A 229,837-nucleotide genomic window follows, 5' to 3' on the forward strand; every position below is an offset into this window, starting at 1 on the left:
CGCCGCCGATCGACTGGTTGATCAGGTAGATGGCGCCGAGCAGCAGCACGGTCGGGCGGCCGAACGCGAGCCGCAGGCTCCCGCGGAGCCGGGTCGGCGACGCCGACGTCTGGCCCACGGCGCGTTCGGTCAGCACCGCGGCTTCGTCTGCGGTGAGCCACTTCGCGTCGGCGGGGCGGCTGGGCAGCGCGAACCAGACGACCGCGCCGATGAGGATGGTGACCAGGCCCTCCACCAGGAACATCCACTGCCAGCCGCGCAGCCCGGCGACGCCGTGCAGCTCCATCAGCGCGCCGCCGACGGGCGAGCCGATGATGACGGCGATGCACGGCGCGGTGTAGATGAACCCGACGACCGTCACCCGGTGCTTCTGCGAGAACCACTGCGTGACCAGGTACATCATCGCCGGGAACAGGCCCGCCTCCGCGGCGCCGAGCAGCAGGCGCAGGAGGTAGAAGGACAGGTCGTCCGCCACGAACATCATCGCGGCCGACACCGCGCCCCAGCTGACGGCGATGCGCGTGATCCACGCGCGGGCGCCGACGCGGTAGAGGACCAGGTTGCTCGGCACTTCGAGCAGCGCGTAGCTCACGAAGAACAGGCCGGCGCCGAGCCCGTACGCGGCCGCGCTGATCCCGACGTCGGCCGCGAGCGCCGTCTTGGCGAGCGCGACGTTCGTCCGATCCACGTAGGACATGAAGTAGGCGATGCCGAGCACCGGGAGAAGCCGGGTGACGGCCTTCTTGGTGGCGAGTTCGTGCAGGAGGTCTCGTGCGTTCGTCATCGGACGCCCTTCAGGTGCGGTACCGCGTCTGACCTGCAATACTACGGAGTATCACGGTAGAGTTGGCGCGTGTCGCCGTCAAGAGCCGCCCGGCGGCCGTGAGACGATGACGCGGTCGCAGGCGAGGAGGACGAACAGTGAGCGCGAGCCCGGACCTCGAGCCCGGCGCGCGGCGGAGGATCCTCGACGCCGCGGCCGAGGCGTTCATGGCGCACGGGTTCGCCAACGCCACGATCGACGACATCGCACGTGAGGTGGGCGCGACCAAGGGCTTGGTGTACTACCACTTCCGGTCGAAGTTCGACATCTTCCTGGCGGTGTACGAGGAGGCCATGGGCCGGGTCCGCGACCGCGTCGAACACCTCGCCCAGGGCGCCGGCACGGGCCGCGATCGGCTCGTTGCGATGGCGGTGGCGCACGCGGTGAACCTGATGGAGGACCTGGCTTACCACCACGTCGTGCACCAGGCCGTGCGCGGGCAGGTCGCGACCGCGCTCAAGCCGCGGCAGCGGGACACGCTCCAGGAGCTGAACGGGCTGCGCGGTGATTACGAGCGGTTGTTCCGCGGGGTGGTGGCCGATGGGATCGCGGACGGTTCGCTGCGGGAGGTCGATGCCGCGCTCGCCACTCGGACGTTGCTCAGCAATTTGAACGCGATCGATACGTGGTACCACCGGATTCCCGGGCAGGATCCGGCTGAGCTCCGGGAGCTGGCCGGGCGGATCGTGGACCTGCTGATCGGCGGCCTCGCGGGTTCCTGAGCAGGCGCGGTTCCCGCACGCCCGGCCCAGGCCCGCCTTTCCGGCGCGGCCGCGGCGAAGCCGGACGGCGGCCAGGGGACCGGCGCCTTTGGACTTCCCTGAGTGCGGGGCGCGGGATGTCGTGAACGACTCGTTCATCTCGCCCGGCGTCAGGGCCCCGGCAAAGTCGGATCAGCAGGGCCGATCAGGCTGCCCGCACGTCATGAACGGGTCGTTCACCTCACCAGACGACCTGAACGAGTCGTTCACGACATCACGGCCGGGGTCCCGGCAAAGTCACGCGGCCGGGCCGCTCGGCCGTCGGTGACCCGCTCGCCCCACGTCTTGAATGACTCATTCAGGTCTTCGGAGGTCCTGAATGAGTCATTCAAGACGCTGGTGCAACGCTGCGGGCTGCACCGACGCGACTTTGCCGGAGCCCTGTCGCCCGGCGTCATGAACGGGTCGTTCATGATCCTTCTTGGCACCGCGCGCCGGGGCGGCGGGGCCGGTGCGACTTCCGGTGTCGGGATGTCATGAAGGGGTCGTTCATGGCGTCTGGCGAGATGAACGACCCCTTCATGGCGTGCGTGCGGCCGGATCGGCTGTCCCGGCCGACTTTGCCGGGTGCCGGAGACGAACCTTCGCCGCTCGAGCGCCATTGACTGAGCCGGTCCGCCTGGCTACCGTGTGTCTGCGCACCGGTCTGGGAGCGCTCTCAGGAGTACGCGGCGGTACTCGTGACGACGGGCCGGTCGATCGAGCACGCCCGGAGCACCCGAACCCCCGAAAGTGTCCGACCATGAAAATTTCCGCACTTCGCGCCGCGCTCGCGGCGACTGTCTCGGTGGCCGCGGTGGGCGCCACGCTGCTCACCGCGAGTCCCGCCGGCGCGGCGACCACGCTCGGCGCGTCCGCTGCGCAGAGCGGGCGCTACTTCGGCGCCGCCGTTGCCGCTTCGCGACTCTCCGACGGCACCTACGTGTCCATTTTGGACCGTGAATTCAACATGGTGACGCCGGAAAACGAGATGAAGATGGACGCCACGGAGCCGTCCCAAGGTCAGTTCAACTACACCAACGCCGACCGGATCGTCAACCACGCGCTCGGCGCGGGCATGCGCATGCGGGGGCACACCCTCGCCTGGTACCAGCAGCAACCCGGCTGGATGCAGGGCATGGAAGGCAGTGCGCTGCGGCAGGCGCTGATCAACCACATCACGCAGGTCGCCGGCCACTACAGCGGCAAGATCTACGCCTGGGACGTGGTGAACGAGGCCTTCGCCGACGGCGGGTCCGGCGGCCGCCGCGACTCCAACCTGCAGCGGACCGGCAACGACTGGATCGAGGTCGCCTTCCGGACCGCCCGTGCCGCCGATCCCGTCGCCAAACTCTGTTACAACGACTACAACATCGAGGACTGGTCGGCCGCCAAGACACAGGGCGTCTACCGGATGGTGCAGGACTTCAAGTCCCGCGGCGTCCCGATCGACTGCGTCGGCTTCCAGTCCCACTTCGGCAGCGGCGGCCCGCCGAGCAGCTTCCAGACGACGCTGACCAACTTCGCCGCGCTCGGCGTGGACGTGCAGCTGACCGAGCTGGACATCGCGCAGGCGTCGTCGAGCGCGTACGCCGCCACCACGCGCGCGTGCGTGAACGTGCCGCGGTGCGCCGGGATCACCACGTGGGGCATCCGCGACACCGATTCCTGGCGCTCGGGCGAAAACCCGCTGCTGTTCGACGGGAACGGGAACAAGAAGGCCGCGTACAACGGCGTCCTGGACGCGCTCAACGCGGCACCGGGCACGCCGACCACCACCCCGACGACCCCGACGACGCCCACCACCCCGACGACGCCGACCACCCCGACGACCACGCCGCCGCCGGGGACGTGTTCGGCGTCGGTGTCGATGAACGCGTGGAACGGCGGTTTCGTGGCGACGGTCCGGGTGACCGCCGGGTCCGCGGACCTCAACGCCTGGACGGTGACGCTCACCCTGCCGTCCGGGGCCGCGGTGACCAATTCCTGGAACGTCCAGCGCAGCGGTGACCGGTGGTCGAACGTGAGCTACAACGGCCACGTCGCGGCCGGTCAGTACACGGAGTTCGGCTTCCAGGCCACCGGGTCCGGAACGCCGGCGGTGGCCGGCTGCGGCTGAGCCGGCCGGGTCGGGTCTGCCGCCCGGGAGGGGTCGGCAGACCCGATCCACTAGTTCACCGAGGCCGAGAAGGAGTTGACGGCGAGGCCGACCCCGCCGCTCCACGGCTCGAACCCGGCCTGGATGCTGGTCAGGTACCAGGAGCGGTCGACGCGGGTGCGGTTGTCGACGTCGTTGACGAAGTCCAGCACGTTGAACGACCAGCCCGAAATCGTGGACTGGGCCACGTAGGAAACCACGTCGTTGCCGCCGTTGTTGCCCTGCCAGACGTCCCAGCCCCGCCCGCCGATGCTGGTGGTGCCGACCTTCCCGCCGACCGGCTGCACGTTCCCGGTGTGGTTGAACCAGATCATCAGCTCCATCTGGTTGACCCCGTTGGTCTTCGCGGTCGGGTCCATCCAGATGTCGTAGGAGGCGTCGAAGACCGACCCGCCGACGTAGGTGTACGAGATCGACGACGGCGCGCTGCCGATCCGGCTGAGCTGACGGGGCAGGTTCGTGCCGGGGGAGCAGTTGCCGTAGTGGCACCCGGCGTAGACGGCCGGGTAGGACAGCGGGGCGCCGCCGCTGGTCGACCCTTGCTGGGTCTGGATGCGGAACCCGCTGCTCGTGACGTTGATGCACTGTGTCGCGCTGCTGCCCCAGCGGTTGTTCATGACGACGTACCGGCCGCCGATCGTCGTCGAGCCGTACTGGTCGCAGATCAGCGTGTCCGCGTGCGCGGCCGGGGCGCCGGCGAGCGGTGCGATCAGCCCGGCGGCGGTCAGCAGGACCGCGGAAAGGGCGTGCTTGAGTTTCATCGTGCCGTCTCCACTTCGTCGTGGGTAGCGCCCTGGGAGCGCTCTCAGCATGAATCGAATCCGATGAAACCACAGCGGAACCGCGAGGCAAAGGGGGTGACCGTGATCAATTTTCGAAATGCGGCTGTCGCGGTCGGTCGCCGGGTGATTGCCAAGGGTGTGCCGCGGTGGTTACAGTCCCTCGACTGGGAGCGCTCCCAAACTCGACGACGAGGAGAGGGCGAATGCGGGCGAGGAAGATCACGGCCGTCCTGGCCGCCGCGGTGCTGGGGCTGACGGCGGGCGCCGTGCCCGCGTCCGCCGTGGACTACGAGCGGCTGCTCAACGGCACCTTCGACAGCGGCAGCGCCGATCCCTGGTGGGCCGGTTCGGGCACGACCGCCCGGGTCACCGACGGGGAGTTCTGCACCGCCGTCCCCGGGGGCACGGCCAACGGCTACGACGCGCTGTCCGGCCAGAACGGCGTGCCCTTCGAAGCCGGGCAGCCCTACACCCTGACGTTCGACGCGCACGCGACGACCAGCCAGCAGATCTCCGCCGTCGCCGGGGAAGCCGTTTCGCCGTACCGGCAGATCTCGCGCACCGATCTGACGGTCACGCCCGCGAAGCAGCACTTCACCGTCACCTTCACGTCCACTTTGGACTTCCCGGCGGCCGGGAACGGCCAGCTGGCGTTCTGGTTCGGCGGCCAGGCCGCGGCCAACACCGTCTGCCTGGACAACATTTCGCTCGTCGGCGGCGTGGTCCCGCCCGGCGGCCTCCCGCCGACCAGCGGCATCCGGGTGAACCAGGAGAGCTACGTGCCCGGCCTGCCCAAGCGGGCCACCGTGATCAGCGACGCGACCACGCCGCTGACGTGGACGCTGAAGAACTCGGCCGGCACCGCCGTCGCCACCGGCCAGACCCGCCCGCGCGGCGCGGACGCCGCCTCCGGCGAAAAGGTGCACGAGATCGACTTCTCCGCCTACGACACCCAGGGCACCGGCTACACCCTGACCGTGGGCTCGGAAACCAGCTTCCCGTTCGCCATCGCCGCGGACGGGCTCAAGCAGCTGCGCTACGACTCGCTGGCGTTCTTCTACCACCAGCGCAGCGGGATCGCGATCGACGCCCAGTACGCCGGTGCCGCCTACGCGCGGCCCGCGGGCCACGTCAACGTGGCGCCGAACCAGGGTGACGACCGCGTTCCCTGCCGCGCGGACCTGAACTGCGGCTACACCCTCGACGTCCGCGGCGGCTGGTACGACGCGGGCGACCACGGCAAGTACGTCGTCAACGGCGGGATCGCCGCGTGGCAGCTGCTCGACGAGTACGAGCGGGCGCTGCGCGTGGGCGACGCGAGCGCGCTGGGCGACGGCAAGCTCGCCATCCCCGAGCGTGCCAACGGCGTGCCCGACATCCTGGACGAAGCCCGCTGGGAAGTCGACTTCCTGCTGAAGATGCAGGTGCCCGACGGCGCGCCGGACGCGGGCATGGTGCACCACAAGATCCACGACGCGGAGTGGACCGCCCTGCCGACGCGGCCGGACCAGGACAGCCAGCCGCGCCGGCTCTCCGCGCCGAGCACGGCCGCCACGCTCAACATGGCCGCCGTCGCCGCGCAGGCGTCCCGCTTGTGGCGGACGATCGACCCGGCGTACTCGACGAAGCTGCTCGCCGCGGCCGAAAAGGCTTACGCGGCGGCGAAAGCGAACCCGAACAAGCTCGCCGACCCGAACGACGGCACCGGCGGCGGGACCTACAGCGACGGCACGGTGACCGACGAGTTCTACTGGGCGGCCGCGGAGCTGTTCGCCACCACGGGGAAGAGCGGCTACCGCAGCGACGTCACCGGGTCCGCGCTCTACCGCGGCGTCAGCTTCTCCACCCACGGCTTCGACTGGGCTTCGACGGGTGCGCTCGGCGACATCACCCTGGCCCTGGTGCCCACCGACCTGCCCGCGGTGGACGTCTCGGCGATCAAGACGGCGATCACCACGACCGCCGACAGCCACCTGGCGCAGCTCGGGACCATGGGCTACCCGGCGCCGTACCGGACCGCCGACGGCACGTACGAGTGGGGATCCAACGGCCTGGTCGCGAACAACGGCGTCGTGCTCGCCCTGGCGTACGACTTCACCAAGCAGGACAAGTACCGCGACGGCGCGTTCGCGGCCATGGACTACCTGCTGGGCCGCAACCCCGCGAACTACTCGTACGTCTCCGGCCACGGTGACCAGCCGGTGCAGAACGTGCACCACCGGTTCTGGGCGCACGAGCTGGACGCGTCGCTGCCGACCGCCCCGCCCGGCGCGCTGTCCGGCGGGCCGAACAGCGGCCTGCAGGACCCGACCGCCGCCCGCCTGCTCGCCGGCTGCGCGCCCCAGCGCTGCTTCGTCGACGACATCCAGGCGTACTCGGTCAACGAGGTCGCGATCAACTGGAACTCCGCGTTGGCGTGGCTGACGAACTGGACGGCGGAGAAGTCGCCGTCCGGCGCGGACACCACCGCCCCGACCGCGCCGGGCACGCCCGCCGTGTCCGCGGTCTCGGCCACCGGCGCGACGCTGACCTGGCCGGCGGCGGCCGACCCGGAAAGCGGCGTCAAGGGCTACGACGTCGTCCGTGTGAGCGGCTCGGCCCGCACGGTGCTCGCCACCGTCACCGGGACGACCGCGACGCTGACCGGGCTGTCGGCGTCCACCGCCTACAACGTGGTCGTCGTGGCGCGCAACGGAACCGGCCTGACTTCGCCGGATTCGCCGGCGGCGACGTTCACGACGCTCGCGGCGGGCGGCTGCGCGGTCGGCTACTCGGCGAACACCTGGAACGGCGGCTTCACGGCGACGGTGAACCTGACCAACACCGGCACCACGGCGTGGCCGTCGTGGAAGCTGAAGTTCTCCTTCCCCGGCAGCCAGAAGGTGACGCAGGGCTGGTCGGCGACCTGGGCGCAGTCGGGCGCGGAAGTGACCGCCACGTCCTTGTCGTGGAACGGCTCGGTGGCGCCGGGCCGCTCGGTGGCGATCGGGTTCAACGGGAGCTACACCGGGAGCAACGCGAACCCGGCGGCGTTCACGGTGAACGGGACGGCCTGCGGCTGAGCGACGGACGTCACGTGCCCCGGCCGGAACACCGGCCGGGGCCGTGCGTTGTAAGGGGTGTCTCAGTCTCCCGCTTCCGCTCGCAGGTCGACCCCCCTCAGACCTCCGCTGAGCGGGAGCGGGTCTGCTCCGCTTTCGCGTGCGGGTCGTCCGCGGGCAGCCACCCGTTCCCGGTGTCCAGCCCCAGCGAACCGACGTCCCGCGTCAACGCCGCGATCACGCCGCGGACCGCCGCGCCGCTCTCGTCCCGGCGGGACACCAGCGACCACGTCCAGAACGGCGCCGGGTCGACCACCGGCCGCCGCGCGAGGTCCGGCGGGACCGGGGCCGTCTGGCCCTTGGGGGAGTTCAGCACCGGGCGGCCCAGCTTGCGGACGTGGTCGAAGAACGCCGGACCGGTGATGCCGCCGTCGTGGGTGCGGACCACCTTCGCCCCCGTGGCGGCCGCGAACTCCTCGGCGAAGACGTTCCAGGACGCCCAGCTCGCCGTGTCCGCGTCCACCAGCACGACCGTGTCCGCCGCGCGGACCGGCGCGGTGCCGGTGCCGATCGCGTGCAGGCGGTCCGCGCCGATCAGGTGCCCCTCGAGGTCGTGCTCGGCCAGGTCGGCCGCGCGCGCCCAGCTGATCGCCAGGTCGATGCTGCCGTCGGCGACCCGGCGCAGCTGGGCGTGCGAAGGCAGCACCCACGTGTCGACGTGCAACTGCGCCACCCCCGCCACCCGGTCGAGCAGGTCGGCGGGGCGCCAGTTGACGTACCCCAGCCGCACCGGCTCGGTCGCGGCGAAACCCGCCGCCGAGCGGCGCAGGTCGTCCGCCTGCTCCAGCAGCGCGCGGATCCGGGGCAGCAGCGCTTCGCCGCACGCGGTGAGCGACACCGACCGCCGGTCGCGGTCGAAGAGGCGGACCCCGAGGTCGCGCTCCAGCGCCTTGATCTGCTGGGACAGCGAAGGACCCGCGATGTGCAGCCGCTCCGCGGCCCGGCCGAAGTTCAGTTCCGTGGCGACGGCCACGAAGTACCGAAGCTGGCGTAGCTCCATTCCGGCAGCTTAGTGCGATGGGAGCGCGGGCCTCCCAGCTGAGAGCGAACCGGTCGTGGCGGGTCTCCGTGAGACGGGCACATCATCGGCTCAGGACGAAAACCCAAGGAGGTCCACAGTCATGAGCACCCGGAAAGTCGCGGTCGTCACCGGCGCTTCGCAGGGCATCGGCGCGGCGCTGGTCGAGTCGTACCGCAAGCTCGGTTACGCCGTCGTCGCCAACTCGCGGTCCATCACCCCGTCGGGGGACGCCGAAATCCTCGCCGTCCCCGGCGACATCGCCGACCCCGCCGTCGGCGCCCGCGTCATCGAGCGGGCGCTGGCCACGTTCGGCCGGGTCGACACCCTGGTCAACAACGCCGGCCTGTTCGTCGCGAAGCCGTTCACCGACTACACCGGCGCCGACTTCGACGCGGTCACCGGCGTCAACCTGCGCGGCTTCTTCGACGTCACGCAGCACGCCATCGCCGCCATGCTCGAGAACGGCGGCGGGCACATCGTCAACGTCACCACCAGCCTGACCGACCACGCCGACAGCTCGGTGCCCTCGGCGCTGGCGTCGCTGACGAAGGGCGGCCTCAACGCCGTCACGAAGGCGCTGGCGATCGAGTACGCGAAGCGCGGCATCCGCGTGAACGCCGTGTCGCCGGGCGTCATCCGCACGCCGATGCACCCCGCCGAAACCCACGAGTTCCTGGCGGCGCTGCACCCGGTCGGGCGGATGGGCGACATCGCCGACGTCGTCGACGCGGTCGCCTACCTCGAGGGCGCGCCGTTCGTCACCGGCGAGATCCTGCACGTCGACGGCGGCCAGAGCGCGGGCCACTGATGACCACCACCGAAACGGACGTCCTCACCGGCGTCCTGGACGCGTGGAAGTCCGCGGTCGACGCGCACGAGCCGGACCGGGTCGCGGCGGTCTTCACCGAAGACGCCGTTTTCCAGGGTCTGCACCCGTACAGCGTCGGGCGCGCGGGCGTCGCCGAGTACTACGCCTCGCAACCGCTCGGGCTGACCGCGGACTACCGGGTCCTGGAGACCCGGCGGCTCGCCGAGGACGTGGTGCTCGGCTATGCGAGCGTCGACTTCGGCTTCACCGACCGGCCGGTGCTGCCGGTCAGCCTCGGCGTCGTGCTCCGCCGGGTCGGCGGCGCCTGGCTCATCGCGTACTACCAGGTGTCCCGGCGCTGACGTTTGCGCGCCCGGGCGCCGGGTACACCGAGCGCGGCGGTGTCCCGTCCGGGTTCGAGCTCAGCTCGTGATCTCCGCGGATCCGGGCGGCCGGACGGGCGCCGCTGCCATGACCGGGTGCCAGCGCGTGGCGTCGAAGATCAGCGTGATCGCCTCGATCTTCCCGTCCCGCAGCCGGAAGTGCTCGGCCGTGCGCTGGACGCCCACCGGGGTCGCGGTGTGCACGTCGTAGACGAGCGTGGCCTCCGAGTCGCCGTAGAGCTCGCTGATCAGCTCCACCCCGGTCACCACCGCCACGAACGCCGCGAGCCCGTCGAGGTGGCCGCGCACGTCGTGGGAGCTCATCAGCGGGCTCTCGAACGAAAAGGTGTCGGCGAGCCGGGCGGCCGCGGCGGTCACGTCGCCGTCGAAGCGTGCCCGGTGGTAGGCCTGCACGGCCTCGCGGGTCGGGTCGGTCATCGGTCCTCCAGGTAGCGGGCGAGGTGCTGCTGGTTCTCGGCGAGACGCAGGCACAGGTGCCGCAGCACCGTCGTCTCCTCGGGGGTGAAGCCGCGGAACACGGCGGCCATCGCCGCCTGGGACGGGCGCCGGAAGTCTTCGAGCCACGTCCGGCCGTCCGGGGTGATCCGGACCAGCACCGACCGGCGGTCGCGGGGGTCGGGGCCCCGCGCGGCGAGCCCCGCGCGCTCCAGGGTGTCGACGAGGCCGGTGACGTTGCGCGAGCTGACCCCGGCGGCCGCGGCCAGGTCCTTGACGTTGGTGCCGGCTTCGCGGCCGGCGAGCCGGATGAGGATGTCGAGCGCGCCGGGGCTGAGGCCGCGGCTGTCGGTGCCCCGGGAGCGCAGCTGGTCCAGGGCGCGCGCGGCCGTGCGGACGGCGGCGGCCGCTTCCAGCGCGGCGGTGTCGCCGTCGACGGCGAACCCGGCCAACGCCGCGCGGACCCCGGGGGAGTACAGGTGGTCGTCGCCGTCCCGGTCGAACGCCGGGTCAGGTACGTCATTCATAGTGAAGCACTACATTAGTACGTACTTCCGTATCTGGGAAGAGCAGCTCGTTAACCAGGCTTTCAACCGGAGTTAGCCTCTGTCGTGGCACAGGTTCTCGATCAGCGACCCATACTGACCCGGCTCTCCACCACGACACCCCCGGAGTCCCCATGACGGACGTCAATCGTCGGCGTTTCCTGCAGCTGGCCGGCGGCACGGCTGCCCTTTCCGCACTTTCCACCAGCATCGCCCGCGCGGCGGAAATCCCGGCGTACCGGCACAGCGGGACGGTGCGGGACATCGAGCACATCGTGGTCCTGATGCAGGAGAACCGGTCGTTCGACCACTACTTCGGCACGCTGCGCGGCGTGCGCGGCTACGGCGACCCGCGGCCGGCGACCCTGGCGAACGGCAAGTCGGTCTGGGCGCAGTCGGACGGCAAGCGCGACATCCTGCCCTTCCGCCCCGAAGCCGACAACCTCGGCCTGCAGTTCATCCAGGACCTCCCGCACGGCTGGAACGACACGCACGCGGCGTGGAACGGCGGCAAGTACGACAAGTGGGTGCCCGCCAAGGGGTCGACCACCATGGCGTACCTGACGCGCGAGGACATCCCGTTCCACTACGCGCTGGCCGACACGTTCACGATCTGCGACGCCTACCACTGCTCGTTCATGGGCTCGACCGACCCGAACCGCTACTACATGTGGACGGGCTACACGGGCAACGACGGGCAGGGCGGCGGCCCGGTGCTCGGCAACGACGAAAAGGGCTACTCCTGGACGACGTACCCCGAACGGCTCGAGAAGGCCGGGGTCTCGTGGAAGATCTACCAGGACATCGGCGACGGCCTCGACGCCGCCGGCAGCTGGGGCTGGATCGAAGACGCCTACCGCGGCAACTACGGCGACAACTCGTTGCTCTACTTCAACTCCTACCGCAACGCCAAGCCCGGCGACGCGCTGTACGAGAAGGCCCGCACCGGCACGAACGCCAAGGCGGGCGAGGGCTACTTCGACCGGCTGCGCGCCGACGTCAAGGCCGGGACGCTGCCGCAGGTTTCGTGGATCACCGCGCCGGAAGCGTTCTGCGAGCACCCGAACTGGCCGGTGAACTACGGCGCCTGGTACATCGCGCAGGTGCTCGACGCGCTCACGGCGAACCCGGAGGTGTGGAGCAAGACCGCGCTGTTCATCACCTACGACGAGAACGACGGCTTCTTCGACCACGTCGTCCCGCCGTACGCGACCGCCGGCCAGTCCACTGTGGACACCACGGGCGAGATCTTCGCCGGCTCGTCGGCGAACCCCGCCGGCCCCTACGGGCTGGGCCAGCGCGTGCCGATGCTCGTGGTGTCGCCGTGGAGCAAGGGCGGCTACGTGTGCTCGGAGACGTTCGACCACACGTCGATCATCCGGTTCATCGAACGGCGCTTCGGCGTGCACGAGCCCAACATCTCGGCCTGGCGGCGCTCGGTCTGCGGCGACCTGACGTCGGCGTTCGACTTCTCCCGCACCGACACCCGGGTGCCCGCCCTGCCGGACACCGCCGGCTACGAGCCGCCGGACCGCGAGCGGCACCCGGACTACGTCCCCGCCGTCCCGGCGAAGAACGTGCTGCCCAAGCAGGAACGCGGCTCACGCCCGGCCCGGGCGCTCCCGTACGACCTGGCGGCCGACGCCCGCCTGACCACCGGCGGCCTGGCGGTGACGTTCGCCAGCCACGGCCGCGCGGGCGCGGCGTTCTACGTCGTCTCGCCGTCGGGGGAGCCGCGGACGTACACCGCGGGCGCGGGCCAATCGCTCACCGCGACGCTGCCCGCGTCGGGCACGTACGACTACACCGCCTACGGCCCCGCCGGTTTCGTCCGCCGCTTCCGCGGCTCCGCGCCGGGCCCGGAGGTCGCGGTCCGCTGCGGCGACGGTGACCTGACCCTGGTCCTGACCAACCCGGGCACCGCACCGGTGCGGCTGACGGTGCAGGACGCTTACGGCCGCCACTCGGTGACGCGCACGGTGCGGCCGGGCGCGAAGGTCGTCGAGACGATCGGAATCCGGCGGAGCGGCAACTGGTACGACGTTTCGGTGACCTCGGACCGCGACCCGCAGTTCCTGCGCCGCCTGGCGGGCCACGTCGAGACGGGCCGGCCGAGCACGAGCGACCCGGCGATCCTGACGGACTGAGCCGTCATGAGGGGCACCCTCCATGAACCGCTCCCCGGAAGTTGGACTGGGAATCCAGTTCCGACTTTCCGGGGAGCGGTTTGGTGTATCCAGGAAGTTCGTTGTCTGAGCAGCAGCGGGAGTCCGCTGTTGCGTTGTTCGAGGCCGGGTATGGCGCGAAGGTGGTCGCGACCCGGTTGGGCGTGTCGCCGATGGCGGTGCGACGCTTGCGTGATCGTTGGAGGTTGCGGAGCGCGGGAGCGCTGATGAGGGAGCCGGGTAAGCGGTCGTTCACCTTCGAGTTCAAGCGTGAGGTCGTGCGCCGGTTCGTCGATGGTGAGGCGTCGGCGATGGAGCTGGCGCGTGAGCATGATCTGTCGTCGCCGAAGCTGGTGGAAAACTGGGTCAGGGTGTACCGGCGTGAGGGCGAGGACGCGTTGCGGCCCAAGCCGAAAGGCCGGCCGGGCAAGCCGGTTGACCCAGCCGGGCTCAGCGAGCTGGATCGCCTGCGGCAGGAGAACCTGGAGTTGTCGGCGAAGGTGGCGTTGCTGGAAAAATTGCGGGCCTTGAAGGAGCAGGGGCGAGGGTGAAAACCCAGGTCATCGCCACCCTCAAGGCCGAGTATCCGCTGGCGGTGCTGCTGGCGGCCGCCGGGCTGGCACGCTCGACGTTCTTCTACCACCAGGCCCGGCTGACCCGGCCCGACCCGCAGGTCGAGCTGAAGGCGGCGGTCACCGAGCAGTTCGAGGCCGCCCGCGGCCGCTACGGGCATCGGCGTGTGCACGCGATGCTGCGCCGCGGGGGCTGGCGGGTAGCCAAGAAGACGGTGTTGAAGCTGATGAACATGCTGGGCCTGTTCTGCCAGGTCCGGCGGCCGCGCCGCTATCGGTCCTGGCTCGGGCAGATCGGCACGGTCGCGGCCAACGTGCTGGATCGCCAGTTCACCGCGGCGGCTCCGGACACGAAATGGGTCACCGACGTGACCGAGTTCCGTATCGGCGACCGCAAGGTCTACCTGTCCCCGGTGATCGACTTGTTCGACCGATCCGTGATCGCCTACAGCCATGGCCCGTCCCCGAGTTTGGAACTGACGAACTCGTCGCTGCGCGCGGCGATCGCGACCCTCGACGGCGCCGCCAGGCCGTTGGTGCACTCCGACCAGGGGTTCCAGTACCAGCACGTCTCCTGGCGGAGGTTGATCGAGGACGCGGGCCTGGCCCAGTCGATGTCCCGGCGAGCGAACTGCCTGGACAACTCCATGGCCGAGAACTTCTTCGGTCATTTGAAGGAAGAACTGTTCCACCACAACAGCTTCGACACCGTCGAGGAGTTCACCGCCGAGCTGGACGAGTACATCGACTGGTACAACACGATCCGCATCTCGACCACGCTTGAAGGCCTGAGCCCGGCCGAATACCGAGCCCAGGCCCTCAAGCCCTAGCTTTACCTAGCCAGTCCAACTTCCAGGGGTCAGTTCACCAGGAGGGTGCCCCTCATGGCTTGCCGTCAGCGGGTGGCGAGCACCCGGCGCACCTCGTCCGCGCCCAGCGCCACGGGCGAGCGCAGCGAGCCGACCTCGCCGATCTCGATCTCGACCACGTCGCCCGGCCGCAGCCCTTGGTCGAGTCCCGGTACGACGGACGTGCCCGTCGAGAGCACCGCGCCGTCGGGGAAGTCGTTGTCGCGCCACAGGTATTCGACGAGTTCGGCCGGCCCGCGGTTGAGCTGGGTGGTGTTGGCTTCACCGGCGAACACCTCGTGGCCGTCGCGCAGGATACGCATGCGGAGGTCGAGGGACAGCGCGTCCGGTACCTCCCACGCCGGCCGCACCCGGGCCGAGACCGCGCACGAACCGGTGTAGATCTTGGCCTGCGGGAGGTACAGCGGGTTCTCGCCTTCGATGCTGCGGGAGCTGACGTCGTCGACCACCACGTACCCGGCGATCTCGCCGCTGGCGGTCAGCAGCAGGCCCAGTTCCGGTTCCGGCACATTGTTGGCGGAATCGGCGCGGACGGCGATCGGTTCGTCGTCGGTGACCACGCGCCACGCGGGCGACTTGAAGAACAGTTCCGGCCGCTCCGCTCGGTACACCCGTGCGTAGACGTCCTCATCGGCGCTCTCCTCGCGGCGGGCCTCCTCGGACCGCAGGTAGGTCACCCCGGCGGCCCACACCTCCATCCGGCCGTCCAGCGGCGGCAACAACTGCGCCCCGGCCGCGGGCACGGGCTCCCCGGCGGTCTCGGCCAGCTCGCGGATCTCCGCCACGGAATGGCGCAGCAGCTCGCTCATCGACGCCACCGCGAGCGGTCGCAGCCGCTCATCGGCGAGCAGGCCGACTCGGGGGGTGCCGGTTCCGTCGGCGAAGCGCACCAGATGGCTCACGCGAACCTCCTCGTTCACCGCCGAACCTACGGAGTGCGGAGCGCGACGGTCAACGGGTGCCGATCGGCGCACCCGGGAACGGCGGCGGTGGGGTGGTTTCTGTCCCGTGGACAACCTGGGGAAAGGGAAACTCCGCTGCTATTATGCCTTGAAACGTTTCAGTGCACCGCAGGAACATCCCGGCAAGGCTGACGACGACGTCGACTCGCGAATGGAGTGTTCATGTCCGCACGAGTGGTGCTCGCTGTGCTGACCGCGGTGCTTTCGCTGGTGGCCACGGCATCGCCCGCTCGCGCCGCGGAGCGGGACCCGGCCGTCCAGGTCGTCGATCTGCGGGCCGGCAACGTGGTCAACCCCCTCGCCGCGAGCAGTACGCCGACGTTGAGCTGGAAACTGCGCTCCGGACGGCCCGGTGAGCGGCAGACGGCGTACCGGATCCTCGTCGCCACCAGCCCGCGCCTGCTCGCGCAGAACCGCGCCGACGTCTGGGACAGCGGCAAGGTCGCGAGCTCGCAGTCGGTCGCCGTGCCGTACCTCGGGCCCGCGACCGGTGCGGGGAGGCGGAACTACTGGACCGTCGAAGTGTGGGACGCGCGCGGAGCGGGCCCGGTCAAGGCCGAGCCCGCGTGGTGGGAGACGGGGCCGGTGCAGCCGGCCGACTGGGCGGGCGCGAAGTGGATCACGCCGGACGCCGGAAACGCTTACGCCTGGCAGGACTTCGCCCTGGACGTCGACTTCACGATCGAGGCCGCGGCCGCGAGCGTGGTCTTCCGGGCCGCCGGCGCCGACGATTTCCTGCTGTGGCAGGTGAACGCCGCCGAGACGCCGGGCAAGGTGCTGCTGCGGCCGCACGTGAAGAGCCACGGGTCGTTCGCGCTGCTCGGGGAGACCGACGTGAGCGCGGTGCTCACCCCGCAGACCGTGCACGCGCCGCACCACCTGCGGGTCGAAGCGCGGGGGAGCACCGTCGTCACCGCGATCGACGGTACCCAGGTGGACTCCCGGACGGTCGACGCGGTGCGCACCGGCACCATCGGGTTCCGGACCTCGGTCAGCCAGGGCACGCCCGAAGCCGCCGCCTACGACAACCTGGCCGTGCACGGCCTCGACGGCACACTGCTGTTCTCCGACGACTTCTCGGCGGCGCCGGACGCCCGTTTCCCCGGGGCCGCGGTCACCGACGGGAGGCTGGAACCTCAAGGCGATCCGCTCCTGCTCGCCCAATCGCCGGACGCGCCGTTGCTGCGCCACGAGTTCGTCCTGGACAAGCCGGTCGCGAGCGCCCGTGCCTACGTCTACGGCCTCGGGTTCTCCGAACTCCACCTCAACGGCGGCAAGGTCGGCGATCAGGTGCTGGCGCCGGGGAGCACCCCGTACGACAAGCGGAACCTCTACGACTCCTTCGACGTGACCGGTCAGGTCCACATCGGACCCAACGCGGTGGGGTTGTGGCTGGGGAACGGGTACGGGCCGCGGTTCAGCCGGTACGGGTTCCGCTGGACCGGCCCGAAGCAGGGCATCGTGGCGCTGGTCGTCACCTTCGCGGACGGTTCCCGCCGGACGGTCACGACCGACGAGTCCTGGAAGTGGTCGGACGGCCCGGTGACGGCCAACGACCTCTACGCCGGCGAAAGCTACGACGCCCGGCTCGAACAGGACGGCTGGGACCGGCCGGGCTTCGACGACTCCGGCTGGCACCCGGCCGGCGTAGCGAGCGCACCGAGCGCGTCGCTGGCCGGCTCGACCGCGCCGCCGATCCGCGTGGTCCGCACCCTCCGGCCGGTGGCGGTGCGGCAGCCGCGTCCCGGTGTATACGTCTACGACTTCGGCGAGAACTTCGCCGGGTGGTCGCGATTGCGCGTCGCCGGGCCGGCCGGGACGGCCGTGCGGATGCGCACCGCGGAAGAGCTGTCCGCCGACGGCATGCTCGACACCACGACCAACCGCGACGCCGCGGCCACCGACTCCTACACCCTGGGGCCGGCGCGCGGGGTCCAGGTCTACGAGCCGCGGTTCACCTACCACGGCTTCCGCTACCTCGAGCTGACCGGCTACCCGGGGACGCCGGACCTGGGCAGCGTCGCCGGGCGGGTGGTGCACGCCGACGTCGCCGCCACCGGGCACGTCGAAACGTCGGACCCGCTGCTGAACACGATCTGGGCGAACAACCGGCGCGCGGTGCTGAACAACTCGATGAGCCTGCCCACCGACAACCCGGTGCGCGACGAACGGACACCGCCGGGCATGGACGTGCAGGCCTACCACGACGCGGCCGTCCTCGACTTCGGCATGGACACCTTCTACGGCAAGTACCTGCTCGACCTGCCGCCCGGCACGGCGTTGCCCAGCGACGACGGCAACGCCCGGCTGCCGGACATGGGCGGCGGCTCGGTCGACCTGGCCTGGTCGCTCTACGAGCAGTACGGCGACCTGACGCGGCTGGCGGCGGCCTACCCGGCGATGAAGACCTTTGTGGACACCAACGCCGCCGCTCACCCGGACTTGATGTGGCCCGAAGACCGCGGGTTCGGCGACTGGTGCCCGCCCGACCGGAGCCCGAACGCCAACGGGGGACAGGGGAATCCGGCCGCGGGCGCGTGCTTCAGCGAACGTTCGCTGGTCAACACCGCGCTGTCCTACCGGCAAGCCGAAGACGTCGCGAAAGCCGCACGAGCACTGGGAAAGACCGCCGACGCGGCGCATTTCGCGGAGCTGGCGAGCGCGATCGCCGCCGCGTTCAACGCGCACTTCCTCGTCGGCGCGACCTACGGCGACGGGCGGCAGACGACCAGCGTGCTCCCGCTCGCGTTCGGGATCGTGCCGCCGGACAAGGTGGCCGCGGTCGGCGCGAAGCTCGTCGACACGATCCTGAACCAGGACGGCGGGCACCTCGACACCGGCATCTTCGGCACCCGCTACCTGCCCGAAGCCCTGGCCAGGGCCGGTCGGATCGACGTCGCCCTGACCGTCCTGCGCGCGCGGACCTACCCCGGCTTCGGGTACGAGATCGGCCGCGGCGCGACGACGCCGTGGGAGCAGTGGACCTACGAGTCCGGCATGGAAACCCACGACCACGCGATGTTCGCCGGGATCAACGCCGCCTTTTACACGCAGTTCGCCGGGATCACGCCCGCGGCGCCCGGGTACGCGTCGATCGCCATCGCGCCGCAGGTGCCCGCCGGGCTCGGGCACGTCTCGGCGTCGATCGACACGGTCCGCGGACCGGTCGCCTCGGCGTGGACGCAGACCGGCTGCCGCTTCGCCCTCACCGTCACCATCCCCGCAAACACGACCGCCACCGTCACCCTGCCCACCGGCAACCGAATCCCGGTCGGCTCCGGGACGTCCCAGTTCACCGTCCGCCACTGCGCCTGACCCCGGAGGACCTCGTGAAACGGATCCTGCTCGCCGCACTGCTGGCCACCGGGCTCCTCGCCCCGGCCGGGACGGCGGCCGCCGCCGTCACCTACCCCGGCCTCGCCGCGGCTTTCGACAACGCCAGTACCAGCCCGGCCGCCGCGCCCACGGCCGCGGACTTCGACGGCAGCGGGCACAGTCTCGTCGCCGAAGACCGCACCGCCGCGGGCTGGGACCGCGACCGGGTCATCACCGTCGACGGCGCGCAGCTCCGGCTCCCCGCCGCCGCACCGGGGACGCCCGACAACGTCGTCGCCGACGGCCAGCGCATCGGCGGCCGGTTCACCGGTGCCGCGCTGGCGTTCCTCGTGACGAGCACGGGCGCCGGCACCGAAGGCACCGGGACGCTCGAGTACGCCGACGGGCACGTCCAGAACTACCGGCTGGACGTGCCCGACTGGATCGTCGGGCCGGGCAGCAGGCTGACCGTGGCGTTCCCGCGGTGGAACACCCCGGACGGCCCGAGCGCGGTGCCCGCCAAGCTCTACACCGTCGCGATCCCGCTCGACCCCCGCGTCCCGGTCACCGCCGTCACCCTGCCGAAGCCGGATTCAAGCGGGCGCCTGCACGTCTTCTCGGTCGGTACCCGGCCCGAGGCCGGCCCCTGGACGGCGACCTGGGCCACGGCGACCGACGACGGGCTCGCTCCCTGGCCGTGGACCGAACGCACGCTGCGCATGGTGACCCACACCAGCCGCGGCGGCTCGCAGGTCCGGATCCGGCTGGACAACGCCTACGACCCCGGGCCGCTCGTCGTCGGCCACGCCACCATCGCGGTCCGCGGCGTCGGCGCGGTCCCGGTCCGCGCCCCGGTGACGCTGACCTTCGGCGGGCGGCAAGAGGTCGCGCTCCCCGCGGGCGGTCAGGCCGTCGGCGACCCGCTGCCGTTCTCCGTGCCCGAGGGCGCGGACCTGCTGATCAGCCTGTACCTGAAGGGCACCGTGACCAATGCGCCCATGCACAGCGTCGCGCTGCAGGAGATGTACACCACCGCCGACGGCACCGGCGACCACACGGCCGACGGGGTCACCTTCCCGACGTCGGGCACGTTCGGCTTCTGGACGATCCTGGCCGGGGTCGACGTGACCGGGCCGGGCGGCACCGTCGTCGCGTTCGGCGACTCGATCACCGACGGCTGGTCGTCCACCCCGAACACCGACAGCCGGTGGCCGGACTTCCTCGCCCGGCGCCTGCCCGGCCGTGCCGTCGTGAACCAGGGCATCTCCGGCAACCGGATCCTGCAGGACGCCTTCAGCGGTTACCCGGACGGCCGCACCGCCGGAGTGAACGCACTGGCCCGGCTGAACCGCGACCTGATCAGCCAGCCGGGCGTGCGCACGGCGATCGTCCTCGAAGGCATCAACGACATCAACAGCGGCACCGGCGCCGAAGACGTCATCGCCGGGCTGAAACGGATCGCCGCCGAACTGCACGCGGCCCGCATCCGGGTACTCGCCGGCACGCTCACCCCCATCAAGGGGTGTTCCTGCAGCAGCGGCGCGCACCTGGCGGCGCGCACCCGGGTCAACGCCTTCATCCGGGACAACGGCGGGGTGTTCGACGGCTACGTCGACTTCGACGCCGCCGTCCGCGACCCCGCCGACCCGGAGACGATGCGCGCCGTCTACGACTCCGGCGATCACCTGCACCCGGGTGACGCCGGCTACGCCGCGATGGCCGCGGCCGTCCCGCTTTCCCAGCTCTGACCGGAACTTCCGACGCCGAAGGACGAGGTGGTGCCCGATGTCGCACGAACACCCCGGCGCGCTCAGCCGCCGCACTTTCCTGAGCGGCGGGGCCGCGCTCCTGAGTACGCTCGCCCTACCCGCCACGCTTTCCTCGCTCGCGTGCCCCGCCGCGGCCGCCACGCGGGAGTGGGCCCCGCCGCCCAACGGGTTCCCCGAGTGGAACGCCAACATCGGGATCTTCGACGTCGGCAGCGAGCCGCCGCACGCCACGCTCATGCCCTACGGCGACCTCGGCCAGGCGCTGGACGGTGACCGCACCCGCTCGCCGTACCGGCAGAGCCTGGACGGCGACTGGAAGTTCCGGCACGCCGACCGGCCCGATCTGCGGGATCCGGAGTTCTACCGCGACAACGCCGACGACAGCTCCTGGGCCACCATCCCGGTTCCGTCGAACTGGCAGCTGCACGGTTACGACTTCCCGATCTACGTCAACATCACCTACCCGTGGTGGGGTGCCAACGGGCAGAACGAGAACGCCCAGCCGCCGTTCGCCCCGACGAAGTTCAACCCGGTCGGCCAGTACCGGCGGACATTCCAGGTCCCGGCCGCGTGGTCGGGCCGGCGCACGTTCCTGCACTTCGCCGGCGTGAAGTCGGCGTTCTACGTGTGGGTCAACGGCACGCTGCTGGGCTACCGGGAGGATTCGCGCACGCCGGGGGAGTTCGACATCACCGACCACCTCCGGCCGGGCGTCAACCAGCTCGCCGTGGAGGTCTACCGCTTCCCGGACGGCGACTGGCTGGAAGACCAGGACATGATCCGGCTGTCCGGCATCTTCCGGTCCGTCCACCTGTTCTCCACGCCGGTCGTGCACCTGCGCGACTTCCGGCTCGACCCGCGGCTGCGCGACGGCTACACGAACGCCGACCTCGCCGTGACCGCGAGCGTCCGCAACTACGGCGGTGCGGACACCGGCACCTACACGGTGGAAACCCAGCTGTACGACGCGAACCGGCGACCGGTGTGGCCGCAGCCGTTGCGCCAGGCCGTCGCGCTCGGCTCGGCCCCTGCCGGGCAGGACGTCACCGTGCAAGCGGCGCAGGCCGTCCGCGGCCCGAAACTCTGGTCGGCGGAACAGCCGAACCTCTACACCGCCGTCCTCGTGCTGCGCGATCCGTCCGGCAAGCCGATCGAAACGCTCTCCGCACGCGTCGGCTTCCGCGAGTTCGCGCTCACCGGCGGGCTGATGCGGATCAACGGGCAGCCGGTCAGCCTGCGCGGCACCAACCGGCACGAAGCGCACCCGGCCCGGGGTGGCGCGCTCACCCGCGCCGACCTCGTCGAGGACATCCGCCTGATCAAGCGCCTCAACATCAACGCCGTCCGCACGTCCCACTACCCCAACGATCCCGCCTGGTACGAGCTGGCCGACGAGTACGGCCTGTACCTCGTGGACGAAGCCAACCTGGAGACGCACGGCGTCCGCGACCGGTTCCCGGGCTCGAATCCGGAGTGGACGGGCGCGGTGCTGGCCCGGGCCGAGGCGATGGTGCACCGCGACAAGAACCACCCGAGCGTCGTCATCTGGTCGCTCGGCAACGAGGCGGGCTCGGGCAGCAACTTCACCGCGATGCACGACTGGATCCGTTCGTACGACACGACGCGGGTGATCCAGTACGAGGGCGACGACCGGCCGGGCGTCAGCGACATCCGGTCGCAGATGTACCCGACCCCGGCCGCGCTCGAACAGCGCGCGCTCGACCCGGCCGACACCCGGCCCTACGTCATGATCGAATACGCGCACTCGATGGGGAACTCGACCGGGAACTTCAAGGAGTTCTGGGACGTCATCCGCGCGCACCCGGTGCTGCAGGGCGGGTTCATCTGGGACTTCGTCGACCAGGGGCTGTCCTGGCCCACCCCGAAGCGCAAGCTGCTCACGGAGACCGGCCCCGCCGCCCTCACCGCGGAACTCGCGCCCGCCGCGACGTTCGACGCCGGCCACGGCTTGGCCGGGGCGGCGGTCTTCCCGCCCGCGCGGAGCCTCGACCTGACCGGTTCGCTGACGCTCGAAGCCTGGGTCACCGCTGCCGCGGTGGGCGGCCACCAGCCGATCATCGCCAAGGGCGATCACCAGTTCGCGGTGAAGCAGAGCGAAAGCAACCTCGAGTTCTTCGTGTACTCCGGGACGTGGATCGCGGCCGCCGCGCCGCTGCCCGCGGACTGGGTGGGGCGGGAGCACCACGTCGCCGGCGTGCTCGACCACGACGCGAAGACGTTGACGCTCTACCTCGACGGCAACGCCGTGGCGCACACGGACACCGACCGCGTCCCGGACAGCACCACCGCCCAGCTCGCCCTCGGTACCGACTACGAGAATCCGGAGCGGGTGTTCAGCGGGCACATCCGGATCGCGCGGGTCTACGCCCGGGCGCTCGGCGCCGCGGAACTCGCCGCCGATCGGACACCGCACGACCCGGCGGTCCGGTTCTGGTTCGACGCCGCCACCGCGGGCTACGCCGAAAAGCAGCCCCCCTCGCGGACTTACCTTTCCTATGGCGGCGACTGGGGCGACAACCCCAACGACGGCAACTTCTGCGCCAACGGCATCGTCACCGCCGACCGGCGGATCAGCGGGAAAGCCGTCGAGGTCAAGCACGTCTACCAGACGATCGTCGTCTCGGGAGGCGCCGGCCGGTTCACGATCACCAACGAAAACCTGTTCACCAACGTCAATGCGTACGAGGGCGCTTGGGAACTGGTGAACGACGGCCAGGTCGTGCAGCGGGGGCGGCTCTCCGGCGCACAGCTCGACGTACCGCCGCGGTCGAGCCGGACGATCACCCTGCCGTTGCGCCGGCCCGACCGTCCGGCCGGGGAGTACTTCGTCCGCTTTTCCTTCACCACCAGGACACCCACGGCGTGGGCCGACCGCGGGTTCGAGGTGGCGAAGCAGCAGCTTCCGGTCGACTTCGGCAGTCCCGCCGTCGCGCCGGTCCCGCTCGCGCAGGTACCCGCGGCGGCCGTGCGCGAGACCGGCCGGAGCGTCGAAATCACCGGTGCCGGGTTCCGCGTGTCGATCGCCAAGGACGCCGGCCTGATCACGGCGTACGAGGCCCACGGCGTCCGGCTCGTGACGTCCGGGCCGGTGCCGAACTTCTGGCGCGCGCCGACCGACAACGACATCGGCAACGGCCAGCCGAGCCGCACCGCGACCTGGCGCTACGCGGGTGCCGACCGGCAGGTCACGGACGTCTCGGTGCAGGCGGGCCGGGCGGTGGTCGTGACGGTGCGCGGCACCCTGCCGACCGCGGTCGCGTCCACCTACACCACGACGTACACGGTGTTCGGCCACGGCGAGATCCTCGTGGGCCACGACGTGCACCCCGGCTCGTCTTCGCTGCCGTACCTGCCCGAAGTCGGCACCATCCTGTTCGTGCCCGGCGCTTTCGACCGGCTGGACTACTACGGCCGGGGCCCCGAAGAGAACCACTGGGACCGCAACACCGGCTCCGACGTCGGGCTGTACTCCTCGACGGTGGCGGGGCAGTGGACCGGCTACATCCGCCCGCAGGAGAACGGCAACAAGACCGACGTGCGCTGGGTCGCGCTGACCGACAAGCGCGGCGCCGGCCTCCTGGTCACCGGGGAGCCGCTGCTGGAGGTCAACGCGTCGCATTTCACCCCGGAGGACCTGTCGAGCGGCGCCCTGCACGACTACCAGCTGACGCCGCGGGAGGACATCGTGCTCCGCGTGAACCACCGCCAGATGGGTGTCGGCGGCGACGACAGCTGGGGTGCGCAGACGCACGACGAGTACAAGCTGTTCGCCGACCGGGACTACCACTACGCGTACCGCTTGCGTCCGCTCGCGCGACGGGATCAGGCGATGGAGCTGTTCCGGCGGCCGACAGCTTCGTCGTGAGGGGCTAGATGGCCAGGAGGACGCGGCCGAACGGGCTGCCCTCGGCGAGGTGGCGTTGCGCCTGCGCGGCCTCCTCCAGCGGGAACACGCGGTCGACCAGCGGCGTGATCTCCTTGCGGGCGACCAGTTCGAGCAGGCGCGTGTTCGCCGCGTTGATCTGCTCCGGGCTGAACAGGGCGAACCGGAAGCCGTGGATGTGGGCGTTCTTCCAGATGAGGTCGGTGACGTCGATTTCGGTGCGGGTGCTCGCCGTGTAGCCGATGCTGACCAGGGTGCCGTCCACGGCCAGCGCGCCCAGCGCCGCACCGGTCACGGGACCGCCGACCCCGTCGAGGACGACGTCGACGCCGCGGCCGCTGGTCAGCCGGTGCACCCCGTCGCGCAGGGACTCGGTGGACAGGTCGATCACCTCGAACCCGAGCGCGCGGCCGCGCTCGGCCTTCGCGGTGGTGGTGGCGGTGGTGATCGCCGCGCCGGCGCCGAGCACCCGGGCGATCTCGACGCCGCCTTGCCCGACGCCGCCGCCGACGCCGGGCGCGAGCACGGACTGCCCGGGCCGGAACCCGGCGAGCTCGGTGAGCGCCAGGTACGCCGTGAGGTGCCCGGTGGCGGCGGTGAGCGCGGCCGCGGCGGTGTCGTCGACGTCGTCCGGGATGGGCAGGACGTGCCGCGGGTCGACGGCGATGTATTCGGCCCAGGTGCCGTCGGCGCCCACGCCGTACCGGCCGCCGCTGAGCACGACGCGGGTCCCGGCCGGCAGCGCGGTGGCGCCGGGTTCGGTGAGGACGCCGACGCCGAACCCGCCGGGCCGGATCGGCAGCGGCCGGACGGCGGCCGCGGGGAGCTTGCCGCGGCGGACGGTGTCGTCCAGCGGGTTCACGCCCGCCAGGGTGAGCCGGACGAGGGCCTGTCCGTCGGCTGGGACCGGGGTGGGGACGTCGACGCTGCTGAGAACGTCGTAGTCACCGAACTCGTTGTACTGGATCGCGCGCATGGGGGGAGTCCTATCGAAAGAGATGTTTCTGTTTCAGTTCTGTTCGGAACGCTGCCGGGCGCGGTAGGCCCGCAGGTTGGCCGGGTTGCCGCAGACGCGCACGTCGTGCCAGGTGCCGCTGTTGTTGCGCGAGCGGTCGAAGAACGCGGCTTCGCACCGGGGGTTGCGGCAGGCCTTGAGCCGGCGCCACGTGTCGGCGGCCTGGGCCTCCGCGATCGCGATCAAGGCGAGCGACGAAAGGGCCCGCCAGCCGGTGCCGCGGGGCTCCGGCCGGACCCGGCCGTCCGGGCCGAGGCGGAGCACCACTCCGGCTTGGTGTTCCGGTCCGGTCGCCTGGGTGACATGGGCGTGGAGGTCGACGCGGAGGTCGCGAAGCGGGTCGAGATCCGCCTCGTCGAGCGCGACCGCGGGCACGTCCTGACCGGTCTCTTCGGTCCATGCCGCCAGGGCCCCGGTAGCCCAGTCCTGCGCCGATGCGACGTCGGCGAGCAGGTCGGGCTGACGGGGACGGCCGGCGGACCGGGTGTTGAGCAGGTCCTGCACGAACCCCAGGCCGCCCGGGGCGGGCGAGAGGCCGTAGCGGGTGGTCGCGAGCCAGGTCATGAAATAAGCATGACGCGTTAGGCTGTTTCGTGCGGCACTCTGTGAGCGAGGTCACGACGGTCGCGTCTTCGAGCGGGCGCGGTTCCTGCTGAGCTTCGTGCTCATCGGCGCGGTGCTCAAGGGCCCGGCAAAGTTGGGGCAGCTCGCTCCGCAGCGGCGTCGCCAACGTCTTGAATGACTCATTCAGGTCTTCGGATGTCCTGAATGACTCATTCAAGACATCGCAGGTCCGCGCGGCGCCGCTCGCCACGGCCAGGGCCGGTGGGCTCGGGCCGGGGCGGCGCGTCGTTCCACTTCGGACGGCCGGAGAGCCGGCGTCCTCCCGCGCCGCGCGGGGGTTCCCCGACCGGGTAATGCCTGGTCCCGCGAATTGCGGGCCCCGGTTCCCGGTGGGAGCGTCGGGGGACCGACTGTTTTCCCACCACGGAACCAGGAGCTCGCATGACCACCACCGAAATGCCCGCCGTGCACGAATGCACCGTCAGCGGTTGTTCCTACAACCACGACGGGTGCCACGCGTTCGCCATCACCGTCGGCGGTGACAACGGGTCCGCCGACTGCGGCACGTTCGTCCCGCTGAACACGAAGGGTGGCCTGGACCGCGTCGTCGCGCAGGTCGGCGCGTGCTCCCGCGCGGACTGCCGGCACAACTCGGCCCTGGAGTGCACCGCGCCCAGCGTCCGCGTCGGGGCCGGCGAGGGTGGGCACACGGCGAACTGCCTGACCTACGAGCGGTAGCGGATCCCGCCGGAGGGAGCGCTCAGGGGGAGTCCCCTCCGGTGGGGACGAATTCCAGCGCCGTCCGGCCGTCCGACACCGGGGTCGCGGCGCGCAGCGTGAGACCGCTTTCGGCGGCCAGTGCGGTGAGGTCCGCGACCGTCCGTTCGCGACCGCCGAAGCACATCAGCATGAACAGGTCGATCGCCGTGTCCACGCCCTGGTCGCGCACCGGCTCGACGGCCACCACGGTGGCGTCCGGGGTGGCCGCCCGGCGGCAGACCGCCAGGATGCGGCGGGCCCCGTCGTCGTCCCAGTCGTGCAGGATGTCCGACAGCAGGTAGGCGTCCGCGCCGGTGGGCAGCGGGTCGAAGAAGCTGCCGGACACCGCGCCGGCGCGGTCCGAGAGCCCGGCGGCCGCGAACCGGGCCGCCGCGGCGGTGGCCGACGGCGCCAGGTCCAGCACCTCGCCGCGGACGCCGGGGTGGGCCCGCAGGATCGCTTCGAGCAGCGTGCCCTCCCCGCCGCCGACGTCGAGGATCCGGGGGAAGCGGCCCCAGTCGAAGCGCTCGGCGATCTGCGGGGCCTGCACCTGGAAGCGCCAGCGCATCTGGGCGTCGAACGAGCGCCGCAGGGCCGGCTCGGCGTCGATGTCCGCCCAGAAGTCCCGGCCGTAGCGCTGGACGTACGCGGGCTCGCCGGTGGTGATCGTCCCCAGCAGGTCCGCGAACGCGAGTTCGGCGCGCCCGCCCGCGCAGCCGATGTCGAGCAGCGGCTTCACGCCTTCCGGCGCGTCTTCCCGCAGCTGGGCGCCGAGTTCGGTGGGCCGGTACCGCCCCGACGTCACTTCGAAGACGCCGACCGCCACCAAGTGGTCGAGCAGGCACTCCAGGGCCGGCGCGGAGGCGCCGGTTTCGGTGGCGAGCTGCTCCGCGGTCGCGCCCGTGTCGCCCGCGTGCTCGGCCAGGCTGAGCGTCGCGGCCACCCGGATCGCCATGGGGGTGGCCAGGCCGGCCATCGCGAGGATGTTCACCGGCTCGAGGTTAGCGCGTGGCATCATGACGTGGCCCGATCGGCGAACCGAACGGAGGGCGGTGCGAATGGACGCTTTACCGAACGGCGGCGACCCGTCGATCCGGGACATGCTCGCGGTGAATCTGCGGGCGGCCCGTGCCTCGCGCGAGCTGTCGCTGTCCGAGCTGTCCCGGCGCTCGGGCATCGGCAAGGCGACGCTCTCGCAGCTCGAAGCCGGCACCGGCAACCCGACCATCGAAACGGTATTCAGCCTGTCTCGCGCCCTTGAGGTGGCGATCTCCGACCTGCTCGACCACCGGCCGCGCGGCGGGCTGACCGTCGTGCGCGGAGCCGACGTCGAGGTGCTGCGCGGCGAGGGCGTCGACCTGCGGCCGCTACGCCGGATCGAGGCCGACAGCAGCGTCTTCGAGGTCTACGACCAGGTCGTGCGGGGCGACGCGCCGCAACGCTCGCAGGGCCACGTCGGCGTCGAGCACACCGTCGTCCAGACCGGCGAGCTGCGGGTCGAGGTGGCCGGCCGCGTCGTCGACCTCGGGCCGGGCGACTACGTGGCGTTCGACGCCCGCGAGCCGCACAGCTACACCGCGCTGGCGGCCCCGGTGCACTCGGTGCTGCTCCTGCAATACCGCGCGGACGAGCGGCTCGACGGCCGCCCGCACCCCGTGCTGCGGGATTGACACTCCTCCGACCGCGGATTTACGCTCCGATCGTTCGCTATACCGAACGCTGGAGGGTCGATGAACCGAACGCGGGTGGTGGTGATCGGCGCCGGGATCGTCGGCGCGGCCTGTGCCAGGGAACTCCGGCTGGCCGGCTTCGACGTCCTCGTCGTCGACCGCGGCCGGCCCGCGGGCGGCACCACCTCCCACGGCGAAGGCAACCTCCTCGTCTCGGACAAGGGACCGGGTGCGGAGCTCGTGCTCGCCCAGCTGTCGAACCGGTTGTGGCCGCGGCTCGTCGAAGAACTCGCCGGTGAAGACCCCGGTGCGGCGGCCGCGGTGGAGTTCGACCCCAAGGGCGGCATCGTCGTCGCGACCACCGAGGCCGGCGCCCGCGCGCTCACCGCGTTCGCCGAGGCGCAGGCCGCCGCCGGGGTGCGCACCGAGCGGCTGTCGCCGGCCGACGTCGCGGCGGCCGAACCGGCGCTCACCCGCGAGGTGACCGCCGCCGTCCGCTACCCGGAAGACGCCCAGGTGCAGCCGGCCGGCGCCGCGCTGGCCCTGCTGGGCTCGGCGCTCGCCCACGGCGCCCGGCTGCGAGCGGACACCGAGGTCACCGGCGCCCGCGTCGAAGGCGGCCGGCTGACCGGGGTCCGGGTGCCCGGCGAAGTCCTCGACGCGGACGTCGTCGTGAACGCGGCGGGCCCGTGGGCCGGCGAGGTGTCGGCGCGGCTCGGCGCCCCGATCGCCGTCCGGCCGCGCCGCGGGGAAGTGCTGGTGACCACCCCGATGCCCGGCGTGGTGCGGCACAAGGTCTACGACGCCGACTACGTCGGGGCGGTCGGCACCGGCAGCGGCGACCTGCAGACCTCCGCGGTGGTCGAGTCGACGCGCGGCGGCACCGTGCTGATCGGCTCGTCGCGCCGCCGCGTGGGCTTCGACGACGCGATCCGGCCGGAAGTGCTCGGCGGCATCGCGGCCAAGGCCGTCCGGCTGTTCCCCGCGCTCGCCGACGCGGCGGTGATGCGGGCCTACGGCGGCTTCCGGCCCTACGTGGACGATCACCTCCCGGTGCTGGGCGCGGACCCCCGGCTGGGAAACCTCTGGCACGCGACGGGACACGAAGGCGCGGGCATCGGCCTCAGCGTCGGCACCGCGCGGCTGCTGCGCGAGCTGCTCACCGGGGAGACACCGTCGATGCCGGTCGAAGAATTCACTGTGGACCGTCCGGCGGTGGTCGCGTGACCATCGAAATCACCGTCGACGGCGAACCGGTGGCCGGGCTCGACGGCCAGACCGTGGCCGGCGTGCTGCTGGCGGCCGGGCGGAAGTCGTGGCGCACCACGCGGTCCGGCGCGCCGCGCGGCGTGTTCTGCGGGATCGGTGCCTGCTTCGACTGCCTGCTGACCGTGAACGGCGTGCCCGACGTTCGCGCCTGCCGCCGCCGCGCCGCCGACGGCGACGAAATCCTGACCCAGTCCCGGGAGGACGCATGACGCGGGTGGTCGTCGTCGGTGCCGGGCCCGCCGGGCTCGCGGCCGCCGAACACGCCGTGCGCGCCGGGGCCGACGTCACGCTCCTGGACCAGTCCGACGCACCGGGCGGGCAGTACCACCGGAAGCCGCCGGGGGCGCCACACGGCTTCGAAGCGCTGCTGAGCCGGTGCTCGTGGTGGCCGGAAAGCACGGTGTGGGCGGTCGATGGCAAACGTTTGCACGTCCTGCGCGGCCCGGCCGACGGGGCCGGGCGGCAGCGGCACGTCCTCGAGCCCGACGCGCTGGTCCTCGCCACCGGCGCGCACGACCGCACGCTGCCGTTCCCCGGCTGGCAGCTGCCCGGCGTCTTCACCGCGGGTGCCGCGCAGGCACTGGCCAAGGGCGACCGGGTCGCTGTCGGCAACCGGGTGCTCGTGGCCGGGGCCGGGCCGTTCCTGCTGCCGGTCGCCGAGTCGCTCCTGGCCGTCGGAGCCGACGTTCTCGCCGTCCTGGAAGCGAACCCGGCGTCGACCGTCCGGAAAGGATGGTCGTGGCGGGACGCGCGCAAGGCGGGGGAACTCGCGCGGTACGCGGTCGCGCTGGCCCGCCACCGGGTGCCGTACCACCTGGGCCGGACGGTCGTCGAAGCGCGCGGGGACGACCGCGTGCGGGAGGTGGTGACCGCCCGCCTCCGCGCGGACTGGTCGGTCGTGCCCGGCACGGAACGGACCTACGAGGTCGACGCCGTCTGCATCGGGCACGGGTTCGCGCCGCAGCCGGAACTGGCCGTCGCGGCCGGGTGCGCGCTCGACGGCGGCTTCGTCCGCGTCGGCGCGGACCAGGGCACGAGCGTCCCCGGGGTGTTCGCCGCGGGGGAGCTGACCGGCATCGGCGGCGCGGACGCCGCGGCGGCCGAAGGCGCGGTCGCCGGGTGCACCGCGGCCGGGGGCGTACCCGACCGCGCGCTGCTGCGCGAGCGGGACCGCACGCGGGCGTTCGCCGCCCGGCTGGCCGCCGCCCACCCGATCGGCGCGGCGTGGCCGGGCTGGCTGCGCGAGGACACGATCGTCTGCCGGTGCGAGGAAACGACCGCCGGCGAACTGACGCGCGCGGCCCGCGACCCGGCCGCACCCGGCCCGCACGCGCTCAAGCTCGGCACCCGTGCCGGCCTCGGCCCCTGCCAGGGCCGGATGTGCGGCGCCGCCGTCAGCGCGCTGTGCGGCACCGCCGAGCGCCACCACCGTCCGATCGCCCAGCCGATCCGCCTGGGCGAGCTCGCCGACGTTAAGGAGAACGACGTATGAGCACCCGCGATCTGGGGGGCGTGGTCGTCGCCGCCGCCCTGCCGTACCGGGAGGACGACCGCGCCCCCGCCGGGCTGGCCGTCGACTACGACGCCTACGCCGAGCACTGCCGGTGGCTGGTCGACAGCGGCTGCCGCGGGGTCGGCCCGAACGGGTCGCTCGGCGAGTACTCCTCCCTCACCGACGAAGAACGGCGCCGCGTCGCGCGTACCGCGATCGAGGCCGTCGGCGAGGACGGGATCGTCGTCGTCGGCGTGCACGGCCCCGGCGCGCACCAGGCCCGGCACTGGGCCGAGGTGGCGGCCGAGGACGGCGCGGACGGGGTGCTGTGCCTGCCGCCGACGCTCTACCGCGCCAACCGCGGCGAGGTGCTCGCCCACTTCGAAGCCGTCGCCTCGGTTGGGCTGCCGGTGATGGTCTACAACAACCCCTTCGACACGAAGGTCGACCTCACGCCGGACCTGCTGGCCGAGATCGCGCGGATCGACAACGTCGTGGCGGTCAAGGAGTTCTCCGGCGACGTCCGGCGCGTGCTGGAAATCCGCGAGCGCGCGCCGGAACTGGCGGTGATCGGCGGCGCCGACGACGTCGTCCTGGAGAGCCTGCTGATGGGCGCCACCGGCTGGTTCGCCGGGTTCCCCAACGTCTTCCCGGCCGAGTCGGTCCGCCTGTTCGAACTCGCCACCGCGGGCAAGCTCGACGAAGCGCGGGCGCTGTACGAGCCGCTGGTGGCCGCGTTCCGCTGGGACTCGCGCACCGAGTTCGTGCAGGCCATCAAGCTCGGGATGGACCTGGTCGGGCGCCGCGGCGGACCGTGCCGACCACCGCGGGGGCCGCTCTCGGACGTCCACCGCGAGCAGGTCCGCGCCGACATGGGCCGCGCGCTGGCCGCGCTGGGGGTGGCGTAGATGCGGTCTTCGCGCGCGATCACGGCGGTCGACTCGCACACCGAAGGCATGCCGACGCGGGTGGTGACCGGTGGTGTCGCCCCGATCCCCGGCGCCACGATGGCCGAGCGGCGGCGGTACTTCATGGCCGAGCTGGACCACATCCGGCAGTTCCTGATGCACGAGCCGCGCGGCCACTCCGCGATGAGCGGCGCGATCCTGCAGCCGCCCTGCCGCGCCGACGCCGACTGGGGCGTGGTGTACATCGAGGTGTCGGGCTGCCTGCCGATGTGCGGCCACGGCACGATCGGCGTCGCGACGGTGCTGGTGGAGACCGGCATGGTCGAGGTGACCGAGCCGGTGACCGTGGTCCGCCTGGACACCCCGGCCGGGCTGGTGCACGCCGAGGTCTCCGTCCGCGACGGGCGCGCCGAACGGGTCAAGCTGCGCAACGTCCCGTCGTTCCTCGCCGAGCGCGACGCCGTGGTGTCCGTGCCGGGCTTCGGCGATGTCCGCTACGACCTCGCCTACGGCGGGAACTTCTACGCCATCCTCGAGCTGTCCCAAGTGGACATCCCGTTCGACCGGGCGGAGAAGGACCGGATCCTGGGTGCAGGCCTGGACATCATGGCCGCGATCAACGAGCAGCGGCCCCCGAAGCACCCCGAGGACCCGCTGATCGGCGGCTGCAAGCACGTCCAGTTCCTCGCACCGGGCTCGGACGCGCGGGCGTCGCGCAACGCGATGGCCATCCACCCGGGCTGGTTCGACCGCTCGCCGTGCGGCACCGGCACGTCCGCCCGGATGGCGCAGCTGCACGCGCGCGGCGAGCTCCCGCTGCACACGCCGTTCGAGAACAGCTCGTTCATCGGCACGACGTTCACCGGCGAGCTGGTGGGGGAGACCGAGGTGGGCGGGGTGCCGGCGGTGATCCCGGAGTTCTCGGGCCGGGCGTGGATCACCGGCACGGCCACCTACCTGCTGGACCCGTCGGACCCGTTCCCGGCGGGTTTCGTGCTCTGAGTCCCAGGTCGATTCGACATCGGCGCACTGAATTACGAAGATAGTGTCGAAACAGCCACAGCGCCGCAAAGAAGCCCCAAGTTCGCATTTTCAAGGATGCCCGCACCGCCGAACCGGTCGAGGGTTGACGGTATATGCCGGACGCATGAAGGGCTTCTCATGACAACGAACAGCTCGACCCACTCCGGTGAGCGGGCGGGCAGGCGGGAGTGGGTCGGCCTGGCCGTCCTCACCCTCCCGACCCTGCTGCTGGCGCTGGACATGAGCGTATTGCTGCTGGCGATTCCGCACGTGACCGCGGATTTGCATCCCAGCAGTTCACAAATGCTGTGGATCATCGACATCTACGGCTTCACCATCGCCGGCCTCCTCGTCACCATGGGGAATCTCGGCGACCGCATCGGGCACCGGAAGCTGCTGATGATCGGTGCGACGCTGTTCAGCGCCGCCTCGGCGGTGGCCGCGTTCTCGACCAGCGCGACGATGCTGATCCTCGCGCGGGCGGCGCTGGGGATCGCCGGGTCCACTTTGGTCCCCACCGAAATGGCGTTGATCAGCAACATGTTCCGTGATGCGAAGCAGCGCGGCACCGCGCTCAGCATCTGGACGAGCTGCTTCATGGTCGGCCTGGCGATCGGCCCGCTCGTCGGCGGCGTGATGCTGTCGGCGTTCTGGTGGGGCTCGGTGTTCCTGCTCGGCCTGCCGGTGATGGTGCTGCTGCTGATCGCCGCGCCGCTGCTGCTGCCGGAATCCGAACGCGGCCAGTCGGGCGGCAGGCTGGACCTGATCAGCGCCGCGCTGTCGCTGGCCGCGGTCCTGCCGGTCATCTACGGCCTCAAGGAACTGGCCCGCGGCGAGTCGGTGCTCGTGCCGACCGTGGTCCTGGTGATCGGGCTGCTCTTCGGCACGGCGTTCGTCCGCCGTCAGCGCCGGCTCGCCGACCCGCTGCTGGACATCCGGCTGCTCGGCCGGCCCGCCTTCAGCGGCGCGCTCGGCATCCTGCTGCTCGGCGGGTCCACGATCAGCGGCATCCTGCTGCTGTTCAACCAGTACCTGCAGCTGGTGCTCGGCCTGACGCCGCTGAACTCCGGCCTGTGGCTGATCCCGTACACCGTCGCGATGATGGTCGGGTACATGGTGGCGCCGCCGCTGGCGCAGCGGTTCCGCCCGGCGTTCGTCATCGCCGTGGGGATGGCGATCTCCGCCGCCGGTTTCCTGCTGCTCACCCAGGTTCCGGTGACGAACGGGCTGCCGGTCACGGTGATCGGCACGGTCCTCGCGACCGGCGGGCTCTCCCCGATGGTGGTGCTCGGCATCAACCTGGTGATCGGCTCGGCCCCGCCGGAGAAGGCGGGCGCGGCCGGCGCGATCTCGCAGACCAGCAACGAACTCGGCATCGCGCTCGGGATCGCGCTGTTCGGCAGCATCGCCACGGCCGCCTACCGCGGGCAGATCGAGGTGCCGGCCGGGGTGCCGTCGGACGTCGCCACCGCGGCCAACGGCGGGATCGCCGAGGGCACGGCCGCCGCGCAGAGCCTGTCCGGCCAGGCCGGCAGCACGCTGCTCACGTCGGTTCGCGAGGCGTTCACGAGCGGGTTCGCCGTCGCGGCGCTGGTCTGCGCGATCCTCATCGCGCTGCTCGCGACGCTCGCGCTGGTCCTGTTCCGCAACGTCGGCATGGACGGCCAAGCGGCCGCGCCGGCTGACGCCGACATCACGCCGGAACCGGTGGAGGCCGACGAGGCCGCCTGACCCGCGATCGCCGGGGGCGCTTCCGCCCCCGGCGATCCCGGCTTTCTAGAGGTCGACGGTGGCGAAGGTGTTCATGCCGTAGTTCTTCGCGTAGCCGTTCTCCACCCCGACCAGGATCTCGGTGATCTCGAAGTACCGGTCCCAGAACGGGGTTTCGCGCAGGGCCTCGATCACGAGCTGGTAGGACTGGTGGTCGGCGGCCTCCCACACCCAGACGTCGGTGACGCGCGCGGAGTAGAACTCGGTGTCGAAGAACCGCGACCGCACCCCCTTCGCTTTCTCCTTGACGACCGGCAGGATCTCGGTCTCGAACGCGTGCACCCGCTGCTCCACCGACAGACCCAGCCACTCGGGCGTCGTCTTCACGAGCATGAACGCGGTGACTTCGGCTTCGAAGGACATGACTTCCCCTTTCAGGCGTACGCGCCGGCTTCGATGTCCGCGATCAGGCCCGGTCCGGACGGCGTCCAGCCGAGCAGCTCGCGCGTGCGGGTGCTCGACGCCGTCATGTCGAGCGCGAAGAACCGGCCGACGAACCCGAAGTGGTCGGCGACGTTCTCGGGCGCCAGCGAGACCACCGGGACGTCGAGCGCGTGCCCGACCGCCTCGGCGATTTCGCGCGCTGTCACGGCTTCTTCCGCGACCGCGTGGAGCTTGGTCCCGGCCGGGGCGCTTTCGAGGCCGAGCCGGACGAGCCGGGCCGCGTCCGGGCGGGCGACCGCCGACCACGCCGTGGTGCCGTCGCCGGGGTAGGCCGACACGCCGTGCTTGCGCGCGGCAGCCGTGATCGCGGCGAGGAACCCGTGGTCGCCGGGGCCGTGCACCGACGGGGCGAAGCGGACGCTCAGCACCCGGACGCCCTTCTCCGCGTACTCGAGGGCGAGGTTCTCGGCCCCGCCGCGGTGCGAGCCCGGCCCGACCTCGGGGGAGACGTCGGCCTCCGTCGCGGGCCGTCCCTTCACCAGGCCGGAGAGCCCGGCGGCGAGGGCGAACGGCTGGTCGGTGCCCACGAGTGCTTCGGCGAGCGTCTCGACCGCGGCCCGCTCGGCGCGGTTGCTCTCCGCCGGGTTGCCCCAGTCGTGCTTGTTGGCGAGGTGGACGACGGCCTGGGCGTCGAGGGCGCCGTCGCGGAGCCCGGCGAGGTCGTCGAGGTCGCCGCGCCGGACCCGCGCCCCCTTCTTGCCGAGCGCGAGCGCGGCGGCGTCCGAGCGGGCGAGGCCGGTGACCTCGTGCCCGGCGCCGAGGAGCTCGTCGACGACGGCCGAGCCGATCCAGCCGGTCGCGCCGGTGACGAACACGTGCATTCTGCTGCTCCTTCTTCGGAATCTCTGTCGAGATCGAAGTTAGGAGCCGCCGGGGTGCTCGTGCCACGCAACTTCGGCAAGCACTACTTGCGTCAGGCGCAACTTGCGGTGGTGCCGGTGCCGGTTCCGGTGCCCTGGTAGCCGAACTCCGTCGACTGGCCCGGCGCGAGAGCGCCGTTGAATGTGGCGTTCGTGAACCGGACCGTGCCGGTGTCGCCGCTGCGCCCGGCGTTCCACGCGGACGTGATCGCGGCGCCGGCGGGCAGGTTCGCGGTGACCGTCCAGCCGGTGATCGGGGTGGCGCCCGCGGTGACGCGGACCGTCGTGACGAACCCGCCGGTCCACTGGTTGACCGACACCGCGGCGGTGCAGGTGCCACCCGCCGGAGTCGTCGGGGTGGTCGGGGTCGTGGGCGTGGTCGGCGTGGTGGTGCCCGGGCCGTCGGCGAGCGTGGGCGTCGTCCAGTCGCGCCAGTCGGCGAGGTTCCCGGACTTCAGGCCCGAGACCCGGAACGTCCCTGCCGCGCTGCCGGTCTTGAGCAGGAACTTCTGGATGTTCTGCTGCAGCGGGGTGCGCCACTCGGGCCGGGACGCGCAGTGCGTGCCGTCCTGGACGTCGGACCAGTAGCTGATGTTGCCGCCGGCGCCGAGTGCTTTGTAGACCTCCGCGCCGGCGAGCGCCGCGACGCTGCCGGAGCGCGCGCCCAGCCAGTCGATGTGCGGGTTCTCCATGATGAACAGCCCGCGCGGCGCGACCATCGCGACCAGTTCGTGCGTGTCGACCGGCAGCGCGGCCGGATTGCCGGTGTAGGCGCTGAAGGCGTCGCCGAACCACGGCTGTTCCCCATAGGCGTTGCTCAGCGGCTGCGCCCCGCTTTCGCCGGGAATCCCGCGCAGGATCGGGACGCCCGCGGTCCCGGACTCGATCGGCATGGTCAGCGCGACGCGCTGGTCGAGGACGCCGGCCGCGAACGCGCCCTTCCCGTACCGCGAACACCCGGTGACGCCCAGCGCGTCGGGCTTGAGGACCTGGCCGCCGGACTGCTCGACGACGTCGATGATCCGGCTCACGCCCCACGCCCAGGCGGCCAGCAGCCCTGTGCTGCTCGAGGAGCCGTAGATGCTGTAGAAGGCGCCTTGCTTGTTGGTGCGCGGGGTGCCTTCCTTGCCGACGGCGAGGGGGTCGTAGGTGATGACCGCGGCCCCGGCGGCCTTGATGGTGGCGGTGTCCGCGCCGAACCCGCCGACCACGACGACGGCGGGGAACGGCCCGGATCCGCCGGGCAATTCGACCCCGGCGGAAAAGGTGGCGCTGCGCCCGTTTTCGCTGACGTTCACGGTGATCCCGGTGGCGGAAACCGTCCCGGTGACACTCGATGGCTTGGCGGGTTTTTCGCCGTAGATCGACCGTTCCGCGAGCTTCTTGATCTCCGCGCGGCGGCACCGCCACTCGGACTTCGCGGTGATGCGCGTGCCGTCGATATTCTTGAACGGATCGGGAAGTTTCGCCGACGAGGGGAACGAGCCCGGCAGCGAGACCGGGCAGTCGGCGCCGTCGTCTTCGACCGCCGCGGCGGTCCCGGAAGCGAAGGTGACCATCCCGCCGACGGCGAGCACCGTCGCCGCCAGCAGGACGAGGGCAGGACGGATCCGCGAACCTCGCACCGGGGTTCTCCCTTCCGGGGGAAACGAATGGGAAAACGGTAGAACCGGTTCGTTTCCGACGTCAAGGATTTCGAAACTTTTCGGAATGGTGCGGATTTCGAAAGTTTCAGCGCCCGACTTCCACGTCGTCGAGCACGCCGAGCGCGTCGGGGACGAGCACGGCGGCGGAGTGGTAGGCGGAGACGAGGTAGGAGGTCACGGCACGGTCGCCGGTCCCCATCAGCCGCACGTTCAACCCGGGCTGGTGCTGGTCGGGGAGTTCCTTGGGCCGCAACCCGATCACGCCGGCGTCGTCTTCCCCGGTGCGCATCGCGAGGATCGACGTGGTTCCGGTGTCGGTGACGGGAATCTTGTCGCAGGGCAGGATCGGCACCCCGCGCCAGGCGTTCACCCGTTTCCCGTCCAGCACGGCGGTGTCCGGGTAGACCCGGTGGGCGGTGCAGGCCCGGCCGAACGCGGCGATCGCCCGCGGATGGGCGAGGAAGAACTTGGTTTTCCGCCGCCGGCACAGCAGATCGTCCATGTCCAACGGTGTCGGTGGGCCGCTGCGGGTGGTGAGTCGGTGTTTGAGTCCGGCGTTGTGCAGGAGCCCGAAGTCGGTGTTGTTGATCAGGTCGTGTTCCTGGCGTTCCCGCAACGCTTCCACCGTCAGCCGAAGTTGTTGCTCGAGCTGGTTGTGCGGCTGGTTGTAGAGGTCGGTGACCCGGTTGTGGACATGCAGCACGGTCTGCGCGACCGCTAGCTCGTACTCCCTGGGTGCGGGGTCGTAGTCGACGTAGGTCCCGGCCAGCAGCGGTTCCCCGTCGTGCCCGGCGGTCAGGTCGATGCTGGCTTCGCCTTTGGTGTTCTGCGGCTTCCGCGGCCGGGTAGCTGCTTCGGCGACGTGGGTGCGCAACGATTCCAGCCGCCCGTTGAGCCGCGCATACACCGCTGCGGGCAACACCAGTGCGATGACGCGGGTGGCGGCGCGGGCGGTGAAGTCCCAGGTGGCGTCGTCACGGGTGAGGAGGTCGGCGCCGAGGTGGTCGCCGTCGGTGGCGGTGGACAGGACGGCCTCGTCGCCGTAGGGGCCGGTGCGGTGACGGGTGACTTTCCCGTGCGCGATCAGCACCACCATGTCCAGCGGGCTGCCCTCGGTGAACAGGGTCGCGCCGGGGTCGTATTCGCGTTGCTCGAACGCCTCCGCCAGCGCCCCCAACGCGGCCTCGTCGCTGAAGTGGCGCAGGAGGGCGAGTTCGGTGAGTTCGGCGGGCACGACGTGGACGCGGGTGCCGGTGGTGTAGAAGGAGAGTTTCCCGTCACCGAGGGTGTAGGTCAGGCGCCGGTTGACACGGTAACTCCCCGCGGGAACCTCGACCCACGGCAGCTGCGAGAGCAGCCAGCGGGGGGTGATGCTCCGCATCTGCGGGCGGGTTTTGGTGGTGGTGGCCAGGGTCCGCGCCGCGGCAACCCCGAGGGACAGCTGCACCGACGGTTCGTCGGTGAGGGTCACGGTCAGCTCTCCCGGCCGAGTTCGACGCTTTCCAGCACCGCCAGCGCGTCCGGGACCAGCACCGCGGCGGAGTAGTAGGCCGAGACCAGGTAGGAGATGATGGCCTGCTCGCTGATGCCCATGAACCGCACGTTCAGCCCCGGCTGGTACTCATCCGGCAACCCGGTCTGGTGCAGCCCGACCACACCCTGGGCCTGCTCCCCGGTGCGCATCAGCATGATCGAGCTGGTACGGGTGTCCGAGACCGGGATCTTGTTGCAGGGCAGGATCGGGACCCCGCGCCAGGCGGGGACCTGGTGCCCGCCCAGGTCGACGGAGGCGGGGTAGATGCCGGCTTTGGTGCATTCGCGGCCGAACGCGGCGATGGTGGCGGGGTGGGCGAGGAAGAACCCGGGGTCTTTCCAGACCAGGGTGAGCAGTTCGTCGAGGTCGTCGGGGGTGGGTGGGCCGGTGCGGGTGGGGATGCGCTGGGCGAAGTCGGCGTTGTGCAGCAGCCCGAAGTCGGTGTTGTTGACCAGCTCGTGCTCTTGGCGTTCGCGGAGGGCTTCGACGGTGAGGCGGAGTTGTTGTTCGATCTGGTTCATCGGCTGGTTGTAGAGGTCCGCGACGCGGGAGTGCACGCGCAGGACGGTTTGGGCGACGGAGAGTTCGTATTCGCGGGGTTGGGTGTCGTAGTCGACGAAGGTGCCGGGCAGGTGGGGTTCGCCGTCGTGGCCGGAGGCGAGGGAGATTTCGGCTTCGCCGTGGTCGTTGCTGGCCGCCGACCCCCGTGCCCGGTAGGCCTGCAGGTGGGCTTGCAGGGTTTCGGCGCGGGTGAGGACGTCGTCGAAGGCGGCGCGGGGGAGGGTGAGGACGGTGCAGGCGGTGACGGCTTTGGCGGTGAATTCCCAGATGCCGTCGGTGTGGGTGAGGGTGGTTTCGCCGAAGTGGTCGCCGTCGGCGAGGGTGCCCAGGACGGTGTGGTCGCCGTAGGCGCCGGTGCCGGTTTTGGTGATTTTGCCGTGGGCGATGAGGAAGACCTGGTCGGCGGGGGAGCCGAATTCGACGAGGGCGTCGCCGGGGTCGTAGTGCTGCTGGGTGAACCGGCCGGCGAGTTCGGTGAGGACGTCTTCGTTGTCGTAGCCGCGTAGGGGGGGCGAGTTCGCCGAGTTCGGGTGGGATGACGCGGACTTGGGCGCCGGTGGTGGTGAAGGTGACGCGGCCGTCGCCGACGGAGTAGGAGAGGCGGCGGTTGACGCGGTAGGAGCCGGCGGCGACGTCGACCCAGGGGAGGGCTTTGAGCAGCCAGCGGGTGGAGATGCCTTGCATCTGGGGGACGGACTTGGTTGTCGTCGCCAGTGTGCGGGCGGCGGCCCGGCCCAGGCTCAGGGGTGCCTGCTCGGATTCCACCGGGTCGGTGACAGTCACAACGAAAAACCACCCAATCGGTTCGAGGTTGTCAGGATTGGTTCAGGATTGGTAACGGGGATTCGTGGCGTGCCAGGTGAAGCCGCCACCCATCCAGGAACGGACCCCCACGAGGAAGCGCTGCAGCTCCGGGGACGGCACGGCCAGCAGCTCGCGGTGGCCGTCCTCGAACTCGTGGACGATCTGGTTGTGCAGGGCGACGGTGGCCTCGACCGCCTCCTCGACCGGGCAGCCCCGGTCCGCGGCGATCTGCAGGACCATGTTGCAGACCGGTTTCTCGTCGGCGGCGTCCTTGGCCACCGAATGGAGGTCGTTGACCAGCACCGACGCCGTCCCGGCGCGCATCATCGCCTCGCGCACGCGCGGGTCGTAGTAGAACGGCGCCGCCAGCTCGTAGCCGCCGACGGCGTCGACGAGGGTCATCGACGTGTAGAAGCTGTCGTGCTGGCGCGCCGCCAGGTACTCCCACGCCGGTGGGTAGCGCCCGGTGTGGCGCCACGCCGCGTAGGCGTCCCAGCTGACGAACATCGCGAACGTCGAGTAGCAGACCCGCTGCACCAGCACCGGCGAACCGTGCCGGCCCAGGTGGTCGATCGCCGAGTTCAGCCCGACGAGGATCGGGTCCGCGCGCAGCGCTTCCTCCAGCGGCGCCGTGAATTCCCCGGCCGGCGCGACCGGGTCCATCGCCGCCATCACGAGCGCCAGCCGCGGGGGCAGTTCGGTGGGCGACGCACCCAGTTCGCTGTCGTCGGCGTAGTAGTCGTCCGCCGCCCACCAGACCGCGTTCAGCTGCGCCGCGACGAGCAGCCGGTCCGGGTCGTCGCAGTCGCTGTGCGCGAGCATCACCAGCCTGCCGAACCCCGCGCCGGCGATCTGCTCCAGGCCTTTGCCGGTGAACCCGCAGTCGTCGGCCCACGCGACCAGCCGCCGGTCGACCTCCGCCGCGAGCGCGTCGTCGACGCGGCCCACCACTGGGCAGTACAGCGGGGACGCGCTGCCGTCACCCCACGGCAGGTACGCGTACGCCGGGTCCTGCCCGGGCGCCGGCGCGAACTGCGTCGCGATCCGCGCCGCCGACGTCCCGAGGCCGAACGGTCCGGTCAGCAGCCCGCCGGCGTCGCCGGTAGTCCACTGTGGACACACGGTCATGGTGGTCTCCTTGGGCACCGGCCCGGCTCAGACGCGGTCGGCGGCGATGAGCAGGTAGTGGAAGCTGCCTTCGCGGTAGGCCGTCAGGAACGGGTCCTCGATCCCGGTCGCGACCGACGACTGCGCCCGCAGCTCCCAGTAGGGGATCGTCGCCGCGGTCAGGTCGACGACGTTGATCGGCACGAATCCGTTGGCGGACAACGCCTTGAAGTAGTCGCCGCGGGCGTGGATGTTGCAGATGTAGTGCTGGTCGATCTGGCTCACCGCCCGCGACCGGCCGCCGGTGACGTCGTTGTAGCACCCGGTGATGGTCACGTACCGCCCGCCGGGCTTGAGCTGCCGCGCGTGTTCGGCGAAGAGGTCGTGCAGGTCCACGTACATCGTGCTCTCGTTGTTCCAGATGCCTTGGAACGCCCCGGTTTCGAAGCCGGTGTCGAGCATGTTGCGCAGGTGGTAGCGCACCGAGCCGTCGATCCCGCGGTCTCGCACGTGCTGGTTGGCGAACCCGACCTGTTGCTCGGAGATGGAGATCCCGTCGACCTGGCAGCCGAAGCGCAGGTGGGCCATGACGCTCGTGCCGCCGCGGCCGCAGCCGGCGTCCAGCAGCCGGTCCGACGGCGCGATCGGGCCCAGGTGGTCGAGCAGGACTTCGGCCTGCGCGGTCTCGAGCCGGTGCATCTCCGCGATGATGGCTTCGTCGCGCGTCGCCTCGGGCGTTTCGAGGACGGCCGGGTCGTAGTCGCCGAGCCCGTAGTGGTGGTGGTACAGACCGTCGACGTCGCCCAGCCGGAGGTTCACCGGGTCCTTTTCCGCGTTCCAGTAGTCGGCGACCGACTGCTGGTAAGCGGTGCGGGCCACGGGCTGGTCGATAGCGGTCATCGAGTAACTCCTCGGTCGATTCCTTGGGGGACAAGGAATCGTCCCCTCGGGATCGACGCTAGTGCCGGGAGTTTCGCGGGGACAAGGAGCTTCACTCGCGCCGCGCGGGCGTTGCCCGTCTGGCCCAGCGGCGCCCCTGCGCGGGGTGGCACGGTCTCCGGAACCGGCATTCGATCGGGACCCCGCGCTCCCCGTCAGAGGGACGGCACGTGACCGTGGGTGTCAGACGACTTCGAGGTTGGCCATCATCCCCATGTCTTCGTGTTCGGCGTTGTGGCAGTGGAAGAGGTACCGCCCGCGGTAGCCGTCGAACCGGGTGACGATCTCGGCCGCTTCACCCGGCCGGAGCGCGATCGTGTCCTTGAGGCCGCCGTCGTGCGGCAGCGGCGGCCGCCCGCCGCGGGAGAGTACCCGGAACGCGGCGAGGTGCAGGTGCACCGGGTGGTGGACGTCCGCGACCAGCCGCCACACCTCGACGTCGCCGAGCCGGACCGTGACGTCGGTGCGGGCCGGGTCGAACGCCCGCCCGCCGATCACCCAGCCGTGCCCGCCGGGTTGCTGCCCGGCGCTGAAGGAAAACTCGCGCACGCGCACCGGCGGGCCCCACGACGGCAGGTCCGCCGACAGCACCGGCGGGACCCGGCTGTCGTCGGCCACGCGGCGCGCGATCCGGAACGCCATCACTTCGGCGGTCCGCCCGGCGCCCAGCTTGTTGAGCAGCCGGACGCGGCCGCCCACCGGCACGCCCGCGAAGTCGACGACCACGTCGTAGCGCTCGGCGGGCGCGATGGGCAGCGAAAAGTGGGTGACCGGCGCGGCGAGCAGGCCCTGGTCCGCGCCGACCTGCACGAGCGGCAGCCGGCGTCCGTCGTCGGTGACGGCTTCGAGTTCGTAGTGCCGGGCGTTCGACGCGTTGAGCAGGCGCAGCCGGTACCGGGCCGTGTCGGCTTCGTGCACCGGCCACGGCGCGCCGTTGACCAGGATGACGTCGCCGAGCACGCCGCCCAGGAAGCTTTCCCGGACGCCCGGCCGGTTCCGCAGCGTCGCGTCGACCGACGGGTAGTCGAGCGTGCCGTCCGCGGCGAACGCGCGGTCGGTGAGCACCAGCGGCAGCTCGCGGGGTCCCGAGGGCAGGCCGAGTGCTTCTTCGGCGTCGTCGCGGACGATGTGGAGCCCGGCCAGGCCGCGCCAGAGCGCCGGCGCGGTGAAGTCCATCCGGTGGTCGTGGTACCAGAGCAGCGCCGGGCGCTGGTCGAGCGGGAACGTGTAGTCGCGCGTCCCTTGGCTGCGCACCGCCCGCGGGTCGGGCATGGCGTGGTGGTCCACCCACCCCGGCGGCAGCACGAGGTCGGTCGGGTAGCCGTCGGACGCCGCCGGGGTGCGCCCGCCGTGCAGGTGCACCACGGTCGGCACCGGCAGCTCGTTGCGGTGGGTCACGGTCACCGGCCGGCCGCGGCGCGATTCGATCGTCGGGCCGGGGAACGTGCCGTCGTAGGTCCACATCGGCGTCCGGATCCCGGGCAGGACCTCGAGTTCCGCGACGCGCTGGGTGATCTCGTAGCGGCCCGGCGCGACCGGCTTCAGGACGGCGGGCACGGGCAGCGGCACGGTGTACGGCGGCGGCAGCGGGACGGCGCTGCGGAGTTCGGCGCCGGTGACCGGCGGGCGCCGGGCCAGGCCGGCCGCGGTGGCGAGGCCGGTCGCGGCCAGCAGGCCGAACGCCCCGAGGACCTGGCGCCGGGTCGGCTCACGCATCGGCGGCCGCCCGCGTCAGGGGCCGGCGCCACACGGCGGCGACCAGCACGACGAGCGCCGCGACGGTCAGCACGCCGAGCGGGAGGTGCAGCCACAGCGCGCCGTCCAGCCCGGCGAAGTACTGGACCGTCTCGGCGCCCGCCACCGCCGTCGTGGCGAAGAACGGCCACGCCCGCCGCAGCCGGGCCCACACCACGAGCGCGACGACGACCTGCAGGTAGGCGAGCGACGTCACGACGTCCGCGCCGGTCGCGTGCAGGCGCAGGGCGTCGTAGTCGCCGCTGAGGTACACCCCGGCGAACACCGGCTGGCCGGCGATCGCGACGACGTGCCCGGCCGCGACGGCGCGCAGCACCCAGCCGGCGGGCCGCGTTTTCCTTGTGCTGTCCACGGAATCGACGCTATGTCTGCTGGGCTATCGTGTCTAAGATCAATATCGCTATGCCGTTATGACGTGGGAGGCATGACGTGGACCTGGGCACGCTGCGGCAGTTCCTCGTGGTCGCCCGGCTGGAGCACCTCAGCCGCGCCGCCGAAGAGCTGCGGATCGCCCAGCCCTCGCTGAGCCGCACGATCGCGCGCCTGGAAGCCGAGCTCGGCACGCCGCTGTTCGACCGGGCCGGCCGGCTCCGGCTGAACGACGCCGGGAAGCTCTTCCGCGGTTACGTCGAGCGCTCGCTGGGGGAGCTCGACGCGGGCCGCCGCGCGGTCGCGGAGACGACGGGCGAGGGCTACGGAACCGTGCGGCTGGCGTCGGAGTCGTTCCTCACCCTGACCGGCTCGCTCGCGGCGTTCAAGCGGGCCCACCCGGCGGTCGAGGTCGTGCTGCACCAGCTGCCGGCCGACGACATGGCCCGGGCCTTGCGGGCCAAGGAGATCGACCTTTGCGTTGCGTCGCAACCGATCCTGGCCGACGGGCTGGCCGGGGTCGAGCTGCTCGACGAGCCGGTGTGGGTGGCCACGCCCGTCGGGCACCGCCTGGCCGGGCGCGCCTCGGTTCGCGTCGAAGACCTCGCGGACGAGCAGTTCATCACCGCGCGCCGCGGGCACTGGCACCGCCGCCTGCTCGACCGGCTCTTCGCCGCGCGCGACCTGACGCCGAAGATCGTCTTCGAAGGCGACGAACCCGGCGCCATCCAGGAACTCATCAGCGCCGGACTGGGCATCGGCCTCAACCCGGCGATGGCCCGGCGCGTCGCCGCGCAGGTGCCGGTCGCGTGGATCCCGGTGGACAGCCCCGACTGCCGCCGCACGATCACCCTGTGCTGGGCCGCGGGCAGCCGCCTCCCGGCCGCGGCCCGGCTGATGCGGACTGCCCTGACCGAATGGGAGTGGAACGCCTAAGGCAGCGGCGCGCGCTCGGTGGCCAGCCCGGCGAGGAGGTCGCCGTGCTCGGCGACGCGGTCGAGGACGTCGTCGGCGGTGAACGTCAGGTGGCTGACGTGCCGGCACGCGCGGACTTCGTCCCACGTCACCGGGGTGGAGACCGTCGGGTGGTCGCGGCCGCGCAGTGAATACGGCGCCACCGTCGTCTTCGCCGGGTTGTTCTGGCTCCAGTCGATGAACACGCGCCCCGCCCGCTGCGCCTTCGCCATCACCGCGGTCACCGTCTCCGGCGTCTCCTTCGCGAGCCGCTGGGCGAGCCGTTTCGCGTAGGCGGACGGCGCCGCCGGGTCGCCGGTCGCGATGCCGCAGTAGAGCTGCATCCCCTTGGAGCCGGACGTTTTCGCGTACGGCGTGAGCCCGTCGGCGACCAGGACGTCGTGCAGCCGCTCGGCCACCCGGCAACAGTCCACGATGGACGTTCCCGGGCCGGGGTCGAGGTCGAACACCAGCCGGTCGGGCACCCCTCGCGCGCCGCCGTCCACTGTCCACTGCGGAACGTGGAGTTCGAGCGCGGCGATGTTGGCCGCCCACACCAGGCCCGGGAGGTCGTCCAGCAGCGGGTAGTCGATGGTGTCGCCGCTGCCGCGTGAGCCGGTGCTCGGCAGCCGGGCCGTGCGCAGCCAGGACGGGGCGCCGTTCGGGACGTTCTTCCCGAACCACTTCTCACCGTCGACGCCGTCCGGGTAGCGGATGAACGTCACCGGGCGGCCGGCCAGGTGTGGCAGCAGCACCGGCGCGACGCGCGAGTAGTAGTTGATCACCTCGCCCTTGGTGAAGCCGTCCGCGGGGTAGAGCACCTTGTCCAAATTGGACAGCGTGAGCCGCCGGTCGCCGGCCTGGACGGTGATCCGCTTGCCCGGTGGCTCGGGCGGCGGCGGGGCCGGGTTTTCCTGGGGGACCGCGCGCGGGGCGATGACGTCGGCCGGGTCCTTGTCGGCGCGCAGGCCGCGCCAGGCGGTGTGGCGGACGCGGCCGGCGCGGGTGAACTGCCGGTACACGACCTCGCCGACCAGGCGCGGCTCCACCCAGCGGGCGCGGACGGTGTCCTCGCGCGGCGGCGCCGTCACGAACGGGTGCGTGCGGCGCTCCAGGGGTTCGAGCTGCGCCTTCAGGTCGGCGCGGGCGGCCTGGCTGAAGCCGGTGCCGACGTCGCCGATGTAAACGAGGGCGCCGGTCTCGGGGTCATGCGCGCCGAGCAGCAGCCCGCCGAGGGTGCCGGTGAAGCTGCGCTGGCCGGGCCGCCAGCCGCAGACGATGACCTCCTGGGTCCGGATCAGCGGGTGCTTGAGCCAGGAGTCCGGCCGCTGCCCGGGCACGTAGGCGGAGCTGCGCAGCTTCGCGACGACCCCCTCGTACCCGGCCGACGCGGCGTGGGCAAGGAAGTCGGCCGGCGTGCGGCGGTCGGCGGCGAGCTCGGCGAAGGTGACCGCGCGAACCACCGAGACGCGGTACGGGTCGGGCATCGGCAGGCTCGCCAGCAGGGCGCGACGTTCGTCGTACGGCGTGGCGAGCAGGTCGCGGTCGCCGAGCCGGAGCAGGTCGAAGGCCAGGAACCGGACCGGCACGTCGGAGAACTCACGGCCCTTCGGCCCGCTCTGGTGCCGGACCCATCGGCCGCGGCGTTCCTGCATCAGCTCGAAGTCGATCCGGCCGTCCTCGCCATAGACGACGATCTCGCCGTCCAGGTAGGCGGCTTGGCCGTCGAGCGCCGGAGCGAGGACGCCGTCGAGCTCGGCGAACTCGGCGGTGAAGTCGATGTTGTTGCGGCTGGTGAGGATGGTGGTGCCGTCCGGGGCGATCCGCATGGCCGCGCGGTAGCCGTCCAGTTTGTACTCGTAGGCCCACTCGGGGCCGCTGCGCAGCCGTCCGCCGTCGGCCTTGGCGAGCATCGGCTCGACCCAGGCCGGGGCGCGGGTCTCCTCGTCTGCCGCCATGCCGGACCTCCGTCACCTTCCGAAGCCAAGGTAACCCGTTCGGCCTAGTTTTGCCGGGTTTGCGCAGGTGACCGGAACGCGGGTGCCCATCGCGCGGGGTCGGCACCCCCGGCCCAGCACGCGGCGAGGAGGTCGTAGCCGAGGTGGACGAGCGCGGCGTGGGCCGGCCAGTGCTCCCGCGTCCAGCGGACGTCGTTGTGCGCGGAGTCGACCGCGGCGCGGGTGGCGCCTTCGAGCTCGAACTGCAGGTCCCGCCGCGCCGCCCGGTCCGGCGTCGCCAGCACCGTGCGGGCGGCGGCGCGGATGCGGGCTTCGGTCCAGCGGAACGTCGCGCGGTGCGCGTGCGGGGCGAGGAGGTACTGCGCGAGGACGGCGAGCGCGACGCCCAGCACGGTCTCGACGAGCCGGTCGCGCAGCACCGGCCCGACCGGCCCGCTCGCCGCGGCGCCGCCGGCGAGCAGCGCGACCGGCGTGATGAAGACGACGGCGACCGCGTAGTTGCGCGGCACGAACAGCTCGATGCAGAACTGCAGCACCGCGATCGTCGCGACCAGCGCGAGCCCGGCGGGCGACAGCGCGGACACCGCGGCGAACACCCCGAGCCCGACGGCGGTCCCGGCGAACCGCTGCAGGCCCCGGACGTTGCCGCGGACCCGGTCGGTGCCCTGCTGCAGGACGACGAGCGCGCTGAGGATCGCCCAGTGCGGGCGGGCGAGGCCGAGGCCCGCGCTCAGGCTCCCGGCGGCGGCGCAGGTGACGCCGACGCGGACCGCCGTCACCATGGCGTGCGAGCGGAGGGTCGCCGAGCGGCGCAGCCGGTAGCCCACCCCGGGCCGGGGGAGCGGGAGGGTGGTTTCGTCCCGGTCGCCCGCGGCGTCGGCGAACCGCCGGTGGGCGGCGATCAGCGTGGTCGCGAGTTCGGAGCCGGCGTCGAGCCCGGCGTCGTGGACGGCGTTCCAGGCCGCGGAAATGCTCGAGCCGGCGGCGTGCCGCGCTTCCGCGGTGGGCCGGTCGCCCGCGGCTTCGACGGCGGCGACGGCCCGCCGGACGGCGGCGCGTTCCGGCTTGGTTTTGTCGGCGAGGATCCCGGCCATCGAAACGGCCGCCGAGGTTAGGCCGCCCAGCGCAGTGCAGGCGATGATGGCCACGGGATCGGCGCCGGCCTCCGTGGCGACGGTCGCGCCGCCGCAGACGAGCGCGAAGAACAGCGCGCCGGGCGGACCGAGCCGAAGCGCGTCGACGGCGTAGACGGCCAGGACGGCGACGAAGGTGACCACGACGATGACGGCCGCTTCACCGCCGGCCTTTCCGGCTATCGCGCCCAGCGCCGCGGCGAGCACGAGGGCGACCGCGGCGGTGAGGACGACCCGCGCGCGTACGCGGTAGGGGCGGCCTTCGCCGTAGAGGACGGCGAAGGCGCCGAAGGTGACGAAAAGCGCGATGTCCGCGTGTCCGGTGAGGACGGTGGCCCCACCGGGGAGAGCCACCGCGGCGGCTGCCCGGAGCCCGGCACTCCAGCGCCGTCCCGCGGCGGGGAGGGCGAACAGCAGCGACCGGGGGCGGGCGATCCGGGGGAGCGGGTCCGGCTGTTCGGGTGGCACGGCCCCATTCCAGCACGGCATCCCGGCGGCGGTGGGGTGGGAAGGAACACGCGCGCCGCCTGAGCTGAACGTCCCCTTCAGCTCAGGCGGGGAAGAACTCCTCCACCGCCCGGCGCAGCGTGGCCCGCACCGTTTCCGCGTCGTCCAGCTCCCCGCCGTGCAAAGCGCCGTCCCGAAGCAACACCAAGACGCGGGCCGCGTGGCTCGGTTCCGGGTGACCCAACGCCGCCGCCTCGCCGCGCAAGACCTCGAAGAACCACTGCCGGTGGTCGTCGATCACCCGGCGGACCTGGGACTCCGGGTCCGGGTACTCCGCGGCCGCGTTGAGGAACTGGCAGCCCCGGAAGTCCTCGCCGCACGTCGCGTCGCCCACCACCGACAGGGCCGCCGCCAGTGCCTCGCGTGGGGGTTTGCCCGCGCGGGCCGCGTCGACCGCCGCGCGGATCTGGTGGCTCGTCGCCGTCAGGTAGGCCGCGACCAGGTCGTCCTTCGTCGGGTAGTGCCGGTAGAACGTCGCCCGCGTCACCGACGCCTCCGAGACCAGGCGTTCCACGCCCACCGCGTGGATGCCCTCCGCGTAGAACAGCCGGGACGCGGTCGCGAGCAACCGGTCCTTCGGGTGCACCGAGGCAGTCGTCATCCCGCCAGCATAGAGAAAGACTGGTCGTTCTGCCAGATCGGCTTCGTCACATTGCGCCGCGTCGCGAACCAGGGCAAAGTTCGTAGGGCAGAAAGACTGATCGTTCTCTCTCAAGGAGCCCGCCATGAGCAAGCCCACCATCGTCCTGGTCCACGGCGCGTTCGCCGACTCGTCCAGCTGGACCGGAGTCGTGTCGAAGCTGCAGGAGAACGGCTATCCGGTCGTCGCGGTGGCGAACCCGCTGCGCGGCCTGGAGTCCGACGCCGCCTACGTCGCGGACGTCGTCAACGGCGTCGAAGGCCCCGTCGTCCTGGCCGGCCACTCCTACGGCGGCGCCCTGATCACCCGCGCCGCCACCGAGACGCCGAACGTCCGCGCCCTGGTCTACATCGCCGCGTTCCAGCCGGACGCGGGGGAGAGCGTCTTCGAGCTGTCCGGCCGCTACCCGGGTGCCAAGCTCGGCCCGGAGACCACCAACGTCCTGGTGCACGACGGCAACCCCGAGCTGTCGATCAAGCCGGAAGACTTCGCCGAGGTCTTCGCCGGCGACGTCCCCGCCGAGACCGCCGCCGTCCTCGCGGTCACCCAGCGGGCCGTCGCGCAGCAGGCGCTCGCCGCGCCGTTCGAGGGCACCCCGGCCTGGTCGAAGCTGCCTTCGTGGACGCTGATCGCCAACCAGGACAACGCCATCCCGGCCGCCGCCCAGGAGTTCATGGCCGAGCGCGCGAAGTCGACCGTCCGGCGGATCGACGCTTCGCACGCCGTCGCGGTGTCCCAGCCCGGCGTCGTCGCCGAGGTGATCCTGGCGGCCGCCGCCGAGTGACGCTCAGGTGATCGGCGGGAGTCCGGCGCGCGCCGTCCGGTACTCCCGCACGATCCGGGCCACGATCTCGGCGGCGGGCAGCACCGCGTCGACCAGCCCGGCCGACTGGCCCGCCTCGAGCTTCCCCTCGGCGACGTCGCCGTGCAGCGCCGCATCGAGCAGCGTGGCAGCCTGGAAAGTCTTGCGCCGCAGCGCTTCTTCGGCGCCGGACTCCTCCAGGGCCCGCATCCGCGCGGTGAAGTCGTTGTCCAGGGCGCGGATCACGCCCAGGCCGTGACCCACCGTGCGGGTGCCGTCCACCCCGGCCGTGACCACCGCCTCCTTGTACGCGGGGTGCACCGAGGCCTCCGCGCTGGCCAGGAACCGCGTGCCGAACTGGGCCGCGCCCGCGCCGAGGGCGAGCACCGCGGCCAGCCCGGCGCCGTCCGCGATCCCGCCGGAAGCGACCACCGGCAGGTCGACCGCCCGGGCCACCGCCCGCACCAGCACGGACGTCGTGACCATCGCGGGCGGTGGGTGGCCGCCAGCCTCGGCACCGACCACGACCAGGCCGTCGACCCCCGCGTCGGCCGCCTTCAGTGCGTGCGAAACCCCGGCCACGACGTGCAGACAGCGCGTCCCGATCGCGTGGAACCGCTCCAGGTACCGCCGCGGCCCGCCCTGGGACGCGATCAGCACCGGCGGCCGGTGCCGCAGCACCAGCTCGATCACCTCGTCCACGCCCGCGCGGTACAGCGGCAGGTTGACCGCCCACGGCCGGGACGTGCCCGCGGCCACCTCGGTCAGCACCCGGTCCAGGTCGGGCAGCCGCATCGGGCCTGCCGCGACCACGCCGAGCCCGCCCGCGTTCGACACCGCCAGCGGCAGCGCCGAACTCGACGACGCCCACGACATCCCCGCCTGCACGATCGGCAGGTCGACGCCCAGCAGCCGGGTCACCGGCGTCGCGATGCGCGTCACGCTCGCTCCAGCAGGGAACGCGCGTGCGCGGCGAGCCGGTTCTTCTGCACCTTCGAGCTCGCGGTCATCCCGATCCCCTCGAAGCCCTCGACGATCCGCAGGTGCCTTGGCACCTTGAACCCCGCCAGCCGCGCGCGGGCCCAGCCGAGCAGCTCCTCCTCGGAGACGCCGGGACCGGTCAGCACGACGAACGCGAACGGCACCTCGACCAGCCGCGCGTCCGGCACGCCGACGACGGCCGCCTGCCGCACCATCGGGTGCCGGTGCAGGGTGTCCTCGATGTCGGCCGGGGCCACGTTCTCGCCACCGACGCGGATGATGTCCTTGGTGCGGCCGGTGAAGTGGAACCGCCCGGTCTCGTCGAGCAGCCCGACGTCCCCGGTGGCGAGCCAGCCGTCGGCGTCGATCGTCTCGGCCGTCTTCACCGGGTCGTCGAGGTAGCCGAGCATCACGTTCCAGCCGCGCACCAGCACCGCGCCGGGCTCGCCGGGCGCGCAGTCCCGGTCGCCGTCGAAGGCGCGGATCCGCACCTCGACGCCGGGTTCGACGGCCATCGCGCCGGACGCGCGGAGCTCTTCCGGCTCCCACCAGGCCGACTGCGCGACATTCGGCGAAGCTTCCGAAAGCCCATACCCCGCAACGCATTCGCGTGCGCCCAGCTCGTCGATGACCCGCCGGATCACCGTCGGCGACGCCGCCACCCAGGCACCGCGCAGGCACAGCCGGCGCTGTGCCAGGGAAGGGTGGTTGAGCAGGAGCAGCGCGATGGTGTCGTTGCCGGAGAAGTGCGTGCAGCGCTCGGTTTCCAGCAGCCGCAACGCTTCTTCGGGCTCGAACTTCGGCATCGTCACCAGCGTCGTGGCGTGCTGGATCGACGCCAGCACCGACAGCGTGCTGCCGGCGACGTGGAAGAACGGCCGCGCGGAGTGGAACCGGTCGCCGGGGCGCAGGCCCATCCGCGCGCCGGAGAAGAACGCGTCCGCGCACATGCCGCGGTGGGTGAGCAGGACGCCCTTGGGTCGCGACGTCGTCCCGGACGTGTACTGCACCAGCAGGACGTCGTCGGGCGTACCGGCGGCCGGCGGCACCTCCGAACCGGCGGCCAGGAAGTCCGCCCACGAAGCAGCGAACGACGGCACGTCGTCGCCGAGCACGACCACCGACTCCAGCGCGGGCAGGGACTCGACGCCGATCTCCCGCAGCATCGCGGCGAAGTCGACGTTGAGCACCCGGGACGCCACGAACAGCGTCCGGACCCGGGCGTGCTCGAGGGTGTAGCGGACTTCGCCGGCGGTGAACCGGGTGTTGACCGGCACGGCGACCGCGCCCGCCGCCCCGATCGCCAGGAACAGCGCCACCCAGTCCGGCCCGTTGCCGAGGCAGAGGCCGACGCGGTCGCCCCGGCCGATCCCGGCGGCGGCGAGCCCGGCGCGGATCCGCGAGACCCGGCCGGCCAGCTCGCCGTAGGTGATCCGCTCGGAGTCGGTGACGACGGCTTCGACGTCCGGCGCGAGCAGGGCCGCGCGCGCGAGGACCTCGTGCGTGGTGAGCGGGCAGGCGGTGCGCAGGTCGGTCATCGCGGTTCTCCGTTCCCGGCGGTGAAGCGGGCGACGCCGTCACGCCAGCCGCCGTCGGCGAGGCACTGTTCGATCGCGGCCAGTTCGATCCGGATCCCGCGGTCCAGGTCGGTTTCCGAGCCGAGGTCGACCGCGCGCTTGGTGAGCGAAATGGCCAGCGGCGGCGCCTTCGCGATGCTCGCGGCGGTTTCGTCGCCGGCCGCGGCGAGGGCGTCCGCCGGGACGACGCGGGTGACGACGCCCAGGTCGGCGGCCTCTTCGGCGCCGAGCGCGCGGTTGGTGAACAGCAGCTCCTTGGCCCGGCGCTTGCCGATGGCGCGCTGCAGGCGCTGGGTCGCGCCGACGGTACCCCAGTGCGGCTCGGGGAAGCGGAAGACCGTCCCCGAAGCGGCCAGCGCGAAGTCCGCGGCGAGGGTGATCTCGCCGCCGGAGCCGACGACCGCGCCCTGGACCAGCGCGACGACCGGCACCCGGCACTGCTCGATGGCGGCGTACGCGGCGAAGGAGGCGACCCGGCGGCGGCGCACCCACGCGGCGTCCTTGCCGGTGCGCTCCTTGAGGTCGGCGCCCGCGCAGAACACCGGCCCGCGCCCGCTCAGCAGCACCACCCGGACGTCGTCGTCCAGCGACTCGAAGGCCTCCCGCAACTCGTGGCACATCGGCAGGTCCACGGCGTTGCGAGCCTCGGGCCGGGTCAGCTCGACGCGGGCGATCCCGTCGGTCACGCTCACCTGTACGCGCTCCGTCACCGGATCACCCCCGCGGCCCGCAGGCCCTCGATGTCGGCCGGGCCGAGCCCCAGCCCGGCCAGGACGTCGTCGGTGTCGGCGCCGAGCCGGGGCGGGGTGCCCACCGGCAACGGCGCGCCGCCGGTCTCGCGCAGGGGCGTCCGCAGCGCCGGGAACGTCCCCTCCGCCGGGTGGGTGAACTCGCCGACGACGCCTCGGGCGACGGCGTGCGGATCCGCGAGCGCTTCCCGCACCGAGCGGACCGCGCCCGCCGGGACGTCGGCCGCGCGCAGCTCCTTCACGAGCGCGTCCCGGTCGTGCCGGGCGATCGCGCCGCGCAGCGCCTTCATGACGCGGGAGCGCTGCTCGACGCGGCCGGAATTGGCGCGCAGCGCGGGATCCGCGGCCAGGTCGCCGAGCCCGAGGACCGTGCACAGTGGACCCCAGTGCTGGTCGCTGCCGCTGATGTGCAGCCATTCCCCGTCCCCGGCCTGGAACGCCGCCGACGGCACGCGGCCCGGGTGCTCGGTGCCGGTTCGCACCGGGTCCTCGCCGAGCGCGAACAGGCGGGCCGCGTTGAGCGCGTGCAGGCTCAACTGGACGTCCATCATGGACACGTCCAGGTGGCGCCCCAGCCCGGTCGCCGCGCGCCCGGCCAGTCCGGAAAGGACGGCGATGACCACCCAGAGCCCGGAAGTCAGGTCCGCCACCGGGATCCCGGTCTTCGACGGCGGCCCGTCCGGCTCGCCGGTCATCGCCATCACGCCGGACAGCGCCTGGAAGACGGTGTCGTAGCCCTTGCGGTCGCGGTCCGGGCCGGTCTGCCCGAACCCGGTCGCGGACACGTAGACCAGGTCCGGCCGCGCCAGGTCCGCGTACCCGAGGCCCATCCGGTCCATCGCGCCGGGCAGGAAGTTCTCGACGACGACGTCGGCCTGCCCGGCCAGCTTTCGTGCGACGGCCTGGCCGCGCGGGTCCTTGAGGTCGAGCGTCACGGACTTCTTGCCCCGGTTGAAGGCGAAGAAGTACGCGCTCTCGCCGTGCGGCAGGCGCGGTTCGAAGCCGCGGGTCTCGTCGCCGGAGCCCGGGCGCTCGACCTTGACGACGGTCGCGCCCAGCTCGGCGAGGATCTGCGTCGCCAGGGGAGCGGCGAGGACGCGGGAGAAGTCGAGGACGGTGATCCCGGACAGCGGGCCGGTCATGCGCGGAACCCCCGCATCAGCGCGTTGACGTCCTGCCCGGCGCGCATGGCGGCGTCGGCCGGCAGGTCCGCGACGCGGTAGAAGAGGTCCTTCGCGGCCGCGATCGCCCGCGGTTCGACCTTCGCCCAGTGCTCGGCGACCGCCAGCGCGGCAGGCAGGATTTCGTCCGGCGCGACGACCTGGTTGACCAGGCCGTGCTCGAAGGCCTCGGTTGCGGTGAGCAGGCGCCCGGTGCTGACCAGTTCGAACGCGAGCTTGCGGCCGAGGTGGTGGACGAGCCCGGTCATCACCAGCGCCGGGACGATCGAATGCTTGAGCTCGGGGTAACCGAACTTGAGGTCGGTGCCGGCCACGACCATGTCCGCGCCGATCGCCAGGCCCGCGCCGCCGCCGACGGCCGCACCGCGCACGGCGGCGACCACCGGGATCCGCAGCTGCCGCGCCTGCACCTGCAGCTTGGCGGTGAGCGCGGCGCGTTCCAGGACGGCGTCGGCGTGCTCGGGCGTCAGCTCCGAGAACTCGCCGAGGTCGGCGCCCGCGCAGAAGCCGCGGCCGGCACCGGTGAGGACGAGCGCGCGGATGTCCCGGTCGGCGTTAGCCGCGGTGAAGGCTTCGCTGAGCGAGCGCGTGAGGGCCGTGTCGAGGGCGTTGAGCTTCTCGGGCCGGTTCAGCGTCAGGACGCGGACGGCGCCGTGGTCCTCGGCGATGACGGTCACGGGTTCTCCTGGTTCGGGGTGGGGGTGAAGCCCGCGCGGGCCACCATGCTGTGCAGCGGGCGGCCGAGGGCTGCTTCGCAGGCGGCGGACGCCTTCGCGAGCTGGTCGAGGTCGATGCCGGTCTCGACGCCCATCGCGTCGAAGAGGCTGACCAGGTCCTCGGTGCAGACGTTGCCGGTCAGCCCGGCGCCGTAGGAGATCGCCGACGGGTGGCCGCCGACGCCGCCCATCGCGGTGTCGAAGTTCCGGCAGCCGGCGTCGAGGGCCGCGACGGCGTTGGCGATGCCGGTGCCGCGGGTGTTGTGGAAGTGCGCGACCACCGGCACGCTCGGGGCCAAGTGCTTGAAGAGCGCGCGGACCGACGGCGGGGTGGCGACGCCGGTCGTGTCGCCCAGGGTGACGAGGTCGGCGCCGAGGTCGGCGAACCGGGCGACGTCGTCGGCGACGCGGCCGGGGTCGACCGCGCCCTCGAACGGGCAGCCGAAGGCCACCGAGACCACGCCGACCAGCTTGAACCGGCCGCCGGCCAGCTCGACCATTTCGGTGACGCGCTCCCACTGCCCGGCTCTCGACGTGCGCAGGTTGCGCTCGGTGTGGCTTTCGCTGGCCGAGACCAGCAGGCTCAGCTCGTCGGCGCCGTGCCCGGCGTCGAGGTCGGCCAGCGCTCGCCGCACCGCGCGCGGGTTGGGGCAGGTCGCCTTGAACCCGACGCCGGGGCGGCGCCGGATGGCCGCGAGGACGTCGGAGGCGTCGGAAAAGCCGGGCACCCGCCCGGGGTGGCTGTAGCTGGTCGCCTCGATGCGCCGGAACCCCGCGTCCGCGAAGGAATCGAGCAGCGCGACCTTCGTCGCGGTCGGCACGAACTCCGGCTCGTGCTGCAGCCCGTCGCGGGCGAAGCACTCGCAGAGCGTGACGGCGTCGGACATCGGGCCACCTTTCGTTCGGTGGCTCCAGATCTACGCGGCCGTGTTGATAAAGTCAACAGGGCGCGTCGCCGGGGTGGGCGCGCTCACGCTCCTCGACGGCCAGCGCCAGGTCGGCCAGCTTGTCGAGCGCGCAGCTCAGCGTCGCCGCCTCTTCGGGGGTCAGCGCGGCGAGGAACTCGGCGTCGCGCTCGTTGGCCGCGGCGATCAGGCCGCGGTAGACGCGGGTGCCCTCGGTGGTCAGGGCCAGCTGCGAGGTGCGGCCCGAGCCGGCCGTCCGGTCCACCAGGCCGCGCTCGGTCAGGCGGCTGACCACTCGGCTCATCTGCGCTTTGTCGAGCCCGGCGCGGCGGGCCAGCCGGTTGAGGGTGAGGGTGGGGTCGGCGGCGATGAGCGAAATCGCCCGCCATTCGCCGAGACTGACGTCGAACTCCCGCCGGTAGCGCAGCGCGGCGCTGCGCGACATCGCCGACGACGTGCGGGAGAGCCGGTAGGAGAGCAGTCCCGAAATGGGCACGAGGTCTCGGCCGTCCACGCGTTCCGCCATGCCGGTCATCGTAGCCGTTGCCGATCAAGTGTTGACAAACTCAACACTGGATGCCGACACTGCTGCCGCACGCCCCGCCTGACGAAGGAGTCGAGTAGCGATGGCCGAACAGCCCGCCGTCACCGGACGGCCACCCGCGGTGGGTGACGCCGAACGCGCGTCGACCTACCGGACCATCGCCCTGCGGGTCATGCCGCTGCTCGTGGTCTGCTACGTGGTCAGCTTCATCGACCGGACGAACATCGGCATCGCGCAGCAGGGCCTCAAGCGCGACCTCGGCTTCGGCTCGGCCGTCTACGGCCTCGGCGTCACGCTGTTCTTCGTCGGGTTCATCCTCTTCGAGGTTCCCAGCAACGCGCTGCTGGCCAGAATCGGCGCACGCAAGACGCTGGTCCGGATCATGGCCACCTGGGGCGTGGTCACGATCGCGACCCTGTTCGTCCAGGACGAGCTGACGTTCTACATCGCGCGGTTCCTGCTCGGCGTGGCCGAAGCGGGCTTCTTCCCGGGCGCGCTCTACCTGCTGTCGCGGTGGTTCCCGTCCGCGCGCCGGACGCGGATGACCGCGGTGTTCTTCATCGGCGTCCCGGTTTCCGGGGTGCTCGGCTCGCTGGTGTCGGGCTGGATCATGCACGCGCTCGGCGGCGTCGCCGGGCTGGCCGACTGGCAGTGGCTGTTCCTCATCGAGGGGATCCCGCCGATCCTGCTCGCCGTCGCGGTCGCGTTCTTCCTCGCCGACGGGCCGGAGCAGGCGAAGTGGCTGACGCCGGCGCAGAAGGCGCTCGTGGAGACCGACCTGGCGGCCGAACGGACCGCGAAAGGCGATTCGCCGTCCCACCGCGGCGGCATGCTCTCGGCGTTGCGCGACCCGAAGGTCTGGATCCTCGGGCTGTGCGCCTGCGGGGCCTACACGCTGGCGAACGCCGTCTCGTACTGGACACCGCGGATCATCGCCGAAGCCGGTGTCGGCGACGTGCTGAACCTCGGCTTCTTCTCGGCGATCCCGCCGCTGCTCGGCATCGCCGTGATGCTCCTGGTCGGCCGCCACTCCGACCGCACCCTGGAGCGCCGCTGGCACGCGGCGGTGAGCTGGCTGGTGGCCGCGGCGGCGATGCTGGCGCTCGCGTTCTCCGGCGGCAGCGTCCTGGTGGTGGTCATCCTGCTCGCGGTGATGGCGGCGGCCCACTACTCGGGGTTGACGGTGTTCTACTCGATCCCGTCGATCTACCTGACCGACCGCGCGGCGGCGACGGGCATCGCGGTGGTGACGTCGATGGGTTCCTTCGCGGCGGCCGCTTCGCCGTCCCTGCTGGGTTTCATCCAGTCGGCGACCGGGAGCCTGTCGCTGGGCTTGGTGATCAGCGCGGGGATCGTGCTGGTCGCGGTCGGGGTACTGGTGGTCGGGGTGAAGGCCGCGGACCTCAAGGAGCAGCACCGGTAGCGGCTCCCGGCCCGGCCCCCGAGCGCCCCAAGGTGGCCTTCGGTGCGTCAGACGCACCGAAGGCCACCTTGGGTGCGCCGGACGCAACCAAGGCCGCCTTGGGGCGCGTGGGCCGGACGCGGTGACTCAGCGGCGAAGCGGGGTCTCTTCGTCCAGACGCGACAGCTTCGCCGGGTTCCGCACCGCGTACAGCCCCGTCACGAGGCCGTCGTCCACGCGGAGCGCGAGCACCGTGTCGACCTCGCCGTCCCGGCGCAGGATCAGGGCCGGGTGGCCGTTGACCTGCGCCGCGGTGAGGGTTCCGGTCGCGAAGTTGCCGATCCCCGCCGTGAGCAGGCGGGCCACCGCGGCCGACCCGGTCACCGGGGCCGGCAGGGCCTGGACGACGCCGCCGCCGTCGCCGAGGAACACCACGTCCGGGGCCAGGATCTGCAGCAGCTGCCGGAGGTCGCCGGTTTCGACCGCGTGCCGGAACGCTTCGAGCGCGTCGCGGGACGTCGTGGGGGAGACCCGGCCGCGCGGCCGGCGGGCGGCGACGTGCGAGCGGGCGCGGTGCGCGATCTGGCGGACCGCGGGCGGGGTCTTGCCGACGGCTTCGGCGATCTCCTCGTAGCCGAGACCGAACACCTCGCGCAGCACGAACACCGCGCGCTCGGCCGGCGTCAGCGTCTCCAGGACCAGCAGCATCGCCATCGAGACGCTGTCGGCGAGCTCGACGTCTTCGGCGACGTCGGGCGCGGTCAGCAGCGGCTCCGGCAGCCACGGGCCGACGTAGGACTCCTTGCGGCGGGCGTACGCCCGCAGCCGCATCAGGGCCTGGCGGGTGGTGACGCGCACCAGGTAGGCGCGCTGGTCACGCACTTCGGCCAGGTCCACGCCCGCCCAGCGCAGCCACGTCTCCTGCAGCACGTCTTCGGCGTCGGCCGCCGAACCCAGCAACTGGTAGGCGACGGTGAACAGCAGGTTTTCGGTGGGCGAGGAACGCCTCGGTGGCGGCGTCGGCCATCGGGCTCCTCCTTTCGTCCGCTTTCCCACCAGATGCTCGGCGCGGCCGCGCTGTGACCGTGACGGTCGTCACTGTCACGGGGCGGGGGTGGTCCGGCATCTCCTGGTCGTCCGGTTCCGACGGAAGGACGAGATCATGGAACCCCGTTTCACCCTGACCGGCAACGAGATCGGTGCCAAGTTCGCCAAGCGGTTCGGCACCGCGAGCCTCGCGATCATCCAGTCGCCGCTGCCGAAGATCACCCAGGAGCTGGTGTCGCTGCGCGTCAGCCAGATCAACGGCTGCGGCTGGTGCGTCGACATCCACACGAAGGAGCTGGCCGCCGCCGGCGAGCCGGCGGTCCGGATCAACCTGGTCGCCGCGTGGCGCGAAGCCACCGTGTTCACCGAGGCCGAGCGGGCGGCGCTGGCACTGGCCGAGGAGGGCACCCGGATCGCCGACGCGCACCCCGGCGTCTCCGACGACACCTGGGACCGGGTGCGCGAGCACTACGACGACGACCGGACGGCCGCGCTGATCGCCCTGGTCGCGCAGATGAACTCGGCCAACCGGCTCGCCGTGGTCGTGCACCAGAAGGGCGGCTCGTACGAGCCCGGTATGTTCGGCTGACGGGTTCGTGCTTCGCTGAGGGGATGGCGAAGACGCAGCGGTGGCGGCGGTACTGGGACCGGAAGTCGGCGACGTACGACGCGGAGATGGACGTCTGGGACCGCCGCCTCTTCGGCGACTCGCGGGAGTGGGCCTGCGGCCGGGCCGAAGGTGACGTGCTGGAGGTCGCCGTCGGCACCGGCCTCAACCTCCCGAGCTACCCGGCCGGGGTGCGGCTCACCGGCCTCGACCTCAGCGAGGGCATGCTCGACGTGGCCCGTGCCCGCGAGCCGGCCCGCCCGGTGACGCTGCGCCAGGGCGACGCCCAGGCGCTGCCGTTCGAAGACGCGTCCTTCGACACGGTGGTCTGCACGTTCGGCCTCTGCGCGATCCCCGACCCCGCGGCGGCGGTGGCCGAGATGGCGCGGGTCCTGCGCCCGGGCGGCCGGCTGATCCTGGCCGACCACGTGGTGTCCACGTCGTGGGCGGTGCGGGTGGTGCAGCGGCTGCTGGAGCTGGCGAGCGTGCCCCTGGCGGGCGAGCACTTCCGGCGGCGGCCGCTGAAGCACGTGGAAGCGGTGGGGCTGGTGGTGCAGGAGCGGGAGCGGTTCAAGCTGGGACTGGTGGAGCGGCTGGTGGCCCGCAAGGTCAGCTGAGCGTCTTGCGCGCCCGGTACGACGCCTGGCGGCAGGCGTTGGAGCAGTAGTGGCGGGGACGGCCGAGGTCGGACGTCGCCGATCGGGCCGGGGTGACCGGGCAGGGGCACATCGAGCAGAGAATCGATCCCTCGGCCAGCTCGAAGTAGCCGTGGCGCGGGCATCGACCGAGTTCCGGGGCATCGGTCCCGCCCATGATCCCGGCTCGCACCCGGTCCGGAACGACGGCTTGATCCGAGTCGAGGTAGTCGCGAAGGACGCCCGAGCGCGACGGATGGCGCAGTTTCCGGATGGCTGCTGCTTCGAGGCGGAGCACCTCGGCCACGTGCACGGAAAGGGCCGCCGCTGTCTCGGCACGCGAGCGCGGGATGTTGTCGCGCAGCCCGTATCGCAGAACGACGACCTCGGCTTGAGCTGCCGACAATGTGGCCAAGGTGGACTTGAGCTGCTCCAGGGCGAGGATCGCGGCGAGGCGGTGGCTCCCATCGACCACGGTCGCCCGTCGGCGCGTCATGGCTGGGCCTCCTCTTCGTCGTTTTCAGTATCGCCTCCGGGCCGGAGCTCATGGCGGCTGTTCAGCCTGCCGAACACTCGGGTCGCCTCGGTGAAGATCGTCGGCACGTCTTCGGGCCGCGCCTGGCACAGGGCCACGATCGACACCACACCGAAGATCGCGATGAGCAGCAGCATCGGTGACAGGTAGATGAGCAGCGTCAGCATGGCGACCTCCGGGCACGACGAAATCGCCGGGCGACCCGGCGGAAAGTGGGCAGAAAAAAAGCCCCGGCCGATTCGGCGGGGCTCGTGGGCACATCAATGCCCGAACTGCGACCAGGTTAGCACAACGAAAACGCTGCCGTCAGGTGTGCCGTGCGGGTTTTGCCCTGGTCAGAAATCCGAGCGGGTAGGACGTGGTGTATTACCGACTTTCGTAACGCGCCGCCGAGTCAGCCGAGCAGCACGCTCTCCTCGAGTCCGTCCAGCAGCGCCGCGGCATCGTCGTACACCGCGACCGCACCGGCCTCCGTCAGCTCCGCCGCGCTCACCCCACCCGACCGCACTGAAACCGTGCGCACACCAGCCTTCGTAGCCGCATGGACGTCCCAGACCGCGTCGCCGACGAACACCGTCTCCTCCGGCGCCGTCCCGGCTCGCTCGAGCGCCGCGAACACCGGCTCCGGATCCGGCTTGGTCGCGTCGACGTCGTCGCCCGAAACGATCGCCGAGACCACGTCGTCGACGTCGAGGACCTTGCGCAGCACCTCCAGCTCGTCCGGCCCGGCCGACGTCGCCAGCACCACCCGCACGCCCCGCCCAGCCAGGGTGCGGATCAGCTCGGGGGCGCGGTCGAACGGGCGCAGCAGCTCGGCCGTCTCCAGGTAGAACCGGCTGTGCAGCTCCTTCGCCCGGTCGCCCACGCGGTCGGCGTCCTCCTCGCCCAGCACCGTGCTCAGCAGCTTGCCGGCGCCCTTGCCGATCGCCCGGTGCACGCGCCACGAGTCGACCGCGCGGCCGAGTTCGGCGAACGCGCGGTGCCACGCGTGGACGTGCAGGTAGTTGGAGTCGACGAGCGTGCCGTCGACGTCGAACAGGACCGCGGTGGCGATGGCAGGCTCCTCACGTCGGATGCCCGGCGGTTACCCGCGGACGCGCGGAACCACACCTGCTGAAGATCGCCGGGTTTGACGGGTTCCCCAGCGGCTATCCGAACGGCTGAACCCCAGGAAGGTGGTCGCCATGCTTGCCCGGCACCCCACGGTGTGGCTCGTCCCCCGGGAGGGGGCGATCGCGAGCGCCTCCGTCGGCGGGGTACTCGACCACACGACCTACCCGCGGCTGCGGGACCGGCTGTTCGAGTTCGCGGCGGACGCCGAAGGCGCGGTCGTCGTCGACGTCGGCCGACTTGAAATCCGCGACCGGGAGCTGGCTCGCGTGTTCACCCTCGCCGCTCTTCGGGCCGCCGACTGGCCCGCGGTCCCCTTCGCGGTGGTGACCGACCGGCCGGAACAGCGGAAGGCGCTGGCCGCGCGCGGGGGCGTCGCCGTGTACCGCGACTTCGCCACCGCGGAAGCCGCTGTGAAGCGGCCGGCGCGGCGACGGGCCGAGCAGGTGCTCGACCGGACGACGCGCGCCTCGGCCCGGGCTCGCGGATTCGTCGAGGGCGTGTGCGCGGAGTGGCTGCTGCCCGGGCTGGCCGAGAACGCCGCCCTGATCGCCACGGAATTCGTGGAGAACACGCTCCGGCACACCGATTCCGCGCCCCGGCTGCGGGTGGAGCTGCGGCGCGACGGGCTGGGGATCGCGGTCGCCGACGACAACGCGTGGCCCGCCGTACTGCACGAAAAGCTCGACGTCCTCGAGGCGGGGCTCGGGCTGCGGATGGTGGCGAAGGTCGCGAGGTCGTGGGGGAGCAGCCGGGTGTGGTCCGGCGGCAAGGTCGTGTGGGCCGTGCTGGCCCGGCCCTGAAATCGTCTACTGTGGACTACCGGCGCCGGTAGTCCCGTTCCGCCTCGATCTCGCCCTGCGGGGTGTGGACCACGTGGCAGACACGGCGTTTCTTCGCGAGCTGCCGCCCGGCCAGCACGGCGTCGACGCGGCGGGGGGACGTGTTGGACGCCCGGGTGCCCCCTTCGAGCCGGTTCTTCCACAGCCCGTCCTCGAAATAGGTGTGCACGTCACCCTCCGCCACGATGCCTCCCACCGAGTACTCGAACGCGTCGAGTGCCCGGCGGAAGTGCGGGCAAACCTGCTCAAGCCAGGCCGAGCACGCGGATCGCGTTCTCCTTGAGGATCAGCGGCCGGACCTCGTCCTTGAGGTCGAGCGCGGCGAAGTCGGCGAGCCAGCGGTCCGGGGTGATGACCGGGAAGTCCGAGCCGAACAGGACCTTCCGCTTCAGCAGCGAGTTCGCCGCGCGCACCAGCTGGGGCGGGAAGTACTTCGGGGACCAGCCCGACAGGTCGATGTACACGTTCGCCTTGTGCGTGGCGACCGAGATCGCCTCGTCCTGCCACGGCACCGACGGGTGGGCCAGGATGATCGTCAGGCCCGGGAAGTCGGCCGCGACGTCGTCGAGCAGCATCGGGTTCGAGTAGCGCAGCTTGATGCCGTGCCCGCCGGGCAGCCCGGCGCCGATCCCGGTCTGGCCGGTGTGGACCAGCGCCGGCACGCCCAGCTCCTGGATCGCCTCGTACAGCGGGTAGAACCGCACGTCGTTCGGTTCGAACGCCTGCAGGCTCGGGTGGAACTTGAACCCGCGCACCCCGTGCTCGCCGGCCAGCCGCCGCACGCGGGTGACCGCGGCCTTGCCTGCGTGCGGGTCGACCGAGCCGAACGGGATGAGGACGTCGGCGTGCTCGGCGGCCGCGTCGGCGATCTCCTCGCTCGACAGCGCCGGGTGCCCGGTGGCGGACGGCGCTTCGACGGTGAAGACGACGGCGGCCATGTTCCGCGCCCGGTAGTGCTCGGCGATCGTGGCCACCGTCGGGGTGCGGTCCTGGCCGGCGTGGAAGTACTTCGCCGACGCGTCCAGGAGCTCCTGGTCGAGGGCGAAACAGCCGTGGCCGTCTTGCTCGACGTGGGTGTGCACGTCGATGGCGGTCAGTGCGGAAAGTTCCACAAAAACTCCAGTCAGGGCAGGTCGGGCTGGGCGGCCTTGGCGGCCAGCAGGCGGTGCAGGACGGCGTCGCGCGCGGCGACGAGGGACTGCTGATCGGTGCCGGCCAGCTCGGCGTCGACGCCCGCGACGAGCGTCTCGGCGAGCTCCGGCGTGAGGTGGACGCGGCCGAGGTCGCGCCACCACGCTTCGGTCGGCGGGCCGAGGTGGGCCAGGACGTGCGCCAGCCCGCCCGCGCCGCCGGAGAGGTGCTGGTTGACGAACGGCCCGAGCACGGCCCAGCGCAGGCCGGGGCCGTTGGCGATCGCGGCGTCGATGTCGGCGACGGTCGCGACGCCGCGCTCCACCAGCGAGTACGCCTCCTGCCACAGCGCGGCCTGCAGCCGGTTGGCGACGTGGCCGGGCACCTCGCGCGCCAGCCGGATCGGCCGCTTCCCGATCGAGGTGTAGAACGCCACGGCCCGGTCGACGACCTCGGGCGCGGTGTCGCGGCCGGGCACGACCTCGACGAGCGGGATCAGGTGCGGCGGGTTGAACGGGTGCCCGACGACCACGCGTTCCGGGTGGTGCGGGCAGCCGCGCGCGATGACGCTCGGGACCAGCCCGGACGAGCTGCTGGCCAGGATCACGTCCGGGCGCGCGGCTTCGTCGAGGACGGCGAACAGGGCGTGCTTCACGTCTTCGCGCTCGGGACCGTTCTCCTGCACGAAGTCCGCGGCGGCCGCCGCTTCGCCGGCGTCGGGGACGAACCGCAGCCGGTCGGTCGGCACGTCGTCGAGCGCACTTCGCAACCGCTCCTCGGCGCCGGGCGCGGGATCGGTGGCGACGACGTCCAGGCCGCCTTCGAGAAAAAGCCTCGCCCAGCTCTCGCCGATCACGCCCGTTCCGACGACGGCGACCGTGCTCATGCGGACGCCCCGAAGTGGTCCAGCGCGGTGGGATCGGCCAGGACGTCCGCGCCGACGACGTCGTCGGCCCGGGCGCCGAGCAGGAGTTTCTTCACGGGCAGCTCCAGTTTCTTCCCGGTGCGGTTGCGGGGGATCGCCGGGACGGCGGTGATCGTGTCCGGCACGTGCCGCGGCGACAGCGCGCTCTTCAGCGCCGTCGCGATCTTCGCGCGCAGTGCCGCGTCCAAGGTCCCTTCGCGCAGGACGACGAACAACCGGAGGTCGCCGTTGCCGCCCGCGGGGTCTTCGAGGTGCACGACGAGGGAGTCCTCGACCTCGGGCAGTTCCTCGACCACGGCGTAGAACTCGGCGGTGCCCAGCCGGACGCCGCCGCGGTTCAAGGTGGCGTCCGAGCGGCCCGCGATGACGCAGCTGCCCTCGGGGGAGAACCGGATCCAGTCGCCGTGCCGCCACACACCGGGGTAGGCGTCGAAGTACGTCTCCCGGTAGCGCTCGCCGGTGTCGTCGCCCCAGAACCCGACCGGCATGGACGGCATCGGCGCGGTGATGACCAGCTCGCCCAGCTCGCCGACCACCGGCTTCCCGGCGTCGTCGAACGCCTTCGCGTCGACGCCCAGGCACGGCCCGGAGATTTCGCCGGCGACGACGGGCTGCAGCGGGCCGCCCTGGACGATCCCGCTGCAGACGTCGGTGCCGCCGCTGCCGACGTTGAGCAGCACGTCCGGCCCGAAGACGTCCCGCACCCAGTGGTAGCCCTCGGCCGGCAGCGGGCTGCCCGCCGCGCCGAGCTGCCGCAGCGCCGTCAGGTCGAACGAAGCGGCCGGGTCGAGACCCGCTTTGCGGCACGCCATCAGGAAACCCGGGCTCGCACCCATCAGCGTCGCGCGGGTCTCGGCGGCCAGGCGCCATTGCCACGTGAGATCCGGGTGCAGTGGGTTGCCGTCGACGAGCACGATCGACGCGCCGGTGAGCAGCCCGGAGACCAGGGCGTTCCACATCATCCACGCGGTGGTGGAGAACCACAGGATCCGGTCGCCCGGGCGCAGGTCCCAGCTGAGGCCGTGGTTCTTGAGGTGTTCCAGCAGCAGGCCGCCGTGGCCGTGCACGATCGCCTTCGGCTTCCCGGTGGTGCCGGAGGAGAACAGCACGCACAGCGGGTGCGCGAAGCCGACCGGCTCGAACCCGGGCGCGCTTTCGGTCAGCAGTTCGCTCCAGGCCGTCGTGCCGGGGAGGTCGTGCTCGCCGTAGGGGACGTGGACGACGTGCTCGACGGTGGGCAGGCCGGCGCGGATCGCGGCGACCTCGGCGCGGCGGTCGATGTCCTTGGCGCCGTAGCGGTACCCGGACACGGTGAGCAGCACGCGCGGCTCGACCTGGCCGAACCGGTCGATCACCGACCGGGCACCGAACTCCGGTGCGCAGGACGCCCAGACCGCGCCGAGGCTCGCGACCGCGAGGTAGGCGACGACGGTCTCCGGGATGTTCGGCAGGTACGCGACCACCCGGTCGCCGCGCCCGACCCCGAGCCGGCGCAGGCCCGCGCGGACCCGGGCGACCTGGTCGCGCAGCTCGCCCCACGTCAGTTCGGTGCGGTCGCGCGTCTGGGAATAGGCGACGACGGCGACCTCGTCCGCGAGACCGCCGAGCGCGTGCTCGGCGTAGTTGAGGGTCGCGCCGGGGAACCACGCGGTGCCGGGCATCCGCCGGTCCGGGACGACCGCGGTCGCGGGGGAGTGGAAGCGGACGCCGAAGAAGTCCTTGATCGACGTCCAGAAGCCGTCGAGGTCGGTGACGGACCACCGGTGCAGCGCGGCGTAGTCGTCGAACGAGTGGCCGCGGTCGGCGAGCCAGGTCAGGTAGCGGCCGATTTCGGTGGTTTCGCGGACGTCGGGCGCGACCGGGCGCAGGATCATCGGCCGACCTTCCCGGCGCGCTTCTCCAGGAACGCCTGCATCCGCTCCTTCGCTTCGGCGCTGCCGCTCGCGATCGCCGCCATCAGCGCTTCCATCAGGTACCCCTCGGCCGGGTTGGCCTCGGCGATGCGCGGAAGTGCCTGCAGGACGGCGAAGTTCGTGATCGGCGAGTTCGCGGCGATCTTGCGGGCCAGGTCCATGGCGTGCTCGAAGCCGTTTTCGGCGCGGTAGTGCGAAAGCCCGGCGGCGTGGCCTTCGTCGGCGTCGAGGACGCGGCCGGTGAGCATCATGTCGGTCATCCGGTGCACGCCGATCAGCCGCGGCACCCGCACCGACGCGCCCCCGCCGACGAACAGGCCGCGCTGGCCCTCCGGCAGCGCGTAGAACGCCGAGTCCTCGGCGACGCGGATGTGCGCGGCAGCGGCGAGTTCCAGGCCGCCGCCGACGACCGCGCCCTTGAGCACCGCGACGACCGGGACGCGCCCGCGTTCGAGCCGCTCGAAGGCGCGGTGCCACATCATCGAGTGCGTCAGGCCCTCGAACGCGTCGCGCTCGGTGAGCTCGGCCAGGTCGAGCCCGGCGGAGAAGTGGTCGCCCACGGCGTCGAGCACGACGGCCTTGACCCCGGCCGGCGGCGCGCCGAAGAACGCTTCGAGCCCGAGCACGGTGGCGTCGTCGAGGGCGTTGCGCTTCTCCGGGCGGGAAAGCCGCAGCACGGCGACTTCGCCGTGCAGTTCCAGGCGCAGGGACGGGGGCAGCAGGGCGGTGGTCATGCGGGTCCGTTCGGGAAGGTGGTGGCGGCTCGCGCGCGGAGTTCGACGCGGCGGATCTTGCCGGTGGCGTTGCGGGGCAGTGCTTCGGTGAACTCGACGTGCTTGGGGATCTTGTAGCGGGCCAGGTGCTGCTCGAGGTGGGCGCGGAAGGCCGCTTCGTCGAGCCCGGAGCCGGGACGCGCGACGACGAAGGCGGCGCCGACCTCGCCCCAGCGCGCGTCGGGCACGCCCACCACCGCGCACGCGTCGACGGCGTCGAGCTGGGTGGCGACCGCTTCGACCTCGGCGGGGTAGACGTTCTCGCCGCCGGAGATGATCACGTCCTTGACGCGGTCGACGACGTGGGCCCAGCCGTCGTCGTCGACGCGGACGACGTCGCCGGTGCGGAACCAGTCGTCGTCGACGAAGCTCGCTTTCGATTCCTCGGGCCGGTTCCAGTAGCCGGAGAAGACGTGCGGGCCGCGTACGAGCAGCTCGGCGGGTGTCGCGCCGAGCTGCTCCGGGCTCAGGTCCGCGCCGAGCGCCGCGACGTCGGTGAAGAAGTGCGGGACGCCGGCCGCGACCGGGTGGGCCGGGGTGCCTTCGTGGGTGGCCATCGAGACGCCCGGCGCGGCTTCGGTCATGCCGTAGCCCTGCAGCAGCTGCACGCCGCGGTCGAGCCACGCGCGGGCGACGCGCTCGGCCACCGGCGAGCCGCCGTAGAGGACGCAGGTGAGCGAGCTCAGGTCGGTGCGGTCCCAGTTTTCGTGGCGGCACATCATGTCGAGCATCGTGGGGACGGCGGAGAAGCTCGTGATCCCGGCCGCGCCGATCCGGCCGAGGATCGCGCCCGCGTCGAACTTCGCGACCGGTTCCACGCTGCCGCCCTTGAACAGCGTCGGCAGCGTGATCTGGCCCAGGCCGACGCAGTGGAACAGCGGCGCGATGCACAACGCCCGGTCGGTGCCCAGGACGTCGAGGTGGGCCAGCTGGTTGACGGTGTTCCAGGTCAGGTTGCCGTGGGTGAGGACCGCCGCCTTCGGGCGCCCGGTGGTGCCGGAGGTGTAGAGCAGCAGGCACGGGTCTTCCAGCCGCACTTCGGTGGCCGGTGGCGGATCACCGGCGGCGAGCGCGGCTTCGTAGTCCAGCCCGCCCGCCGGGCACGACGCCGGGTCCGTCGCCAGGACGTGCCGCACCGGCAGGGGGCCCGCCGCCGCGAGCAGCGCGTCGGTGTCGGGGCTGTGCACCAGGACCGAAGCGCCGCTGTCCTCGAGCATGTACCGGATTTCGGCGCCGGAGAGCCGGTAGTTGAGCGGGACGAAGAGCGCGCCGCAGCGGGCGGTGGCGAAGAGCGTTTCGAAGACGGTGACGGCGTTGACGCCGAGGTAGGCCACGCGGTCGCCGGGGCGCACCCCGAGCCGGGACAGCGCACCGGCCAGCCGCTCGACGCGCTCGGCGAGCGCGGCGTACGTCAGCGTGCGGTCTTGCCCGCCGCCGTCGACGAGCGCGGTGCGGTCCGGCGAGATCCGGGCGCGCCGCGCGGGCCAGCTGCCCAGGCCGAAATCGGCCGGGCCGGGGGATCGGGTCACGGCTTTCGTCTCCTTGTCACCGGTGACAGGGTTCCTGCTACGGACGGTGGCGATGGGTGGTGCGCGGTGAGGATGTCTCGGCATTGGATATAAGGAAACCTGATATACATCTAGGATGCGTAGAGGGCGCTCCGGTGTCAAGAGTGTGGTGCTGCGACTGGAACTTCACCCGGATGGGTGGTTTAAGCTGCGAAGACGTCCTTCGCATGCGGGGGTGCCCGGTTCGGCCGTTGGCGGGGTTGCGCCGTTTGGATCAAGGGCTACGCTGCGAAGTGCGGTTCAGCAAGCTTCAGCCGCCCCCCCCGACTTGTCAGCGTTCGAGCGGGCCGGTGAGACCCGTTCGTCACGTCATCTGCGAATGAGGCGTGGAAAATGTTAGTCGTCCAGCCCCCCGCGACGGCGATCCCCGTGGTGCCGTCGGCGCGCCAGCCGCGCAGCCCGTTCGACATCCAGGTGGTCCGCCCGTACTTCGGCGCGGTCATGGTGAAGATCCGCGGCGCCCTCGACGAAGACAGCGCCGCGCAGCTCCGCTCGGCGCTGAGCACCTGGGCGCACCGCCGGTTCCCGGTCCTGGTGCTCGATTTGTCCGAGGTCGACCTCCTCGACTCGGCCGGCCTCGCCGCCCTCGGCGGCATCCAGGCCAGGACGGTCCGGGAGAACGCGACCCTGCGCATCGTCACCGGCGACAACCGGATCGTCCGGCGCGCCCTGTCGGGCAGCGGCCTCGACCACGCCCTGAACGTCAGCCGCCTGCCGTCGGGCTGGGAGCGGGCCACGGAGATCCCCGGCCAGAGCTGAAACCGGCTCCGTTCCGGACTGAACCGGTTGCCCGCCCGGCAAATGCCGTGAAGGTGCCCTTTACGGCAGCCGCTCAGGCGCGCAGCCGGGCTACGGTGTTCCGCGACGTCTTGAATGAGTCATTCAGGACCTCCGAAGACCTGAATGACTCATTCAAGACGTCGGTGCCCGCGGGCCGGCCGGGCGTTCGCCGTGTATCTCGATCCGGGTTCACGGGCGTCCCCGCGCCTCCCGGCCCCGCTGCCGCAGGAACGCCAGCGGGTCGTCGCCCATGCGGTCCAGGGCCCGGCGCCGGAGCGTCGACGCGATCGTGGCCGCCCCGACGCCCCACACCGCGATCACCAGGACCACCGCCGGTGCCGGGAGGAGCCGGTCCAGGAAGGCCAGGCACGTCGTGGCCGCCAGCGCCGTGATCCGGGCCAGGCCGTGGTACCAGCGGTGCGAACCGGCCGCGAAGACCCGGGTGCCGAGCAGGTAGATCGTCAGGCCCGCCGTGGTGAACCAGGCGGCCGCGTGCGGCGGGGACTCGTGCAGCGACAGGTTCACCCCCGCCGCGATGAGGACCAGTGCGAACGCCGGGGGCAGGTGGCCGCCCGCGTACAGCGAATACGCGAGCGCCGGGTTGCCGCCGGAGAGGTCGAGCATCCGCTCGTAGATGCGCGCCGCCGACGTGAAGTACAGCCACCACAGCGCGCCGGTCAGCACCAGGCCGCCGATCAGGGCCAGCCAGTAGGCGACGTCGTCGGCGGGACGTTCCAGCGCCGCCGTGCCGACCGTGATCACCAGTTCGCCGAGCAGCAGGATCATGAACAGGCCGAAGCGTTCGGCGAGGTGGGCCGAATCGACCGCGAGGCTGGGGTCGTGCGGGCCCGCGACCAGTGCGCGCCACCGGCTCGCGCGCGACGGCCGTTCGCCGCGGCGACGGCGGGGCCGGTCGCCGAGCAGCAGGAAGCCCGCTTCCTGGAGCAGGGCGAACACCCAGAATGCCCACGTGTAGGGCGCGAACGCCGAGGCCGCGAACAACACCGCCGAAGCCGTGTACCCCCAGCTGATCCGGCGCTGGTCGAGCCCTTCGCGGGCCGGCCACCGGTGCGCGGCCGCCAGGATCACGCGGACGCCGGCCATGGCCAGCGCGAAGATCGCCGGGTGCCCGTCGAAGACGTGGTGCGCCTGGGTGGCGGCGATCGCGCACGGGATGGTGCCGGCGAGCACGAACAGCCGGTCCGTGGCGCGGCTGTCGTCACCGCGGCGGTTGTAGAGCACCGCGAAGCCGATCCACGTCCACCACAGCGTCGCGAACAGGCCGAGCGCGGCGGCGGCCCGCGACCAGTGGGGCTCGGCCACGATGCCGTGCGCCACCTGGCCCACCGCGAACACGAAGACCAGGTCGAGGTAGAGCTCGACCCACCCGACCCGCTTGCCGTGTCCCGGCGCGGCGCCGGCCTTGTCGTCAAGATCGGTCACGGCGGCGATTCTGCCGGGTCCGGTGCCGGGCGGCCCACCCGGTGCGGGTGAGAATGAATAACAAACCATTCGAACAATGGCCGACTTCGCCACCAACCGGCAATGCGTGTCGCGCGTGGGTAAATCTGCCGACATCGGTTCGCGTTGCTCAGTAACGGCTGGAGCTGCGTGAACACCGTTTGTACGGTGTACAAGCAGCGACCGGTGAAACACCAAGCGTTAGCCGCGAAATAATTCGACACCGACCCTCGCGAAACGCCGTGCGCGGGGTTGACAGGGGAGCGGGGCGTGATGTTCCCTGCGAGTCGGCTCGATCATCGTCACACTTCGCCCCGCCGGGAGAGAGGCATTTCCACCGGTGGCCCGGGACGTCGGTGACCAGCCCCTGGGGTCTTCTCCTGTCCGAGTTCGACGTCGGCCGCGCGCGGCTGGGAATCGAGCGGTTCCGCCATGCACGAAAGCACACCCACGCCCCGCCGGATGGCGGACGCCGCGTGGTGGCCGGCGCACTGGAGCGTGCGCACCAAGATCAGTGTCGTGCTGCTGCTGCCGGTCCTGGTCGCGGTGGCGCTGGCGGAGGTCCGGATCCAGGGCGAGCTCGACCGCGCCACGCAGCTGAGCGCGGCCCGCGACCGGCTGCCGGTGCTGCGCGACACGATCGGCCTGACGGAATCGCTGGGCCAGGAGATGGTCGCCGCGGTGGCCGTCCCGGCCGGGACGCCGAGCGCGCTCACCGCCGCCGTGGACGCGAAGGTCGCAGCGATCCAGCGCGACACCGGCTTCGCGCCGCTGCCCGGCGACAGCGGCCGCGCGCTGAACACCGCGCTGGGCAAGCTCGCCGGCATCCGCGCGGCCGGCGCCGCGAACGGCGACACCCGCACGAAAGCCGCCGGCTACAACGACATCATCGCCAGCCTCGGCGACCTCGTGCCCGAGATCGTCCCGGCCGACGTCGCCGGCACCGCGGAGGTCGCCCAGCTGCTGGTGCACCTGCGCGGCGAGCTGGCGACCGAGGAGACGTACGTGCGGGCGGCGCTGAACAGCCCCGCCGACGCCTCGCTCCGCCCGGCCGCCGTCCAGACCGCCGCCGAGCAGGAGGTGCTCGCCGAACAGGCCGAACACCGGCTGTCGGGTGCGCTGCTGGCGCGGTTCAAGACCGCGACGGAGGACGCCGAAGACCGGCTCGACCCGACCGAGGCGTCCCTTTCGCCGATCGCCGCGGAGACGACGGGCGTGACGGCCGTGCTCAACGACGTCACGGCGAAGCTGGCTTCGGACGTCTCGGCGGCCGCCGACGAAGCCCGGTCGGACTCGCTGCGCGAAACGGCGTTGGTGCTCGCCGCGCTGCTGGGCGCGCTCGCCATCGCCCTGCTGGTGGTGCGCTCGCTGGTGACGCCGGTGCGCCGGCTGCGGGCGGCGGCGCTGCACGCGGCGAAGGAGGCGCTCCCGGAAACCGTCCGGCAGGTCCGCGAAGGCACGGAAGTCGACTGGCGCGCGGTGCCCGCGGTCGGCGTCCGGACGAACGAGGAGATCGGCCAGCTGGCCCGGGCGTTCGACGACATGCACCGCGAGGCGGTGCGGCTGGCGGTCGAGCAGGCCGACCTCCGCAAGCAGGTCAGCGAGATGTTCATGACGCTCTCGCGGCGGAGCCAGTCGCTGGTGGAGCAGCAGCTGACGATCATCGAGGACCTCGAGTCGGGCGAGCAGGACCCGCGCCGGCTGGACGAGCTGTTCCGCATCGACCACATCGCCACCCGGCTGCGCCGCAACGGCGAGAACCTGCACGTCCTGGCCGGCGGCCGCCCGGTCCGCCACGGCCGCGAGCCGGTGCCCACGCGCGACCTGCTGCGCGCGGCGACGTCGGAGGTCAAGGACTACCGCCGCGTCGCGCTGGGCAACGCCCCGCGCGGCTCGGTCCAGCCGGAGGCGGCCGCGGACGTGGTCCACATCCTGGCCGAGCTGCTGGAGAACGCGACGCGGTTTTCCCCGCCGGAGCACAAGGTCGCGCTGACCGCGGACCGCGGCGCCGACGGCGGCCTCCTCATCGAAGTGGTCGACCAGGGCCTGGGCATGACCCCGGACGAACTGACGACGGCCAACGCCCGCCTCGCCGCGGCGGCGACAGTCGGCCCGGAAACGACCCGCCGCATGGGCCTGTTCGTGGTCGGCAGGCTCGCTGCGCTCCACGACGTGACGGTCCGCCTCCGCGCGACGGCCCCGGGCGTCCGCCACGCGGGCGTGACGGCGAGCGTCCACGTGCCCGGATCGCTGGTGATCGCGGACCTCGCCCGCCCGATCGGCGGCAGCCGCGCGGCCGCCCGCCAGAACGGCCACGCCCGCCCGGTGGCGGTGGTGCCGGCGCAGGCGTCGACGCCGATCTTCGAGCAGGTGGTGACGAGCTGGTTCACCGAGCCGGTGGCGAAACCGGTGACCCGTAGGACGCCCCGCACCGGGCCGGCGGCGGCGACCGGCTGGCCCACCGAGGCCGACGCGGTCACGGACCGCCCGGGCGACCGGCTCGCGGACGCTGCCGCGCCGAACGGGAGCGGCGCGTGGCCGGCGGTTCCGGTGGAGGGCGGCGAAGCGCGCGCGGATCGGTCCGGTGAGTGGCCCGCGGTGCCGGCTGCGGAGACCGGGGCGCGAGCCGAACGGTCCGGTACGGGGGAGTGGCCCGTGGTTCCGGCCGCGGAAACCGCGGCGCGTGCGGATCGGCTCGGCTCGGGTGAGCCGGCCGGTAGCACCGGCCGCGCGGATCGCTCCGGAACCGGCGAGCAGCCCGCTGCGGAGAACGCAGCGCAGGCGGACCGCTCCGGCTTGCCCAAGCGACCCGTCGAGACCACCGGCCGGGCGGATCGCTCCAGCTCCGGCGAGCGGCCCGCAGCCCAACCCCCAGCCTTGCCGGACTGGTCAGGTCCCGCCGACCAAGCGCGGCAGGCCGCGGAAAGCGCTCTCCAGCCCGCCGCTGTCCAAAACCTCAGTGCGGCCGGGCTGCCCACGCGGCGGCCCGGCGCGCAGCTCGCTCCCGGGGCCGCCCTGCCCCGGGTGCGGGAGGCGGACGGGGCGGCCTTCCGGGACGCCACCGCCGTCCGCAACAGCTTGTCCCGGCACTACCAGGGCATGCGCGCGGCCCGGCGGCAGACCGCCGCCCGTGCGGAAGAATCCGGAATGGACGGAGTGGAACCCCGATGACCGAACTCCCCGACGTGCACCAGCGGCGCGCTCCCGGCGCCGAACCGTCGGCCCGGCCCCTGGGGGCGTTTCCCGGCCCCGCGCCGGCACCCGAACGGACCGCCGCGCTGAACTGGCTGGTCCACGGCTTCGTGCAGGACGTGTCCGGGGTCGCGCACGCGGTGCTCGTGTCGGCCGACGGGTTGCTCGTCGCGGCCGACGAATCCCTGCCACGGGAACGCGCCGACCAGCTCGCGGCCATCGCCGCCGGGTTGTCGAGCCTGTCGCTCGGGACCGCGGAGCTGTTCACCGCCGGGCGGGTCGTGCAGTCGGTCATCGAGATGGAGCAGGGGTTCCTGCTGCTGATGAGCGTCGGTGACGGCTCGAACCTCGTGGTCCTCGCGTCCACCGGCTGCGACATCGGGCTGGTCGGCTACGAGATGACGATGCTGGTCGAGCGGGTCGGGCGACAGGTCGACGTGCCCGCGCGCGAGATGCCGGTGGGCCAGGACCGGCGGTGACCGGCTACGCAGGCGAAGGGGAGCCGCGCCGGAGCCCGGCGCTGGCCCGCCCCTACGCCTGGACCGAAGGCCGGACGGCGCCGTCGGTCGAGTTCGCCGTCGAAGCGCTCGTCGAGACCACGGCGGCGGGCCGCGCGTCGGCCGGCTACCAGTCGACCAGCGCGCTCGACCAGGTCACCGAGCTGTGCCTGCGGCCGCGGTCGCTGATGGAGGTCGCCGCGCTGCTGCGGCTGCCGCTGGGGGTGGTCCGGGTGCTCGTCGCGGACCTGGTGGAGGACGGCATGGTGATCGTCCGCGACACCCTCGGCGAACACGCCGGCTGGGACGAGCGCCACGACCTGATGGAACGCGTGCTGCACGGTCTGCGCGACCTGTAGAGAGGACCGACCATGGAACACTTCGCGCTCGGGCACTGGCTGCTCGTGCTCGCCTACCTGACCTCGGTGGTCGGCTGCGCGCTCGGCCTCGCCTGCGCGGTGCAGGCCCGCCACGCGGCGAGCAGCCGGCACCGCCTGCGGTGGCTCGTGCTGGCGGCGGTCTCGATCGGCGGCGTCGGCATCTGGCTCATGCACTTCGTCGCCATGCTCGGCTTCAGCACGCCGGGGATGCCGGTGCGCTACGACGTCTTCCGCACGGTGCTCTCGGCGCTGCTGTCGATCGGCGCGGTGTTCGCCGGGCTCGTGGTCGTCGGCGGCCGCGCCAAGTTCGGCTGGTGGCGGCTCGCGCTCGGCGGCGTGATCACCGGCCTCGCGGTCAACCTCATGCACTACACGGGGATGTCGGCCCTGCGCGTGAAGGGCGACTTCGGTTACGACGGCCTGCTGGTCGCGCTGTCGGTGGTGATCGCGGTGGTCGCGGCGACGGCCGCGCTGTGGTTCGCGGTCTTCCTCGACCGGCTGGTCCTGCGGCTGCTCGCCGGTTTCGTGATGGGCGCCGCGGTCACCGGCATGCACTACACGGGCATGGCCGCGGTCCGGATGACCATGGACATGTCCGCCCCGGACCCGGCGGGCGTCGAGGTGTTCTCCTTCCTGTTCCCGGTGTTCGTGTTCGCCGCGATCGCGATGGCGGTCCCGCTCTGCGCGGTCCTGATGGCCCCGGCGGTCGAGCCGGACGGCCCGCGGGAGACGCCGGAACGTCTCCCGCGGGCGGTCACCCTAGAGCACGCACAGCAGTGAACAGGCCTTGGCCGACGACCAGTTCGTGTACGACGGCGGGGTACCCGGCGGGACGTTCACCGGCACGTAGGTCACCTTCGCCTGGTTGGTGATCGGGAACAGGCTCAGCAGCGCGTACGTCGAGCAGTACACCTGCTGCGTCTGCCCGGCACCCAAGGCGAACGGGCCCGTCTGGCACGACGGCTCCACGCTGTCCACCACGTGCGCCGAGGTGATCCCGACCGGACCCTCGTTCGTCACCGTGATCCGCCAGTACGCGGTCGCGAACAACAAGCCGAGCAGGCCGACGCCGGTCTGCTTCGCCCACGGCCCGGGCCCACCCGGTCCGCACTTGGCCGCCGTGGCCGAGGTGCAGATCTCCTTCTCCACCTTGACCTTCGGCGTGCACGACGCGCCCGGCGCGACCGGCAGCGTCACCGTGTTCGACGTGAACGAGCCCGTCGAATCGGTGCCGGTGGCCGTGTTCGCCACCGATGACACCGCGCAGTCCGCCGCGATCGTCGTGCGGAAGCACAGCTGCGGCGCGTCGCCCGCGTAGTCGACCACCAGCGAGCCGCTGAAGCCCGCCGCGGTGTGCAGCACCAGCGTCGTGGTCACCGTGATCGACGGGTGTGCCGCCACGGAAACGCCGGTGAGGTCCACGGAACCGTCCGGGGCGAAGCCCGGCGTCGGCACGACGGCGTTGTCCTGATCGGTGACCGTCACCCGGGACGCGGCGAAGTCGACGTTCGCCGGGTCGACGCCGGTCAGCCGCGCCGCCGTGTAGCCCTGGACGTGACTGCCGCCGTCGCAGTAGAAGTCGCCCGGTTTCAGCGTCACCTGCCCGCCGGAGCGGACGCATGGCGTGGCGCCGGTGGCGGGGTCCATGGAGAACAGCACGCCCGCGTCGCCGAGCCCGATGAGACAGCCCGACGGCGCGTCGTAGGAGTAGCCGTAGTCCCGCGTGACCCCGCCGTTCGCCGACGGGTGCGTGATCAGGGCCGGCAGCCCCGCGCACGCCGCCCCCGTCGTCCAGTCGTGGCAGATCGCCGCACCCGCGATGCCGCCGTTCCAGACCGGGAGGTAGCTGCGCACGTGGCCGTTCGGATCGGTGACGACCTCCGGTGGGAAGGCGTAGACGCCGGCGGGCAGCGCGGCCGGACCCGGCGGCGCCGCGAGCGCGGAACCGTCGAGGGCGTAGCACGTCGTGACCTCGGTACCGCCGGTCGTCGTCGCGCACGCGCCCACCGGGGCGCCGCTCGCGCCGAACGCCGTGTAGGAGTTGTAGTTGTAGTTGCCCGCCGGTCCGGTGGGCCGCGAGGAAGCCCAGCCGGCGCAGGCCGTGGCCGTCGCCGGGTCGAAGCAGCCCAGCGACGGCTGCTGCGCGGTGCCCGGGCTCGAGGTCGACGCGAACACCTTGCCCGCCACCAGGGTCAGCGCGCCGTAGACGTACGGCTGGTTCGCGGCCGGCACGATCGGCGCGTACGGCTGGCCGCCGCAGGCGCTCTGCGTGGCGATGGTCCAGCAGACCACCGCGCCGGAGCTGATCAGGCCGTAGACGTTGCCGCCGGTCTCGACGAGCCCGGTGATGCTGGTGACCGGCGGCGACCCGCCGGCGTTCGCCAGCGCCGAATAACCGCAGTTGGCCGCGGCGGCCAGGTCGAGGCAGCCGACGCCCACCGAGGTCGCCGTCACGGCGGGGTAGTAGACCTTCGCGGGCGCGGCGGGGTCGCGCACGTACTGCTCGACCATGGTGCTGGCGATGTCGCCGGCGCCGAGGGTGCCCAGCGGGCCGGGCGCGGTGTTGAGCACCTTCGGCCACGGGCCGCCCGGGCACCGCTGCCCGGTGGCGAGGTCGGTGCACACGACCTTCGGGGACGTGGCGCCCAGGTGGTGATAGATGTTCCACCCCTGCAGCACGCCGTTCTGCGTGCGGTGGAGGATCGGCGAGAAGCCGTCGCCGCCGGTCGCCGTGGTGACCGCCTGCACGGGCGGGGTCAGGGCGCCGGACAGCCGGGTCGCGTCGGGCCCGCCATCCGGGTTCGTGGCGCGGACGGCGGTGACGCCGGAAGCCGGTTCGGTGCCGGTGAACGTGCTGCCGTCGGTGGACCATTGCGGGGGCCAGCCGGGCGGGGCGTGCAGGGAACCGGGCTGGAACGCCTGGCCCGCCCCGACGGCGTCGGTGATGGTCGCGGCGCCGGCCGTCGTGGCCTGGTCGTCGTAGCCGATGACCCAGTTCGCGGTCGCGCCGTGGTCGGCGGGCGATCCGGTGCCCTGCACGGACTTCGTCAGCGCGGAAACCGCGACGGGCGCGGGATCGGCGGCCACGGGCGGCGGTGCGGCGGTCGCCGCCACGAGCACCAGCGGCAGGAACGTTCCCAGCATGCGTCTTCGCATGGACTGTCCTCGATTCTTTCGGTTCCGGGAATCGTTTTCCCGGCCGAAGAAAAAGCCTATGCGGCACCTCTGGTGCGTTGAAGCGCTCTCACCCGGGCGCCGAAAAGGCGATGCCAACAGCGCAGTTCGTGACCTTCGCGCAATCGCGTGCACCCGCTGTGACAAGGGCGTTTACGACACGTGCTCACCCGGATGTCGGCACCGGATCACTCGTTCGGGTAACGAGGGGACGCTAATAAGCGCGGTTTCCGGCCGCCGGTGATGATTTATTTTCCGGATACGGGGTCAGCCGGACTCGGCGTCGAAGCGGAGTTTCGACGTGATGCGGTACCGGTCGCCCCGGTAGACCGAGCGGGTCAGCTCGACCACGCGGCCGGTCGTGTCGCGGGTCAGCCGTTCGATGTGCAGGATCGGCGCGTACACCGCGATTTCCAGCAGCTCGGCCTGGTCCGGGTTGGTCACCGCCGGCTCGATCGTCTGCACCGCGTCCTGCACCGCGATGCCGAAGCGCTCCCGCAGCAGCCGGTAGAAGTTGCCGGTCTCGAGCTCGGCCGGCCGCAGGCCCGGGACCAGCGACGCGGGCAGCGCCAGGCTTTCGATCGCGATCGGCTCGTCGTCGACGTACCGGACCCGGGTGACGCGCAGGACCGCCGTGCCCGGCTCGCACTCCAGCTCGCCGGCCAGCGAGCGGGCCGCCGGTGCGGTGGTGAAGGCGACGACCCGGCTGGTCCAGTGCCCTTCCGCGGGCGGGACGGCGAGCCCGGTGGCCAGTTCCTGGGTGACCTTCTGCGGGCTGGTGAACGTGCCCCGGCCGCGCTGGCGCACCAGGAGCCCGGTGCGGGTCAGCTCGTCGATCGCCGCCCGGACGGTCGGGCGGGAGACGCCCAGTTCCGCGGCCAGGTCCCGCTCGGAGGCCAGGCCGGTGCCGGGGCCGGCGTTCTCGATCACCTTCAGCAGGTGCCGCCGGACGCGGTCGCGCTTCACGGTGGGCGGCCGGTCCGCCGGCTCGCCACCTTCGTTCCGGGGGCCCCGGGTGGCGGAGCCCCCGGCCTGGGGCGAGGCCCCGGACGGCTCAGCGGTCAAGGCACCGTCTTTTCGGGTACGGGGACCGCGCCGGCGAACCGGACGCGCTCCTTCGGCAGGGCACCCAGCGCGCGCAGCCGGGTGAGGTGCCCGGCCAGGCGCTGGTGGAAATCAGCATAACCGCGGCCCGGTGGCGACCACGCCCGTTCGGCCAGCGCGCACAGCCGCGGGAACGCCAGGTGCCGCACGTGGTCGGGGGTCGGGGCGTGCTCGGTCCACAGCTGGGCCTGCGTCCCGAGGACACCCGGGCCGGTGCCGTCGCTGACCGGGAGCCCGCCGGCCAGCGGGTCGAAGCGGTAGACGTCTTCCAGCGTCGTCACGGGTTCGCGGGGCGGCTCGCCCGGTTCTTCGGTCTGCCGGTAGTCGAAGTACGTCGAGGTGTGCGGGGCCATCACGACCTGGTGGCCGCGGGCCACGGCCAGCGCGCCGTGCGCGGCGTCGCGCCACGCGGTGACGACCAGCTCCGCGGGCAGCCCGCCCGCGGCGTGGCCGGTTTCGTCCCAGCACACCGCCTGCCTGCCGAGCGCGGCGACCACGCGGTGCAGCTCGCCGAGGAACCACGGGTGGAGTTCGGCGGTGGTGCGCAGCCCGAGCGCGGCGGCTTTCGCCCGTGCGACCGGGTTTTCGGCCCACTGCGTCGTCGGGCATTCGTCGCCGCCGATGTGCAGGTGCGGGGCCGGGAAGACGCCGGCGACCTGGGTGAGGACGTCCCGGCAGAAGGCGAACGCGCCGTCGTGGACGCCGAGGATGTCGGGGCTGATGCCCCACTCCGTCCACACCGGAAGCCGCGTGTCCGGCCGGTTGCCCAGCTCGGGGTAGGCGGCCAGCGCCGCGCGGACGTGACCCGGCAGGTCGATCTCCGGCACGATCCGCATGCCGCGTCGTGCCGCGAACTCGACCAGTTCCCGCAGCTCCCGCTGGGTGTAGAAACCGCCGTGGGGGACGCCGTCGAAGACACCGCTGCCCGCGGCCCCGACCATCGATTCGCTGCGCCAGGCCCCGACCTCGGTCAGCCGCGGCCACCCGTCGATCTCGATCCGCCAGCCCTGGTCGTCGGTGAGGTGCAGGTGCAGGACGTTGTACTTGTGCAGCGCCAGGAGATCGACGAACTCGCGCAGGAAGCCGAGCGGCAGGAAGTGCCGGGCGACGTCGAGCAGCACCCCGCGCCACGGCAGCCGGGGCGCGTCCCGGATCGTCAGGCACTCGAGCCGGGGCAGGAGCTGACGCACCGTCTGGACCCCGGCGAGCAGGCCCGCTTCCGTGGCCGCGGTGAGCACGGCTTCTTCCGGCGTGACGTCGAGCGTGTATTCCTCAGGCCCGAAACCCGGGGCCAGCGCGAGCCGGACGGCAGGTCCACTGTGGACGAGCGGGAGGTCCGCGTACCCGGCGAGCAGCCGGGCCGGTCCGTCGGTACCGGGCCCTGCGTGGACGCCGGCGGGCGTGAAGGAACCGGCGCGGCGGGTCAGCCGCGCGGGGTGGGGGATGACCATCAGCCCTTCACCGCGCCCGCGGTCATGCCCTCGACCAGGTGGCGCTGCACCAGTGCGAAGAAGACGACGACGGGCAGCGCGAACAGCGTCGAAGCCGCGATGAGGCCGCCGTAGTCGGTGCCCGTGCTGGTGCTGAACGAGACCAGCCAGACCGGCAGCGTGTAGCCCGAGCTGTCCTTCATGAGCACGTAGGCGAACAGGAAGTCGTTCCAGGCGGTGATGAAGGCGAACACGCTGGTCGCGATGAGCCCGGGCAGCACGAGCGGCAGCAGGACCGAGCGCATGACGCGCCCGCGCGTCGCGCCGTCGACCATCGCCGCTTCCTCCAGCTCGACCGGGATGCCGTGCAGGAACCCGCGCAGCGTCCAGATCGTGAACGGCAGCACGAGCGCCACGTAGGTGAGCACCAGGCCGAAGAGCGTGTCGAGCAGGTGCGCGCTCTTGAGGCTCAGGAACAACGGGATGACCAGCGCGGGCACCGGCACCATCTGCAGCACCAGGACCCCGATCAGGAAGCTGCGCCGCCCGAAGAACCGGAACCGCGTCAACGCCGTCGCGGCAAGGAAGGCGACCACTATGGACAGTGCGACGACCGCGACGACGACCACGACGCTGTTGAGCAGGTCCTGGAGGAACCCCGGCTTCGCGAGGGCGCCCGCGAAGTTGTCGAAGGTGACGTCGAAGGGCAGGAATTCCGGCGTGGGGCTGAGGATCTTGCCGGCCGGCTTGAACGCCGTGAGCACCATCCAGTACACCGGGAAGATCCACACCAGACAGAACAGCGTCGCGGCCGCGTTCCTGCCTGTCCGGCGGATCACAGCTCCTCCCCGGACCGGACGAGCCGGCGCACGTACACCGCGGTCAGCCCGACGAGCAGCGCGACCGAGACGACGGCGATCGCCGCGCCCTGGCCGAAGTCGTTGCGGCTGAAGGCACGGGTGAACGTCCAGATGCCGAGCGTCGTGGTGCCGCCGTCCGGGCCGCCCTGGGTGAGGATCCAGATCTGGTTGAAGACGGTGAAGTCCCAGATGATCGAAAGAATCGTCACCAGGCCGAAGATCGGCTGCAGGAACGGGAAAGTGATGGTGCGGTGCGCCCGCCACGGCCCGGCGCCGTCGAGCGCGGCCGCTTCGTAGTAGGACTGCGGGATCTGCGAAAGACCGGCGTAGAGCGTGAGCGCGACGAACGGCACCGACTGCCAGACGACCAGCAGCCACACCAAGGTGAACGCCGACGCGGGTGACGTCGTCCAGTCGTGCTGAGTGAGATCGCCGAAGCCGACCTGGGTGAGCAACCAGTTCACCACGCCGTAGCCGGGCTGGAACAGCCACTGCCAGACCAAAGTGGACGCCACGTTCGGCAGCGCCCAGGCGGCGATCAGGCACATCGTCACCATCGTGCGCATCCCGCGGCCCAACCGGCGCAGCAGCAGTGCGACCGCGAAGCCGATGACGAGCGTGCCGAGCACCAGCGCGGCGCAGAATCCGACGCTGCGGGCGAGCACCGGAAGCAGCTGGCCGTCCCCGAGCACCTCGGCGTAGTTGTCCCAGCCCGCGAAGCCCGTCGTGCCGGTGAACAGCGACCGGAGGCCGTACTCCTGCAGCGAGATGACGACCAGCCGCAGCAGCGGGTAGCCGAGCACCAGCCCGAGCAGCGCGGCCGCGGGCAGGAGCAGGCCGTACGGCAGCAGCGACCGGCGCCGCCGGGGCACCGCCGGTCTTTCCGGCGCGTGCGGCCGCGCCTTCACGAGCAACACGGGGACTCCTTGTCGGAAGCGGGAAAGGGGCGGGGCGGCCCGGCGGGGACGGCGGTCGGCCGGGCCACCCCGCCGGTCAATGGGCGTTGAGCGCTTCGGTGAGGTGGGCGTCGAAGTCCTTGGCCGCCTGGGCGATCGGCTTGCGCCCGGTCGCGATGTCGGCGAAGAACGTGTTGATCGACTTGTCGCTCTCGATGGTCGCCCAGCCGGGTGCGGCCGGCGTCGCGACGCTGGTCTTGGCCGCGGTGGCGAAGGCGGCGTTGAGCGGCGGCAGCGACGGGGTGATCCGGTCGATCAGCTCGGTCGAGATCGGGGTCCAGCCGTCGATGCCGACGATCGCGTCCCGCTGCACGGCCGGGTCCGTCGCCGCCTTGACGTAGGCGAGCGCGAGGTCCTGGTTGCGGCTCTTGGCCGCGATCGCCAGGTCGGACCCGCCGAGGAAGACCGGCTGCGTCTTGCCGGGCGTGGCGCTGGGGAAGGGGAACGTGCCCAGCCGGTCCTTGAGCTCCGGCTTGTTCTTGACCACGGTGTTGACGCTCGTGTCGAGGATGGCCGCCGCGCCGCCGGCGGAGAAGATCGCGGCCTGGTCGGGTGCCTTGGTGTCGACGTTGCGGGACGCGGCGGAGGAGTAGGCGTTCTGGAAGTCCTTCCAGGCCTGCAACCCCTTCTGCGCCTCGGGGCTTTCGAGGGCGCCGGTCCACTTGCCGTCTTTCTGCACGGCGATCTGGCCACCGGCGTCCCAGACGAACTGCAGCGCGCCGAACCAGTACCGGCCGGGGAAGTGGAAGACCGAGTAGTCCGGCGCCGGGTGCTTGGCCTTGATCTTGTCGAGCGCGGCGGTGAGTTCGGCGTAGGTCGTGGGCGGGGCGGTGACCCCGGCGTCCGCCCAGACCTGCTTGTCGTAGATCACCGACCGGTTGCCCGCGAACAGCGGCGCCGCGTAGACATGGTCGTCCACAGTGGCCGGTCCGATGAGCCCGGGCAGCCAGGTCTGGCCCGCGGCGAGCTCGGCGCGGTGCTGGGTGAGGTCGGTCAGCGCGCCGTTGGCGGCGAACAGCGGGACGTCCGTGTTGCCGATCTCGATGACGTCCGGCGTGGTGTCCTGGGCCAGCGCGGTGCTGATCTTGGTGTTGATGTTGTCCCATTCCTGGACCTGGACGGTGACCTTGGCGCCGGTGGCCTTCTCGAACGCGGCGGTGATCGCCGCGGTGGCCTTGTCGCTCAGGTCGCCGTTCATCAGCCAGACGGTCAGGGTGTTCCCGCCGGCGGCGGGAGCGGGGGTGTCGGTGCCGCAGGCACTGGCGGTCAGGGCGGTGACGGCCAGTGCGGCGGCGAGGATGCGTCTGCGCATGGAAATTCCCGGAGGCGTGAGTGGGCGGGGGTCAGCAGTGGCCGAGGTCGGCCCACTGGGCGGTGAGGCCCGGCTCGGAGCCCTGGGTCCACCAGTTCGCCTGCCAGAGGTGGGCGCTGTGCTTCACGCGCTGGCCGCCGAGGTACACCGTGCCCCAGTCCCACTCCGGCGCCGTCGAGCAGTCGGCGGGCTGCGACGGCGTGGTCGGGGTGGTGGGCGTCGTCGGGGTGGTCGGCTGGGTGGTCGTGGTGGCCGGCGGGCTGGTCGGCGTCGTGCAGCCGGTCACGGTGTCCACATGGGACGTTCCGGCGGTGCGGTACTGCCCGGCCTTCGCGACGGCGTCGGCGGGGGAGACGACCTGGTTGCCCGCGTAGTAGGTCCAGTCCACCTGCTCGGTGTAGACGCTGGTCCCGCTCGTGTGGCCCGCGGTGTCGATGAACCACATGTTGTAGTTGATCGACATCGGCGTGCGCGGGTAGACCGGGTCGCCCTGGGCGTCGGTGGTGTGGTCGGCGGTCAGGACGCCGTCGATGTAGTACTTGACGTGCCCGCCGGAGACCTGCGTGACGACGTCGTGCCAGCCGGCCATGCTGCGGTTCTGCGCGGTGGACGTGCGCAGGCCGTCCCACGTCGGGCTGTTCCAGTAGGTGTACCAGCTGGTCTGGTAGTTCGCCTGCGAGCCGCCCCAGCCGCCGTTGGGGAGGTACTCGGAGAAGTCCAGCTCGCTGTAGAGCGGGTCGCGGTCGTACCGCAGCGGCGAGATCGTGAAGTAGGTTTCGTTGACGTGGTCGCCGTCGGTCCCGCTGTCCGGCGCGTCGGTGAAGCGGACGCGGCTGGCATACGTGCCTTCGAAGAACCGCAACTGGTTCTGGTACATCTCGGCGTGCGTGGTGCCGTTGGCCGAGCCGTCGGTGCTCGCGGCCAGCTGGGCGACGCGTTCGCCGTTGACCGTCGGGAAACTGACGTTGCTGGTCAGCCAGCGCGCCCCGGGCACGCCGGGGCTGCCGACGTCGTTGCGGGTGGTCCAGCCGGCCCCGCCGAAGGCGGAGTCGGTGGGCGAGGCGTAGTGGAAGTCGTCGAAGAGCACGCCGCAATCGGCGGCCGCGGCGGTCGCGGGGCTGGCGTCGGCCCCGCCGGAGAGGATCAGGGCCGTGGCGGCCACGGTGGCGAGGCTCGTCAGGGCAGCGGTGGTGGTCCGGGTGGTACGGGACATGGGTCTCCTCCTGGGATGCCGTCCGCGGGGAGGCCGATTGGTCTAGACGAATCGGGTGGCCAGTACCCTCCTCCTGACCATTGGTCATGTCAAGAAGGCAGCAGAACTTACCTTTGGTAATTTCCGTCCGCGGTCCTGGATGGGCGGCGCGGGCTCGGGTGAGGTCGTCAGTGTCGCGCGTCCGAGGTTCGTCGACGGCCGGCGGCGCGTGCGAACGTCTTGAATGAGTCATTCAGGTCTTCGGAGGTCCTGAATGACTCATTCAGGACCTTGGGTTCGGGTGCCGAGCCGGGCCGGGGCAGGGCCGGCGTTCTGCCACCCGGGCCCCCATCGGGTCGCTAGTGGGCGGCCTCGAACAGCTCCACCAGGTTCCCGGCGGGGTCGGTCAGCAGGATCTGCCGCCCGCCCGGCCCGGCGACGACGTCGCCGAGGAACGGCACCCCGGCGTCGGTCAGCCGCCGGATCTCCGCGTCCAGGTCCGGGACCACCAGGTGGATGCGGTTCCGTCCCGCGGCCGCCGAATCCTCCGGGGTCGCCCGCGCGCCCGAGCTGGCGGGCCCGGAAAGCAGCAGCCGCAGCGGGCCGCGGACGACGTCGGCGAACGCCGGTCCGGCGCTCATCCGCACCGTGAAGCCGAGGTGGGTGGTGTAGAAGTCGATCGCCGCCGGGACGTCGTCGACGATGTACCGGACACTGGCGAGCTGATCGGTCACGACTGGACCTCCTTGTCTTGTGCCGCACCGAGTTCGGGCAGCAGGTGCCGGACGCGCGTGTCGAGTTCGGCCGCGGTGCGCCGGAACGCGCCGGGGTCGGCCGCCGCGGCCGGGTCCGGGATGCTCCAGTGGCGGCGGTGCGGGAAGGCGGGGCAGACCTCGCGGACCTTGTCGCACACCGTGATCACGTGGTCGAACCGGTCGCCGGCGACCGCGTCCAGGTGCCGCGGCCGCTGCCCGGCGACGTCGATGCCGAACTCCTCGGCCAGCACCCGGACGGCTTCCGGGTGCAGCGCGGCTTTGGGGTGGCTGCCCGCGCTCGTCGCGGCCACCCGGCCGCCGGTCCGCTGCCGCAGCAGGGCCGCGGCGATGGGGGAGCGGGCGCTGTTGCCGGTGCACACGAACAGCACGGTGATCCCCGGCCGGGCGGGTGCGGGCTCGCGGAGCAGCCCCGGGTGCAGGGCCGCGCCGGTCGCCGTCAGCGCGGCGGAGCACCGGTCGAGGTCGAGGTGGTAGTAGCTGTCGCGGCCGTCGGAACTGCTGCGCGTCACCACGACGAGGCCGCCGTCGCGCAGCAGCCGCAGGTGGTAGGAGACCAGGTTCTGCGGCTGGCCGACGTGCTCCGCCAGCTCCCGGACCCGCAGGTCGCCGCCGGCGAGCGCGGTCAGCAGCGACCACCGCAGCGGGTGTGCGGCGAGGCGGACGAACGCGGGCGGCTCCGGTGCCATCTCCGGAGAATACATCAAATGAGTTTGATGGAACAGTGCGTCATGCTGGGGGCGACCCGAGCGAGAGGACCGGTGATGGACGGGCTGACCGAGGAGGAGGCCGCGATCGTCGCGGTCGTGCGCGACTTCGTGGACCGCGACGTCCGGCCGTCGGCGCGGGAACTGGACCACACCGACACCTACCCCGAAGCGCTCATCGAGCAGATGAAGCGGCTCGGCGTCTTCGGGCTCGCCGTCCCCGAACCGTGGGGTGCGGTGCGGGTGTCCGCGCAGTGCTACGCCGTGATCACCGAGGAACTGGCGCGCGGCTGGATGAGCCTGGCCGGCGCGATGGGCGGGCACACCGTGGTCGCGAAGCTCATCGCCGAGCACGGCACGCGCGAGCAGCAGGACCGCTACCTGCCGCGGATGGCGACCGGCGAGGTCCGCGCGACGATGGCGCTGACCGAGCCCGGCGGCGGCTCCGACCTGCAGGCGCTGCGCACCACCGCCCGCCGCGACGGGGATTTCTACGTCGTCGACGGCGCCAAGACGTGGATCACCAACGCCCGCCGCTCGCAGCTGGTCGCGCTGCTGTGCAAGACCGATCCGCGCGCCGAACCCGCGCACGCGGGGATCAGCATCCTGCTCGTCGAGCACGGGCCGGGCTTCGAGGTCTCCCGCGATCTGCCGAAGCTGGGCTACAAGGGCGTAGAAAGCTGTGAGCTGTCCTTTGTGGACTTCCGGACGCCGGTGACGTCCTTGCTGGGCGGGGTCGAGGGCAAGGGCTTCGCGCAGATGATGCGGGGCCTGGAGATCGGCCGGATCCAGGTCGCCTCGCGCGCGCTCGGTGTCGGGCGGGCCGCGCTCGAGGATTCCCTGCGCTACGCCCAGGAACGCGAGGCGTTCGGGAAGCCGATCTGGCAGCACCAATCGGTCGGCAACCACCTGGCCGACATGGCCACCAAGCTGGCGGCGGCGCGCCAGCTCGTCCACCACGCCGCCCGCCGCTACGACTCCGGCGAGCGCGCCGACCTCGAAGCCGGCATGGCGAAGCTGTTCGCTTCGGAGACCGCGATGGAGGTCGCGCTGGCCGCGGTGCGCATCCACGGCGGCTACGGCTATTCCACGGAGTTCGACGTCGAACGCTACTTCCGGGACGCGCCGCTGATGATCGTCGGCGAGGGCACCAACGAAATCCAGCGCACGGTCATCGCCCGGCAGCTGGTCAAGCGCCATCCGATCGGGGGCGATCGCGCGTGAGCACCGGTGCCACGGCCGCGGCGAAGCGCGTCGCCACTGCCGTGACCGCGGCACGGAGTTCGTCCCCGCCTTCGACGCGGAAGCCGAAGGGTATGGTGGCCAGCCATTCCTGCGCGTACATCTCCGGGTTGCCGGTACTGCCGACCAGCACGCACCCGTCGCCGGCCGGATGCAGCCGTCCCATCGGCGGCCGGATCCAGGGCGCCACCTCGGCCATCGGGGCGTCGAACACGACGCGGGTGGGGAAGTCCCAGCCCGTACCCAGGTTTTCCTCCAGCACCGCGACCGGGTCGAGGCCGGCGGGCGGCTCGAACTCGTGCGCGGTCTGCCCGACCGCCCGGACCCGGTCGACCCGGTAGGTGCGCACCGCGCCGGCGCGGTGGGAATGGCACAGCAGGTACCAGCGCCCGTGGCGGGTCACGACCGCCCAGGGGTCCACTTCGGCCTCCCACTGGGAGCCGCCCTCGCTGCGGTAGGTGATCAGCACTCGCCGTTTGGCCGCGACGGCGGCGACGAGCGCGCTGGTGGTGCCGGGGTCGGGGCGAGCCGAGTGCCGGTCGGGGGCGGCCGAGGCGTGCTCGCGCAGCGCGGCCGCCTGCCGTCCGACGTTCTCGGGGAGTGCCTCGATGACCTTGCCGAGCGCGGCGCCGACGGGGTCGTCCCCGCCGGTGGCGGCGGGCTGGCCGTCGAACACCGCCATGACCAGCCCCAGCGCCTCGGCCTGGGTGAACACGATCGGCGGCAGCCGCGTGCCCCGCCGCAGCCGGTATCCGCCGTGCGGGCCGCGGGCCGAGTCGACCTGAATGCCGGCCTCCCGGAGGATCCCGACGTAGCGGCGGGCGGCCCGTTCCGTGACGCCCAGCCGTTCGGCGAGCTGATCGGCGGTCGTGCCGGGGCGCGTCCGGAGGATCTCCAGGGCGCGCAGGGCCCTTGCGGTCGGGCTGACCTCACTCGGCACCCGGGCAGGCTAGGCGATCATGCGCCGAACCGGAAGCGGATTGTCCGGAATTGGCTCTAGCGTGACACCTCGACGTACCGCACGAGAGGAAAACCTGATCATGGACATCCTGCTCATCGCCGGCCTGTGGCTCGACGGATCCGTCTGGGACGACGTCGCGGCCGAGCTCCGGTCGCTCGGTCACCGACCGGTGCCGGTGACCCTGCCCGGCCAGGGCGACGGATCGACCACCGCCACGCTCGACGACCAGATGGCCGCCGTGGTCGCGGCGGTGGACGCGGCCCCCGGCAAGCCCGTGGTGGTCGGGCATTCGGCGGCGGCCACCCTGGCGTGGCTGGCCGCCGACGCGCGTCCGGGCGAGATCGCCAAAGTCGTGTTCGTCGGTGGCTTCCCCGCCGCCGACGGGAAGCCCTACGCCGACTTCTTCGAGCTTCGGGACGGCGCCATGCCCTTCCCCGGCTGGGAGCCGTTCGAGGGCCCGGATTCGGTCGACTTCGACGAGGCGGCCAAGCGTGCCTTCTCGGCCGCCGCGATCCCCGTGCCCGCCGGGGTGGCCACGGGCGTGGTGCGGCTGACCGACGAGCGGCGCTTCGAGGTACCGGCCGTCGTCGTGTGCCCCGAGTTCTCTGTGGCCGAGGCGAAAGAGTGGATCGCCGCCGGTGACGTGCCCGAACTCGCGCGGGTCAAGCACCTCGGTTTCGTCGACATCGACTCCGGGCACTGGCCCATGCACACCCGGCCGGCCGAACTCGCCCGGATCCTTGCCGCGACGGCCTGACGGATGTACCCGGCCCAGCCGCTGGCCGCCGCGAGATCGCCCAGGCCGGGGGCGGTCTCGTCGAGGCCGTCCCCGAGGTGACCACCGGCCGCCAGGCGCCAGGCCGGTTCTTGTTCAGCGCGACCTTCGGGTGATCGATCCGGCCTGACGAAGGCTCGTCACGGGCGGTTCGGGACGCTCAGCATACGGTCACAACCTCGTCGCAGATATTGTCAACAATTTCATCGACGATTAGGGTGCGACCATCAAGCATGCGAAGCGACGAGGACTGACCTTGATCATCGACTGCCACGGCCACTACACCACCGCACCACCCGCGCTCGCGGCGTGGCGCGACCAGCAGATCGCCGCGCTCGGCGGCTCCGCTGCCGCGCCCGCGCGGGCCGATCTGCGGATCAGCGACGACGAGCTGCGCGAGACGATCGAGCCGAACCAGCTGAAGCTGATGGACGAACGCGGGATCGACCTGACGATCTTCTCGCCCCGCGCGTCCTTCATGGCCCACCACGTCGGCGGCTTCGAGACCTCGTCGGAGTGGGCAGCCATCTGCAACGAGCTCTGCTACCGCGTCAGCACGCTCTACCCGGACCGGTTCGCGCCCGCGGCGATGCTCCCGCAGTCCCCGGGCGTCGACCCGGCCACCTGCCTGCCGGAGCTGACCCGCTGCGTCGAGGAGTACGGCGCCGTCGCGCTGAACCTCAACCCCGACCCCAGCGGCGGGCACTGGACGGCCCCGCCGCTGACCGACCGGTCGTGGTACCCGGTCTACGAAAAGATGGTGGAGTACGACATCCCGGCGATGGTGCACGTCTCCACCAGCGTCAACCCGGCCTTCCACACCACCGGCGCGCACTACCTCAACGCCGACACGACCGCGTTCATGCAGCTCGTGCAGGGTGACCTGTTCACCGACTTCCCGACGCTGCGGCTGATCATCCCGCACGGCGGCGGCGCGGTGCCCTACCACTGGGGCCGGTTCCGCGGCCTCGCGATGGCGCTGGGCAAGCCGGAGCTCGAGGAACACTTGCTGGGCAACGTCTTCTTCGACACCTGCGTCTACCACCAGCCGGGCTCGGACCTGCTCTTCGACGTCATCCCGGCGCGCAACATCCTGTTCGCGTCCGAGATGATCGGCGCGGTCCGCAGCGTCGACCCGCGCACCGGCCACCACTTCGACGACACCCGCCGGTACGCCGAAGCCGCGAAACTGTCCGAAGCGGACTGGGCGGCGATCCGGGAGCACAACGCCCGCGCCGTCTACCCGCGCCTGGACGCGCTGCTGAAGGGACAGGGCCGGTGACCGCGCCCAAAACGCCGGGCTGGCTGGACTGGTACGCCGGTCCGTCCACACCGGACTTCACGCTGCCGCCCGGCGCGGTCGACGCCCACTGCCACGTCTTCGGGCCGCAGGCGGAGTTCCCGTTCGCGCCCGAGCGCAAGTACACCCCGTGCGACGCGAGCAAGGACCAGCTCTTCGCGCTGCGCGATCACCTCGGGGTCGCCCGGAACGTCATCGTGCAGGCCACCTGCCACGGCGCCGACAACTCCGCGATGCTCGACGCCGTCCGGGCGGCCGGCGGACGGGCCCGCGGCGTCGCGACCGTGCGGCCGGACATCGGGGACGCGGAACTGCGCGAGCTCGACGCGGCCGGTGTCCGCGGAGTGCGGTTCAACTTCGTCAAGCGGCTGGTCGACGCCGCACCGACGGAAGACCTTGCCGCGATCGCCAAGAAGATCGCCCCGCTCGGCTGGCACGTCGTGCTCTACTTCGAAGCCGCCGACCTGCCCGAGCTGGAAGGGTTCTTCGGCACGCTGCCGGTGCCGCTGGTGATCGACCACATGGGACGGCCGGACGTCACGAAACCGGTGCAGGGAAAGGAATTCGGCCGGTTCCTCGACTTCGCCGAACGCAACGACGTCTGGGTGAAGGTGAGCTGCCCCGAGCGGCTCACGGTCACCGGGCCGCCGGCGCTCGACGGCGAACGGCACGCCTACACCGACGTCGTGCCGTTCGCCCGCCGCGTCGTCGCGGAATTCCCCGACCGGGTGCTGTGGGGGACCGACTGGCCGCACCCGAACCTCAAGAGCCACATGCCCGACGACGGGCTCCTCGTCGACCACGTGCCGCTGATCGCGGAAACCGCGGAGGCACAGCGGAAGCTGCTGGTCGACAACCCGATGCGCCTCTACTGGCCCGGCGAAACCGCCTGAAACCCCCTGAAGGGCATGCAATGCAGCACGCCAACGCGCTCAACCGGCTGAACCGCCTGCCGATCTCGCGCTTCCACAAGATGACCATCCTGGCCGTCTCGTTCGCCTACTTCTTCGAGTTCGCCGACATCAACAGCTTCGCCACCACCGCGCCCAAGCTGATCAAGCTGTGGGGCGTGACGGTGAACCAGGTCGCCTACGTGACCTCGCTGTCGTTCGTCGGGATGTTCTTCGGCTCGATCATCGCGAGCACGATCGCCGACCGCTGGGGCCGGAAGAACGCTCTCATGTGGACGACCGTCTGGTTCGGCGTCTTCTCGTTCGCGGCGGTGTTCTCGTGGGACATCGTGTCGCTGGGCGTGTTCCGCGTCCTCACGTCGGCCGGTCTCTCGGCGATGACGGTCGTCGCGGTCATCTACGTCAACGAGCTCTACCCGGCGGCCAACCGCGGCAAGTACCAGGCGTACGCGATCGTGATCGGCATCTGCGGCACACCGGTGACCAACCTGATCGCGAGCGTCGTGGTCCCGCTCGGCAACTGGGAGTGGCGGCTGGTGTACCTCTGGGGCGCGCTCGGCGTCCTGCTGGTGCTGTTCACCCGGCAGCTGAAGGAATCGCCGCGCTGGTACGAAAGCCGGGGCGAGCACGCGAAGGCCGACGCGGTGCTGCGCGAGATCGAGGCCCGGGTCGCGGCGGAGAAGGGCCCGCTGCCGGAGCCGGCCCCGCCGATCGACGAAGCCCCGGTGGCCAAGGCGCCGCTGCGGCTGCTGCTGCGCAAGAAGTACCTGCTGCCGACGCTGCTGCTCACGGTCCTGTGGGTGACGCAGACGATCGGGTTCTTCGGCTACTCGAGCTGGGCGCCGACGCTGCTGGCCAAGGAGGGCTTCAGCGTCGAGAAGTCGGTCTTCTACGTGGCGCTGACGACGGTCGGCGCACCGCTCGGGTCTTACCTGGCAGCCCTGGTCACCGACCGCTTCGAACGCAAGTGGTGCCTGGTCGCGTTCGGCACGGTCATCGCGCTGTGCGGCCTGTTCTACGGGCTGACGTTCAACCCGGTCCTGATCGTGGTGTTCGGCTTCCTGGTCAACATGTTCGAGCGCGGTTACACGGCCCTCGGGTACGCGTATTCGCCGGAGCTGTTCGACACCCGCGGCCGCTCACTGGGCACGGGCGTGTCGTACGGCCTCGGCCGCCTGTCGAACGCGGCGGGGCCGCTGATCGTGGCCTCGCTGTACAACGGCAGCGGTTATCAGAGCGTGTTCCTGTTCATCGCGGGAACCTGGCTGGTCGGCGCGGTGGTGCTGGCGGTGTTCGGACCCCGGACCCGCCAAGCCCGCCTCAAGCCGCCCGCCACCGCACCCGCCGGGGTCTGACGGCCTACCGGACCGCCGCGGAAACCGCGCACAACGCGGCCCACCCCACGGCGAACGCGGCGACCTTCTTCCGCGCGGTCCGGTCCGGCAGGGTGGCGCCGAAGACGAGGGCGTCGGCGGCGTCGGAGGCCACCCGTGCGGCGAGGGCGACCTGCAGGGGCCGCCCCGCCGGGGCGAACACCATGGCCAGGCCGATCGCCGCGTCACGGGCGCCGATTCCGCCGACCAGCGTGCGGACGCCGGGGCTGACCTCGCCGGACGCCGTCGTCAGGCCGCACGGCTTGGCGAGCACTCGGGGCGCGGCGATGATCGTCGCGCTGTAGGCGGCCGTCAACGCTCCCAGGACACGGGTCATCGCGGGCATTGGGGTTCCTTTCGCCGGGTCAGCTCGGGCTACCCGGTCGAGCGCCGGGCAAACGGCCGGCGCGACCGCCGCCCTCTGCGAAGACCAATGTGGACAGTCCACTGGCGACCGGGGACGCCGTCGAAGCTATGAATCGGCGAGGTGCCGGAGCTGGTCCCGCGCGGCCGCGGCGACATCGGCCCGGACGCCCAGGTCCTCGAGCATCTCGGCGGCGACCGCCATTTCGGCGGTGCGGCGGACGGCGTGCCGGTAGGAGCCGCTGACCAGCCGGTCGACCGTGGCCGTCCCGGCGGCGGTCAGCTCGCCGACGATGACCTCGCGCAGCCAGTCTTCGCAGCCGGCGGCGCGGGCGGCGGCGAGGGCTTCGACCACGGCGGCGGACATGCCCTTGAAGAACACGCTGCGGAGCAGCTTGCGCTCGGCGGCGAGCCCGGCTTCCCCGCGCATGACCTCGACGGCGGCACCGAGGCCGTTCAGGGTGGCGGCGACGGCTTCGGCGGCCTTTCCGCTGGTCAGCATGGGTACGCGCAGGCCGCGGCCGGGGACGGGCGCCATGATCGCGACGTCGGCGAACGGCACGTTGTGCTCGGCGGCGAGGTCCGCCAGCCGCCGCTTCGTGCCCGGCGCGGCGGTGTTCAGGTCGGCCCAGGCCGCGCCCGGGCGCAGGCCGGAGAGCCCGGCGCGAAGGGCGTCGACCGCCGCCGACGCGCTGTTCACGCTCAGCACCAGATCGGCGCCGTCGGCCGCTTCGGCTTCGGATTTGGTGACGACGACGCCCGCCGCCGCGGCGGCGACGGCCGGGTCGTACGCGCGCACCACCGCTCCGGCCGTGGCCAGGTCACGGGCCAGTTCGCTGCCCGCTTCCCCCAATCCGAGTACCGCGATGGTTCCGGTCATAGCAGAATCCTCCTCGCCAGCTACGATCGAGTGCACGATGTGCTCGACAAAATTGTCAACAAAATCGGAGTCGAGGGTATGACCGAGAGTGCTGCGGACCGGCAGCCGGGGGAGCGTTCGGTGGTGGCGGCCATCCGGGACGCCATCGTCCGCGGTGAGTTCGTGCCCAACCAGCGCCTGGTCGAGGCCGACCTGTCCGCCCAGTTCGCGGCGAGCCGCGCCACCGTGCGGGCCGCGCTGATCGAGCTGACCAACGAAGGGCTCGTCGAACGCGTGCAGAACCGCGGCGCCCGCGTGCGCGCGGTCTCGCTCGAAGAGGCCGTCGAGATCTCCGAGGTCCGGATGATGCTCGAATCCCTGTGTGCGGCCAAGGCGGCCGAGCGTGTTTCCGACGCCGAGGTCGGCGAGCTGCGCGAACTCGGCGAGCTGATGCAGCAGGCCGTCGCGAGCGGGGACGTCGTCGGGTACTCCGGTCTCAACCAGCGGCTGCACCGGCGGGTCCGCGAGATCGGCGGGCAGCAGACGGCCGCGCAGGTGCTCGAACGGCTGCGCGGGCAGAGTGTCCGGCACCAGTTCCGGCTGGCGATGCGGCCCGGCCGCCCGCAGGTCTCGCTGCCGGAGCACCTCGCGATCATCGACGCCATCTGCGCGCACCACCCCGAACGGGCCGCCGAAGCCGCGCGTGTGCACCTCGGCAGCGTGATCGAAGCGCTCAAGGCGGCCGACGCCGAGGTCTCCCCGCTGCATCACTGAGCAAACCGTCGCCAAGATTGTTGACAATCTTGGCGACCGAACCGTACGGTGACGGGTATGAAGCCCGTCATCGTCACCGACCCGCCGCGCGCCGACCTCGAGCAGGTGACGCGCCTGGCCGACTACGGCGTCGCCACCGTGCACGAGGCCCTCGGCCGCACCGGGCTGCTCGGGCCCGGTCTTCGGCCCATCCAGGACGGCGCGCGCGTCGGCGGCACGGCCGTCACCGCGCTCTGCTGGCCCGGGGACAACCTGATGATCCACGCGGCCGTCGAGCAGTGCCGCGCGGGCGACATCCTCGTCGTCACCACGACTTCGCCGTGCGGCGACGGGCTCTTCGGCGAACTCTTCGCGACCGCATTGCGCCACCGCGGGGTGCGCGGCCTGGTCACCACCACCGGCGTCCGCGACGTCACCGATCTGCGCGCGCTCGGCTTCCCGGTGTGGTCGGCCGCGATCAGCGCGCAGGGCACCGTCAAGGCGACCGCCGGCGCGGTGAACGTGCCCGTCGCCATCGGAGGACAGCTGATCCGCCCCGGCGACGCGATCCTGGCCGACGACGACGGCGTCATGCGCGTCCGCCGCCAAGACGTCCAAAAAGGACTGGACGCCGCGAAGGCGCGCCTGGAAAAGGAAGCCGCCGCCCGGGAGGCGTTCGCCACCGGCCAGCTCGGGCTGGACCGCTACGGGCTGCGCGAAAAGCTCGAAGCGCTCGGCGTCCGGTACCTGACCGCCGAGGAGTACGAAAAGGAGCAGGCATGACCGGCGTGCGCTGCATGCTCATGCGCGGCGGAACGTCGAAGGGCGCCTACTTCCTCGCCGAGGACCTGCCCGCCGACCCCGCGGCCCGCGACGACCTGCTGCTGCGGATCATGGGCACCCCCGACCCGCGCCAGATCGACGGCCTCGGCGGCGCCCAGCCGGTGACGAGCAAGGTCGCGATCGTCTCGGCCGCCGACGACCCCGGGCACGACATCGACTACCTGTTCCTGCAGCTCGGCGTCGAAGAGGCGACCGTCTCCGACCGCCAGACCTGCGGCAACCTGCTCGCCGGCGTCGGGCAGTTCGCCGTCGAACGCGGGCTCGTGCCCGCCGGATCCGACCGCACCACCGTGCGCGTGCGGCTGGTCAACACCGGCACCATCGCCGTCTCGACGTTCGCCACTCCCGGCGGCGAAGTCGACTACCGCGGCGACACGGCCATCTCCGGGGTCCCCGGCACCGCCGCCCCGGTCGAGCTGGACTTCACCGAGACCGAAGGATCCGTCTGCGGCAGCCTGCTGCCGACCGGCCACGTCCGCGACGACATCGGCGGCATCCCGGTGTCCTGTGTGGACAACGGGATGCCGGTCGTCGTCGCGCGCGCCGAAGACCTCGGCATCACCGGGTACGAGCCGGTCGAGGAGCTCGCCGGCCCCGAGCTCGCCGGCCGGATCGACGCCCTGCGCGTCGAAGCCGGGAAGCTGATGGGCCTCGGCGACGTGCGCGGCAGCTCGGTCCCGAAGACCACGCTGGTCGCCGCGCCCCGCGACGGCGGCGCCATCTGCACCCGGACGTTCATCCCGGTCAAGCCGCACCCGTCGATCGGCGTGCTCGGCGGCGTCAGCGTCGTCACGGCGCTGCTGCTCGACGGCGCCGTCGGCCACGAACTGCTCGAGACCGGCGGCGGGCCCGTGCAAATCGAGCACCCGAGCGGCAAGCTCGCCGTGGCGATCGAGTTCGAAGGGTCCCGCGTCCGCCGGTCGACGGTCATCCGGACGGCGCGGAAGTTGTTCGACGGCACCGTTTTCCCCCGTTCCTGAGGAGCCAGGCATGCCGGATCCCTCGCCGCGCCACGAGATCGCGCACCTCGGCCACGTCGAACTGCGCACGCCGGAGCCGGAGAAGAGCCTCGACTTCTTCGTCCGCGTCCTCGGTCTCACCGAGAACGGCGCCGACGGCGACTCGGTCTACCTGCGCACCTGGGACGACTACGAGCACCACAGCCTGAAGCTCACCGCGGCGAAGACGTCCGGGGTCGGGCGGACGGCGCTGCGCGCGTCGAGCGAAGATGCCCTCAAGCGCCGGGTAGTGGCGCTGGAAGAGCGCGGCCTCGGCGTCGGCTGGGTCGACGGCGACACCGGGATCGGCCCCACGTACCTGTTCCGCGACCCGGACGGCCACGAACTCGAGCTGTACTGGGAAACCGAGCGCTACGCCCCGCCCGAGCACCTGCGGCCCGCGCTGAAGAACCAGGCGCAGGCCTACCCCGGTCGCGGGGTCGGCGTCCGCCGCCTCGACCACGTCAACTACCTGGCGAAGGACGCGGAAGCCAACGGGCGGTTCGTCTGCGACGCGCTCGGCGGCCGCGTCACCGAACAGATCCGGCTCGACAGCGGCGTCATTTCCGGGCAGTGGACGCACTTCGCGCAGAAGTCCTACGACCTCGTCTACACCAACGACTGGACGGGCTCGCGCGGGCGCCTGCACCACATCGCCTTCGCGACCGACACGCGTGAAGACATCCTGCGCGCGGCCGACATCGCGCTCGACAACGGCGTCCACATCGAGACCGGGCCGCACAAGCACGCGATCCAGCAGACGTTCTTCCTCTACGTCTACGAACCGGGCGGCAACCGCGTCGAGCTGTGCAACCCCACCGGGCGGCTGATCTTCGCGCCGGACTGGGAGCCGGTCACCTGGACCGAGGCCGAGCGGGCCAAGGGACAAGCGTGGGGACTGAAGACGATCGAGTCCTTCCACACGCACGGCACCCCACCGGTGACGTAGTGGTGCGCGATCGCTCCAGGCACTACGCTGAGCGCTTCAGGCGGCGCTCTCCGTGACAGCCTGGGGGGTGGGGGATGGCCGGGACATTGTCGGCCTTCACGGTGCGAGGGTTCCGGGTGGTGTGGCTCGCCGGCCTGCTCTCGGTGGCCGGGGACCAGCTGGCGCGCGTCGCGTTGTCCATCCTCGTCTACCAGCGCACGGGTTCCGCGGCGCTGAGCGCGGCCACGTACGCGCTGTCGATGCTGCCCGCGCTCGTTTCGGGAGCGCTGCTGTCCTGGCTGGCCGACCGGTTGCCGCGGCGGCGCGTCATGGTGGTGTGCGACGTCGTCCGGGCGGCGCTGGTGGCGGTGATGGCCGTGCCCGCCACGCCGCTGCCGCTGATGGCCGCTCTGCTGGTGCTGGTCCAGCTCGCCGAAGCGCCGTTCTCCGCGGCGCAGGGCGCGGTGCTGCCGGAGCTGCTCGGCACCCGGTACGAAGCGGGCCAAGCGGTGCAGCAGGTCACCACGCAGCTGTGCCTGGTGCTGGGGTTCGCGGCGGCCGCGTTCGTGGTGACCGGCGTCGGGGCGCACACCGCATTGGCGATCGACGCCGCTACCTTCGCCGTCTCCGCGCTGCTGATCCGCGCGGGGCTGGGCAGCCACCCGCCGCCGGGCGGCCGGTCCCGCCACGGGACGTCGTGGTGGCGGCAGGTCGCCGGGGGCGCGGTCGCCGTCAGCCGCGACCGGACGCTTGCGACGCTGGTGTGGCTGGGCTGGCTGGCGTTGTTCACGGTCGTCCCCGAAGGGCTAGCGGTGCCGTTCGCCAGGGAGATCGGCGCGAGCGGCGGCTGGATCGGCGTGCTGCTCGCCGCGGAACCGGCGGGTGCGGTGGCCGGCGCCATGCTGCTGCGGCTGGTCGCGCGCCGGGTGCGGGTGCGCGCGCTGGGCGTGCTCGCGGTCGGGACGTCGGCGCCGCTCGTGGCCTACTGGGCGCAGCCCGCGCTGGGTACGGCGCTGGCGCTGCTGTTCGTGTCCGGCGTCTGCTCGGCGTACCAGGTCACGGCGGGGGCGACGTTCGTCCAGCTGTCCCCGCCGCCGCTGCGGGGCCGGGCCCTCGGCTTCGCGCGGACGGGGATGATCGCCGGGCAGGGCCTCGGGATCGTGCTCGGCGGGGTGCTCGCGCAGCTGGCCGGCGCGGCGACGGCGATCGCCGTCGCGGGCACCGCGGGAGCGCTGGTCGCGCTCGCCGCGGCCGCCGCGTGGTCGCGCCGGCGGCCGGACGCGGTCTCGGCCGCGCTGCCCGCCGAAGCGTGACGCGGGTTCACCAGCCTTTGTCGGTCATCGTGTGCTCCTGTTCTCGGTGGCCAGGGGAACGGGGGTGGGGTGTGCGGGGTCACCAGCCTTTGTCGTGCATGGCGTGCTCCTGTTGTCGGTGGCCGGGGGACGTGGGTACGGAGGTGGGGGTTCACCAGCCCTTGTCGCGCATTGCGTGCTCCTTGTCGGTGGTGGCAGGCAGGGGGAGTGGTGGCGGGGTTCACCAGCCTTTGTCGTGCATGGCGTGCTCCTGTTCTCGCTGGTCAGGGGAACGGGGGTGGAATGTACGGGGTTACCAGCCTTTGTCGGTCATGGTGCGCTCCTCTTCTCGATGTCCGCGGGAACGGGGGTGGTCGTGCCGGTTCACCAGCCCTTGTCGCTCATCGGCTCGCCTTTCCGTGCGGTTCGTCCGGTCCTGGATACTCGGAATCGTCCCAGCCGCCCGGTCGGGTCGCGCCGTGGGGAAACGGCTGACACCGGACCGCAACGCGACTACCCTGGGCGAGCAGGTGTTCACCGGCGCGGAGCAGGGCGGGGAGGCGCTGCGATGAGCGGAGACACGAGCGGTCCGGGGGATTGGGCACCACCGCGGTGGAAGCTGTGGTCGTTGCCCGGGCGGGTGCTGTTCTTCGTACTGGCGGTCGATCTGGCGGCGCTGGCCGTCCTCGTGGTGGCGGCGCGGGCGACGCCGGAACCCCAGCAGTGGGCGACGGCGGGCTGGCTCGCCGCGGCCGCGTTGCCGCACCTGCACGCCTCGCACCTGATCGAGCAACGGCGTCGTGACCGCTCCGGCTCGCCGTACGTCGACCTCTGCAGCGTCTGGATCTTCGCCGGGGTGCTCGCCCTGCCGCTGGTGCTGGAGCTGGCCCTGGTCGCGGTGATCTACGGCCACCGCTGGCTGCTGGTCAACCGGTTCGACCCGGTCCGCCCGCCGCACCGCACGGTGTTCACCGCGGCCACGCTCGCACTGGCGGCGGCCGCCGCGGCCGCCGTGCTCCGGGCGACCGGCGCGCACGAGCACCTCCTGCACCTCGGCGACGGTGCCCGGCCCGGCTGGGCGGACCTCGCTGCCGTGGTCACCGCCGGCGCCGTGCAGTGGACCGTCAACACCGCGCTCGTCGGCGCGGTCATCGCCTGGACGGTCACCGTCGAGCACCCCCGCCGGCTGCTGGGCAGCGCCTCGGACAACCTCCTGGAAGTCAGCCAGCTGGCCCTCGGCGTGTTCGTCGCGCTCGCCCTGCTGTGGTGGCCGCCCGCGGCGCTGCTGATGATCATCCCGACGTTCGCGCTGCACCAGTGCGTCCAGCTCGACCAGCTCAAGATCGCCGCGCGCACCGACCAGCGCACCGGCCTGCTCAACGCGATCGCGTGGCACCAGCAGGCCGAGCGGGCGCTCCAGCGCGCCCGCACCACCGGCGGCCGGACCGGGGTGCTGATGATCGACCTCGACTGGTTCAAGCGCATCAACGACACCCACGGGCACCCGGTCGGCGACGACGTCCTCGCCGAGGTGGCCACCGTGCTCGCGAAGACCGTCCGGCGCGGGGACACTGTCGGGCGCTACGGCGGGGAAGAGTTCGCCGTCCTGCTGCCCGACGTCGACGAAGCCGAGATCCGCGCGGTCGCCGAGCGGATCCGCGTCCGGATCCGGGCGCTGCGCATCACCACGCCCACCGGGGAACCCGTCGCGCTGTCGGCGACCATCGGCGCGGCCCTGCACCCGGCCGTGGCCGAAGCGGGCCTGGAAGGGGTCATCCGCGCCGCCGACGAAGCCCTGTACGCGGGCAAGAAAGCGGGCCGCGACCGGGTGGCGCTCGCGGTGTAGTCAGCTGGTGCCGCGCACGACCAGCCGGTGCGGCGCGACGATCGACCGGGGTTCCGCGGCCGGCTGGGTCAGCCGGTCCAGCGCGAGTTCCGCGATGCGGTCCTTGTCCGGGGACACCGTCGTCAGGGCCGGGACGCTGTAGCGGCCGTCTTCGATGTCGTCGAAGCCCGCCAGCGCCAGCTCGTCCGGCACGGCGACCCCGCGGTCGGCGGCGGCCCGCAGCGCGCCCAGGGCCAGCTCGTCGGTGAAGCAGAAGACGGCGTCCGGCGGTTCGGGCAAGTCCAGGAGGGTCAGCATCGCCGCGTGGCCGTCGGCGCGGTGGAGGCGGCGCACCGCGACCTCCAGCTCCGGCGCGGCCGGCAGCCCCGCGTCGGTCAGCGCCTGGCGGTAGCCGGTGAGGCGCTGGCGGGCCGTCGCGTTCAGCGAGCGCGGCTGGATGCCCAGCGCCGCGACGCGGCGGCGGCCCGAGGCCAGCAGGTGGCCGGTGGCTTCGCGCGCCGCGGCGACGTTGTCGATCGCGACGTGGTCGACGCCCGCCGTGCCGTCGTGCTCGCCGAGCAGCACCAGCGGGACCGGGTCGGTGCGCGCGGCCAGCTCCGCGGGCGCCACCGCCCACGGGCTGAACAGGACGCCGTCGACCAGCTGGCTGCGCTGGCCGTGCAGCAGCTGCTTCTCGCGCTCGGCGTCGCCGTCGGTCTGGTCGATGAGCACCGTCAGGCCGCGGGCCTCGGCGACGCGCACCGTCCGCGCGGCGAGCTCGGCGAAGTACGGCGAGTCGATCTCGGGGATCACCAGCGCGATCAGCCCGGTCCGGCCCTGCCGCAGCGTCCGGGCGGCGAGGTTGGGCCGGTAGCCGAGCGCGTCGATGCTGGCCTGCACCCGCTCGCGCGTCGCCGGGGCCACGTAGCGGAACCCGTTGACCACGTTGGACACCGTCCGGACGGACACGCCCGCGTGCTCGGCCACGTCGCGCAGTTTCGGGTTCACCCGCGCAGCGTACCTCTTGCAACGTGGCATGCCACGTTGCAAACTGAGGTGCCACGCCGTCGTGCCCGAGGAGGCCAGGATGACCGCGCCCGCTTTGCCCGTCACCGAGCTCACGACCCTGACCGAACGCCTGCACCGGGACGGCATCATCGGCCTGCCGGGGGCGTTCTCCCGCGACTGGGTCCGCCGCCTCGGCGAAGACATCGACACGGCGTTCGCCGAGGCACGCGCCCGGCCGGACGGCGCCGTCGGCCGCGGCCCGAACCGCTACTACGTCGAGATCCACCCGGAGCAGCTGCGCGGGTTCGCCGAGCTGGCCGGCCACCCGTGGATCACGGCCGTCGCCGAAGCGGTGCTGGGGCCGGACTACCGGATCGTCGAGGTCGGCTTCGACGTCCCGCTGGCCGGCGCGGTCGACCAGCCGTGGCACCGGGACTTCCCGATGCCGGAAGAAACCGCGCGGCACCGCAGGCTGACGTCGCTGGCGGTCAACGTGACCGCGGTCGACACCGAGCCGGACATGGGCCCGTTCGAAATCGCGCCCGGCACGCACTGGGACGACGGCGCAGCCTTCGACCACGGCATGTTCCCGCCGCGGACGGCGTACCCGCGCTACCGGGAGCTCGCGGCGCGCAAGTTCCCGCGGATGGGGGACATCTCGATCCGCTCGGCGCTGACGATCCACCGCGGCACGGCCAACCAGTCGGCCAAGTCCCGGCCGGTTCTCGTGCTCGGCCTCGACGCGCCGGGCGCGGGCAACGACGCCCGCCACGACACCGCCGTGACCCGCGAATTCCGGGCGTCCCTGCCGGAATCCGTGCGCGCGCACCTGCACTGCCCGGTCGTCGACGTCCTGAAGCCGATCACCCAGAAGCACACGATCGAAGGACTGGTGATGGGTGACGCGGGCTAGCGCGATGTTTGCCGGGCTCGCCCGCGGGCATCACCTGGCCATGGCTGATGCGGGAATCACCGAAATGACGGGCCGGGCCGGCGTCGTCGCGGGGTTGCGACGCGTGCTGCTGGCGTTCGGCGTGGGCGGTGCGCTGGCGTGCCTCGCCTGGATGGCGTTGTGGCTGGCCATGCACCTTTGAGGGGTTTTCCGGCGCCGGCCGGGCGAGCCGGCCGGCGCCGAGGGTTCACTGGCAGGCTTCGCAGTCCGGGTCGTCGATCCGGCAGGCGGCGCCGTCGGTGAGCTCGAAGTCGAAGTCGTCCAGCGCGGGCACGGCCGGCGCGGTGACTTCTTCCGGGGTGGTGGTGGACATGGCGCTCCCTCGGGGTCGAACGGTTCTCTTCGGGTGTAGCGCCGAAGATCGCCGAGCATTCCGTGACCCGCGCCACAGTCGACATATCGGCAGTTGTCGCGCCCGATCCGGAGTGGCGGGGTCATCGCCCGCGTCTGCGGCTGACGACCGCCGCGATCGCGACCGCCGCCCCGGCCGCGGCGAACACCCCGGTGGCGACCGGGCTCAGGAACTTCGACAAGCTCGGCGCGCTGCTCGGCCCCAAGAGCCAGGCCCCGATCAATGCGGCGTACCCCGCGGCGAGCCCGAAAGCCCACCAGCGCAAGGAATTCCGCGCACGCAGGGCGCCGACCAGGACGACGGCGATCGGGATCGCGGTCAGGAAAGCGAACTGCCCGAGCACCATGACCGGCACGGCCCAAGCCGCGACGACGACGGCGGTCGAGGTGCGGCGGGCGGGAGCTGCAGTGGTGGTGGTCATCGTCTTCTCCTTGTGGCTCAACGGTTGCAGGGGGTTTCGGCGGTCTTCTTGAGGTCGGCCAGCCAGGCGTCGAGCCCGGGGGCCAGGTACTTCAGCGCGGTGGCCGGGTCGGCTTCGATCTGCTCACCCGTCCAGCTCTCCTCGGTGCGGACTAGGACGCCGCCGCGGACCGGGGTGAACGTCCAGACGTGCACGCCCCGGTCGATGCGCAGGCCGTCGCCGATGGCCGGGCCGCTCCAGCGGACGCAGCGGCCGGGCTGGACCTGGTGGACGGTCGAGGTGATGACCAGGGTGGTCGCCGGTGTCGCGGGGGTGGCCGGGACCGGGGTCGTCCAGCGGAACCGCGACCCGGGCCGCAGCGGGCCGGGGTCGAGCCGTTTCGCGCTGCTGACGGCGCTCTGCCACGAAGGCCAGCCCGCGACGTCGGTCTGCCGCTGCCAGACCGCGCCCGGTGGCGCCTTGATCACCGTTTCGGTCCGGTAGTGCAGCCGGGCGGCGGGATCGATCCCTTCGCCGCGGCACGTGACCGAATCGAGGGCCTGCGCCGACGCGGCCGGAGCGGCGACGCCCAGTAGTCCGGCGGCCAGGGGGAGGGCGAGCAACGCGGTGCGCAAGAGGGTCATGGGGTTCTCCCGAGAGTTAGTGACTGTTGTGATGGTTAGAAGTTATAACTACCGCGTAGTGAGTGTCAATAGGAAAAGTGATAGCCTCTAACCGTGACGGAGAGCCCGCGGGAGCGCTACCGCGCCCAAGTGCGTGAAGAGATCAAGCGGCACGCCTGGGAGCAGATCGCCGCGGCCGGCGTGCCCGCGCTGTCGCTCAACGCCATCGCCAAGCAGGTGGGCATGAGCGGCCCGGCGCTGTACCGGTACTTCGCGAGCCGGGACGAGCTGCTCACCGCGCTCATCCGCGACGCCTACCGCAGCATCGCCGACGCCGTCCGGGGTGTCCGAGGTCAGGGCTTTGCCATGCTGGCGAAGGTCATCCAGGACTGGGCGCGCGCCGACCCGCAGCGGTACTTCCTCGTCTACGGCACGCCCGTCCCCGGCTACCACGCGCCCGCCGACACCACCGCGCTCTCGCACGAGGTGATGGCGGTGCTGATCGAAGCCTGCGCGGAACTGCACGAGCCGGAGGTTCCCTCGCCGTTCGAAGAGCACCTCGAAACCCACCGCGAGTGGGCGGGCGACAGCGGCGTTTCGGCCGGGGCGCTGCACCGCGCGCTGGCCTTCTGGACCCGGCTGCACGGCGTGCTCTCGCTCGAGCTTGCCGGTCACTTCGCGGGCATGAAGTTCGATCCCGACCTGCTGATCGCCGAAGAGCTGACCGCGCTCTCGCTGGACTGACCCCCGCGCATTTCCGGACAGATCGGGCGGCGGTTGCGCGCGCCCTGGCGACTAGTCGTCAAATTTCCAGATCATGTCAAGTTCTTGCATGTTGTCTCCTCGTTGTTGCATGCTCGTGAGGCTCGCGCTCCCTCCCCTGCCGCTCTCGACGAAGAGATGACGCCATGACACGCATGCGCTTGCCCCGGCTCCTGGCCGGATTCCTCGCCGTGGGGCTGTCCGTCACCGGGCTCTCCCTCGCCTCCGCCGCCGACAGCCCGCCACCGAGAGCCGAAGCCGCGGCTGCCGCCGTCGCCGACGTGCCGCTGACCCGCACGGTGTCGGCGAGCAGCGCGCTGCCCGGTTACCCGGTCGCCAACGCCGTCGACGGGAACCAGGCCAGCTACTGGGAGTCCGCGAACAACGCGTTCCCGCAGTGGCTCCAGGCCGACCTCGGCTCGGCGAAGCCGCTCTCGCGGATCGTGCTGAAACTGCCCGTCACCTGGGAGTCCCGCACTCAGACCCTCGCCGTGCGCGGCAGCACCGACGGCACCGCGTTCACCGACCTCGTCGCCTCGAGCGGGTACGCGTTCGCGCCGAGCGTCAACACCGTCACCATCCCGGTGACCGCGACGACCCGGTACGTGCGCCTGCAGATCACCGCCAACACGCAGTGGCCCGCCGCGCAGCTCTCGGAGTTCGAGCTGTACGGCCCGGACTCCGGCGACACCCAGGCGCCCACCGCGCCGGCGAACCTCGCCCTGACCGAACCCGGCGCCGGCCAGATCCGGCTGACGTGGTCGGCCTCGACCGACGACGTCGGCGTCACCGGCTACACCGTCTACCGCGACGGCACCCCGGTCACCACCGTCACCGGCACCACGTTCACCGAGACGCGGCCCGCGGGCACGCGCGTCGAGTACTTCGTGCGGGCCACGGACGCCGCGGGGCACGAGTCCGCCGACAGCGACCACGTCGTGCGCCAGGGCACCCAGGCCGGGCAGAACCTCGCCGCGGGCAAGCCGATCGAGGCGTCTTCGAGCGTTTTCTCGTTCGTCGCCGCCAACGCCAACGACAACAACACTGGCACGTACTGGGAATCCGCGGCGGGCTACCCGAACTCGCTGACCGTGAAGCTCGGCGCCGGCGCCGACCTCGACGCCGTCGTCGTGCGGCTCAACCCGGACGCGGTCTGGGGCGCGCGGACGCAGAACTTCGAGGTGCTCGGCCGCGACCAGGGCGCCACGGCGTTCACCACGCTCAAGGCCCGCGCCGACTACCGCTTCGACCCGGCCGCCGGCCAGAACACGGTGACCATCCCGGTCACCGGGCGGGCCGCCGACGTGCGGCTGCAGTTCTACGCCAACTCCGGCGCCCCGGGTGCGCAGGTCGCGGAGTTCCAGGTGCTCGGCACGCCGGCGCCGAACCCCGACCTGGTCGTCACCGGCACCACCTGGACGCCGGCGAACCCGGACGAGACCAGCCAGGTCACCGTCTCGGCGACGGTGAAGAACGCGGGCACCGCGCCCGCGCCCGCCACGACCGTCAACGTCGCGCTGGGCGGCACGGTCGTCGGCAACGCCGCCGTCGGCGCGCTCGCCGCGGGGGCGTCCACCACGGTGACCGTGACCGCGGGCACCCGGCCGCAGGGCAGCTACAGCGTCACCGCGACCGTCGACCCGGCCAACACGGTCGTCGAGCAGAACGACACCAACAACACCTTCACCGCGTCCTCACCACTCGTCGTCGCGCAGGCACCGGGGCCGGACCTCGAGGTCACCGGCATCACGTCGAACCCGCCGAACCCGGCGGCCGGCGCGGCGGTGTCGTTCACCGTGGCCGTGCACAACCGCGGCACCAGCGGCGCGGGCGCCTCGGTGACCCGGTTGACCGCGGGGGCCACCGCACTGAGCGGCACCACGCCGGCGATCGCGGCCGGGTCCACAGTGGACGTCGCCATCACGGGCACGTGGACCGCGACCAGCGGCGGCGCGACCCTCACCGCGACCGCGGACGCGACGAACGCGGTCGCGGAGACCAACGAAGCCAACAACGGGCTGTCCCGCACGATCGTGGTCGGCCGCGGCGCGGCCCTGCCGTACACCGAATACGAGGCGGAAGCGGCGCAGTACCAAGGCGAACTGCTGGCGGCCGACCCGCTGCGCACGTTCGGGCACACCGACTTCGCGACCGAATCCTCCGGCCGCCGGTCGGTGCGGCTGGCGAACCAGGGCCAGTACGTCGAGGTCACGTCGGTGAACCAGGCGAACTCGATCGTCGTCCGCAACTCCGTGCCCGACGCGCCCGACGGCGGTGGCCAGGACTTCACGCTCAGCCTGTACGTCAACGGCACCTTCGCGCAGAAGCTGACGCTGTCGTCCAAGCACAGCTGGCTCTACGGCACCACCGACGACCCCGAAGGCCTGACGAACACGCCGCAGGCCGACGCGCGCCGGTTGTTCGACGAGTCGCACGCGCTGCTGGGCCAGTCGTACCCGGCGGGCACGAAGTTCAAGCTGCAGCGGGACAACGGCGACAGCGCGGCCTATTACGTCATCGACCTGGTCGACCTGGAGCAGGTCGCGCCGGCGCTGCCGAAGCCCGCCGAGTGCACCTCCATCACCGAGTACGGCGCGGTGCCGAACGACGGCGTCGACGACGCCCCGGCGATCCAGCGCGCGGTCACCGACGACCAGAACGGCGTCATCCCGTGCGTCTGGATCCCGGAGGGCCAGTGGCGGCAGGAGGCGAAGATCCTGACCGACGACCCGACCGTGCCCAACGGCGGCGGGCAGTACAACCAGGTCGGCATTTCGAACGTCACCATCCGCGGCGCCGGCATGTGGCGCTCGCAGCTGTACTCGCTGATCCAGCCGCAGGACGCGGGCACCATCAACCACCCGCACGAAGGCAACTTCGGGTTCGACATCGACAAGAACACGCAGATCTCCGACATCGCCATCTTCGGCTCCGGCCGGATCCGCGGCGGTGACGGCAACGCCGAGGGCGGGGTCGGCCTCAACGGCCGCTTCGGCACCGGCACGAAGATCTCGAACGTCTGGATCGAGCACGCCAACGTCGGCGTGTGGGTCGGCCGCGACTACAGCAACAAGCCGGAGCTGTGGGGCCCCGCCGACGGCCTCCAGTTCAGCGGCATGCGGATCCGCGACACCTACGCCGACGGCATCAACTTCACCAACGGCACGCGGAATTCACGGGTGTTCGACTCGTCGTTCCGCACCACCGGCGACGACTCGCTCGCCGTGTGGGCCAACCAGTACGTGAAGGACCCGTCGGTGGACATCGCGCACGACAACGCCTTCACCAACAACACCATCCAGCTCCCGTGGCGCGCGAACGGCCTCGCGATCTACGGCGGCTACGGCAACAAGATCGAGAACAACCTGGTGTCCGACACGATGAACTACCCGGGGATCATGCTGGCGACCGACCACGACCCGCTGCCGTTCTCCGGGCAGACGCTGATCGCGAACAACGCCCTGTACCGCTGCGGCGGCGTGTTCTGGGGCGAGCAGCAGAAGTTCGGCGCGATCACGTTCTTCGCGCAGGGCAAGGACATCACGGGGGTGACGTTGCGGGACACGGAGATCCACGACTCCACCTACGACGGCATCCAGTTCAAGACCGGCGGCGGGACCATGAGCGTGGCGGTCACGAACGTCAAGATCGACAAGTCGAACAACGGCGCCGGCGTCCTCGCGATGAGCGGCGCCCGCGGCAGCGCGACCCTGTCGAACGTGACGATCACGAACTCGTCGGCGGGCGACGTCGTCGTCGAGCCGGGTTCGCAGTTCGTCATCACCGGGGCCCCGTGAACCCGGGCGGCGGCGTCCGTGTCCCGGGCGCCGCCGCCCGGCTCCAGCCGAGCAGGTTTGTGTCACCCCGTCCGCTCGCGGATCCAGTCCGCCACGACGTCCACCCGCGCGATCGTCTCGGCTCCCGGCTGCGGGCACGGCGGCCCGGTGTTGACGATGGCCACCAGCGTCGCCGTGCGGTCGTCGCCGGAAACGAAGAACGGGCCGCCCGAATCCTCCGGGCACGGGCCGTTTTCGACGGTTCGCGTGCCGACCGGCAAGGCTTCCAGCGTCGACTGGCCGATGCCCGAAACCGTGAAGCGACCGCGTTTGAGGTGGTCGGACGGGCCGAGCACGGTCGCCGAGTGCGAACCCCAGCCGGCGAACTGCAGCTGCTGGCCCACCACGGGCCGCTTGCGGTTCAGCTCGACCGGCGTGATGTCGTTGATCGCGAGGTCGAGCTTCGCCAGCGCCAGGTCGTTCACCGGGGACTGCTCGACGTCGACGACCTTCGCCGTGTGCCCGCCGGGGTCGGTGTCCTTCAGGCGGCCGACGGTCACCGTCATCGTGTACCGCGGCGGGCCGCCGACGCGGGCGTCGGCGAGGTCGTGGAAGCAGTGCCCGGCGGTGACCACCCACTGCGGCGCGACCAGCGAACCGCTGCAGGCGCCGTCGCGTACGCCGCCGCCCGGGACGGGGATGTCGTCCGAGGTCAGTTTCGCGTTGAAGGGCAGGATCGGGTTCGGCGCGGGCCGCGTGGTGGTGGACACGGGAGCCGGCGCTGGGGCCGCGGGGTCGGGCAGGCCGTGCCCGCCGGCCGCGGCGGCCAGGACGGATCCCGCCACCGTCATCCCCGCGGTGGTGTGCGCGAACGCGAGCCCGGCTCCGGCCAGCACCGCGACGGCTGTCGCCCGCGGCCGGAAGAGCCGTCGTCGTTGCGAAGAAGTCCTCACACCCCTGATACACGGGCGGGAGGCCGGAATGGTTGCGCGTTTCGCGCGCGAACCGCGTCGCCGCCGGTCAGGCGGGGCCGGCAAAGTCGGGTCGGTGCGGTCCGCAGCGATGCGCCGGCGTCTTGAATGACTCATTCAGGACCTCCGAAGACCTGAATGAGTCATTCAAGACGTGGGGCGAGCAGGTCACCGACGGCGAAGTGGCTTGGCCGCGTGACTTTGCCGGAGCCCTGCCGGTCAGGCGGGTGGGGCCGCGATCGCCGGCCACAGCACCGAGACGACGGCGGCGGGGATGCCGTCCTTGTCGTCGCCCCGGTGGAAGGCGGCGAAGTAGCTGCCGAAGCACAGCGTCGCGATGGTGTGCTTGTCGATGCCGTCCCGGACCGCGCCGCTCGCCTGGAGCTGGGTCAGCACGTTCTCGACCAGGGTGACCCGCGGTTCGACGGCGTGCTCGCGCAGGATCTCGAGCAGCTCCGGGGTGCGGATCGCCTCGCCGGCGAAGTTGCCCATCAGCACCATGGCGTCCGGGTTGAAGTACGCCGGGTCCAGCCGCCGGACGGCTTCGGTGAAGGCCTCCCGCGGCGCCAGCCTGCTCAAGTCCACGGTGTAGGAATCGCGCTGTTCGCGGAAGCCGTAGTCCAGCGCGTCCACGACCAGGTCGAACTTGGTGCGCCACCGGCGGTACAGCGTCGGGCGGCTGACCTTCGCGTCCGCCGCGATGTCGCCGATGGTCATCAGCGAGTAGCCGTCGCGGACCAGCCGCGCCCGGGTGGCCCGGATGATCGCTTCGTCGAGCGCCGCGTCGCGGGGACGGCCGCCGGGACGCGACGCGGCTTCTTCGTCGGTCGCGTCCCGGGAAGCCATTCCCGCAGCTTAACGTCAGGGCCGCAGGCCCACCCGGTCGACGAACGTCTTCACGGTCACCGCGCTGTCCTGGGTGCCCAGGAAGCGGTGGGTGGTGGCGTCGAAGACGAGCACCACCGGCTTCGCCTTCGGTGACGAGCCGGCCGGGACCGGCCAGGTGATCCCGACGCCCGGGCGGCCGGCGCCGTCGGTGACGTGGTCCAGCGCCGTCAGGCCGGGCACCCGCGCCGCCGCCTCGAACAGCGCCGCGTAGGACGCGGGCAGGAGGACCTGCTCGTAGGCGAGGTTGATCACGTCCTTGCCCACGGCGTTGACGTCGCCCTTGGTGCCGCTGTGGTGCTCGGTGAGGTAGGCGAGCATCGCGTCCGCGGTCGTCGGCAGGTCCGTCCGGTAGGCGGGGGAGGGACGGCAGTCTTCGAGCGTTCCTTCCTTGCTGGGGTCGTTCGTACCGTAGAGCGGCGCCTTGCCGTCGCGGCAGCCGGCGATCTTCGTGTCGCCGATCAGGCCGTCGCGGGTGCCGTCGACGGAAAACCACACCTCGCGGACGTGGTGATCGGGGTATTCCGTCTTCACGTACAGGAACTGGTCCGGCCGCGGGGTGGTGTGCGGTTCCTGCAGCGACACGGTCGCGGCCTCGGTGAGCACCCGCACCGGATCGGCGTGCGCGACGCCGACGCCGACTCCGGCGCCGGTTTCGCCGACGGGCGCGAGCGCCACCACGGCGGTGATCCCCGCGGCCAGGGCGGTGGCGGCACCGGCGGTCCAGAACCAGCGCCTGGCGCGCCGCGGCCGTCCGCCGCGGGCCGCGGCCAGCAGCCGTTCCCGGGCGGGGGCGAGGTCTTCCGCCGTCGCGAAGCCGACGGCGTCCGCGCGTTCGCGGATCAGGTCCAGGTCATCCATGGTCGGCGGTCTCCTTCACGAGGTCGAGGGCGCCGAGCTCGGCGCGGGCGCGGTTGCGGGCGCGGCTGAGCCGCGATTTCACGGTGCCGACGGGGATGGCGAGCGCGTCGGCGACTTCCTGGTAGCCGAGCCCTTCGGCGGCGACGAGCAGCAGGACGTCCCGTTCGCGCGGCCGCAGCGCGGCCAGTGCCCGGTCGAGGCGCGCGCCGAGGGCACCGGCGCTGACGCGGTCAGCGACCTGGTCGTCGTGCCCGGCTTCGACCGGCGGCGGCCCGATGGCCAGCCGGAGCTTCAGTTCGCGCACCTCCGCCCGCCGCTGCCGCGAAACGAGGTTCGTGGCGATGCCGTAGAGCCACGGCCGGGCGTCCGGGCGGGCCGGGTCGAACTTCGCCCGCTTGTCGAACGCGATCAGGAAGGTGTCGGCGAGGACGTCGTCCGCGGCCACCGGGCCGAGGCGCCGGACCAGGTAGCGGTGGATGTGCCGCGCGTGGCGGTCGAAGATCACCGCGAACAGGCTCGGTTCCCGCCGCGACCGCGTGATCACGCTTGCGTCGTCGTCTTCCGTGTCTTCCCGGGTCATTGCCCGCCTTTCGCTGCTGCCGATGTCCTCAGCTGTTCACGGAAGGGGCACCGCGGGTTCCGGGATCGGCGTGCTCCGGCGGCGAAAGTGACACAGGTCACTCAGGGGCAGTCTTCGGTGGCGAGCATGCGGCGGTTCGCCTCGCCGAGGCCGTCGGCCAGCGCGCTCAGCTGGTCCGGCGTGAGGACGTCGAGCAGCAGCTCCCGCACAAGGGCGACGTGCCCGGGCGCGGCTCGCTCCAGCCGGGCCGCGCCCTCGTCGGTCAGCACGGCGTAGACGGCGCGGACGTCGCTCTCACACGCGCGGCGCCGGACGAGCCCGGCCTGCTCCAGCTGGCCGATCTGGTAGGTCAGGCCGCTCTTGGAGTTGGACACCGCGCACGCCAGCTCGGCCATCCGCAGCTCGTGGCCCGGGGCCGCGCCGAGCCGCGCGAGGATCTCGTACTGGAGGTGGGACAGGCCGGCGTCGCGCTTGAGCTGCTGGTCCATCCGCTGGTGGAGCAGGGTGAAGCTGGTGCGGAACGCGTTCCAGGCGCGCTTTTCCTGCGCGTTCAGCGGACCACCCATGAGGGCAACGGTACCCGCTGTTCAAATTCGAACCCGGGATCTAGGGTCGGGTCGTGACGTTCGATCCCGGAACCGCGGCCCGGGTGCGGCTCTGCAGCCGCCGGGACAACGGCTGGTCCGCGGTGCTGGTGCGGCTGCTCGACAACGCCCCGGAAGCCGAGCTCGACCTGCCGCCCGCCGACGAGCAGACGATCGTGGTGGTCGGCGCGGGCACCGCGTCGATCGAGTCACGCCACGGCGCCCGGTGGCGCCGGGCGGACTACGGCCCGGGCTCGATCGGCCTGACCGCGCCCGGCCACCCGTCCCGCCTCCGCTGGCGCGGTCCCGGGCGCACGCTGACCACGCACGTCCACCTGCCCGCCGCGCTGGTCGACCGGACCGCGCTCGAGCTGTGGGGCCGCGACGCCGGCCGCCTCGGCCGCCCGGACACCCTCGCCGTCGAAGACCCGGTGCTGGCGTCTGTCGCAGGCGCTCTGGGTTCGGCGGCGCTCGCGGGCGCCGACGAGCTGTACGCGGAATCGGCGGCGTCGTTCCTCGCGGTCCACCTCCTGACCCGCCACGCGGCGGCACCCCCGCCCCGCGTCCCCGGCCGCGACGAGCTGCGCACCCGCCGGGCCGTCCAGTTCATCCGCGACAACCACCACCGCCCCCTCACCCTGGCCGACATGGCGGCGGCGGCCGACCTGAGCCCGTTCCACTTCCTGCGCGTGTTCAAGACGGCGACCGGGCAGACGCCGTACCGCTACCTGACCCGGGTCCGGGTGGAGCAGGCTTGCCGGCACCTGGAGCGCGGGGACCTGTCGGTGACGGAGATCGCGGAGGCGTGCGGGTTCGCGACGCCGTCGCGGTTCGCGTCGGCGTTCCGGGCGCAGATCGGGCAGCCGCCGTCGGCGTACCGGACCGCGGTGCGGAGTTAGCGGCCGGGCGCAATAAACGGCCGTCCCGGCAGCAATCACCGGAAGGCGCCTCTCGCCTTCCCGGCGTTAGCGTCGCCGGGTGTCCACTCCAGAAATCGAAGCGACCGTCAACGGCGAGGCCGTGCGGTTGCGGCTCGACCCGCGTGAGTCGCTGCTCGACGTGCTGCGGGAGCGGCTCGGGCTGACCGGTACCAAGAAGGGCTGCGACCAGGGCCACTGCGGGGCCTGCACGGTCCACCTCGACGGGCGGCGCGTCGTGTCCTGCCTGACGCCCGCCGTGCAGGTCGACGGGCAGGCCGTGACCACCATCGAGGGGGTCGCCGGGCCGGACGGCGGGTTGCACCCGTTGCAGCAGGCCTTCGTCGACCACGACGCGCTCCAGTGCGGCTACTGCACGCCCGGGCAGATCATGTCCGGGCTGGCCTGCATCGCCGAGGGGCACGCCGCCGACGACGAGCAGGTGCGGGAGTACCTGAGCGGGAACCTGTGCCGGTGCGGGGCCTACGCCGGGATCGTCGCCGCCGTGCGGCAGACCGCCGGGGAGGGCTGATGCGGCCCTTCGCCTACGTCGCGCCGGACAGCGTCGGCTCCGCCGTCGAGGCGCTGCGCGACGCCGTGCCGGGTACCCGGATCCTGGCCGGCGGCACCACCCTCTACGACCTGATGAAGCTCGGCATCGAGACGCCGCCCGCCGTCGTCGACGTGCACCGGGTGCCCGAGCTGAACACCGTCGAAGCCCGCGCGGGCGAACTCGTCTTCGGGGCCGGGGCGCGGATGGCCGACGTCGCCGACCACCCCGCCGTGCGCAACGGGTACCCGGCGCTGTCGGAATCGCTGTGGCGCGCGGCTTCCCAGCAGCTGCGGAACATGGCCACCGTCGGCGGCAACCTGTTGCAGCGCACACGGTGCGGCTACTTCCGCGACGGCCCCGAATTCCCCTGCAACAAGCGCGCGCCCGGCAGTGGCTGCGCCGCGCGCGAAGGGCGCGACCGCACCCACGCGCTGCTCGGCACCAGCGACGCCTGCATCGCGACCTACCCCGGCGACTGGGCGATCGCGCTGCTCGCCTTCGACGCCGTCGTCGACGTCGCCGGCCCGCGCGGCGAACGCACGATCCCGCTGGCGGAACTGCACGTCGAACCGGGCGACGACCCGGCTCGCGAACACGTCCTCGACGCCGATGAGCTGATCCTGCGCATCCGCGTCCCGGTGACGCCCGCCGGCCGCGGGTCGGTCTACCTCAAGATCCGCGACCGCGAGTCCTACGCGTTCGCCCTCGCCTCGGCTGCCGTCGCGCTGACCGTGGCCGACGGCGTCGTCGGCGACTGCCGGATCGCGCTCGGCGGCGTCGCCACCCGGCCCTGGCGGGCGGCCGGGGCCGAACGCGCCCTGCGCGGCCTGCCACTGACCGCCGAGAACGCCCGGCACGCCGGGGAAGTCGCGTTCGCCGGCGCGCGTCCCGGCACCCACAACGGATTCCGGATCGAATTGGGCATCCGCACGGTCGCCGACGCCGTGCTGATGGCCGGGGAGCGGGCGATCCGATGACCGACACGCGGCGCGTCGACGCCCACGAAAAAGTCACCGGCAAGGCCGCCTACGGCACCGACCGCGTGCCGGACGGTCTCGCCCACGCGGCCCTCGCCACCGCCCGTGTCGGCCGCGGCCGGGTGTCCGATGTGGACACTCACGCCGCCGAAGCCGTGCCCGGCGTGCTCCTCGTCGTGACCCGGTTCGACGCCGAAGAGCTGCGCGGTCCGGGGTTCATCATGGGCGGCGGGTTCTCCTTCCAGAGCCTGCAGCCGCTGCTGGACGACCGGATCGCCTACCGCGGCCAGCCGATCGCCCTGGTCGTGGCCGAAACCCCGGTCGCCGCCACCGAAGCGGCCGAGCTCGTCACCGCGGCGTACGAGCCCGAGCCGGTCGCCGTGCACCTCGACGCCGCGGGCGCGACCACCCTGGTGCAGGAAGAGGCGATCCCGCTGCCGTTCCTCGCCGACATCAAGGTCGGTGACGCCGACGCGGCCGTCGACGCCAGCCCGGTGCGGATCGACCGCACCTACGAGCACGCGGCGCAGCACGCGGTGCCGATGGAGCTGAACGGCGCCGTCGTCGAATGGCGCGACGGCACGCTCGTCGTGCACGAAGGCACCCAGAACGCGGCCGCGGTCCGGCACGGGCTCGCTCAGCAGCTCGGCCTCGACGCGGAGCACATCGAGGTGCGTTCGCCGTACGTCGGCGGCGGGTTCGGCCAGAAGAACTCGCTCCAGCCGCACCTCGCGCCGCTCGCGCTGGTGAGCCGCCGCCTCGGCCGTCCGGTCAAGCTCGTGCTGACGCGCGCGCAGACGTTCCACAACGGCAGCTTCCGCCCGGCCACCCGTCACCGCGTCCGCCTCGGCGCCGACGCGGCCGGCAAGATCCTCGCCGCCGTGCACGAGGTCGACCAGCAGACGTCGCGCCACGACCTGTTCCCGGCCATGCACACCGAAGTCACCTCGCGGCTCTACGGCTTCGAGGCGTTCCGCGGCCGGCACCGGCTCGTGCAGACCGACGTGCAGACCCCCGGCTACATGCGGGCGCCGTTCGAAAGCTCGGCGATGTTCGCGTTCGAGTCGGCGGTCGACGAACTCGCGTACGCCACCGGCCAGGACCCGGTCGCGCTCAGGCTGGCCAACGACACGATGACCGACTCGGTGAGCGGACGGCCGTTCTCCACCCGGTTCCTCGCCGAATGCCTCCGCCGGGGGGCCGAGCGGTTCGGCTGGGCGGGCCGCGACCCGGCGCCCGGCTCGATGCGCGCGGACGACGGTTCGCTGGTCGGCTGGGGCGTCGCCGCGGGCAACTACCCGGGCAACGTCGCCCCCGCCGTCGCCCACCTGACCGCGGGCGCGGACGGCCGGGTGACCGTGGCCGTCGACGGCCACGAAATGGGGCAGGGCATCCGGTCGGCGATCGCGCTGCTCGTCGCGAACGACCTCGGCATCGCCGTGCGCGACATCGAAGTCCGGGTCGGCGACACCCGCGTCGCGCCGCAGCACCTCACGGCGGGGTCGTGGGGCACGGCGACCGCGCTGCCCGCCGTGCACGCCGGGCTGCGGGAGCTGCGCAAGCACCTGAACGCGGCCGACACCGGTGCCGTGGACGTCGCCGCGGCCGTCGGGCGCGCCGGGCACCCGGTCGAGGTCGAGGTGGCCACGGTCGGCGCCGGGCAGGGGCCCGAAGTCGTCGAGCAGTCGAAGGCCGGGCACCTGGCCATCGCCGGCCCGGTCTACCCGGAGTTCGCCACGTTCAGCTGGGTCGCCCACTTCGTCGAGGTCCGCGTGGAGCCGACGACGTGCCGGATCCGCGTGCCGCGCGTGGTCAGCGTCGTCGACTGCGGCCGGGTCGCCAGCCCCGTGACCGCCGCGAGCCAGGTGCGCGGCGGCGTGATCTGGGGCATCGGCGGGGCGCTGCGCGAGGAAAGCCTGGCCGACCCGGGGCGCGGCGGCTTCCTCAACGCCACGCTCGAGGAATACCCGGTGATGGTCAACGCCGATGTCCACCGCATCGACGTGGACTTCGTGGACCGGCCCGACTTCCGGTTCAACCCGGTCGGGGTGAAGGGGCTCGGCGAGGTCTCGATGGTCGGGGTCGCGGCCGCCGTGGCCAACGCCGTCCACCACGCCACCGGACGGCGCCACCACCGGCTGCCGATCCGGCTCGAAGATGTCCTCTGACCAGCTGCTGGACGATCGCCCGGCGGTCAGCGCACCGGACGCGCTGACCCCGGCCGCGCTCGCCGGAGCGCGCCGCGCGCAACCCCGGCGCGGGTTGCTCGGGCTGGCCTTCGTGCTGCCGGTGACGGCGCTGCTCGCGGCGGGCGCGGGTGGCCCGGCGCGGACCTTGGCGCTGCTCGGGCCGGTCGTGACGTTCGCGCTGCCGATCGTCGCGGTGATCGCGTTCTGGTGGGAAGACTGGCCGGGCAGCCTGCTGCGCGGCGGCTGGACGGGCGTGTCCGACACCGCGCTGGTGGCGGCCGGGGGTGCGGGCCTGGCGCTGCTCGCCCGTGCGGTGACCGGGTCGGCGGCCGTGCCGCTGGCAGCCGGCATCTTCACCCTGGTCCTGCAGCTGACGCTGGTCGGCGAGGGCCGGCCGCTGCGAGGCCGGGGCCGGTGGTGGCCCGGCGTGGCGGCGCTGGCGTCGTGCTGGGTCGCCGGCCTGGTGCTCTACCTGGGCCTGGTCCGGACCGGCCTGGTGCCGGGCGAGGACTACGGCGCCTGGTTCGCGGTGCTGGGCGCGTGGCAGATGGTCTTCTACGTGGCGCTGCGCGGCTGGCCGTTCGCCCGGATCCGGCGGCGGGCGGCCCGGCTGGCGACGGCGCACGGCGTGGTCGTCGCCGCCACCTGGGGCACCTGGGCGCGGGTGCCCCCGCCGGTCGCGGGCGCGGTGATCGCGTCCGTGCTCGTGGTGGCGATGCTGTTCGAAGCCTGGCCCGGGATCCGGCTCACCCCGCTGCCGGGCCGCACCCTCGTCCTGGTGCTGGTGGCGCTGCTGGCCGCGGCGTTGTCCTGGGCGTTGCCGCGGGTGGCACGGTGGGCCGCGGTGCCGCCGGACCTCGTCGATGGCTGGGTCACGCACACGACGTTGAACGCGCTGAGCCTGGCGGTGATCCTGCACGTCGCGGTCTGGCGCCGCTGGCCGGTGTCAGCGCCGTGACGCGGCGGCCGCCAGCTGCTCGGTGATCTGCTCGAGCAGCTCGGTCGCGGCCTGGTCCAGCGCGGCCAGGTCGGCCAGGGTCGTCTCTCCGGACGTCACGGGCACAGTTCCTCCTCCACGGCGGCGTGCCGGGCGACGACGGCTTCGGCGAACGCGGTGTGCACGCGGACGTACTCGTCCCGGCCGACCGCGGTGTCGGCCCATTCGTGCCAGCGGATGTGCGCTTCGGCGACGCCGATCTTCGCGGCCGCCGCGACCGTGGCGGGCGACGTGCCGGCGAGGATCGCGTGGTGCATCAGGGACGGCGAGGACCGCCGGGCGAGTTCGGCCAGCGCGGCGAGGCGGGCCAGCTCGGCGAGCGTGTCGGACGTGACCGGACGGGGGCGCGGCCGGGGGACCGGGCGGGAGTTCTCGAGTCCGTCGGTCAGGACGCTGGTCATCAAACGACTCCTGGTCGGAGGCAACCTGAACGGCGGACGTTTACCCCGCCTCGCCTGGGATAAACGCCCCGCCGGGTGACCTCATCCCACCGGTATGGGTGACCTCGGTCTCAGGTCGCGCGCACCGCCCCGCAGTGCCACGGGATCCGCTGCGGCCGCACGCTCTCCAGCGTCGGTCTCACCGGCTCGATCGTGCCGTCGCGGCGGAAGGTGAGCTTGTCGATCGTCGTCTCGCGGTGGGTGCCGTCGCCGCCCGGGATGCCGAAGCGGTGGTAGGCCAGGTACCAGTCGTCGGTGCCCGGGACGCGCAGCATCGAGCTGTGGCCGGTGCCGAGGACCCCCAGGTGGGCGTCCTTGCTCAGGAGCAGGCCGCGGTTGGTGAACGGCCCGGCCGGGCCCGGCGCCGTCGCGTAGCCGACGCGGTAGTCCTCGCTGCGCGTGTCGTCGATCGACCAGCTCAGGTAGTACGTGCCGTTCCGCTCCGCCATGAAGAGGCCTTCGCGGAAGCCGTCCAGTCCGGTCAGGCGGGTGATCTTCGCCGGGTCGTAGGACACCATGTCGTCGTTCAGCGGGACGACGTAGGCGTTGCCGTTGCCCCAGTAGAGGTACGGCTGCCCGGTGTGGTCGACGAACACCGCCGGGTCGATCGCCTGGCCGCCGTCGGGGTTGCCCGCGATCAGGGGCTTGCCGGAGTCGACGAACGGGCCGGTCGGCGAGTCGCTCACCGCCACGCCGATCTTGGCCTCGGCGCAGAAGTAGAAGTAGTACTTGCCGTGGCGCTCGGCGATCGTGGGTGCCCAGGCGTTCTTGTCCGCCCAGCTCACGTCCGGGCCGAGGTCCAGGATGACGCCGTCGTCGGTCCAGTGCACCAGGTCCTTCGACGACCACGCCGAGAACTTCGTCCCGCTCCAGCCGTCGAAGCCGTCCGAGGTCGGGTAGAGGTAGTACGTGTCGCCGAACGCGACGATGTTCGGGTCGGCGGTGAAGCCCGGCAGCACCGGGCTGTGCACCTCGTGCGCCTCGACCGTCCACACGCGACGATCGCCGCCCGCGCCGGTGACCGTGAACCGCTGGGGCGTGCTGAGGTTCACGGCCTTCCCGTTGCCCGGCTTGATGGTCGCGCCCGGCGCCAAGCCGAACACCGGGGCCAGCTTGCGCAGGTCGGTGCCCGGCTTGACGGGCAGCACGACCGTGCCGGCGCCGGAGTCGATGACCGCCGGCGTCTTGAGCGAGGCGAGCTCCACCGACCGGATGGCGGTGCTGTTCGAAGGCAGCGCGGAGACTTCCAGCCCGGACAGTGCCCGGTTGTACAGCCGCACGTCCTTCATCTTGCCGGTCAAGGTCTTGTCGCTCGCGTACACCGACCGGCCGAGGTAGTTCGCGGCCGTGACACCGCCGCCGAGGTCCGACGGCCTGATGGTGGCGTTCGCGTTGCGGGCGACCTCGACGCCGTCGAGGTAGAGCACGGCCACGCCGTCGCCGACCGTCAGCGTCACGTTCTTCCAGACCCCGCGCGGCAGCCCGCCGGAGGAAGCCACTTGCTGCTCGGTGGTCCAGTTCCCGGTGGCGATGGCGCCGCGCAGGCCGCCGCTCGCGGTGCCACCGGTGGTGAACAGGTAGCCGTTGCCGGTCCCGTCCCTGGCCGTGTTGCCCAGCCCCCACAGGAAGTACGGCGTCTGCTGGGCCGGATCGACCAGGACGTCGGCCGAGACGGTGGCCGCGGCGGCGCCGGTCAGCAGGTTGTTCGGCAGCTGGACGTGCCCGTTCTTGCCGCCGAACGCGAGCGCGCCGTCGCTCCAGCCGACGTCACCGGCGAGGGCGCCGTCGTAGCCGTGCCCGGTGGTGTCGGCCGCGACCGTGCCCGACTTCGCGTCGAGCGGCCAGTGCGCGACGAGCCCGTTCGCGTCGGACTGCACCGGCGCCGGGGGAGCGCTCAGCCGGTTCATTTCCGCCTGCGTCACGGGAAGCACGGTGCCGTGCCGCGGGGACGCCGGCAGGTGCGCGCCCGCCGACATCGTCCACTGGCCGGAGGCGAGGTCGGTGGTCTCGAACGGGACGTAGCCGCGGCCGCCGAACTCGTCGATGAACAGGTACCACTTGTTCTCGGTGTTGGACTTGAAGCCGGTGGGCCCTTCGCCCGCGGAGAGCCCGGGACTGGTGGCGGTCGCCTTGCCGATGCAGTCGGCGACGAAGCCGTAGTGCGGGTCGAGCAGGTCGGTGGACTTCTCTTCGGTGATGAACTTGCTGCACGGTGTCGAGGACGTGTTGTTGCGCTCGTCCTTGGTGAAGCGGTAGTAGGTGTCCTGGTCCTTGATGACCGTCGAGTCGATCACCGAGTAACCCGGATCGATCCACACCTGCGGCGCGCTGAAGGTGACGAAGTCGCGGGTGGTCGCGTACATCATGCGGTTGTAGCTGTCGCCGGTGTGGTCCGGGTCGTTCTCGGCGTAGAGCTTGGACGCCCAGTAGACGACGTACGTGCCGCGTTTGGCGTCCCAGAAGGCTTCCGGCGCCCAGGTGTTCCCGGCGGTGGGCGGGGAGACCTGCACGCTGCGCTGGCGCGACCAGTGCGCGAGATCGGTCGATTCCCACACCATGATCGACCGGCTCCCGCTCCGCTGCGCGGCGTCCCAGCCGCGGCCGGCGTAGATCCGCAGGTCGGTGGCGAGGAGGTAGAACTTGTCGCCGTCGGGGGAGCGCAGGATGAACGGGTCGCGCACGCCCAGCTCGCCGAGGCTCGACTTGAGGATCGGCTGGCCGTTGTTGAGCTCATCGAAGTTGAGCGGGTCGTTGCCGCGGCTGAGCGCGGAGTAGATCTGCTCGCCGTTGGACGTGCCTTCGCCGGTGAAGTAGAAGAAGCTGTACCCGGCCAGCGGTTCCTGGACCGGCTTGGGCACGACGGTGGCGGCGAACCGCCGCGTGGCGCTTTCCCGGCCCGCGGTCACTTTCGCGGTCAGGACGACGCTCTGCGCCTTGCTCCCGGCGGGTGGCCGGGTGACTTCCCCGGTCGGGGTGATGACGGCGGGCGCGCTCGACGTCCAGGTGACGCTCGTGCCGTCCGCGCCGGTAGCCGGCAGGGTGAGGTTGCCGCGCACGTCGTCGATCCCGGGCACGGAAAGGCTTTCGGCGGCGGCTTTCAGCGCGGGCGATGGCGCGGCGTTCGCGCCGGGAACGGGGACGAGTGCGGCCACGACGGCCAGCACGACGCCGAAACGGCGCGGGGATAACAACCTCATCGTTGTGTCCTTGGGGGCGCGTCGGGCGGGGATGTTAACGTTAACATCGGACGGGGCACGCTGACTTTAAGGCGGTGGTGCGCGGGGGTCAAGAGCGGGGCCAGTGTCAGTCCGTCGGTCGCTTCGCCGGATCCGGCATGTGGCGGCCGGGATGTCCTCGCTCTCGGCGGGGAGGCACGCGAGCGTGTTCGGTTGCTTGAGACAGTCATTCAATCGATGTCGCCCAGAAGAGTCTGAATGTGCGCCGCTGTCACCTGCCGTATTCCATAGATGACGACAGGGCCACGTCGGTGTGGCTGACGTGGCCCTGTCGTGGTCGAATGACCGAAACTAGTTTCCGGTGTTGCCGCCGCCGCTGCTGGTGCCTTTGCCGTCCATCGAAATAAATCCTTTCCGGGTCATCGGATCTGCGGAATTCAAGAAGTAGGCCAAAGGAAAGAAACGCCGTAGTTTTCGCGAGGATGGCAACGATCGGTAAACGTGTGCTCGACGTTCCCGTCGACGATCGACAGCCAGCGCGGATCACCCTGGCGAGGCGGGGTGAGCCGCTGCCGTTCGGTTTGCTCCGCGTACCACCAGCACGCGGTGGGCAGTTCAGCCTCGTCGAATCTTATTCGAATGGTCAGGCCGGAAACCGGAACGTGGCCGTGGACAAGTTGTCCCGGCGCGATGCCGTGATGGTCGACCTCGACGTTGACCCAGCGTCTTTCCTCCGTGATGTGATCATCGATTGCCTCGGAGGCAAAAAGGTGCGATTCGCCCCGCAGCAATGGCCGGGGGAACCTCAACTTCGTGATGAGTGTTTCCCCGGAGCGAGAGAGTACAGGGTCGTCGAGACGACAGTTCCAGAGGGGGCGCACGGGGATGTTCGACGGATCTTCGACCGACCAGCCCGCTCCGGTCAAGGCGCGAGCGAGGTAGCCGTCCACGCCGTCTTCGCGCGCGGTGATCAGCCGTTCGGTGATGCGTCGAAAAGCCGTCTTGTGCCGCATGAACACGGTAGTCACGAAGAGGATCACGAACACCGGCTGAGCGCCGTTGGTCGGGAGGCGGTAGCCCGACATCGGGTCTTCGGCCAGGGCGCTGGGAGAGGACATTTCTCCGGCGTCGAGGTCGGTCTCCCGGGATCGGGCGATGGTCAAGTAGGTCTCCCAGCTCGCAGGGTCACCGACGAGCCGGTCGAGTTGTTCTCGCATCCTCGGCGCGAGCCTGTGAGTGAGGCCGTTCCGCCAAGCGCGGTGCATCGGGGTTGTCGTGGTTGGTGGCGGATCACCGAAAACGCCCGGCAGGGCCATAAGCTGGCTGAACCTGCCTTCCAGCGTGGATTTCCACGGCTCGGTGATCTCAGCTCGACGTTCCAGGCGTAAAGCCGCTTTGAGCGCGTTCCGGCGTCGTGAGTCCCGGTTCGAGCCGATGCGGTCGACTTCGTAGGTGAGCAAGCCCCAAACGGCGAGCGCGCGTGTCTCAGGTGTGCCGCCGGGCAGGGTGGCACTGGGACCGACCAACGGTTCGAGTTGCACCGCTGATTCGCTGCTGGGCTCTTCGAGTGCGTATTGCAGGTGGGTCAGCGGCCTGGCGTTCCTCCGTAGGGCCAGCCAGCGCAGCGCTGCTTCGATCTTGGTCGCCAGGTTGCCTGTGGCTTCGTGCCCCGGGCCCGACGGATCGGTCACGGTTCCTCCGGTGTGAAGCCGCTCGACTTCCGCGGCCGGGGCCGACGAGGTGAAGACAGCCCAGGCGACGGTCGGCGAGCGGCGACCAGGCTCCGGCAGCGAAAAAAGGTTGACGACCACGAAAGACGCCCAGCGGCCAGACGGTTCCGTGTCCTGCGGTCCCTAGCGTGAAGTTCGCACAGTACCCGATGAGTCGACCGAACGTCAGCGTCTGTTACGCCCGGGTCCGGGACCTTGCGACGTCGGTGAGCCGAGAGGAGTTGCTGAGGTGAGTCCACATATCAAACCCCCGAAGACGAACGGGTCCCACCGGCCGAGACGCGTCGAGGTCAAGGCGGCTGTCGACGTGGTCAAAGCCGTCATGCTCGGGACAGGGGCGCTCTACTTGACCACTGGCTCCGTGATCGTGACGGCAATCGGCGCGATCATCGCGGCGGGTTTGGGTGCGTTGCACATGATGGTTCGCTGACCGAGCGAAGGCGCGTACCGAAATCTGTGGTCGTCACCGTTCATCGGGTGAGGCGTGGGGACGCCGTCGGGCTTCCGTCACGTGGAAGGGTTTCCGCTCGCCGTGTCGACTCGGCCGGGGACCAGCGCAGGCCCGGCGGCCGACCCGCCGGGACAGCACGGAAATGACCCCTTGTCGATCTCAGCACGGAGCAAGCCGTACGGCGGGGTCTCAGTTCCCGGCGCCGGCCAAGCCGTCCAGGAACACCCGGACCAGCCGCTCCGCCGGTTGCGTCCGGTCCCTCGGGGCCGGCCCGGCGGCCAGCGCCGCCTCGTGCATTTCGAACAGCAGGGCCAGGTCCGCCGGTTGCAGGTCGGCGCGTACGCCGCCTTCGCGCTGGGCCCGCTCGAAAGCCGGGCGCAGCAAGGCGATCAGCGCGTGCGTGTACTGGCGCTGGCTGCGTTCCGGCAGCTCACGGAAGACCCGGACGAGGGGTCGCCGCCGGGCCTGCATCGCCAGCACGCGCCACAGCAGCTCGCGGAACGGTTCGTCGCGCACCATCCCCTTGAGCGCGGCGAGGTGGTGTGCCGCGACGGCGAACGCCAGTGCCGTGCGGTCGGGGAAGTGCCGGTAGACCGTCGCGCGGCCGAGGCCGGCGCGGCGGGCCACTTCGTCCAGGGCGAAGTCGGCGTCTTCGCTGAACACCTCGTCGGCGGCACGCAGGATCGCCTCGCGGTTGCGGCGCGCGTCGACGCGCCGGGGTACGGCCGAAGACGGTCGCCCTGCGCGCATGGGCCATCACGTTACTCGCGAGTAGTGAGACCGGCAATCCGTTCCATCTCTCGGTTCGGGTTCCTACCGTCACCCCAGGTCACGATCACCGCCGGAGGAGCCCGTATGCCCGTCCTGAACCGCCGTACCGTCCTGAAGGGCGCCGCCGCCGTCGCCGGGGCCGCCGCGCTCGGCGCCGCCCGGGTCACCCGCGAGGAGCACCGGGTCGTCGTCATCGGGTCCGGGTTCGGCGGCGGGGTCACGGCGCTGCGGCTGGCCCAGGCGGGCGTGCCGGTGCTGGTGCTCGAACGCGGCCGGCGCTGGCCGACCGGGCCGGACGCCGAGACGTTCCCGCACCCGACCTCGTCGCCGGACAAGCGGATCTTCTGGCTCGGCTCGGCACCTTCGCTGCCGGGACTGCCGTCGCTGCCGCCGTTCGAGCGCTACACCGGGCTGCTGGAGCAGGTCAGCGGCCAGGGCATGAGCATGATGTGCGCCGCGGGCGTCGGTGGCGGTTCGCTCGTCTACCAGGGCATGACGCTGCAGCCTACGACCGAGCTGTTCCACGCCTGCTTCCCCGAGCAGCTCGACTACGCGCGGATGGCCGCCGAGCACTACCCCCGCGTCGCCGCGATGCTGGGCGTCGAGACCGCGCCGGACGCCTTGATCGAGAGCAAGACGTACAAAGCGGCGAGGGTCTTCGCCCGCAACGCGCGCGACGCCGGGTACGCCGTCGAGAAGATCCCGATGCCGATCGACTGGGACTTCGCGCTGCGCGAGCTCGACGGCGAAGTGAAACCGTCCTACACCAACGGGGACTGCGCGCTCGGGGTGAACAACGGCGGCAAGCACTCGGTCGACGTCACCTACCTCGCGGCCGCCGAAGCCACCGGCCGCTGCACCGTGGCGCCCCTCCACAACGTCACCGACGTCGCGCTCGCCCCGGACGGCCGCTGGGAAATCCGCGTCGACCGCATCGACACCGCCGGGAACGTGCTCGAAAAGAAGGTCCTGACCGCGAAAGCGCTCGTCATGGCGGCCGGCACGGCGAACACGACGCGGCTGCTGATGCGCGCGGGCGCGAAGGGCGACATCCCCGACCTGCCCGACGCGCTGGGCGCGGGCTGGGGCAGCAACGGCGACCGCATCTACACCTGGACGAACCTCGCCGACGACTTCGGCGCGCCGCAGGGCGGCCCGGTCGTCTACGGGAGCAAGGAGTGGGACGACCCCGCGACGGCCAACACCGTGATCCAGGCGTCCCTGCCGCCGCTGCCGGACCTGCGCACGACGATGCTCGTCGGCTACGGCATCAGCGCGGGGCGCGGCCGGTTCGTCTACGACGCCGCGAAGGACGACGCCGTCCTGCACTGGCCGTCGAACGCCGACGCGAAGCTGAGCGCGCGCATCCACGAGCGGATCTCCCGCATCGCCGGGCCGCTCGGCGTGCTGCTCGACACGACCGCCGTCGTCCCCAGCACCTGGCACCCGCTCGGCGGCGCCGCGATGGGCTCGGTCTGCGACCTCGAAGGCCGCGTGCTCGGCCACCGCGGCCTGTACGTCCTCGACGGCGCCCTGATGCCGGGGACGACCGCCGCCTGCAACCCCTCGATGACCATCGCCGCCGTCGCCGAGCGCGCCCTGGACCACCTGATCGCCGAAGACGTCGACCGCGTCTTCTGACCCCATCCGAACTCGACGAGGAGTTCCCATGCGTCGCTTGTGGACGGTCCTGCTGGCCGTCGTCCTGCTGGTCACCACGGCCGGGCCGGTGGGCGCGGCCGCCGATCCGCCGCGCGGCCCGGACGGCGACGCGTTCTACACGCCGCCGAGCCCGTTGCCGGCGGGCGCCGACGGCGACGTCGTGTGGTGGCGGCCGCTGCCGGACCAGTCCGGGGCGAAGGGCTACCTGGTGCTGTACCGGTCGAAGTCCGCGACGGACACCCCGATCGCGGTGTCCGGCCGGGTCCTCGTGCCGACGGCGCCCTGGACCGGCGCCGGGCCGCGGCCGATCGTCTCGGTGGCCAGCGGCACGCGGGGCATCGGCGACCGCTGCGCGCCGTCGAAGTTCCAGCCGGACTACGAAAAGCCGTTGTTCGTCGACGCGATGCTGAGCCGCGGCTGGGCCGTGGCGATCACCGATTACGAAGGTCTCGGCACGCCCGGTCGGCACACCTACGTCGTCGGCCGCTCGGAAGGCCACACGGTGATCGACGCGGCCCGCGCCGCCACCCGGCTGCCGGCCGCGGGCCTCGCGTCGGGCGGGCCGGTCGCGTTCTCCGGCTACTCCCAAGGCGGCGGGGGCGCGGCCTGGGCGGGCGAGCTGGCGCCGTCGTACGCACCCGAGTTGACCGTCGCGGGCATCACCGCCGGCGGCACGCCCGCGGACCTGGACGCGGTGGCGAAGAACCTCGACGGCGGCATCGGGTTCGGCTTCCTGCTGCTCTCGGCGCTCGGCCTGGACGCGGCGTACCCCGAGCTGGACCTGCCCGCCTACCTCAACGACCGCGGCCGCACGCTGTACGCGACGCAGCAAGACGCCTGCGTCGACGCGGTGTTCGGCTACGCCTTCGGGCACATCGCCGACTACACGACCGCGAACCCGCTCACCACGGCGAAGTGGCAGGCCCGGCTGGCCGAGAACGAGCTCGGCGCCCGGCCGCCGAAGGCCCCGGTCTTCCTGTTCCACGGCAGCGCGGACGAGATCATCCCGTTGGCGCAGGCGCAAACCCTGCGCCGCCAGTACTGCGCGGCGGGCGTGCCGGTCACGTGGGGCACCTACCTCGGCGAGCACGTGACGACGCTGGCGTTCTCGGCCGGCGACGTCGTGAGCTACCTGGCCGACCGGTTCGCGGGCAAGCCGGCGCGGTCCAACTGCTGAGCGATTTCCTCGGCGGGGTAAGGGGTTTTCCGGCTCGTGCCGTGCAGGGAAACGTAGAACTCGTTGACGACGGCGGCGATCGGGGCGTAGCGCTGAAGGAGTCCTGCCGAGGGCAGCTCCGGCAGCGCGCGTCCCGCGGCGCACTCGCGCACGAACGCGTGGCGGGAGCGGTAGTCCGGCCCGTCGACGAGCGGGCGGACGATCGAGTTGACCAGGTGGGTCAGCACGTAGGCGCGATCGTGCGTGGCGTGCCGCTCGAGGAACTCCGCCTCGGCGGCGGAGAGCGTGAAGTCCGGCAGCGCGGCGAGGCCGAAGTCGGTGAGGTAGAGCCGCTCGCCGTCGGTGAGGATGTTCGCGAAGTGCGCGTCGAAGTGCTGGACACCCCGGCCGGCGAGGAATTCGGTGATGGCCCGCAGGTCCCGGTGGGCGAGGTCGATCCCGCCGGGGTTCCGCTCGAGCCACCGGGTCAGGTTTTCCGGGATGTGTTCGAGGAACAGCACGAGGTCCGCGGTGGCGCCGTCGAGGGCTTCGAGCCGCCGCCGCACGCCCGGGTCGTCGTGCCAGAACGCGACATCGTGCGCCAGGTCGGTGCGGGGGCGCGGCAAGCCGGGCAGGACCTGCCAGTGGTGCAGCAGCGGGAAGTTCTCGCACTCGCCGGTGCGGACCCAGTCGCTCGCCGCTTGGTGCGCGGCCAGCTCCCGCCACGCCCCGCCGCCCGCGGACCCGACGCCGTAGTGCGACCAGGGTGGCAGGCCGTAGAGGTCGGCGGTCGAGCCTTCGTGCCGCCGTTCCACGTCGGTGAGCGCGACCCGCTTCACGAAGACGGGTTCGCCTTCGACCCGCAGGAGCCAGGTCGACCCGCCGATCCCGGTGCCCAGCGGGCGCGCGGCGGCCAGGACGTCGCCGGGGGCGGCCGCGAGGGCGGCGGCGATCTTCTCGTGCCGGGCGAGCCGGGTCATCGGTTCCGGACCAGGGGCAGGAAGACTTCGTCGACGATCTCGGTGAGCACGGCGTCGTCCACTGTGGTCAGTCCGCGGGTGAGGTATTCGTTGCGCAGCAGGACGAGCGCGACGGTGGCGACTCGCGGGTGCCGCGCTTCCGGTGGTGCTTCGCCGCGGGCCACGGCCTGGTCGAGGACCGTCAGCCAGGTGCTCGTGGCGCCTTCGGTGGCCTGGTCGTTGAGCTGCGCGAGGAGTTCCGGCTCGTCGCCGACCCCGGCGAGCAGGCCGCGCAGGATCCGGGCGGCGGGGGAGGACTGGCCGCAGTTGATCGCGCGCAGCAGCGTCAGGGCGTCTTCGCGCAGGTCGCCGGTGCCGGGCGGGCTCAGCCGGTCGCCGGCCAGGTGCCGGTAGGCGGCGACGCCGAGCGCGGCGCGGTTCGGCCAGCGGCGGTAGATCGCGTTCTTGTTGGTGCCCGCCCGCTGCGCCACGCGTTCCATGGTCAGCCCGGCATAGCCCGCCTCGGCGAGCTCGTCCGCCGCGGCGCGCAGGATCGCGTCCTCGAGCTCCGTCCCCCGGCGCCGGGTCTTCACATCGGCCATGGGTACCGACCGTACCGTAGTTGTAGGGTACGGTACGTACCGTACCCAATTTGGAGGGATCCCCGACATGCGAGCCAAGGGCATCGGCTACGACACCGGCTTCGAACGCGGCGGCCGGTTCAACCGCCCCTTCGACCCGGACCTGGTCCGCCGCGAGCTGGCGATCATCCGCGACGACCTGCACTGCACGGCCGTCCGGCTGATCGGCACCGACCTCGACCGGATCGACTTCGCCGCCCGCGAGGCGGCCGCGCTGGGGCTGGAGGTGTGGTTTTCGCCGTTTCCCTGGGACCGCCACCCGGAAGAGATCCTCGCCCTGCTGGCGGACGGCGCCGCCCGGGCCGAACGGCTGCGCGCCGGCGGCGCCGAGGTGGTGTTCGTGACCGGCGCCGAGCTGAGCCTGTTCAACCACGGCTTCGTCCCCGGCGACGGCATCGAGGAACGCGTGGCGAACCTGCTCGCCTCCCGCGAGCTGGTGGCCGGGCTCCCGGCCGAGGTGAACGAGTTCCTCGCCCGCGCGGTGGAGACCGTCCGGGCTCGTTTCGGCGGCCGGATCACGTACGCGTCGGTGCCGTTGGAGCGCGTGGACTGGACGCCGTTCGACATCGTGTCCGTGGACGCCCACCGCTCGAAGGAGGTGGCCCACGTGTACCGCGACGGCATCCGCACGCTGGTGGCCCCGGGCAAACCGGTGGCGATCACGGAGTTCGGCGTGACCCCGTACCGCGGCGCGGCTGATTTGGGTGCCCGCTGCGGCGAGATCGTCGAGTACGAGGGGGAGGTGCCGGTCCGGTTGAAGGGGGTGTACGTGCGTGATGAGGAGGAACAGGCGGGGTACTTGCGCGAGCTGCTGGAGGTGTTCACGGCGGAAGGCGTCGACGCGGCGTTCGCCTGCACGTTCGTGTGTTACGGGCTGGTGCACCGCGAGGACCCGGCCGAGGACCTGGACATGGCGAGCTGGGGCGTGGTGAAGGTGCTGGAGGAGGGGAACGGCGAGACGTACCCGGACGTGCCTTGGGAACCGAAGGCGGCGTTCAGGGCGCTGGCCGAGTGCTACGCCGGGCCCTGAGCGCCCCAATGTGGCCTTCGGTGCGTCAGACGCACCGAAGGCCACATTGGGTGCGTCAGACGCAACCAAGGCCACATTGGGGCGCTCACGGAGCCCAGGGCGCCGCGACGTTCCAGCTGCTGTCCGCCGTCACCGTCTGCGGGCGGTCCGACCCCGTCCCGGCGCCCGAAGCGATGTACACCGCCGCGTCGTAGTGGCGCAGGAACGCGCCCGGGATGTTCAACGACTCGAACGTCACCCCCGTCCCGCCCACGCCCGGGCGGGTGCAGAACGTCGCGTCGGCGTGCATCAGTGCCGAACCGTCGTTCGGGGAATTGCGGACGCGGCCGTTCTGGTGGCGCAGGAACTGGCCCGGGTAGTTCACCGACTCGAACGAGTAGCACGACGACTCGCCCAGCCCGCGCCGCACCGTGTACGTCGCGTCCTGCTTCAGCAGTGTGCTGCTGCCGCTGTTCACCACCTCCGTGTAGGCGAGGCCGCCCGAGTGGCGCAGGTAGCGGTCGGTGTAGCCCCATGTCGTGACCTGCAGCGACTGGCGCGCGTTCACCGTCAGCGGGACCGAACTGCGCCACAGCGCCGGGGCCGAGACGTCCCAAGTCGCGTCCGCGGCGAAGCTCGTCGCCGTGTCCCACGGGTTCGGGCCGCCGCTGAGAGCCAGGTACACGGTTGCGTTGTAGTGCCGCAAGAACCGGCCGGGGAAGTTGGCTGATTCGAACGACGTCCCGCCGGCGGCCAGGCCCGGGCGGGCGCACCAGGTGGCGTCCGCGGCGAACGAGCCGCCCGTGTCGCTGTCGATGCGGACGCGGCCGTCGGCGTGGCGCAGGAACTTCCCGGGGAAGTTCACCGACTCGAACGAGTAGCAGCGCGGGTTCGCCAGCCCGGCGACCGTGCGGAACGACGCGTCCTGGCGGGGCCCGTCCGCGCTGCCCGTGGTCAGGACGTCCGTGCGGGCGAACGAATCCGCGTGCCGCAGGTACCGGTCGGTGTACCCGGGCGTGGTCACCCGGAACGACCGCAGGTGCCCGAGCGTCAGCGGTACCGCCGCGTTCAGGTTCTTCGATGCGGTGATCAGGTCGGTGAACGCCGCGCGTACGCGGGCCGTGTCGACCTTCTGCACCCGCCGGTCGTACGTCAGCAGCCCGTTGTACTCGCCTTCCACGTCGGTGATTTCGGTGTAGATCGACGCGGAAAGGCCCTTCGTGGCCATCAGCTGCTTCGTGTCCCGGATCATCCCGGTGAAGCGGTCGTTCAGCTGCGCCGCGCTCGCCATCTGCTCGTAGGCGAAGAACCCGCCGGTGGGGCTGTACTCGTGACCGGGGTTGCGCAGGCCGAGGCCGCCGAACTCGCCGAGCACCGACACCCTCGTCGTGGACGGCCGGGGCGCGTCCGGGCCGGTGTAGACGTGCCAGTCGATGATGTCGCCGGTGCCCGGGTCACCCTTCGAGGCGCAGCAGTTGAACCCGCTGTGCGCGTTGACCAGCCGGGTCGGGTCGTAGTTCTTCAGGCTGGTCGTGACGCGCTTGGTCTCGTCGAGGTTCCACTCGCCCCAGCCCTCGTTGAACGGGACGTACGTGATGACGGCGGGGGAGAAGCGGTGCTCGTCGACGATCTCGCGCGCTTCGGTTTCGAACTCGGCGATCTGCGCGGCCGTGCGGGTGCTGTCGGCGTTCGGGGTCGACGGGATGTCCTGCCACACCAGCAATCCCAGCCGGTCGGCCCAGTAGTACCAGCGCGCCGGCTCGACCTTGATGTGCTTGCGCACCATGTTGAAGCCGAGGTCCTTGTGTTTCTGCAGGTCCGACGCCAGTGCCGCGTCGGTCGGCGCGGTGTACAGGCCGTCCGGCCAGAAGCCCTGGTCGAGGGTGCCGGCCTGGAACACGAACTCGCCGTTGAGCGTCGGCCGCAGCACGCCGTTCACGTTCTTCGTGCCGACCTCGCGCATGCCGAAGTAGCTGACGACCTGGTCGACCGTCGCGCCCGAGGCGTTGCGCAGCGACACGCGCAGGTCGTAGAGGAACGGGTCGTCGGGCGACCACCGCCGCGCGTTCGGCACCGGCACCGAGAACTCCGTGAAGCCGCCGGTCGCGCTGCCGACGACGGCGCCGCCGGTCATCGACTCGGCGAGCACGGAGTACCCGCTGACGTCGCCGCGGCCGAACACCCGCACGCGGGCGGTGTTGTTCGCCAGGTTCGGGTAGATGTCGACCGAGAAGATCGACGTCGGCGCCGTCGGCTCCAGCCAGACGGTCTGCCAGATCCCCGAAGTGGGCGTGTAGAAGATGCTCGACTGCGCGTTGGCCTGCTTGCCGACCGGCTGCTTCTCGCCGCGGCCGTCGGTCGGGTCGTACACGCGCACGACGATTTCGTTGGAGCCGTCGTTGAGCCGCGCGGTGATGTCGGCTTCGAACCGGTCGTAGCCGCCCTTGTGCGAAGCGACCTGGACGCCGTTGACCCACACGGTCGCTTCGTAGTCGACGGCGCCGAAGTGCAGCTGCACGTTCCGGCCGGCCCAGGCCGACGGCACGGTGAACGTGCGGCGGTAGAACATCAGGTCCCGGTTGTCGTTGCGCATGATGCCCGACAGCGCCGACTCGACGGGGTAGGGCACCAGGATGCGCTCGGGCAGCGTCTGCCCGAGCGGGGGCGCGGCGTAGCGGTCGACGCTGCCGCCCGAGCCGGTGGCGGGGTTGAGGAACTCCCATTCGCCGTTGAGGGACTGCCAATCGGGCCGCGTCAGCTGCGGACGCGGGTATTCGGGCAGCGGGTTGGTGGTATCCACCTGGGACGTCCACGGCGTGGACAGCGGCGGGGGTTTGGGGCTGACGGCGGCGTTCGCGGCGGGTGTCACCACGATGAGCGGGGACAGCAGCGCGAGGACCAGGGCGACGAAGCGGCGCATCGAACTCCTCCGGGGACGCGCACGGAACCGCGCACCGGCCTGGCGGGGACGGCGGAGCACTCCGGGCTGGGGCGGGCACGCCGAGCCCGGAGCACTACCGCGGGCTCGTCAAACCGAACGTAACACGGAACACGGGCAAACGGAATAACTCAGAAATCATCAGACAATCAACACCAGACCACTTGGACAACCGGTTCACGCGCGAGACGCGCCCGCGGTTGACTCTCACCCTCGGTATGCGTCCGATCGCAGCAGGCAACTACGCTGGGCGGAGCAATCGCGCCGCGAGGAGGAGGTCCGGGGTGGTTCCCGCCCGTCGCTGGCTGGTCGTCGCGGCCGTCTGCGCCGTCATCCTGGCCGCGGTCTACTTCTTCGCCGTCTGGACGGTGCCCGGCCAGGAGCTGGAGAACGCCGCGCTGCGCGGAGCCGACGAAGCCGCCGCGCGTGATCAGGCCGTCGCCGACGCGAGCCTGAGCCGGATCACCGTGGTCTCGCTGGGCGCCGCCGTCGGCGTGGTCGCGCTGGTCGGCCTGCTGCGCCGCCGCTGGGATCTCGCGGTGGCGGCCGTCGGGGTGATCGTCGCCGGGCAGCTGGTGACGCAGGTGCTCAAGCGGTTCGTGCTGCCCCGGCCGGGGCTCGTCGAGGTGACCGGGCACTACGCCGGGAACAGCCTGCCGAGCGGGCACACGACGATCGCCATGACCGTGCTGTTCGCCGCCCTGCTCGTGGTGCCCTACCGCTGGCGCGGGGTGACGCTCTTCTTCCTGCTTTCCTGGGCGGTCGGCATCGGCGCGTACACGGTGACGGCGAAGTGGCACCGCCTTTCCGACACCCTCGCCGCGGACGCGATCGCCCTCGGGCTCGCCTGCCTGGCGTCGTGGTGGCTCGCGCGGCGCGGGGCGGTGCGCCGCCACGACGGGCCGCGCCGGATCCCGCGGGTGCTCGTCGTGACCGTCGCCGTCCTCGGGGCCGTGGTGTTCCTGGGGCTCGGCACCGTCCTCATCGGAGCGTCGCTGGGGAGGGGCGGGTACGCGGAAACGGTGCGGGACAACGCCTGGGTCGTCTACCTGGCCGCGAACTCGTTCGCCTCCTTCGGCTCTGTCGCCGCGGCGCTGGTGTTCCTGACGACCTGGCGACGGCTGGAGGTCGCGTGAACCCCGCCCTGCTCCCGTTCGCCGCGGCCGTCTTCTGCTTCGCCGTCTTCCTGGTCAGCTTCCTGCTCGACCGGCGCAAGCTGCGCAACGGCTTCTACCTGTTCTTCGCGCTCGCGTTCTCCGGTCTGACCCTCCTCGCCCTGCTGGCGTCGATTTCGCCGGAGGCCGCGGCTTTCGTCGCGCTCGGGGTCTTCGCGCTGATCCCGCTCACCATCGCCGTGCTCGCGGTGTTCCTGATCGGCAACGGCGTCACGATGCTGCGCCGCGAGGGCCGCCGCCCGGCCAACCTGCTGTCCCTGGCCGCCGGCGTCGGCATCGTGGCGCTCGTCGTCTTCGGCGTCGTGGTCGGGCAGCTCCGCTGGGCGCCGCTGGAAGCGGTGCGCGACAGCGTCGACGGCATCGTCGCGTACCTGTCGTTCCTCTTCGTCTGCTTCCTGCTGTACTCGCTGGTCTACGGGCGGATCCGCACCCGCCGCCCGCTGGACTTCGTGGTGGTGCTCGGCTCCGGCCTGCTCGGCGGCCGGACCGTGCCACCGCTGCTCGCCGCCCGCCTCGACCGCGGGCGCCGGGTGCTGGACGCCGAGTGCCGCAAGGGCCGGGAGCCGCTGCTGGTCACCTCCGGCGGGCAGGGGCCGGGCGAAGACGTGCCGGAGTCGCACGCGATGGCGGACTACCTCGCCGGCCGCGGCGTGCCGCGCGAGCGGATCGTGCTCGAAGACCGGTCGCGCACCACGCGGGAGAACCTGACGTTCAGCGCGGGCCTCATGCGGGAGCGGCGGCCGGACTACCGGTGCGTCGTCGTCACCAACAACTTCCACGTCCTGCGCGCGGCGCTGCTCGCCCGCAAGACCAAGGTGAACGGCCAGGCCGTCGGCGCGCCGACGGCGTGGTACTTCTGGCCGAGCGCGATGCTGCGCGAGTTCGCCGCGATCATCGTCGACCACAAGGTCCTCAACGGCGTCGTCTGCGCGATGATCGTCCTGGCCAGCGTGCTGAAAGCCGTGTAGCCGCTATGATCCGGCCAGTGTCGTCGGGGGATGGGGAGCACGTTGTCTTACCAGTACTACCTGTATGTCAGTGACAGCAAGGTCGACATGCTGCTCGCGCAGATGGCTCCCGGCTTCACGCGCAAGCGCACCACCGAGGTGAGCGTGAACCTGAAGCTCTTCGGGGGCAAGCAGTCCTCGGAGGCGCCGGCGGGCGGCGAGCGCACCGCGAAGCTGCAGCGGGTGGTCCGCTACCTGGAAGACCACGGCGACCTCGGCACGGTCGACGAGCCCGGCCAGTTCTTCTGGGGACTGCTGCCGATGAGCTGGGGACCGTTCCCCGCGGAGCCGACGCTCGCGTACTTCGGCGGGAGCACCGGGCAGACCGTCGTCGGGCTCGGCGGCTCCGGGCACCACATCCTCGGCGGCGGTCCCGCGCCCGCCGGCGTGCCCCGGTCGGTGCTGCCGTCGATGCTGGCCGGGCTGCGCAGCGATCCGGAGATCGGCGCCCTGACCGAAGCGATCAAGCACGAAGAGGACGGGGCGCACAAGGGCGCGCTGGCCGCGGTGCAGCGCGCCAACGAGGCCATACCCGGCCCGGATCAGAACCTCGAATTCGTCGCCAAGCGGCTGCTGAGCGGGCCCAGTCCCACCGACGCCGGCGTGAACGTCGTGCTCGGCACGCCGCTGTACGTGGCGCAGGTGGACTAGATGTGGTCCCCGGGGGACGTCGTGCTCGGGGTCTACGAGGTCCGTGACGTCGTCACGACCGGCGGCATGGGCCTGGTGTACCGGGTGTGGCACCGCCAGTGGGGGATGGAACTGGCGGTCAAGACCCCGCGCCCGGAGCTGGTCGCGTCCCCGGCCGACGTCGAGCGGTTCGAAGCCGAGGCGGAGACCTGGGTCGGGCTCGGCGCGCACCCGCACGTGGTGAGCTGCGCCTACGTCCGCCGCGTCGACGGCACGCCCCGGGTGTTCGCCGAATGGGCCGGCGGCGGCAGCCTCGCCGACGCCGTCCGGGATCGCGCGCTCTACGCGGGCGGCCACCGCCCGGCCGTGCGCCGGATCCTCGACCTGGCGATCCAGACCGCCTGGGGCCTCGGGCACGCGCACGCGCGCGGGGTGGTCCACCAGGACGTCAAGCCCGCCAACGTCATGCTCGACACCGGTGGCGCGGCGAAGGTCACGGACTTCGGCCTGGCCAACGTCGCCGGCGGCGAAGGCATGACCTTGGAGTACTGCTCGCCCGAACAGGCGCGGGGCGAGCACCTCGGCCCGGCGACCGACGTCTGGTCGTGGGCGGTGAGCGTGGTCGAGATGTTCGCGGGCGGGCCGCCGGCGATGTTCGGGCACGCGGCGGCGGGCGTCTTCGCGCAATTCATCGAGGCCGGTCCCGCCGACCCGGTCCTCCCGCCGGTGCCGCGCGGCGTCGCGGACCTGCTGCGGCGGTGCTTCGCCGAGGATCCCGCGGCCCGTCCCGCCGGCTTCGGCGAACTCGCCGACGAGCTGGCGGAGCTCTACCGCGCCACGGTCTTCGAGCCGTACCCGCGGCAGCGGCCGGACGAAGCTCCGCTGCTCGCCGACGCGCTGTCCAACCGCGCGCTGTCCCTGCTGGACCTCGGGCACGCCGAGCAGGCGGACGAGCTGTGGGACGAGGCGTTGCGGGCCGACCCGCACCACCCGCACGCGACCTACAACCGCGGCCTGCGCCGGTGGCGGGCCGGCGCGCAGACGGACCGGCAGCTGCTCGCCGAGCTGGAAGCGGTGCGGCTGAGCCACGACGGCGACCGGACCGCCGATCACCTGCTCGCCGCCGTCCACATCGAGCGCGGGGACAAGGAATCGGCGCTGCGCCTGCTGGCAGACCTGCCCGACGGCCCGGACACCGCCGCCCGCGCCCTGCCGGACCGGAAGGTCACCGAACGGCCCGGCCCGGTCTTCGTCAATCTCTCGGCCCCGCTCGCGCTGAGCGCCGACGGCCAGGTGGCCGCCGTGACGTTCCGGCAGCGGGAAGCCGAAGTCTGGGGGCTGCCGGAGGGCCGGGTGCGGTACAGCCTGGCGGGCCACGAGAACCGGCTCCGGTCGATGTCCCTGAGCGCCGACGGCCGGGTGCTGGCCTCCGCGGACGACGGCGGGCAGGTGCGGGTCTGGGACACGACGACGGGGGAGTGCACCCGGGTCGTGGACGTTCCGGGCGGGGTGGAAGCGGTCGCGATCAGCCCCGACGGGACCGTGGTGGCCGTGGTCTCCGGCGACGGATCGGTGCGGGTGCTGGGCGAGACCGTGGAGCTGCTCCGCGCCGGATCACCGGATTCCGAGTACGGCCGGGGCTGGGCGATCGCGGTCACCGAAGACAACGAGCGCGTGGTCGCGTTCGACGGCTTCGACTGGTCGCTGCGGGTGCTGACCCGCGCCGGCGAGGAGCTGTGGCGGGTCGGCGGCCTTCGGCACAACTGCGCGCTCAGCCCCACCGCCCGGTACGCGCTGTCGGCCACGCACGACGACAACGTGGTGCTGGTGGACCTGACGACCGCCGAGGTCACGGTCATCGGCAGCGCCCTGTTGTGGAACAAGGGTTTCAGCTGGCTGGCGGTCAGCGACGACGGCCGCACCGCGGTGAACACCTTCGACCTCCTGCTCCAGCACTGGCGGCTGGACGAGGGCCGGTGCACGTTCACCACGACCGTCCACGCCCGCGACCCGATGACCGTCGCCGCGGACGCCGACGGGCGCACGGTGCTGACCCTGCTCGGCAGCCGCACCCCGCAGACCGTCCACACCACGGCCGTCGTCCACCTGCCCGAGCCGGGGCCCGCCGCGCCGTGGAGCTACGCCCGCCCGCAGCCGACCGACCGGATGGCCGGGGACGCGCTGATCGCCGCGGAAAACCTCGGCCTGGCCGCGGAGTACCTCGACACCGGCCGGCTCGCCGACGCCCGGCGGCAGCTGGACATCCTGCGCGCGATGCCGGCCTACCGGCGGCACCCGGAGCTGCGGATCCTGTGGCGGCGGGTGGGTGCGGTCAGCGAGCGGATCGCCCTCGCCGGGGTGTGGCCGTCCCGCCGGTTCGACGACGTCCTGCACGGCCACACGGCGCTCACCCGGAACGTGCACTACGCCTTCGCCGACTTCTTCAACCGGGCCGCGTTCCGGATCGTCGACCTCCGCACCGGGGACGTGGTCGCCGCGCCGGACGGCCACGAGCTGGATTTCTCGGACGTGACCGCCTGCGCGGACGACCGTCACGTGCTCGCGGTGGACTCGGACGGCGCAGAAGTGCTGTGGGACCTCAGGACTGCCCGCCGCGCCGGCGTCGTCGTGCGGGACGACGCCGGAAACCCGGTGCTGAAGGACGAGAACCCCGCGTTCGAGTTCGTGCGGCGGGAGCTCAGCATCCTGCGCAACCGGCTGACGGGCCGTCCGCTGCACGGCTGGTCGGCGCGAGCGGACGAGCGGGTGGTGCTGTCGGGCTCGGTCGCCGTCCTGGTCAAGGACGACGGGGCAGCTCTGGTACTGGACGCCGACCAGGGCAAGCTCGTGCGCACGGCGCGCGTCTACGCCGGCGGGCCGTCGGTGGTCGCGAGCGCCGACGGCCGGGTCCTCGTCGCCACCAAGCCCGGCTTCGACAACATCGGCGAGGTCGTGCTGTCGGTCGCGGGGTCGGCCGAGGCCGTGGCGAAGGTGGCGGACGACCGGGTGGTGTCCCTGGCGCTGTCCGCGGACGGCGACCTCCTGCTGACGGCGTCGCCCCGGCTGCTGCGCCTGTGGCACCTGCCGAGCGGCGGCCTGGTCACCGAGATCGAGTGCGACCAGGACGTCATCGACGTCGAGCTGTCCGCCGACGGGTGCGCCGCGGTGGCCGTCCTGGCGTACCGCCACCTCCAGTGCTGGGAGCTGGACTGGGACTACCGATCACCCGTACCCTCGTAGCGCAAGACATCGGATGACCAGCCCGGATCGCGGGCCAGTCCGCCGGCCGATGTGCCCCCTGCCGATCTGTCGTCAGGAAGGACACACCGACGATGCCGAAATCCGTTCCGTGCGCCCTCGCCGTGGCCGCGCTCGCCGTGCTCGGCGTGGCCGCCCCCGCCGAGGCGGCTCCGCTCTGGCACCCGGACCCCGCCACCGACGGCCTGAAGGCCTTCGAGGGCATCGAGGCCGACCGCGGCCACCACCACCCCGATCGCAAGTACGTGGTCGTCGAGGGCGACCACTACCGCTTCAACATCTGGAAGGACGACCGCGACACCACCGGCGGCGGCGACCGGCAGCGCACCGAGTCGAAGGGCATGGTGCAGAACGGCACCGCGCTCAAGATGCACGACGGCGAGACCTGGACGCTCTCCTACGAGATGTTCATGCCGGCCACGCTGCACGGCACCAGCAAGTTCACGCACATCTTCCAGACGAAGACCCCGTCGACCAACGGCGGCCCGTGGGGGACGCTGGACCTGACCCGCAGTGGTGGCAAGGAAGTGCTCAGCGCCCGCGCGTACGCCGATCCGGGCTCGCCGAGCATCGCGGCCGCGGACCTTTCGCCGCTGCGGGGCAAGTGGATCACGATCGAATGGACGTTCACGCCGGGCTCGAAGGGCAGGGCGGCGTGCGTCATCCGCAACGGTACGGGTCCGGGCGCGCCGGTCGCCGCGCAAGGCAGCATGACCAGCGTGAAGATCCCCGACCAGGGCGACTACGTCCGCCCGAAGTGGGGGATCTACCGCTCGGTCGAGAGCGCGTCGTCCGACATCCTCGACACCTACCTGCTGTTCCGGAACTACACGGCGGCCCGCAAGTAGCCGTGGCGGGCGGCGGGCGTCCGGGGTGACACTGGCGGCATGAAGGTCGTCGACGGGCAGCGGAGCGCGTACCGCCCGCCGACGCCGTCGCCGACGCCCTTGCGACGGGGTCCGGTGCTGGTCACGGCCGCTTTCGCCGGTCTCGGCGGCGCGCTGATCCCGGCCGCCGCGGTGCCCGCGCTCTGGCGGATCTGGCAGCTCTACGCGATGTTGTTCGGCGCGGTCGCCGCGGTCGAGGTCGTCGCCGTCGTCGCGGTGCTCGGGTGGCCGACGCGCAAGACGGCCCGCTTCGGCGCGCTGACGGCGTTCGCGGCCCTCGCCCTGTGGGTGCCCAGCCGTCCGCTGGGGCTGCTGGTCCGGCTCGATCCCTGGCAGCCGGCGGACACGGTGGTGGGCTTCACCGACTACGTGGCCGCCGGCCTGCAGGTCATCGCGCTGTTCGGGTTCCTAGTGGTGGCTCGCCGCCGGGCCCACCCGCGGCCGTCCGCGCTGCGGCGGGTGTCGGCGTGGATCGTGCTGTCCCCGGTGCTGCTGCTGGTCATCGCGACCGGCGCGGCGGGCACGGTCGCGGCCGGCGACGGCATTCGCGGCACCGGTGCCTCGGCCTTGCTCGACGGCGGCACAGTCGAGTACTGCCGCCCGGGCGGCGTCCCGCTGGCGATGGACCTCCGTCGTCCGGCCGGCCCCGGCCCGGCCCCGGTCGTGCTGTTCCTGCACGGTGGTGGCCTGCTTTTCGGCAACCGCAAGCCGTCCGGGCCGGGCGCGCTGCTCGCCGGGACGCGGCCGGACGAGCTGACCGCCCGCGGGTTCGCGGTCGCGTCGATCGACTACCGCCTGGCGCCCGCCGCGCGCTGGCCGTCCCCGCTCGAAGACGCCCGCTGCGCGGTCCGGTTCCTCGAGACGAACGCGACCGCGCTGGCGATCGACCCGGCGCGGATCGCGGTCTGGGGCACCGGCGCGGGCGGCACGCTGGCCGCGCTCGTCGCCCTCACCCCGGGCACGCACATCCGCGCGGCGGCGGCACTTGCGGCCCCGGCCGCCTTCACGGACTTCCGCGGCATGGACACCTTGACGCGGGCGTCGGTGCTGCTGGCACTGGGCCGGGCCCCGGCGACTCTCCGGTCGGCGAGCCCGCTGACGTACCCGGCGGTGGGTGCACCCCCGTTCCTCGTGGCGGGCGGCTGGAAGTCGGCGGAGTTCGCCGATCACCTCCGGCAGGCGGGCGTCACGGTGACGACGTCACCGGACGTGGCCGCGTTCTTCGCCGCGGCGCTGCGCTGAGCGGGCACACTGGTCCCGTGCGCGCCGAGATCAAGTGCCTGCTGACGCCGGACATCGACCCGGAGTCGTACGTCCCCGAAGACCCGGAGTGCTTCATGTTCCTGGTCCAGCTGATCGCCGGACCGGCGGGGGAGCCGGGCGAAGAGTCGTTCTGCTTCGAAGTCTGCAGCGCCGGGTGGCTGCGGGCACGGGCGCGGCAGGAGGGGCCGATCACCGGGCGGCACCACGTCGTGGTCGACCGGTTCGACTGGCCAGCGCTGGTCGCGTACTTCGACGGGCTGGTGACCGGGTGCGGCGGCGCGGACTGGCACGAGGTCACCGCGAAGCTGAGCCGGTACGGGCTCTGGGAGTTCGAAGACTACCGAGCCTGAGCGGCGTCACTCCCACACGACGACGTTGCGCCGCGTCGGGACCGACGTCGGGTCCGCGCTGAACAGCTCCGGTGACCGCGCCCGGATCCGCTCCACGTCCTCGAACACCGCCCGCAGGTGCCGGCGCATCGCCGTGCGCGCCACCGCGATGTCGCCCGCGCGGACCGCGTCGAGGATCTCCACGTGCTGGGTCGCGAACTCCGCCGGGGACTGCGCGTCGTAGAGGCCGAGGCGGCGGGCGCGGTCGAGGTGGCCCTTGGCCGAGGCCACCGTCGTCCACGCGTTCGCGTGCCCGCTCAGCGTCAGCAGGCCCTGGTGGAACGCCTCGTCGAGGGCGAAGAACTCCTCGAGGCCGATGTCCGGGCGCCGTTGCCGCTCCAGGTTGGCCAGCAGGTCCTCGACGACGGCGTCGTCCAGCGTGGCGGGCAGGTCGTCCAGCGCCGCCAGCTCCACGGCTTCGCGCAGGAACTGCGCGTCCGCGACGCGCTGCGGGTCGACCCGCGAGACGAACGAGCCGATCTGCGGGAACACCTGGACCAGGCCCTCGTCCGACAGCAGGATCAGGCCTTCGCGGACCGGGGTCCGGCTGACGCCGAGGCTCGCGGCCAGCTCGTTCTCCGACAGCGCGGCGCCGGGTGGCAGCTCGAGCGTCAGCACTTTGCGCCGCAGCGTCTCGTACACCGCACGCCGGTTGGTCCCGCGCTTGTTCCGTTCGGTCACCCTTGACATCCTAGCCGACAGGAGCTTGTATACAAGCACTGATGAACAGGAGATGGCGTGAGCACGATCGAACGCGCGGAGGTGCTCGTCACCTCGCCGGGCCGCAACTACGTGACGCTGCGGATCACCACGTCCGACGGCGTGACCGGCCTGGGCGACGCGACCCTCAACGGCCGTGAGCTGGCCGTCGCGAGCTACCTGCGCGACCACCTCGTCCCGCTGCTGATCGGCCGCGACCCGGCGCGCATCGAAGACACCTGGCAGTACCTCTACCGCGGCGCGTACTGGCGCCGCGGGCCGGTGACGATGACCGCGATCGCCGCCGTCGACACCGCGCTGTGGGACATCAAGGGCAAGGTCGCCGGCCTGCCCGTCTACCAGCTGCTCGGCGGCCGCGCCCGTGACGGCGTGCTCGTCTACTCCCACGCCAGCGGCGAAGACGTCCCGGCCCTGCTCGACGACGTCGCCCGCTTCCGCGACCTCGGCTACCGCGCGATCCGCGCGCAGGCCGCCGTACCCGGCATCGCGGGCAGCTACGGCGTCCGCCACGGCAAGGTCTACGAGCCGGCCGCGACCGCGCTGCCCGACGAACAGCCCTGGAGCACCGAGGACTACCTCGACTTCGCGCCGACGTACCTGCGCGAGGTCCGCGAGCGGTTCGGCTTCGGCTTCCACCTGCTGCACGACGTCCACCACCGGCTCAGCCCGATCGAGGCCGCGCGGTTCGGCAAGGCCGTCGAGGACTGCCGGCTGTTCTGGATGGAAGACCCGACACCGGCGGAAAACCAGGAAGCCTTCCGGCTGATCCGGAGCCACACGACCACGCCGATCGCCGTCGGCGAGGCGCTCAGCTCCATCTGGGACGTCCAGCACCTCATCACCGAGCAGCTCATCGACTACGTGCGCACCACCGTCGTGCACGCCGGCGGCATCAGCCACCTGCGCCGCATCTTCGACCTCGCCGCGCTCTACCAGGTGCGCACCGGCTCGCACGGCGCCACCGACCTCTCGCCGGTGACGCTCGCCGCGGCGGTGCACGTCGACATCTCCGTGCCGAACTTCGGCATCCAGGAGTACATGGGCTACGCCGACGAGACCGCGGAGGTCTTCCACGGCGGGCCCACCTACGCCGGCGGGATACTGCTGCCGTCCGAGGAACCCGGCCTGGGCATCGAATACGACGACGAAGCCGCGGAGAAGTTCCCCTACGACCCCCGGTACCTCCCGGTGGCGCGCCGCCTCGACGGCTCCGTCCACGACTGGTGACGGCGATGAAGCGGCTCAACTCGTCCACAGTGGACATCCCGCGGGCGACACGGCCCAGGATCGTCCACTTCGGACTTGGTGCGTTCCACCGCGCCCACCAGGCCGTGTACACCGAGGCGCCGTGGGGGATCGCCGCGGTGGCCCCGCGCTCCACGGACGTCGTCACCGCGCTGCGCGAGCAGGATCTCCTCTACACGGTGACCGACACGACCACCCGCGTCATCGGCTCGATCGTCGAGGCATTGCACCTCGGCTCGGACGCCACGCGCGTCGGCGAGCTGCTCGCGTCCCCGGACGTCACGGTCGTGACGCTCACCATCACGGAGAAGGGGTACCGCAGCGGGCCCGTCATCGGCGCCCTCGCCGCCGGGCTCGCCGGCCGGTTCCGGCGCGGCGGCGCGCCGATCAACGTGATCTCGTGCGACAACATGACCGGCAACGGCCGCGTGCTGGAGCGCGCCGTCCGGGAGTCCGTGACCGGGCCCGGCCGCGACGAAATGCTGGCCTGGCTGGCGGAATCGGTCGCGTTCCCGTCCACTGTGGTCGACCGGATCGTCCCGGCCACGACCCCGGAACACCGCGCGCAGGCCGCCGAGGCGCTCGGCCTCGACGACGCCGTGCCGGTGTTCGCCGAGCCGTACCGCCAGTGGGTCCTCGAAGACGCGTTCGCCGCCGAGGTCCCGCCGTGGGACGGCGCCCGGTTCGTGCCCGACGTGACCCCGTTCGAGCAGCAGAAACTGCGGCTGCTCAACGGAACGCATTCGGCGCTGGCCTACCTCGGGTCCGCGGCCGGGTACGAGACGATCGCCGACGTCCTCGCCTCCGACTGGGGCGAGAAGTTCGTCCGCGGCTTCGGCGCCGAAGCCGCGGCGGTGCTGCCCGGCGAGCACGGGCCGTACGTCGACCAGCTCGTCGAACGGTTCCGGAACCCGGCGATCCGGCACCGGCTGAGCCAGATCGGCTCGGACGGTTCGCTGAAACTGCCCGAACGCTGGTTCGGGACCCTCCGCGACACCGGCAGCCAACCCTTGCTGGAACTCGCGCTGGCCGCCTGGGCGCGGGCCACGGAACCCGGCGCGAGCACCGGCATGACCGACCCCCGGTCCGGCGAGCTGGCCGCCTGCTGGAGCGCCACCGACGACGTCGAGGCCGTCCGGCGGCTGCTGCGGCTGATCGACGCGCCCGACCTCGACTCCCTTCCGAAAGCCGTCGCCACGCACCTGCCCGCGCTGCGCGCCGGGCGCGTCGAACTCTGACCCCACCGATCACGAGCAACGGAGCACAGTGATGACCGACACCCCACCGGCGGTGGCCGTGAAACAGAACCGCACCACCCGCGATCTCGTCCGGGCCGCGGTGTCCGGCTGGCTGGGCACGGCCATGGAGTTCATGGACTTCCAGCTCTACTCCCTCGCCGCGGCCATCGTCTTCAACAAGATCTTCTTCCCCGACGTCAGCCCCGCCATCGGGCTGATCGCCGCGATGGCCACCTACGGCGTCGGGTACGTGGCCCGCCTCGCCGGTGCTGTCTACTTCGGACGGATGGGCGATCGCCTTGGCCGCAAGAAGGTCCTCTTCATCACCATCTCGCTGATGGGCGTCTCGACGACGCTGATCGGCGCGCTGCCGACCTACCAGGCTGTCGGCATCCTGGCGCCGATCCTGCTCGTCGCGTTGCGCCTGATCCAGGGCTTCGGCGCGGGCGCGGAGATCGCGGGCGCCACCGTGATGCTCGCCGAGTACGCGCCGGTGCGCCGTCGCGGCCTGATCGCGTCGCTGGTTTCGCTGGGCACCAACTCCGGCACGCTCGCCGCGTCCGCGTTGTGGGCGTTGCTGATCGGCGTGCTGTCGGACCAGCAGCTCCTGTCGTGGGGCTGGCGGCTGCCGTTCCTGCTCAGCTTCGTGCTGATGGTCTTCGCGGTGTGGCTGCGCCGCAACCTCAAGGAGAGCCCGGTGTTCGAGGAACGCCCGGACGTCGTGGACGGCGTCGCGCTGTCCCGCACCGAGCTGGCGGACCAGGGCGTGCTGGAGGCGGGACTGCGCCAGCGCAAGGGCAAGGCGTTCTTCCTGGCGCTGGGGCTGCGGTTCGGGCAGGCGGGCAACTCCGGCGTCGTGCAGACGTTCCTCGTCGGCTTCGTCGCGACCACCCTCGCGGTCAGCAAGTCCGTGCCCACCACCGCGATCGTCTACGGCTCCCTGCTCGGGTTCCTGACCGTGCCGCTGGTCGGCATGCTCGGTGACCGCTTCGGGCGGCGTCCGGTCTACATCGCGCTGACGCTGCTGACCGCTGTGCTCGCGTTCCCGCTGATGTTCCTGATCACCAGCGGCACCACCCTCGCGCTCGAGGTCGGCATGATCATCGCGCTCAACGTCGGCGTGCTCGGCCTGTTCTCGCTGGAGAGCGTGGCCATGGCGGAACTGTTCGGCGCCCGCACGCGGTTCACGCAGCTCGCGCTGGCCAAGGAGATCGGCGGGATCCTCGCCACCGCGATCGGCCCGGTGGTCGCCGCGACGCTCACCGCGGCGACCGGGCACTGGTGGCCCGTCGCGGCGATGCTCGTCGTGTACTCGCTGATCACGCTCGTGGCGACGCTCCTGTCGCCGGAGATGCGCGGCCGCGACCTGGTCCGGCTGGAGGACGCGGCGTGAAGGCGGTGGTCGTGCACGGCGCCGGCGACGTCCGCGTCGACGAGGTCCCGGCGCCGGTGCCGGGTGCGGGGGAGGTCCTGCTCGCCGTCGAGTGGGGCGGGATCTGCGGCTCCGACCTGGCGTACTGGCGCCACGGCGCGTCCGGCACCGCGGTGCTCAGGCACCCGCTGGTGCTGGGGCACGAGGTGGCCGGGCACGTCGACGGCCGGCCGGTCACGGTCCACCCCGCCCGGGTCGTGGGGGACGACCCGCTGCCCGAGCGGCTCGCCGGGCGCACCAACCTGCACCGGCAGGTGCGCTACTTCGGCTCGGCGGCCTTCGACCCGCACACCGACGGCGGATTCTGCGAGTACAAGGTGGTTCCCGCGGCGCAGATCCGGCCGCTGCCGGACGGCGTCGGCACGCGGGAAGGCGCGCTGGCCGAGCCGCTCGCGGTCGCGCTGCACGCCGTCGGCCGTGCCGGGGACGTGCGCGGCCGGGACGTGCTGGTCAACGGCGCCGGCCCGATCGGTGCGCTGGTCGTCGCGGCCGCGAAGCACCGGGGCGCCCGCACGGTCGTCGCGGCGGACATCTCCGCCGGCGCGCTGGCCATCGCGCGGGCGATGGGCGCGGACGACGTGCGTGACCTCGGTGGCGGCGACCGGCTCCCGGAGGACGTCGAGATCGTCTTCGAGGCCTCCGGCGCCCCGGCCGCGCTCGGCGGCGTCCTGCGGGCGACCGCGCGGGGCGGCACGCTCGTCCAGGTCGGCAACCTGCCGGGGCGGCCCGCCCCGGCCGAACTGGGCGACCTGGTCACCCGCGAGATCACCTGGACCGGCTCCTACCGGTTCGCCGGCGAACTCGACGACGCCCTGGCCGCGCTGGGCGACGGCCTCGACGTCGGCCCCCTGATCACCCGCACCTTCGCCGTCGACCGCGCCGAGGAGGCCCTCGAAGCGGCCGCCGGGGGCGTCGGCAAGGTCCTGCTGCGGATCGGAGAACCATGACCGGCTCGGTCGTCACGCTCGGCGAAACCATGGCGCTGCTGACCACGCCCCCGGCCGGCCGGATCACCGGCGGCACGGGGCTCACCGTCGGCATCGGCGGCGCGGAGTCCAACGTCGCCATCGCGCTGGCCCGGCTCGACGTGCCCTGCACGTGGATCAGCCGCGTCGGCGACGACGCGCTCGGCGCCCTCGTGGTGAAGGAGATCCGCGGCGAAGGCGTCGACGTCGTCGTGCGGCGCGACGACGCCGCGCCGACCGGGATGATGCTCAAAGAGCTGCGTGGCGGCCGCCCGTGGCGGGTGCGCTACTACCGCCGTGACAGCGCGGCGTCGAGGCTCTCTCCGGACGACGTCGACGAGCCGCTGATCGCCTCGGCCGCGGTGCTGCACCTGACCGGCATCACGCCCGCTCTCGGCCCCGGGCCGCTGGCGGCGGTCGAGCGGGCGATCGCCGTGGCCCGCGCGCACGGCACGCTGGTGTCCTTCGACGTCAACCACCGGCGGTCGCTGTGGCCCGACGAGGTGGCGGCCCCGGTGCTCGCGCGGCTGGCGGCGGCGGCCGACCTCCTGTTCGCGGGACCCGCCGAAGCGACGCTGGTCCTCGACGGCCGCTGGCCGTCTTCCGACGAGGCGACGGTCGCCGAGGGGGCCGCCTCGGCCGCCCGGCTGGCTTCGCTCGGGCCCACCACCGCCGTCGTCAAGCTGGGTGCGCTCGGCGCGGTGGCACGGGACGGCGGCGAGTCGATCCACGTGGGCGCGCGAGCGGTCGAGGTCGTCGACACGGTCGGCGCGGGGGACGCCTTCGTCGGCGGCTACCTGGCCGAACTGGCCGCCGGCCGGTCCGTCCGCGAGTGCCTGGCCACGGCGACCGCCCTCGGGACGGCCGTGTGCGCGGTGCCGGGCGACTGGGAGGGCATCCCGACCCGGGCCGAGCTGGCCGCCTCGGACCTCGCCGTCGTGCGGTAGCTTGGACGGCGTGGACGGACGGGCGATCTTCGGCGATCACTCGTACCGCTGTGATTTCTACGGTTGAGGTGTTCCCCGCTCCGGAACCCCTTTCTTCCCTCAACCGTAAGGAAAACCATGTCTTCATCCGTGCGCTGGGCGCTCGAGCACATGCCGCTGACCGCCACCGCCGTCGAGGAAGCCGCGCCCCTGCTCGCCGGGCGGCGCCTGGCGATGTGCCTGCACGTCGAGCCCAAGACGGCGGCGCTGGTCACGCTGCTCGCCCGTGCCGGGGTCGAGGTCACCCTGACGGGCTCGCCCGGCACCACCCACGACGACGTCGCCGCGGCGCTGCGGGACCTCGGGGTGGCGGTGCACACCCGCCGGGCCGACGACGAGGCCGACCACGCCCGCAACGTCGCCCGGGTGCTCGCGTGCGAGCCCGACCTCACCCTCGACAACGGCGCCGACCTGACGCTTTCGCTGCTGCGCTCCGGCGCGCCGTCCGGCTGGCTCGGCGGCACCGAGGAGACGACGACCGGCGGCGTCCGGCTGCGGGAGGAGCGCGTCGCGCACCCGATCGTCGTGATCAACGACTCGCGGCTGAAACTGCTGGTGGAGAACGAATTCGGCGTCGGGCAGAGCGTCGTGCAGGGATTCCTCAACGCCACCAACCTGATGGTGCCGGGGATGCGCGCGGCGGTGCTCGGCTACGGCCCGTGCGGCAAGGGCGTCGCGGACACGCTGTCCCGCCTCGGCGCGCGCGTCGCGGTGTGCGAACCGGATCCGATGCGGGCGCTGCAGGCCATTTTGGACGGTCACCGCGTCGGCTCTTCGACCGAAGTCCTGGCTGACGCACAGGCGGTCTTCACGGCGACGGGCGCTCCTGGCGTCGTCGGTGCCGAGGAACTGGCGGCCCTGCCCGATGGCGCGCTGATCGCGGGTGTCGGGCACTTCGCCTGGGAGATCGACGCGGCGGCCCTGCGGGCGGCGACGGTCCGCACGGTCGAGTACGGCGCGCCGGGCCGCCGCACCGGGCACGTGCTGGCCGACGGCCGCGAGGTCGTCGTCCTCGACCAGGGCCGGATGCTCAACCTGACGGCGGCCACCGGCAACTCGATCCAGGCCATGGATCTGGGCCTCACGCTGCAGGTCCGCAGCCTGGCGGCGGTGGCGGGCGGGCTCGCGCCGGGCGTCCAGCCGGTCCCGGCCCCGGTGGAGCACCGGATCGCGACGGACCTGGTGGCGCGGCTGAGCTAGCTTGACCTGGAGCGCGCTCCAGGACCTAACGTGGGGTCACTTCGACCGCACGTCAGGAGAACACCCCATGGAACTCGGTTTCCACCTGCCCATCTTCGACATCGACGGCGGGCCCGCCGCCATCGCCGGCGAGCTCGCCCGGGTGGGCGCCGCGGCGGAGGAGGCCGGTGCGACCTGGTTGTCCTTCATGGACCACTACTTCCAGATCGAACCCACCGGCCTCCCCGCCGAGTCGCACATGCTGGAGGGCTACACGACGCTCGGCTACCTCGCCGCGCACACGTCCCGCATCGAGCTCGGCCTGCTGGTCACGGGCGTGACCTACCGCCACCCGGGCCTGCTCGCGAAGATCGTCACGACCCTCGACGTCCTTTCCGGCGGCCGCGCGGCCCTCGGCATCGGCGCGGCCTGGTTCGAGCGCGAGCACCGGGGGATGGGCGTCCCGTTCCCGCCGGTCGCCGAGCGCTTCGAGCGCCTGGAGGAAACGCTGCGCATCTGCGGCCAGATGTGGGATCCGGCGGCCAACGGCCCGTTCGAGGGCAAGCACTACCAGCTGGCGGAGACCCTGTGTTCGCCGCAGCCGCTCCACCGCCCGAACATCCTGATCGGTGGCTCGGGCGAGCGCAAGACCCTCCGCCTGGTCGCCCAGTACGGCGACGCGTGCAACCTGTTCGGCTCGTCGCCGGAGGACGTGGCGCACAAGCTGGACGTGCTGCGCCGCCACTGCGACGACGTCGGCCGCGACTACGCCACGATCCGCAAGACGGTCCTGGCCAACAACCCGCGCCCGACCCCGGAGACCCGCGACGACTTCGTCCGTTCGATGGCGGACTACGCGAAGCTGGGCATCCAGACGGCGATCATCACCCCGACGACGGGCTCGCCGTCGGCGTGGATCGAGGACATGGCGCCGGCGGTGCCGCAGCTGGCTTCGCTGGGTTAGTCCATAAAGGACTCTCGGGTCGTTTTCCGATCGCCGTGAACCACTCGGCCGCTTCCGCCGTGTGACTGGGTGAGGTGGCGACCCGAGAGGAGGGGCTGATGCCCCACACGCGCAGTACCGGACGACACCGCAAACCGGCGACGATCGGGCTGGTCGCGCTGCTGGGAGTCGCGGGGGCGACCGCGACGGCGATCGCCCTGAGCAGCCCGGCGAGCAATGCGGCGACCGAGAACTGCAGTGGTCTGGGCACGGCGCTGCAGAACAACCTGACCTTCATCGCGGGCCAGCAAGCCGCCCCGGACGCCCAATCGGCGGCCCGCATCGCCAACCGCCAGGCGGTGGTCCAGCAGATCGAACAGCGGCGGGAGGCCGCTGGGTGTGAAGCGAAGGTAGCGGCCAACGCGGCTGCGGCCGAGTGCGCGGCGGTGGCCGGAGCGGCGGACCAGGCGGCGGCGGTCGAGCAGAAGGGCATGGCCGGGAACGGCAAGGCGGAGAAGAAGGGCAAGGCCGCCGAGAACGGCATGGCCGCCGACGGGAACGGCATGGCCGGGCAGCAGGGCATGGCCGACCAGAACGGCATGGCGGCCGAGCAGAACGGCGCGGCCGATCAGCAGGGCATGGCGGCCGACGAGAACGGTATGGCGGCCGAGCAGAACGGCATGGCCGATCAGCAGGGCAAGGCCAAGCAGAAAGGCAAGGCCGCGGCCAAGGCGGCCGAGAAGCAGAACGCCGCCGACCAGAACGCCGCGGCCGCCCAAGCCTGTGCGGTGGTCGAGAAGTGCGTAGCGCAGGCCGCCGGTGCCGACGGCATGGCCGACCAGCAAGGTATGGCGGGCCAGAACGGCATGGCCGAGCAGAACGGCATGGCGAACCAGCAGGGCATGGCCGACCAGAACGGCATGGCGAACCAGAACGGCATGGCCGACCAGCAGGGCATGGCGGGCCAGAACGGCATGGCCAAGCAGAACGGCGCGGCCGACCAGCAGGACGCGGCCGCCCAGAACGAGGTCTCCGCGCAGGACTGCGCGGCGATCCTCGACTGCGTCACCCAGGCCACCGCCGACCAGCAGGGCATGGCCGACCAGCAGGGCATGGCCGCCGAGCAGAAGGGCGCGGCCGAGCAGCAGGGCAAGGCAGCCGAGCAGCAGGGCATGGCCGACCAGCAGGGCATGGCCGCCGAGCAGAAGGGCGCGGCCGAGCAGCAGGGCAAGGCAGCCGAGCAGCAGGGCATGGCCGCCGACCAGAAGGGCAAGGCCCACCAGAAGGGCAAGGCCCAGGCGGCCGAGCAGAGCGCCGCGGCCGCCGAGAAGTGCGTCGCGGCCCAAGCGGCCAAGGCAACGGACACAGCCACGGCCACCGCGACCGCGGGCAAGTAGAAGACCCGGAGGGTGAGCACCGGCGGCGGGCCGGTGCTCACCCTCCGCCACCCGGAGACCCCGAAGTCCCCCGAACCGGTGACACGCGGGAACTCCGGCCCGTCGCCGATCGTTCTCAAACCAGAGCGCAGTACCCTGGCGCCCGCAAGCGACCGACGACAGCACGAGGCTTCAGTGACCACCGACCCGGCGGCCGAGGACGCTTCCCTGCGTGAGGCGGCCGACGAGCTCGCCGTCGCCGGGCAGCTCCCGCGGTTCCTCCTGATGTACAAGTTCGCCATCGAAGAGCTGATGACGAAGCTGCGCATCCTCAGCGAGGAGTTCGACTTCGTCCACCAGCACGACCCGATCGAGCACATCACCAGCCGGGTCAAGCGGCCCGAAGCGATCAAGGAAAAGGTGCACCGCCGCGGCCTCGGCAGCGACTGGGTGTCCGCCGCCGGCGCGCTCGACGACATCGCCGGGATCCGCGTCGTGTGCCCGTTCGTGTCCGACGTCTACGAAGTCGCCCGGATGCTCACCGCGCAGGACGACGTCGAGCTGCTGCGCACCAAGGACTACATCGCTCAACCGAAGGCGAACGGCTACCGCAGCCTGCACCTCATCGTCCGCATCCCGGTGTTCCTGTCGGACCGCGTCGAAAAGGTCAAGGTCGAGGTCCAGCTGCGCACCATCGCGATGGACTTCTGGGCGGCCGTCGAGCACAAGCTGTCGTACAAGTACCGCGACCGCGTCCCGCCGGACTTCGCGGGCGAGCTGTCGGCGGCGGCCAGGACGGCGGCCGACCTCGACGCGCGGATGGCCGCGTTGCACGAACGGATCCGCTAGGGCTCGCTGAGGGCGTCGAGCAGGATCCGCAGCCCGAATTCGAACTCCGCTTCGTGGTCGCACACCGCGAGGTACGGCGCCGCCGCGGAAACGGCGGGCAGGCCGGACGCCGAGAGGTCCGCGAGCCGCCCCGGGTCGCCGGTCCTGCTGAACGTCGGCGCGGCTTCGACCTCCCGCATCAGCGTGCCGATGAGGAACGCCAGGACCGCCCGCAGCCCGTGCACCGCCCGATCCGGTGGGAAACCCGCCGCGAGTAGCGGCCCGAGCACGGCCTCGACCGGCGCCAGCGCCGTCATCGACGCGAGCTGGCGGGTGAGCACGAGCGGCGCCGCCCGCGGGTGCCCGAGCATCGCGTCCCGGAAACCGTGCGCCAGCGCGGACATCGTCTCCCGCAGGTCTCCCGGCGGGGGTGCCGGGATCGCCGCGAGCAGCACCTCGGCGACCCCGTCGAGCAGCGCGTCCTTGCCGTCGACGTGGTTGTACAGGCTCATCGGGTCGACGCCGAGCCGCCGCGCGAGCTTGCGCATGCTGACCGCGTCCAGGCCCTCTTCGTCGACCAGGGCGAGTGCTTCCCGCAGGATCCGGTCCCGGGACAGGCCACCGGCCTCCTTGGGCGGCCGTCCGCGCCGGGTCGTCACGGCGTGAGCACCGCGGGCAGGGTTTCGTAGCCGCGCAGGATCCGCGTCGACCGGCGGCGGCCGCCGGGCAGCACACGCAGATCGGGGAACCGCTCGAAGATCGTGCGCAACCCGATCTCGCCCTCCATGCGCGCCAGCGACGCGCCCAGGCAGTGGTGGCGGCCGGCGCCGAACGCCACGTGGTCGCGCGCCCGTTCCCGGGTGACGTCGAAGACGGCCGGGTCGGCGAACACGCTCGGGTCGCGGTTCGCGCCGGCCAGCACGGTGGTCACCAGCGCGCCGCGCGGCAGCGGCACCCCGGCGATCTCGGTCGCGCGCGTCGCGAGGCGCCCGGTCAGCAGCACCGGCGGGTCGTACCGCAGCACCTCCTCGACGGCGTTGCCCCACAGCTCGGGACGTTCGCGCAGCACGGCGAGCTGCCCGGGATCGCCCGCGAGCAGCGCGATACCGCTGCCGAGCAGGTTGACCGTCGTCTCGAACCCGGCCGCCAGCACCAGGCCGGCGGTCGACTTCAGCTCCGTCTCGGTGAGGCCGACGCCGTCGTCGCGGGCCGCGACGAGCTTGCTGAACAGGTCCTTGCCAGGGTGCCGGCGCAGGTGGTCGAGGTGCTCGCCGAGCCAGGCGTCGAACTCGCCCAGCGCGGTCTCGACGTGGCGGAACGTCCGCCAGCCCAGGCCGAGGTCGAGGCTGGGCGCGGCCGCCGAACCCAGGGCCAGCACCTTGCCGAGGTCGGACGGCGGCACGCCGAGGATCTCGCTGATCACGGTCACCGGCAGCAGCCCGCAGTAGGACTCGACGAGGTCGAGCGGACGGTGCGGGTCGAGCCCGTCGAGCAGGCCGTCGGCGATCTCCTGCACGCGGCCGCGCAGCTGCTCGACGGCGCGCGCGGTGAACACGCCGGTGACGAGCTTGCGGTAGCGGGTGTGCTCGGGCGGGTTGACGGCGAGCAGCGACGGCGGCCGCACCGGGTGCAGGTGCTCGCCCGCGGACCATTCGACCAGCCGGCCGAGCGGGGAGCCGTCGGCGCCGATCACGCCGACGCGGAAGTCCTCGCTGGAGAGCACTTCCCGGACCGCGGCGTGCGTGGTGGTCATCCAGCCGAACCGGGTGCGCGCCAGCGGCCCGGCGGCGCGGATCTCCTCGAACAGCCCGGTCAGATCCCGCCCGTCGGCGGCGGCGACCACCATCCGCCCCTGCAGGTCGCCGCGCTTGGCCTCGCGGCGCAGCACGGTCCGGGGCAGCGCGTGCCCGAGGCTCCACCGGACGACGGGTTTGGCGTGGGCCAGAGCTCCTGCGAGCACGGCTTCCCCCTTCTTTCGGCGTGCCTACAGTGTAGGTTATCGTCGAATACCTACACCGTAGATACGGAGCCACGATGCAGCCGATCCCCGCCCCCGAAGTCCTCGCGGCCCGGCAGAAGCTGGTGCTCGACCACTTCCGCGACGAGGTCGCCCAGGACTGGGACGCGACCTTGTCGACGTTCCCCCACCCGCACTACGAGGTCATCGCGACGATGACGGTCCACGACGGCGACGGCGCCGTCCGCGGCTACTACCACGACACGCGCACGGCGTTCCCCGACCAGCACCACGAGCTGATCGCGCTGCGCCACAGCGCGGACGCGGTCATCGTGGAGTTCTGGCTGCTGGGCACGCACCTGGGTCCGCTGGGCCCGGTCCCGGCGACGGGTTCGCGCTTCCGGGTGCGGATGACGGCCTATTTCGTGTTCGACGCGGCGGAAAAGCTCGTCTGCGAGCGGATCTACTTCGACACGCTGTCGATGCTCAAGCAGCTGGTCGCCGGGGTGGACAAGAAGAAGCCGAAGAACTGGCCGCTGCTGGCACGGGTGGCGCGGGGATTCCTGAAGATGTCCGGCGGGGAGCCCGACCCGAGGCTCGTGAACACCGTGGAACCGCAGCTCTAAGCGGGTGGTCCGGACCTGACCGGCGCCAGCAGCACGCCCAGCGCGAGCAGCTCCGTCAGCGCCATCCCGCGTTCCACCAGTCCCAGCGGGATCAGCGTCCACCACCGCCCGTCCTCGGCCGCGGCCACCACCACCGCGCCCAGGATCACCGCGAACCACCCCAGCGAAAGGATCGCCAGCACACGCGCCAGCCAGCGGCGGCCGGGTGACGCCGGGAACGCCGTGCGCGCCGCGACCAGCACCGCCAGCGGCAACGCCACGAAGGCCACCACGCTCGCGATCCGGTGCAGCGTCCCGCCGAAGTCGGCGCGGGAGACCGTGGCCCAGTCCGGCTTCGGGAACGCCACGATGACCAGCAACCCGACCGTCCACAATGTACCCAGCAGTGCCGCCGGCACGGGCAGCCTGCGTTGCCTGCCCAGCACCGCCAGTCCCGCGGCCGAGCCCAGTGCCACCAGGATCACCGCGAGGTCGAACACCCACTTGTGGTCCGACAGGCCGTATTCGCTGATCGTGCGGCGGGTCGGGCTGATCGCGTCGGTCGGCGGGATGACCTGCAGCAACAGCACCAGGCCGGCGCCGATGGCCAACGCGGCCAGGCCGCTGAGCGAGACCGCGACCGACACCCGTCGCGCAGGGACCGTGACCATGGACCGACAGTAGCCGACCACCGGTTGAACTCCCGGTGAAAGGTCCTTCGGGGCAGCCGTACGGGCTGAAGGCTGTACGACTTACGGCGGTTACCGCAGCCGGTTTTCCTCCATTATGGTCACCCGCTACCGGTACGTCCGCCGTGCCGGGCCCTCGGTCAAGGAGGCTTTTCCTGTGGGGAATTCACCAAGACGGCTGGTGTTGCTGGCTTCGGCCGTCGCACTGGCCGGAACGTTCGTCGCGCTACCCACCGGTACCGCCGGTGCGGCGCAGAACATCCTGCGCGCCGACAGGTCCGTACCCCGCTCGTGCTTCGCGAAAGTGCTGCCCAAGGGCACCGCGGGCACCGATCGCCGCGAGCTCACGTCCACCGTGGACGGTCTCGTCCAGGCCCGGCTCAAGGCGACCCCGGGCACCGAAGGCGACTGGGACGTCGCCGTTTTCGACAAGGCGACCGGTGCCGTCGTCGCCGCTTCGACGGCGTTGCGCACCCACGAACTTGCCGAGAGCTTCGTGAAGAAGGGCCAAGAGCTCGTCGTCCAGGGCTGCCGCTACGGCGGCTCGGCCGGGCAGGCCCAGCTCGGCGTCGACTTCCTCGCGCTGACCCCGCAGGGCACGCCGACCGGGACCGCCGCGGCGCCGCAGCGCGCGGAGCTCGTCCGCGTCGAGACGCCGACCCGCGCCGACAAGAACAAGCTCACCGGCCTCGGCCTCGACGTCACCGAGAAGGGCGACGCGACCGGCGTCGAGGTCGTGCTGGCGAACGACGCCGACCGCAAGACGCTCGCCGGCAGCGGCTTCAAGTCCAAGGTGCTCGAGGCGGACTTGTCGGCCAAGTCGGTCCAGGACGCCAAGAGCGACCGCGAGTACGCCGCGAAGACCGCCGCTTCGGCGCTGCCGTCCGGGCGGACCAGCTACCGGCACCTCTACGAGTACAACTACGAGCTCAAGGAGCTCGCCCGCAAGAACCCGAGCCTGGTCTCGGCGTTCACCATGCCGGAATCGACGTGGGAAGGCCGCGACGTCGTCGGCGTCGAAATCGCCACCGACGTCAAGAACCTGACCGACGGCAAGCCGGTCAACTTCACCATGGGCGTGCACCACGCCCGGGAGTGGCCGGCCGGCGAGCACGTCATGGAATGGGCCTACGAGCTGGTCAACGGCTACTCGCACGACGCCGCCATCCGCGGGCTGGTGAGCAAGACGCGCAACATCGTCGTGCCGATCATCAACCCCGACGGCTTCGAGATCTCCCGCGAGGCCGAGCCGAAGGGTGACTTCACGCGGTTCGACTACGAGATGAAGCGCAAGAACTGCAACGTCAACGACTCGCCGGCGCAGTTCGCGACCGGCGTGTGCAAGGCGAACCCGGGCGGGCGCGTCCGCGGCACCGACCCGAACCGCAACTACGGCGGCTTCTGGGGTGGCAACGGCGCCGAGCTGAACTGGAGCGGCGACACCTTCCGCGGGTCCGCGCCGTTCAGCGAGCCCGAGGTGCGCAACGTGCGCTCGATCGTGTCCTCGCGCCAGGTGACGAACCTGCTGACGATGCACACCGTCGCCGCGCTGGTGCTGCGCCCGCCGGGCGTGGCCGACGTCCGCCCGCCGCTGGAGGAGCCGCAGTACAAGGCCCTCGGCGACAAGCTGGCCTCGCGCAACGGCTACACGAGCGAGCCGAGCTGGGCGCTCTACGACACGACCGGCACCACCGAGGACTGGTCGTACTGGGCCACCGCGGGCTGGGGCTTCACGATCGAGGTCGGCGGCAACGGCTTCCACGGCCCCTACGCCGACAGCGTCGTGGCCGAGTACGCGGGCCTCGCCCCGGCGGCCGGCGCCGGCAAGGGCGGCAACCGCCAGGCGTTCCTGGACATGCTTGGCAACGCGGCCGACCCGCAGCAGCACTCGACGCTGATCGGCTCGGCGCCGAAGAACTACCAGCTCAAGCTGCACAAGACGTTCCAGACGCCGACGTCGCCGGTGATCCAGCCCGACGGCTCCACCAAGCCGCCGATCTACATCACCGACGACCTGAACTCGAAGTTCACCGCCACCGGCGGGCGCTTCGCGTGGTCGGTCAACCCGTCGACGCGGCCGTACGTGGCCGGCCGGTACGGGCGCGACCCGCAGGGCCCGGCGCAGCAGGGCTTCGCGGTCACCAACCCGGCCGGGGTGCCGCCGATCAACCAGAACTACCCGGCCGACCCGGCGGGCGACTCGTTCACCTTCCACGTCGACGGCCTGCCGAAGGTCGACAACGGGAAGTTCAGCGTCAACATCAACTGGGCGAACAGCGCGACCGACTGGGACCTGTTCATCTACGACGCGGCCGGCAACCTGGTCAGCTCGTCGGCGAACGGCGGCACGACGTCCGAGCACGCCGTGCTGTTCGACCCGCCGGCCGGTGACTACAAGGCCGTGGTGGTCAACTACGACCAGGCCGACCCGAACGCCGTCGACGACTGGACCGGGGACGTGTCGTTCGCGTCGCCGACCCCGCCGACGTACGGGACGAAGGAGGCCTACCAGCTGACGTGCTCGTCGCCGAACGGCAAGCTCGTCGGCGTGGCGGACGTCTTCGTCGACCGCGGCCAGACGGTCGACGTCGGCGAGGTCTGCACCCGCTCCGCGCACGCGCAGAAGCAGCGCGCCTCGGGCGGCGTCCGGTAGTTCTCGCAGGGTTCGTGAAGGCCTCCTCGCTCGCACGGGGAGGCCTTCACGGCGTCAGGGCGAGGGCGGCGCCGAGGACGACGAGGATCGTGCCCACGACGCGGTTGAGGGCCGGTTTCGCGCGGGCGTACCAGCGCTGGGTGGCGGGGGAGGAGAACAGCAGCGCCACACCGAGGTGCCAGGCCGCCGAGGCGGCGACGATCAGCGCGACGGCGGCGGCCTTGACGGCGGTGGGTTCGGTGGGCGGCAGCGTCGCGGTGAGGACGCTGCCGAAGAACGCCGCGGCCTTCGGGTTGGTGAGGTTGCTGACGACGCCGCGGCGGAACGCGTTGCCGCGGGCTTCGGGCGGGGCCGTTTCCGGTGCGTTGGCGGTGAGCCAGAGGCGGAGGCCGAGCCAGGCCAGGTAGGCGCCGCAGACGACACGGAGCGCCGTGGCGAGCCAGGGGTGGTGGGCGAGGACGGTGCCCAGCCCGAAGACGGCGACGGCGGCCAGGACACCGCCCGCGGCGACGACCCCGAGCGCGACGGCGAGCGCGGCTTTGCGGGTCCCGGCGGCCGCGGTGTGGGCGATGAGGACGAAGTTGGGGCCGGGGGAGATCGCGGCGGGCAGGTAGGCGAGCAGGACGGTGCCCAGCGTGGCGGCCGGGCTCACGGTGCCGGTTCGCCCGGGCAGGTCTTGAATGAGTCGTTCAGGACCTCCGAAGACCTGAATGAGTCATTCAAGACGGTCACGCCGCGCGGCCGCCGCCGCCGACGACCTGGTCGCGGACCGTCCGCAGCGCCTCGTGGTCCACAGTGGACGGATCGGCCGCCAGCCACTCGCCGATCTCGTGGAGGAACTCCTCCGGGGTCATCGGCGCCGCCGCCCAGTCGCCGGGGTCGGCCGTGGTCAGGTCGCCGCTGCGGCTCGGGTACACGATCATCGCGCCGCGCAGGGCCACGCCCGGCAGCAGGTCGCGGTAGGCCGCGAGGCTCTCGGCGAGCCGGCTCCCGCCGCCGCGGAACGGCCGCCCGTTGCGCAGCAGGCGCCCGTCTTCGGCGGTCTCGTAGTGGCCCGGCAGCCAGAGCTTGGACTCGATGAGCACCAGCCGCTTGCCGCACAGCACCGCGTGGTCGACGTCCGCGAACACCGAGCCCGGCCAGGCGAGGCCGTGGAAGATGCGGGCGCCCGGGAGGCGGGTCAGGTAGGCCTCGAGCAGCTCGGCGGTGAGGCGCTCGGCCAGCTCGTCGCGCTCGGTGCCGGGCGCGCCGAAGACGGTGCGGCCGCCGAACTCCTCGGCGTAGGCCTCGCGGGCCCGTGCGGCGCGCAGGTAGCCGCGCGCCAGCCGCTGGACGAGCAGCGCCGTGCCCGCGGTCAGCAGCAGCCACACGATGAGCACCGGCGGCGAGAACCCGACCCCGGTGACCAGCGGCAGCAGCACGAGCACCATCCCGGCCATCGCGGCGACGACCGGCGTGTGCCCCGGCCCGCGGCGGCGGCCGTGCCGCATCCGGGTGTCCTCGCCGGCGAAGTGCCACCAGCTCAGGTCTTCGGCGTCGAGGTCGGGCAGGTCGGGGACGAACCCGGGCTCGTCGCCGAAGCGGCGCCGTGGCCGCGGGCGGACCGGGACGGGCACGACTTTCGCGCCGCCGGAGTCGTAGCGGGCGCGGCTGACGGGGTCGCTCAGGACGTCGTAGGCCTCGCGCAGCAGCCGGAACGTGCCGACCGTGCCGCCGCCGTCCGGGTGCATGGTCTTGGCCAGCCTGCGATAGGCCGTTTTGACGTCGGACGCCGTCGCGTCCCGGCGGACGCCGAGCACCTCGTAGTAGTCGACCTCGGGCACGCTGGCGGTCACCTCCGGATGGCTGCGCGAAGACTTTATGGGGTCGGCTTCCGGGGCCGGCCACCGGCTCCACGGCACGCCAGGGTGACGGTCCCGCGAACCTGCTCCGTGACTGTCCATTGAGGACTGGTTGTCGCCCGGAAGTGTTGTAACGGCCGAGAAAGGGCAGGTTCTGGTGACTTTTCGTGATCGGAGTTCACCTGAACAGACGCGAACACCTGTTCGAATAATCGGCTAGCATGGAGGCATGTCCTCGACACCCCACAGACGTGACGGGCCCACCGCCACCCCACCTCGGCAGCGGGCCCGTCACCCCCGTCAGCGCTCGCGTAGCAGGAATCGCTGGAGCTTCCCGCTGGCGTTGCGCGGCAGCGCGTCGATGAACCGCACCCGCCGCGGGTACTTGTACGGCGCCGCAACGGCTTTGGCGTGCTCCTGGAGGGCGTGCACGACGTCCGGGCCTGGGGCCGTGCCGGGCCGCAGCACGACGAAGGCCGTCACGACCGAGCCCCGGTCCGGGTCGGGCGTGCCGACGACCGCGCACTCTTCGACGTCCGGGTGCGTGAGCAGCACTTCTTCGACTTCGGGAGCCGCGATGTTGTAACCGGAGGAGACGATCATGTCGTCGCTGCGCGCCACGAACCGGAAGTAGCCATCGGGCTCGCGCACGTAGGTGTCGCCAGTGATGTTCCAGCCGTCGCGGACGTAGTCGGCCTGCCGCGGGTCTTCGAGGTAGCGGCACCCGGTCGGGCCCTGGACCGCGAGCCGGCCGGGGGTCCCGTCGGGCACGGGCGCGCCGTCGAGGTCGAGGACGGCGGCGCGGAACCCGGGCACGACCTTGCCGGTGCGGCCGGGGCGGACGTCGTCGTCGGCCGCGGAGATGAACACGTGCAGCAGTTCCGTGCTGCCGATGCCGTCGATCAGCGGCCGGCCGGTGACCTCGCGGTACCGCTCGGCGACGGCTTCGGGCAGCGCTTCGCCGGCGGAGACGGCGCGGCGGACGCCGGCCAGCAGCGGGCCGTCGCCGGAGCCGAGGATCGCGCGGTAGGCGGTCGGCGCGGTGAACAGCACGGTGACGGCGTGTTCGGCGACGGCCGCGGCGAGCTCCTTGGGCGTCGCGCGCTCCAGCAGGAGCACGGACGCGCCGGCGTGCAGCGGGAACACCAGCAGGCCGCCCAGGCCGAAGGTGAACGCCAGCGGCGGCGTCCCGCAGAACACGTCGTCCGCGGTGGGGCGCACGACGTGCCGGGAGAACGTGTCGGCGATGGCGAGCAGGTCGCGGTGGAAGTGCATGGTCGCCTTCGGTGTCCCGGTGGTGCCGGAGGTGAAGGCGAGCAGGGCGACGTCGTCGGCGGCGGTCGGCACGTCTTCGAAAGTCGCCGGGTGCCGGGCGCAGCGGCCGGCCAGTTCGGCTGTTTCGGTGCCGTAGGAGACCGTGGGCAGGCCGGGCGGCAGTTCGTCGAGCAGGCGCTCGTCGCAGAGGGCGACGCTCGGGCGGGCGCGATCGACGATCTTGTCCAGTTCGTGGCGGCGCAGCATCGGCATGGTCGTGACGGCGACGGCTCCGGCCTTGAGGACACCGAGCCAGCACGCGGCGAGCCACGGCGTGTTGGTTCCGCGCAGCAGCACCCGGTTCCCCGGCACGACGCCGAGTTCGGCGGTGAGCACGTGCGCGATCCGGTTGGCGCGCGCCAGCACCTCGCCGTATGACCACGTCTCGTGCGGTGAACGCAGGCAGGGCCAGTCCGCGCCGAGGCGGGCGGCGGTGTCGTCGAGCAGCGCGGTCGCGGCGTTGAGGCGGTCCGGGTAGCGCAGCTCCGGCAGGTCGAACACCAGCCGCGGCCACTGCTCGGCGGGTGGCAGCCGGTCGCGGCAGAACGAGTCGGTGTGAGCGCTGGGAGTAAACCTCATCGCAGCCCCTCGGGTCTCGACCTGCACCACGAGGAACGTAGCACTCGTTGCGACCGTCGAGAAGGCGCAATAGCGCATCGATGACGGCGGCAACGGATGATCGATGCCGGGGCGCAGTCGCGCTAAGGGCGCTGGGCGGCGGTGAGCTCGCCCTGCGTCACGAAAGCTGCTGTCACGGTCACCTCCGTCAGCACCTCGCGGATCCGCACCGGCTTCCCCGGCGCGGCCGGTTCCACCGAAAGCCGGGTGAGCACCCGGTGCACCGAAATCCGGTGCACGGCGAGGCCCCGGTCAGCGTGCCCGGCCCCGGCCGCGAAAGGCGGCGCCACCCGGGCCGCAGGTGATGTCGGCGCAGACGAGCATGGTCATCGCGAGTGCGGGCAGGCGCTTCATGGTGTTCGTCCCCTCGTGGTCGAGCCCGTGGTCATCCGCAGCGAGGCAGATGATCTTCAGGTGTAACGCACGGCGGTTGTCCGGCGCCGGGGCGAGGGGACCGGACATCAACGTCCGGACAACGGCGGCCGGCTCAGCCGGCGACCGTCGCGTCGGCCTGGTCGGCGCGGCGCAGGGCGTCGGCGACGAAGCCGTTCGCCTTCAGTTCCTCGACCAGGTCGCGCAGGAACCCGATGGTCTCGGGACGGCGGCCCGGCGTGGTCCCCGCCGCCTGTTGGATCTGCATGAACCGCTCCTCGACGACCCGAGTCCCGGGGTGTGCGGCCACGTAGGCCGTCATCGGCTGCCGGATCCCGGCGGCCACCTCCAGGCCCTGCTCTTCGAAGGCGACGACGCCGTCCTCGCCGCGGACGATCGTCGCGTGCGAGAGCGTCCGGGTCAGGTAGAGGTCGTACGCCGACCCCTGCTTGACCCCGACCCGCACGCCCGGCCGGTCGACGTCGGCGGGGGAGCGGACCGGCGAGCCGTCCGGAACGACGTACACGCCTTCGATGACGACGTAGGGCGCGGTGAAAGCCACCTCGGCCGCGCGCGCCGGTTCGATCGCCAGGAAGCAGAGGTCGGCCGCCCCTGAGGTCAGCGCCTCGAACGACTTCCGCGCGGCGTCGAAGCACAAGAGTTCCACCTCGACGCCCAGCCGTGCACCCACCTCGCGCGCGATATCGACGGTGACCCCGCCGGGCTCGGCCGCGGTCCCGTGCGCGAGCACCGGATTGCCGAGGTTGATGGCGGCACGCAGCACACCGGTGGGCGCGAGGTCGGCGGAAAGATCTCCCATGACCGGCGAGGGTAACCCCGCACCTCGGCACCCGTCGGCGAAGTGTTGTTCACGCCACCGGCCACCGCTCACCCCTTCGGCAGCCCGTCCGCCGTGCTCAGGTCGTACACCGTCTCCTGGTGGTACACCTCTCCCGGCCGCAGGACCGTGCTCGGGAAGTCCGGCCGGTTCGGCGAGTCCGGGAAGTGCTGGGCCTCCAGCGCGAACCCCGCCCCGCGCGAGGGCAGGTGGTTGCCCGAATAGAACTGCAGGCCCGGCTCCGTCGTTCGCACCGTGAGCAGGCGGCCGGACGCCGGGTCCCAAGCCCGCGCGGCAAATGGCGAATCGGCGTCCAGCACCCAGTTGTGGTCGTAACCATCGGCGAGAGCCAGCTGGGGGTCGGCCGCAGCGATGCGGGCGCCGATCGGGGACGGGCGGCGGAAGTCGAACGGCGTGTCCGCCACATCGACCGGGGAGCCGAGGGGGATCAAGGCGGCGTCGGTGGGGCAATACCGGCTCGCCGCGATCTCCAGCCGGTGGTCATAAACCTCCCCTGCGCCCGCCAGGTTCCAGTACGTGTGGTTGGTCAGGTTGACGACCGTCGGCGCGTCGGTCGTCGCGCGGTAGGTCATGTGCAGGCCGGACGAAGTCAAGCGGTACGTCACTTCGGCCGCGAGCCGGCCGGGGTAGCCCTGGTCGCCGTCCGGGCTGGTCAGAGTCAGGCGGAGGCCGTCCGGGAACGGGGTCGCGGACCACACCCGCGTGTCGAAGCCGGCCGGGCCGCCGTGGAGGCTGTTCTTGCCGTCGTTCTGCGGCACCCGGTGCCGGACACCGTCGAGGGTGAACGTGCCGCCGGCGATGCGGTTGGCGAAGCGGCCGATCGCCGCGCCCAGGAAAACCCTCGCCGCGTCCGGGTGGTTGTTCGCGACGTAGCCGTACAGGTCCGGGTAGCCGAGGACGACGTCGCGGTACTCGCCGTCGCGGTCCGGGGCCTCGATCGACTGGATCACCGCGCCGTAGTCGAGGATCCGGACGGTGAGGCCGCCGGGGCGGGTCAGGGTGTAGCGGTGGACGTCCGTTTCGCCGGCGCGGCCGAAGAACTCGGGAACGGGTGCGGTCATCGGGACGCCCTCCAGCACGCTGTTAACGCTAACACCGTGCTGGAACTCTAGGATCGCGCGCGGTATGTGGTCAAGAGCCCGAGGCGCGCGTCCCCAGCAACTGGTGGGCGCGCAACGCCATCTGGATCTCCAGGCGCCGCGCCGGATCCGCCAGTTGGTCGCCGAACAGTTCGGTCAGCTGACTCACCCGGTAGCGGACCGTCTGGGGGTGGATCCCCAGCGCCTGCGCGATCTCCGGGGTGCTCCCGTTGTGCTCCAGCCAGCACAGCAGTGTCTCGGCCAGCCGGGTCTGCTGCTTCGCCGTCAGGTCCGCGAACGGCGCGAGGACCTTGGCCGACAGCTCGTCCAGCAGAAACCGGTCGAGCAGCAGCCAGTGCGTCGCGAGGTGGTCGGCCGTGTGCGTCACCGGGTGGTCGCCGGTCAGGCCGCGGCGGGCCAGGTCGAGCGTGCGGCGGGCCCACCGCGCCGACGTCGCCGCGTCGGCCGGGCGGACGCGGGGGCCGACCGCCGCGCGCCGGCCGGGCAGGCGGCCTTCGAGGCCGAGCAGGTCGCGGTCCGGGTGCGGGGTCAGCACGCAGGGCTCGGCGCCGTCGAGATCGATCAGCACGTCGTCGGCGAACCGCGGTGACGGCGGCGGGTGCGGTCCGGTCCACGGCTCGAGCGCGATGACCACGACCTGCTCCGGCATCGGCCACCGCGCGGCTTCGGCCATCGTGGCGAGCGTCGACGGCGACGACGGCGGGGTGGCGAGCAGCAGTTCGAGCAACCTGCGGCGACGGCGTTCGAGCGTGCCCGCCGCCATCGCCTGCGCCAGCGTGTACCCCTCGACCGAATACGCCGAAATCTCGTCCACGTAAGCGAAAATCGCCTCCGCGCCGATGCAGAGCACCGCGGCCGGGAAGCGGTGCGCCTGCCCGAGTTCCGCGATGTACCGCCACGCCGCGCGCCCGCCCGCGCGGTAGGCGGCCTGCAGGGAGTTGACGCTGCCACCGTCGTGGTGGACGCGTTTGCCGACCTCCACGAACAAGCTCGCCCAATCGTCCTGTGTGGACGGAAGATCCTCGATGCTGTCGATGCAGCTGAGCACCGCCTGCTCGATCGCGAGCACGATCACCTTGCCGAACTCGCCTTCGAGGGGCTTGGCGTACTCGGGCACGGCCCGCTGAACCTCCTCGAGGATCCGCCGGGCGAGCGGGTCGGCGTGCGGCCGGAACCGCCGCGCGACCTCCGTCGGCAGTGAGCACCACAGCTGGCGGGCGCGGCCGGTGCCCCGGGGGAACGGGATCATCTGAGTGGTCGTCGTCATGCCACAACCCCTTTCCGGCACCGGTGCGCGGAGGTCATGTACTCACACGGAATTGAAGTTGGCAACCGCCGGTCCTGCCGCGCGACCGGGTTCTGTCACGTGGAGACCAATGGCGGCGGCCACTATTGTCACCTGTCCGACAAACGGCGGAACACTCACGGGCACAAGGGTTTCCGGTCCGCGATTTGTGCTCCGGGACGGTATCTTCGCGCCCTTCCTGGTTGTTAGCGTGATCAACCGAGGAGGCCGGATGACGACGCTCGTATCGTGGTGCTCCCGCCGCGCCGGTGCGGTCGTCGTGCTGTGGCTGCTGGCGTTGGGGGGCCTCGGTTCCGCCGCGCTGCACACCGGCGCGGCCTTCCGCGACACGATCGACCTGCCCGCCGCGGACAGCACCGCGGCGGCGAACCTGCTGCGCGGCAGCGGTGCCGGCGGTGCCGAGGAACGGGTCGTCGCCCGCACGCCGGACAGCCCGATCGACACCGGCACCGGCCGGGCCCGGCTCGACGACTTTGCCGCCCGGCTGGCGGCGCTCCCGCACGTCGTCGCGGTCACCCCCGGCGCGGTGTCGGCCGATCGGCGGACCGCCGTGCTCACCGTGCGGTTCGACGCGCCGGCCGCCGACCTGGGGCAGGGGACGGCCGACGCGCTGGCCGCCGTCGTCCGCGACGCCCGCGGGCTGACCGCCGGGGCGGCCGGCGAGCTCGCCGCGATGACGGCGGCCGCGCCGGATCTGGGCAACGCCGGGATCGGCCTGCTCGCCGCGGCGCTGGTGCTGCTGGTGACCTTCGGCTCGCTGACCTGCGTGCTGCTGCCGGTGCTCACCGCGGCGGTCTCGGTGGGCTGCGCGCTGGCCGCCGTCACGCTGCTCTCGCACGTCATGACCGTCCCGAAGATCAGCACCGAGATCGCCGCCCTGCTGGGGCTCGGCGTCGGCGTCGACTACGCGCTGTTCGTGCTGACCCGCTACCGGCAGGGCCGCGGGGACGGCGCGTCACCGGCGGCCGCGCTGGCCGCCGCCGCGGCGACGTCCGGTCGCAGCGTGGTCTTCGCCGGCGTCACCGTGTGCGTCTCGCTGGCCGGGCTGCTGACCGTCGGCATGCCGTTCCTCGACGGGATCGCCGTGGCCGCCGCGGTTTCGGTGCTGCTGACCGCGTTCGCCGCGCTGACGCTGCTGCCCGCGTTGCTGCGGCCCGCCGCCGCCCGGATGCGCGTCAAGCCGGCGGGGAACGGCGGCCGCTGGGCCCGGCTCGCGCGCTCGGTGACCGCGCGGCCCGGGCCGTACACGCTGGCGGCGGTGCTGGTCGTGGCCGTGCTCGCGCTGCCGATGACCGGGCTGCGGCTCGGCGTGCCGGACGCCGCGCAGGACCCGCCCGGCAGCATCACCCGGACCGGCGCCGAGCTGCTGGCCGACGGGTTCGGTCCCGGCGCCGGCGCCCCGCTGCTGGTGGTGGGCACCGGCGACGCCTCGCTGGGCACGCTGCGGGAGGCGGTGCTCGCCCGCGCCGACGCCGGCCCGCCGGCCGCGCTGCCGGGTGGTGGCTGGCTGCTCACCGTGGTCCCGCGGACCGCGCCCGGCGACCCGGCCACCACCGAGCTGCTGACCTGGACGCGGACCATGGCGGCGACGATCGGCGGCCCGGACGCGCACGTCGGCGGGCTCGTCGCGACCCAGGCCGACTTCTCGGCGGCGATCACCGCGCGGCTGCCGGTGTTCCTGGTCAGCGTCGTAGGCATCTCGGTCCTGCTGCTCGCCTGGGTGTTCCGCAGTGTGCTGATCCCGCTGACGGCGGCGGTGATGAACCTGCTGACGGCGGCCGCGACGACGGGCGCGGTGGTCCACACCTTCGGCGCCCCGATCGAGCCGTACCTGCCGGTGTTCCTGTTCGCCGGGCTGTTCGGGCTGTCGATGGACTACGAGGTCTTCCTCATCGCGCGCATCCAGGAAGCCTGGCGCCGCCACGGCGACACCCGGGCCGCGGTCGTCGACGGCGTCGCGGCGACCGGCCGGACCATCACCGCGGCCGCGCTGATCATGGCGCTGGTGTTCGTGTCGTTCGCCTTCGTCGACGCCCGGGTCGTGCGGGAAGCGGGCGTCGGGCTGACCGTCGCCGTGCTGCTGGACGCGATCGTCGTGCGGTGCGTGCTCGTGCCCGCGGTGATGGCCCGCCTCGGCGCCGCGAACTGGTGGTTCCCGCGCCGGCGCCGCGTCCGCACCCGTGAGCTGGCCGGGAGCGTGCGATGAGGCGGCCGACGCTCCTGCTGCTCGCGCTCGGCGCGTTCGTCACCACGCTCGACAACACCATCGTCGCCGCCGGGGCGCCGTCGATCGGCCGCGACCTCGCGCTCGACCTCGGTGCGCTGCAGTGGATCGCGCTCGGCTACATGCTCCCGTTCGCCGGATTGCTGCCGGCCGGGGGCGCGCTGGTGGACCGCTGGGGACCCCGCCGGACCTTGTCCGCCGCACTGCTCGCGTTCGGCTCCGGCGCGGCCGCCGGCGGGCTGGCCGGGTCGCTGTGGCTGCTGGTCGCCGCCCGCGTGCTGCAGGGCGTGGCGGCCGCGTTCCTGGTGCCCGGCCTGCTGAGCTTGCTGCGCACGAACCTCGACGCGCGGGGCCGGACGCTCGGCGCGGCGGTCTGGACCGCGTGCCTCGCGGCGGCGCTGGCGCTCGGCCCCGCGCTCGGCGGGATCCTGAGCGCTTCCCTGGGCTGGGCCTGGATCTTCTTCGTCAACCTCCCGTTCGTGGCGGCGATGTTCGTGCTGCTGCCGGCGACCACGGCACCCGGCCGCACCGACGGCGCGACCCGCGCACCGCCACTCGCGGCGATGGTCCTGGTGACGGCGAGCCTGGTGCTGCTCACCACCGCGCTGGCCGAACCCCGGTTCGCGCTCCCGCTGCTCGCCGCGGGGGCCGTGGTCGGCATGGTGTTCGCCGTCCGGGAGCGGCGGGCGCGGGACCGGCTGGTCCCGGCGGCGCTGACCGGCAACCGCGTGTTCACCGGCTCGCTCGGCCTGCAACTGCTGTGGGGACTGGGAATTTCCGGGATCTTCTTCTTCACGCCGTTGCTGCACCAGGAGTTCCTCGGGCTCGGTCCGGTCGGGGCCGGCCTGCCGCTGGTCCTGGTCGCGGTGGCGGTCATCGCCGCGACGCCGCTGGTGCCGCGGGCCGTCGCCCGCCACTGTCCACTTCGGACGGTAGCGGGCGGGCTCGCCGTGGTCGGGGCCGGGCTGCTGGCCCTCGCCGCGGTCAACCGGATCCCGGAGATCTGGCCGCGGGTGCCCGGGCTGGTCCTGATCGGCGCGGGGTCGGCCTTCACCGTGCCGATGACGTCGCACGCGCTGGACGTCGTGGCGGAGCGGCATTCCGGCACGGCGTCCGGATTGCTCACCGCCGCCCGGGAGCTGTCGAGCGCGCTCGGCGTCGCGCTGATCGGCGCGGTGCTGACGGCGGTGCGCGCGGTGCGGCTCGGCGCGGGTGCCGCGCCCCCGGTGGCGCTGGCCGGTGGCTACACCGCCGGCCTGCTCGCCGCGGCCGCGCTGACGTTCGCCGGCGCGCTGCTGGCCGTGCGCGTGGCGAAGACCCGTTCCGCCGATACCTCGTCGCCGCGTGACAAACGCGCGGTCCCGTAACCCGTTTCCCGGTGAGCATCCGGGAACCGCCGATTGACAACCGCACGGGCGCGGCTATTCACTGCGCCGGTAAACGCTCTCTGCGAGGGACCATGGAAACCATTTCCCAGCCGATTCCCGGTACGCCGGAAAAGCTCGACGACGGCGAATCGTTCGCGACCCTGCTGGCCCGGTGGGCGCGGGTGCTCGGCGGCGAAACCGCCGTCACGTACCTGGACCACCGCGCCGCCGCGGACGGTCGCGCGGTCACGCTCACCTGGCGGGCGCTCGACGAGCGGGTCGACGCGGTCGCGGCGCGGCTCGCGGACATCGCGGCGCCGGGGGAGCGGGCGGCGGTACTGGCCGGGCAGTCGGCCGACTACGTCGTGGCTTTCCTCGGCGCGCTGCGGGCCGGGCTGGTCGCCGTGCCGCTGTTCGCCCCGGGGCTCCCCGGCCACGAAGGCCGCCTGGCCGGGGCGCTCGCCGACTGCACCCCGCGGGTCGTGCTCACCACCGCGGCGGACTTCGACGCGGTGCGCCAGTTCCTGATCCGACCGAAAGCAGGCGGACGCGGGGCCGCAGCCGATCCGCGCGACGCAACAGTTTCCGCCGTGGCTGCCGTCGGATCGGGAACCAACGACACAGTCACCGCCGGGCCCGAGGTCGTCGCCGTGGACGCGGTGCCGGAGGCCGAAGCGCGCGAGTGGCCGCGGCCCGATCCGGACGCCGTCGCCTACCTGCAGTACACGTCGGGCTCGACGCGCTCGCCCGCGGGCGTGGTGCTGACCCACCGCAACGTGCTCGCCAACGCCCGGCAGGCCTGCGCGGCCTACGGGGTCGAGAGCCGGACGACGTCGACGGTGAGCTGGCTGCCGCTGTTCCACGACATGGGCCTGATCCTGGGTATCGGCGCGCCGATGGTCGGCGGGATGGCGGCGGTGCTGATGGACCCGCTGGCGTTCCTCGAGCGGCCCGCGCGGTGGTTGCAAGCGCTTTCGGCGAGCCCGGGGGCGATCAGCGCGGCCCCCAACTTCGCCTACGCCTACAGCGCTTCCCGCGTGACCGAGGCCGAAAAGGACTTCCTGGAGCTGAGCCGGGTCGTGTCGCTGATCAACGGCAGCGAACCGGTGCTCCCGGCCACGATCGCGAAGTTCCAGGACGCCTTCGGCGGGTGCGGGCTGCGGCCTGAAGTCCACCGATCGTCCTACGGCCTGGCGGAGGCCACCGTGCTCGTTTCCGTGACCGGCAGCGGGAAGGAACCCCGGCAGGTCACGTTCGACCGGGACCGCCTCGCCGCCGGGTTCGCCGTGCCGGCCGCGTCCGGCACCACGCTCGTCTCGTGCGGCCGCCCGGCCGGCCAGCGGGTGCGGATCGCCGACCCGGTGACCGGAAATGCCGCCGAGCCGGGGGAAGTCGGCGAAATCCGGGTCAGCGGGCCGAACGTCGGCCGCGGCTACTGGGGACGGCCCGACGCGTCCGCGGCGATCTTCGGCCTGCCCCCGCTGGACCCGGACACCGGTGCGGGCTGGCTGGCGACCGGCGACCTCGGCGTGCTCTTCGACGGCGAGCTGTTCGTCACCGGCCGGCTCAAGGACCTGGTCGTCGTCGACGGCCGCAACCACTACCCGCAGGACATCGAGCAGACGGTGGAGGCACACCCGGCCGTGCGGCCCCACTCGGCGGCGGCCTTCGCGATCGACGTCCCCGACGGAGAGGCGGCGGTGGTCGTGCTGGAACGCGCGAAGGACGCCGAAGCCGACGTCGCCGACGCGGTCGCGGACCTGCGGGCCGCGGTGTCGGCCGGGCACGGGCTGCGCCTGCACGACGTCGTCTTCCTGGCGCCCGGCGAGGTGCCGCGGACGTCGAGCGGGAAGATCAGCCGGGCCCGCTGCCGGGCGTCCTATGCGGACGGTTCGCTGGCCGAGCGGCGGCTCGCGTGAACGCGGCCGGGATCCGCGCCTGGCTGCTGGAGCGGCTCGGCGACGTCGACGCCGACCGTCCCCTCCACGAGCTGGGACTGTCCTCACGGGACGCGACGGCGCTCGCGGCCGACCTGGGCCGGTTCGTCGGCCGCCCGCTGGCGCCGACGCTCGTCTGGCAGTACCCGACGATCGCCGCGCTCGCCACCCACCTGTCCACAGTGGAATCAGCACGGATCCCGGAGCCGGTGGGGGAGACCGGGGAACCGATCGCGATCATCGGCCTCGGCTGCCGCCTGCCAGGCGGGATCGAGTCCCCGGAGGCGTTCTGGCGCTTCCTCGATGCCGGTGGTGACGCGATCGGCGACGTCCCGGCGGGCCGCTGGGAAACGTTCGCGCCCGCCGAAGACCTTGCCGGCGTGCCGGCGCAGGGCGGCTTCCTCGACGACGTCGCCGGGTTCGACGCCGCGTTCTTCGGCATCACCCCGCGCGAAGCCGAGGCGATGGACCCGCAGCAGCGGATCCTCCTGGAAGTCGCGTGGGCGGCGCTGGAGCACGCCGGAATCCCGCCGCACCGCCTGCGCGGCAGCCGGACCGGCGTGTTCGTCGGGCTGTCGGCCACCGAGTACGGCTCGCTGACGATGACCGACGTCGCGGGCGTCGACGTCTGGTCCGGGACCGGGGCGGCGGCCAGCATCGCCGCGAACCGGCTGTCGTACCTGCTCGACCTGCGCGGGCCGAGCCTCACGCTGGACACCGCGTGCTCGTCGTCGCTGGTCGCGGTGCACCAGGCGGTGCAGAGCCTGCGCCGCGGCGAGAGCGAAATCGCGCTGGCAGCCGGGGTGAACGTGCTGCTGTCGCCGGGGATCACAGCGGGGTTCCACCGGGCGGGGGTGCTCGCCGCCGACGGCCGGTGCAAGCCGTTCGACGCCGCCGCGGACGGCATTGTGCGCGGCGAGGGCTGCGGCGTGGTCGTGCTGAAGCCGTTGCGCGCGGCCCGGCGGGACGGCGACCGCGTACTGGCGCTGGTGCGGGGCAGCGCGGTGAATTCGGACGGCCGCTCCAACGGGCTGACGGCGCCGAACCCGGAAGCGCAGGCCGCGCTGTTGCGGGACGCCTACGCGGGGATCGATCCGTCCTCAGTGGACTACGTCGAGGCGCACGGAACCGGCACGCCGCTGGGAGATCCGCTGGAGGCCGGGGCGCTTTCGGCGGTCCTCGGGCGTGACGCGGACCGGCCGTTGCTGCTCGGCTCGGTCAAGAGCAACCTCGGGCACCTCGAAGGGGCGGCCGGGATCGCCGGAGTGCTCAAGGTGGTGCTGGCGATGACGCACCGGCGGCTGCCCCCGAGCCTGCATTTCCGTGCGCCGAACCCGTACATCGACTTCGACGGGCTGCGCGTGGTCACGGAGGGGACCCCGTGGCCGCGGTACTCCGGGACGGCGCGGGCCGGGGTGTCGGCGTTCGGGTTCGGGGGCACCAATGCCCACGTCGTGCTCGAAGAGTGGCCCGCCGCGGCGTTTCCGCCCCGGGTGGCTGCGGCAGGGCCGCAGGTGTTCGCGCTCTCGGGACGGTCGGACGCGGTGTTGCGGGCGCGGGCCGGGGAGCTGGCGGATTGGCTCGACGGGAGTAACGTGCCGCTGGGTGCGGTCGCGGCGACCCTGGCGCATCGGCGGGAGCACCTCCCGGTGCGGGGCGCGGTCGTGGGCGAGCGCCGGGAAGAAGTCGTCGAGGCGCTGCGCGAGCTGGCGGCCGGACGGGGTGTCGCGGGCCAGGCCGAACCCGAGCCCAGCGTCGTCTTCGTCTTCTCGGGCTACGGGTCGCAGTGGCCGGGCATGGGCCGGCTCCTGGTGGAATCGGAGCCCGACTTCCGGGCCGAAATCGACGCGCTCGATCCCGTTTTCCGCGCCGTAGCGGGGTTTTCCCTGCGGGAAGCGCTCGACCGGGACCTGCCGGATCTCGCCGCGACCCAGCTCACCCTGTTCGGCGTGCAGCTCGCCCTCGCCGCGCTGTGGCGGGCGCACGGCGTCACCCCCGCGGCCGTCCTCGGGCACTCGATGGGTGAGGTCGCCGCGGCCGTCGTCGCCGGGGCGCTGGACGTGGCCGACGGCCTGCGGGTGATGGCCACCCGGGCGCGGCTGCTCGCCGAACTCGACGAGTCGGGAGCGGGGGCGATGGCCGTCGTCGAGCTCTCGCCCGCCGAACTCGCGGAGTTTCCGGAGGTCGCCATCGCGGTGTACGCGTCGGCCACCCAGTGCACCGTCAGCGGGCCCGCCGACCAGGTCGAAGCGCTGGTGGAGCACGCCGAACGCCTCGGACGACTCGCACGGAGACTGCCCGTCGGCGGGGCCGGGCACTCCGCCGCCGTCGACGCCGTGCTCGGTCGCCTCTGTGAAGACCTGGCCGGGCTCACCCCGGGCGAGGCCGGAATTCCGTGCTACAGCAGCGTTCTCGACGACCCGCGGGAGCGGCCCGCGTTCGACGTCGAGTACTGGGCCGCGAACCTGCGCCGTCCGGTGCGGTTCAGCCAGGCCCTCGCCGCGGCGGCCGCGGACGGGCACACCGCCTTCGTCGAGATCGCGCCGCACCCGGTCGCGCTCGCCGCGATCGAGCAGGCCGGCGTGCTCGGCCTGCCGTCGGGGAGCCGGCGGATCGACGAGCGGACGGCGTTCTTGACCAGCCTCGCCCGGCTGCACGTCCTGGGCGTGCCCGGCGTGCTCGACGCCCGGCCGCCGGCGGCGCCCGTCGAGCTGCCCGGGCCCGTCTGGCGGCACGAGCGGTTCTGGCTGCGGCGGCCCGTCCGCGCCGGCGGCGGGCACCCGCTGCTGGGTGTCCACATCGAACACCCGGACGGCGGCCACCTCTGGCGCGCCGACGTCGGCACCGCGGTGCTGCCGTGGCTGGCCGACCACACCGTGCGGGGCCTGCCGGTGTTCCCGGCCACCGGGTTCCTCGAGCTGGCCTTGGCCACCGGCGGGCACGTGCGCGACCTCGAACTGCGGGAAGTGCTCCCGCTGGCCGAGCACACCGAGGTGACGACCAGCCTGTCCGGCGGCGAGCTGAGCGTGCACGCCAAGTCCGCGGCCGGCGAGTGGGTCCGCCACGCCACGGCCCGCATCGGGACCGGCGGGACGCCGTCGCCGCCGCTCGGCGAGGTCGACGGGGAGCCCGTCGACGTCTACCGCGCGCTGGCGGAGCTGGGCCAGTCCTACGGGCCGGCGTTCCGCGGCCTGCGCCGGGTCGTGGCCGCGGACGGCCGCGCGTCGGCGTCGATCGCGCTGCCCGGAGCCGACCACCCGGCGTACGTGCTGCACCCCGCCCTCGCCGACGCCTGCCTGCACGCGCTGGCCGCGGCCGTTGGCGCGGCGGACGTCCTCTACCTGCCGCTTTCCGTGGGCGAGGTGGTCGTCGCGGGCGAGCCGCGCGAGGGCGTGCGGGTGGACGCGATGGTCGCCCCGTCCGGCGACGGACTGCTCGGGAGCGTCCAGCTGGTCGATGCCGAGGACGTCGTCCTGGTCGAATTCCGGGACGTCTACTGCCGCCCGTTGCGCGACGCGGCGCTGGGACGGCTCCTCCTCGAAGCGACCTGGCAGCCGGCGGAGCTTCCCGTGGCGCCGGAGCGCCCGCACCACTGGATCGAGCTGGACACGGACCGCCTCGGCGATCGCGCGGTGCTCGCGAAGCTGGTGCGGGACGGGGAAACGACCGCGGTCGTCGCGCGCCTCGGTTCGGCGGGCGACCCGGATCCGGCGTCCGCCGCGCGGCTGGTCGAGACGCTGACCGGGGTCGTCGCCGAACTGGCCGAGCTGCCGGCGCCGCCGCGGTTGTGGCTGGCCACGGCGGGGGCGCAGGCCGTCCGGCCAGGGGAGGCGGGTGAGCCGGGGCTGGCCGCGGTGCGTGGGCTGGTGCGGGTGCTCGCGTTCGAGCACCCGGAACTGCGGGCGTCCTTGGTGGACTTGGACGACTTCGCGCGACTGGGTGATGAGGTCCGCGCGGATGCTCCGGACGACGAGATCGCGTGGCGCGACGGCGTCCGGTACACCCGGTGGCTGACTCGTCCGGAACTCGGGGAGGCGGTCCGCGAACCGGTCCGGGACGGCGCCTACATCATCACGGGCGGCTTGGGCGGCCTCGGCTTGGTGACGGCGAAGTGGCTGGCCGAGCGCGGGGCGACGCGGGTGGTGCTCAGCAGCCGCCGCCCGATGGACGTCGGGGAGCTGGGTACCGAAGTCCGCGTGGTGCCCGGTGACATCGCCGAACCGGGGACCGCCGAAAAGCTGGTCGCGGCCGCCGTCGAAGGGGGCGTGCCGCTGCGTGGGGTGCTGCACGCCGCCGGTGTGCTCGCCGACGGGGCCGCGATCACCCTCGATGCCGGGGCGCTCGAGGCCGTCTGGCGGCCCAAGGCGCTGGGCGCTTGGCGGCTGCACCAGGCGACCGCCGGGCACGACCTGGACTGGTGGCTCGTCTACTCCTCCGCCGCCGCGCTCTTCGGGTCGCCGGGCCAGGCCGCCTACGCCACCGCCAACGCCTGGGCCGACGCCCTCGTCGCTTGGCGTCGGGCTCAAGGGCTCCCCGCCGCGACCATCAACTGGGGCGCGTGGGGCGAGGTCGGCGCCGCGGCCGGGTCGGCGAACCCGGTGCTGACGCCGCTCGGTACCGACGAAGCCCTGGCCGCGCTCGACGCCGTTCTGGCGTGCGACCGCCAGGAAACCGGAGTCGCCCGCATCGACGCCGGTACCGTCCTGGAACTGTTCCCGCGGCTCGCCGAACGCCCGTTCTTCAGCCTGTTCAGCCCGCCGAAACAGTCCACTTGGGACGGCATGAAAACCCTGCGGGCCGGGACGCCCGAGCGGGCCAGGGCCGCGATCGCCGACCACCTCGCCGGGCTCATCGCAGACCTGCTGGGCTTCGCCGAGGTCGATCGGGACGTGCCGCTCACCCGGCTCGGGCTCGATTCGCTGTCGGCCATGCGGGCCCGCGGTGCCGTGGAACGCGATTTCGGGCTGCCGCTGCCGATTCCGCTGCTCCTGCGCGGCGCCAGCCTCGGTGAACTCGCCGGGCACCTCGCCGAGCAGGCCGGGTTCGGGACCGCCGCGCCCGTCGAGCGGGTCGTCGCCGGGCCGCGGGATCCGGCCGAACGGTGGGTGGCGCGCCATTGGCGGACCGTCGTGGGCGGGGCCGAACCCGGCGTGCACGACGACTTCTTCGCCGCGGGCGGCGATCCGGAACGGCTGCGGGCGCTGTTCGCCGCCGAACTCGACGTGGTGCCCGACCGGCTGTTCGACACCCCGACCGTCGCCGCGATGGCCGATCTGCTGCGGCCCGAGCTGGAAGGGCACGGGGGCGGGCCGGTGCGGGTGCTGCGGGACGGCGTCGCCGATCCGGTGTTCCTGTTCCACCCGGCGGGCGGCCGGGCGAGCGTCTACCGCGAGCTGGTGCGGCTGCTGCCGGAAGGGCAGCCGGTGTACGGGTTCGAGCGGATCGACGACGAGGACACCGTCGAGGGCAAGGCCGCCTGCTACGCCGAGCTGGTCCGCGAGATCCAGCCGGACGGCCCCTACCGGCTCGGCGGCTGGTCGTTCGGCGGCTGCCTGGCCTACGAGACCGCGCGGCGGCTCGGCGGCGCCGAACTGGTGTTCCTGATCGACACCATCCTGCCGCTGCCCGCACCCGAAACCCCGGTGGAAGAGCTGCTGCTGGACCGCTTCGACCGGTTCGCCGACCACGTTTCGCGGACGTACGGGGTGCCGTTCTCGGTGCCGCGCGAGGAACTCACGCGCCTCGACGAGGACGCGCAGATCCGGTGGGTGATGGCGAAACTCGCCGAGCACGTGCCGGACCTCGGCGCCGGGGTGCTGCGGCACCAGTACGAGTCCTATGTGGACGCCCGGGTCGCCGAGCGGTACACCCCCGCGCGCTACGACGGGCGGGTGGTGCTGCTGCGGGCGCAGGACCCGCACCCGCTGACCACCGCGCTGGACCCGCGGTACCTGCGCACCGACGACACCCTCGGCTGGGACGCGTACTGCCCCGCGCTCGACGTCGTGCGGGTGCCCGGTGACCACGTGTCGATGATCGACCCGCCGCACGTGACGGAGCTGGCGGCCGCGCTCGCCGCGCGGCTCGGGACAGGGGTGCGGTGATGGACGAACTCATGCCGGGCACGGCGTTCCGGATCGCCGACCTCGCCGCGCGGCAGGACGAAGCCGTTCGGATCGCCGAGAAGCGGGCCGTCGACCGGCAGCACGCCAAGGGCAAGCTGACCGCGCGCGAACGAATCGGCCTGCTGCTGGACCCCGGATCCTTTGTGGAGCTGGACCAGTTCGCGCGGCACCGGTGCGCCGAGTTCGGGATGGACGCCAACCGGCCGTGGGGCGACGGCGTGGTGACCGGGCACGGCACCGTCGACGGGCGGCAGATCTGCGTGTTCTCCCAGGACTTCAGCGTCTTCGGCGGGAGCATGGGCGAAGTCTCGGGCGAGAAGGTCCTCAAGGTGATGGACCTCGCGATGTCGCTGGGCTGCCCGGTCGTCGGGATCAACGACTCCGGCGGCGCCCGGATCCAGGAAGGCGTCGTCTCGCTGGCGTACTACGCCGAGCTGGGCCGCCGCAACGCGCACGCCTCCGGCGTCATCCCGCAGATTTCGATGATCATGGGCCCGTGCGCGGGCGGCGCCGTCTACGCGCCCGCGATCACCGACTTCACCGTGATGGTCGACGGGACCTCGCACATGTTCGTCACCGGCCCGGACGTCGTGCACGCGGTCACCGGCGAGCGGGTGACCGCGCAGGAGCTCGGCGGCGCGGCCGTCCAGTCCGAAGTGGCCGGCAACGCCCACCACCGCGCGGTGTCCGAAGAGGACGCCGTCGAGTGGGTGCAGACCCTGCTCGGCTACCTGCCGCAGAACAACCTCGACCTCGCCCCGGAGTACGCCGACGACACCAGTCCCGTCGTCACGCCGGCCGACCTCGCGCTCGACCGGCTGGTGCCCGACTCGCCACACCGGACCTACGACATGGCCGAGCTGATCGCCGCGCTGGTCGACGACGGCGACTACACCGAGGTGCACAGTGCCTTCGCACCCAACATGATCTGCGCGTTCGGCCGGGTCCAGGGCCGGTCGGTCGGCGTCGTCGCCAACCAGCCGCGCCACCAGGCCGGCGTGCTCGACATCGACGCGTCCGAGAAGGCGGCCCGGTTCGTGCGCTTCTGCGACGCCTTCGGGATCCCGCTGCTCACCCTCGCCGACGTCCCCGGCTACCTGCCGGGCACCGGGCAGGAACGCGGCGGGATCATCCGCCGCGGCGCGAAGCTGATCTACGCCTACTCGGAGGCGACGGTGCCGAAGGTGACCGTGGTGGTGCGCAAGGCTTACGGCGGCGGCTACGCGGTGATGGGCTCGAAGCACCTCGGCGCTGACGCCGTGCTGGCGTGGCCCACCGCCGAAATCGCGGTGATGGGGGCCGAAGGCGCGGTGCAGGTGCTGCACCGGCGCGAGCTGGCCGCGTTGCCGCCGCAGCAACGGGAAGCCACCCGCCGCCGGCTCACCGAGGAGTACCGCGAGCGCCACGGCGGCCCGTACCTCGCCGCCGAACGCGGGTACGTCGACCAGGTCGTCACGCCGTCGCAGACCCGCCTGCACGTGGCGCGGGCGCTGCGGACCCTGCGGACCAAACGGCAGACCCTGCCGGCGAAGAAGCACGGCAACATCCCCCTGTGACGAGTCGAGGAGTCGCGATGAAGCGATGGGCTTTGCTGGCGTTGTCCGCCGTGCTCTTGGTGGCCGCCGGGGGCGTGACCCCGGCCGTGGCCGCCCCGGCGGTGGCCGACGACGGGGCGAAGGTCGTCGGGGAGACCTGGGTGGACGCCCGGACCGTCGACCTCAAGATCAGCTCGCCCGCGCTCGGCACCACCGGGATGGTCCGGCTGATCGTGCCGGCCGGGTGGGCCGCGCAGCCGAGCCGGACCTGGCCGGTGCTGTTCCTGCTGCACGGCTGCTGCGAACCCGTCGACTACAAGTCGTGGGACCAGTTCACCGACGTCAAGGCGTTCACCGCGAACAAGGACGCCCTCGTCGTGATGCCGACCGACGGGCCGGCCGGGATGTACACCAAGTGGTGGAACTTCGGCTTGGGCAGCACTCCCGACTGGGACACCTTCCACACCGCCGAAGTGCGCCAGATCGTCGAACGCGGCTACCGCGGCGGCACTCAGCGCGCGGTCGCCGGGCTGTCGATCGGCGGGTACGGCGCGCTCGCGTACGCGTTCAAGCACCCGGGGATGTTCGGCGCGGCCGCCTCCTACAGCGGCGTGCCGAACACCCTCTTTCCCGGCATCCCGGTCTGGATCATCGGCATCCTCGCCCGCGCCGGCATCTACAACTACCTCCAGCTGTGGGGCGATTCCTTCGGGATGCGGCCGCTCTGGTCGGCCGCCAACCCGTACGACCACGTCGACCAGCTGCGCGGCACGGCGCTCTACATCTCGTGCGGCAACGGCCAGACCGGGCCGCTCGACCCGCCCGGCCAGTCCGACGTCCTGGAGCCCTCGGCACTGCTGTCTTCGCAGAGCTTCACGGATCTGCTGCGGGCCAAGGGGATTCCCGCGACCGTCGACTACTACGGGCCGGGCACGCACAGCTGGCCGTACTGGCAGCGGGCCCTGCACAACTCCTGGCCGGTCCTGGCCGGCGCCCTCGGCCTGCCCGCCTGACCGAATTCCCCTCTACCGATGGAGGTTGTGGTGAAGTCCGTCCACGTGCGACAGCTGGTGTCGGCGCTGGTGAGCTGCTGCCTGGTGGCACTGGGGGTGGTGGCCGCGAGCCCGCCCGCCGGCGCGGCGCCGATCCTGCCCGGGCCGTTCGACGACTCGTTCTACACCCCGCCGTCGCCGCTGCCGGCCGGGAAACCCGGGGACGTGCTCCGCTGGCGCCCCACCGTCCCGCTGCTCAACGCGGCCAACGCCGACGCCTGGCAGGTGATGTACCTCTCGACCAACGCACAGGGCCGGCCGGACGCGGTGACCGGGACGATCCTGGTGCCCAAGGGGAAGGACCCGGCCACGGCGCCGATCGTCGGCTACGCGGTGGGCACGCAGGGCCCGGCGTTCAAGTGCACGGCGTCCAAGGCGATGGAGCGGGGGACGCTGTACGACCAGCCCGCCATCAACGACTCGCTCTCGAGCGGGTACGCGGTCGCGGTGACCGACTACGAGGGCTACTCCCCGGCGACCGTGCCCACCTACATCACCGGGCAGTCGATGGGGCCGGCCGTGATCGATTCGGTGCGGGCGGCGCAGAACCTCCCGTCCGCCGGGCTGGCCAAGGGCGCCAAGGTGATCTTCCAGGGCTACTCGCAGGGTGGCGGCGGAGCGATGTGGGCGGGGGAGAAGCAGCCCTCGTACGCGCCGGAGCTGAACCTCGTCGGTGTCGTCGCGGGCGGGATCCCGGCCGACCTCACCGAGGTCGCCAAGGGGCTCGACGGGTACATCGGGTTCGGGTTCCTCGCGTTCGCCGCGGTCGGGCTGGACGCGGCCTATCCGGACCTGAAACTGGATTCGTTCCTCAACGACACGGGCCGGCAGCAGTTGTCGGACGCCAAGAAGAACGCCTGCGTCGCGGAACTGCTGCTGAACTATTCGTTCAAGAAGATCAGTGACTACACGACGTCGAACCCGCTGGCCACTCCGCAGTGGCAGGCGCGGCTGGCGCAGAACAAGCTGGGTGCGAACCCGCCGCGGGTGCCGGTGTTCCAGTACCACGCGAGCACCGACGAGATCGTCAACACCCCGCAGGCGGAGACGCTGCACCGGACGTACTGCGCGGCGGGCGTCCGGGAGCAGTGGAAGACCTACATCTCCGACCACGCCACCGGGATCTTCGCCGGCAACGCCGACGCCCACCAGTGGATCGTCAACCGCTTCACGGGGGCGGCGGCGCCGTCGAACTGCTGAGGCGTCAGACCTTCGTAGCGGCGAAGGCTGCTGCGTCGGCGGCGTTGTTGCCGTAGCTCAGGTGGGCCAGGAAGTTGAAGCCGCCCGCCTGGCAGATCGGATCGCCGCCGGCGCAGTAGTCCTTGGTGCGGCTCTGATACGTGCCGGTGACCTGGCGGCCGAGCGCGCGGATCGGGTTGCCGAACAGCAGGATCGCCGCGATCCGGGGCGCGAGGTCGGCGGGGATGGTCGCGACGATCGGGCCGCCGACGACGGCGCCGTCGCTGCTGATGCCGATCGAGTTGTCGACGACGTTGGCGCCCTGGGAGTAGCCGATCAGCACGAACCGCTGCTGCGGGCAGGCCGCGGCCTGCGCTTTGACGTGGTCGACCAGATCGGTGTTTCCCTTCTGGACCGACGCGGGCTCGCCGAGGTCGGCCGGGTAGTCGACCCGGTAGCTGCTGAGCGAACGCGGGCGCAGCGTGTTCTGGACCGCTTGGTAGACGGGGTCGCCGACGATGAAGCCCAGCGTGCCGGGTTCGCCGGTGCCGCGGGCGACCGGGACGTCGATGTCGGTGCACGGCGCGGCGGCCGAGGCCGCGGGTGCAGCGGCGACGCCGAGACCGGTGACGGCGAGGCCGAGCGCGGCGGCGGCGGAAAACAGGCGTGTTTTCATGACTGATCAACACCTCTTCGCGGAAAACGGAGTCGGCAAGCGCTTTCCGGGTGTGCCGGAATCGCTTTCATCGGCAGCGTCGCAGTGGCCGCCGACCGCGGCAAGAGGCAATTCCGGAATTGTTCAGCGGGTGACAATCAGTCCGTTGTGGACGCTCAGGTGGCGCACTGGCGCGCTTCGCCGACGTGGTCGAGCAGCGCCGGGTCGAGGCCGCGCAGCGCGGCCATGACGAAGCCGGTGGCCAGTTCGCCCGCCGCGATCGGGTCGACGCCGGGGGAGTGCGAGACGTGCATCGCGGCGCGGCCGACGAGGCCCACCATCATCGCGGCGAGCAGTTCCGCGCCGGGGCCGGGCGTCCGGCCCCGGGCCAGCAGGTGCTCGCGGACCCGGGCGAGGACGTGCGTGGTGACGGTGTCGGCCAGCGCGCGGCGCTCGTTCGACATCTCGTCGACGGCGGAGTCGAACAGCAGCCGGAAGCTGTCCGGGTGGGCGCCGGCGTAGCTGAACATCGCCATCACCGAAAGCCGCACCCGGTCTTCCAGCGGCCGCCCGTTCGCGGTTTCGTAGGCGGCGAGCACCCAGTCCCGCAGCGCGGCGACTTCGCGGGTCACGGTGGCGCGGAAAAGGGCCGCTTTGTCCCCGAAGTGCGCGTACAGCGTCGGTTTGGTGGAGTCGGCGCGGTCGGCGATCAGCCCCATGGTGGCCTGGGCGTAACCGCGCTCGGCGAACACGGCGCGGGCGGCGTCGAGCAGTTCGCCGTCGGTGGGCCGGGCGGCCGGGCTGCGGCGGGTGCTGGATCGATCAGGGGGACTCGGCCGGCTCATAGCGGTGTACTGTACGGTCCCGCTGCTTTACCGTCCGGTAAAGCTCGTTCCGTTCGCCCGTCCCCGGTGGAGGAACCCTGGTGTCGCCCGAAAGTGCCCGGCAGCGTGTCCCGGCTCCCCGGGACGACGGTGAAGAAGTGCTCGGGAGAAGCGAACTGGCGGCGCTCATGCGCCCCGCCCTCCCGGCGCTGGTGGACTGGATCGTGCAGGAGGTGTGGCGGGCCGTCCCGGTCTTCGCCCGGCCGGGGGACGGGTCCTACGGCCGCGTCACCCGGCACGGCGTCGAGTGCGCGGTCGCGCTCTTCGTGGACCTCGTCGAAGACCCGATGGCGCCGCGCGACCGGCTGTACGAGACCTGCCACCGGCTCGGCGCGGGCGAGGCGCGCGAGGGTCGGACGCTCGACGACCTGCAGGCGGCGTACCGCGTCGGCACCCGCGCGGGCTGGCGCTGGATCATGCGGCTCGGCCGCCGCCACCGGCTGTCGTCTACGGCGATGGCGCGGCTGGCCGAGATGCTGTTCGGCTACGCGGACGAGCTGGCCCGGATGTCGGCGCAGGGCTACCGCGAAGCGCGCGCGGAGATCGAGGGCACGCGGGCGGGCCTGCGCCGCCGGCTGCTGCGGCTCCTCGTCGGCCCGGGCGCCGTCCCGGAGCCGGTTCTCGCCGAGCTCGCGGCCGCGGCCGGCTGGCCGGTCCCCGCTTCGGTGGCGGCGATCGCGGCGGAGACGGCGGTGGGCCCGCCGTGGGGGCCCGAGGTGCTCACCGACCTCGAACCGCCGCAGCCGTACCTGCTCCTGCCCGCGCCCGTCGGCGCCGACACGCTGGCCCGCCTCGGCACGCGCGTGGCGGTCGGCCCGCCGACGGACCTCGCGGGCGCGGCCGATTCCCTGCGCTGGGCCCGCACCGCCCTGCGCCTGGTGGCCGGCGGCGCGCTCCCGGATGTGCCGGTGACGTGGTGCGCGGAGCACCTGACGACGTTGTGGCTGCTGTCCGACGCGCCGCTGGTGGACCAGCTGGCGGACCGCGAACTGGCCCCGCTGGCGCAGTTCCCGGACCGCACTCGGCGGCGGCTGGGGGAGACGTTGCTGTCCTGGCTGGAGAACGGCGGCAACTCGGAGAAGATCGCCGTGGAGCTGTCGGTGCACCCGCAGACGGTGCGGTACCGCGTGCGCCAGCTGAAGCAGGCGTTCGGGGACCGGCTGGAGAACGCGGACGCCCGGTTCGCGATGCAGGCGGCGTTGCGCGCGTCGGGTTTGCGCGGAGGTCTTGAATGAGTCATTCAGGACCTCCGAAGACCTGAATGACTCATTCAAGACACCGGCGGGCCGGGGCACCTTGCCCCAAGTGAGAACGTGTTCTAGTTTTGTGACGTGAAGACCGATCTGGGCCTGGCCGGTTCCGTGGTGCTGGTCACCGGCGGTGTCCGCGGCGTCGGCCAGGGCATCTGCAACGTGTTCCTGGCCCACGGCGCCCGCGTGGTCACCTGCGCGCGCCGCGAAGCGCCCACCGACGCCGAATTCGTCCAGTGCGACGTCCGCGACGAAGCGCAGGTCGCCGCGCTCGTCGAGGGGATCGTCGAGCGGCACGGGCGGCTCGACGTCGTCGTGAACAACGCCGGCGGGGCGCCGTACGTCCCGGCGGCGGAGGGCTCGCCGCGGCTGCACGAGAAGGTCGTGCAGCTGAACCTGCTGGCGCCACTGCTGGTCTCGCAGCACGCGAACGCCGTGATGCAGCGCCAGGACGACGGCGGTGCGATCGTGATGATCTCCAGCGTCAGCGGGACACGTCCGTCGCCCGGGACCGCGGCCTACGGCGCCGCGAAAGCCGGGCTCGACAACCTGACCGCGAGCCTCGCCGTGGAGTGGGCGCCGAAGGTGCGGGTCAACGCCCTCGACGTCGGGATGGTGCGGACCGAGCAGTCCCACCTGCACTACGGCAGCGAAGCCGCGGTCGAAGCGGTCGGGAAGACCGTGCCGCTGGGCCGGCTGGCCGAGCCCGAGGAAGTCGGCGCGTGCGCCGCTTTCCTGGCTTCGCCGCTGGCTTCCTACGTCTCCGGCGCGACCTTGCGCGTGCACGGCGGCGGTGAGGTCCCGGCTTTCCTCGCCGCGGCCGACGTCAACCATCGGGAGGATTCGTGAGCGGGTTGTGCCAGGACCGGGTGGTCGTGGTGACCGGAGCCGGACGCGGGATCGGGCGTGCGCACGCCCTCGCGTTCGCGGCGGAGGGCGCGCTGGTCGTGGTCAACGACGTGGCCGGGGACGCGACCGCCGAGGTCGTCGCCGAGATCGGGGAACTCGGCGGGAAGGCGGTGGCGAACACCTCGGACGTCGCCGACTGGACCGGGGCCGCGGAACTGATCGGCACGGCGCTGGAGACCTTCGGGCGCCTCGACGTGCTGGTCAACAACGCGGGCTTCGTCCGGGACCGGATGCTGGCCAACCTGGACGAGGACGAGTGGGACGCGGTGATCCGCGTGCACCTGAAGGGGCATTTCGCGCCGTTGCGGCATGCGGCCGCGCACTGGCGGGCCGAGGCCAAAGCGGGCCGGATGCCGCGAGCGCGGGTGATCAACACCAGTTCGGGCGCCGGGTTGCTGGGCAGCGTGGGTCAGGGCAACTATTCGGCGGCGAAGGCGGGTATCGCCGGGTTGACCGTCGTGGCGGCGGCCGAGCTGGCGCGGTACGGGGTGACGGTGAACGCGATCGCCCCGGCCGCGCGGACGCGGATGACCGAAGGGGTGTTCGCCTCGATGGCGAGGCCCGAGAGCGGCTTCGACGCGATGGCGCCGGAAAACGTCTCGCCGCTGGTCGTGTGGCTGGGCAGCGAGGAATCCTCGCACGTCACCGGCCGGATGTTCGAGGTCGAGGGCGGCAAGGTGTCGCTCGCGCAGGGCTGGCGGCACGGCCCGGCCGTGGACAAGGGGGAGCGCTGGGACCCGGCCGAACTCGGCCCGGTCGTCGCCGACTTGCTCGAGCGCGCGCCCGAGCCCGAACCCGTCTACGGAGCGAGCTGATGGGCATCCTGACCAAGCGCGACGCGCACGTCGAGGTCGTCACGGTCGACTTCCCGCCGGTCAACGCGCTGCCGGTGCAAGGGTGGTTCGACCTGGCCGACGCGATCACCCGGGCCGGGCGCGACCCGGACGTCCACGTCGTCGTGCTGCGCGCCGAGGGGCGGGGCTTCAACGCGGGTGTGGACATCAAGGAGATCCAGCGCAGCGCGGGGTACGACGCCCTCGTCGGCGCGAACCGGGGCTGCTACGCGGCTTTCGGGGCGGTCTACGACTGCCAGGTGCCGGTGGTCGCGGCGGTGCACGGCTTCTGCCTCGGCGGCGGGATCGGGCTGGTCGGCAACGCGGACGTCGTCATCGCGTCCGACGACGCCACGTTCGGTGTCCCCGAAGTGGAACGTGGGGCGCTCGGCGCGGCGACGCACCTGGCCCGGCTGGTGCCGCAGCACCTGATGCGCACGCTGTACTTCACCGCCCGCACCATCACCGCGGCCGAGTTGCACGCCCACGGCTCGGTCTACCAGGTCGTGCCGCGCGCGGAGCTGGACGACGCGGCGCTGGCCGTCGCCGCCGACATCGCGAAGAAGGACCCGCGGGTCATCCGGGCCGCCAAGGAGGCGTTGAACGGGATCGACACCCAGCAGGTGCACCGCAGCTACCGGTTCGAGCAGGGCTTCACCTTCGAGCTCAACCTGCTCGGCGCGTCCGACGAGGCCCGCGAGGAGTTCTTGAATGGCCGATAAGCGCATGACCGCCGACGAAGTCGCGGCGGAACTGGAAGACGGCATGACGGTCGGCATCGGCGGCTGGGGTTCGCGGCGCAAGCCGATGGCCCTGGTCCGCGCCATCCTGCGCACGCCGGTGAAGGACCTCACCGTCGTCTCCTACGGCGGTCCCGACGTCGGCCTGCTGTGCGCGGCGGGCAAGGTCAAGCGGGTCGTGTTCGGGTTCGTCACGCTGGATTCGATCCCGTTCGACCCGTGGTTCGGCCGCGCCCGCGAAACCGGCGCGATCGCGGTGACCGAATACGACGAAGGCATGTTCGGCGCGGCGCTTTCCGCGGCGGCGCAACGGCTTCCGTTCCTGCCGCTGCGCGCCGGGCTCGGCTCGGAGGTGATGCGCGCCAACCCTGACCTGCGGACCGTGCGCTCGCCCTACGCCGACGCCGAGGAGCTCGTCGCCGTCCCGGCCCAGCACCTCGACGTCGCTTTGGTGCACCTCAACCGCGCCGACGCCCGTGGCAACGCCCAGTACCTCGGCCCGGACCCGTACTTCGACGACCTGTTCTGCCTCGCGGCGGCGAAGCGGTTCGTGTCCGTGGAAAAGGTCGTCGGGACGGCGGAGCTGACGGCGGGCGGGCCGGTGCAGTCGCTGCTGCTCAACCGCGGCGCGGTGGACGGTGTCGTCGAGGCACCGCGGGGCGCGCACTTCACCACCGCGGTCCCGGACTATGGCCGGGACGAACGGTTCCAGCGCCACTACGCCACCTGCGCCAAGGACCTCGACGCGTGGCCCGGGTTCGTGGACCGGTTCCTCTCCGGTGACGAACGGACCTATCTGTCCGAAGTGGACAAGTTCGAGGCGGAGGCGGCATGAACGCGACCCGGGCCGAGATCGCCGTCGTGGCGGTGGCCGAGCTGTTCCGCGGCGACGGCGAGATCGTCGCCAGCCCGATGGGCCTGATCCCGCAGCTGGGCGCGAAGCTCGCGCGGCTGACGTTCGAGCCGGACCTGCTGATGTCCGACGGGGAGGCGTACCTGGTCACCCCGGACGGCGTGGTCGAGGGTTGGCAGCCGTTCCGCAAGATGCTCGACACGATCGTCCCGCACGGGCGGCGGCACGTCGTGATGGGCGCGAACCAGGTCGACCGGTACGGCAACCAGAACATCTCCGCCATCGGCGACCACGCGCACCCGAAGAAGCAGCTGCTCGGCGTGCGCGGCGCGCCCGGCAACACGGTCAACCACCGCACCAGCTACTGGGTGCCGAAGCACTCCACCCGGGTGTTCGTGGATGCTGTGGACGTCGTGTCCGGGGTCGGCTACGACAACGCGGCCAAGGCGGGGCCGTCCGCCGAGAAGTACCACGACGTCCACCGCGTTGTCACCAACCTCGGCGTGTTCGACTTCGGCACGCCGGACCACTCGATGCGGGCGGTGTCGCTGCACCCGGGGGTCACCCGCGAGGAGGTCGCCGAGGCGACGACCTTCGAGATCGACTTCACGGACGCCGGAACCAGCCGCGAGCCGACCGCCGAAGAACTGCGCCTGATCCGCGAAGTGCTCGATCCGAAGAGCTTCCGCGACAAGGAAGTCCCGGCGTGAGGACCGCGCTGACCCGGCTGGCGGGCGTCGAGCACCCGATCGTCCAGACCGGCATGGGCTGGGTCGCCGGCCCCCGGCTGGTGTCGGCGACCGCCGAAGCGGGCGCCCTCGGCATCCTCGCCTCGGCCACGATGACCTACCTCGAGCTGGAAGCCGCGATCGCCGAGGTCAAGAAGCGCACCGGGAAGCCGTTCGGCGTCAACCTGCGGGCCGACGCCGCCGACGCGGGCGACCGGGTGGACCTGCTCATCCGCGAAGGCGTGAAGGTGGCGTCGTTCGCGCTCGCGCCGCGGAAGGAGATGATCGCGAAGCTGCGGGACCACGGGATCGTCGTGGTCCCGTCGGTCGGCGCCGCCCGGCACGCCGAGAAGGTCGCCGGCTGGGGCGCGGACGCCGTGATCGTCCAGGGCGGCGAAGGCGGCGGGCACACCGGCGGCGTCGCCACCACGCTCCTGCTGCCGTCCGTGCTGGACACCGTCGACATCCCGGTGATCGCGGCCGGCGGCTTCTTCGACGGCCGCGGGCTCGCCGCCGCGCTGGCCTACGGGGCCGCGGGCGTGGCGATGGGCACCCGGTTCCTGCTCAGCAAGGAGAGCACGGTCCCCGACGAGGTCAAGCGCGTCTACCTCGGCCAAGGGCTCACCGGGACGGTCGTCACCCGCCGGGTCGACGGCCTGCCGCACCGGGTGCTGCGCACCGACCTCGTCGACCGGCTCGAGCGTTCCGGGCGGCTGAAGGGACTCGCGCAGGCCGCGCGAAACGCGCTCCGCTTCCGGAATATCACCGGACTGTCCCCGGTTGCCATGGTCAAAGAAGGCTTCGCGATGAAGCACGGCAACGATCTCACCTGGAGTCAGCTGGTCATGGCGGCCAACACCCCCATGCTGCTGCGTGCGGGGCTGGTCGAAGGCCGGACCGACGCCGGAGTGCTAGCGTCGGGGCAGGTGGTGGGCATGATCCACGACCTGCCCACGGTGGGCGAGATCGTCGAGGGCACGGTGGCCGAGGCGGGTGAGATCCTGCGGCGCCTCGGCCGGGAAACGGGAGGATGACAGTGGCGCTCAAGGTCGGTTACAAGGCGTCGCCGGAGCAGTTCGGGGCGCGCGACCTGGTCGAGTACGCCGTGCGCGCCGAGGAGGTCGGCCTGGACTCGGTCTGGGTGGCGGATCACTTCCTGCCGTGGCGGCACGAAGGCGGGCACGCGCCGTGGGCGCTGGCGTTCATCCCGGCGGTGGCGGAGCGCACGCGCCGGGTGCAGATCGGCACGAGCGTGCTGACCCCGACGTTCCGGTACAACCCGGCGGTGATCGCGCAGGCGTTCGCGTCGATGTCGCTGCTGTCGGAGGGCCGGGTGACGCTGGGCGTCGGCACCGGCGAGGCGCTCAACGAGATCGCCGTCTCCGGGATGGAGTGGCCGGAGTTCAAGGAGCGGTTCGCGCGGCTGCGCGAGGCGATCACGCTGATGCGGCGGCTGTGGACCGAGGACAACGTCTCGCACGACGGCGAGTACTACAAGCTGGTCGACGCGCGGATCTACGACCGCCCGGACCAGCCGCTGCCGGTGTACATCGCCGCGGGCGGCCCGGTGGTGGCCAAGTACGCCGGCCGCGCGGGCGACGGCTTCATCTGCACCTCGGGCAAGGGCATGGACCTCTACACCGAGAAGCTGATGCCGGCCGTGGCCGAGGGCGCGGAAGCCGCCGGGCGCGAGGTCAAGGACATCGACCGGATGATCGAGGTCAAGATCTCCTACGACCGCGACCCGGAGAAGGCGCTGGAGAACACGCGCTTCTGGGCCCCGCTGTCGCTGACGGCGGAGCAGAAGCACACGATCTCGTCGGCTGATGAGATGGAGCGGCTGGCCAACGAGCTGCCGATCGAGCAGGTCGCCAAGCGCTGGATCGTGGCGTCCGACCCGGACGAGGCGGTGGCGCTGGTGAAGCCGTACGTCGACGCGGGGCTGAACCACCTGGTCGTGCACGGCCCTGGCCACGACCAGGAGCGCTTCCTGACCCAGTTCTCCGAAGACGTCCTGCCGAAGCTGCGCGAACTCGGCTGATCACAGCCGTTCGATGATGGTGACGTTGGCGGTGCCGCCGCCTTCGCACATCGTCTGCAGGCCGTAGCGGCCGCCGCGGCGTTCCAGTTCGTGCAGGAGCGTCGCCAGGAGCTTGGTGCCGGTGGCCCCGATCGGGTGGCCGAGGGCGATTCCGCCCCCGTTCACGTTGACCCGGTCGGGGTCCGCGCCGGTTTCGTCCAGCCAGGCCAGGACGACGCTGGCGAAGGCCTCGTTGACCTCGAACAGGTCGATGTCCTCGATGGCCAGCCCGGCCTTGAGCAGCGCGTGCGCGGTGGCCGGGATCGGGCCGGTCAGCATCCACACCGGGTCCGCGGCGCGCACCGACAGGTGGTGGATCCGCGCGCGAGGCGTCAGGCCGTGCTCCTTCACGAACGACGCGGACGCCAGCAGGGCCGCGCTCGCGCCGTCGGAAATCTGGCTGGCCACCGCCGCCGTCAGCCGGTAGCCCTCACCCAACGGCTTCAGGCCGCGCATCCGCTCCAGCGACGTGTCCCGGCGCGGCCCCTCGTCGTGCCGGAAACCGTCGACCGGCGCGATTTCCGCGTCGAACCGCCCGGCGTCGATCGCCGCCAGCGCCCGCTGGTGGCTGCGCAGCGCGTACTCCTCCATGGTCTCCCGGCTGATGTCCCAGTGCGAAGCGATCATGTCCGCGCTGCGGAACTGCGAGACCTCGACGCTGCCGTAGCGCTCCTGCCAGCCCTTCGAGCCGGAGAACGGGTCCTCGAAGCCGTATTCGCGCCCGGCCAGCATGGCCGCGCTGATCGGGATGCGGCTCATGTTCTGCACGCCCCCGGCCAGCACCAGGTCCTGCGTGCCCGACATGACGGCCTGGGCGGCGAAGTGGACGGCCTGCTGGCTCGACCCGCACTGCCGGTCGACGGTCACCCCGGGCACGTGGTCGCCGAACCCCGCCGCCAGCCACGCCGTGCGCGCGATGTTGCCCGACTGCGGCCCGAGGGTGTCGGTGCAGCCGAGGATGACGTCGTCGACGAGGTCCGGGTCGACGCCCGTGCGCGCGACGACCGCCTGGATGACGTGCGCGCCGAGGTCGGCGGAGTGCCACCCGGACAGGGCGCCGCCGCGCCGGCCGACCGGGGTGCGGACCGCGTCGAGGAGGAAGGCTTCGGGCACGGGCGCTCCTAGGGGTGCTGGCTGCTGACGGAGACGACTTCGCCGGTCAGGTAACTGGCGTAGTCGCTGGCGAGGAAGACCATGACGTTGGCGACTTCCCAGGGTTCGGCGGCGCGGCCGAAGGCTTCGCGTTTCGTGAGGTCTTCGAGGAGTTCGTCGCTGGTCACCTTGGCGAGGAAGGGGTGCATCGCGAGGCTGGGGGCGACGGCGTTGATCCGGACGCCGTGGTCGGCGGCGTCGAGCGCGGAGCAGCGGGTCAGCGCCATGACCCCGGCCTTCGCGGCGGCGTAGTGGGCCTGCCCGGCCTGGGCGCGCCAGCCGATCACCGAGGCGTTGTTGACGATCGCGCCGCCGCCGCCCTGGGCGACGAACTGCTTCAGCACCGCGCGGGTGCAGCGGAAGGTGCCGGTGAGGGTGATGTCGAGGACCTTCGACCACTCGTCGTCGGTCATCTCCAGCACGGACTTCGTGCCGCCGAGCCCGGCGTTGTTGATCAGCACGTCGACGCGCCCGTAGTGCGCCACGGCGCCGTCGACGAGCGCCTGGACCTGGTCCTCCTGCGTGACGTCGCAGGGGATCGCGTGCACCTCGCCCAGTTCCGCGGCCTTCTCCTTCAGGCGCCGCTCGTGCCAGTCGCTGATGACGACCCGCGCGCCTTCCTCCAGGCAGCGCTTGGCCGCGGCCGAGCCGATGCCGGTGCCGGCCGCGGCGGTGACCACGACGACCTTGCCCGCGAGCAAGTTGTGGCCGGGCGGGTAGTGGGGGATCACGGGCGGGCCTCCCGGGGCAGGCCGAGGACGCGCTCGGCGATGATGTTCCGTTCGATTTCGTCCGAGCCGCCGTAGATGGTGTCGGCGCGGGTGAACAGGTAGAGCCGCTGCCAGTCATCCAGCTCGGCGGTGGCCGAGGTGAGCGACCGCGCGCCACGGGCGCGCATGGCGAGTTCGCCCAGGCCCCGGTGCCACTGCGCCCAGAGCAGCTTGCCGACGGCGACTTCGGGACCGGCGGCCTGGCCCAGTGTCCGCAACGCGTGCGCCCGCAGGACGCGCAGGCCGATGCGGGCGCGGGTGAGGTCGGCGCGCAGCAGCGGGTCGTCGTAGGTGCCGGTCCGCTGGGCCTCCGCGGTGATGTCGTCGAGTTCGCGGCGGAAGCCGATCTGCTGGCCGAGCGTGGACACCCCGCGTTCGAAGCCCAGGGTGGCCATCGCGATCTTCCACCCCTCGCCGGGTTCGCCGACGACGAGACCGGCGGGCGTGCGGGCGTCGTCGAAGAAGACCTCGTTGAACTCCGACGTGCCGGTGAGCTGCTGGATCGGCCGCACGGTGACGCCGTCCTGGCGCAGCGGCACCAGCAGATAGGAGAGGCCGTGGTGGCGCTGGGAACCGGGCTCGGTGCGGGCCACGACGAAGCACCAGTCGGCCACGTGCGCCAGCGACGTCCAGATCTTCTGCCCGTTGAGCACCCATTCGCCGTCGCGCAGGACGGCCGACGTCGAGACGGCGGCGAGGTCGGAGCCGGCGCCGGGCTCGGAGTAGCCCTGGCACCACAGTTCCTCGACGGCGAGGATCTTCGGCAGGAACCGGGCCCGCTGCTCCGGCGTGCCGAACGCGATGAGCGTCGGGCCGAGGAGCTGCTCGCCGATGTGGTTGACCCGGGCGGGGGCGCCGGAGGCGGCGTACTCCTCGTGGAAGGCGACCTGCTCGGCCAGCGACAGCCCGCGGCCGCCGTGCTCGGCCGGCCACCCGACGCCGGTCCAGCCCGCGGCGGCGAGGTGGCGTTCCCAGGCCAGCCGCAGCTCGAACTCCTCGTGCTCGCGTCCCGGGCCGCCCAGGCCGCGCAGCCGGGCGAACTCGCCGGTCAGGTTGGCGGCCAGCCAGCCGGCGACTTCACGGCGGAATCCCGTCGGTTCCACACACGCCTCCTTGCCGCCGGGCCGGTCCGGCACCTAGGGTAATGAGAACACGTTCTAGTTTGCCGGTCCAGAGGAGGGTGTGGTGGGAAGAACCACGATCCCGGCCGTCGTCCGGGACGCCGCCGCCAAGTTCGGCTCCGCGGAGGCACTGGTCGACGGCGGGCTGCGGCTCGGCTACGACCAGCTTCTGGAACGTGTTCGAACGGTTGCCAGGGCCTTCCTCGCCCGCGGGATCCAACCCGGTGATCGCGTCGCCATCGCCCTGCCGAACACCCACCACTGGGTCCTCACGGCGCTGGGCGCGCTCTACGCGGGCGCGACGCTGATCCCGGTCAACACCCGGTTCACCGCCGCCGAGACCGTCGACCTGCTCGTCCGCGGCCGCGCGAAAGCGCTGGTCGTGGCGGCCGACTTCCTCGGCACCGACCGCCACGCCGCGATCCGCGCGACCGGCGCCGGGCTGCCCGAACTCGGCACCGTCGTCCGGGTACCGCTGGAGCAGGAGCACCGGCCGGTCGAAGGCACCCTGGGCTGGGACGAGTTCCTCGGCCTCGCCGAACGCGTCCCGCTCGCCGAGGCCGAGGCGCGGGCCGACGCCGTCGAGCCGGACGACGTCAGCGACATCCTGTTCACCTCCGGCACCAGCGGCCGCTCGAAAGGCGTGCTCTCGGCCCACCGCCAGGCGGTCGGCGTCGCGGCCGCGTGGGCGGAGTGCGGCCGGGTCACCGCCGACGACCGGTACCTGGTGATCAACCCGTTCTTCCACAGCTTCGGCTACAAGGCCGGGATCCTGGTCGGCCTGCTGACCGGCGCGACGCTCGTCCCGCAGGCCGTGTTCGACGTCCGCGCGGCCCTGGACCTGATCGAGCGGGAACGGATCTCCGTGCTCCCGGGCGCGCCGACGATCTTCCAGTCGCTGCTGCAAGAGCGGCGGGGTGATCTGCCGTCGCTGCGGCTCGCGGTCACCGGCGCGGCCACGGTCCCCGCGTCGCTGGTCCGGCGGATGCGGGCCGAGCTGGGGTTCGAGGTCGTCCTCACCGCCTACGGCCTCACCGAAGCCGTCGTGGTGACGATGTGCCGTCCCGGCGACGACGCCGAGCTGGTGTCCCGCACGTCCGGCCGCGCGACCGCCGGGTTCGAAGTCGCGATCCAGGGTTCGCCGGGCGAGATCGTGGTCCGCGGGCCGAACGTGATGCTCGGCTACCTCGACGACCCGGCGGCCACCGCGAAAGCCGTCGACGAGCAGGGCTGGCTGCACACCGGCGACGTCGGCGAACTCGACGAGGCCGGCAACCTGACGATCACCGGCCGGCTCAAGGACATGTACATCTGCGGCGGCTTCAACGTCTACCCGGCCGAGGTCGAGCACGCCCTCACCGAACTGGACGGCGTTCGCGACGTCGCCGTCGTCGGCGTCCCGGACGACCGGCTCGGCGAGGTCGGCAAGGCCTTCGTCGTCGGCACCGGGCTGACCGGGGAAGCGGTCATCGCGTTCTGCCGCGAGCGGCTCGCCAACTACAAGACCCCGCGGTCCGTCGAGTTCGTGGACGAGCTGCCCCGCAACGCTTCCGGCAAGGTGCTGAAGCGGCTGCTGACCGAGGAGAGCGCATGAGTGAACCGGTGGTCCGATCCGAGCGGCGCGGGCCGGTCGCGGTGGTCACGATGAACCGGCCGGACTACCGCAACGCCCAGAACTCCGCGATGACCTACGCGCTGGACGACGCCTTCGCGGCCGCGGTGAACGACCCCGAGGTCAAGGTGATCGTGCTGGCGGGCGAGGGCAAGCACTTCTCCGCCGGGCACGACATCGGCAGCCCCGGCCGGGACGCCGACCAGTCGTTCGACCGGCGCGCGGTCATGTGGTGGGACCACACCGACCGCGCGGGCGGCGACCAGCGGTTCGCCCGCGAGTCCGAGGTGTACCTCGGGATGTGCCGCCGGTGGCGGGAAATCCCGAAGCCGATGATCGCCAGCGTGCAGGGCGCGTGCATCGCGGGCGGGCTGATGCTGGCGTGGGTGTGCGACCTGATCGTCGCCGCCGACGACGCGTTCTTCGCCGATCCCGTGGTGCGGATGGGGATTCCCGGCGTCGAGTACTTCGCGCACCCGTGGGTGCTCGGACCCCGTGCGGCGAAAGAGGTGCTGTTCACCGGCGAGCGGTTCACGGTGCAGCAGGCCAAGGAATGGGGCATGGTCACCCGGATCGTGCCGCGCGCGGAGCTGGCAGAGCACACGTTGGCGCTGGCCGAAAAGATCAGCGCGATGCCGTCGTTCGGGCTGGCGCTGGCGAAGAAGGCGGTGAACCAGGCCGAGGACCTGATGGGCCTGCGGTCCGGGATGGATTCGGTGTTCGGGCTGCACCACTTCGCGCACGCCCACAACGCGGAGACCTCGGAGGACTCGCTCGGCGGCCAGTCGGCGCGGTCGATGCGCGACGCGAACAAGGGGAGCTGATGGACCTCGACATCGACGAGGCTTCGGCCGCCTTCCGCGACGAGGCCCGGGAGTGGCTCGCCGCGAACGTTCCCACGCTGCCCTCGATGGACACCGCCGAAGGGTTCGCGGCGCACCGGGAGTGGGAAGCGCGGCTGGCCGAAGCGCGGTGGTCGGTCGTGTCGTGGCCGGCCGAGTACCACGGCCGGGACGCCTCGATGCTGCAGTGGCTGCTGTTCGAGGAGGAGTACTACGCGGCCCGCGCGCCCGGCCGGGTGAGCCAGAACGGCATCTTCATGCTGGGCCCGACGTTGTTCGCCCACGGCACCCAGGAGCAGCGCGACCGGATCCTGCCGCCGATGGCCCGGGGCGAGCAGGTCTGGGCGCAGGCGTGGTCGGAACCCGAGGCGGGCAGCGACATCGCGGCACTGCGCAGCACGGCCAAGCGCACCGAAGGCGGCTGGCTGCTGTCGGGGCAGAAGACGTGGAGTTCGCGGGCGAGTTTCGCCGACCGCGCGTTCGGGTTGTTCCGCACCGACCCTTCGGCGCAGCGGCATCACGGGCTGACGTACTTCATGGCCGACCTGCGCGCCGACGGCGTCACCGTCCGGCCGATCCCGCAGCTCGACGGGGAACCGGGGTTCGCGGAGATCTTCTTCGACGACGTGTTCGTGCCCGACGCCGACGTGATCGGGGAGGTCGGGCAGGGGTGGCGGGTCGCGATGACGACGGCCAACAACGAGCGCGGCCTGTCGCTGCGCAGCCCCGGCCGGTTCCTCGCCGCCGCCGACCGCCTGATCGGCCTGTGGCGGTCGCAGGGCTCCGAGGAGTCCACAAAGGACCGGGTGGCCGACGCCTGGATCGGCGCCCGGGCCTACCAGCTCTACACGTTCGGGACGGTGAGCAGGCTCGCCGAGGGCGGCGAGCTGGGCCCGGAGTCCAGTGTGAACAAGCTGTTCTGGTCCCACCTCGACGTGGCCCTGCACGAGACCGCGCTCGACGTGCTCGGCCCGGCCGGGGAGACCGACCGGGACTGGGTGGACGGCTACCTGTTCTCCCTCGCCGGGCCGATCTACGGCGGCACGGACCAGATCCAGCGCAACACGATCGCCGAACGGCTGCTGAAACTCCCGAGGGAGGCCCGCCGATGAGGTTCCTGCTCTCGCCCGAGCACCGGCAGTTCGCCGCGACCCTGCACGAGCTGCTCGGCGGGGCGGACACCGCGGCCGCCGCCCGGGCCTGGGCGGCGGGGGAGCACGACCGCGGCCTGAAACTCTGGCGCGCGCTCGCCGACGTCGGGGTCTTCGCGCTGCTCGTGCCCGAGGAGCACGGCGGGCTCGGCGCCGGCCCGGTCGACCTGGTGGTCGCTTTCGAAGCGCTCGGCTACCACGCCGTTCCCGGCCCGCTCGCCGAGTCCGCGGCGGTCGCCCCGGCACTGCTGACCGGCGACCGGCTCGCCGCCCTCGCCGAGGGCGACCTCCTGGCCACCGTCGTCGCGCCGCCGGAAGTCCCCCTGGCACTGGACGCCGACGTCGCCGGTGTCGTGCTGGACCTGACCGGTGCCGAATGCGCCGCGGAGACCGACCTCGTCCGCTCGGTCGACCCGGCTCGGCGGCTCTTCCAGGTCCCCGGTACACCGGTAGCCGACTCGCCCGCGTTCGACTTCGGCGTCCTGGCGGTGGCCGCGCAGCTCCTCGGCGCGGGCCAATGGCTCCTGGACACCTCCGTCGCCTACGCCAAGCAGCGCAGCCAATACGGCCGGGCCATCGGCGAGTACCAGGCGATCAAGCACCTCCTCGCCGACGTCGCCACCCGGCTCGAACTGGCCCGGCCGCTGCTCTACGGCGCCGCGGTCGCCGAGGGGACGTTCGCCCGGGACGTCTCGGCGGCCAAGGTCATGGCCGGGGACGCCGCCTACCTGGCCGCGCGGACCGCCCTGCAGGTGCACGGCGCCATCGGCTACACCGCCGAACACGACCTCGGCCTGCGGCTCACGAAGGTCCGCGCGCTGGCCGGGGCGTGGGGCACCGGGTCGTTCCACCGCGCGCGGGTGCTGCGATGACCGACCCGATGGCGACCGAGGAAGCCCGCGCCCTGCGGGACGCCGTGCGAGCGCTGCTGACCCGGCGGTCGGGACCCGAGGCGGTGCGGGCCGCGATGGACTCGCCGCTGGGCCACGACGACAAGTTGTGGTCGACGCTGTGCGAGCAGATCGGCGTCGCCGCCCTCGCCATCCCGGAGCACTACGGCGGCGCGGGCGCGGGACTCGCCGAAGCGTGCGTGGTCCTGGAGGAACTCGGCCGGACGCTGACGCCCGCGCCGATGCTGGGCTCGGCGCTGCTCTGCGGCGAAGCCCTGCTCCGCGCCGGCAACGACGAAGCCTGCGAACGGCTGCTGCCAGGCATCGCCGCGGGCACCACCCTCGCGGCGCTCGCCTGGGCCGACGAGGACTGGGCACCGGGACTGACCGCGTCGGACGCCGGGCTCGACGGCCGCGCCCACTACGTCCTGGACGGCGACCTCGCCGACGTCCTCCTCGCCGTGGCCCGCACCGCGGACGGCACCGGCCTGTTCGAAGTCCCGCTCGACGGTGTCCGCCGCGAGCGCGTCACGACGCTCGACCCGACCCGCCGGCTGGCCGTGGTCGACTTCGCGTCGACCCCGGCCCGGCGCCTCGACACCGGCGGCTTCGCGCGGCAGCTGCGGCAGGTGCTCGACGTCGCGGTGACCGGCGTGGCCGCGGAACAGGTCGGCGCGGCGGCCCGGGCGCTGGAACTGACGGTGGACTACACGAAGCAACGCCGTCAGTTCGGCCGGCCGATCGGGTCGTTCCAGGCGCTGAAGCACCGGATGGCCGACGTCCACGTCCACGTCGAAGCGGCGCGGTCGGCGCTGTACGCGGCCATTGTGGACGGTGACGAAGAAGCCGTCGCGGGCGCGAAACTCGTGTGCGGCGAAGCCTTTTCGCACGCCGCCGCCGAGATGATCCAGCTCCACGGCGGCATCGCGATCACCTGGGAGCACGACGCCCACCTGTACTTCAAGCGCGCGCACGGGACCGCCCTGCTGTTCGGCGATCCCGCGCGCGCACTGCGCTCCTAGCTGAGGTGGTGCACTTCCTGCAGCCCGTACACCGGCGTCGGCAGGCCTTCGGCGCGGGCCTTGAGCTGCAGGGCGAGGTAGAGCGAGTAGTGGCGGGACTGGTGCAGGTTCCCGCCGTGGAACCACAGCCCCTCCTGCTGCGTGGGCTTCCACATGTTCCGCTGCTCGCCTTCCCACGGCCCTGGGTCCTTGGTGGTGTCCGAACCCAGACCCCACACCTTGCCGACCTTGTCGGCGACCTCCTGGCTGATCAGGTCCGCCGCCCAGCCGTTCATCGAGCCGTACCCGGTGGCGTAGACGACGAGGTCCGCTTCGAGCTCGGTGCCGTCGTCGAGCCGCACGGAGTTCTCCGTCAGCTCGGTGACCTGCCCGTGTGCCAGCTTGACGTCCCCGTTCGCCACCAGGTCCGCGGCGCCCACGTCGATGTAGTAGCCCGAGCCGCGGCGCAGGTACTTCATGAACAGCCCGGAGTCGTCGTCACCCCAGTCGTGGCGGAAGCCCGCGGCCTCGAGGCGGTCGTAGAACTCCTGGTCGCGTTCCTTGATCGCGGCGTACACCGGCTGCTGGAAGGTGTGCATGATCCGGTAGGGGAGCGAGGCGAACGTCAGGTCCGCCTTCTGCGTCGTCATCCCGGCGGCCAGCGCGCGCTCCGAGTAGAGGTCGCCGAGGGCGAGGTCCATCAGGGAGTCCGACTTCACGATGTGCGTGGAGCTGCGCTGGACCATGGTGACGTCGGCGCCGGCTTCCCACAGCGCGCCGCAGATGTCGAACGCCGAGTTGTTGGACCCGATGACGACGGCCTTCTTGCCGCGGTAGGCGTCCGGCCCGGGGTGTCGGGAGCTGTGGTGCTGCTCGCCCCGGAAGCGGTCCTGGCCGGGCAGCACGGGGATGTTCGGCTTGCCCGACATGCCGGTCGCGAGCACCAGCTGCTTCGGCTTGAGGACGACTTCTTCGCCGTCGCGGTCGAGGACGACCGTCCACTCCTTGGCTTCTTCGTCGTAGGAGGCGCGCTTGCAGGTCGTCGACGACCAGTAGTTGACCTCCATGACCTTCGTGTACATCTCGAGCCAGTCGGCGATCTTGTCCTTGGGCGCGAAGACCGGCCAGTTGCGCGGGAAGTCGAGGTAGGGCAGGTGGTCGTACCAGACCGGGTCGTGCAGGCAGAGCGACTTGTAGCGGCCGCGCCACTGGTCGCCGGGCCGGGCGTACCGGTCGACGACGACGTGCGGCACGCCGAGCTGGCGCAACCGGGCGCCCAGCGCGATCCCGCCCTGCCCGCCGCCGATGACGACGACGTACGGCTGCCGCGTGGTGCCCAGCTCCGCCGCTTCCGCCTGCCGCGCTTCGGACCAGGTGACGCGGTCGGGGTTGATGCCGTGCTCGGCGCCCTTCGGCCGGGCGGTGCCGAGCGGCTCCTCGTGCCCCTTCAGCTCGTGCAGGGTGGTGAGCAGCGTGAAGGCGCCTTCGTCGGTGAGCCGCAGGTGGCCGCGTCCGCGCCCGGCCGCGGTTTCGAAACCGATCCACGCCTCGACGACGCCGTCGCTTTCGGTCGGCTCCTCGGTGGCGTGGAAGCCGCTCGCGTCCGTGGTGTCCATCGTGGCGAGCAGGAGGTCCTTGACACCGTCGCGGTTTTCGACGGTCTTGAGGTTCCAGGTGAAGGCGACCAGGTCGCGCCAGAACGACGTCGTGGCGAAGAGGGCGGCGGCGCGGTCGGCGTCCCTGGCCGCGAGCGCGGCCTCGAAGTCGGCGAGCCAGCCGTCGACGCGCTGCCGGGCATCGAGGGCCGCGGCCGGTTCGAGGGTCTGGGTCATGAGCGGACCTCCCCGTCTCGGGCACCGTCGTCGTCGGCGGCGCGTTCAGGGCAGCCAACCCCGGCGGCCCGGGTCCGCGTAAGGGTTGCCCTAAGGTTGCACGGCGGCTTCGACGCCGGGCGCGATCCGGTACGGCCGGGCGAGCAGCAGGCCGCCGACGAGCTTGCGCAGCCGGGACAGCTCGGCGCGCACGGTCACCAGGTGCGTCCGGTCGCCGTAGACGGTTTCCGACAGCTGCGCGGCCGACACCCCGGCGGGCCCCGCGGCCACGATCAGCCGCAGCAGCTCGGCCTGGCGCCGGCCGAGCGGGTGCGTCCACCGCGTCGAGCCTTCGACGATCGCGCGCGGCGCCCCGAGTTCGAGGGTGAGCCGCAACGGTTCCCGCCGGCTCGGCCGCAGCAGCCAGCCCCCGGGCACCGGCTCGGGTTCGCACGCCCCGATCCCGCGCACGGCCACCGGAACGCCGGGACTGGGCGCGGCGACCCGGTCGATCCCCGAGACCCCGCTCTGCGCGGCGACCCAGCCGTGGTCGTCGACGACCAGCCCGGGCCCGCCGCGGAGCACGTGCCCGGACAGCTGCCGGAGCCCTTGCAGCCGGGTCTCGTGCCGCTGCCACAGCAGGGCTTCGACGAGCCGCACGGACGTCCCGACCAGCGCGACGGTCATCGGGTGCACGGCCTCGGCCGGCCCGCTGACGTCGACGATGCCGAGCAGCTCGCCACTGCGCGGGTCGTGCACGGGGTAGGCGGTGCACGCCCAGGTGTGGTGCGACCGCACGAAGTGCTCGGCGGCGAACATCTGCACGGGCGCGGCCTCGGCCAGCGCGGTCCCGATCGCGTTGCTGCCGATGGCGGGCTCCGACCAGGTGGCCCCTTCGGTGAAGCCGAGCGAGTCGGCGCGGTGCCGCACCCTTCGCGCGCCTTCGCGCCAGAGGACGACCCCGTCGGCGTCGGTGACGACCATGAGGTGGTGCGCGTCTTCGGCGACCGACGTCAGCGAGCCCCGCAGCTCGGGCAGCACTTCGTTCAGCCGGCAGCCGGTCCGCCGCCGTTCGACTTCGGCGGCCCCGACGGGATCGGGCGCGGGCGGCCGATCGGGATCGACCCCTTGCGCGGCGACGCGCCGCCACGAGCGTTCGACGAGCAGCCGCGGAGGGGTTTTGGGTGGCTTCCCGGCCAGGACGGCGTCGTGGATGCCCGCGAGCAGCCGGGCGTGCCCGGCCACGTCGATGCCGGGCCGGACCGCGCAGACGCCTTCGTCCACCGCCACCTCCTGGGCCGTGGCTTCACGGTAACCCGGCTGGTGGGGGGTGGGGCAACCTTGACGCAACCCCGGCTCCGGCGTCTTGAATGACTCATTCAGGTCTTGGGAGGTCCTGAATGACTCATTCAAGACCTTTGCGGTGGGCGAGCGGGTCAGCCGGTGAGGCGGACCGCCATGGAAGGGAGTTCGCGGTTCGCCTCGTCCAAGCCTCTCGCCACCGTGCGGCAAGCTCCGCACCCCGCGATGTGCTCCGCGATCGCCGTCGCTCGCCGCGGGGACAGCGCGCCGCGGACCCACGCGCCCATCCGGCGGCGGGGCTCGCGGCAGATCGGTTCCTCCGCGTCCGGCACCTGGACCTGCAGGTACGCCTGCCGCAAACCCTCGCGTGCCCGCATCGCCAGCGCCGCCACACTATTGGGTGAAAGTCCGAGCAGGGGTGCGACCTCCGTCGGGGTGTCGCCCTCGGCTTCGGTCCGCCAGAGCACCGTCCGCCACCGGCCCGGGAGCGTGCAGTAAGCCGTCCACACCAGCTTCTCGTTCGACCGGTGCAACGCCAGTTCGTCGGCCCCGCCGGCCGCGGCGTTCTCGGGAACCGTCTCGCACAGCTCGACGCGGCTGCCTTGCCTGCCCCAGCGGGAAACCAGGTTCCGCATGGTCACCACGAGGTACGGCCGCAGGTCGCCGTCCGGGCCGCCGCCGGCGCGGACCACCGCCAGGACGCGGGTGAACGCCTCGGCCACCAGGTCGTCGCGCTCGGCGGGCTGGTTCGCCCAGCGGCTCGCGATGCGGCGCAACGGGTCCGCGTGCCTGCGGAACAGGGCGCCGCCCGCGGCGAGGTCGCCGGCGCGGAGGGCGGCGAGCAGCTCCGCGTCCGGCGGGTCCTCATCTGCTGTCCTCATTGTTGCTCTCCGTGACTGCGCTGCACCCAAAGTAAGAGGTACGGCAGTGTACGCCATAGTCCGGCGCCGGTACACTCCGTGCCGATGACATCGACGGACCGGCCGCGGCCTCCCGACGGGCGGGCCGCCAGGTGGGCCGGGCAGCGGGAACGCCGTCGCGGCGAGTTCGTCGAGGCGGGCCTGCGCGCCATCGAGCGGTACGGGCCCGAGGTGTCCACCGAGCAGATCGCCGAGGAAGCCGGCGTGGCCCGCACGCGCCTCTACCGGCACTTCGCCGGCGCCGCCGACCTGCAGCACGCCATCGCGGGCCGGGTGGCGGAGCTGATCACCGCCGAATTCGCGCCGCTGTGGAGCCCCGCCGGCACGCCGATGGACCTCATCCGGACGGCGATCGGCGCGCACACCCGCTGGCTGGCCGAGCACGGCTCGCTCTACCGCTACCTGACCAGGCACGGCATGGACGGCGCCCCCGACGTCTTCGCCGACGGCAAGACCGCCATCGCCCGTCAGCTCACCGTCGTCTTCGAGCACTACCTCGGGCTCTTCGGCATGGACACCCGCGTCTGCGAGGCCGTCGCGTTCGGGCTGGTCGGCCTCGTGGAAACGAGCACCTCGCGCTGGCTGGAGCACCCCCGCGGGGTCGGCCGCGCCGAGCTGGCCGCCCTGCTGGCGCGCTGGGTCTGGGGAATCGTCGACGACACCCTGCGCGCGGGCGGCGTGGTGCTCGACCCGGACACGCCGCTCGACGCGGCCGACCTGACCCCGCGCTGACCGTCCACAGTGGAGTCCGGGTGCGCGGGCGCGGCCCCGCCCTTACGATCGCGGCAAGCACGCGGGAGCGGGGGAGCGGATGGGCATCGGGGCCGGCACGTGGCTCGTCACCATCGGCGTCGTCCTGGCCTTGCTGGCCGTCGACCTCGTGATCGCCGCGGTCCGGCCGCACCGGGTCGGGTTCGGCGAGGCCGTCGCCTGGTCGGTGGGCTACATCCTGGTCGCGGTGGCGTTCGGCGTCTGGGTGGTGCTGGCGCACGGCGGTGAGTTCGGCGCCGAGTACTTCGCCGGCTACATCGTCGAAAAGAGCCTGTCGGTCGACAACCTGTTCGTGTTCGTGATCATCATGACGACGTTCGCCGTCCCGGAGGAGCACCAGCACAAGGTGCTCACGTTCGGGATCGTGCTCGCACTGGTGATGCGCGGGCTCTTCATCGCGCTCGGCGCGGCCCTGCTCGCGGTGTTCTCCTTCATGTTCCTGCTGTTCGGCCTCCTGCTGATCTTCACCGGCGTCCAGCTGTTCCGGCACCGCGACGCCGACCCCGACATCGAGCACAACCTCGTCGTGCGCACCGCGCGGCGCCTGCTGCCGGTGTCGGAGACCTACGACGGCGGCCGGCTGACCACCAAGGTGGCCGGACGGCGGCTCGTCACCCCGCTGGTGGTGGTCCTGGTCGCGATCGGCGGCGTCGACCTGCTGTTCGCGCTGGACTCGATCCCGGCGGTGTTCGGCGTGACCGACGAGCCCTTCATCGTCTTCGCCGCGAACGCGTTCGCGCTGCTGGGCCTGCGCGCGCTGTACTTCCTCGTGAAGGGGCTGCTCGACCGGCTCGTCTACCTCTCGGCCGGCCTCGCGATCATCCTCGCGTTCATCGGGGTGAAGCTGATCCTGCACTGGGCGCACGTCGACATCGACGCGCGCGTGCCGGAGATCGCCACGCCGGTCAGCCTCGCGGTGATCATCGGCGTCCTCGCCGTCGTGACCGTCGCCAGCCTGGTCAAGACCCGACGCGACCCCGGGGCGAAGGCGCACCCGGGCTCGCTGCGCGGGTCGGGTGGCTCAGACGGCGAAGACCTGTGAGTCGTCGGCGAACGCCTTGAACTCCAGGGCGTTGCCGGCCGGGTCGAGCAGGAACATCGTCCACTGCTCGCCGGGCTGACCCTCGAACCGGAGGTAGGGCTCGATCACGAACGCCGTCCCGGCGGCGCGCAGCCGCTCGGCGAGCGCGTGGAACTCCTCGACCGCGAGGAGCAGGCCGAAGTGCGGCACCGGCACGTCGTGACCGTCGACCGGGTTGTGCGCCCGCTCGGGCCGGGACGGCGCCAGGTGCGTGACGAACTGGTGGCCGTGCAGGTTCCAGTCGACCCACCTCTCGGCGCTGCGGCCCTGCTCGAGGCCGAGGACCTCGCCGTAGAAATGGCGGGCGGCGGTGAGGTCGTCGACGGGTACGGCGAGGTGGAAGCGGGGGAGAGTCATGTCTGAATGTTAACATTACGACATGAGTGCTCAAGTGGCTCCCGCACGGCGGCGCGGGCTGGCCGACGAGGTGGCCGACCGCCTCCGCGACGCGATCTTCGACGGCGGGTACGCGCCGGGCAGCCAGCTGCGCGAGGTGGAGCTGGCCGAGGCACTGGGCGTCAGCCGGGGGCCGGTGCGGGAGGCGCTGCTCAAGCTCGAGCGCGAAGGGCTCGTCCGCGGCGAGTGGCACCGGGGCACCACGGTCACCGCGCTGTCCGATGTGGACGTCGAGGAGCTGGACAGCCTGCGGGCGGCGCTCGAACAGCTCGCGGTCGCGCTGGTGGTCGAGCGCGGCTCCGACCTGGCGGAGATCGACGCCGTCGTCGCGCGCATGGAACGGGCGGCCGACGAGCACGAGATGGTCCGCTGCGACCTGGCCTTCCACGACGCGGTCTACGCCGCCGCCGGCCACCGCCGCCTGCGCGAAGCGTGGGAGGCGATCCGCTCGCAGGTGCACCTGTTCCTGCTGACGCGGATCGGCGTCGAGTCCGAGGGCTACCTGGCGGGCATCCCCGCCGAGCACCGGCAGCTCGCCGACGCCCTGCGGGCCCGCGACCGCGAGGCCGCCCTCGAGCTCTTCGCCGTGCACCGCCGCCACGCGTTCGAGATCCTGCGCGGGAGTTGACGGCGGCGTCCTGCGGCGCGGATCGTGGAGCGATGGCGACACGCATGGGTGCGCGGTTCACCGGCGACCTGGCCGCACTGCGCTACGAACCGGTGGCGAAGCGCGTTCGGGCAGTCGCGAGTGGACGGACGTTCGCCGACTCGCGCCGGGCGGTGCTGGTCTGGGAACCGAAGCGGGTGGTGCCGTCGTACGCGATCCCGCTGCCGGACCTGCGGGCGACGCCGACCCCGGCAGGCGCCGAAGAAGCGGCGGAGCACCCGGTCCGGCTGGCCGAAGGCGGCCCGCCGGTCCTCGACCCGCGGACCGCGTTCGCCGTGCACACCTGCGCCGGCGAACCGCTGACCCTGGCCGCGGACGGCGTGACGCTGCCGGGCGCGGGTTTCCGGCCCGCCGACCCCGACCTCGCCGAGCACGTCGTCCTCGACTTCGCGGCCTTCGACGAGTGGCTCGAGGAGGCCGAGCCGATCGTCGGCCACCCGCGGGACCCGTTCTCGCGCATCGACGTCCGGCGCAGCGACAGCCGGGTCCGGATCGAGGTCGACGGCGTCGTGGTGGCCGACTCGGCCGCGCCCCGGCTGCTGTTCGAAACCGGCATCACCACCCGCTACTACCTGCCGCGCGAAGACGTCCGGATGGAGCTGCTCACGCCGTCGGACACCCGCACGACGTGTGCCTACAAAGGACACGCGAGCTACTGGTCGGTGGGCGCGCACCCCGATCTCGCGTGGACGTACGACGAACCGCTGTCCGACGCGCGGGACGTCGCCGGATACATCGCCTTCCTGACCGAACGCGTCGACGTCTTCGTGGACGGGGAGCGCCAGCCGCGGCCGGTCACGCCCTGGTCGTAGCACCGGGTTGCCCGGACGACCGCTACGCGCGGACGGGCAGGACCACCGCCGACCCGGGATGGACCTCTTGGTCGGCGGCGCGCAGGGTGACCGCGGTGGCGTGCGGCTCGCCGGTACCCGGATTCCTGGCGTAGCGCGGGAAAGCGCCGCTGGAGACCTGGACGCGGATGCGGTGCCCGCGCCGGAACCGGTGCGCGGTCGGCCACAGCGTGACCCGGACGGTGGCGAGTTCGTCCGCGTTCGTCAAGCTGGCGAGGCCGTCGCAGACATTCGTCGAGCGGCCCTCCGGGTCGACGTCGCAAAGCCGGACGAAGACGTCGGCGAACCGCAGGCTGGAGCGGAACCGGATCTCCGCGCTCACCTCGCCGACGATTTCCACGTCTTCGCCGAGCACGGCCGTGGTGTAGGTGAGGACGTCGGCGCGGGCTTCCAGCGCCGCGTTGTCGACCCGGCCCGCGTCGGGGGCCATGCGCACGCCACCGGCCGCCGGCGTCGGGTCCGCCGGGTCGTAGCGGTAGCGGTCCGGCGCGGACCCGACCGGCTCCCCGGTCGACAGCGTGCCACCGGGCTGGAGGTGGAAGCGTTGCGGCGCATAGCCTTCCGGCGGCCACGACGCGAAGTCGCGCCAGGCTTCCTCGCCCATGACGTACAGCCGGACCGGCGCCCGCTCCGGCGGTTCCTCGCCGCGGGCGTGCGCGAGCCCGAACTCGAGGGTTTCCCGCAGGGCGAGGCCCGCGCCGCTGAGCAGGTCGTCGCGGCCGGCGTGGGTCCACGGCCCGACGGTGAGCCGCGGCCGACGTCCCGCGTCCTGCAGGGTCCGGAAGTCGCGGAGCTGGCCCGGCAGGAAGATGTCGTACCAGCCGCCGACCGAGCTGACCGGCACGGTGACGCCGGCGACGCGGGACCGGTGGTCGGCCGCGGCCCAGTGCGGGTCGTGCTCCGGGCGGGTGAGGATGTCCTGGATGTAGTCGGAGCGGTGGCCGATGGCGACGACGTCGGCCTGCGCGAGCGGGAGCGTGGTCAGCGCCCGCTCGAGCTTCTTGGTCTGGGCGCGCTGCCGCAGCAGCGCGAAACGGCGCTCCTGGACCGCGACCTGGACGCCCCAGCCGAACGGCGTCTCCAGCGAAAAGCCGTCTTCGCGCAGGAATTCCAGCGTCAGCCCGGATTCGGTGACGTGCGGGATCATCGCCTTCACCTGCGGTGGCAGGCGATCGGCGACGGCCCACTGCACGTACCCCAGGTAGCTGGCGCCGGTGAGCACGAGGGCGTCGCCGAACCACGGCTGCGCGATCACCCAGTCCAGCGTCGCCAGGCCGTCTTCGCGTTCCTGGCGCAGCGGGTCGAAGACGCCGCCGGACCCGAAGCCGCCGCGGGTGCTCTGCACGAGCACCTGGAAGCCGCGTTCCGCCAGCGGCCGGGCCAGAAGCGAGCCGAACACGCCCCGCCGTCCGTACGGCGTGCGCAGCAACGCGGTCGGCAGCCCGGTGCCCGTGCGCGGTGCCCACCGGTCGGCGAGCAGCTCGGCGCCGTCGGGCATCGGGACGCGCAGGTCCCGCTGGACGACGACATCCCGGGTCGCCGGGGCGGGCAGCTTCAGCAGGCGTTCGACGAGCAGGCTGATCGGCTTCACCGGGACTCCTTCGTGAGCAGCTCTGTCACGACCGCGCGCACCCGCTCCAGGCGGTCGGTGAACCCGGCGGCGTCGAGCGGCTCCGGCCCCTCGACGACCCAGGTGTTGACGACGGCGGCGGCGCCGCCGGTCAGGAAGACGGCCAGGTCTTCGACGCCCTGCGCGTCGAGCCGGTCGCCGAGCACCCGGCCGATGTGCTGCCGGTTGAGCGGCAGGAACACGCTGGTCAGCGCTTTGTTGAGGGCGAACGCGGCGGGGCCGGTGAGCAGGGCCCGGTAGAACCGCCGGTGCGCGGCGAAGTGCCCGGCGAGGGCGAGCAGGGCCGCGCGTTCGTCGGCTTCGGGCGGGCCGTCCAGGAGTTCGCGCCGCACGAGGTCGAGCGCGGCTTCGAGGACGAGCGCGTCCCGGTCGCCGAACTGCTGGTAGAGCACCTGGCGGCTGACGTCGGCGGCGTCGGCGATGTCGGACACCGGCACGGCGGCCGTCCCCCGCTCGCTGACGAGGTCGACGGCGGCCCGCATCAGCGCGGTCCGCGACCGGCGCACCCGCCGGTCCTTGGCGGGCGCTTCCGTTGTCCAGTCGGCTGACATGTGTTCGATAATGAACAGGTGTCCAGAAAAAGGCAAGCGTGCGAGCATGCACCCATGTCTTCGATCATGCGGGCGTTCGTGCTCACCGGGCCGCGGGAGTACGGCGTGCAGGAGGTGCCCGCGCCGGTGGCGGTGCCGGGTGAGGTCGTCGTCGACGTCGAACGGGCCGGCGTGTGCGGCACCGACGTCGAGTTCTTCACCGGCGAGATGCCCTACCTGCACGACGGTCACGCGGCCTACCCGATGCGGCTCGGGCACGAGTGGGCGGGCACGGTCTCGGCGGTCGGGGACGGCGTCGACCCCGCGTGGCTCGGCCGCCGGGTCATGGGCGACACGATGCTCGGCGACCGGACGTGCCGCCGCTGCCGGAAAGGCCACCAGCACACGTGCGACCAGCGCGAGGAGGTCGGCATCCGCGGCGGCCGGCCCGGGGCGCTCGCGGAGAAGCTCGCCGTCCCGGCGTGGTCCCTGCACGCGTTGCCCGAGACGGTCGACGCCGTCCTCGGCGCCCTGGTCGAACCGGGCGGCAACGCCCTGCGCGCGGCGCGGGCTTCCGGCGCCGGGCCGGGGGACCGGGCGCTCGTGCTCGGGCCGGGGACGATCGGGCTGCTGACGGCGATGTTCCTGCGGGCCGCGGGTGCCGAGGTGCACCTGATGGGCGTGGCCGACCTGGACTTCGCCCGGAGCCTGGGGTTCGCCGGCGTCTGGACCCGCGACACGCTGCCGGACCTGCCCTTCGACGCGGTCGTCGACGCCACCGGTGCGGCCGGGGCGCCCGCGCTCGCCGTGGACCTCGTGGAGCCCGCCGGGCGGGTGGTCTGCATCGGGCTGTCGGGCGACCCCAGCCGGGTGGACACGCGTGCGCTGGTGTTCAAGGACGTGACGGCCGTCGGCGTGCTCTCGGCGTCCCCGGGCCTGGCCGAGGCGATCGAGGCGTACGCGAGCGGCGCGGTCGACCCGCGGCCGCTGGTGGGGGCGACCGTCGGCCTCGACGGGGTGGGTGCGGTGCTGGCGGGGGAGCGGCCCGGCGGCGCCGGCCCGAAGGTGCACATCGACCCGCGGCGCTAGTGTTGCGCCTCGCAAGTGGTTCGACGCACGGGACGGGCCCGGGTGCTGAAACGCCGGCCTGCCTCGGCCAGGCTCGGCAACTCCTGGCCGAAGGTCTTGAATGAGTCATTCAGGACCTCCGAAGACCTGAATGAGTCATTCAAGACGTTGGCACTCGCCGCTGCCCCGTCAACGAACCTCGGACCCGCGCCGCTAGCTCCTCGGCGACGCGAGGGTCGTGGGCCGGGAGCGGCCGCGCAGCACCACTTCCTCCTTCACCACCCACTGGGCCGCCTCGGTTTCCGTGGCGGACTCGACCGCCGTCCAGGAGGCGAGGAGGCGGGCGGGGGCGTTCTTCGCCAGCTCCGTCAGCCGGGCGGCTTCGTTGACCGGGTCGCCGATCACCGTGTACTCGAAGCGGCGCGGGTCGCCGACGTTGCCCGCGACCGCGTCGCCGGTCGCCACGCCGATGCCGGCCGGGCCGTCCGGGACCTCCGCGGCCAGGCGGCGGGCGATCGCGCGGCCGGCGGCCAGCGCGCACGTCGCGTGGTCGCCGAGCGGGGCGGGGGCGCCGAAGACCGCCAGCGCGGCGTCGCCGACGAACTTGTTGAGCAGGCCGTGGTGCCGGTCGACCTCGTCGACGACCACGGTGAAGAACCGGTTGAGCAGGTCGACGACCTCCTCCGGCGGGCGGCTCGCGGCCAGCGCCGTCGACCCGACGAGGTCGACGAACAGCACCGACACCGTCCGGACCGTGCCGCCCAGCTCGGTGGCCGTCCGCATGGCCGCGACCGCGACCTCGTGCCCGACGTGCCTGCCGAACAGGTCGCGCAGCCGCTCGCGCTCGGCCAGCCCGGCCGCCATCCCGTTGAACCCCGCCTGCAGCAGGCCGAGCTCGCTGCCGTCGTAGACCGGGATCTCCACGGCGAAGTCGCCCGCCCGGACGCGGCCCAGCGCGTTCTGGACGGAGGTGATCGGGTTGACCACCGCGCGGGCGGTGAACACCGTGACCAGCAGGCCGAAGCACAGCACGACCAGGCCGAGGGCGATCACCGACACCGCGAGCTTCGTGGTCGACACGTCGCCGCGGACCCACGCCAGCACCGCGGTGACCACCAGCCCGGCCACCGGCACCCCGGTGCCCAGGCACCAGAACAGCAGCATCCGCAGGTTGACGCCGCCGGTGACCGGGCGCGGCGGCGTCGTGCCCGCCAGCGCCAGCGCCGCGTACGGCCGCAGCGCGAATTCGCCGAACAGGTAGGCGATCGCGCAGACGACGACGGCGGCGAACGCCACGACCAGCAGCTCGGTCAGCACGACGGCCGGCTGCACGAGCGCCGCGAGGCCGCCGAAGACCAGCGTCGCGAGACCCCACAGCACGGCCTGGACCACGGTGAGCCGCAGCGGGACGCGCAGGCTCGCGGTGCGTTCGGCGTCGGTGGGCCGGCGTCCCTCGGCCGCCCAGCGCAGCGTCCGCAGCGCGCCGCCGGTGCCCCACAGCGTGCCGACGACGACCGCCGAAACGACGTACACGGGTACCGCGATCGCCGTCACCCGGACGAGGTCGCCGGACATCCCGGGCGCCGGCATGAGCAGCGCCGCCAGTCCGACCACGACCAGCGCGCCGATGACGTTGGTGGCGATCAACGCGGCCGTGAGCAGCCGCTGGACCCGCCGTCGCAGCGCGGGGACGTTCTGGTCGAGCGGGCCGAGCAGCCCCGAGCCGTACGGCAGCGGTTTCACTCGCCGAGTGTACGACTGTTCACTCAAATGGTCTCCAGTGGGCGCGCAAGTATGTGTTACGGTTGGTAACAGTGAACTTCGGTAACACCTGACGAGGAGGTCGGCCATGACGAGCATCGGCGAAGCGGGCGTGTCGGACCGGGAGACCGTGGCGCGGCGCCTGCTCGACTCGTCCGAGCAGCTCTCCTACGACCCCGTCACGGAGGTCGACTGGGAGACGCCGCTGGACACGGACTACCACGGCGCGAGCCCGGAGTGGAGCACGCTCTACGGGACCTCCTACTGGGCGGACATGACTCCCGAGCAGCAGCGCGAACTGACCCGCCAGGAGGCGGCGTCGGTGGCGAGCACCGGGATCTGGTTCGAGATGATCCTCCAGCAGATGGTGCTGCGCGACTTCTACGCCAAGGACCCGACCGACCCGGCCTTCCAGTGGGCGCTGACCGAAATCGCCGACGAGTGCCGCCACTCGATCATGTTCGCCCGCGGCGCCGCGAAGCTGCGCGCGCCCGCGTACCGGCCGCGCCGGTTCGTCGTCGAGCTGGGCCGCGTCTTCAAAGCCACCGCGACCGGGGAGGCGGCCTACGCGGCGATCCTCGTCGCTGAAGAGGTCCTCGACGTGATGCAGCGCGACTGGATGCGCGACGAGCGCGTGGTCCCGTTCGTGCGGACCATCAACAACATCCACGTCGTCGAGGAATCGCGGCACATGAAGTTCGCTCGCGAGGAGACCCGTGAGCGGCTGAAGGGCGCCGGATGGCTGCGTCGCCAGATCAACGGCTTCGTCGTCGCGGTCGCGTCGTACTTCATCGTCACGAGCATGGTGAACGCCAAGGTCTACGAGAACGCCGGGCTGGACGGCAAGCGGGCGCGGCGCGAGGCGAAGGCGAACGAGCACCACAAGTCGATGCTGCGCTCGAGCTGCTCCGGGCTGATGGAGTTCCTGCACTCCGCCGGGCTGCTGACCAAGCCGTCGCTGTGGTTCTACAAGCGCGCGAACCTGATCTGACATGGCCTTCGCGATCACGCAGACCTGCTGCGCCGACGCGTCCTGCGTGTCGGTCTGCCCGGTCAACTGCATCCACCCGACGCCGGACGAACCGGACTTCGGGACGACCGACATGCTCTACGTCGACCCGGACACCTGCATCGACTGCGGTGCCTGCGCCGACGCCTGCCCGGTCGACGCGATCTTCCCGGCCGGGGCCCTGACCGGCCCGCTCGCGGTCTACCCGGAGCTCAACGCGGAGTACTACGCGGAGCGGGACGTGCTGGCCGAGGCCACCGTCGCCCCGAACTTCCACCGGTGGGCGCCGCCGTCGTTCGCGCGGATCCTCCCGAGCGACTTCGCGCCGCTGGACGTCGCGGTCGTCGGCACCGGCCCGGCGGGCATGTACGCGGTCGAAGACCTGTTGCTGCACACCAACTCCCGGGTCACGCTGGTCGACCGGCTGGCGGAGGCGGGCGGCCTGATCCGCTACGGCGTCGCGCCCGACCACCCGTCGACGAAGAAGATCGGCGAGACGTTCGCGCGCTTCCACGACCACCCGCGGCTGCGCCTGCGGCTCGGCGTCGAGGCTGGCCCGGAACTGGCCACGCGGCACGACGCGGTGATCTACGCGGTCGGCGCCACCGAGGCCCGGCCCCTCGGGATCCCCGGCGAAGACCTGCCCGGCAGCCTCCCGGCCGCGTCCGTGGTCGGCTGGTACAACGGCCACCCGGACGTCGAGCCGGACGCCGTCGACCTCTCGGCCGAGCGGGTCGTCGTGGTGGGCACCGGCAACGTCGCCCTCGACGTCGCGCGGATCCTGACCGCCGACCCGGCGTCGCTGGCTGAGACGTCGCTCGCCCCCGCGGCCCTGGCCCGGCTGCGGTCGAGCAAGGTGCGCGAGGTCGTGGTGCTGGCCCGGCGCGGTCCCGAAGATGCCGCGTACACGCGGTCGGAACTGCTGGCACTGGTGGCCAGGGGCGGCCTCGTCGTGGACGACCACGACCCGCGGATCGCCGCGGCGATCGACGGTGACGTAGGGAAGGCCGGGTTGCTGCGCGGCCTGCCGCGCGAGGCGGTGGACTGGTCTTCGCCACCCCCGGACAGCCGCCGGATCGTGCTGCGGTTCCACTCCTCGCCGGTCGCGTTCACCGGCGACACCGAGGTCCGGAGCGTGCTCACTTCCGGCGACGTCGAAATCCCGGCGGGCCGGGTCGTGCGAGCCGCCGGCTTCCGCGGCGCGCCGGTGGCCGGGCTGCCGTTCGACCCGGAAACCGGGACGGTGCCGAACGTCGCGGGCCGGGTCGCGCCCGGGACGTACGTGGCGGGGTGGATCAAGCGCGGGCCGTCGGGCGGCATCGGCGCGAACAAGGCGTGCGCCCGCGAGACGGTCGGCGCCCTGCTGGAGGACGCGGTCGCCGGACGCCTGCGGGCGCGCGCACCCCGGCGCGGACTGGCCAGGGTGCTCGGCCGGTCAGCCGCCCGAGGGTGAATGGCTGGTGTGGGTGAACTCCACAGTGGACAGCATCGAAGCGTCCGCCGTGGTGCGTTTGCGGCCGAACGCGAGGACCTTCGCCGGCTCGACCGCGAACACCGCCGCGTCGTGGCCGGCCTGCCGGAAACCCTCGTCGGTCACTTCGTAGACCCAGCTGCCGTCCCATTTGGACCGCCAGGCTTCGGCGAGCCGGTCCAGCTTCGCGCGGTCGGTCACGCGGCGGGCGACGCCTTCGACCACGACGTCGAGCGCGTCGTCCCAGGAGTCGCGGCCGGTGGTCAGCACGACGTTCGGGTTCGCGGCCAGGTTGAGGTACTTCTGCTCGGTTTCGCCGGTCGCGAAGTGCAGGGTGCCGTCGAGCCACACCGCGACCAGCGGCGTGACATGCGGCCGGCCGTCGGCGCGCACCGTGGTGAGCCAGCTGATCTGCGCCGCTTCGAGCGCCCGCGTGGTTTCGGCCCAGTCCGTGGCCCGGGTGCCGGGGTCGCTGAACCGTTCGTCGAGCCGGGTTTCCATCGTCACTCCCATCGTCGCCGAGGCGTCCAGGATGCGCCCCCGCGGCCGGGATCGGCTACCCGGCCAGGCGGTGCAGGACGGCGGCGGCCAACGCCGTGCGCTCCAGCATCCCCTCGACGCTGATGTGCTCGTGCCGCGCGTGGGCGCCGTCGCCGACCGCGCCGAAGCCGTCCAGGACCGGGTGGCCCAGTGCGGCCACGAAGTTGCCGTCGCTCGCGCCGCCCACCGAGCACTCGCGCAGCGTGACGCCCAGCTCCGCCGCTTCCTCGCGAGCCAGCTCGTACACCTGCGCGATGGCGTCCGAGCGTTCCATGACCGGCCGGTTCCAGCCGCCTTCGACGGTGAGCGAGGCTCGCGGGGCGCGGGCCTTGAGCGCCGCCAGGCCCGCGTCGACGCGGGCCGCCTCGGCCGCGCTCGACACGCGGACGTCGATCTCGCCGGAAGCCGCGCCCGCGATCACGTTCGAGCGCGTGCCACCCTCGATGACGCCGACGTTGACCGTCGTTCCGGCGTCCGGATCGGACAGTCCGTGCAACGCCAGGATCGCCCGCGCCAGCTCGTCGATCGCGCTCGCGCCCTTCGCCGGGTCCAGGCCCGCGTGCGCCTCGACGCCCGTCGCGCGCACCCGGAAGAGGCCGACACCCTTGCGTGCGGTCTTCACCGCGCCGTCGGCGCTCGCCTCGAAGACCAGCGTGGCGCGGGTGCCCGTGGCGGCTTCCTCGATCACCGGCCGCGACGCCGGGCTGCCGATCTCCTCGTCGCCGTTGAGGACCAGCCGCACGGCCGGGCGCGGCAGCCCGGCGGCGTCGAGCGCGCGCAGCGCCCACACCGCGTGCACCAGGCCCGACTTCATGTCGAAGATCCCCGGGCCGGTCGCGCGGTCGCCGTCCACGGTGAACGGCCACTCGGCCAGGGTGCCCAGCGGCCACACCGTGTCGTAGTGGCAGAGCAGCAGCACCGGCTCGCCGGTGCCGGCGAAGTCGTAGACCTTGATGTCGCCGTACGGCCCGCCGTCGACGTCCCGGACGCTTTCGGGCGCGCCCAGCCGGGCTCGCAGCCAGCCGTCCACCCAGGACAGTCCGCGGTCCAATGCGGACTTGTCGTCGCTGGGCGTCTCGATCCCGACGTAGGCGGCGACGTCGGCGAGGAGATCGTCGCGGTGGGCGCGCACCCACTCGTGCAGTTCCCGGATCACAGCGCTCGCTCCAGTTCGGCCAGGTGGTCTTCGGACATCGCGACGGCGCCGGTCTCGACTTCCCGCAGCCGGCCCAGCACCGCGCGCAGCAACGGGACCGGCGCTTCCGCGAGCACCGGCGCGTAGTGGTGGTGGACCTCGACCGGCCGGTGCCGCACGGCGATGTCGCGCCAGATGCCGCTGCGGTCCTTCGGCTGGGTCCGCAGCCACGCGACCAGCCGGTCGGTCGCCGCCTCGCGCCCGGTCGCGCCCGGCAGGTACGCGGCCGGGTCGAACTGGTCGAACGCTTCCAGCGTGCGGTCGCCCGCCGCGGCGAACACTTCCGCCGTCAGCGCGTGCATGAGCGGCCGGTGCCGGTCGATCAGGTCGGCCATCGGCGCGTCGGCGAGCGCGGTCGTGGTGAGCATCGCGCCGAAGCCCAGCTTCGCCCACAGGTAGCCCTCGACGTTGGCGGTCGCCTTCGCCGGACCCCACGCCTGCAGGTCCGCGACGACCTCCTCGACCCGCGGCGTGATCCGGCCGTCGGGTTCGCCGACGACCAGGGCGCCGAGGCCGCCGTCCCGCACGACACCGGGTTCGACGACGTCGGCGAAGAGGTTCACGAACGCGCCGACCGTCCGCTCCGGACCGACGCGGGCGGCGATCAGCCGCTCGTTGAGCCCGTTCTGCAGCGACACCACGAAACCGTCGTCCGCCAGGCGCGGCGCCAGCCAGTCCAGGACGGTTTCGGTGGCCTGTGCCTTGACGGCGAGCAGGACCCGGTCGAGCACGGGCGGGGCGGTTTCCGGGGCGAACGCGGGCAGCTCGACGGCTTCGTCGCTGTCCGGCCGCCGCAAAGTCAGGCCGCGCGCGGTGATCGCGGCCACGTGCGCCGGGTCGGCGTCCACGATGGACACCGGGTGGCCCGCGCGCGCGAGGTGGAACGCGAGCGTCCCGCCGATCGCGCCGCCGCCGACCACCGTGTACGCGCGCCGGTCAGACATGCGCTTCCTTTCCTTGTTGCACCGGGGTTTCCCCGGTCCAGTGCAGCGGCAGGCCGGCCGCGCCCGCCGTGGACCCGCCGTCGACGCGCAGGACCGCGCCGGTGATCCAGGCCGCCTCGGGCCCGGCGAGCCAGAACACGGCGTCGGCGACCTCCCGCGGCTCGCCGCGGCGGCCGAGCGGGTTGACCGACACCGCGGCCGCGTAGGCCTCGGTGACCGGATTGGCTTCGCTGTCCACGGTGACGAAACCGGGGCTGACGGCGTTCACGCGGATGCCATGGGGTCCGAGTTCCACCGCGCACGCCTTGGTGAGCATCTCCAGCGCGGCCTTCGACGTCGCGTAGTGCGCGGCGCCGGGACGCGCCCGGGTCGCCGCGCCGGAGGAGATGTTGACGACCGCGCCCGAGGTTCCGGCGGCCACGTGGGACCGTCCGAACGCGATGGTCGTGAGCAGCGCGGCCCGGACGTTCACGTCCTGCACGCGATCCCACGTCGCCGCGGTCATTTCCAGCAGGGGAGTGGCGGGGTAGATCCCGGCGGCGTTGACGAGGACGTCGACCGGGCCCGCGCGCTCGACGAGTCCCTCGGCGAACTCCGCGTCCGCGAGGTCGCCGGGCAGCTCCACGACGTCGGCGGCGAGTTCAGCGGCCACTGTGGACAGTTCCGCCGCGCGGAGGTCGGCCAGGACGAGGCGGTCGCCCGCGGCGGCGAACCGGGCGGCGATCGCCGCGCCGATCCCGCCGCCGGCGCCGGTGACGAGCACGGTCCGCACTACAGCTCCTTCCCCTTGGTCTCCGGCATGGTCAGGTAGACCGCGACGCCGAGCAGGGCGGCCGCTGCCACGTAGACCCACACCAGGTGGCCGAGGTGGTTGGCGTTGAGCCAGGCCGATGCCGGTGGTGCGCACCTCGGCGGGGAACTGCTCGGCCATGATCACCGCGCAGTTCGCCGAGTAGCCGACGATCAGCACCAGGCCGATCAGCTCGATGACGAAGACGCTCCAGAAGCTGTTGCCCAGGAAGTGGAACGCGGGCCAGGCGAACACCACGAACCCGGCGGCGAACGCGGTCATCGTCGCCTTGCGCCCGATCCGGTCGGACAGCAGGCCGCCGAACGGCAGCAGCGCGATGAACACGACCATGGCCAGGGTGTTGGCGAGCAGCGCCGTCTTGAGCGGGATGCCGGTGCTCAGGTGGGCGTAGGCCGGCATGTAGGAAACCCACACGTAGTAGATCAGCGTGCCGGCGATGGTCACCCCGGCCACGCGCAGCGCCGCGCCCGGGTGGTCGCGCAGCATCGCGACGAGCGGGTTGCGCCGCGGCTTCGCGGCGATCTTCGTGAACGCCTCGGTTTCGTGCACCGACACGCGCAGCCACAGGCCGACCAGGCCGAGCAGGCCGGCGATGCCGAACGCGAGCCGCCAGCCCCAGCTGTGCAGGTCGCCCTCGGACAGCGTCGAGTTGAGGATCGTGCCCATCAGCGCGGCGATCAGCGAACCCAGGCCGACCGAGACCTGCTGCCACGAACCGGCGAACGCGCGGCGCCCGGGTGCCGCGGATTCGATGAGGAACGCCGAGGAGGACCCGAATTCGCCGCCCGCCGAGAAGCCCTGGACGAGCCGGGCGAGCAGCAGCACGATCGGCGCCAGCACGCCGATCTGCGCGTACGTCGGGCACAGCGCGATGACGATCGACGCCCCGGCCATCAGCGAGATGGTGAGCGTCAGGCCCTTCTTGCGGCCCTTCCGGTCGGCGTACGCGCCCAGGACCGCGCCGCCGATCGGCCGCATGACGAACCCGACGGCGAACACGGCCAACGTGGACAGCAGTGCGGTGGTTTCGTTGCCCCCGGCGAAGAACTGGCCGGCGAAGACCGGAGCGAAGGTCGCGTACACGGCCCAGTCGACCCACTCGACGGTGTTGCCGACGGCGCCGGCGACGATCGCCTTGCGCTGCTGGGCCGTCAGCCGGTGGCTTGCGACGGTGTCCACAGTGGTCATGGCTGCTCCTGCCGGACGTGGTCGGCGATCTGGGCGTGCGTGGCGTACCAGACGCCGTCGTGGCCGTCGACGTGGTCGAGCAGTTCGGCCAGGATCGCGAGCCGGGACCGGTGCCCGATGATGTGCGGGTGCATGGTGAGCTGGAAGATCCCGCCCTCGGCGTACGCGGCGTCGAACTCGTCGCGCCAGATCGAGAGCACGCCGCGCGGCGGGGTGTAGGGCCGCAGTGACGCGAAGCGGTCCATCATGAAGTAGGGCGCGTCGTCGCGGATCCACTCGACCGGCAGCTCCACGATCCCGGTGGGCTCGCCGTGTTCGAGCAGCTCGTAGCAGTCGTCGTCGGCCATCAGCGACGAGTCGTAGGTCAGGCCCAGCTCGCGGGTGATGGCGAGGGTGTGCGCGGAGAAGTCCCACGACGGCGTCCGGATGCCGGTCGGACGGGTGCCGGCGAGCCGTTCGAGCACGTCGGCGGCGCGGAAGGCGAGGTCGCGCTCTTCGGTTTCGGTGAGCGAGGTGTTGCGTTCGTGGATCCAGCCGTGCAGCGCCACTTCGTGCCCGGCGTCCACATAGGACTTGACTTCGCCGTCGTGCAGCAGCGCCGACACGGCGGGCACGAAGAACGACGCGGGTGCGTTGTGCCGCTGCAGGAGCTTCAGGATGCGCGGGACGCCGACCCGGGCTCCGTACTCGCCCTGCGCCAGCTTGCCGGGCAGGACTTCGCCGTCGCGCAGCGCGGGCGTCTCGTGGTCGGAGTCGAAGGACAGCGCCACCGCCACCTTCGCGCCGCCGGGCCACGCGGCCGGGCGCAGCGGACGCCCCGCGCGGACGTGCTCGACGTGCCCGCGCCAGGTCGCTTCGTCCCACTGCCAAGGGTTTTCGGTCATGCGTCCTCCAGCTTGGCGGCGGGCGTCGGGGCCCACGCGCGCTTGAGCGTCGAAACCTGCAGGGTCACGTCGGCCTCCCGGAGCCCGGGCAGCGCGCCGACGACGTCGGTGGTGTGCCGGTACAGCTCGCCGTAGTGCCGCAGCACGATCTGGCCGACGAGGTTGAACCGGCCGGTGGTGGCGCTCAGGTACTTCGTGCCGGGGTGGGCGGCGAGCTGCTGCCCGGCGCGGTCGAGCTCGCCGGGGACCACCGAGAGCCAGAGCATGAATTCGAGGGCGTAGCCGAACATCGACGGCTCGGCGAGCGTCCGGAACCGCAGGCACCCGCGGCGCACCAGCGAATCGACGCGGCGGGCCACAGTGGACTCACTGGTGCCGACCAGTTTGGACACTTCCTTGAACGCCACCCGGCCGTCTTCGCCCAGGGCGGCGCAGATCGCGAGGTCCAGTTCGTCGAGCTGCTCGGGCGGGCGCTCCCAGTGCTGCTCCTCGAACGGCCGCACCTCCCCGCCGCGCAGCTCGGCGACGGCCTCGCGGCTCAGCTCGCCGGAGTCCCAGTCGTGGTTGGAGGTGAACGTCCGCATCACGGCGAAGGTCTCGGCGCCACGGACGTTCCCGTCGCCGGGGAAGCCGTTTTCCTGCAGCCGCGCGATGTCGCGGTAGGACGGGAGGACGAACTCGGCGGAGCAGTCGGCACTGCCGGCGAGCACGGTCGCGTACCGCACCTCGGGCCGCGCGGCGAGCGCCTCGGCCACGCGAGCGGCCGTACCGGGACGGCACCGCAGCCGCGCGAGCACCGGCACGCCGAGACCGCACCGCAGCACGTCCACGACCCCGATCACCCGGAGCCGTCCGCTGTCGGTGAGCTGCGCGGCGCGCCGGAGGACGGTGGACTCGCTCGCTCCGACGTGCCGGGCGATGGCGCCCCACGACGCCCGCCCGTTGAGCTGCAGGGCGGCGACGATCCGCCGGTCCAGTTCAGGTGCCTTGCCTTCGATCTGCACGAGAGGCATCCTGAATGCAGGAAAACGTCAAGTCAAGAGGTGTGGATGCAAGAATGCGTCACCCTCGTCTTCGGCCGGTTCAAGCGCCCCAATGTGGCCTTGGTTGCGTCTTGCGCACCGAAGGCCGCCTTGGGTGCGTCTGACGCACCCAACGCCACATTGGGGCGCTTTGGGCGGGAGCGGGGGTCAGGCGAGGGTGGGAGTAGCTGCGGCGAAGGCGTCCGCCGCGGCGAGGTCGAAGTCGCCGTGGTCGCTGCCGAGGCCCTGGGCCACCAGTGCCGCCGCCGCGCTGCCCAGCACCGCCGCATCACGCAGGGAATGGCCGAGACCCAGGCCGCGCAGGAAGCCCGCCGAGAACGCGTCGCCGCAGCCGGTCGTGTCCACCACCGGCACGGCGAACGCGGGCACCGCGATGGTTTCCGCCGCCGTCACCACCAAAGCGCCGCGCGCGCCCCGCGTGACCGCCACGCAGCCGACGCCCGCGTCGAGCAGCGCGTGGGCACCGGCTTCGAGCGTGGCCGCGTTCGTCAAGCCCAGCAACTGTTCCTCGTTCGGCAGCAGGTAGTCCAAAGCGGACAACGCGGGCGCGAGCCAGGCCAGTACGCCGGGGTCGCCGGGGGCGAGCAGGTCGGCCGACGTCACCACGCCCGCCGCGCGCGCCGGGGCGAGGATCTTCGCCGCCTTCTCGCCGCCCATCAGCTCCGGCCCGCCCAGGTGCAGGTGGGTCGCGCGGGTGATGTCGGGCATGGGGGCGTCGGACGGCTCGTAGGTCAGGTTCGCGCCGGGGACGTGGAACGCGGGCCGGCTGCCGTCGGCGCGGATGGGCAGTACCGACGCCGAGGTCTGCACGCCGTCGCGGCGCAGGACCAGGGACGTGTCGACGCCGTGGCGGGCGAGCATCGCCAGCAGCAGGTCGCCGACCGGGTCGGTGCCGATCGCGCCGGCCGTGCGGACCGTCGCGCCCAGCTTGGCCAGCGTGACCGCCGTGCCCGCGGCGGTGCCCGCCGGGCCGAACCGGATCTGCTCCACCAGCGTCGCGCCCTGGCCGTCCGGGATGGCTTCGACCGGGCGGACCTGCACGTCGAACACGTGCGCGCCGAGCGTCACGACCGTCTGCGTCACCGCCCGTACCCCCGGCGCACGGCCGCGGCGACGACGGCTTCCTGCTGGGCGGAGTCCAGGACCCGCGGCGCGCCGAGCGTCGCGGCCCGCACGTACAGGCCGCACGCCCACTCGAGCAGCAGCGCGTTGTCGACCGCGGCTTCGAGGGTCGGGCCGTGGGCGACCGCGCCGTGGCTGGCCAGCAGCGCCGCGGACTTGCCGTCGAGCGCGGTGAGGGTTTCCGCGGCCAGCTCCGCCGACCCGAAGACGGCGAACGGCGCGACCCGGATCGCGCCGCCGAGGGCCAGCTGCTGGTAGTGGACGCAGGGCAGTTCGTCGAGCACCAGCGACACCGCCGTGGCCTGCGGGGAGTGGGTGTGCACCACCGCGCCCGCGCCGTAGCGCCGGTAGATCCCCAGGTGCAGCTCCAGTTCCGAGGTCGGCGCGCGCTCGCCGGCGACCACCTCGCCGTCCAGGTCGACGACCGTGACGTCGTCCGCGGTGGCCCGGCCCAGCACGACGCCGGTCGCGGTCACCGCCACGTGCTCGCCCACCCGGACGCTCACGTTGCCCGCGCTGCCGATGAGCAGGCCTTCGCCCGCGAGCCCGTGACAGGCCCTCGCCACCGATCGCCGCGCTTCGTCGAGCGTCGAACTCGCGTCTGCCATGCGCCGAGGCTAGGATAAATCCGAAACAAAGTCACGTTCAGGTTTGGGGAGCGGATGACCGAGGGCCGGCTGCGCCGGGTGCCGCGCCAGGCGCGCTCGCGGGAAAAGCTGGCCAGGGTGCTGGCGGCCGCCGACCGCCTGCTCGCCGCGGAAGGCGTCGAGGCGCTGACGACGACCCGCGTCGCCGCCGAGGCCGGGGTCCCGGTCGGGACGCTCTACCAGTACCTGCCGGACCGCGAGGCGATCACCGAGGCGCTGGCGGTGGGGTACCTCGCCCGGCTGGAAGAGCTCATGGACTCCTTCGCCGGGCGGGCGGAGCAGGAGGCCTGGGACGACCCGGTCGGCCTGCTAGTCGACGCGTTCGCCGGGCTCTACCGCGCCGAACCCGGGTTCCGCGCCCTGTGGCTGGGGCGCGGCCTCACCGACGGCGCCCGGGAAGCCGACCGCGCGCACAAGCGCGTGATGGCCACCGGGGTGCACCGCATCCTGGTCGCGCAGCACCTCCTGCGCGACGACTACGCGGCCGCGGTGGCCTGCCGCACGGCGTTCCTCGCCGCGGACGCCGTGCTCCAGGAAGCGTTCCGCGGCGACGGCGCACCCGAGTTGCTGGACCCGGTCAAGACGATGCTGCGGGCGTACCTCGGGCAGCTGCCCCGGCCGTAGCGACGAGGAACTCCTCGCCGCGGGCGATCCGCAGGCCGTCCGCGCGGCCCGCGAAGTACCGCTCGTTCAGCTCGTCGCCCGAAACGTGCACCGCGGCGCCGAACCCGGCTTCCCGGGCCAGCGCCAGCATTTCCGTGGGGGAGAAGGAGCTGACGAAGGGCGTGCCGGCCGCCTTCGCCTTGGCCGTGGTGGCGCGGTGCCGGGCGCGGTCGTCTTCGCCGAGGAGCTCGGGCGGCAGCATGAACGTCATCGCCAGCGTGGAGCCCGGGGCGAACCCGGCGATCCGGCGCAGCGTCGCCGCGTTCGCCTCCTTCGTCAGGTACATGCTGACGCCGGTGGACGCGACGACCGCCGGCTCGTCCGCCGCGAAGCCCGCCTCCGTGAGCCGGTCCCACCACGACGCGGCCTCGAAGTCGACCGGCACCAGCCGCAGCCACTCGGGCACGCCGAGGCCGAGTTCCTTCAGGCGCAAGCGTTTCCAGGCCTGCGGGCCCGGCTGGTCGACCTCGAACACGCGCAGGCGCGACGCGAATTCCTTGCGGCGCAGGGCAAAGGTTTCGAGCCCCGCACCGAGGATGACGTACTGCCCGACGCCGCGGTCCGCCTGCTCCACGACCAGGTCCTCGACGAACCGGGCCCGCGCGACCATCCCGGCCCGGTAGCGGCCGGCGCCGGCCGGGTCCATGTCGTCGCGGTCCCGCCAGCCCGCGCCCGGATCGGCCAGGCGCAGGCCGAGTTCGTCGGCGAACACGTGCGGCGGCGGGTCGGCGGCGACGTGCAGGGCCCGCCACAACGCGGTCCGCACCGCGGTGCTGTCCGGCGCGGTCACGTCAGCCCGCCGCGGGCGCGGACAGCGTCCACGTCCGCCCGTCGGGGTCGCGGACGGTCATTTCGCGGGTCCCGTAGTGGGTTTCCTCGAACGGGGTGACCACTTCGACGATGTCGTCGGCCCGGAACGCGTCGGCGTCCGGCACCTTGAAGACGACCTGCTGCCGCGGTTCCTGGCTCTCGGGCACCTCGGCGATGAACAGGTACGGGCCGTCACCGTTGCGGAGCAGCCCCGAGTTGTGGTCGGTCGCGAAGTCGATTTCGTAGCCCAGTGCCTGGAAGAACTTGGCCGCCTTGCCCCAGTTGTGCGTCTCCAGGTAGACGGCGTCGATGCCTTCGGTCGTCATGTCAGTGCTCCTCTTCGGTCCGGAGGTAGGCGCGCAGCGCTTCGGCGACGAGCGCCGACAGCGACTGCTCCGTTTCGACGGCGCGGTGCTTGACCTGCCGGATCAGGCCGACCGGCAGGTACACGTTGAACTGCTTGACGTCTTCATCGCCCACGGGCTGACCCTAGCATGCTAGCAAGGTAGCAAGCTAGAGGTCTTGTAACGTCCGAGGGCCGAGGGCGCCGAGACCGCGAATTTCCTGGATCCGCAGCCCTATCTGCGCGAGCTGCCGGGACTTGCTCTCCCGGTCGGCGCACGCGCGTTCGCCGCGGACCCCGAGCACTACGACTTCTGCAGTGCGAAGTGCGTCAAGGATCTCCGGATGGGGCAGCTGGCCGTTCGCGAGGCGGGGTACGCGAAGCTGGCGAGCCGGTCGGGTTCGAGCGGGCGCGTGTGGCCGGCCTCGCCGAGGCTCGGCGACCTCCAGCTGGACGAGATACTGCCGAATGCCGGTGGCTGTTCGCACGAGATCAAGTTCACCGGCGGGACCATCGTGATCGAGTGTGCGGACCTGACCGCGGAGTGGCTCAGCGCGTAGGTGCCGCCCGGTTCCGCCGTTCGCCGCTTGACGGCTGATCGCCGCGCCGTTCAGAATGCAAGCCGGACAACGCTTGTTAGCGTTAACATTCTGACGACGAGGTCGGAGCGATGCCGTGAAGCTGCGCTGGTTGCTGTCCGTGGTCCTGGTGCTCGCCGGGGCCGTCGTCCCGGGAACGGCCGCCGCTTCGGTCACGGCCGAAGCGGCGGTGCCGCCGCCCGTCATGGGCTGGGCGTCGTGGAACACCTTCGCCGCGAAGATCGACTACAACGTCATCAAAGCGCAGGCCGACGCGCTGGTGTCCTCGGGGCTCAAGGACGCCGGCTACAGCTACGTCAACATCGACGAAGGCTGGTGGCAGGGCACCCGCGACAGCTCGGGCAACATCACCGTCGACACCGCCGAGTGGCCCGGCGGCATGGCGGCCATCGCGGATTACCTGCACGAGCTGGGGTTGAAGGCCGGGATCTACACCGACGCCGGGCGCGACGGGTGCGGCTACTACTACCCGACCGGCCGCCCCGCGGCGCCCGGCTCCGGCAGTGAGGGCCACTACCTGCAGGACATGCTGCAGTTCCAGCGCTGGGGCTTCGACTTCGTCAAGGTCGACTGGTGCGGCGGCGACGCCGAAGGCCTCGACCCGGCGAGCACGTACCGGGCCATCAGCGACGCCAATCGCGCCGCGACCGCGCAGACCGGGCGGACACTCGCGCTGTCGATCTGCGACTGGGGCAAGAAGAACCCGTGGAACTGGGGGCCCGGAATGGCCCCGATGTGGCGGACCAGCACGGACATCATCTACTACGGCCAGACCGCGACCCTGCCGCAGGCGCTCGCCAACTTCGACCAGGCGCAGCACCCCGTCTCGCAGCACACCGGGTACGTCAACGACCCCGACATGCTCACCGTCGGGATGCCCGGCCTGTCCGCCGCGCAGGGGCGCACCGAGTTCGGGATGTGGGCGGTGTCCGGGGCGCCGCTGCTGGCGGGCAACAACCTCGCGACGATGAGCGCGGAAACGGCGGGCATCCTCAAGAACCGCGAAGTCATCGCCGTCGACCAGGATTCCCGTGGCCTGCAAGGGGTCAAGGTCGCCGAGGACGCCGCCGGTCTCCAGGTCTACGGCAAAGTCCTGAGTGGGACCGGCAAGCGCGCGGTCCTGCTGCTCAACCGGACGTCGTCGGCGGCGACGATGACCGCGCGCTGGGCCGATCTCGGCCTGACCCCGGCCGCGGCCCAGGTCCGGAACCTGTGGGCCGGTGCCGACAAAGGCAGCTACAGCACCGGTTACAGCGTCAGCGTGCCGGCCAATGACTCCGTGCTGCTGACCGTCCAGGGCACCGACGCCGCGGCCACGCACGGCACGACGCTCACCGCGGCCGCGACCGGGCTGGCCGTCGCGACCTTCACCTACAGCGCGACCGCCACGCAGACCGCGACCCTCGCGGTGAACGGCCAGCAGCCGACCACCCTCGCCTTCCCGGCGACCGGGGGAGCGGCCCAGACCGTCTCGGCGGTGGTGTCGCTGGGCAAGGGCACGAACACCCTGAAGCTCACGGGCACGGTCACCGACGTCGCGGTCCTGCCCCTGCCCGGGAGCAACGGCGTCCAGGTGGCCGGCACGCAGTCGGGGCGGTGCCTCGACGTGAACGACAACAGCATCGCCAACGGCGTCCAGACCCAGCTGTGGGACTGCGCCGCGGGACCGAACCAGACGTGGGTCCCGGCGCGCGGCCAGCTCGTCGTCAACGGCACGAAGTGCTTGGACGCCTACGACAACGGCACCGCCAACGGGACGGCCGTGGTCATCTGGGACTGCACCGGCCAGCGCAACCAGCAATGGGCGCTCAACGCCAACGGCACCATCACCAACGCACTGTCCGGGCTGTGCCTCGACGCGAGCGGTGCCGCCACCGCGAACGGCACCAAGATCATCCTCTGGACGTGCGGCGGCGGGGCCAACCAGCAGTGGACCCGGCGGTGAGTACGCCGGACCCGACTACCGCCAGTTGAACGGACAGCGGCTCAGCGGAGGTACCGGGCGAAGAAGGCGCTCAACACCGCGCGCTGGGTGGCCAGGCTGCGGCCGGGGTCGATCGTGCCGACGTACGGCGCGATCGACCCCGGGTCGAGCCCGAGCCGGGGGAGGAACACCTGGTAGTCGGTGTAGCTGAAGTGCTCGCCGTCGGGCAGGTGGTGCTGGCGGACCGGTCCGTGCTGGTGGCTCAGGAACTCCTGCCAGGAACCGTCGGACGCGGCGCTGTGATTGCCCGCGCTCATCAGGAGGAACGGCCGGTCGAGTCCTTCGGTGGCCACCCGGCCGTAGTCGCGGGCCGACTGGGAATAGGCCATGCTGCCGTCGAGGTCGGCGCCCGCGTCGAGGCGCCGGTCGGACACCATCGTTTCGCCGGTGGTGAAGCCGCCGCCGGAGTGGCCGAACATGCCGGTCCGCGAGAGGTCGAGGGAAAGCCTCGGCAGCTCCCGGTGCTCGGCGTCGGGATTCCCGCCCCGGGCCAGGGTTTCCAGCGAATCGAGGACGAACCGGGTGTCGGCCACCCGGGTGGCGATGAGCCGCTTGCCCGCGTCCGGGCCGGACGGCAGCACCCGCCGTTCGACGCGGCCGCCGGGGAACTCCACGGCCGCCGGTTCGTGCGTGTGGTCGATCGCCACCGTCACGTAGCCCTCGCTCGTGAGCTGTTCGAGCAGCGCCGTCCCCACCGAGCGCGGGTACTTCGCGCTGGGCGAATAGAGCACGACCGGCCGCGGTCCGCCGGCCGCGGGAGCGCCGGTGCGGGCGTGCGTGGGGAAGGTGTAGTCGAGCCGGTCCGCCGGAATGCCCAGCAGGCGCGCGTCTTCTTCGGCAATCGGCCCGGCGGCACCGGGCGTGAGGTAGGGCGCCGGTGCGCCACCCGGTCGGGCGGGGTACCGCACGGTGACCATCAGCTCCCGGGTCGTGCCCGCGACCCACGGGTCCGGCCGGGCGTGGTCGACGAGGTGCAGCTCGGTGCTGCCGACGGCGTACGGGCCGGTGGGCGCGGGCAGCCGGAGCGGCGTAGCGGCCGTGGCGGCGGGGACAGCGGTCAGGAGAAGGGCGCCGGTGACCCCGGCGGCGAGTACTTTTCGCATCCTTTGACCGTATTGCCGGGCTCGGCGCCGGACATCGGGATGATCACCGAGAACGACCCCGTCAGGGACCCGTCCAGTGGGCGGTCGGCAACGCGGGTACGCGGTGGCCGCGGTGGCCGGTCATCTCCCGGCCGGCGACGAGCGCGTTGAGCACCGCTTCCTCGACCGCCTGCACGACCGCTTCGAAGAACGGGTCGATCCGGCCCCACGGCACGAACCGGAGGTGCTCGTACTCGGCTTCGGCGGTGCGGGGGAAAGCGCTCGTCAGCGCGCCGGGGTTCGCCGTGCTGAAGGCGAGGAACAGGTCGCCCGAGAAGTGCGATCCGGTCGTGCCGGTGCGGGCCAGCCCGAGCGGGACCCGCCGGGCGAGCGCCGTGCACTGCCCCGGCAGCAGGGGCGCGTCCGTCCCG

General features: G+C 72.3%; 202 protein-coding genes and 2 pseudogenes (2 of these 204 only partly in view). 101 read left to right on the forward strand and 103 right to left on the reverse strand.

The annotated features are described in order from the left end of the window. Positions 1-784: the 5' portion of an MFS transporter gene (locus tag H4696_RS02170; protein WP_086863312.1), read on the reverse strand. Its footprint begins 551 nt before the window's first position; only the first 784 of its 1,335 coding nucleotides appear in the window; the start codon lies at positions 782-784; its stop codon lies off the left edge, out of view. Between the two features lie 137 nt (positions 785-921). Here H4696_RS02170 and H4696_RS02175 point away from each other — a divergent pair, with 137 nt between their 5' ends. Together H4696_RS02175 and H4696_RS02180 are read left to right on the forward strand one after the other, a co-directional pair. Continuing rightward, positions 922-1,545: a TetR/AcrR family transcriptional regulator gene (locus H4696_RS02175; RefSeq protein ID WP_086863311.1), complete on the forward strand. Its 624-nt coding sequence runs from the start codon at positions 922-924 to the stop codon at positions 1,543-1,545. A 781-nt stretch (positions 1,546-2,326) separates the two neighbouring features. Further along, positions 2,327-3,682 carry a glycoside hydrolase family 10 protein gene (locus H4696_RS02180; RefSeq protein ID WP_192782014.1) on the forward strand — a complete coding sequence of 452 codons (1,356 nt, stop codon included), beginning with the start codon at positions 2,327-2,329 and terminating at the stop codon, positions 3,680-3,682. Positions 3,683-3,732: 50 nt separating this feature from the next. On the opposite strand, the gene H4696_RS02185 is transcribed toward H4696_RS02180, so the two are convergent. Next, a complete protein-coding gene (locus H4696_RS02185; protein WP_086863288.1) occupies positions 3,733-4,482 on the reverse strand; it encodes a GH12 family glycosyl hydrolase domain-containing protein in 750 nt (249 codons plus the stop codon). Positions 4,483-4,706: 224 nt separating this feature from the next. On the opposite strand from H4696_RS02185, the gene H4696_RS02190 reads away from it, so the two are divergent. Then, the gene (locus H4696_RS02190) at positions 4,707-7,565 is read left to right on the forward strand and encodes a glycoside hydrolase family 9 protein (RefSeq protein ID WP_086863287.1); all 2,859 of its coding nucleotides are present in this window, start codon (positions 4,707-4,709) and stop codon (positions 7,563-7,565) included. Between the two features lie 97 nt (positions 7,566-7,662). On the opposite strand, the gene H4696_RS02195 is transcribed toward H4696_RS02190, so the two are convergent. Next, positions 7,663-8,604 (reverse strand): LysR family transcriptional regulator, encoded by a 942-nt coding sequence (locus H4696_RS02195; RefSeq protein WP_086863286.1) that lies wholly within the window; start codon positions 8,602-8,604, stop codon positions 7,663-7,665. 121 nt (positions 8,605-8,725) lie between these two features. On the opposite strand from H4696_RS02195, the gene H4696_RS02200 reads away from it, so the two are divergent. Together H4696_RS02200 and H4696_RS02205 are read left to right on the forward strand one after the other, a co-directional pair. Beyond that, on the forward strand, positions 8,726-9,433 hold the full coding sequence (locus H4696_RS02200) for an SDR family NAD(P)-dependent oxidoreductase (RefSeq protein WP_086863285.1): 708 nt from the start codon (positions 8,726-8,728) through the stop codon (positions 9,431-9,433). Beyond that, on the forward strand, positions 9,433-9,795 hold the full coding sequence (locus H4696_RS02205; protein ID WP_086863284.1) for a YybH family protein: 363 nt from the start codon (positions 9,433-9,435) through the stop codon (positions 9,793-9,795). The genes H4696_RS02200 and H4696_RS02205 overlap by 1 nt, the downstream gene beginning before the upstream one ends. Positions 9,796-9,855: 60 nt before the next feature. Here H4696_RS02205 and H4696_RS02210 read toward each other — a convergent pair whose 3' ends face one another. Continuing rightward, a complete protein-coding gene (locus H4696_RS02210; RefSeq protein ID WP_086863283.1) occupies positions 9,856-10,254 on the reverse strand; it encodes a nuclear transport factor 2-like protein in 399 nt (132 codons plus the stop codon). After that, entirely contained in the window at positions 10,251-10,799 is a 549-nt protein-coding gene (locus tag H4696_RS02215; RefSeq protein ID WP_086863282.1) for a MarR family winged helix-turn-helix transcriptional regulator, read from the reverse strand. Before H4696_RS02215 ends, H4696_RS02210 begins: the two co-directional genes overlap by 4 nt. A gap of 152 nt (positions 10,800-10,951) precedes the next feature. Between H4696_RS02215 and H4696_RS02220 the strand changes: the two genes are divergently transcribed. The 3 genes from H4696_RS02220 (at position 10,952) to H4696_RS02230 (ending at position 14,384) form a co-directional block, all read left to right on the forward strand. Further along, the gene (locus H4696_RS02220; protein ID WP_086863281.1) at positions 10,952-12,964 is read left to right on the forward strand and encodes a phosphocholine-specific phospholipase C; all 2,013 of its coding nucleotides are present in this window, start codon (positions 10,952-10,954) and stop codon (positions 12,962-12,964) included. A gap of 101 nt (positions 12,965-13,065) precedes the next feature. Continuing rightward, positions 13,066-13,533, forward strand: a complete 468-nt coding sequence (locus H4696_RS49700) for a helix-turn-helix domain-containing protein (RefSeq protein ID WP_225955568.1) — start codon at positions 13,066-13,068, stop codon at positions 13,531-13,533. Then, a complete protein-coding gene (locus H4696_RS02230; protein ID WP_086864085.1) occupies positions 13,530-14,384 on the forward strand; it encodes an IS3 family transposase in 855 nt (284 codons plus the stop codon). Before H4696_RS49700 ends, H4696_RS02230 begins: the two co-directional genes overlap by 4 nt. A gap of 65 nt (positions 14,385-14,449) precedes the next feature. Here the strand turns inward: H4696_RS02230 and H4696_RS02235 are convergent, their stop codons facing one another. After that, entirely contained in the window at positions 14,450-15,325 is an 876-nt protein-coding gene (locus tag H4696_RS02235) for a fumarylacetoacetate hydrolase family protein (protein WP_086863995.1), read from the reverse strand. 222 nt (positions 15,326-15,547) lie between these two features. Between H4696_RS02235 and H4696_RS02240 the strand changes: the two genes are divergently transcribed. From H4696_RS02240 to H4696_RS02250, 3 genes are read left to right on the forward strand one after another with little or no spacing between them, the layout of a single operon-like run. Then, positions 15,548-18,700 (forward strand): family 78 glycoside hydrolase catalytic domain, encoded by a 3,153-nt coding sequence (locus H4696_RS02240; RefSeq protein ID WP_086863994.1) that lies wholly within the window; start codon positions 15,548-15,550, stop codon positions 18,698-18,700. Positions 18,701-18,714: 14 nt separating this feature from the next. Further along, positions 18,715-20,448, forward strand: a complete 1,734-nt coding sequence (locus H4696_RS51100) for a GDSL-type esterase/lipase family protein (RefSeq protein ID WP_086863993.1) — start codon at positions 18,715-18,717, stop codon at positions 20,446-20,448. Between the two features lie 37 nt (positions 20,449-20,485). After that, positions 20,486-24,355, forward strand: coding sequence for a glycoside hydrolase family 2 TIM barrel-domain containing protein (locus tag H4696_RS02250; protein ID WP_086863992.1), 3,870 nt, complete (start codon positions 20,486-20,488; stop codon positions 24,353-24,355). 4 nt (positions 24,356-24,359) lie between these two features. Here H4696_RS02250 and H4696_RS02255 read toward each other — a convergent pair whose 3' ends face one another. Both H4696_RS02255 and H4696_RS02260 read right to left on the reverse strand, forming a co-directional pair. Next, the gene (locus H4696_RS02255) at positions 24,360-25,349 is read right to left on the reverse strand and encodes a quinone oxidoreductase family protein (protein ID WP_086863991.1); all 990 of its coding nucleotides are present in this window, start codon (positions 25,347-25,349) and stop codon (positions 24,360-24,362) included. Positions 25,350-25,382: 33 nt separating this feature from the next. Further along, positions 25,383-25,952: a CGNR zinc finger domain-containing protein gene (locus H4696_RS02260; RefSeq protein WP_086863990.1), complete on the reverse strand. Its 570-nt coding sequence runs from the start codon at positions 25,950-25,952 to the stop codon at positions 25,383-25,385. Between the two features lie 441 nt (positions 25,953-26,393). On the opposite strand from H4696_RS02260, the gene H4696_RS02265 reads away from it, so the two are divergent. After that, a complete protein-coding gene (locus H4696_RS02265) occupies positions 26,394-26,690 on the forward strand; it encodes a DUF1540 domain-containing protein (protein WP_086863989.1) in 297 nt (98 codons plus the stop codon). Between the two features lie 22 nt (positions 26,691-26,712). On the opposite strand, the gene H4696_RS02270 is transcribed toward H4696_RS02265, so the two are convergent. After that, complete coding sequence (locus H4696_RS02270; RefSeq protein ID WP_420831552.1) at positions 26,713-27,687, reverse strand: methyltransferase; 975 nt, start codon at positions 27,685-27,687, stop codon at positions 26,713-26,715. A gap of 82 nt (positions 27,688-27,769) precedes the next feature. On the opposite strand from H4696_RS02270, the gene H4696_RS02275 reads away from it, so the two are divergent. From H4696_RS02275 to H4696_RS02305, 7 genes are all read left to right on the forward strand, one after another. Continuing rightward, positions 27,770-28,381, forward strand: coding sequence for a helix-turn-helix domain-containing protein (locus H4696_RS02275; protein ID WP_086863988.1), 612 nt, complete (start codon positions 27,770-27,772; stop codon positions 28,379-28,381). Positions 28,382-28,441: 60 nt separating this feature from the next. Next, positions 28,442-29,608, forward strand: a complete 1,167-nt coding sequence (locus H4696_RS02280) for an NAD(P)/FAD-dependent oxidoreductase (protein ID WP_086863987.1) — start codon at positions 28,442-28,444, stop codon at positions 29,606-29,608. Between the two features lie 2 nt (positions 29,609-29,610). Next, complete coding sequence (locus H4696_RS02285) at positions 29,611-29,859, forward strand: (2Fe-2S)-binding protein (protein WP_211299794.1); 249 nt, start codon at positions 29,611-29,613, stop codon at positions 29,857-29,859. Then, entirely contained in the window at positions 29,856-31,142 is a 1,287-nt protein-coding gene (locus tag H4696_RS02290; protein WP_086863985.1) for an FAD/NAD(P)-dependent oxidoreductase, read from the forward strand. Before H4696_RS02285 ends, H4696_RS02290 begins: the two co-directional genes overlap by 4 nt. Continuing rightward, positions 31,139-32,050: a dihydrodipicolinate synthase family protein gene (locus H4696_RS02295; protein WP_086863984.1), complete on the forward strand. Its 912-nt coding sequence runs from the start codon at positions 31,139-31,141 to the stop codon at positions 32,048-32,050. Before H4696_RS02290 ends, H4696_RS02295 begins: the two co-directional genes overlap by 4 nt. Next, entirely contained in the window at positions 32,051-33,052 is a 1,002-nt protein-coding gene (locus H4696_RS02300; protein WP_192782015.1) for a proline racemase family protein, read from the forward strand. 159 nt (positions 33,053-33,211) lie between these two features. Beyond that, positions 33,212-34,804 carry an MFS transporter gene (locus H4696_RS02305; protein ID WP_086865079.1) on the forward strand — a complete coding sequence of 531 codons (1,593 nt, stop codon included), beginning with the start codon at positions 33,212-33,214 and terminating at the stop codon, positions 34,802-34,804. 45 nt (positions 34,805-34,849) lie between these two features. Here H4696_RS02305 and H4696_RS02310 read toward each other — a convergent pair whose 3' ends face one another. The 9 genes and pseudogenes from H4696_RS02310 to H4696_RS02350 all read right to left on the reverse strand — a co-directional run bounded on the left by H4696_RS02310 (position 34,850) and on the right by H4696_RS02350 (position 44,845). Beyond that, positions 34,850-35,206: a darcynin family protein gene (locus H4696_RS02310; protein ID WP_086865080.1), complete on the reverse strand. Its 357-nt coding sequence runs from the start codon at positions 35,204-35,206 to the stop codon at positions 34,850-34,852. An 11-nt stretch (positions 35,207-35,217) separates the two neighbouring features. Further along, positions 35,218-36,108: an SDR family oxidoreductase gene (locus tag H4696_RS02315; protein WP_086865081.1), complete on the reverse strand. Its 891-nt coding sequence runs from the start codon at positions 36,106-36,108 to the stop codon at positions 35,218-35,220. A gap of 92 nt (positions 36,109-36,200) precedes the next feature. Beyond that, positions 36,201-37,772 carry a glucuronyl esterase domain-containing protein gene (locus H4696_RS02320; RefSeq protein WP_338064962.1) on the reverse strand — a complete coding sequence of 524 codons (1,572 nt, stop codon included), beginning with the start codon at positions 37,770-37,772 and terminating at the stop codon, positions 36,201-36,203. 106 nt (positions 37,773-37,878) lie between these two features. Next, positions 37,879-39,264, reverse strand: coding sequence for a family 2B encapsulin nanocompartment shell protein (locus H4696_RS02325; RefSeq protein ID WP_192782016.1), 1,386 nt, complete (start codon positions 39,262-39,264; stop codon positions 37,879-37,881). Between the two features lie 2 nt (positions 39,265-39,266). After that, positions 39,267-40,671: pseudogene (locus tag H4696_RS02330) on the reverse strand (family 2B encapsulin nanocompartment shell protein). Positions 40,672-40,713: 42 nt separating this feature from the next. After that, complete coding sequence (locus tag H4696_RS02335; protein WP_192782017.1) at positions 40,714-41,820, reverse strand: family 2 encapsulin nanocompartment cargo protein terpene cyclase; 1,107 nt, start codon at positions 41,818-41,820, stop codon at positions 40,714-40,716. Between the two features lie 27 nt (positions 41,821-41,847). Continuing rightward, on the reverse strand, positions 41,848-42,699 hold the full coding sequence (locus H4696_RS02340; RefSeq protein ID WP_086860240.1) for a geranyl diphosphate 2-C-methyltransferase: 852 nt from the start codon (positions 42,697-42,699) through the stop codon (positions 41,848-41,850). A 222-nt stretch (positions 42,700-42,921) separates the two neighbouring features. Next, positions 42,922-44,454 (reverse strand): multicopper oxidase family protein, encoded by a 1,533-nt coding sequence (locus H4696_RS02345; RefSeq protein WP_086860242.1) that lies wholly within the window; start codon positions 44,452-44,454, stop codon positions 42,922-42,924. Beyond that, positions 44,447-44,845 carry a hypothetical protein gene (locus H4696_RS02350; RefSeq protein ID WP_086860244.1) on the reverse strand — a complete coding sequence of 133 codons (399 nt, stop codon included), beginning with the start codon at positions 44,843-44,845 and terminating at the stop codon, positions 44,447-44,449. Before H4696_RS02350 ends, H4696_RS02345 begins: the two co-directional genes overlap by 8 nt. A 77-nt stretch (positions 44,846-44,922) precedes the next feature. Between H4696_RS02350 and H4696_RS02355 the strand changes: the two genes are divergently transcribed. Next, positions 44,923-45,798, forward strand: a complete 876-nt coding sequence (locus H4696_RS02355) for a LysR family transcriptional regulator (protein ID WP_086860246.1) — start codon at positions 44,923-44,925, stop codon at positions 45,796-45,798. On the opposite strand, the gene ligD is transcribed toward H4696_RS02355, so the two are convergent. The 3 genes from ligD to H4696_RS02370 all read right to left on the reverse strand — a co-directional run bounded on the left by ligD (position 45,795) and on the right by H4696_RS02370 (position 50,015). Next, positions 45,795-47,774: a DNA ligase D gene (gene ligD / locus H4696_RS02360; RefSeq protein WP_086860248.1), complete on the reverse strand. Its 1,980-nt coding sequence runs from the start codon at positions 47,772-47,774 to the stop codon at positions 45,795-45,797. The two genes, H4696_RS02355 and ligD, sit on opposite strands and share 4 nt — an antisense overlap. Before the next feature lie 44 nt (positions 47,775-47,818). After that, positions 47,819-49,375, reverse strand: coding sequence for an FUSC family protein (locus H4696_RS51105; RefSeq protein WP_338078647.1), 1,557 nt, complete (start codon positions 49,373-49,375; stop codon positions 47,819-47,821). 82 nt (positions 49,376-49,457) lie between these two features. After that, a complete protein-coding gene (locus H4696_RS02370) occupies positions 49,458-50,015 on the reverse strand; it encodes a TetR/AcrR family transcriptional regulator (RefSeq protein WP_086864917.1) in 558 nt (185 codons plus the stop codon). Between the two features lie 124 nt (positions 50,016-50,139). Between H4696_RS02370 and H4696_RS02375 the strand changes: the two genes are divergently transcribed. Beyond that, positions 50,140-50,838, forward strand: coding sequence for an alpha/beta fold hydrolase (locus H4696_RS02375; RefSeq protein ID WP_086864918.1), 699 nt, complete (start codon positions 50,140-50,142; stop codon positions 50,836-50,838). Between the two features lie 3 nt (positions 50,839-50,841). On the opposite strand, the gene H4696_RS02380 is transcribed toward H4696_RS02375, so the two are convergent. From H4696_RS02380 to H4696_RS02410, 7 genes are read right to left on the reverse strand one after another with little or no spacing between them, the layout of a single operon-like run. Next, positions 50,842-51,798, reverse strand: a complete 957-nt coding sequence (locus H4696_RS02380; protein ID WP_086864919.1) for an NAD(P)H-dependent flavin oxidoreductase — start codon at positions 51,796-51,798, stop codon at positions 50,842-50,844. Beyond that, complete coding sequence (locus H4696_RS02385) at positions 51,795-53,375, reverse strand: AMP-binding protein (protein WP_192782019.1); 1,581 nt, start codon at positions 53,373-53,375, stop codon at positions 51,795-51,797. The genes H4696_RS02380 and H4696_RS02385 overlap by 4 nt, the downstream gene beginning before the upstream one ends. Then, entirely contained in the window at positions 53,372-54,124 is a 753-nt protein-coding gene (locus H4696_RS02390) for an enoyl-CoA hydratase/isomerase family protein (protein WP_086856261.1), read from the reverse strand. The genes H4696_RS02385 and H4696_RS02390 overlap by 4 nt, the downstream gene beginning before the upstream one ends. Continuing rightward, on the reverse strand, positions 54,121-55,305 hold the full coding sequence (locus tag H4696_RS02395; RefSeq protein ID WP_086856260.1) for a CaiB/BaiF CoA transferase family protein: 1,185 nt from the start codon (positions 55,303-55,305) through the stop codon (positions 54,121-54,123). Before H4696_RS02395 ends, H4696_RS02390 begins: the two co-directional genes overlap by 4 nt. Beyond that, the gene (locus tag H4696_RS02400; protein ID WP_086856259.1) at positions 55,302-56,021 is read right to left on the reverse strand and encodes an enoyl-CoA hydratase/isomerase family protein; all 720 of its coding nucleotides are present in this window, start codon (positions 56,019-56,021) and stop codon (positions 55,302-55,304) included. The genes H4696_RS02395 and H4696_RS02400 overlap by 4 nt, the downstream gene beginning before the upstream one ends. Next, positions 56,018-56,947 carry a hydroxymethylglutaryl-CoA lyase gene (locus tag H4696_RS02405; RefSeq protein ID WP_086856258.1) on the reverse strand — a complete coding sequence of 310 codons (930 nt, stop codon included), beginning with the start codon at positions 56,945-56,947 and terminating at the stop codon, positions 56,018-56,020. Before H4696_RS02405 ends, H4696_RS02400 begins: the two co-directional genes overlap by 4 nt. A gap of 52 nt (positions 56,948-56,999) precedes the next feature. Continuing rightward, the gene (locus H4696_RS02410) at positions 57,000-57,491 is read right to left on the reverse strand and encodes a MarR family winged helix-turn-helix transcriptional regulator (protein ID WP_086856262.1); all 492 of its coding nucleotides are present in this window, start codon (positions 57,489-57,491) and stop codon (positions 57,000-57,002) included. A gap of 100 nt (positions 57,492-57,591) precedes the next feature. Between H4696_RS02410 and H4696_RS02415 the strand changes: the two genes are divergently transcribed. Then, positions 57,592-58,932 (forward strand): MFS transporter, encoded by a 1,341-nt coding sequence (locus H4696_RS02415; RefSeq protein ID WP_086856257.1) that lies wholly within the window; start codon positions 57,592-57,594, stop codon positions 58,930-58,932. Positions 58,933-59,058: 126 nt separating this feature from the next. Here H4696_RS02415 and H4696_RS02420 read toward each other — a convergent pair. Then, positions 59,059-59,938: pseudogene (locus H4696_RS02420) on the reverse strand (RNA polymerase sigma-70 factor). Between the two features lie 135 nt (positions 59,939-60,073). Here H4696_RS02420 and H4696_RS02425 point away from each other — a divergent pair. Both H4696_RS02425 and H4696_RS02430 read left to right on the forward strand, forming a co-directional pair. Beyond that, positions 60,074-60,547 carry a carboxymuconolactone decarboxylase family protein gene (locus H4696_RS02425; RefSeq protein ID WP_086865335.1) on the forward strand — a complete coding sequence of 158 codons (474 nt, stop codon included), beginning with the start codon at positions 60,074-60,076 and terminating at the stop codon, positions 60,545-60,547. Between the two features lie 23 nt (positions 60,548-60,570). Beyond that, positions 60,571-61,182 carry a class I SAM-dependent methyltransferase gene (locus H4696_RS02430; RefSeq protein WP_086865331.1) on the forward strand — a complete coding sequence of 204 codons (612 nt, stop codon included), beginning with the start codon at positions 60,571-60,573 and terminating at the stop codon, positions 61,180-61,182. Here the strand turns inward: H4696_RS02430 and H4696_RS02435 are convergent. The 3 genes from H4696_RS02435 to H4696_RS02445 all read right to left on the reverse strand — a co-directional run bounded on the left by H4696_RS02435 (position 61,175) and on the right by H4696_RS02445 (position 62,810). Continuing rightward, the gene (locus H4696_RS02435) at positions 61,175-61,696 is read right to left on the reverse strand and encodes a hypothetical protein (RefSeq protein WP_086865330.1); all 522 of its coding nucleotides are present in this window, start codon (positions 61,694-61,696) and stop codon (positions 61,175-61,177) included. The genes H4696_RS02430 and H4696_RS02435 overlap by 8 nt on opposite strands. Further along, positions 61,693-61,902 carry a hypothetical protein gene (locus H4696_RS02440; protein WP_086865329.1) on the reverse strand — a complete coding sequence of 70 codons (210 nt, stop codon included), beginning with the start codon at positions 61,900-61,902 and terminating at the stop codon, positions 61,693-61,695. The genes H4696_RS02435 and H4696_RS02440 overlap by 4 nt, the downstream gene beginning before the upstream one ends. 227 nt (positions 61,903-62,129) lie before the next feature. Then, the gene (locus H4696_RS02445) at positions 62,130-62,810 is read right to left on the reverse strand and encodes an HAD-IA family hydrolase (protein WP_086865328.1); all 681 of its coding nucleotides are present in this window, start codon (positions 62,808-62,810) and stop codon (positions 62,130-62,132) included. A 109-nt stretch (positions 62,811-62,919) separates the two neighbouring features. Here H4696_RS02445 and H4696_RS02450 point away from each other — a divergent pair, with 109 nt between their 5' ends. Continuing rightward, positions 62,920-63,648: an ATP-binding protein gene (locus tag H4696_RS02450; RefSeq protein ID WP_086865334.1), complete on the forward strand. Its 729-nt coding sequence runs from the start codon at positions 62,920-62,922 to the stop codon at positions 63,646-63,648. Positions 63,649-63,664: 16 nt separating this feature from the next. On the opposite strand, the gene H4696_RS02455 is transcribed toward H4696_RS02450, so the two are convergent. The 6 genes from H4696_RS02455 to H4696_RS02480 all read right to left on the reverse strand — a co-directional run bounded on the left by H4696_RS02455 (position 63,665) and on the right by H4696_RS02480 (position 69,958). After that, positions 63,665-63,871 (reverse strand): DUF2188 domain-containing protein, encoded by a 207-nt coding sequence (locus H4696_RS02455; protein WP_086865333.1) that lies wholly within the window; start codon positions 63,869-63,871, stop codon positions 63,665-63,667. Between the two features lie 61 nt (positions 63,872-63,932). Next, complete coding sequence (couO, locus tag H4696_RS02460; protein WP_086865327.1) at positions 63,933-64,799, reverse strand: 4-hydroxyphenyl-beta-ketoacyl-CoA hydrolase; 867 nt, start codon at positions 64,797-64,799, stop codon at positions 63,933-63,935. An 11-nt stretch (positions 64,800-64,810) separates the two neighbouring features. Next, a complete protein-coding gene (locus tag H4696_RS02465) occupies positions 64,811-65,704 on the reverse strand; it encodes a 3-hydroxyacyl-CoA dehydrogenase NAD-binding domain-containing protein (protein WP_086865326.1) in 894 nt (297 codons plus the stop codon). Next, positions 65,701-67,617: an acetoacetate--CoA ligase gene (locus H4696_RS02470; RefSeq protein ID WP_192782020.1), complete on the reverse strand. Its 1,917-nt coding sequence runs from the start codon at positions 67,615-67,617 to the stop codon at positions 65,701-65,703. Before H4696_RS02470 ends, H4696_RS02465 begins: the two co-directional genes overlap by 4 nt. Next, positions 67,614-68,390: a crotonase/enoyl-CoA hydratase family protein gene (locus H4696_RS02475; protein WP_086855945.1), complete on the reverse strand. Its 777-nt coding sequence runs from the start codon at positions 68,388-68,390 to the stop codon at positions 67,614-67,616. Before H4696_RS02475 ends, H4696_RS02470 begins: the two co-directional genes overlap by 4 nt. Further along, on the reverse strand, positions 68,387-69,958 hold the full coding sequence (locus tag H4696_RS02480; RefSeq protein ID WP_249026808.1) for an acyl-CoA synthetase: 1,572 nt from the start codon (positions 69,956-69,958) through the stop codon (positions 68,387-68,389). Before H4696_RS02480 ends, H4696_RS02475 begins: the two co-directional genes overlap by 4 nt. A gap of 372 nt (positions 69,959-70,330) precedes the next feature. On the opposite strand from H4696_RS02480, the gene H4696_RS02485 reads away from it, so the two are divergent. Beyond that, positions 70,331-70,756 carry an STAS domain-containing protein gene (locus tag H4696_RS02485; RefSeq protein ID WP_086855943.1) on the forward strand — a complete coding sequence of 142 codons (426 nt, stop codon included), beginning with the start codon at positions 70,331-70,333 and terminating at the stop codon, positions 70,754-70,756. A 210-nt stretch (positions 70,757-70,966) separates the two neighbouring features. On the opposite strand, the gene H4696_RS02490 is transcribed toward H4696_RS02485, so the two are convergent. Then, positions 70,967-72,220: a low temperature requirement protein A gene (locus H4696_RS02490; protein ID WP_276328909.1), complete on the reverse strand. Its 1,254-nt coding sequence runs from the start codon at positions 72,218-72,220 to the stop codon at positions 70,967-70,969. A gap of 450 nt (positions 72,221-72,670) precedes the next feature. On the opposite strand from H4696_RS02490, the gene H4696_RS02495 reads away from it, so the two are divergent. The 4 genes from H4696_RS02495 to H4696_RS02510 are packed head-to-tail and all read left to right on the forward strand — an operon-like array spanning position 72,671 to position 77,087. Then, positions 72,671-75,409, forward strand: coding sequence for an ATP-binding protein (locus H4696_RS02495; protein WP_086855941.1), 2,739 nt, complete (start codon positions 72,671-72,673; stop codon positions 75,407-75,409). Continuing rightward, positions 75,406-75,909, forward strand: coding sequence for a roadblock/LC7 domain-containing protein (locus H4696_RS02500; RefSeq protein ID WP_086855940.1), 504 nt, complete (start codon positions 75,406-75,408; stop codon positions 75,907-75,909). The genes H4696_RS02495 and H4696_RS02500 overlap by 4 nt, the downstream gene beginning before the upstream one ends. Next, positions 75,906-76,286, forward strand: a complete 381-nt coding sequence (locus tag H4696_RS02505; protein WP_086855939.1) for a DUF742 domain-containing protein — start codon at positions 75,906-75,908, stop codon at positions 76,284-76,286. The genes H4696_RS02500 and H4696_RS02505 overlap by 4 nt, the downstream gene beginning before the upstream one ends. 12 nt (positions 76,287-76,298) lie before the next feature. Further along, positions 76,299-77,087, forward strand: coding sequence for an MHYT domain-containing protein (locus H4696_RS02510; RefSeq protein ID WP_225955569.1), 789 nt, complete (start codon positions 76,299-76,301; stop codon positions 77,085-77,087). Here the strand turns inward: H4696_RS02510 and H4696_RS02515 are convergent. The 9 genes from H4696_RS02515 to H4696_RS02555 all read right to left on the reverse strand — a co-directional run bounded on the left by H4696_RS02515 (position 77,067) and on the right by H4696_RS02555 (position 87,797). Next, a complete protein-coding gene (locus tag H4696_RS02515) occupies positions 77,067-79,463 on the reverse strand; it encodes a DUF7617 domain-containing protein (protein WP_086855938.1) in 2,397 nt (798 codons plus the stop codon). The genes H4696_RS02510 and H4696_RS02515 overlap by 21 nt on opposite strands. A 285-nt stretch (positions 79,464-79,748) precedes the next feature. Beyond that, positions 79,749-80,447, reverse strand: coding sequence for a GntR family transcriptional regulator (locus H4696_RS02520; RefSeq protein ID WP_086855937.1), 699 nt, complete (start codon positions 80,445-80,447; stop codon positions 79,749-79,751). Between the two features lie 95 nt (positions 80,448-80,542). Continuing rightward, the gene (locus H4696_RS02525) at positions 80,543-82,036 is read right to left on the reverse strand and encodes a beta-N-acetylhexosaminidase (RefSeq protein ID WP_086855936.1); all 1,494 of its coding nucleotides are present in this window, start codon (positions 82,034-82,036) and stop codon (positions 80,543-80,545) included. Further along, entirely contained in the window at positions 82,036-82,854 is an 819-nt protein-coding gene (locus tag H4696_RS02530) for a carbohydrate ABC transporter permease (RefSeq protein WP_086855935.1), read from the reverse strand. Before H4696_RS02530 ends, H4696_RS02525 begins: the two co-directional genes overlap by 1 nt. After that, complete coding sequence (locus H4696_RS02535; protein ID WP_249026807.1) at positions 82,851-83,792, reverse strand: carbohydrate ABC transporter permease; 942 nt, start codon at positions 83,790-83,792, stop codon at positions 82,851-82,853. Before H4696_RS02535 ends, H4696_RS02530 begins: the two co-directional genes overlap by 4 nt. Before the next feature lie 76 nt (positions 83,793-83,868). Then, entirely contained in the window at positions 83,869-85,143 is a 1,275-nt protein-coding gene (locus H4696_RS02540; RefSeq protein WP_086855934.1) for an extracellular solute-binding protein, read from the reverse strand. 31 nt (positions 85,144-85,174) lie between these two features. Then, positions 85,175-86,356 carry a carbohydrate-binding protein gene (locus H4696_RS02545; RefSeq protein ID WP_086855933.1) on the reverse strand — a complete coding sequence of 394 codons (1,182 nt, stop codon included), beginning with the start codon at positions 86,354-86,356 and terminating at the stop codon, positions 85,175-85,177. A 338-nt stretch (positions 86,357-86,694) separates the two neighbouring features. Further along, entirely contained in the window at positions 86,695-87,069 is a 375-nt protein-coding gene (locus tag H4696_RS02550; RefSeq protein ID WP_086855932.1) for a VOC family protein, read from the reverse strand. Then, positions 87,066-87,797 (reverse strand): arsenate reductase/protein-tyrosine-phosphatase family protein, encoded by a 732-nt coding sequence (locus tag H4696_RS02555; RefSeq protein WP_086855931.1) that lies wholly within the window; start codon positions 87,795-87,797, stop codon positions 87,066-87,068. The genes H4696_RS02550 and H4696_RS02555 overlap by 4 nt, the downstream gene beginning before the upstream one ends. Before the next feature lie 75 nt (positions 87,798-87,872). Here H4696_RS02555 and H4696_RS02560 point away from each other — a divergent pair, with 75 nt between their 5' ends. Next, positions 87,873-89,039: an acyl-CoA dehydrogenase family protein gene (locus H4696_RS02560; protein ID WP_086855930.1), complete on the forward strand. Its 1,167-nt coding sequence runs from the start codon at positions 87,873-87,875 to the stop codon at positions 89,037-89,039. Here the strand turns inward: H4696_RS02560 and H4696_RS02565 are convergent. Further along, positions 89,005-89,997, reverse strand: coding sequence for a helix-turn-helix transcriptional regulator (locus H4696_RS02565; protein ID WP_086855929.1), 993 nt, complete (start codon positions 89,995-89,997; stop codon positions 89,005-89,007). The genes H4696_RS02560 and H4696_RS02565 overlap by 35 nt on opposite strands. A 100-nt stretch (positions 89,998-90,097) precedes the next feature. Between H4696_RS02565 and H4696_RS02570 the strand changes: the two genes are divergently transcribed. The 4 genes from H4696_RS02570 (at position 90,098) to H4696_RS02585 (ending at position 94,359) form a co-directional block, all read left to right on the forward strand. After that, complete coding sequence (locus H4696_RS02570) at positions 90,098-90,775, forward strand: alpha/beta fold hydrolase (protein ID WP_086855928.1); 678 nt, start codon at positions 90,098-90,100, stop codon at positions 90,773-90,775. 274 nt (positions 90,776-91,049) lie between these two features. Further along, positions 91,050-92,075: an amidohydrolase family protein gene (locus tag H4696_RS02575; RefSeq protein ID WP_086855927.1), complete on the forward strand. Its 1,026-nt coding sequence runs from the start codon at positions 91,050-91,052 to the stop codon at positions 92,073-92,075. Beyond that, entirely contained in the window at positions 92,072-92,986 is a 915-nt protein-coding gene (locus tag H4696_RS02580; RefSeq protein WP_086855926.1) for an amidohydrolase family protein, read from the forward strand. Before H4696_RS02575 ends, H4696_RS02580 begins: the two co-directional genes overlap by 4 nt. A gap of 20 nt (positions 92,987-93,006) precedes the next feature. Further along, a complete protein-coding gene (locus H4696_RS02585; RefSeq protein WP_086855925.1) occupies positions 93,007-94,359 on the forward strand; it encodes an MFS transporter in 1,353 nt (450 codons plus the stop codon). Between the two features lie 4 nt (positions 94,360-94,363). Here H4696_RS02585 and H4696_RS02590 read toward each other — a convergent pair whose 3' ends face one another. Together H4696_RS02590 and H4696_RS02595 are read right to left on the reverse strand one after the other, a co-directional pair. Continuing rightward, positions 94,364-94,723, reverse strand: a complete 360-nt coding sequence (locus H4696_RS02590; RefSeq protein ID WP_086855924.1) for a hypothetical protein — start codon at positions 94,721-94,723, stop codon at positions 94,364-94,366. Positions 94,724-94,849: 126 nt separating this feature from the next. After that, positions 94,850-95,620: an NAD(P)-dependent oxidoreductase gene (locus H4696_RS02595; protein ID WP_192782021.1), complete on the reverse strand. Its 771-nt coding sequence runs from the start codon at positions 95,618-95,620 to the stop codon at positions 94,850-94,852. A 78-nt stretch (positions 95,621-95,698) separates the two neighbouring features. On the opposite strand from H4696_RS02595, the gene H4696_RS02600 reads away from it, so the two are divergent. The 6 genes from H4696_RS02600 to H4696_RS02625 all read left to right on the forward strand — a co-directional run bounded on the left by H4696_RS02600 (position 95,699) and on the right by H4696_RS02625 (position 102,259). Next, on the forward strand, positions 95,699-96,373 hold the full coding sequence (locus H4696_RS02600) for a GntR family transcriptional regulator (protein ID WP_086865424.1): 675 nt from the start codon (positions 95,699-95,701) through the stop codon (positions 96,371-96,373). Between the two features lie 57 nt (positions 96,374-96,430). Then, the gene (locus tag H4696_RS02605) at positions 96,431-97,135 is read left to right on the forward strand and encodes a 4-carboxy-4-hydroxy-2-oxoadipate aldolase/oxaloacetate decarboxylase (RefSeq protein WP_086865425.1); all 705 of its coding nucleotides are present in this window, start codon (positions 96,431-96,433) and stop codon (positions 97,133-97,135) included. Further along, positions 97,132-98,175 (forward strand): 4-oxalomesaconate tautomerase, encoded by a 1,044-nt coding sequence (locus tag H4696_RS02610; RefSeq protein ID WP_086865426.1) that lies wholly within the window; start codon positions 97,132-97,134, stop codon positions 98,173-98,175. The genes H4696_RS02605 and H4696_RS02610 overlap by 4 nt, the downstream gene beginning before the upstream one ends. Before the next feature lie 10 nt (positions 98,176-98,185). Next, a complete protein-coding gene (locus tag H4696_RS02615) occupies positions 98,186-99,142 on the forward strand; it encodes a catechol 2,3-dioxygenase (protein WP_086865427.1) in 957 nt (318 codons plus the stop codon). Positions 99,143-99,216: 74 nt separating this feature from the next. Beyond that, on the forward strand, positions 99,217-100,434 hold the full coding sequence (locus H4696_RS02620; protein ID WP_192782022.1) for an MFS transporter: 1,218 nt from the start codon (positions 99,217-99,219) through the stop codon (positions 100,432-100,434). A gap of 547 nt (positions 100,435-100,981) precedes the next feature. After that, complete coding sequence (locus H4696_RS02625) at positions 100,982-102,259, forward strand: GGDEF domain-containing protein (RefSeq protein WP_225955571.1); 1,278 nt, start codon at positions 100,982-100,984, stop codon at positions 102,257-102,259. Here the strand turns inward: H4696_RS02625 and H4696_RS02630 are convergent, their stop codons facing one another. Next, positions 102,260-103,246: a LacI family DNA-binding transcriptional regulator gene (locus H4696_RS02630; RefSeq protein WP_086857341.1), complete on the reverse strand. Its 987-nt coding sequence runs from the start codon at positions 103,244-103,246 to the stop codon at positions 102,260-102,262. Between the two features lie 79 nt (positions 103,247-103,325). On the opposite strand from H4696_RS02630, the gene H4696_RS02635 reads away from it, so the two are divergent. Then, on the forward strand, positions 103,326-104,159 hold the full coding sequence (locus H4696_RS02635; protein WP_086857340.1) for a phytanoyl-CoA dioxygenase family protein: 834 nt from the start codon (positions 103,326-103,328) through the stop codon (positions 104,157-104,159). Between the two features lie 40 nt (positions 104,160-104,199). Beyond that, a complete protein-coding gene (locus H4696_RS02640) occupies positions 104,200-104,340 on the forward strand; it encodes a hypothetical protein (protein ID WP_169734863.1) in 141 nt (46 codons plus the stop codon). Positions 104,341-104,385: 45 nt separating this feature from the next. On the opposite strand, the gene H4696_RS50640 is transcribed toward H4696_RS02640, so the two are convergent. The 3 genes from H4696_RS50640 to H4696_RS02650 all read right to left on the reverse strand — a co-directional run bounded on the left by H4696_RS50640 (position 104,386) and on the right by H4696_RS02650 (position 105,594). Further along, entirely contained in the window at positions 104,386-104,511 is a 126-nt protein-coding gene (locus H4696_RS50640; RefSeq protein ID WP_264086312.1) for a hypothetical protein, read from the reverse strand. Positions 104,512-104,632: 121 nt separating this feature from the next. Further along, positions 104,633-104,971 (reverse strand): hypothetical protein, encoded by a 339-nt coding sequence (locus tag H4696_RS02645; protein WP_086857338.1) that lies wholly within the window; start codon positions 104,969-104,971, stop codon positions 104,633-104,635. A 17-nt stretch (positions 104,972-104,988) separates the two neighbouring features. Further along, the gene (locus H4696_RS02650) at positions 104,989-105,594 is read right to left on the reverse strand and encodes an SRPBCC family protein (RefSeq protein ID WP_086857337.1); all 606 of its coding nucleotides are present in this window, start codon (positions 105,592-105,594) and stop codon (positions 104,989-104,991) included. A 93-nt stretch (positions 105,595-105,687) separates the two neighbouring features. Here H4696_RS02650 and H4696_RS02655 point away from each other — a divergent pair, with 93 nt between their 5' ends. Both H4696_RS02655 and H4696_RS02660 read left to right on the forward strand, forming a co-directional pair. Beyond that, positions 105,688-106,317: a TetR/AcrR family transcriptional regulator gene (locus tag H4696_RS02655; protein ID WP_086857336.1), complete on the forward strand. Its 630-nt coding sequence runs from the start codon at positions 105,688-105,690 to the stop codon at positions 106,315-106,317. Positions 106,318-106,481: 164 nt separating this feature from the next. After that, entirely contained in the window at positions 106,482-110,132 is a 3,651-nt protein-coding gene (locus H4696_RS02660) for a CARDB domain-containing protein (protein ID WP_225955573.1), read from the forward strand. Between the two features lie 62 nt (positions 110,133-110,194). Here H4696_RS02660 and H4696_RS02665 read toward each other — a convergent pair whose 3' ends face one another. The 5 genes from H4696_RS02665 to H4696_RS02685 all read right to left on the reverse strand — a co-directional run bounded on the left by H4696_RS02665 (position 110,195) and on the right by H4696_RS02685 (position 113,974). Beyond that, entirely contained in the window at positions 110,195-111,064 is an 870-nt protein-coding gene (locus H4696_RS02665) for a S1 family peptidase (protein WP_249026885.1), read from the reverse strand. A 237-nt stretch (positions 111,065-111,301) separates the two neighbouring features. Next, on the reverse strand, positions 111,302-111,928 hold the full coding sequence (locus tag H4696_RS02670; protein WP_086857334.1) for a TetR/AcrR family transcriptional regulator: 627 nt from the start codon (positions 111,926-111,928) through the stop codon (positions 111,302-111,304). A gap of 15 nt (positions 111,929-111,943) precedes the next feature. After that, positions 111,944-112,828 carry a CU044_5270 family protein gene (locus H4696_RS02675; protein WP_086857333.1) on the reverse strand — a complete coding sequence of 295 codons (885 nt, stop codon included), beginning with the start codon at positions 112,826-112,828 and terminating at the stop codon, positions 111,944-111,946. Continuing rightward, positions 112,821-113,408, reverse strand: coding sequence for an RNA polymerase sigma factor (locus tag H4696_RS02680; RefSeq protein WP_086857332.1), 588 nt, complete (start codon positions 113,406-113,408; stop codon positions 112,821-112,823). The genes H4696_RS02675 and H4696_RS02680 overlap by 8 nt, the downstream gene beginning before the upstream one ends. Before the next feature lie 101 nt (positions 113,409-113,509). Beyond that, positions 113,510-113,974, reverse strand: coding sequence for a MarR family winged helix-turn-helix transcriptional regulator (locus H4696_RS02685; RefSeq protein ID WP_086857331.1), 465 nt, complete (start codon positions 113,972-113,974; stop codon positions 113,510-113,512). 53 nt (positions 113,975-114,027) lie between these two features. On the opposite strand from H4696_RS02685, the gene H4696_RS51110 reads away from it, so the two are divergent. The 5 genes from H4696_RS51110 (at position 114,028) to H4696_RS02710 (ending at position 119,586) form a co-directional block, all read left to right on the forward strand. Then, the gene (locus H4696_RS51110; RefSeq protein WP_086857330.1) at positions 114,028-114,891 is read left to right on the forward strand and encodes a helix-turn-helix domain-containing protein; all 864 of its coding nucleotides are present in this window, start codon (positions 114,028-114,030) and stop codon (positions 114,889-114,891) included. A gap of 79 nt (positions 114,892-114,970) precedes the next feature. Then, a complete protein-coding gene (locus tag H4696_RS02695) occupies positions 114,971-115,441 on the forward strand; it encodes a (2Fe-2S)-binding protein (RefSeq protein WP_211299627.1) in 471 nt (156 codons plus the stop codon). Beyond that, positions 115,441-116,439: an FAD binding domain-containing protein gene (locus tag H4696_RS02700; RefSeq protein ID WP_086857329.1), complete on the forward strand. Its 999-nt coding sequence runs from the start codon at positions 115,441-115,443 to the stop codon at positions 116,437-116,439. Before H4696_RS02695 ends, H4696_RS02700 begins: the two co-directional genes overlap by 1 nt. Further along, positions 116,436-118,607, forward strand: coding sequence for a xanthine dehydrogenase family protein molybdopterin-binding subunit (locus tag H4696_RS02705; RefSeq protein ID WP_192782023.1), 2,172 nt, complete (start codon positions 116,436-116,438; stop codon positions 118,605-118,607). The genes H4696_RS02700 and H4696_RS02705 overlap by 4 nt, the downstream gene beginning before the upstream one ends. Then, positions 118,597-119,586, forward strand: coding sequence for a hypothetical protein (locus H4696_RS02710; protein ID WP_086857539.1), 990 nt, complete (start codon positions 118,597-118,599; stop codon positions 119,584-119,586). The genes H4696_RS02705 and H4696_RS02710 overlap by 11 nt, the downstream gene beginning before the upstream one ends. A 95-nt stretch (positions 119,587-119,681) precedes the next feature. Here the strand turns inward: H4696_RS02710 and H4696_RS02715 are convergent, their stop codons facing one another. From H4696_RS02715 to H4696_RS02730, 4 genes are all read right to left on the reverse strand, one after another. Then, positions 119,682-120,026, reverse strand: coding sequence for a hypothetical protein (locus H4696_RS02715; protein ID WP_086857540.1), 345 nt, complete (start codon positions 120,024-120,026; stop codon positions 119,682-119,684). Positions 120,027-120,136: 110 nt separating this feature from the next. After that, on the reverse strand, positions 120,137-123,262 hold the full coding sequence (locus H4696_RS02720) for a family 43 glycosylhydrolase (protein WP_086857541.1): 3,126 nt from the start codon (positions 123,260-123,262) through the stop codon (positions 120,137-120,139). Between the two features lie 416 nt (positions 123,263-123,678). Further along, a complete protein-coding gene (locus tag H4696_RS02725; RefSeq protein ID WP_249026891.1) occupies positions 123,679-125,052 on the reverse strand; it encodes a hypothetical protein in 1,374 nt (457 codons plus the stop codon). 559 nt (positions 125,053-125,611) lie between these two features. Further along, positions 125,612-126,172 (reverse strand): TetR/AcrR family transcriptional regulator, encoded by a 561-nt coding sequence (locus H4696_RS02730; RefSeq protein WP_086857542.1) that lies wholly within the window; start codon positions 126,170-126,172, stop codon positions 125,612-125,614. A 105-nt stretch (positions 126,173-126,277) separates the two neighbouring features. Here H4696_RS02730 and H4696_RS02735 point away from each other — a divergent pair, with 105 nt between their 5' ends. Further along, complete coding sequence (locus H4696_RS02735; RefSeq protein WP_086857543.1) at positions 126,278-127,834, forward strand: GMC oxidoreductase; 1,557 nt, start codon at positions 126,278-126,280, stop codon at positions 127,832-127,834. Positions 127,835-127,862: 28 nt separating this feature from the next. Then, on the forward strand, positions 127,863-129,032 hold the full coding sequence (locus H4696_RS02740) for a lipase family protein (protein ID WP_086857544.1): 1,170 nt from the start codon (positions 127,863-127,865) through the stop codon (positions 129,030-129,032). Here the strand turns inward: H4696_RS02740 and H4696_RS02745 are convergent. After that, the gene (locus H4696_RS02745; protein WP_086857545.1) at positions 128,984-129,991 is read right to left on the reverse strand and encodes a BUD32 family EKC/KEOPS complex subunit; all 1,008 of its coding nucleotides are present in this window, start codon (positions 129,989-129,991) and stop codon (positions 128,984-128,986) included. The two genes, H4696_RS02740 and H4696_RS02745, sit on opposite strands and share 49 nt — an antisense overlap. Next, positions 129,988-130,572: a TetR/AcrR family transcriptional regulator gene (locus tag H4696_RS02750; protein ID WP_086857546.1), complete on the reverse strand. Its 585-nt coding sequence runs from the start codon at positions 130,570-130,572 to the stop codon at positions 129,988-129,990. The genes H4696_RS02745 and H4696_RS02750 overlap by 4 nt, the downstream gene beginning before the upstream one ends. 67 nt (positions 130,573-130,639) lie before the next feature. On the opposite strand from H4696_RS02750, the gene H4696_RS02755 reads away from it, so the two are divergent. Beyond that, positions 130,640-131,641, forward strand: a complete 1,002-nt coding sequence (locus tag H4696_RS02755; protein ID WP_086857547.1) for a hypothetical protein — start codon at positions 130,640-130,642, stop codon at positions 131,639-131,641. An 85-nt stretch (positions 131,642-131,726) separates the two neighbouring features. Here H4696_RS02755 and H4696_RS02760 read toward each other — a convergent pair whose 3' ends face one another. Continuing rightward, entirely contained in the window at positions 131,727-134,540 is a 2,814-nt protein-coding gene (locus H4696_RS02760) for an AbfB domain-containing protein (protein ID WP_086857548.1), read from the reverse strand. A gap of 302 nt (positions 134,541-134,842) precedes the next feature. Here H4696_RS02760 and H4696_RS02765 point away from each other — a divergent pair, with 302 nt between their 5' ends. The 7 genes from H4696_RS02765 to H4696_RS02795 all read left to right on the forward strand — a co-directional run bounded on the left by H4696_RS02765 (position 134,843) and on the right by H4696_RS02795 (position 143,128). Next, on the forward strand, positions 134,843-135,694 hold the full coding sequence (locus H4696_RS02765) for a phosphatase PAP2 family protein (RefSeq protein ID WP_249026892.1): 852 nt from the start codon (positions 134,843-134,845) through the stop codon (positions 135,692-135,694). Beyond that, positions 135,691-136,701: a YdcF family protein gene (locus H4696_RS02770; RefSeq protein WP_192782024.1), complete on the forward strand. Its 1,011-nt coding sequence runs from the start codon at positions 135,691-135,693 to the stop codon at positions 136,699-136,701. Before H4696_RS02765 ends, H4696_RS02770 begins: the two co-directional genes overlap by 4 nt. A gap of 30 nt (positions 136,702-136,731) precedes the next feature. After that, entirely contained in the window at positions 136,732-137,391 is a 660-nt protein-coding gene (locus H4696_RS02775) for a DUF7019 family protein (RefSeq protein WP_225955574.1), read from the forward strand. Further along, entirely contained in the window at positions 137,392-140,610 is a 3,219-nt protein-coding gene (locus H4696_RS02780; RefSeq protein WP_192782025.1) for a WD40 repeat domain-containing serine/threonine protein kinase, read from the forward strand. A 92-nt stretch (positions 140,611-140,702) separates the two neighbouring features. Further along, positions 140,703-141,476 (forward strand): hypothetical protein, encoded by a 774-nt coding sequence (locus H4696_RS02785; protein WP_086865171.1) that lies wholly within the window; start codon positions 140,703-140,705, stop codon positions 141,474-141,476. A gap of 39 nt (positions 141,477-141,515) precedes the next feature. Further along, positions 141,516-142,757 (forward strand): alpha/beta hydrolase, encoded by a 1,242-nt coding sequence (locus H4696_RS02790; protein ID WP_192782026.1) that lies wholly within the window; start codon positions 141,516-141,518, stop codon positions 142,755-142,757. 17 nt (positions 142,758-142,774) lie between these two features. Next, complete coding sequence (locus H4696_RS02795; protein WP_158104458.1) at positions 142,775-143,128, forward strand: immunity 8 family protein; 354 nt, start codon at positions 142,775-142,777, stop codon at positions 143,126-143,128. A gap of 6 nt (positions 143,129-143,134) precedes the next feature. Here the strand turns inward: H4696_RS02795 and H4696_RS02800 are convergent, their stop codons facing one another. Beyond that, the gene (locus H4696_RS02800) at positions 143,135-143,848 is read right to left on the reverse strand and encodes a GntR family transcriptional regulator (protein ID WP_249027309.1); all 714 of its coding nucleotides are present in this window, start codon (positions 143,846-143,848) and stop codon (positions 143,135-143,137) included. Positions 143,849-143,905: 57 nt separating this feature from the next. On the opposite strand from H4696_RS02800, the gene manD reads away from it, so the two are divergent. The 9 genes from manD (at position 143,906) to H4696_RS02845 (ending at position 154,100) form a co-directional block, all read left to right on the forward strand. Next, positions 143,906-145,114 (forward strand): D-mannonate dehydratase ManD, encoded by a 1,209-nt coding sequence (gene manD / locus H4696_RS02805; RefSeq protein ID WP_086865659.1) that lies wholly within the window; start codon positions 143,906-143,908, stop codon positions 145,112-145,114. Positions 145,115-145,119: 5 nt separating this feature from the next. After that, on the forward strand, positions 145,120-146,370 hold the full coding sequence (locus tag H4696_RS02810) for a mannitol dehydrogenase family protein (RefSeq protein ID WP_086865662.1): 1,251 nt from the start codon (positions 145,120-145,122) through the stop codon (positions 146,368-146,370). 31 nt (positions 146,371-146,401) lie between these two features. Next, positions 146,402-147,763, forward strand: a complete 1,362-nt coding sequence (locus H4696_RS02815; protein WP_192782027.1) for an MFS transporter — start codon at positions 146,402-146,404, stop codon at positions 147,761-147,763. Continuing rightward, positions 147,760-148,749, forward strand: a complete 990-nt coding sequence (locus tag H4696_RS02820; RefSeq protein ID WP_086864190.1) for an L-idonate 5-dehydrogenase — start codon at positions 147,760-147,762, stop codon at positions 148,747-148,749. Before H4696_RS02815 ends, H4696_RS02820 begins: the two co-directional genes overlap by 4 nt. Continuing rightward, the gene (locus tag H4696_RS02825; protein WP_086864189.1) at positions 148,746-149,714 is read left to right on the forward strand and encodes a sugar kinase; all 969 of its coding nucleotides are present in this window, start codon (positions 148,746-148,748) and stop codon (positions 149,712-149,714) included. The genes H4696_RS02820 and H4696_RS02825 overlap by 4 nt, the downstream gene beginning before the upstream one ends. Before the next feature lie 117 nt (positions 149,715-149,831). After that, positions 149,832-150,953, forward strand: coding sequence for an adenosylhomocysteinase (locus H4696_RS02830; RefSeq protein WP_086864188.1), 1,122 nt, complete (start codon positions 149,832-149,834; stop codon positions 150,951-150,953). Positions 150,954-151,020: 67 nt separating this feature from the next. Further along, positions 151,021-151,896 (forward strand): LLM class F420-dependent oxidoreductase, encoded by an 876-nt coding sequence (locus tag H4696_RS02835; protein WP_086864187.1) that lies wholly within the window; start codon positions 151,021-151,023, stop codon positions 151,894-151,896. Between the two features lie 98 nt (positions 151,897-151,994). Beyond that, positions 151,995-153,272 carry a hypothetical protein gene (locus tag H4696_RS02840; protein ID WP_086864186.1) on the forward strand — a complete coding sequence of 426 codons (1,278 nt, stop codon included), beginning with the start codon at positions 151,995-151,997 and terminating at the stop codon, positions 153,270-153,272. A 174-nt stretch (positions 153,273-153,446) separates the two neighbouring features. After that, positions 153,447-154,100: a GTP pyrophosphokinase gene (locus H4696_RS02845; protein WP_086864185.1), complete on the forward strand. Its 654-nt coding sequence runs from the start codon at positions 153,447-153,449 to the stop codon at positions 154,098-154,100. Here the strand turns inward: H4696_RS02845 and H4696_RS02850 are convergent. Next, a complete protein-coding gene (locus H4696_RS02850) occupies positions 154,097-154,738 on the reverse strand; it encodes a TetR/AcrR family transcriptional regulator C-terminal domain-containing protein (RefSeq protein WP_249027194.1) in 642 nt (213 codons plus the stop codon). The genes H4696_RS02845 and H4696_RS02850 overlap by 4 nt on opposite strands. Continuing rightward, entirely contained in the window at positions 154,735-156,039 is a 1,305-nt protein-coding gene (locus H4696_RS02855) for a cytochrome P450 (protein ID WP_086864184.1), read from the reverse strand. The genes H4696_RS02850 and H4696_RS02855 overlap by 4 nt, the downstream gene beginning before the upstream one ends. A gap of 74 nt (positions 156,040-156,113) precedes the next feature. On the opposite strand from H4696_RS02855, the gene H4696_RS02860 reads away from it, so the two are divergent. Then, positions 156,114-156,662 (forward strand): ester cyclase, encoded by a 549-nt coding sequence (locus H4696_RS02860; RefSeq protein ID WP_086864183.1) that lies wholly within the window; start codon positions 156,114-156,116, stop codon positions 156,660-156,662. Here H4696_RS02860 and H4696_RS02865 read toward each other — a convergent pair. Next, a complete protein-coding gene (locus H4696_RS02865; RefSeq protein ID WP_192782028.1) occupies positions 156,659-157,312 on the reverse strand; it encodes a DUF998 domain-containing protein in 654 nt (217 codons plus the stop codon). The two genes, H4696_RS02860 and H4696_RS02865, sit on opposite strands and share 4 nt — an antisense overlap. Before the next feature lie 199 nt (positions 157,313-157,511). Here H4696_RS02865 and H4696_RS02870 point away from each other — a divergent pair, with 199 nt between their 5' ends. Next, positions 157,512-159,983: a M14 family zinc carboxypeptidase gene (locus H4696_RS02870; RefSeq protein ID WP_086864181.1), complete on the forward strand. Its 2,472-nt coding sequence runs from the start codon at positions 157,512-157,514 to the stop codon at positions 159,981-159,983. Positions 159,984-160,029: 46 nt separating this feature from the next. Here H4696_RS02870 and H4696_RS02875 read toward each other — a convergent pair whose 3' ends face one another. The 7 genes from H4696_RS02875 to H4696_RS02905 form a co-directional block, all read right to left on the reverse strand. Next, entirely contained in the window at positions 160,030-160,635 is a 606-nt protein-coding gene (locus H4696_RS02875; RefSeq protein WP_086864180.1) for a LysE family translocator, read from the reverse strand. A 76-nt stretch (positions 160,636-160,711) separates the two neighbouring features. Then, positions 160,712-161,806, reverse strand: coding sequence for a J domain-containing protein (locus H4696_RS02880; RefSeq protein ID WP_086864191.1), 1,095 nt, complete (start codon positions 161,804-161,806; stop codon positions 160,712-160,714). A gap of 318 nt (positions 161,807-162,124) precedes the next feature. Continuing rightward, positions 162,125-163,717, reverse strand: coding sequence for an AMP-binding protein (locus H4696_RS02885; protein ID WP_086861249.1), 1,593 nt, complete (start codon positions 163,715-163,717; stop codon positions 162,125-162,127). A gap of 122 nt (positions 163,718-163,839) precedes the next feature. After that, positions 163,840-164,046 carry a hypothetical protein gene (locus H4696_RS02890; protein WP_086861248.1) on the reverse strand — a complete coding sequence of 69 codons (207 nt, stop codon included), beginning with the start codon at positions 164,044-164,046 and terminating at the stop codon, positions 163,840-163,842. A gap of 197 nt (positions 164,047-164,243) precedes the next feature. After that, entirely contained in the window at positions 164,244-164,948 is a 705-nt protein-coding gene (locus tag H4696_RS02895; RefSeq protein ID WP_086861244.1) for a transporter substrate-binding domain-containing protein, read from the reverse strand. 68 nt (positions 164,949-165,016) lie between these two features. Continuing rightward, entirely contained in the window at positions 165,017-166,066 is a 1,050-nt protein-coding gene (locus H4696_RS02900) for an aldose epimerase family protein (protein ID WP_249027032.1), read from the reverse strand. A gap of 52 nt (positions 166,067-166,118) precedes the next feature. Continuing rightward, positions 166,119-167,354 (reverse strand): PucR-like N-terminal domain-containing protein, encoded by a 1,236-nt coding sequence (locus H4696_RS02905; protein WP_086861240.1) that lies wholly within the window; start codon positions 167,352-167,354, stop codon positions 166,119-166,121. A 250-nt stretch (positions 167,355-167,604) separates the two neighbouring features. Here H4696_RS02905 and H4696_RS02910 point away from each other — a divergent pair, with 250 nt between their 5' ends. From H4696_RS02910 to H4696_RS02940, 7 genes are all read left to right on the forward strand, one after another. Then, complete coding sequence (locus H4696_RS02910) at positions 167,605-169,599, forward strand: MMPL family transporter (protein WP_192782029.1); 1,995 nt, start codon at positions 167,605-167,607, stop codon at positions 169,597-169,599. Next, positions 169,596-170,984, forward strand: a complete 1,389-nt coding sequence (locus tag H4696_RS02915; RefSeq protein WP_086856083.1) for an MFS transporter — start codon at positions 169,596-169,598, stop codon at positions 170,982-170,984. The genes H4696_RS02910 and H4696_RS02915 overlap by 4 nt, the downstream gene beginning before the upstream one ends. 92 nt (positions 170,985-171,076) lie before the next feature. Then, entirely contained in the window at positions 171,077-172,903 is a 1,827-nt protein-coding gene (locus H4696_RS02920) for a fatty acyl-AMP ligase (protein WP_086856084.1), read from the forward strand. Next, positions 172,900-179,025: a type I polyketide synthase gene (locus H4696_RS02925; protein ID WP_086856085.1), complete on the forward strand. Its 6,126-nt coding sequence runs from the start codon at positions 172,900-172,902 to the stop codon at positions 179,023-179,025. The genes H4696_RS02920 and H4696_RS02925 overlap by 4 nt, the downstream gene beginning before the upstream one ends. Next, entirely contained in the window at positions 179,025-180,602 is a 1,578-nt protein-coding gene (locus H4696_RS02930) for an acyl-CoA carboxylase subunit beta (RefSeq protein WP_086856086.1), read from the forward strand. Before H4696_RS02925 ends, H4696_RS02930 begins: the two co-directional genes overlap by 1 nt. Before the next feature lie 17 nt (positions 180,603-180,619). Beyond that, positions 180,620-181,594 (forward strand): alpha/beta hydrolase, encoded by a 975-nt coding sequence (locus H4696_RS02935; RefSeq protein ID WP_086856087.1) that lies wholly within the window; start codon positions 180,620-180,622, stop codon positions 181,592-181,594. Positions 181,595-181,648: 54 nt separating this feature from the next. Continuing rightward, positions 181,649-182,833 carry a lipase family protein gene (locus H4696_RS02940; RefSeq protein ID WP_143264907.1) on the forward strand — a complete coding sequence of 395 codons (1,185 nt, stop codon included), beginning with the start codon at positions 181,649-181,651 and terminating at the stop codon, positions 182,831-182,833. A 4-nt stretch (positions 182,834-182,837) separates the two neighbouring features. Here H4696_RS02940 and H4696_RS02945 read toward each other — a convergent pair whose 3' ends face one another. Both H4696_RS02945 and H4696_RS02950 read right to left on the reverse strand, forming a co-directional pair. After that, positions 182,838-183,488, reverse strand: coding sequence for a cutinase family protein (locus H4696_RS02945; protein WP_086856088.1), 651 nt, complete (start codon positions 183,486-183,488; stop codon positions 182,838-182,840). Between the two features lie 155 nt (positions 183,489-183,643). Further along, on the reverse strand, positions 183,644-184,312 hold the full coding sequence (locus H4696_RS02950) for a TetR/AcrR family transcriptional regulator (protein ID WP_086856089.1): 669 nt from the start codon (positions 184,310-184,312) through the stop codon (positions 183,644-183,646). 137 nt (positions 184,313-184,449) lie between these two features. Between H4696_RS02950 and H4696_RS02955 the strand changes: the two genes are divergently transcribed. The 8 genes from H4696_RS02955 (at position 184,450) to fgd (ending at position 191,705) form a co-directional block, all read left to right on the forward strand. Then, complete coding sequence (locus tag H4696_RS02955) at positions 184,450-185,586, forward strand: PucR family transcriptional regulator (RefSeq protein WP_249026821.1); 1,137 nt, start codon at positions 184,450-184,452, stop codon at positions 185,584-185,586. A 96-nt stretch (positions 185,587-185,682) separates the two neighbouring features. Next, the gene (locus H4696_RS02960; protein ID WP_086856090.1) at positions 185,683-186,450 is read left to right on the forward strand and encodes an SDR family oxidoreductase; all 768 of its coding nucleotides are present in this window, start codon (positions 185,683-185,685) and stop codon (positions 186,448-186,450) included. Further along, positions 186,447-187,325 (forward strand): SDR family oxidoreductase, encoded by an 879-nt coding sequence (locus tag H4696_RS02965; RefSeq protein WP_086856091.1) that lies wholly within the window; start codon positions 186,447-186,449, stop codon positions 187,323-187,325. The genes H4696_RS02960 and H4696_RS02965 overlap by 4 nt, the downstream gene beginning before the upstream one ends. Continuing rightward, entirely contained in the window at positions 187,325-188,065 is a 741-nt protein-coding gene (locus H4696_RS02970; protein WP_086856092.1) for an enoyl-CoA hydratase family protein, read from the forward strand. The genes H4696_RS02965 and H4696_RS02970 overlap by 1 nt, the downstream gene beginning before the upstream one ends. After that, positions 188,055-188,918, forward strand: a complete 864-nt coding sequence (locus H4696_RS02975) for a CoA transferase subunit A (protein ID WP_086856093.1) — start codon at positions 188,055-188,057, stop codon at positions 188,916-188,918. The genes H4696_RS02970 and H4696_RS02975 overlap by 11 nt, the downstream gene beginning before the upstream one ends. Next, positions 188,915-189,646, forward strand: a complete 732-nt coding sequence (locus H4696_RS02980) for a CoA-transferase subunit beta (RefSeq protein ID WP_086856094.1) — start codon at positions 188,915-188,917, stop codon at positions 189,644-189,646. The genes H4696_RS02975 and H4696_RS02980 overlap by 4 nt, the downstream gene beginning before the upstream one ends. After that, entirely contained in the window at positions 189,643-190,698 is a 1,056-nt protein-coding gene (locus tag H4696_RS02985) for an NAD(P)H-dependent flavin oxidoreductase (RefSeq protein ID WP_086856095.1), read from the forward strand. The genes H4696_RS02980 and H4696_RS02985 overlap by 4 nt, the downstream gene beginning before the upstream one ends. Positions 190,699-190,700: 2 nt before the next feature. Next, the gene (gene fgd / locus H4696_RS02990) at positions 190,701-191,705 is read left to right on the forward strand and encodes a glucose-6-phosphate dehydrogenase (coenzyme-F420) (RefSeq protein ID WP_169734796.1); all 1,005 of its coding nucleotides are present in this window, start codon (positions 190,701-190,703) and stop codon (positions 191,703-191,705) included. Here fgd and H4696_RS02995 read toward each other — a convergent pair whose 3' ends face one another. The 3 genes from H4696_RS02995 to H4696_RS03005 are packed head-to-tail and all read right to left on the reverse strand — an operon-like array spanning position 191,706 to position 194,769. Beyond that, positions 191,706-192,857: an acetyl-CoA C-acetyltransferase gene (locus H4696_RS02995; protein ID WP_086856097.1), complete on the reverse strand. Its 1,152-nt coding sequence runs from the start codon at positions 192,855-192,857 to the stop codon at positions 191,706-191,708. An 8-nt stretch (positions 192,858-192,865) separates the two neighbouring features. Next, entirely contained in the window at positions 192,866-193,627 is a 762-nt protein-coding gene (locus tag H4696_RS03000; RefSeq protein ID WP_086856098.1) for an SDR family oxidoreductase, read from the reverse strand. Next, entirely contained in the window at positions 193,624-194,769 is a 1,146-nt protein-coding gene (locus tag H4696_RS03005) for an acyl-CoA dehydrogenase family protein (RefSeq protein ID WP_086856099.1), read from the reverse strand. The genes H4696_RS03000 and H4696_RS03005 overlap by 4 nt, the downstream gene beginning before the upstream one ends. Positions 194,770-194,851: 82 nt before the next feature. Between H4696_RS03005 and H4696_RS03010 the strand changes: the two genes are divergently transcribed. The 5 genes from H4696_RS03010 to H4696_RS03030 are packed head-to-tail and all read left to right on the forward strand — an operon-like array spanning position 194,852 to position 200,304. Continuing rightward, complete coding sequence (locus H4696_RS03010; RefSeq protein ID WP_086856100.1) at positions 194,852-196,381, forward strand: FadD3 family acyl-CoA ligase; 1,530 nt, start codon at positions 194,852-194,854, stop codon at positions 196,379-196,381. Continuing rightward, the gene (locus H4696_RS03015) at positions 196,378-197,223 is read left to right on the forward strand and encodes an enoyl-CoA hydratase (protein WP_086856101.1); all 846 of its coding nucleotides are present in this window, start codon (positions 196,378-196,380) and stop codon (positions 197,221-197,223) included. The genes H4696_RS03010 and H4696_RS03015 overlap by 4 nt, the downstream gene beginning before the upstream one ends. Continuing rightward, positions 197,223-198,353 carry an acyl-CoA dehydrogenase family protein gene (locus H4696_RS03020; RefSeq protein ID WP_086856102.1) on the forward strand — a complete coding sequence of 377 codons (1,131 nt, stop codon included), beginning with the start codon at positions 197,223-197,225 and terminating at the stop codon, positions 198,351-198,353. The genes H4696_RS03015 and H4696_RS03020 overlap by 1 nt, the downstream gene beginning before the upstream one ends. After that, complete coding sequence (locus H4696_RS03025) at positions 198,350-199,264, forward strand: acyl-CoA dehydrogenase family protein (RefSeq protein ID WP_086856103.1); 915 nt, start codon at positions 198,350-198,352, stop codon at positions 199,262-199,264. Before H4696_RS03020 ends, H4696_RS03025 begins: the two co-directional genes overlap by 4 nt. After that, a complete protein-coding gene (locus H4696_RS03030; RefSeq protein ID WP_192782030.1) occupies positions 199,261-200,304 on the forward strand; it encodes an acyl-CoA dehydrogenase family protein in 1,044 nt (347 codons plus the stop codon). The genes H4696_RS03025 and H4696_RS03030 overlap by 4 nt, the downstream gene beginning before the upstream one ends. Here the strand turns inward: H4696_RS03030 and H4696_RS03035 are convergent. The 3 genes from H4696_RS03035 to H4696_RS03045 all read right to left on the reverse strand — a co-directional run bounded on the left by H4696_RS03035 (position 200,301) and on the right by H4696_RS03045 (position 204,277). Next, on the reverse strand, positions 200,301-202,115 hold the full coding sequence (locus tag H4696_RS03035; RefSeq protein ID WP_086856104.1) for a flavin-containing monooxygenase: 1,815 nt from the start codon (positions 202,113-202,115) through the stop codon (positions 200,301-200,303). The genes H4696_RS03030 and H4696_RS03035 overlap by 4 nt on opposite strands. Positions 202,116-202,205: 90 nt before the next feature. Further along, positions 202,206-203,378 (reverse strand): GAF domain-containing protein, encoded by a 1,173-nt coding sequence (locus tag H4696_RS03040; protein WP_211299590.1) that lies wholly within the window; start codon positions 203,376-203,378, stop codon positions 202,206-202,208. Positions 203,379-203,530: 152 nt separating this feature from the next. Further along, the gene (locus tag H4696_RS03045; protein WP_086856106.1) at positions 203,531-204,277 is read right to left on the reverse strand and encodes a sigma-70 family RNA polymerase sigma factor; all 747 of its coding nucleotides are present in this window, start codon (positions 204,275-204,277) and stop codon (positions 203,531-203,533) included. An 84-nt stretch (positions 204,278-204,361) separates the two neighbouring features. Between H4696_RS03045 and H4696_RS03050 the strand changes: the two genes are divergently transcribed. Both H4696_RS03050 and H4696_RS03055 read left to right on the forward strand, forming a co-directional pair. Beyond that, positions 204,362-205,048, forward strand: a complete 687-nt coding sequence (locus H4696_RS03050; protein WP_086856107.1) for a TetR/AcrR family transcriptional regulator — start codon at positions 204,362-204,364, stop codon at positions 205,046-205,048. 79 nt (positions 205,049-205,127) lie between these two features. Further along, the gene (locus tag H4696_RS03055; RefSeq protein WP_086856108.1) at positions 205,128-206,129 is read left to right on the forward strand and encodes a TerC/Alx family metal homeostasis membrane protein; all 1,002 of its coding nucleotides are present in this window, start codon (positions 205,128-205,130) and stop codon (positions 206,127-206,129) included. Here the strand turns inward: H4696_RS03055 and H4696_RS03060 are convergent. Continuing rightward, on the reverse strand, positions 206,109-206,525 hold the full coding sequence (locus H4696_RS03060) for a VOC family protein (protein WP_086856109.1): 417 nt from the start codon (positions 206,523-206,525) through the stop codon (positions 206,109-206,111). The genes H4696_RS03055 and H4696_RS03060 overlap by 21 nt on opposite strands. Positions 206,526-206,547: 22 nt before the next feature. Here H4696_RS03060 and H4696_RS03065 point away from each other — a divergent pair, with 22 nt between their 5' ends. Further along, positions 206,548-207,192, forward strand: a complete 645-nt coding sequence (locus H4696_RS03065) for a GntR family transcriptional regulator (protein WP_086856110.1) — start codon at positions 206,548-206,550, stop codon at positions 207,190-207,192. A gap of 32 nt (positions 207,193-207,224) precedes the next feature. Further along, positions 207,225-208,043, forward strand: a complete 819-nt coding sequence (locus H4696_RS03070; RefSeq protein ID WP_169734797.1) for a DUF427 domain-containing protein — start codon at positions 207,225-207,227, stop codon at positions 208,041-208,043. Between the two features lie 22 nt (positions 208,044-208,065). On the opposite strand, the gene H4696_RS03075 is transcribed toward H4696_RS03070, so the two are convergent. Both H4696_RS03075 and H4696_RS03080 read right to left on the reverse strand, forming a co-directional pair. After that, positions 208,066-209,673 (reverse strand): CocE/NonD family hydrolase, encoded by a 1,608-nt coding sequence (locus H4696_RS03075; RefSeq protein WP_086856112.1) that lies wholly within the window; start codon positions 209,671-209,673, stop codon positions 208,066-208,068. Beyond that, positions 209,670-210,263 carry a TetR/AcrR family transcriptional regulator gene (locus tag H4696_RS03080; RefSeq protein ID WP_086856113.1) on the reverse strand — a complete coding sequence of 198 codons (594 nt, stop codon included), beginning with the start codon at positions 210,261-210,263 and terminating at the stop codon, positions 209,670-209,672. The genes H4696_RS03075 and H4696_RS03080 overlap by 4 nt, the downstream gene beginning before the upstream one ends. Before the next feature lie 54 nt (positions 210,264-210,317). Here H4696_RS03080 and H4696_RS03085 point away from each other — a divergent pair, with 54 nt between their 5' ends. Then, positions 210,318-211,331: a zinc-dependent alcohol dehydrogenase gene (locus tag H4696_RS03085; protein WP_086856114.1), complete on the forward strand. Its 1,014-nt coding sequence runs from the start codon at positions 210,318-210,320 to the stop codon at positions 211,329-211,331. Positions 211,332-211,523: 192 nt separating this feature from the next. On the opposite strand, the gene H4696_RS03090 is transcribed toward H4696_RS03085, so the two are convergent. Then, positions 211,524-213,053, reverse strand: coding sequence for an adenylate/guanylate cyclase domain-containing protein (locus tag H4696_RS03090; protein WP_086856115.1), 1,530 nt, complete (start codon positions 213,051-213,053; stop codon positions 211,524-211,526). A gap of 106 nt (positions 213,054-213,159) precedes the next feature. On the opposite strand from H4696_RS03090, the gene H4696_RS03095 reads away from it, so the two are divergent. Beyond that, positions 213,160-214,062, forward strand: a complete 903-nt coding sequence (locus H4696_RS03095; protein WP_086856116.1) for an AurF N-oxygenase family protein — start codon at positions 213,160-213,162, stop codon at positions 214,060-214,062. A 1-nt stretch (position 214,063) separates the two neighbouring features. Next, entirely contained in the window at positions 214,064-215,533 is a 1,470-nt protein-coding gene (locus tag H4696_RS03100) for an FAD-dependent oxidoreductase (RefSeq protein ID WP_086856117.1), read from the forward strand. On the opposite strand, the gene H4696_RS03105 is transcribed toward H4696_RS03100, so the two are convergent. The 8 genes from H4696_RS03105 to H4696_RS03145 all read right to left on the reverse strand — a co-directional run bounded on the left by H4696_RS03105 (position 215,516) and on the right by H4696_RS03145 (position 223,886). Further along, positions 215,516-216,052, reverse strand: coding sequence for a pyridoxamine 5'-phosphate oxidase family protein (locus H4696_RS03105; RefSeq protein ID WP_086856118.1), 537 nt, complete (start codon positions 216,050-216,052; stop codon positions 215,516-215,518). The genes H4696_RS03100 and H4696_RS03105 overlap by 18 nt on opposite strands. A gap of 55 nt (positions 216,053-216,107) precedes the next feature. Then, complete coding sequence (locus H4696_RS03110; RefSeq protein ID WP_169734798.1) at positions 216,108-217,247, reverse strand: M20 family metallopeptidase; 1,140 nt, start codon at positions 217,245-217,247, stop codon at positions 216,108-216,110. After that, positions 217,244-218,230, reverse strand: coding sequence for a ketopantoate reductase family protein (locus tag H4696_RS03115; protein WP_169734799.1), 987 nt, complete (start codon positions 218,228-218,230; stop codon positions 217,244-217,246). Before H4696_RS03115 ends, H4696_RS03110 begins: the two co-directional genes overlap by 4 nt. Further along, positions 218,223-220,229 (reverse strand): SDR family oxidoreductase, encoded by a 2,007-nt coding sequence (locus H4696_RS49720; protein WP_225955575.1) that lies wholly within the window; start codon positions 220,227-220,229, stop codon positions 218,223-218,225. The genes H4696_RS03115 and H4696_RS49720 overlap by 8 nt, the downstream gene beginning before the upstream one ends. Further along, entirely contained in the window at positions 220,226-221,113 is an 888-nt protein-coding gene (locus H4696_RS03130) for a polysaccharide deacetylase family protein (RefSeq protein WP_086856120.1), read from the reverse strand. The genes H4696_RS49720 and H4696_RS03130 overlap by 4 nt, the downstream gene beginning before the upstream one ends. Further along, the gene (locus H4696_RS03135) at positions 221,110-222,117 is read right to left on the reverse strand and encodes an Lrp/AsnC family transcriptional regulator (protein ID WP_086856121.1); all 1,008 of its coding nucleotides are present in this window, start codon (positions 222,115-222,117) and stop codon (positions 221,110-221,112) included. Before H4696_RS03135 ends, H4696_RS03130 begins: the two co-directional genes overlap by 4 nt. Positions 222,118-222,303: 186 nt before the next feature. Further along, a complete protein-coding gene (locus H4696_RS03140; RefSeq protein ID WP_192782031.1) occupies positions 222,304-223,239 on the reverse strand; it encodes a PfkB family carbohydrate kinase in 936 nt (311 codons plus the stop codon). Next, positions 223,236-223,886: a class II aldolase/adducin family protein gene (locus tag H4696_RS03145; RefSeq protein ID WP_192782032.1), complete on the reverse strand. Its 651-nt coding sequence runs from the start codon at positions 223,884-223,886 to the stop codon at positions 223,236-223,238. The genes H4696_RS03140 and H4696_RS03145 overlap by 4 nt, the downstream gene beginning before the upstream one ends. Positions 223,887-223,940: 54 nt before the next feature. On the opposite strand from H4696_RS03145, the gene H4696_RS03150 reads away from it, so the two are divergent. Beyond that, the gene (locus H4696_RS03150; RefSeq protein WP_086863903.1) at positions 223,941-224,549 is read left to right on the forward strand and encodes a TetR/AcrR family transcriptional regulator; all 609 of its coding nucleotides are present in this window, start codon (positions 223,941-223,943) and stop codon (positions 224,547-224,549) included. Here the strand turns inward: H4696_RS03150 and H4696_RS03155 are convergent. From H4696_RS03155 to H4696_RS03165, 3 genes are read right to left on the reverse strand one after another with little or no spacing between them, the layout of a single operon-like run. Beyond that, positions 224,503-225,378 carry a class I SAM-dependent methyltransferase gene (locus tag H4696_RS03155; protein ID WP_086863902.1) on the reverse strand — a complete coding sequence of 292 codons (876 nt, stop codon included), beginning with the start codon at positions 225,376-225,378 and terminating at the stop codon, positions 224,503-224,505. The genes H4696_RS03150 and H4696_RS03155 overlap by 47 nt on opposite strands. A gap of 1 nt (position 225,379) precedes the next feature. After that, positions 225,380-225,724 carry a VOC family protein gene (locus H4696_RS03160; RefSeq protein ID WP_086863901.1) on the reverse strand — a complete coding sequence of 115 codons (345 nt, stop codon included), beginning with the start codon at positions 225,722-225,724 and terminating at the stop codon, positions 225,380-225,382. 1 nt (position 225,725) lies between these two features. Continuing rightward, entirely contained in the window at positions 225,726-225,878 is a 153-nt protein-coding gene (locus H4696_RS03165; RefSeq protein ID WP_086863900.1) for a ribbon-helix-helix protein, CopG family, read from the reverse strand. A 207-nt stretch (positions 225,879-226,085) separates the two neighbouring features. Here H4696_RS03165 and H4696_RS49725 point away from each other — a divergent pair, with 207 nt between their 5' ends. Continuing rightward, positions 226,086-226,301 (forward strand): hypothetical protein, encoded by a 216-nt coding sequence (locus tag H4696_RS49725; protein ID WP_225955576.1) that lies wholly within the window; start codon positions 226,086-226,088, stop codon positions 226,299-226,301. A gap of 115 nt (positions 226,302-226,416) precedes the next feature. Next, the gene (locus H4696_RS03175; RefSeq protein WP_086863898.1) at positions 226,417-228,285 is read left to right on the forward strand and encodes an RICIN domain-containing protein; all 1,869 of its coding nucleotides are present in this window, start codon (positions 226,417-226,419) and stop codon (positions 228,283-228,285) included. Positions 228,286-228,326: 41 nt separating this feature from the next. Here H4696_RS03175 and H4696_RS03180 read toward each other — a convergent pair whose 3' ends face one another. After that, positions 228,327-229,427 carry an alpha/beta hydrolase gene (locus H4696_RS03180; RefSeq protein WP_225955577.1) on the reverse strand — a complete coding sequence of 367 codons (1,101 nt, stop codon included), beginning with the start codon at positions 229,425-229,427 and terminating at the stop codon, positions 228,327-228,329. 61 nt (positions 229,428-229,488) lie between these two features. Further along, positions 229,489-229,837, reverse strand: partial view of a DmpA family aminopeptidase gene (locus H4696_RS03185; protein WP_086863897.1) — the end only. 719 nt of this gene lie beyond the right edge of the window; the window shows 349 of its 1,068 coding nt (coding positions 720-1,068); the start codon falls outside the window, past its right edge; it ends in the stop codon at positions 229,489-229,491.

The sequence above is a fragment of the Amycolatopsis lexingtonensis genome, assembly GCF_014873755.1.
Taxonomy (GTDB): domain Bacteria; phylum Actinomycetota; class Actinomycetes; order Mycobacteriales; family Pseudonocardiaceae; genus Amycolatopsis; species Amycolatopsis lexingtonensis.

Bases quoted from the DNA above. Each gene is read 5' to 3' on its own strand.
- H4696_RS02180 (WP_192782014.1), top strand. From the start codon at position 2,327: ATGAAAATTTCCGCACTTCGCGCCGCGCTCGCGGCGACTGTCTCGGTG.
- H4696_RS02185 (WP_086863288.1), bottom strand. From the start codon at position 4,482: ATGAAACTCAAGCACGCCCTTTCCGCGGTCCTGCTGACCGCCGCCGGG.
- H4696_RS02190 (WP_086863287.1), top strand. From the start codon at position 4,707: ATGCGGGCGAGGAAGATCACGGCCGTCCTGGCCGCCGCGGTGCTGGGG.
- H4696_RS02195 (WP_086863286.1), bottom strand. From the start codon at position 8,604: ATGGAGCTACGCCAGCTTCGGTACTTCGTGGCCGTCGCCACGGAACTG.
- H4696_RS02200 (WP_086863285.1), top strand. From the start codon at position 8,726: ATGAGCACCCGGAAAGTCGCGGTCGTCACCGGCGCTTCGCAGGGCATC.
- H4696_RS02205 (WP_086863284.1), top strand. From the start codon at position 9,433: ATGACCACCACCGAAACGGACGTCCTCACCGGCGTCCTGGACGCGTGG.
- H4696_RS02210 (WP_086863283.1), bottom strand. From the start codon at position 10,254: ATGACCGACCCGACCCGCGAGGCCGTGCAGGCCTACCACCGGGCACGC.
- H4696_RS02215 (WP_086863282.1), bottom strand. From the start codon at position 10,799: ATGAATGACGTACCTGACCCGGCGTTCGACCGGGACGGCGACGACCAC.
- H4696_RS02220 (WP_086863281.1), top strand. From the start codon at position 10,952: ATGACGGACGTCAATCGTCGGCGTTTCCTGCAGCTGGCCGGCGGCACG.
- H4696_RS02240 (WP_086863994.1), top strand. From the start codon at position 15,548: ATGTCCGCACGAGTGGTGCTCGCTGTGCTGACCGCGGTGCTTTCGCTG.
- H4696_RS02250 (WP_086863992.1), top strand. From the start codon at position 20,486: ATGTCGCACGAACACCCCGGCGCGCTCAGCCGCCGCACTTTCCTGAGC.
- H4696_RS02255 (WP_086863991.1), bottom strand. From the start codon at position 25,349: ATGCGCGCGATCCAGTACAACGAGTTCGGTGACTACGACGTTCTCAGC.
- H4696_RS02260 (WP_086863990.1), bottom strand. From the start codon at position 25,952: ATGACCTGGCTCGCGACCACCCGCTACGGCCTCTCGCCCGCCCCGGGC.
- H4696_RS02265 (WP_086863989.1), top strand. From the start codon at position 26,394: ATGACCACCACCGAAATGCCCGCCGTGCACGAATGCACCGTCAGCGGT.
- H4696_RS02270 (WP_420831552.1), bottom strand. From the start codon at position 27,687: ATGGCCGGCCTGGCCACCCCCATGGCGATCCGGGTGGCCGCGACGCTC.
- H4696_RS02275 (WP_086863988.1), top strand. From the start codon at position 27,770: ATGGACGCTTTACCGAACGGCGGCGACCCGTCGATCCGGGACATGCTC.
- H4696_RS02280 (WP_086863987.1), top strand. From the start codon at position 28,442: ATGAACCGAACGCGGGTGGTGGTGATCGGCGCCGGGATCGTCGGCGCG.
- H4696_RS02290 (WP_086863985.1), top strand. From the start codon at position 29,856: ATGACGCGGGTGGTCGTCGTCGGTGCCGGGCCCGCCGGGCTCGCGGCC.
- H4696_RS02295 (WP_086863984.1), top strand. From the start codon at position 31,139: ATGAGCACCCGCGATCTGGGGGGCGTGGTCGTCGCCGCCGCCCTGCCG.
- H4696_RS02300 (WP_192782015.1), top strand. From the start codon at position 32,051: ATGCGGTCTTCGCGCGCGATCACGGCGGTCGACTCGCACACCGAAGGC.
- H4696_RS02305 (WP_086865079.1), top strand. From the start codon at position 33,212: ATGACAACGAACAGCTCGACCCACTCCGGTGAGCGGGCGGGCAGGCGG.
- H4696_RS02310 (WP_086865080.1), bottom strand. From the start codon at position 35,206: ATGTCCTTCGAAGCCGAAGTCACCGCGTTCATGCTCGTGAAGACGACG.
- H4696_RS02315 (WP_086865081.1), bottom strand. From the start codon at position 36,108: ATGCACGTGTTCGTCACCGGCGCGACCGGCTGGATCGGCTCGGCCGTC.
- H4696_RS02335 (WP_192782017.1), bottom strand. From the start codon at position 41,820: ATGACCGTGTGTCCACAGTGGACTACCGGCGACGCCGGCGGGCTGCTG.
- H4696_RS02340 (WP_086860240.1), bottom strand. From the start codon at position 42,699: ATGACCGCTATCGACCAGCCCGTGGCCCGCACCGCTTACCAGCAGTCG.
- H4696_RS02345 (WP_086860242.1), bottom strand. From the start codon at position 44,454: ATGCGTGAGCCGACCCGGCGCCAGGTCCTCGGGGCGTTCGGCCTGCTG.
- ligD (WP_086860248.1), bottom strand. From the start codon at position 47,774: ATGGCGGCAGACGAGGAGACCCGCGCCCCGGCCTGGGTCGAGCCGATG.
- H4696_RS02370 (WP_086864917.1), bottom strand. From the start codon at position 50,015: ATGACGACTGCCTCGGTGCACCCGAAGGACCGGTTGCTCGCGACCGCG.
- H4696_RS02375 (WP_086864918.1), top strand. From the start codon at position 50,140: ATGAGCAAGCCCACCATCGTCCTGGTCCACGGCGCGTTCGCCGACTCG.
- H4696_RS02385 (WP_192782019.1), bottom strand. From the start codon at position 53,375: ATGACCGACCTGCGCACCGCCTGCCCGCTCACCACGCACGAGGTCCTC.
- H4696_RS02395 (WP_086856260.1), bottom strand. From the start codon at position 55,305: ATGACCGGCCCGCTGTCCGGGATCACCGTCCTCGACTTCTCCCGCGTC.
- H4696_RS02405 (WP_086856258.1), bottom strand. From the start codon at position 56,947: ATGTCCGACGCCGTCACGCTCTGCGAGTGCTTCGCCCGCGACGGGCTG.
- H4696_RS02410 (WP_086856262.1), bottom strand. From the start codon at position 57,491: ATGGCGGAACGCGTGGACGGCCGAGACCTCGTGCCCATTTCGGGACTG.
- H4696_RS02415 (WP_086856257.1), top strand. From the start codon at position 57,592: ATGGCCGAACAGCCCGCCGTCACCGGACGGCCACCCGCGGTGGGTGAC.
- H4696_RS02425 (WP_086865335.1), top strand. From the start codon at position 60,074: ATGGAACCCCGTTTCACCCTGACCGGCAACGAGATCGGTGCCAAGTTC.
- H4696_RS02430 (WP_086865331.1), top strand. From the start codon at position 60,571: ATGGCGAAGACGCAGCGGTGGCGGCGGTACTGGGACCGGAAGTCGGCG.
- H4696_RS02435 (WP_086865330.1), bottom strand. From the start codon at position 61,696: ATGACGCGCCGACGGGCGACCGTGGTCGATGGGAGCCACCGCCTCGCC.
- H4696_RS02440 (WP_086865329.1), bottom strand. From the start codon at position 61,902: ATGCTGACGCTGCTCATCTACCTGTCACCGATGCTGCTGCTCATCGCG.
- H4696_RS02450 (WP_086865334.1), top strand. From the start codon at position 62,920: ATGCTTGCCCGGCACCCCACGGTGTGGCTCGTCCCCCGGGAGGGGGCG.
- H4696_RS02465 (WP_086865326.1), bottom strand. From the start codon at position 65,704: ATGAGCACGGTCGCCGTCGTCGGAACGGGCGTGATCGGCGAGAGCTGG.
- H4696_RS02470 (WP_192782020.1), bottom strand. From the start codon at position 67,617: ATGATCCTGCGCCCGGTCGCGCCCGACGTCCGCGAAACCACCGAAATC.
- H4696_RS02475 (WP_086855945.1), bottom strand. From the start codon at position 68,390: ATGACCACCGCCCTGCTGCCCCCGTCCCTGCGCCTGGAACTGCACGGC.
- H4696_RS02485 (WP_086855943.1), top strand. From the start codon at position 70,331: ATGTTAGTCGTCCAGCCCCCCGCGACGGCGATCCCCGTGGTGCCGTCG.
- H4696_RS02495 (WP_086855941.1), top strand. From the start codon at position 72,671: ATGCACGAAAGCACACCCACGCCCCGCCGGATGGCGGACGCCGCGTGG.
- H4696_RS02500 (WP_086855940.1), top strand. From the start codon at position 75,406: ATGACCGAACTCCCCGACGTGCACCAGCGGCGCGCTCCCGGCGCCGAA.
- H4696_RS02510 (WP_225955569.1), top strand. From the start codon at position 76,299: ATGGAACACTTCGCGCTCGGGCACTGGCTGCTCGTGCTCGCCTACCTG.
- H4696_RS02515 (WP_086855938.1), bottom strand. From the start codon at position 79,463: ATGCGAAGACGCATGCTGGGAACGTTCCTGCCGCTGGTGCTCGTGGCG.
- H4696_RS02525 (WP_086855936.1), bottom strand. From the start codon at position 82,036: ATGGTCATCCCCCACCCCGCGCGGCTGACCCGCCGCGCCGGTTCCTTC.
- H4696_RS02540 (WP_086855934.1), bottom strand. From the start codon at position 85,143: ATGCGCAGACGCATCCTCGCCGCCGCACTGGCCGTCACCGCCCTGACC.
- H4696_RS02545 (WP_086855933.1), bottom strand. From the start codon at position 86,356: ATGTCCCGTACCACCCGGACCACCACCGCTGCCCTGACGAGCCTCGCC.
- H4696_RS02555 (WP_086855931.1), bottom strand. From the start codon at position 87,797: ATGGCACCGGAGCCGCCCGCGTTCGTCCGCCTCGCCGCACACCCGCTG.
- H4696_RS02560 (WP_086855930.1), top strand. From the start codon at position 87,873: ATGGACGGGCTGACCGAGGAGGAGGCCGCGATCGTCGCGGTCGTGCGC.
- H4696_RS02570 (WP_086855928.1), top strand. From the start codon at position 90,098: ATGGACATCCTGCTCATCGCCGGCCTGTGGCTCGACGGATCCGTCTGG.
- H4696_RS02585 (WP_086855925.1), top strand. From the start codon at position 93,007: ATGCAGCACGCCAACGCGCTCAACCGGCTGAACCGCCTGCCGATCTCG.
- H4696_RS02590 (WP_086855924.1), bottom strand. From the start codon at position 94,723: ATGCCCGCGATGACCCGTGTCCTGGGAGCGTTGACGGCCGCCTACAGC.
- H4696_RS02595 (WP_192782021.1), bottom strand. From the start codon at position 95,620: ATGACCGGAACCATCGCGGTACTCGGATTGGGGGAAGCGGGCAGCGAA.
- H4696_RS02600 (WP_086865424.1), top strand. From the start codon at position 95,699: ATGACCGAGAGTGCTGCGGACCGGCAGCCGGGGGAGCGTTCGGTGGTG.
- H4696_RS02605 (WP_086865425.1), top strand. From the start codon at position 96,431: ATGAAGCCCGTCATCGTCACCGACCCGCCGCGCGCCGACCTCGAGCAG.
- H4696_RS02610 (WP_086865426.1), top strand. From the start codon at position 97,132: ATGACCGGCGTGCGCTGCATGCTCATGCGCGGCGGAACGTCGAAGGGC.
- H4696_RS02615 (WP_086865427.1), top strand. From the start codon at position 98,186: ATGCCGGATCCCTCGCCGCGCCACGAGATCGCGCACCTCGGCCACGTC.
- H4696_RS02620 (WP_192782022.1), top strand. From the start codon at position 99,217: ATGGCCGGGACATTGTCGGCCTTCACGGTGCGAGGGTTCCGGGTGGTG.
- H4696_RS02625 (WP_225955571.1), top strand. From the start codon at position 100,982: ATGAGCGGAGACACGAGCGGTCCGGGGGATTGGGCACCACCGCGGTGG.
- H4696_RS02635 (WP_086857340.1), top strand. From the start codon at position 103,326: ATGACCGCGCCCGCTTTGCCCGTCACCGAGCTCACGACCCTGACCGAA.
- H4696_RS02640 (WP_169734863.1), top strand. From the start codon at position 104,200: ATGGCTGATGCGGGAATCACCGAAATGACGGGCCGGGCCGGCGTCGTC.
- H4696_RS50640 (WP_264086312.1), bottom strand. From the start codon at position 104,511: ATGTCCACCACCACCCCGGAAGAAGTCACCGCGCCGGCCGTGCCCGCG.
- H4696_RS02645 (WP_086857338.1), bottom strand. From the start codon at position 104,971: ATGACCACCACCACTGCAGCTCCCGCCCGCCGCACCTCGACCGCCGTC.
- H4696_RS02650 (WP_086857337.1), bottom strand. From the start codon at position 105,594: ATGACCCTCTTGCGCACCGCGTTGCTCGCCCTCCCCCTGGCCGCCGGA.
- H4696_RS02660 (WP_225955573.1), top strand. From the start codon at position 106,482: ATGACACGCATGCGCTTGCCCCGGCTCCTGGCCGGATTCCTCGCCGTG.
- H4696_RS02670 (WP_086857334.1), bottom strand. From the start codon at position 111,928: ATGGCTTCCCGGGACGCGACCGACGAAGAAGCCGCGTCGCGTCCCGGC.
- H4696_RS02675 (WP_086857333.1), bottom strand. From the start codon at position 112,828: ATGGATGACCTGGACCTGATCCGCGAACGCGCGGACGCCGTCGGCTTC.
- H4696_RS02680 (WP_086857332.1), bottom strand. From the start codon at position 113,408: ATGACCCGGGAAGACACGGAAGACGACGACGCAAGCGTGATCACGCGG.
- H4696_RS02685 (WP_086857331.1), bottom strand. From the start codon at position 113,974: ATGGGTGGTCCGCTGAACGCGCAGGAAAAGCGCGCCTGGAACGCGTTC.
- H4696_RS02700 (WP_086857329.1), top strand. From the start codon at position 115,441: ATGCGGCCCTTCGCCTACGTCGCGCCGGACAGCGTCGGCTCCGCCGTC.
- H4696_RS02705 (WP_192782023.1), top strand. From the start codon at position 116,436: ATGACCGACACGCGGCGCGTCGACGCCCACGAAAAAGTCACCGGCAAG.
- H4696_RS02710 (WP_086857539.1), top strand. From the start codon at position 118,597: ATGTCCTCTGACCAGCTGCTGGACGATCGCCCGGCGGTCAGCGCACCG.
- H4696_RS02715 (WP_086857540.1), bottom strand. From the start codon at position 120,026: ATGACCAGCGTCCTGACCGACGGACTCGAGAACTCCCGCCCGGTCCCC.
- H4696_RS02720 (WP_086857541.1), bottom strand. From the start codon at position 123,262: ATGAGGTTGTTATCCCCGCGCCGTTTCGGCGTCGTGCTGGCCGTCGTG.
- H4696_RS02730 (WP_086857542.1), bottom strand. From the start codon at position 126,172: ATGCGCGCAGGGCGACCGTCTTCGGCCGTACCCCGGCGCGTCGACGCG.
- H4696_RS02735 (WP_086857543.1), top strand. From the start codon at position 126,278: ATGCCCGTCCTGAACCGCCGTACCGTCCTGAAGGGCGCCGCCGCCGTC.
- H4696_RS02740 (WP_086857544.1), top strand. From the start codon at position 127,863: ATGCGTCGCTTGTGGACGGTCCTGCTGGCCGTCGTCCTGCTGGTCACC.
- H4696_RS02745 (WP_086857545.1), bottom strand. From the start codon at position 129,991: ATGACCCGGCTCGCCCGGCACGAGAAGATCGCCGCCGCCCTCGCGGCC.
- H4696_RS02750 (WP_086857546.1), bottom strand. From the start codon at position 130,572: ATGGCCGATGTGAAGACCCGGCGCCGGGGGACGGAGCTCGAGGACGCG.
- H4696_RS02755 (WP_086857547.1), top strand. From the start codon at position 130,640: ATGCGAGCCAAGGGCATCGGCTACGACACCGGCTTCGAACGCGGCGGC.
- H4696_RS02760 (WP_086857548.1), bottom strand. From the start codon at position 134,540: ATGCGCCGCTTCGTCGCCCTGGTCCTCGCGCTGCTGTCCCCGCTCATC.
- H4696_RS02775 (WP_225955574.1), top strand. From the start codon at position 136,732: ATGGGGAGCACGTTGTCTTACCAGTACTACCTGTATGTCAGTGACAGC.
- H4696_RS02780 (WP_192782025.1), top strand. From the start codon at position 137,392: ATGTGGTCCCCGGGGGACGTCGTGCTCGGGGTCTACGAGGTCCGTGAC.
- H4696_RS02785 (WP_086865171.1), top strand. From the start codon at position 140,703: ATGCCGAAATCCGTTCCGTGCGCCCTCGCCGTGGCCGCGCTCGCCGTG.
- H4696_RS02790 (WP_192782026.1), top strand. From the start codon at position 141,516: ATGAAGGTCGTCGACGGGCAGCGGAGCGCGTACCGCCCGCCGACGCCG.
- H4696_RS02810 (WP_086865662.1), top strand. From the start codon at position 145,120: ATGAAGCGGCTCAACTCGTCCACAGTGGACATCCCGCGGGCGACACGG.
- H4696_RS02815 (WP_192782027.1), top strand. From the start codon at position 146,402: ATGACCGACACCCCACCGGCGGTGGCCGTGAAACAGAACCGCACCACC.
- H4696_RS02825 (WP_086864189.1), top strand. From the start codon at position 148,746: ATGACCGGCTCGGTCGTCACGCTCGGCGAAACCATGGCGCTGCTGACC.
- H4696_RS02830 (WP_086864188.1), top strand. From the start codon at position 149,832: ATGTCTTCATCCGTGCGCTGGGCGCTCGAGCACATGCCGCTGACCGCC.
- H4696_RS02835 (WP_086864187.1), top strand. From the start codon at position 151,021: ATGGAACTCGGTTTCCACCTGCCCATCTTCGACATCGACGGCGGGCCC.
- H4696_RS02840 (WP_086864186.1), top strand. From the start codon at position 151,995: ATGCCCCACACGCGCAGTACCGGACGACACCGCAAACCGGCGACGATC.
- H4696_RS02860 (WP_086864183.1), top strand. From the start codon at position 156,114: ATGCAGCCGATCCCCGCCCCCGAAGTCCTCGCGGCCCGGCAGAAGCTG.
- H4696_RS02865 (WP_192782028.1), bottom strand. From the start codon at position 157,312: ATGGTCACGGTCCCTGCGCGACGGGTGTCGGTCGCGGTCTCGCTCAGC.
- H4696_RS02885 (WP_086861249.1), bottom strand. From the start codon at position 163,717: ATGAGGTTTACTCCCAGCGCTCACACCGACTCGTTCTGCCGCGACCGG.
- H4696_RS02895 (WP_086861244.1), bottom strand. From the start codon at position 164,948: ATGGGAGATCTTTCCGCCGACCTCGCGCCCACCGGTGTGCTGCGTGCC.
- H4696_RS02905 (WP_086861240.1), bottom strand. From the start codon at position 167,354: ATGACGACGACCACTCAGATGATCCCGTTCCCCCGGGGCACCGGCCGC.
- H4696_RS02910 (WP_192782029.1), top strand. From the start codon at position 167,605: ATGACGACGCTCGTATCGTGGTGCTCCCGCCGCGCCGGTGCGGTCGTC.
- H4696_RS02915 (WP_086856083.1), top strand. From the start codon at position 169,596: ATGAGGCGGCCGACGCTCCTGCTGCTCGCGCTCGGCGCGTTCGTCACC.
- H4696_RS02920 (WP_086856084.1), top strand. From the start codon at position 171,077: ATGGAAACCATTTCCCAGCCGATTCCCGGTACGCCGGAAAAGCTCGAC.
- H4696_RS02930 (WP_086856086.1), top strand. From the start codon at position 179,025: ATGGACGAACTCATGCCGGGCACGGCGTTCCGGATCGCCGACCTCGCC.
- H4696_RS02935 (WP_086856087.1), top strand. From the start codon at position 180,620: ATGAAGCGATGGGCTTTGCTGGCGTTGTCCGCCGTGCTCTTGGTGGCC.
- H4696_RS02945 (WP_086856088.1), bottom strand. From the start codon at position 183,488: ATGAAAACACGCCTGTTTTCCGCCGCCGCCGCGCTCGGCCTCGCCGTC.
- H4696_RS02950 (WP_086856089.1), bottom strand. From the start codon at position 184,312: ATGAGCCGGCCGAGTCCCCCTGATCGATCCAGCACCCGCCGCAGCCCG.
- H4696_RS02970 (WP_086856092.1), top strand. From the start codon at position 187,325: ATGGGCATCCTGACCAAGCGCGACGCGCACGTCGAGGTCGTCACGGTC.
- H4696_RS02975 (WP_086856093.1), top strand. From the start codon at position 188,055: ATGGCCGATAAGCGCATGACCGCCGACGAAGTCGCGGCGGAACTGGAA.
- H4696_RS02980 (WP_086856094.1), top strand. From the start codon at position 188,915: ATGAACGCGACCCGGGCCGAGATCGCCGTCGTGGCGGTGGCCGAGCTG.
- H4696_RS03015 (WP_086856101.1), top strand. From the start codon at position 196,378: ATGAGTGAACCGGTGGTCCGATCCGAGCGGCGCGGGCCGGTCGCGGTG.
- H4696_RS03020 (WP_086856102.1), top strand. From the start codon at position 197,223: ATGGACCTCGACATCGACGAGGCTTCGGCCGCCTTCCGCGACGAGGCC.
- H4696_RS03025 (WP_086856103.1), top strand. From the start codon at position 198,350: ATGAGGTTCCTGCTCTCGCCCGAGCACCGGCAGTTCGCCGCGACCCTG.
- H4696_RS03030 (WP_192782030.1), top strand. From the start codon at position 199,261: ATGACCGACCCGATGGCGACCGAGGAAGCCCGCGCCCTGCGGGACGCC.
- H4696_RS03035 (WP_086856104.1), bottom strand. From the start codon at position 202,115: ATGACCCAGACCCTCGAACCGGCCGCGGCCCTCGATGCCCGGCAGCGC.
- H4696_RS03045 (WP_086856106.1), bottom strand. From the start codon at position 204,277: ATGAGGACAGCAGATGAGGACCCGCCGGACGCGGAGCTGCTCGCCGCC.
- H4696_RS03050 (WP_086856107.1), top strand. From the start codon at position 204,362: ATGACATCGACGGACCGGCCGCGGCCTCCCGACGGGCGGGCCGCCAGG.
- H4696_RS03055 (WP_086856108.1), top strand. From the start codon at position 205,128: ATGGGCATCGGGGCCGGCACGTGGCTCGTCACCATCGGCGTCGTCCTG.
- H4696_RS03060 (WP_086856109.1), bottom strand. From the start codon at position 206,525: ATGACTCTCCCCCGCTTCCACCTCGCCGTACCCGTCGACGACCTCACC.
- H4696_RS03065 (WP_086856110.1), top strand. From the start codon at position 206,548: ATGAGTGCTCAAGTGGCTCCCGCACGGCGGCGCGGGCTGGCCGACGAG.
- H4696_RS03070 (WP_169734797.1), top strand. From the start codon at position 207,225: ATGGCGACACGCATGGGTGCGCGGTTCACCGGCGACCTGGCCGCACTG.
- H4696_RS03080 (WP_086856113.1), bottom strand. From the start codon at position 210,263: ATGTCAGCCGACTGGACAACGGAAGCGCCCGCCAAGGACCGGCGGGTG.
- H4696_RS03085 (WP_086856114.1), top strand. From the start codon at position 210,318: ATGTCTTCGATCATGCGGGCGTTCGTGCTCACCGGGCCGCGGGAGTAC.
- H4696_RS03095 (WP_086856116.1), top strand. From the start codon at position 213,160: ATGACGAGCATCGGCGAAGCGGGCGTGTCGGACCGGGAGACCGTGGCG.
- H4696_RS03100 (WP_086856117.1), top strand. From the start codon at position 214,064: ATGGCCTTCGCGATCACGCAGACCTGCTGCGCCGACGCGTCCTGCGTG.
- H4696_RS03105 (WP_086856118.1), bottom strand. From the start codon at position 216,052: ATGGAAACCCGGCTCGACGAACGGTTCAGCGACCCCGGCACCCGGGCC.
- H4696_RS03115 (WP_169734799.1), bottom strand. From the start codon at position 218,230: ATGTCTGACCGGCGCGCGTACACGGTGGTCGGCGGCGGCGCGATCGGC.
- H4696_RS49720 (WP_225955575.1), bottom strand. From the start codon at position 220,229: ATGACCACTGTGGACACCGTCGCAAGCCACCGGCTGACGGCCCAGCAG.
- H4696_RS03130 (WP_086856120.1), bottom strand. From the start codon at position 221,113: ATGACCGAAAACCCTTGGCAGTGGGACGAAGCGACCTGGCGCGGGCAC.
- H4696_RS03145 (WP_192782032.1), bottom strand. From the start codon at position 223,886: ATGGCAGACGCGAGTTCGACGCTCGACGAAGCGCGGCGATCGGTGGCG.
- H4696_RS03150 (WP_086863903.1), top strand. From the start codon at position 223,941: ATGACCGAGGGCCGGCTGCGCCGGGTGCCGCGCCAGGCGCGCTCGCGG.
- H4696_RS03160 (WP_086863901.1), bottom strand. From the start codon at position 225,724: ATGACGACCGAAGGCATCGACGCCGTCTACCTGGAGACGCACAACTGG.
- H4696_RS49725 (WP_225955576.1), top strand. From the start codon at position 226,086: ATGGGGCAGCTGGCCGTTCGCGAGGCGGGGTACGCGAAGCTGGCGAGC.
- H4696_RS03180 (WP_225955577.1), bottom strand. From the start codon at position 229,427: ATGCGAAAAGTACTCGCCGCCGGGGTCACCGGCGCCCTTCTCCTGACC.